The organism is Amedibacillus sp. YH-ame10, assembly GCF_053848885.1.
The window spans coordinates 1-168,189 of sequence record NZ_JBSPFA010000002.1 but is presented as its reverse complement, the minus strand read 5'-3'; the positions used below and the strand labels follow the sequence as shown (position 1 = coordinate 168,189).

General features: G+C 34.8%; 109 protein-coding genes, 1 tRNA gene, 1 rRNA gene and 1 riboswitch. Of the genes, 29 read left to right on the top strand and 82 right to left on the bottom strand.

The features are described 5' to 3' along the window. Nucleotides 1-298: 298 nt before the first annotated feature. The 27 genes from ACWG42_RS01680 to ACWG42_RS01550 all read right to left on the bottom strand — a co-directional run bounded on the left by ACWG42_RS01680 (nt 299) and on the right by ACWG42_RS01550 (nt 28,462). Entirely contained in the window at nt 299-1,732 is a 1,434-nt protein-coding gene (locus ACWG42_RS01680) for an MATE family efflux transporter (RefSeq protein WP_455789761.1), read from the bottom strand. 4 nt (nt 1,733-1,736) lie between these two features. Beyond that, the gene (locus tag ACWG42_RS01675; RefSeq protein ID WP_455789760.1) at nt 1,737-2,165 is read right to left on the bottom strand and encodes a MarR family winged helix-turn-helix transcriptional regulator; all 429 of its coding nucleotides are present in this window, start codon (nt 2,163-2,165) and stop codon (nt 1,737-1,739) included. A gap of 146 nt (nt 2,166-2,311) precedes the next feature. Next, nucleotides 2,312-3,850 (bottom strand): ATP-binding cassette domain-containing protein, encoded by a 1,539-nt coding sequence (locus ACWG42_RS01670; protein WP_455789759.1) that lies wholly within the window; start codon nt 3,848-3,850, stop codon nt 2,312-2,314. A 256-nt stretch (nt 3,851-4,106) separates the two neighbouring features. Beyond that, nucleotides 4,107-4,493: a hypothetical protein gene (locus ACWG42_RS01665; RefSeq protein WP_455789758.1), complete on the bottom strand. Its 387-nt coding sequence runs from the start codon at nt 4,491-4,493 to the stop codon at nt 4,107-4,109. 124 nt (nt 4,494-4,617) lie between these two features. Next, on the bottom strand, nt 4,618-5,241 hold the full coding sequence (locus tag ACWG42_RS01660) for a dihydroxyacetone kinase family protein (RefSeq protein ID WP_455789757.1): 624 nt from the start codon (nt 5,239-5,241) through the stop codon (nt 4,618-4,620). 10 nt (nt 5,242-5,251) lie between these two features. Then, a complete protein-coding gene (locus tag ACWG42_RS01655; protein WP_455789756.1) occupies nt 5,252-6,262 on the bottom strand; it encodes a dihydroxyacetone kinase subunit DhaK in 1,011 nt (336 codons plus the stop codon). Then, the gene (locus tag ACWG42_RS01650) at nt 6,259-6,879 is read right to left on the bottom strand and encodes a histidine phosphatase family protein (RefSeq protein WP_455789755.1); all 621 of its coding nucleotides are present in this window, start codon (nt 6,877-6,879) and stop codon (nt 6,259-6,261) included. Before ACWG42_RS01650 ends, ACWG42_RS01655 begins: the two co-directional genes overlap by 4 nt. 6 nt (nt 6,880-6,885) lie before the next feature. Next, nucleotides 6,886-7,557, bottom strand: coding sequence for a class II aldolase/adducin family protein (locus tag ACWG42_RS01645; protein WP_455789754.1), 672 nt, complete (start codon nt 7,555-7,557; stop codon nt 6,886-6,888). A 1-nt stretch (nt 7,558) separates the two neighbouring features. Beyond that, the gene (locus ACWG42_RS01640) at nt 7,559-9,628 is read right to left on the bottom strand and encodes a BglG family transcription antiterminator (RefSeq protein ID WP_455789753.1); all 2,070 of its coding nucleotides are present in this window, start codon (nt 9,626-9,628) and stop codon (nt 7,559-7,561) included. Nucleotides 9,629-9,644: 16 nt separating this feature from the next. Beyond that, entirely contained in the window at nt 9,645-10,640 is a 996-nt protein-coding gene (locus ACWG42_RS01635) for a dihydroxyacetone kinase subunit DhaK (RefSeq protein WP_455789752.1), read from the bottom strand. Between the two features lie 17 nt (nt 10,641-10,657). Continuing rightward, nucleotides 10,658-11,293 carry a dihydroxyacetone kinase subunit DhaL gene (dhaL, locus tag ACWG42_RS01630; RefSeq protein ID WP_455789751.1) on the bottom strand — a complete coding sequence of 212 codons (636 nt, stop codon included), beginning with the start codon at nt 11,291-11,293 and terminating at the stop codon, nt 10,658-10,660. Between the two features lie 2 nt (nt 11,294-11,295). Beyond that, nucleotides 11,296-12,681 carry a PTS galactitol transporter subunit IIC gene (locus ACWG42_RS01625; RefSeq protein ID WP_455789750.1) on the bottom strand — a complete coding sequence of 462 codons (1,386 nt, stop codon included), beginning with the start codon at nt 12,679-12,681 and terminating at the stop codon, nt 11,296-11,298. A gap of 43 nt (nt 12,682-12,724) precedes the next feature. Continuing rightward, nucleotides 12,725-13,009 carry a PTS sugar transporter subunit IIB gene (locus ACWG42_RS01620; RefSeq protein ID WP_455789749.1) on the bottom strand — a complete coding sequence of 95 codons (285 nt, stop codon included), beginning with the start codon at nt 13,007-13,009 and terminating at the stop codon, nt 12,725-12,727. Further along, on the bottom strand, nt 13,006-13,308 hold the full coding sequence (locus ACWG42_RS01615) for a PTS sugar transporter subunit IIB (protein ID WP_455789748.1): 303 nt from the start codon (nt 13,306-13,308) through the stop codon (nt 13,006-13,008). Before ACWG42_RS01615 ends, ACWG42_RS01620 begins: the two co-directional genes overlap by 4 nt. Beyond that, complete coding sequence (locus tag ACWG42_RS01610; protein ID WP_455789747.1) at nt 13,308-13,772, bottom strand: PTS sugar transporter subunit IIA; 465 nt, start codon at nt 13,770-13,772, stop codon at nt 13,308-13,310. The genes ACWG42_RS01615 and ACWG42_RS01610 overlap by 1 nt, the downstream gene beginning before the upstream one ends. 549 nt (nt 13,773-14,321) lie before the next feature. After that, nucleotides 14,322-14,918, bottom strand: coding sequence for an InlB B-repeat-containing protein (locus tag ACWG42_RS01605; protein WP_455789746.1), 597 nt, complete (start codon nt 14,916-14,918; stop codon nt 14,322-14,324). A 5-nt stretch (nt 14,919-14,923) separates the two neighbouring features. Further along, nucleotides 14,924-15,997: a galactose/methyl galactoside ABC transporter permease MglC gene (locus ACWG42_RS01600; protein WP_455789745.1), complete on the bottom strand. Its 1,074-nt coding sequence runs from the start codon at nt 15,995-15,997 to the stop codon at nt 14,924-14,926. A gap of 14 nt (nt 15,998-16,011) precedes the next feature. Next, nucleotides 16,012-17,508, bottom strand: coding sequence for a sugar ABC transporter ATP-binding protein (locus ACWG42_RS01595; RefSeq protein WP_455789744.1), 1,497 nt, complete (start codon nt 17,506-17,508; stop codon nt 16,012-16,014). A gap of 74 nt (nt 17,509-17,582) precedes the next feature. After that, the gene (locus tag ACWG42_RS01590; protein WP_455789743.1) at nt 17,583-18,671 is read right to left on the bottom strand and encodes a galactose ABC transporter substrate-binding protein; all 1,089 of its coding nucleotides are present in this window, start codon (nt 18,669-18,671) and stop codon (nt 17,583-17,585) included. Between the two features lie 140 nt (nt 18,672-18,811). Further along, on the bottom strand, nt 18,812-19,762 hold the full coding sequence (locus ACWG42_RS01585; protein WP_455789742.1) for a substrate-binding domain-containing protein: 951 nt from the start codon (nt 19,760-19,762) through the stop codon (nt 18,812-18,814). Next, entirely contained in the window at nt 19,755-21,473 is a 1,719-nt protein-coding gene (locus ACWG42_RS01580; RefSeq protein WP_455789741.1) for a sensor histidine kinase, read from the bottom strand. The genes ACWG42_RS01585 and ACWG42_RS01580 overlap by 8 nt, the downstream gene beginning before the upstream one ends. After that, nucleotides 21,460-23,055: a response regulator gene (locus tag ACWG42_RS01575; RefSeq protein WP_455789740.1), complete on the bottom strand. Its 1,596-nt coding sequence runs from the start codon at nt 23,053-23,055 to the stop codon at nt 21,460-21,462. The genes ACWG42_RS01580 and ACWG42_RS01575 overlap by 14 nt, the downstream gene beginning before the upstream one ends. Nucleotides 23,056-23,186: 131 nt before the next feature. Beyond that, nucleotides 23,187-24,467: a galactokinase gene (locus ACWG42_RS01570; RefSeq protein WP_455789739.1), complete on the bottom strand. Its 1,281-nt coding sequence runs from the start codon at nt 24,465-24,467 to the stop codon at nt 23,187-23,189. Nucleotides 24,468-24,471: 4 nt separating this feature from the next. Beyond that, complete coding sequence (locus ACWG42_RS01565) at nt 24,472-25,494, bottom strand: aldose epimerase family protein (protein ID WP_455789738.1); 1,023 nt, start codon at nt 25,492-25,494, stop codon at nt 24,472-24,474. An 8-nt stretch (nt 25,495-25,502) separates the two neighbouring features. Then, nucleotides 25,503-26,522: a LacI family DNA-binding transcriptional regulator gene (locus ACWG42_RS01560; protein ID WP_455789737.1), complete on the bottom strand. Its 1,020-nt coding sequence runs from the start codon at nt 26,520-26,522 to the stop codon at nt 25,503-25,505. Nucleotides 26,523-26,534: 12 nt separating this feature from the next. Then, on the bottom strand, nt 26,535-28,025 hold the full coding sequence (galT, locus tag ACWG42_RS01555; protein ID WP_455789736.1) for a UDP-glucose--hexose-1-phosphate uridylyltransferase: 1,491 nt from the start codon (nt 28,023-28,025) through the stop codon (nt 26,535-26,537). A 203-nt stretch (nt 28,026-28,228) separates the two neighbouring features. After that, entirely contained in the window at nt 28,229-28,462 is a 234-nt protein-coding gene (locus tag ACWG42_RS01550; protein ID WP_455789735.1) for a hypothetical protein, read from the bottom strand. 283 nt (nt 28,463-28,745) lie between these two features. Here ACWG42_RS01550 and ACWG42_RS01545 point away from each other — a divergent pair, with 283 nt between their 5' ends. Further along, on the top strand, nt 28,746-30,251 hold the full coding sequence (locus ACWG42_RS01545) for an FAD-dependent oxidoreductase (protein ID WP_455789734.1): 1,506 nt from the start codon (nt 28,746-28,748) through the stop codon (nt 30,249-30,251). 10 nt (nt 30,252-30,261) lie between these two features. On the opposite strand, the gene ACWG42_RS01540 is transcribed toward ACWG42_RS01545, so the two are convergent. The 5 genes from ACWG42_RS01540 to ACWG42_RS01520 are packed head-to-tail and all read right to left on the bottom strand — an operon-like array spanning nt 30,262 to nt 35,859. Further along, the gene (locus ACWG42_RS01540) at nt 30,262-31,038 is read right to left on the bottom strand and encodes an HD domain-containing protein (protein WP_455789733.1); all 777 of its coding nucleotides are present in this window, start codon (nt 31,036-31,038) and stop codon (nt 30,262-30,264) included. Then, a complete protein-coding gene (locus ACWG42_RS01535; protein WP_455789732.1) occupies nt 31,004-32,356 on the bottom strand; it encodes an MATE family efflux transporter in 1,353 nt (450 codons plus the stop codon). Before ACWG42_RS01535 ends, ACWG42_RS01540 begins: the two co-directional genes overlap by 35 nt. Beyond that, a complete protein-coding gene (locus ACWG42_RS01530) occupies nt 32,353-34,647 on the bottom strand; it encodes a DUF3656 domain-containing U32 family peptidase (RefSeq protein ID WP_455789731.1) in 2,295 nt (764 codons plus the stop codon). The genes ACWG42_RS01535 and ACWG42_RS01530 overlap by 4 nt, the downstream gene beginning before the upstream one ends. 2 nt (nt 34,648-34,649) lie before the next feature. Next, entirely contained in the window at nt 34,650-35,090 is a 441-nt protein-coding gene (locus ACWG42_RS01525) for a threonine/serine exporter family protein (protein WP_455789730.1), read from the bottom strand. 1 nt (nt 35,091) lies between these two features. Further along, on the bottom strand, nt 35,092-35,859 hold the full coding sequence (locus ACWG42_RS01520; RefSeq protein ID WP_455789729.1) for a threonine/serine exporter family protein: 768 nt from the start codon (nt 35,857-35,859) through the stop codon (nt 35,092-35,094). A gap of 157 nt (nt 35,860-36,016) precedes the next feature. Between ACWG42_RS01520 and ACWG42_RS01515 the strand changes: the two genes are divergently transcribed. The 3 genes from ACWG42_RS01515 to ACWG42_RS01505 all read left to right on the top strand — a co-directional run bounded on the left by ACWG42_RS01515 (nt 36,017) and on the right by ACWG42_RS01505 (nt 38,101). Next, nucleotides 36,017-36,901 carry a diacylglycerol/lipid kinase family protein gene (locus tag ACWG42_RS01515; protein WP_455789728.1) on the top strand — a complete coding sequence of 295 codons (885 nt, stop codon included), beginning with the start codon at nt 36,017-36,019 and terminating at the stop codon, nt 36,899-36,901. A 102-nt stretch (nt 36,902-37,003) separates the two neighbouring features. Continuing rightward, complete coding sequence (locus ACWG42_RS01510; protein ID WP_455789727.1) at nt 37,004-37,603, top strand: TetR/AcrR family transcriptional regulator; 600 nt, start codon at nt 37,004-37,006, stop codon at nt 37,601-37,603. 3 nt (nt 37,604-37,606) lie between these two features. After that, nucleotides 37,607-38,101, top strand: a complete 495-nt coding sequence (locus ACWG42_RS01505; protein ID WP_455789726.1) for a flavodoxin domain-containing protein — start codon at nt 37,607-37,609, stop codon at nt 38,099-38,101. A gap of 51 nt (nt 38,102-38,152) precedes the next feature. Here ACWG42_RS01505 and ACWG42_RS01500 read toward each other — a convergent pair whose 3' ends face one another. The 6 genes from ACWG42_RS01500 to ACWG42_RS01475 all read right to left on the bottom strand — a co-directional run bounded on the left by ACWG42_RS01500 (nt 38,153) and on the right by ACWG42_RS01475 (nt 86,944). After that, nucleotides 38,153-40,570 (bottom strand): helix-turn-helix transcriptional regulator, encoded by a 2,418-nt coding sequence (locus tag ACWG42_RS01500; protein ID WP_455789725.1) that lies wholly within the window; start codon nt 40,568-40,570, stop codon nt 38,153-38,155. 486 nt (nt 40,571-41,056) lie between these two features. Further along, the gene (locus ACWG42_RS01495) at nt 41,057-41,380 is read right to left on the bottom strand and encodes a hypothetical protein (protein ID WP_455789724.1); all 324 of its coding nucleotides are present in this window, start codon (nt 41,378-41,380) and stop codon (nt 41,057-41,059) included. Beyond that, complete coding sequence (locus tag ACWG42_RS01490) at nt 41,346-49,559, bottom strand: MBG domain-containing protein (protein WP_455789723.1); 8,214 nt, start codon at nt 49,557-49,559, stop codon at nt 41,346-41,348. Before ACWG42_RS01490 ends, ACWG42_RS01495 begins: the two co-directional genes overlap by 35 nt. Further along, nucleotides 49,543-57,588 carry a hypothetical protein gene (locus ACWG42_RS01485; protein WP_455789722.1) on the bottom strand — a complete coding sequence of 2,682 codons (8,046 nt, stop codon included), beginning with the start codon at nt 57,586-57,588 and terminating at the stop codon, nt 49,543-49,545. The genes ACWG42_RS01490 and ACWG42_RS01485 overlap by 17 nt, the downstream gene beginning before the upstream one ends. 272 nt (nt 57,589-57,860) lie before the next feature. Continuing rightward, a riboswitch (cyclic di-GMP riboswitch) is annotated at nt 57,861-57,941 on the bottom strand. Nucleotides 57,942-58,278: 337 nt separating this feature from the next. After that, the gene (locus ACWG42_RS01480; RefSeq protein ID WP_455789721.1) at nt 58,279-71,031 is read right to left on the bottom strand and encodes a hypothetical protein; all 12,753 of its coding nucleotides are present in this window, start codon (nt 71,029-71,031) and stop codon (nt 58,279-58,281) included. Nucleotides 71,032-71,404: 373 nt separating this feature from the next. Continuing rightward, the gene (locus ACWG42_RS01475) at nt 71,405-86,944 is read right to left on the bottom strand and encodes an InlB B-repeat-containing protein (protein WP_455789720.1); all 15,540 of its coding nucleotides are present in this window, start codon (nt 86,942-86,944) and stop codon (nt 71,405-71,407) included. A gap of 388 nt (nt 86,945-87,332) precedes the next feature. On the opposite strand from ACWG42_RS01475, the gene ACWG42_RS01470 reads away from it, so the two are divergent. Further along, on the top strand, nt 87,333-87,548 hold the full coding sequence (locus ACWG42_RS01470) for a hypothetical protein (RefSeq protein ID WP_455789719.1): 216 nt from the start codon (nt 87,333-87,335) through the stop codon (nt 87,546-87,548). A 113-nt stretch (nt 87,549-87,661) separates the two neighbouring features. Here the strand turns inward: ACWG42_RS01470 and ACWG42_RS01465 are convergent, their stop codons facing one another. The 3 genes from ACWG42_RS01465 to ACWG42_RS01455 all read right to left on the bottom strand — a co-directional run bounded on the left by ACWG42_RS01465 (nt 87,662) and on the right by ACWG42_RS01455 (nt 92,000). After that, nucleotides 87,662-90,736 carry an ABC transporter ATP-binding protein/permease gene (locus ACWG42_RS01465; RefSeq protein WP_455789763.1) on the bottom strand — a complete coding sequence of 1,025 codons (3,075 nt, stop codon included), beginning with the start codon at nt 90,734-90,736 and terminating at the stop codon, nt 87,662-87,664. Nucleotides 90,737-91,155: 419 nt separating this feature from the next. Beyond that, on the bottom strand, nt 91,156-91,302 hold the full coding sequence (locus ACWG42_RS01460; RefSeq protein WP_455789718.1) for a hypothetical protein: 147 nt from the start codon (nt 91,300-91,302) through the stop codon (nt 91,156-91,158). 5 nt (nt 91,303-91,307) lie between these two features. Then, nucleotides 91,308-92,000 (bottom strand): YjjG family noncanonical pyrimidine nucleotidase, encoded by a 693-nt coding sequence (locus ACWG42_RS01455; protein WP_455789717.1) that lies wholly within the window; start codon nt 91,998-92,000, stop codon nt 91,308-91,310. 83 nt (nt 92,001-92,083) lie between these two features. Between ACWG42_RS01455 and crcB the strand changes: the two genes are divergently transcribed. After that, nucleotides 92,084-92,452 carry a fluoride efflux transporter CrcB gene (gene crcB, locus ACWG42_RS01450; RefSeq protein ID WP_455789716.1) on the top strand — a complete coding sequence of 123 codons (369 nt, stop codon included), beginning with the start codon at nt 92,084-92,086 and terminating at the stop codon, nt 92,450-92,452. Between the two features lie 79 nt (nt 92,453-92,531). Beyond that, nucleotides 92,532-92,605, top strand: a tRNA-Trp gene (locus ACWG42_RS01445). A gap of 79 nt (nt 92,606-92,684) precedes the next feature. Here the strand turns inward: ACWG42_RS01445 and ACWG42_RS01440 are convergent. Next, nucleotides 92,685-93,227 carry a putative ABC transporter permease gene (locus ACWG42_RS01440; RefSeq protein ID WP_455789715.1) on the bottom strand — a complete coding sequence of 181 codons (543 nt, stop codon included), beginning with the start codon at nt 93,225-93,227 and terminating at the stop codon, nt 92,685-92,687. Between the two features lie 364 nt (nt 93,228-93,591). Here ACWG42_RS01440 and ACWG42_RS01435 point away from each other — a divergent pair, with 364 nt between their 5' ends. Then, on the top strand, nt 93,592-94,860 hold the full coding sequence (locus ACWG42_RS01435) for a collagen-like protein (RefSeq protein WP_455789714.1): 1,269 nt from the start codon (nt 93,592-93,594) through the stop codon (nt 94,858-94,860). A gap of 242 nt (nt 94,861-95,102) precedes the next feature. On the opposite strand, the gene ACWG42_RS01430 is transcribed toward ACWG42_RS01435, so the two are convergent. From ACWG42_RS01430 to ACWG42_RS01415, 4 genes are all read right to left on the bottom strand, one after another. Continuing rightward, on the bottom strand, nt 95,103-96,074 hold the full coding sequence (locus tag ACWG42_RS01430; RefSeq protein ID WP_455789713.1) for a hypothetical protein: 972 nt from the start codon (nt 96,072-96,074) through the stop codon (nt 95,103-95,105). Between the two features lie 80 nt (nt 96,075-96,154). Beyond that, the gene (locus tag ACWG42_RS01425) at nt 96,155-99,685 is read right to left on the bottom strand and encodes a hypothetical protein (RefSeq protein ID WP_455789712.1); all 3,531 of its coding nucleotides are present in this window, start codon (nt 99,683-99,685) and stop codon (nt 96,155-96,157) included. A gap of 98 nt (nt 99,686-99,783) precedes the next feature. After that, on the bottom strand, nt 99,784-103,302 hold the full coding sequence (locus ACWG42_RS01420) for a DUF7507 domain-containing protein (protein ID WP_455789711.1): 3,519 nt from the start codon (nt 103,300-103,302) through the stop codon (nt 99,784-99,786). Nucleotides 103,303-103,325: 23 nt separating this feature from the next. Beyond that, nucleotides 103,326-103,604: a hypothetical protein gene (locus ACWG42_RS01415; protein WP_455789710.1), complete on the bottom strand. Its 279-nt coding sequence runs from the start codon at nt 103,602-103,604 to the stop codon at nt 103,326-103,328. A gap of 241 nt (nt 103,605-103,845) precedes the next feature. Between ACWG42_RS01415 and ACWG42_RS01410 the strand changes: the two genes are divergently transcribed. The 3 genes from ACWG42_RS01410 to ACWG42_RS01400 are packed head-to-tail and all read left to right on the top strand — an operon-like array spanning nt 103,846 to nt 107,019. Next, entirely contained in the window at nt 103,846-104,559 is a 714-nt protein-coding gene (locus tag ACWG42_RS01410; protein ID WP_455789709.1) for a VTC domain-containing protein, read from the top strand. Continuing rightward, nucleotides 104,549-105,223, top strand: coding sequence for a DUF4956 domain-containing protein (locus tag ACWG42_RS01405; RefSeq protein ID WP_455789708.1), 675 nt, complete (start codon nt 104,549-104,551; stop codon nt 105,221-105,223). Before ACWG42_RS01410 ends, ACWG42_RS01405 begins: the two co-directional genes overlap by 11 nt. Before the next feature lie 8 nt (nt 105,224-105,231). Then, the gene (locus tag ACWG42_RS01400; protein WP_455789707.1) at nt 105,232-107,019 is read left to right on the top strand and encodes a carbohydrate-binding domain-containing protein; all 1,788 of its coding nucleotides are present in this window, start codon (nt 105,232-105,234) and stop codon (nt 107,017-107,019) included. A 25-nt stretch (nt 107,020-107,044) separates the two neighbouring features. Here ACWG42_RS01400 and ACWG42_RS01395 read toward each other — a convergent pair whose 3' ends face one another. Further along, nucleotides 107,045-107,500, bottom strand: coding sequence for a low molecular weight protein-tyrosine-phosphatase (locus ACWG42_RS01395; protein ID WP_455789706.1), 456 nt, complete (start codon nt 107,498-107,500; stop codon nt 107,045-107,047). Between the two features lie 598 nt (nt 107,501-108,098). Beyond that, nucleotides 108,099-108,194 (bottom strand): hypothetical protein, encoded by a 96-nt coding sequence (locus tag ACWG42_RS01390; RefSeq protein ID WP_455789762.1) that lies wholly within the window; start codon nt 108,192-108,194, stop codon nt 108,099-108,101. A gap of 596 nt (nt 108,195-108,790) precedes the next feature. On the opposite strand from ACWG42_RS01390, the gene ACWG42_RS01385 reads away from it, so the two are divergent. The 5 genes from ACWG42_RS01385 to ACWG42_RS01365 all read left to right on the top strand — a co-directional run bounded on the left by ACWG42_RS01385 (nt 108,791) and on the right by ACWG42_RS01365 (nt 112,229). Continuing rightward, nucleotides 108,791-109,327 (top strand): hypothetical protein, encoded by a 537-nt coding sequence (locus tag ACWG42_RS01385; RefSeq protein WP_455789705.1) that lies wholly within the window; start codon nt 108,791-108,793, stop codon nt 109,325-109,327. Nucleotides 109,328-109,438: 111 nt separating this feature from the next. Further along, a complete protein-coding gene (locus ACWG42_RS01380; RefSeq protein ID WP_455789704.1) occupies nt 109,439-109,636 on the top strand; it encodes a hypothetical protein in 198 nt (65 codons plus the stop codon). 19 nt (nt 109,637-109,655) lie between these two features. Then, nucleotides 109,656-110,381, top strand: coding sequence for an ABC transporter ATP-binding protein (locus tag ACWG42_RS01375; RefSeq protein ID WP_455789703.1), 726 nt, complete (start codon nt 109,656-109,658; stop codon nt 110,379-110,381). After that, complete coding sequence (locus ACWG42_RS01370; RefSeq protein ID WP_455789702.1) at nt 110,371-111,954, top strand: hypothetical protein; 1,584 nt, start codon at nt 110,371-110,373, stop codon at nt 111,952-111,954. The genes ACWG42_RS01375 and ACWG42_RS01370 overlap by 11 nt, the downstream gene beginning before the upstream one ends. A 2-nt stretch (nt 111,955-111,956) precedes the next feature. Continuing rightward, nucleotides 111,957-112,229 (top strand): autorepressor SdpR family transcription factor, encoded by a 273-nt coding sequence (locus ACWG42_RS01365; RefSeq protein WP_455789701.1) that lies wholly within the window; start codon nt 111,957-111,959, stop codon nt 112,227-112,229. Nucleotides 112,230-112,932: 703 nt separating this feature from the next. Here ACWG42_RS01365 and ACWG42_RS01360 read toward each other — a convergent pair. Further along, entirely contained in the window at nt 112,933-113,670 is a 738-nt protein-coding gene (locus tag ACWG42_RS01360; protein ID WP_455789700.1) for a hypothetical protein, read from the bottom strand. Continuing rightward, complete coding sequence (locus tag ACWG42_RS01355; protein ID WP_455789699.1) at nt 113,663-114,637, bottom strand: hypothetical protein; 975 nt, start codon at nt 114,635-114,637, stop codon at nt 113,663-113,665. Before ACWG42_RS01355 ends, ACWG42_RS01360 begins: the two co-directional genes overlap by 8 nt. Before the next feature lie 1,130 nt (nt 114,638-115,767). On the opposite strand from ACWG42_RS01355, the gene ACWG42_RS01350 reads away from it, so the two are divergent. From ACWG42_RS01350 to ACWG42_RS01325, 6 genes are all read left to right on the top strand, one after another. Next, complete coding sequence (locus ACWG42_RS01350; protein WP_455789698.1) at nt 115,768-119,001, top strand: SNF2 helicase associated domain-containing protein; 3,234 nt, start codon at nt 115,768-115,770, stop codon at nt 118,999-119,001. A gap of 75 nt (nt 119,002-119,076) precedes the next feature. Then, complete coding sequence (locus tag ACWG42_RS01345; RefSeq protein ID WP_455789697.1) at nt 119,077-120,492, top strand: hypothetical protein; 1,416 nt, start codon at nt 119,077-119,079, stop codon at nt 120,490-120,492. Between the two features lie 62 nt (nt 120,493-120,554). Further along, a complete protein-coding gene (pyrR, locus tag ACWG42_RS01340; protein ID WP_455789696.1) occupies nt 120,555-121,070 on the top strand; it encodes a bifunctional pyr operon transcriptional regulator/uracil phosphoribosyltransferase PyrR in 516 nt (171 codons plus the stop codon). A gap of 11 nt (nt 121,071-121,081) precedes the next feature. Further along, nucleotides 121,082-122,104: a M42 family metallopeptidase gene (locus ACWG42_RS01335; RefSeq protein WP_455789695.1), complete on the top strand. Its 1,023-nt coding sequence runs from the start codon at nt 121,082-121,084 to the stop codon at nt 122,102-122,104. A 75-nt stretch (nt 122,105-122,179) separates the two neighbouring features. Beyond that, nucleotides 122,180-122,824: a TMEM165/GDT1 family protein gene (locus ACWG42_RS01330; RefSeq protein ID WP_455789694.1), complete on the top strand. Its 645-nt coding sequence runs from the start codon at nt 122,180-122,182 to the stop codon at nt 122,822-122,824. A 75-nt stretch (nt 122,825-122,899) separates the two neighbouring features. After that, entirely contained in the window at nt 122,900-124,651 is a 1,752-nt protein-coding gene (locus ACWG42_RS01325) for a M3 family oligoendopeptidase (protein ID WP_455789693.1), read from the top strand. Between the two features lie 6 nt (nt 124,652-124,657). Here the strand turns inward: ACWG42_RS01325 and ACWG42_RS01320 are convergent, their stop codons facing one another. The 18 genes from ACWG42_RS01320 to ACWG42_RS01235 form a co-directional block, all read right to left on the bottom strand. Beyond that, nucleotides 124,658-125,686, bottom strand: a complete 1,029-nt coding sequence (locus tag ACWG42_RS01320; protein WP_455789692.1) for a hypothetical protein — start codon at nt 125,684-125,686, stop codon at nt 124,658-124,660. A gap of 136 nt (nt 125,687-125,822) precedes the next feature. After that, complete coding sequence (dltD, locus tag ACWG42_RS01315) at nt 125,823-126,986, bottom strand: D-alanyl-lipoteichoic acid biosynthesis protein DltD (RefSeq protein WP_455789691.1); 1,164 nt, start codon at nt 126,984-126,986, stop codon at nt 125,823-125,825. Next, nucleotides 126,983-127,222: a D-alanine--poly(phosphoribitol) ligase subunit DltC gene (dltC, locus tag ACWG42_RS01310; RefSeq protein WP_455789690.1), complete on the bottom strand. Its 240-nt coding sequence runs from the start codon at nt 127,220-127,222 to the stop codon at nt 126,983-126,985. Before dltC ends, dltD begins: the two co-directional genes overlap by 4 nt. Before the next feature lie 18 nt (nt 127,223-127,240). Next, nucleotides 127,241-128,425, bottom strand: a complete 1,185-nt coding sequence (gene dltB, locus ACWG42_RS01305; RefSeq protein ID WP_455789688.1) for a D-alanyl-lipoteichoic acid biosynthesis protein DltB — start codon at nt 128,423-128,425, stop codon at nt 127,241-127,243. After that, nucleotides 128,422-129,930 carry a D-alanine--poly(phosphoribitol) ligase subunit DltA gene (gene dltA, locus ACWG42_RS01300; RefSeq protein WP_455789686.1) on the bottom strand — a complete coding sequence of 503 codons (1,509 nt, stop codon included), beginning with the start codon at nt 129,928-129,930 and terminating at the stop codon, nt 128,422-128,424. Before dltA ends, dltB begins: the two co-directional genes overlap by 4 nt. 316 nt (nt 129,931-130,246) lie before the next feature. Then, complete coding sequence (locus ACWG42_RS01295; protein WP_455789685.1) at nt 130,247-131,746, bottom strand: response regulator transcription factor; 1,500 nt, start codon at nt 131,744-131,746, stop codon at nt 130,247-130,249. Then, a complete protein-coding gene (locus tag ACWG42_RS01290; protein ID WP_455789683.1) occupies nt 131,746-133,197 on the bottom strand; it encodes a sensor histidine kinase in 1,452 nt (483 codons plus the stop codon). Before ACWG42_RS01290 ends, ACWG42_RS01295 begins: the two co-directional genes overlap by 1 nt. 91 nt (nt 133,198-133,288) lie before the next feature. After that, nucleotides 133,289-134,989 (bottom strand): phosphoenolpyruvate--protein phosphotransferase, encoded by a 1,701-nt coding sequence (ptsP, locus tag ACWG42_RS01285; RefSeq protein WP_455789681.1) that lies wholly within the window; start codon nt 134,987-134,989, stop codon nt 133,289-133,291. A gap of 116 nt (nt 134,990-135,105) precedes the next feature. Further along, nucleotides 135,106-135,417, bottom strand: coding sequence for an MG284/MPN403 family protein (locus tag ACWG42_RS01280; protein ID WP_455789679.1), 312 nt, complete (start codon nt 135,415-135,417; stop codon nt 135,106-135,108). A gap of 105 nt (nt 135,418-135,522) precedes the next feature. Next, nucleotides 135,523-135,717, bottom strand: a complete 195-nt coding sequence (locus ACWG42_RS01275) for a hypothetical protein (protein WP_455789677.1) — start codon at nt 135,715-135,717, stop codon at nt 135,523-135,525. Between the two features lie 3 nt (nt 135,718-135,720). Continuing rightward, entirely contained in the window at nt 135,721-137,097 is a 1,377-nt protein-coding gene (locus ACWG42_RS01270; RefSeq protein WP_455789675.1) for an oligopeptide/dipeptide ABC transporter ATP-binding protein, read from the bottom strand. Further along, nucleotides 137,097-138,083 carry an ABC transporter ATP-binding protein gene (locus tag ACWG42_RS01265; protein WP_455789673.1) on the bottom strand — a complete coding sequence of 329 codons (987 nt, stop codon included), beginning with the start codon at nt 138,081-138,083 and terminating at the stop codon, nt 137,097-137,099. The genes ACWG42_RS01270 and ACWG42_RS01265 overlap by 1 nt, the downstream gene beginning before the upstream one ends. A gap of 8 nt (nt 138,084-138,091) precedes the next feature. Further along, nucleotides 138,092-139,948, bottom strand: coding sequence for an ABC transporter permease subunit (locus tag ACWG42_RS01260; RefSeq protein ID WP_455789671.1), 1,857 nt, complete (start codon nt 139,946-139,948; stop codon nt 138,092-138,094). Nucleotides 139,949-139,960: 12 nt separating this feature from the next. Next, a complete protein-coding gene (locus ACWG42_RS01255; protein ID WP_455789669.1) occupies nt 139,961-140,917 on the bottom strand; it encodes an ABC transporter permease in 957 nt (318 codons plus the stop codon). 84 nt (nt 140,918-141,001) lie between these two features. Beyond that, a complete protein-coding gene (locus ACWG42_RS01250; RefSeq protein ID WP_455789667.1) occupies nt 141,002-142,801 on the bottom strand; it encodes an ABC transporter substrate-binding protein in 1,800 nt (599 codons plus the stop codon). A gap of 321 nt (nt 142,802-143,122) precedes the next feature. After that, nucleotides 143,123-144,328, bottom strand: coding sequence for a diphosphate--fructose-6-phosphate 1-phosphotransferase (locus ACWG42_RS01245; RefSeq protein ID WP_455789665.1), 1,206 nt, complete (start codon nt 144,326-144,328; stop codon nt 143,123-143,125). Between the two features lie 71 nt (nt 144,329-144,399). After that, nucleotides 144,400-144,756 (bottom strand): hypothetical protein, encoded by a 357-nt coding sequence (locus tag ACWG42_RS01240; protein WP_455789663.1) that lies wholly within the window; start codon nt 144,754-144,756, stop codon nt 144,400-144,402. 44 nt (nt 144,757-144,800) lie between these two features. Continuing rightward, nucleotides 144,801-146,210: a spore germination protein gene (locus tag ACWG42_RS01235; protein WP_455789661.1), complete on the bottom strand. Its 1,410-nt coding sequence runs from the start codon at nt 146,208-146,210 to the stop codon at nt 144,801-144,803. 113 nt (nt 146,211-146,323) lie between these two features. Between ACWG42_RS01235 and ACWG42_RS01230 the strand changes: the two genes are divergently transcribed. The 6 genes from ACWG42_RS01230 (at nt 146,324) to ACWG42_RS01205 (ending at nt 153,611) form a co-directional block, all read left to right on the top strand. After that, nucleotides 146,324-146,971: a response regulator transcription factor gene (locus ACWG42_RS01230; RefSeq protein ID WP_455789660.1), complete on the top strand. Its 648-nt coding sequence runs from the start codon at nt 146,324-146,326 to the stop codon at nt 146,969-146,971. A gap of 1 nt (nt 146,972) precedes the next feature. Beyond that, entirely contained in the window at nt 146,973-148,391 is a 1,419-nt protein-coding gene (locus ACWG42_RS01225) for a sensor histidine kinase (RefSeq protein ID WP_455789659.1), read from the top strand. Beyond that, nucleotides 148,381-149,127, top strand: coding sequence for a hypothetical protein (locus tag ACWG42_RS01220; protein WP_455789657.1), 747 nt, complete (start codon nt 148,381-148,383; stop codon nt 149,125-149,127). Before ACWG42_RS01225 ends, ACWG42_RS01220 begins: the two co-directional genes overlap by 11 nt. A gap of 98 nt (nt 149,128-149,225) precedes the next feature. Then, on the top strand, nt 149,226-150,539 hold the full coding sequence (locus ACWG42_RS01215; protein ID WP_455789656.1) for a hypothetical protein: 1,314 nt from the start codon (nt 149,226-149,228) through the stop codon (nt 150,537-150,539). Nucleotides 150,540-150,546: 7 nt separating this feature from the next. After that, nucleotides 150,547-151,266: an ABC transporter ATP-binding protein gene (locus tag ACWG42_RS01210; protein WP_455789654.1), complete on the top strand. Its 720-nt coding sequence runs from the start codon at nt 150,547-150,549 to the stop codon at nt 151,264-151,266. Next, entirely contained in the window at nt 151,263-153,611 is a 2,349-nt protein-coding gene (locus ACWG42_RS01205) for an ABC transporter permease (RefSeq protein WP_455789653.1), read from the top strand. The genes ACWG42_RS01210 and ACWG42_RS01205 overlap by 4 nt, the downstream gene beginning before the upstream one ends. Nucleotides 153,612-153,675: 64 nt before the next feature. On the opposite strand, the gene ACWG42_RS01200 is transcribed toward ACWG42_RS01205, so the two are convergent. Genes ACWG42_RS01200 through ACWG42_RS01190 form a run of 3 tightly spaced genes read right to left on the bottom strand, consistent with a single transcriptional unit; the run spans nt 153,676 to nt 157,665 of the window. Then, nucleotides 153,676-155,532, bottom strand: coding sequence for an ABC-F family ATP-binding cassette domain-containing protein (locus tag ACWG42_RS01200; protein ID WP_455789651.1), 1,857 nt, complete (start codon nt 155,530-155,532; stop codon nt 153,676-153,678). Nucleotides 155,533-155,555: 23 nt separating this feature from the next. Beyond that, entirely contained in the window at nt 155,556-156,842 is a 1,287-nt protein-coding gene (locus ACWG42_RS01195) for an N-acetylmuramoyl-L-alanine amidase (RefSeq protein WP_455789649.1), read from the bottom strand. Nucleotides 156,843-156,858: 16 nt separating this feature from the next. Next, nucleotides 156,859-157,665 (bottom strand): LicD family protein, encoded by an 807-nt coding sequence (locus ACWG42_RS01190; protein ID WP_455789647.1) that lies wholly within the window; start codon nt 157,663-157,665, stop codon nt 156,859-156,861. Between the two features lie 215 nt (nt 157,666-157,880). On the opposite strand from ACWG42_RS01190, the gene ACWG42_RS01185 reads away from it, so the two are divergent. Further along, nucleotides 157,881-158,192, top strand: a complete 312-nt coding sequence (locus ACWG42_RS01185) for a helix-turn-helix domain-containing protein (protein WP_455789645.1) — start codon at nt 157,881-157,883, stop codon at nt 158,190-158,192. 21 nt (nt 158,193-158,213) lie between these two features. Here ACWG42_RS01185 and ACWG42_RS01180 read toward each other — a convergent pair whose 3' ends face one another. The 11 genes from ACWG42_RS01180 to rrf all read right to left on the bottom strand — a co-directional run. Further along, on the bottom strand, nt 158,214-158,783 hold the full coding sequence (locus ACWG42_RS01180; RefSeq protein ID WP_455789644.1) for an N-acetyltransferase family protein: 570 nt from the start codon (nt 158,781-158,783) through the stop codon (nt 158,214-158,216). 43 nt (nt 158,784-158,826) lie between these two features. Then, a complete protein-coding gene (asnS, locus tag ACWG42_RS01175) occupies nt 158,827-160,209 on the bottom strand; it encodes an asparagine--tRNA ligase (protein WP_455789642.1) in 1,383 nt (460 codons plus the stop codon). Nucleotides 160,210-160,460: 251 nt separating this feature from the next. Next, a complete protein-coding gene (locus ACWG42_RS01170) occupies nt 160,461-161,090 on the bottom strand; it encodes a redox-sensing transcriptional repressor Rex (RefSeq protein WP_455789641.1) in 630 nt (209 codons plus the stop codon). Between the two features lie 133 nt (nt 161,091-161,223). Beyond that, nucleotides 161,224-162,807: a diguanylate cyclase domain-containing protein gene (locus tag ACWG42_RS01165; RefSeq protein ID WP_455789639.1), complete on the bottom strand. Its 1,584-nt coding sequence runs from the start codon at nt 162,805-162,807 to the stop codon at nt 161,224-161,226. Between the two features lie 153 nt (nt 162,808-162,960). Continuing rightward, nucleotides 162,961-163,980, bottom strand: a complete 1,020-nt coding sequence (gene tsaD, locus ACWG42_RS01160) for a tRNA (adenosine(37)-N6)-threonylcarbamoyltransferase complex transferase subunit TsaD (RefSeq protein ID WP_455789638.1) — start codon at nt 163,978-163,980, stop codon at nt 162,961-162,963. Next, the gene (gene rimI / locus ACWG42_RS01155; protein WP_455789636.1) at nt 163,977-164,426 is read right to left on the bottom strand and encodes a ribosomal protein S18-alanine N-acetyltransferase; all 450 of its coding nucleotides are present in this window, start codon (nt 164,424-164,426) and stop codon (nt 163,977-163,979) included. Before rimI ends, tsaD begins: the two co-directional genes overlap by 4 nt. A 1-nt stretch (nt 164,427) precedes the next feature. Beyond that, nucleotides 164,428-165,030, bottom strand: coding sequence for a tRNA (adenosine(37)-N6)-threonylcarbamoyltransferase complex dimerization subunit type 1 TsaB (tsaB, locus tag ACWG42_RS01150; RefSeq protein ID WP_455789634.1), 603 nt, complete (start codon nt 165,028-165,030; stop codon nt 164,428-164,430). Beyond that, nucleotides 165,027-165,482: a tRNA (adenosine(37)-N6)-threonylcarbamoyltransferase complex ATPase subunit type 1 TsaE gene (gene tsaE / locus ACWG42_RS01145; protein WP_455789633.1), complete on the bottom strand. Its 456-nt coding sequence runs from the start codon at nt 165,480-165,482 to the stop codon at nt 165,027-165,029. The genes tsaB and tsaE overlap by 4 nt, the downstream gene beginning before the upstream one ends. 13 nt (nt 165,483-165,495) lie before the next feature. Beyond that, the gene (locus ACWG42_RS01140) at nt 165,496-166,698 is read right to left on the bottom strand and encodes a peptidoglycan bridge formation glycyltransferase FemA/FemB family protein (protein WP_455789631.1); all 1,203 of its coding nucleotides are present in this window, start codon (nt 166,696-166,698) and stop codon (nt 165,496-165,498) included. Between the two features lie 15 nt (nt 166,699-166,713). Further along, entirely contained in the window at nt 166,714-167,982 is a 1,269-nt protein-coding gene (locus ACWG42_RS01135) for an aminoacyltransferase (protein ID WP_455789629.1), read from the bottom strand. A 116-nt stretch (nt 167,983-168,098) separates the two neighbouring features. Further along, a 5S ribosomal RNA gene (rrf, locus tag ACWG42_RS01130) occupies nt 168,099-168,189 on the bottom strand; the annotation flags it as partial.

The following is a 168,189-nucleotide window of genomic DNA, read 5'->3' as shown; positions in this document are numbered from 1 at the left end:
TCCGATGCCTGATTGGCTTGCGGAAGAAGTCTTATCAAAGAAACGTTTTGGATTGAAAAAAGTTTATGTGAATGCTTGTATTAAATGCGATAGCGAAATGCTTCCTAAAGATTTTCTAGAGAATCAAAAGTAAAAACTTGTCGTGTCCTTCTTTGGCTCTTCTTAGAGCCTTTTCGTCATGTTTTTTTCGTTTTCTCTCATTTCCACTTAAATTATGCAAGTTCCTAATAGATAAAAAAACGATAAGTATTGTAGAAAAGGATTTCCTTTTTCTCAATTACTTATCGTTCATACTTATTTATGCTGTCGTTGGTAATTCATCATTGAACACACCTAGTTCTTCACCTGGTTCATTTTTTATTTGTTCGCTCAATTTTTTCATTTCTTTATGAATAAATACGAACACAATAACACCACTCGTAATATCCGCAATTGGTCCAGCGTATAGAATACCCTCTAATCCAAATGCCATCGGCAGAATCAAGATTAATGGTATTAGTAAAATCAACTGTCTCATCATGGATAATATAGAAGCTTTCATAGGTTGTCCTGTTGCTTGAAAATAGCTAGTTGCTGTAATTTGAAAACCTGCACAGAAGATACCAAACATATAAATACGCATTGCTTTAATCGCAAACTCAGTAAATACAGGATCATTACCACCAAACATTTTTAGAATAAGTCCTGGTATTGCAAGACAAACGATCCATCCTACAATCGATGTAATTGTCGCAATCGCGGCAGCTCGTTTATATGTTGCCTTAATACGCTTAGGCTGATTCGCTCCTTTGTTGAACCCTAGAATCGGTTGAGCACCGATACCAATACCAACACAAATAGCAGTGATAATCATACTGATTTTCAATACAATCCCCATTGCACTAAGTGCAACGTCTCCTGTTGTCGACGTCATATCACCATAATATACCAAAGAGTTGTTCATAACCACTTGCATAATAGTTGCGGCAGTTTGCGTAATACAGCTAGAAAATCCAAGTGTAAAGATACTTCCTATCAAAACCCCTTTTATTTTCATATGTGAAAAACGTAAGCGCATCGTACTTTTCTTTGTGAAATAATACAATAATATAACGGCTCCAATGATTTGAGAAGTAATGGTTGCGATTGCGGCACCTGTAACGCCCCAACCAAAGACAAATATGTAAAGTGGGTCTAAAATTGTATTTAAGACTGCACCTGCAATCATCGATATCATCGCAATATTTGGACTTCCATCTGTCCTTGCCATATTGCTAAGACCAATCCCCAAAAGATTAAAGATAGTACCGATTAATATAACACTCGCATAATCCTGAGAATAAGACAAGTTCTTCGCAGTTGCTCCAAATAAGTTTAGGATTGGAGTTAAGAATACAAGTCCTACCACCATGATGATAAGTCCAATACCTACCAACATTACGAATGCATTCCCAAGTGTATTCTCTGCTTCTTCTTCTTTTTTCTCACCCAATTTGATTGCTGCATAAGCACTTGCTCCAGCCCCAACCATAGTACCTATTGCCAATATAATAGTTTGTAATGGGAAGGATACTGTAGTAGCAGCATTTCCTAAGTAACCTACTCCTAATCCTATAAAGATTTGATCCACAATATTATATAATGCATTTACAAGCATGGATACCACAGAAGGTATCGCGAATTTCATTAACAGATGTCCAATTGGTTGATAGCCCAATGGATTTTTTGTTCTTGGTTTCATTGTCTGTTCCATAAATTTACCTTCTTCCTATTGTTTTTGATGCATTTTCACCTAAACGTTTCAAAAGTGAATTTGCCATTTCTTTTTCTTCCTCGCTAAAGCCATCCATCAACGCATTGTGCCAATCATCTAACATAGTACGTATAATAGAAATTATTGGCTCCCCTTTGTCTGTTACATACAGTCGAGTAATACGATGATCTTGTTCATCTATCTTACGAGTGATATAACCTAGCTCTTCTAGTTTTTTTACAGCCCTTGCTGTTGTCCCTTTATCAAAATAGCCTTTTTCAGCTAATCCGTATTGAGAAATACCAGGCTGTTCATGAATGCGCAACAAGAAAAACTGTTGACCACATCCAATTTCATAGGGATGCAATGTTTCATCATAAAAGATCTGACCATACCGATACATCATGGATACATATTTGCTAAGTTCTCTCATCGATGGTACCTCCTGTATAATTAGTTGCATAAACAACTATGTAAGTATACACCACATTAGTTGCGCACGCAACTAATAATTGTAAATATTTTTTTATACTTTAGCCAAAAGAAAAACCATACAAAAAAACATATGGTTTGTTCTATCTATACTTTTATAAATTTCATTTCTCGATTTTCTATAACCCCTCTGCTATCAAACACCTCTTCTATGAACGTTCGATCATGTGATACAGAAATAATACAACCTTGATATTTCTTCAAAACATCGATTATCACTGGTGCACTTAAAGGTGACAAATTACGCGTTGGCTCATCCAGTAATAAAACATTACACTTTTCTTTAATAAACCTAAGTATATAAAGTTTTGCCTTTTGACCCTCGCTTGTATTTTTTATTGGGTGGAGCATTTCCTCTGAGGTAAACTTCATCGCACCTAATAAATCTCTACATCTTGTAATGTCTTCTTTATCTCCAGATATCATTAAAAATTCAATAGGTGTCATAGACATATCCATGAAGTCTGCGTAATTTTGTGGCATATACCCTAAACAAATATCACTTCTTTGTTTTAATCTATTGTGCATCTCCTTCATCAAAAGACTCTTCCCACATCCATTATCTCCAATAAAAACAACTTTATCTTTGCCCTTCACTGAGATATCAATATCCTGAATTAGAACACGCTCTTCTATCATGAGCGTATCCATTTGAAGTTCTAGAATTATCTTTGAAGAAATTGCATTCACATCTTCAAAAAAGATTTGTATTGCTTCTTCTGTTGAATCTACTTTACTATAGCTTTCTTTTTCAAAACGTTTTTCTTGTGACTTTATGTTCGACATTTTACTCTTTAATGATGCCGCAACACCAGGATTTCGTACCGTATCATTTAAGGCATCATGTACAGCATTCATTTGATCGTTAAGCTTTATCTTTCTCTTGGTATATTCTTGTTTCTCTTTACGGGCAATTTGTATATCTTTCGTTAATTTTGAATGACGTTGAGAAACATATTCATTATACGTTCCTCGATATACAGTGTATCTACACTTACTTTGTTTATTTACTTGTTCAAAATGCAGAATTACATTTGCCGCATTATTTAACAAGGTACTATCATGCGATATAAACATAATCGGAAGATTGCTTTCTCTGATAAAATTTTCCATCCACTCCAACGTGTGAATATCTAAATCATTGGTAGGTTCATCTAACAATAGTAGGTCCACATGGGATGCTAGTAACTTCATCATCTGCACCTTTACTTTTTCCCCACCACTTAAAGAATTCATGATTTGTTCGTTTTGTAAAACAGACACATTCAATTTTAAATCTTTACATAATATTTCTAGTTCTTTTAAATCATTATAACGTTCATATGGGATATCTTCTTCAGGTTTATCTTTTAATAAATACTCAAACACTGTACAATTCATCCATTCTTGTGGTAATTGTTGTGGTAAATATCCAATATGCTTAAAATCGCTTTTTATATCTCCGCTCATAACCATATAATCTTCAATCCATGCTTTGTCATAGATTGCCTTAAGAAAAGTGGACTTTCCATTCCCCTCTTCTCCTATAATCCCTACTTTGTCTTGATTTCCTAAGGAATAATTAAAATTCTCGATAAAAATATGATTTTTTAAATCTTTTAATGTTATGTTTTTAAATGTAAGCATGATGTCACCTCCAAAAGAAAAAGAACTATAAAGTTCTCATACACACTTGAAGGTTATGAGCAAATAGATAATGATCAAATAAACAAATATTATGATGTGTTGTTTTCATTATCTATTTCTTCATCTTCTCACACTCCCTACGTTGTTTTCATTATAACAAAAGTAGGACGATAGTTCAATCGTTGTTCTTCAACTCTTCACTCACAATTTGCAATGTAATTTCCTCATGATAAACAACTTTAGAACTTTATATTTATCAATTTAGCTTTCCCAAAGCTTCCTCATAAGATTCTACTTTGTATACTTGAAAATATTTTTGGAATTCTTTACTCCATAAATCTATCTCATCTTCAATCATTGGAACTTTCTGCAAAATGAAAACACATATTTTACAAGAAGATCGAGCCATATCTGGTAATAAAACTTGAAATCCCCACTCTACATCTTCTTTTTCATCTTCGAATCCATTACGAGCATCTATTACAAAATTACTTCCCTCATGAAGCTTAAGTAAATTAGAAGCAAACATTGTTGGCTTTCTATAGTTTTCAAAAGAACAAAATTTCTTCCATGTTAATAAAACTACGTTGTCTTTTACCAAATAAACTACATCACAAAATTCAGAACGAAATGTATTTTCCATAGGACACCTCCATTGTTTGGTTCATAATAACCTTAATTCTATCATAAACTCATGTATATAAACAGATAAAGCCATGTACCTAAGCACATGACTTTGTCTATCACTATATGTAAATTAAATAAATTTATACTTGGCAACGTTTCAGTGCTTCCATTATAAGTACAGCTACTTTTGCGCCAGGATCTTTTAGTGTTCTACTAGCTTCTCCGCGTGTTGCGGCACGTCCATGTATGGCAAGCATTGTTGCTGTATGCTCATAGCCTTCTTCTGCAGCTTGATAAGCAAGATCTGCCATTGTTTGTATGTCATGACCTGCTTTCACGCTGTCTTTTAAACTTTGAATTGCAGGATTCAATCCGTCCAAGAATGTTTTCTCTCCAACGTTAGCTTTTCCCCTATGCATAACTCCTTCTTCAAATGCAGAGAAAAGATTAACAATTCCATCTACATCTATGTCCGTAGTCCCTTTGAGTACTTTTCCTGCCTGCATGAAACCACTTGCCATAAGTGTTCCCATGGTAGAAGGAACGGCTGTGGACATTGCCTTACCAGCTCCATATAGAAGTTTTCCAAGATCATTCTCTTCTGATGTATTTGCATAATTTGCGGCTGCACGAAATCCATCGCTCATTGTTAATCCCAAATCTCCATCTCCAACCACACTATCTAATTGGATAAGATGTTCACGATTCTCTTGCATTACATCCGAAATTTCAGATACTAATTTCTTTATATAAGATGCGTTCATAAACTTCCTCCTAAATCTGTTTGAAGAATGGCGTATTTGCTGGATGGTCAATCAACTCTTTTAATTCATCATCTAGCTTCAATAGGGAAATTGATAAACCAGCCATTTCTAAAGAAGTTGCATATTCTCCTACATAATAGCGATGTACATGAATTCCTTTATCTGCTAAAATCTGATTTATTTTTCGAGCTACGATATATTGTTCATCCAGTGGAGTTGCGCCTAATCCATTCACTAACACAGCTACATCATTGCCTTTTTCAAATGGTAAATCGGATAAGATTTTTTCCATCATTTCTTCTGTAATCTGATCTGCTGGTTCAATCTTTCCACGACGAATTCCCGTTTCCCCATGAATTCCCATACCAATTTCCATTTCATCTTCTTCAATATGGAAGCCTTCATGACCAACTCTTGGCACTACACAAGAAGTTAAAGCAACACCCAACGTTCTTGTATTCCAACTTGCCTTATCTGCAATACGTTTTACATTGTCAAGATCCATCATCTTATCTGCAGCAGCTCCCGCACATTTATAGACAAAGAAGATTCCAGCAACGCCTCGACGAGTTGATTTTTCACTAGGAGAAGATGGTCCCATACTTGCGACATCATCTGCACCAAGTACTGTTTCAACGCGAATATCATCTTCAAAATCTGCCATTTCCGCAGCCATATCAAAGTTGAAAATATCCCCATTATAATTCCCATAAATATATAAAACGCCAGCACCTGAATCAATTTCTTTTGTGATTTCATGCATCTGTTCAGCACTTGGTGATTGGAAAACATCCCCAACACTACATCCATCTAGCATACCTTCCCCAACATAGCCTAGAAACAATGGAAGATGTCCACTACCTCCACCCGTAGCAAGCCCAACTTTTCCATCTTTTTTCACGTTTGAAACCAAGCATTGCTTATCATCATTGATATATGTTATTTGATCACTGTGTGCAATATATATTCCTTCCAACATTTCACTTAAATAATGTTCAGGATCATTTATGATTTTCTTCATTCTTCATTACCTCCTTTATTCACATATTCCATGTTGTTTACTTCTACTACCTGATAGACACCCTGGTTCCAGCTAATCACACTTACACAGCAGTTACCAAAACGAGTTTCATCCCTAATGCATTGTTCATATACATTTTTATCCACTGCACGAATTGCAGCCAACATGGAAATACCATGCGTTACACACATAATATTTCCATCTAAATGCTTGTTTTCTTCTACTAATTGATGTATGGTATGCTGCATCCTTTCACATACCATACCCATGTTTTCTCCTTCTACTTCATCCCAAGGATAAAACAAGCGTTCAAGATAAGTTTCACAATTCTTGAATGTATTAGACTTTGTTTCAAGTAGACCAAAATTCATCTCTTTCAATCCCCTACACATGATGATATCGATATCTTTCTCACCCTTCGCATAACATGCTGTATCATATGCACGCTCACTTGTGGAACTATAAATTTTAAGAAAAGGTATTTCCCTAAGCCCTTTCCCTAAATCCTTGCCTTGTTGAATTCCAAGTTTTGTCAAAGGAGTATCTGACCACCCTTGTAAGGTATGCCATGTATTGGAGAGTGTTTCTCCATGTCTAATAAAATAAAATTTCAACATAGAATCTTATTTATTATTTGGAAATTTAATTTCTTTAGGGTATTCCCATTTTTGTAGTTCTTCTTGTTTAAATGCATTCGGTTCTTTTCCTTGGCATACACTAAGTGCATTGTAATATAACTGTGCCAATTCTTCGATATAAGCAGCTTTTAAGAATGCTTCATAAATATCGTGAGAATCAAATGCTACAGCACCATGACTTTCCATCAAGAAACTCTCTGCTTCTTTACATGCTTCAATTACACTATTCGCAAGATCTGTTGTGCCTGGTCTTCCATAAGGAGCAACAGGAACACGTCCTTTTGTTAATCCCATATTCGCAACTTCATAAACGATGGCAGGAATAGGCTTATTCAATAATGCAAAGGTTGTCGCATACATAGAATGCGTATGAGCAATCGCACGTGCTTCAGGTCTTGTCTTATAGATTGTCAAATGCATCAATGATTCACTTGTAGGTCTTAATCCAGATAAGTTTTCCAATACATTTGCATCCATATCCATAACGATCATATCTCTTGGAGTTAGTAAGTCACGGTCCACACTTGTTGGTGTAATAACTACATATCCTGTTTCAGGATCTTTTGCGGAAAAGTTTCCTGATTTGTGTTTACACAATCCATCTTTCTGCGCTCTCTTGGCAATTTCACATACATCTTTTTTTAAGTTTTCTAACATATTAATTCCTCTCTTTAGAAATAATTTCTAATAGTTGTTGTTTTGTTGTGGCATGTTTCATTATTTCAAAGTCTTCTTCATTTTCTACGATATCGATAAGTGCATACAATGCTTTTAAATGTATTTCACGATTAGGAGTAGCCATAACGACAATGATACTTGCGTCCATATACCCATTGAAGCTTATACTTTGAGGCAATCTTAACAAAGATATACCAAGTGCATGTACGCCTTCTTCTACACCAGCATGAGCTAATATTAGACCATCTGCAATTGTCCATATTGGTTTTTCTTGTTCCAAAGTCTTTATCATATTATCGATGTATGTTTGTGTAATGATTGCATCAATCAACAATGGTTTTGAAGCTAATGTAATTGCTTCTTTCCACTCCATACTAGTTTCACTCATATAAATATGATCTTCTCTTAGAAGTTCTGGAAGACTCGCTACTATCTGATTCGTTAACATCTCTTTCCCAGTGGTATCCTCATCATTTTCACCAAGATAATGTTTTAAGGCAGTCACAAGACCTTTTCGATCTTTTACATCTACATATTTTTCAATGACATGTAACAAACCATTACTATCTACTTCATAAATAGTTTGATTTAGTAATTCGCTGAATACTTTTTTCCTCAAATTTTTCATATCATAATCATCCATGATAGGCTTTACTAAAAACTGAGGAACATTAGCATCCATATGTACCGTCGCAAAAATCACATCATAATCTTCTTTGTATTCATAGAACTGTCTAGATGATAAAGCCCTCAAGAACTCAAGTTCTGGAAAAGCTTCTTTTAATTTTAGGAATAAAAAGTTAGATATTGATATTCCATTGGTACATACAACGATAGCTCTTCTTTTCTTTTCTAATATTTCTAACGTTCCCTCTTTTGTCATCCATCCACCAAACAAAATGGTAATATACGCAAGCTCCTCTTTTGGAAAGGGTTTATTGATCATTGTTTCAAAAGGCGCAATTGCATGTTTGGTAAGTTCAAATAAATAACTATGATGAGGAAGTATCATATTTAAGATATTTCCTTCAATATGATAGTGGTATCGTATGCGATAAATTGCTGGACGACAATGTTGGATTAACGCATCCAATAAAGACTTGCGATCTTCAAAACGAATACAAATTAAATTCTCAAAGATATCCAATGCTTGTTTTGCAGCTTCTTCTAACTCTTTTTCAAACTCTTTGCTGTTTCCATTGGTAGAGTTCACACTCGACATTTGAAATTGAGAAACAATATAAATCTTATCCATCGTATTTTGAATATTGTACTTATCAAATATATTGATGATAATTCCATATTCACTCGTCCCGACAATATGTTGAAAATCTTCTGGAAGGACATCCAAATACTTATGATTTTTAATACGTTTTAAGATAAAGTACAGGACAAATGGTATTTCACGTATTCGCTCATCTGTATACCGTACTTTCAATCTCTTTTCTACTTCTTCTACATCTTTCTTTAATTCTTGTATCAACGCTTCATCTAGTTCTAAAATCGCAGTTAAAATTAGTTCTCCTGTTAACATCGGAAGGATATTACGAATCAAACGAATCATAAGAATACGTTTTTCATACTCTTTTCCAACAAGATAATACCCTTTGGATCGATCATACCAAATCTTTAAATCAAATTCTTTAAGAATCGTATTTTGAACTTTCTTTAAATCATTTAGAATCGTATTCTTACTAACTTTTAACGTGGATGTAAAATGGTTGATACTCAATTCTTCTTTACGTTGTAACAACATCAAAGCAATCAAATGTATTCTCTCTGATTCTACAAATACATAATCTACTTTATTAAACGTATATTTACTTGTTTTGAAGGAATTTATAACGTTCATAGATATGATAAACTTTCCTGTTTTCATACGTCCAATTTCTTCAAAACCATTTTCATTCAAGTAATAATTGATTTTTTCTAATGCATAACTGATTTGTTTTCTTGATAATCCAACTTCTTTTTCCAACTGGGCTCCGGTCATCGCTGGGTTATTTACCAAAGTATTTAATATCATCAATCCACGTTCATCCAACGACATTTTCCTTCCTCCTATCTTAGATTTTTAATGCTGGGGTATCAATTTCCATATCCAATAATTCTTTGAAATCTTCTTCTACTCGCAATACGGTAAGAGCAGCTCCATTCATCTCTAAGGATGTAACATAGTCTCCTACAAATGAGCGATAAATAGAAATGTTGCGTTGTGCAAAATAGGTTGCGACTTCATCGTATAATACATAGAGTTCCATGATGGGTGTACCCCCTAAACCAGAAAGAATAATTGCAATTTCTTCCTTTTCTTTCAATTCAAGATCTTGGTCTATTTTAGCACATAATGTGGTCGCAATTTCTTTCGCGCTCTTAATTTCACCAACTTGAATACCAGGTTCTCCATGATGTCCAATTCCAAATTCCATTGTCCCCTCTTTGATTTCGAAGTTTGGATGACCAACAGCTGGAATAGAACAAGGTTCTAACCCAACACATAAACTACGAGTTTGATCTACTGCACGTTGTGCATAGGCAATTACTTCATCTAATGTTCCACCTAATGCTGCTTTTGCACACCCAATCTTCCACATAAACAAACTACCCGCAATTCCATGTCTTTTTTCTTTTTCATTCATAGGAGCACTTGCGATATCATCATTTGCAGTGACATATTTCACTTGTACCTGATTCATCATAGCCATTTGCACTGCCATTTTCACATTCATGTTATCGCCTGCATAATTTCCAAACAAACAAGCAACACCTTGTCCGCAATCCGCTTCTAAAAACGCTTGATGAAATGCAGTTGCAGGAGGAGATGAAAACACTTCACCAACCGCTACTGCATCTAACATGTTCTTTCCAACATAGCCTAGAAAACATGGTTCATGTCCACTTCCACCACCACTTACAATACCAACTTTACCTTTTACTAAATGATTCTTCACCACGACATGATCGTTGGCATTTGAAATATGAACGATATCTTTATGAGCCTTTTCAAACCCCTTTAACATATCATCTACGATCATATCTGGTTGATTTACAAATCTTTGCATATGATTGCTCCTTTCCTCTATTTATCTAATGCAATTGCACTATCACATAGTGCAGTAATAATTAGACAACAAGAGGTTGCACCTGCATCCTGATGACCAATTGATTTTTCCTTTAAACGTGAAGCTCTACCAAGTTTTGCTTGCATATCAATAGTAGAAAGCATTCCTTTATGAGCTGCTTCTTTACAACAAACAAGTGCCTTTTTCATATCGTGGCATCTTTCAAACTCTTCTGTATATGCCTGCACTGCTGGATCCAATACATCCACAAGCGTTTTATCGCCTGGTTTAGCAGGACTGATCATTTTTATATTGTCATATGCTTGTTGTAACATCGCTTTTATGATTTCTCCATCAATGACTTGCGCACTTGAAATTGCAAATTGCATCCCCATAAAGATAGACCCATAAAGAGGTCCCATAGAACCACCAATCTTTTCCATCAATACTTTTGATAGGGAACCTAAGCTTTCGCTTAGGTTCTTATCGTTTAACACTTCTTCTTTTGCGATACTAGCGCCCTTGTTCATGTTGATTCCATGATCTCCATCTCCAATGGCTCCATCAATATCACTCAAGTATTCTTTATTCTTTTGAATAGTTTCTATGATATTTAAAACAATCTGTTTTCCATCTTCGTTACGAAACGACATGATTACTCACCCGCTGCTTCTTGAATTGCGGCTTTCTCCAAAGCTTCTTCTTCACGATTTTCTTTGTTTAATGCACGGTAATAGAAGAAATAACATACAACCCAAACAAACAATACAATTACAGGAATCCAGTTTCCATTTATGACATCAAACACTTGTGAAATAGCGTATGTAAAGACTGGTCCATCAATGGAAGAATTTGAAATCATTTCTCCTGCTTTTAATGCAACTGCACCAGTTGAGTTTGCTAAATCTGTAATAAATGGTGCGAACGCAGTACCTACCCATAAGAATGCAGGTACACCCAATGTACATAAAATTAACATTCTAGGTAAGTTTCCTTTTGTTACTAGATATGCTGGTACAGCAAGTGCTAAGTTGATAATTCCTGCAAACGGAAGGATCTTATTTCCTGGCAAGAACATAGCACAAATCAAAGTAACTGGCACTGACCAAATAACAGCTAACCAAATTTCATTAGAACCACCAAGGAAAGGCCAGTCTAAACCAACAAGCAATGTTCTTCCCTTGAATCGTTTATTCATAAAATCACTAACTGCTTCACTAATTGGTGATAATGCTTGCATAAAGTATTTTGTAATAACAGGGAATAAAGTCAATGCTGCTGCAGCTTGAATTGCTAACGTTAATGTTTGTGCAACGCTATAGCGAGCAAGAATACCAAAGACGATTCCTAAAATAAATCCTAAAACATGATTCTCTGCAAAAATACCAACTTTATCTTTTAATGATGCTGCATCAAATTGTTTATTAAATGCTGGTACTTTTTTTAGTAAACAATCAATTGGATACATCAAAGCGCCAAATAGCACCATTTTATGTGTACATGTAACACCAGGAATTCCTGATAATTTTTCAATTCTTCTTTGATGAACATCTGCTGTTTTCAATTCAAAGATGATTTGGATTGCTGCTACAACAAAAGCCAATGGTACACTTCCTGTGATAGCAACTACACCCACTGCAGTAAATATTTTCCCCCAAACATTCCATAAGTCAGCATTGAATGTATTTGTTTTCTTAATTACCAACATGATAATGTTAATGACAATCATCAATGGGAACATTAAGAATGCATATGGCCATGACCATGAGATAGTGGACATTGTTGTCCAGCCACCATCAACAATCGGTAATGAAATACCTGTTTGTTTCAACATTGCTTCTGCTGCAGGAGTGATTGCTCCTGTCATGAAATTAATCAACATTGTCATACCAGTGAACGCTACACCCAATGTAATCCCCGCAGATATTGCATCTTTTAATTTCATTCTTACAATTAAACCTGCAATAATAATGATAATAGGAACGAAGATTGCTGCCCCAAGACCAAGTAAATAGTTAACAACTTCTGATAAAATATCCATCTTTTAACCCTTCTTTCTTTTTCATAATGTTTTGTATTATATTTTATTTTGCTTTATAGATAGCATCAATTAATTTTTCTAATTCTACATCTTGTTTCATCCCAGTTAGGAATGCAATTCCATTGATTACAGGAACTGGATATTCCTTTGATACTTTTGTAATCGTAATATATGCACATGCATCATTTAAGTAACGGTCTACAGATTTTAAATCGACCGCCTCTACCTTTGCATCTACGCCTTTTTCATTTAATAAGCGATTTACTTTAGAAGCAACTGTTTGGCTTGTTGCAACACCACTTCCACATGCTACTATAACTTTTTTCATCTCATTACGTCTCCTTTACTATGTTCAATGATATGTAATAGTTTTTGAAATTCTTTTTCTTTATTTTCTCCTGATAGAAATGCAAGTCCATCAATTGTGGGTACTCCATAATCAGATTTGCTATGCATGATATCCACATATGCAATGGCTCCTTGTAATTCTCTTTCAAGAGATCGAAGATTGACAGCTTCCACTTTTACATTTTGGATATGTTCTTTTTCAAGCATGCGATTGATTCGAAATGCTATGGATTGACTTGTCGCAACACCATTTCCACATGCAACAACAACTCGTTTCATTAGAAACCTTCCATATGTTTCACAATATCCAAGAAGTTTTCTTTTGATTTTGTGCTCAATAAATCTTCCATTATTTTTTCATTTTGAAAGTTTTGTAATAACACCTGTAGAATCTCAACATGACCTTCTTCTCGTTTAAACCCGAGCAAAAATGCAATTTTGACTTTCAAGATGTTATCATTGTTTGCCATTTCACACCAGTCGATGGGATTCTTCAAACGAACTGGCGCAATAAACTGCTTCACAATATTGATTGGATCAGAATGCGGAATCGCAACTGGATGAGGCTGTACAGGTAAAGCTGTTGGATATTCAGCCTCTCTTTTTTTAATTGCTGTTAGAAAGTTCTCTGTAACATAACCAAGTTTCTCAGCTTTTGTACTCATGTATTCAAAGAATTCATCTGTATTCTTCACATCTAAATCCAACTCACAAAGTTCATCACAAATTAACGTACCATTCATCTGCAACCCTCCTATTCTTAATTTAAGGAAACTTTCTTGTGCGCACATGACTTCTTCCTTACAGCTTAAGTATATTTTATTGTAGTTGTTTTCTCAATTGTTGTTAGGCACTATGTTTGTGTTGAAGATTGCACATCACATGGATGAGCAATTCTGTTGTGCAAAAAATAAAACAAGATAAAAACCGCCCATTCAAAGAAGTGACGGTTTGTAGAATAAAGTTACATTCTTTTATTCTATACTATTCAAAAATTACTTGTTCTTACTATTTACAGTGTTTTCTTCTTCTATTATACAGCAAGATATACAAACATTTTTTATAGTACATTTATGAAAAATCTTCTATAAATGAAATACCCTTTACATAGTCATATATGCAATACCAAGTGTTGAGTTTTCTAACTTCCCCTTTTACGTGTTCATTTTAACATCTTCTTAAAGAATGTTAGATCGAGAAAAACTTTCTCGATTGTAATGCTTTGCATTCAAGTAATTTAGCCAAGATTCTAAAAAAAGACATCATACATTCTTGTATCATGTCTTTCACGTTTATTCAAAGATTGCTTTTAAAGTATGTTCTCCGTTCATTGTGACAAGTGTGTCTTTGGTAATCATCATACCATCGTATTGCCAACCGATAAATGTTGTTCCATCTTTTTCAGGAGTAGGAAGAGCACCATAAGGCTCATGGAATACAACATCTCTACCAGAAACATCTTCATCATTCACAGCACCACCATTCAAATCAAACATGACATGAATCTTTGATGGTGTCCATTTCGCATACAATGTAATGCTACCTTCCACGGTGTCTTTTTGAAGATCCCAAGATTTTGTTAAATCTTGATCTTGATACCATCCACCAAATTCATAGCCAGTTTTGGTAGGTGTAGTTACTTCCACTACATCCCCATATTTATTATGCACTTCCTTGATTGGTTCTCCACCGTTTACTTCAAAACTAGTCGTGTAGCTACTTGTAGAAGATAAATATATAACTACTACAATAAGTGCAGCTACCAATCCTATAATAATATAGTTCAGTGTTTTTACGGATGCTTTCACACCACGATAAAGTCCTCCACCATTTCCCCAGTTCTTTACTTTTTTTCCTGTTTGTTCTTTTACGCAATCTTTTTCATCCACGTTATCTACTTCCTTACTAAATATTTACGCATATCTACCGCACAAGCGATAAGAATAATCAAACCTTTGATAATATACTGCATATTAGCATCGATACTTAAGAATGTCAAACCAACGAAGATCAATCTTAGTAAGACAACTCCCATAATAACACCACGAATTTTACCAATACCACCAACGAAGGATACTCCACCAATAACACAAGCTGCGATTGCATCAAGTTCATAGTTTAATCCTGTAGCTGCTGTATTGGAACCAATACGTGCAGATTCAATGAATCCTGTTACACCATACATGACACCAGCTAATACGAATACAAGGATAATTGTTTTCGCAACATTTACACCGGATACATTTGCTGCTTCTGGATTAGATCCAACCGCAAACATATTCTTTCCAAATTTTGTTTTATTCCAAATAAACCACATAATTGCAGTAATGATTAGTGCATACCATACAAAGTTAGGAATCCCTGTTCCACCAATGGATATAACAGAACCTGTTATTACGGTCGAGAATCCTATATCAAGTCCTGAAATGGATTGTCCCTGATTGGTACCAATCATCAAATACATCAATAATAAACCATATACGATCAACTGTGTAGCTAATGTTACAATGAATGGATGTAGACTAAACTTCGCTACACAGAACCCATTTACTAGCCCCACCAGGGCACCTATGGCCAATACCAATATCAATACTACTAAAATAGGCATTGTCTCTAAATCCATAAACATCTTATTTGCATAACCTGTTGCCTGTAATAGGGATGCGGCCACACACGCGGTTAAACCAACAATACGTCCTGCGGATAAGTCGGTACCTGTTAGTACGATACATCCAGCAATACCCAATGCAATTGGTAAGTTGGCAGCTGATAAAGAAATAATATTAATTACAGAATTCTTTGATAAGAACATAGGGCTCTTGATCTGAATAAATATGATAGCAATGATCATAAATATATATAAAGAATTATTAATGAGGAATTCTTTGATATATGACACTTTATCTTGCTTTTCTAATGCGATAAAATCATGATATTGCTGTGTTATTCTACTAAATATTTTTGTCATATCTTTGTTCTCCTTTACACATATTTGGTAGCAAGAGCCATAATCTCTTCTTGCGTTGTATCTTTTGCGATTACTTCTCCAGCAACTTGTCCACCAGACATTACCAGTATTCGATCACATACACCTAATAATTCAGGCATTTCTGAGGAAACCATAATGACGGCTTTTCCTTTGCTAGCAAGTTCAATAATCAATTGATAAATTTCATATTTTGCACCAACATCAATTCCTCGAGTCGGCTCGTCTAATAATAGTACATCTGGATTTGTTAACAACCAACGTCCAAGGATTACTTTCTGTTGGTTTCCTCCAGATAGAGCACGTATCTGTGTCTTTTGAGAAGGCGTTTTAATTTTCAAGGAATTGATAGCCCAAGCAGTATCAGCTTTCATTTGTTTATTTTCTAGATACAAATGAGCTTTACGATAACTATTTAAGTTGGAAATCGTCGTATTCTCTAAAATCGTAAGAATACTAAAGATACCAGTTGCTCTTCGCTCTTCCGTTAATAATGCAAATCCATTTTTCACAGATTCCAAAGAGTTCTTATTCTTAATAACTTTCCCATCCAAAGTAATCGTTCCTGATTTTTTACTCATGGTTCCAAATAAGGTTTCTAATACTTCTGTTCTACCAGCACCATCTAATCCTGAAATCCCCAAGATTTCTCCACGGTTTACATGGAAAGATACATCTCTTATGTTATTATACATTCCAGTTAAACCTTCCACATCTAAAATCTTTTCTCCTACTTCATTTAATTTTGGAGGGAAACGATTGGTTAGTTCACGACCAACCATCAGCTTAATGATTTTATCCATGGTTAAATCTTTTGCGGCTTCTGTAGCTACCCATTTGCCATCTCGCATAATAGTAACTTCATCAGATATTTGTAAAATTTCTTCCATCTTATGAGAAATATAAACGATACCACATCCACGATCTCTTAACATATTGATAATTTTAAACAGTCTTTCTACTTCTTGTTCATTCATAGAGGATGTAGGTTCATCAAATACAATAATTTTAGAATGATAGGATACTGCTTTTGCGATTTCTACCATTTGTCGATTGGAAACAGACATGGTACTCATAATACGTTTTGGTTCTACTTCAATACCCAAATCATTAAAGATTTCTTTTGTGTCTTTATACATCTGAGATTCTGATGTCATTATTTTAAATTTCGTAGGGTATCTTCCCAACCAAATGTTATCCATAACATTTCTTTTCAATGCTTGGTTTAATTCTTGATGCACCATGGCTACTCCATGTTCCAAAGCATCTTTTGAATTCTTAAAGTTAATTTCTTGACCTTCTAAAATAATGGTTCCAGCATCTTTAGAATACATCCCAAAGAGGCATTTCATCAATGTGGATTTTCCCGCACCATTTTCCCCCATCAAAGCATGCACAGATCCTCTTTTAACAGTCAACGAAACATCATCTAGCGCTTTTACTCCAGGGAACTCTTTACTAATGTTTTTCATTTCTAATAAAACATCGCTCATACCTTACCTCCTTGCCTATAAATTAGAAATGGGACATTCATTTCTAAAATGTCCCATTTGCTACTTTTAGTTCGTTATTCTCCTAAATATTGTGCGTACGCAATACGGATTTTAGCAACATCTTTGTCAACATTGTAATCTTTAGTTCCATCCATTAAAGCTTTATCGCCATTTGCATTTCCTACTAACAATGCGATAGCTTTTGCCATACCTTCAGCATCTTGTTTGATAGTTCCATGCATTTTACCAGCTTTAATTAAATCTTTTGCAGCATCTGTAGCATCAACGCCAAATACAGGAATGAATTTATCTCCACCAGTGTTGTATCCAGCTGTAGCAAGTGCAGTTACAACACCTTCAGCCATACCATCATTGTTACAGATTGCTAATTCGATCATGTTTTTGTTATCTTCGCTATAAGAAGATAATGCAGTACCCATATATTCAGTTGCAGCTTGTGCAGACCATTTACCTTCTTTGTCTACTAAATATTTGTCAGTGTTTGCAGCATCGTAGAATTCTAAAGCAGGTTTTCCAGCCTCTGCTAATACTTTGTTAGCATCTTCTACAGAATATTGTGTACGATAGATTGCTTCTTTGTTTCCTTTTTCACCCATCATCATGATGTATGAAATTTTACCATCTTTGTTTAAGTCATATTTTTCGTAGTTCTTTAATAAGAATTCACCAATCATTTTACCTTGTAAGTGTCCTGCTTCAGCAGCATCTGTACCTACGAAAGCACATTTTTCATAAGATTTAACAACTTCGTTAGAAACTTCACGGTTGAAGAAGATTACAGGAATATCTGCTTTTTTAGCTTCTGCAACGATTCCATTTGCCGCATCATCAGAACTTGTATTTACGATATTTACGACTAATACTTTAGCTCCTTTAGTGATTGCTGTTGTAACCTGTTCCGTTTGTGTTGTTTGGTTATTGTTTCCATCGTAATCTTGGAAATCAATACCAGCATCCTTTAATTGTTTGTCTAATGCAGTACGAACTGTAGAGATATAAGTGTCAGAGTAATTGTAGTATAATACTGCAACGTTTCCATCACTTCCACCCTTTCCACTATCACTACCACCACATCCTGTGAGCGCTACTCCCATGCACACAGCCATAGCGCCAGTGATTAAAAGCTTAAAAATCTTTTTCATTATGTTTCCTCCTCTATTTCTTTTACCTGTTTACATTCTAATTCTTTTCAAAGATTTCAGGAATATAAAATCTTATGATAAAGAGGTAAAATTCTATGAAAACGTTTACTATAGTAAAAAATCCTCCCATATAGGGAGGATTAATGGAATGGAAACACAATCTTTTGAATCTCTTTATCAAACATATTTTCTTTATTTAAGAGGACTGTCTTTGTATAGGTGATATCCTCTTTCAAGCTTTTTCTATGAATGATACGTTGTGCTTGTTCAACACCTAAATACCCCATTACAAAAGGGTTTTGAACAATTAAGGAATCAACTTCTCCCGTTTCCAACATGCCAACAGAAACAGGATTGTTATCAAAACCCACCACAAATATTTCATCCATTAAAGATTCTTCTTTTACTGCATACCCAACACCTAAGGTCGTCCATTCGTTAAATGTTACCAAGGTGTTGATATCTGGGTGCTCTTTTAAGAGTTGTTTTGTATTTCTTGTGGCAGATTCTGTATTCGATTGCACGTTAATTGTATAAATGGATTGAATTGCGGGATGATCCTTAATTGCACTCTTAAATCCATTTTCTCTTTCTTGTCCATTTGCAGTATTCGCATCAAAATTTACGATTCCTACCACAATTGGTTTTTCATTTTGAGAAATAATAGCTTCTCCTGCCATCTTACCAGCCACAGTATTATCTGTCGTAATACGAGAACTAACTCGATCACAATTCACATCGCTATCAATGATGATGACAGGAATACCCGCATCAATCGCTTCCTCAACTGGATCTACTAGTTTGTTGTAATCAATGCTTGATAGTACAATTGCATCTACATCATTTTTGATTGCTTTGTATATCATATCCACCTGCGTTTTATAATCTTCTTCATTATCTGGTCCCATATAGTTAAGTTCAATATTATATTCTTTACTTGCGGCATTAGCTCCAGATTGTACGGATTTAAAAAACTGTGAGGTGGTAGACTTTACAATGAGTGCAACCTTTAATTTTTGATTTTGAGAGGTACAACCAGTACAACATAAACATAATAAGGAAACTAGTCCAATTACTTTTATTTTACGCATACGTATCCTCCATGATTGCAGGAATGCGAATAATAATACTCGTTCCCACATCCAGTTCACTCTTAACGGTGATTCCATACTCATTTCCAAAATAAATCTTGATTCTATCGTTCACGTTCTTTACTCCAATTCCCTTACTATCTGTCAATTCTTTACGAAGTATATTTTCTACTTGTTCTTCACTCATACCAGCACCATTATCACGAATTACAAACACAATATCATTCTCTTCTTTCTTAACAGAAATATAGATTTCTCCTTCATCTACCATTCTAGAAATACCGTGATATAATGCATTTTCAATAATAGGCTGTAACGTAATTTTATGACAGAAGTATGGAAGTACTTCGGAATCAATATCAAATTCATAAGTAAACTGATCTTTGTATCGATAACTTTGTATCACAAGATAATTTTGTGCATGTTGTATTTCTTTTTCAATTGGTATCAATTCGTATCCTTTTGAAATACTAATACGAAACAACTGTGCCAATGCCCCAACCATACGTACGGCATCTTTACTCTTATCTCGTTCGCACATCCATTGAATGGAATCCAAAGTATTGTATAGGAAATGTGGATTGATCTGTGCTTGTAAAGCTTTAAGTTCCGTCTTCCTTAAGGTGATTTCTTCTTTCTTTACACGATCCATCAATTCCTGAATTTGCACCACCATATGTTCAAAGGATTGTGAGAGTTGTGTAAATTCACTTACCCCTTGTATTGGTGCGTACTTAAAATCAATGGTGTTCTTTTCAAATTCGTGCATCGCAAAGACGAGTTTTCTTACAGGAGCTGTTAACTTCTTTAACAAGATGTATACTAAGATAGAAGCCAATACAACAATGACGCCTAATATTTTCATCATGTTTTGAGTAGCACTTGCCATATTGGCATCTACAAGCTCATTCACATAACTAACACCAACAACCTTCCAATGAAAGTTCGTAATTTCCTTTGTAGAATAAATCACACCATCTTTTACTTTGGCAGAATCCCATGTTGTATTCAACACTTCTTCATCTTCCGATTTAATATCTAGATAGATAAGTTGTTGTAAGGGGTGATAGACAATATTCCCCCTACTATCTACGATAAAACAATAGCCATGTTGTCCAATTCCAACTTCATCAATGGCAGAACCCATGGAGGAGAACTCAATATCCATCGCAACATAAACTTCACTTCCATAACTTCCCGACCATTTTTTCTGTGTAATTGTAACAACCCATGGATATTCATCTTTTACAATGTTTTGTACGTGTGGTGATGAAATGCTAAAATCATTTCCAGCTTGTAAGGAAAGCTTTTCAAACGATAAGTTATTTTCAATCTTATCCTTCAATCCACTCTTTCCACCATATTCTAGAATATTTCCTTGTTCATCATAAATCATAATTGAAACAATGTCATGATTGATATCTGTCATCGTTTGCATATATTCTTTAATAGTTTCTCGATTGTTGGCTTGTGTTACCACACTCACTATATTATTCATATTCGCTTGTACATTAGCTGAATAATTCGATATCGTGCTTGATACTTGTGTAATGGATTGTTCCGCATTGGTTTGCGCAATGGACAACAAGGAATCCTTAAAGACTTGAAAAAATGAGAGTGTTAAAATAATCGCTGCCGTAACTACGGTAGAGATTACAAACATCATTAAATAGAAAGATATGGATATATTCTTAAATTTAAACTTTTTCATTGGCCTGTTGCTCTCTCATCTTATTTGGAGACATACCAAACTGTCGTTTAAAACAATAACTAAAATAATGCTGATCACTATAACCACATTGTTTGGCAATCTCCAATATTTTCGCAGAGGAGTAAACGACCTTTTCTTTCGCAACTTCCATGCGTTTTTTCGTTAACAAAATAACAAAACTCTCGCCTGTTATTTTCTTAATAAGTGCACTTAAATAGCTTGCACTAATGAACAATTTCTCGCTTGCCATTGTTAAACTAAATTCTTCCTTACCATATTCTTGATTGATCAATTCTATTAATTCATCACAGATAACTTGTCCATTTAAACGATTTTGTTTATTGATAGCGTCTTTACATAAAATACAAAAATCGCGAATATCTTTTTCTTTTTCTTCAATGGTATGTTTCGATAATAAAGAAGATAGCGCACTTGCCTTCGCTAAAAAATCATTAACGGAAGAGTCATCACATAGAGCACGAACCAATGTACAAGTCCTTGATATGATGTGCATAATCAATAAATCAATATCAGCATGTACGCTTGTTTTTTTAAATACATCAGAAATATAATCTATGATATCTTCACTTCGATTGGATTTCATTAATTTTTCTAGCTCAATGGATACCATCTCTATATATTCAAATGGTAGTGTATCTTTACGTTCGATATCCTTTATGAAACTTAAATTGCGACTAGAACCAATACCATATTCAATCGCACTGCAAGCTTCACTATAGGATGCATGTACCTTCGTTAAATCATGTACTACACTTCCTACACCGATATAACACTCTTGGTTCATAACGCGTTTCGTCGTTTGTATAATTTCATTGGTAATGATATTGATATACTTATCAATTTCCCATTCCATGCCACCTAATAAAGAAACAATTTTTCCATGCGAATAAAAGGAACCACAGTTTACATGTTTTCTTGCGATAGCATCCAATGCATGTACATGAGAAGGTCCTGTTACTAACTCTTTTTGTGTATTGGATATGCGTGATACCATAACTACATAACATGTTTTTTCATCTGTATAATTGCTGAGATGTAATTCTACAGCTAATTTATCATGTTGTTGTTTTTCTTCTAGGGATTGTTGAGACATAGCATCGCTATCCAATATCAGAGTCATTAAAAATTGTTCCATACGCAATTGAAAAATATCCTGATTTTGTGGATTTATAAAAAGCTTCTGTCGCTCATCCATAGTCTCTCGAATATCTTTTAATTCTCCATTTAACTGCTCACTAGAGATGGGTTTCAATAAGTATTTTATAATATTATACTGTATTGCTTGTTGGGCATATTGAAAATCATCATACCCACTTAAAAATGCAATTTGCATAGAAGGTCTAATCTCTCGTACTCTTCTTGCTAATTCAATACCACTAATAAATGGCATTTTTATATCCGTTAACAATAGATCGGGTTCTAGCTTTTCCACAAGGTCCAATGCCTCTACCCCATTTTCTGCTTCACCAATGACTTCAAATCCAATTTTCTCCCAATCAACGGTTTCAATGATTGCTCGGCGCAGTTCAAATTCATCATCCGCTACGACGACTGTGTACATACCATCACTTCCTCTTCCTTTTTCTTATGGCTACTACCTATGTGCAAATGGTAAAAAGCCGGTAAAAAAGATTAAGAAACTTGTTCATAATACGTTCTTAATCTTTTACTATCTATGGTGTAACTAGCGTATTAAATAACTTTTACCCCACCACAAGGACGAATCTTTAATATATAACAAGACCCCTCTCCAAAGATTGCTTCCATTTGTTCTTTATAAGCACATAATAATTCTTCTGGGACAAATGCTTGAATTGTACCAGCAAATCCACCACCATGCACACGGCTTGCTCCAGCGCCATTTAACACCTGTTCACTAGCCGCAAGTGCTACGGATATATTTTGTTCACTTACAATCTGTAAAGAGTATACATTCTGTAAAAACTTAAATGAACTATTTCCAGAAGCAATGACCAACTTCTTAAACGCTTCAAAATCAAATTCTCTTAATGCTTTTACTTCTTGTACGACACGTTGATCCTCTTCAAAGAAATGGAAGGCTCTAAGCACACAACGATCACTACAAGCTTTTCTTACTTCAGCAACATGTTTACTAAATTCTTCATAAGAAACATCACGTAAAACATCTTTTCCAAAATAGTTAGCGACCTTCTTCATTTCACTTGGAATATCAGCGTAATCACTCGTTAAATCCGCATGACTTCCTTTCGTATCTACGATACATAAACTGTGTTTATATGCATCGAAATCAAAATCAATCTTTTCTACGATAGGATTGGTTGTATCTTTAAAGTCAATTGTTACAAATCCTCCTACACTTGAAGCCGTTTGATCCATCAAACCACAAGGTTTTAAGAAATAATGATTCTCTGCATATTGTCCTATTTTCGCAATCTCTACAGCATCAATTTTTTCTTCATTATATAACCCAGAAAGAATAGTCCCTAACAATACTTCAAATGCCGCAGAAGAAGATAAACCAGCACCTTCTAGAACATTACTTGTAAGGTACGCATCAAAACCACCTACCTGAAATCCTAGTTCCGCAATTCTTGCACATACTCCACGAATCAATCCTTCTGATTTACCAACTTCTTCTTGTTGCATTTGTAAGTTAGAGATATCGATAGGAGAGATATGAAATCCCTGAGATGTGACAGAAACAGTATTTGTATCACTCTTAGATACAATCGCAATGGTATCCAAGTTAACGGAAGCTGCTAATACACGGCCATGTTGATGGTCCGTATGATTACCACCTACTTCACTTCTACCAGGTGCGCTATAAATTTCTACATCACGATCTTCTCCATAAAGAGAAGTAAAATTATCAATCGCTTCTATATATCTTTTTTTCTGTGTTTCTACAAGTGCTGAATCCACATAGAGATATTGTAATCTTTCATTTAATTCACCACGTTCAATCTTTGCTCTTAAATCTTTTACATTCATGTTCTTATTCTCCTTCAATTGTAAATGCAAATGTTGTTGTTGCTACATATTTTTCATTTTTACGTAATATGGTAGAGGGATCTTTTTCAATATGGATGGCATTTGGTGCCGCTTGTGTTTCGATACAAACAGCTTCACGTTTATTGAAATACCAATGCTTCTTTCCTTCTAAAGTTCCATCCAAGAAATTAGATGTATATATTTGACAACCAGGTTGATTGGTGGATACTTCTAAGACTCTTCCACTGTTTGGATCTTTTAAAACCACAGCTGGATCAAATTCTTCGAAGATAAAATAATGATCATATCCTCCACCATAATTTAATTGTTCATCATCGATATCAATATCTCTACCGATTGGTTTGCTTTCATTGAAATCAAATGGTGAATGATGTACCGGACGATGCTTTCCGTTTGCACAACAATCTTCATCACAACATATGATTTCTTTCGCATGTATCATTAACTCATGATCTAAAATACTTCCTTTACCTGCTAGGTTAAAATAGGAATGGTTTGTAATATTAAGGATTGTATCTTGATCACATGTCGCTTCATACGTAGCAATTACTTTACTACCTTCCAATACATAGGTAACATATACATCTAGATTTCCAGGGAATCCTTCTTCACCATCTTTTGATATATAGTGGAAACGAATTCCATCTTCTAATATGATATAATCAAAAATTTTAGCGTTAAATCCTTCAATTCCACCATGAAGAGTGTTCTTTCCATTGTTTCTAGGTAACGTATACGTTTGATCATTTAAGTTAAATTCTCCATTGCGAATTCTTCCAGCACAACGTCCAACGATGGCACCAATGTACTTATCCTGTTTCAAATACGTATCCATATTATCAAAACCTAAAACCACATCATCCATTTGTCCGTTTTTGTCTTTTGTAAAAATAGAAACGATGGTACATCCAAGAGAAGTAACATGTACCTCTAGTTCTTGATTTTTTAACACGATAACGTCGATGTTCTCATTCGAAAATAGATTTCTTTTTATGTTATGTTCCATGTAGTGTCCTAACCTTTCTTTTCGGCCAATGTTTCTCTAGGCACAAAAGTAGCATTCAATACTACTTTTTTACTAATGCTTTGTTCTTCTTTGATCGTTTCAAGAATTAGCTTTGCGGCTTGATTCCCTAATTCATACATATTTTGATCAATGGTAGTCAGTTTTGGTTCTACCAATTTACTCAATATAATGTTATCAAATCCTATAATAGAAAACTCATCAGGTACACTCACACCAACTTCCTTACAAGCATTAAGTACCCCAATAGCCATCAAATCATTACAACAGAATGCTGCGCTACAACCCTCTTGCCGTATCTTTTCCACCATGAGCTTACAAGTCACATCAATCACTTGATTACTATTTCCTTCGCCCACATACACAATATGTTCATTGACCTCACCATCCTGTAAACGAAGAAAATCACGATATGCTTGTTCCTTTACATCGTAGGAATAGCTACTTCCACCTCGTACAAAGTAGATATCTCTATGCCCTTTGTCCCATAAGCTTTGTAGTGCTTTGTTAGCCCCATCACGCTCATCACATAGAACATGAGAGAATCCCTCTCGACTGGATTCCCCATTGATGAAGATGATTGGTGTACTTTGTACCAAATCATCATAAAATCCACTTTCCACATTGGTTGTGTTCACGTCCGCAACAATCATCCCAGCTACATTTCTAGATAATAAATTACGAACACATTCTTGTTCTTTTTCTTCACTATTCTTAGAAAAGCTCAACAACAACGAATATGATTTCTGCATCAAGTGCTGTTCAATTCCATTGATAACCTCAGGGAAGAACATATTTTCAACACTTGGCACAATGACTCCTATGGTTTTGGTTTTACGCTTCTTAACTTCTCTAGCTTGTAAATTAGGAATAAAATTAAGTTCTTTAATTACCTTTTGTACTTTTGCCTTTGTCTTACTATTGACTGGATAGTTATCATTGATTACCCTTGATACCGTCGCAACGGATACATTGGCTTTCTTCGCAACATCAACAATTGTAATTTTCATACATCACCTTTATCAAAGTATTTCTATAAATCGTTCAAAATACTTTAACCCTTGTTCATCTAACTTAAATACCCCACAATCCTCCAATACTCGTTCAAACTTCTTCGAAATTTCTTCTTGTAAGAAATTCGTTATATTACTAACTGTATTCGCTTCTAACTTTTCTTTTAAATAGCTGATCCATTCTTTATGTTTTTGTAAACTATCAAGTTGTTCAGCATTCAATTCTTCATGTAATAAATATTTTTCTACACTTTGTAACTCTGTTTTCAACCGTGCTGGCAATACGGCTAATCCCATAACTTCAATCAGCCCAATATTTTCTTTTTTAATATGATGCACATCGTTATGTGGATGGAATATTCCTAATGGAAATTCCTCGCTCGTACGATTGTTACGTAATACCAAATCAAGTTCATAATGCCCATCTTTCATTCTTGCAATCGGTGTTATGGTATTATGTCGTTCCTCTCCTGTATATGCATGAATGCCTGCTTCCTTATCTTCATAGGAAATCCAAGCATCTAGTATATGACTAGCACATGCAATCATCTCTTCTCTATTCTTTCCTTGTAATCGTATAGTTGATAATGGCCACTTCACATGAGACAATGACACATTAGGATAAGCTTCTAGTGAAAAAGAGGATAAACACTCAGCATCTTCCATTGTAAACTTATAACATCCTCCTTGATAATGATCATGGCTTAATATAGAACCTCCAACAATTGGAAGATCTGCATTGGATCCAATAAAGTAATGTGGAAACAAATCTAAGAAAGCTAACAGATTTTGAAATGTTCGTTCATTGATTTGCATAGGTTTATGTTCTGCATTCAAGATAATGCAATGATCTTGATAATACACATATGGAGAATATTGCATAAACCAATCTTCATGATTCATCCTTAAAGATATCAAACGTATACTTTGTCTTGCGGCATGTGTGAAATCACCCGCAAATCCTTCATTTTCTCTACAGATTGCACATTTAGGATAAGATGAAGACACCGCATGTTTCAATCTTGCAATTTCCTTTGGATCTTTTTCTGGTTTGGAAAGATTAATGGTAATATCCAACTCTCCATACTTACTTCGACCTTTCCATTTTTGATCCTTATCTACTCTAGATTTACGAATATAATTCGTCGCAATACTAAAGTCATAATAATACTTAGTAGCCTCTTGTGGAGAAGATTTATAAGACTCCCAAAACTTATGTTCCACACAAGATGGTCTAGGCATAACACAATTCATAATTCTAGTGTCAAATAAATCCTTTTCAGTCACAGTGTCCTCAATCAAATGATGTTCTACTGCATAAGCAAGCATTGTCTCTAAAATAGAATCCGGCAAATCTAATTGTTCTTGAATATCCATTTCTTCAAACTCAGAAAGATGAAATACATCCAATAATAAGTTTGCACTATATTGCTTATCACGTGGATCCATTAAGTTGTGTTGTATTGCATAATTCAATAAACGATTGATTTCTTTTATCATCCTATATTCCTCCATGTTTTACATACGATACTACATCTACTTTCTAAAATGATAGCGGTTCCTTAACAATTTTATTGTAAACGTTTTCTATACTGGTGTAAAGCCATTTTTAGCATATTTCACAATAATTTTATAGATTTATGATTTTCTATAGAAAACGTTTACTGTTTTCTATATTTAAAAAAAAGAACTTCGCAAGAAGTTCAAGAGTTTAACCAATCGATGATCATTTTTTTTGCTTGAGAAATAGATGATATTTCCTTCTTTTCTCCTAAGATATACTCGCATACATCTTTCCAATCCTCTAACGCATACAGTGTTTCGTCAATATCTAAAATATATTCTCTGTATACACATAGAGCCGTCTTATTTTTAAGGTCTGATATATAATGTGCTTTACAATGCTTTGCTAAGTGATCCAATAATTTCAATTTCATATATACCTCCATGCATAAAATTATACATTTTGATACGTAATAAGAAAAACGGATTGATTGGGATAAAGGAAGAAAAAGGAAGAAAAAAAGACAAATTGCTAAAAAATCAAGATGTCTAAATAGCTATACCTTTTTAAATTTCTATATGAATTATAACATATTTCACAATGATGTATATGTATTTTTACATAATATTCCAATTTTATATGGTACCTATAAAAAACACAAAGGATTATACATAATCTTACGTTAATGGGAAGAATAATGATATGAGGTGATAAATATGGATTCCTTTTGGATACAAAATGGCACAAAAAAAGAATATCCTTCTCTTCAAAAGGATATTGAAGTAAATATTGTTATTATTGGAGCTGGTTTAACTGGGTTAAGCACTGCTTATTATCTTTCAAAAAGAGAAAAGGATATGATACTAGTAGAAGCAGATACCATTTGTTATGGCGCAAGTGGTAGAAATACTGGAAAACTAACTGCACAACATGGTCCCGTTTATAAAGAGTTAATGAAGAACTATGATGTAATGATTGCGAAACAATATTATCATGCGAATATGGAAGCTATTCGTTCTATGGAAAGTATTATTAAGGAACATAATATTTCTTGTGGATTTAAACGGAGTGATACAATGTTGTACACAAGAGATAGCAATATGGTGAGTGAACTTCAAGAGGAATATCAGGCTTATTTAGATATTGGCATCGATTGTAAATATGTTGAAGATGTTGGAGATTCCTATAAGATAGAAGCGGGATTGATTATTCATAATCAAGCAAAATTTGATCCATATCAATATGGAATTGGTTTAAGTAATATCTTAGATGAACGCCATATACCTATTTATGAACATTCTCCTGTAAAAACGATGGTAGAGCGTGGTGATCATTCGTATGAACTTCATATTAATGATTATCATGTACATGCCCATTATGTCATCTTTGCATCACAGTTTCCATTTATTGATCACGCCCATTTCTATTTTACAAAAATGTATTGTGAACAAGAATCCATTGCTTATATGGAAAACATCTATAATCAACCAGAAATTATGATGGTCAATATAGAAAAACCGTTACACACCTACAACATTTATAAAGATAAAATTATTGTTGGTGGTAACTCTTATAAAAGTGGACAGGCACCTGAAATTACACATACAAAATTCATGCGAGATATTCGAACGTTATTTCCAAAGGAAAAAGTAGAATATGTTTGGTCTAGTCAGGATTATATTACATTTGATCATATTCCCTTTATTGGTAAACTAGATAAGAAGGATGACCATGTGTTATTTGCGAGTGGCTTTAACAAATGGGGAAATAGCACAAGTAATATCGCAGGTAAATTATTAAGTGCCTATGTATTAAAACTACATTCTCCTTATCATATGTTGTATTCTCCACAGCGTTTATCTTCTCTATTTACTATTCCTTTCGTAAAGGAAAACCTTAATGTAGCCTATGAATTTATCAAAAGTAAGTTCAAGTATGAAGATGATGAATATCCAATGTTAGAGGAAGGTAAAGTCATGCAGATTGATGGACATTCTTATGGAGTGTATCGAGATGAACACGATGAACTCTTCATCATTGATATTACTTGTCCTCACCTTGGATGTGTCTGTTCTTTTAATTCTGTAGATAAGACTTGGGATTGCCCATGTCATGGTTCTAGATTCTCATTTAAAGGTGATATTATCAAAGGACCTGCGACACATTGTTTGAACAAATATGGAGAGGGTTTAAATGAAATTGATCCCCATATATTAAAATAAAGGGTTGTGCTCACAACCCTTTTGTATTGTCTTCTATATACGTTTCTATCTTTTCTTGAATACTTTGAAATTGCTGTTTTGTTGTTGGGTTTTCAAAGGTATACATTGTTCGTAATGTTTGATAATTTCCATGTTGTTTTACAAGTTGTATACTCTCCACAAAGTGGATATCAAACAACAATGCAAGATGAGAGATATACATATCCAAAGGTGTTTTGCGCTTTTTTGCTAAAACACTTTTTTCTTTCATTACATCTTCATATACTTCTTTACTTATCGTTTCCTTTTTTAGTTGTTGTGGATTACATTGAAACAATAGTTCACAACTCTCCTCACAATCCACTCGAAAGATATCAATTTTATCCGCATCTCTAATGAGATTGACATAGAGGAGTTCCTCTTGTGTTAGGTTGTCTTCAATCACAAATCGATTATGATTTCTTATAGCTGTATAGATAATTTCATCGTATATATCTTCTTCTATAAATGAACGAAGAAATTGTTGTTCTTGTAAGATGCGTATACCTAACAATGCATGATCTTCGCTTTGTGAATCCAAAAATGTTTGATACCTTCGTATTTGTTCAAATCGCCCTATATCATGTAGCCAACCAATCAATTCCGCAAGATCTTGTTGTTTTTTGGTTAATCGCAAAGACCTAGCGATTTGCCTACATAGTTGGGCTACTTTCTCAGTATGGATTACTTTTAATAAAATCTTTTCATCTTCTAAAGAATAGTCTTTCACATACTCATGAAATGCTTGTTTCGCTATCTCTATATTCATCGAAGCTTCCTACCTTTTTAAATAAGTAAATACCTAAGCATAAGGCCAATGCTTCCGCAAACGGAGTGGTCAACCATATACCCGCTAAATCTACCGTTGGAATAAGAATCACAAACCCTAATAGAATGAATAAGAATCCTTTACATAATGCAATCACTGTCGCTACATTTCCTCTTTCTATCGATTGGAAATAATACATCATAATCGTAATCGCAGATAAACATACTAGGCATAAAAAATATAATCGTATGCCTTCTGCCCCCAATGCTATTAAACGCGTATTTCCACTCGCAAAGATAGCCGCAAATTCTTCTGCAAATAAGAAGAAAATACCATAGGTAATCACAGAAAATATTGCGCTACATACTAAGGATAATCGTAGTACTTGTTTTACACGCGAGAAATATCTTGCGCCATAATTTACAGACATAATTGGTTGTGCTGCTTGCGCAAACCCGTTTAATAACCCTCTACAAACATATGCAATATTCGTTATAATTGCAAATGCCGCAAGGAATAATTCATCCGCAAAGTATAAAATTATCATATTAAACACAATAACGATACATGCCGCACTAATTTCCATAACACCACTACCAAATCCGTTTCGAAACATTCTCTTTAATAATTCTATATCAAAGAAATTCTTCGTAAACTGTACGGTATTTTTCTTTTTCATGAAATGAGGAAGTACTCCAACGATAACTAAAGCTGCTCCAATACAAGTCGCAATGGCAGCTCCCATCAAGCCCATATCCCATTCAATAACAAATACATAATCCAATACAATATTGGTGATATTTCCAAATAAGGTTGCTTTCATAGCGGTAGAAGGCGCATGATCAGCACGCATCAACACACTACAAGAGTACATAGGAATAAAAATGATACTAGAGGCAAGGATAGGTACCATATATTCACGTGCATAAGGCAACAGTTCTTTTGAACTTCCAAATGCCATTGCTATTTGATCACTAAACACTACACCTAAAATAGAGGCAAGTGCACCAATCACTAACATACATACGACACTTAATGTAAATGCTTTATTACGTTTATCAAATTGCTTATTTCCTTCCGCAATGGACATCACAGTAGCTGCCCCTACTCCAAAACATACCCCAACTGCCGCAAACAAAGAGTATAGAGGCATCGCAATATTTAAGGCAGCTAATCCTACACTCCCTGTACCTTTCGATATAAAGAACACATCTGCCAAACAATACATAGAACTAGATAACATGGCAATTAAGGTAGGTACTAAGTAATGCATATATAACTTACGAACAGGAGCTTGTAACATCATACCATCTTTCATAAAGAACACTCCTTCTGTAGTAAGTTTAAAATGTCTTCACATTCTTGTTTTGTTTCATTGGTAAAAACGCATAAGAATGAAGAGATTCCCTGGTGTTTTGCATTTTGATAATCTTGCATATAGTTTCTTGGAGTTTCTTGTAATATATGCATGCGACAATCTTCATCGCACATAATTGGATAGGTTTGTTTCTTTAAGTCGGATAGTTGATAGTTTGCTTTACGACAAAGTCCACAATTCTTTTTATCACTATCTTTTTCAACTGCGTTGATACAACAATACTCACTTATCATAAGTTCAACACGTCCATAAATTGGATAGATAAAGTTTCCTTTTTCTTGATAGTTGTCTTCATATTGTTGCACTATTTGTATGCACTCTTCTAAACTTAATTCCAAAGAGAAACATACCCCGAACGCATGACGTTCAAATAAGAAACGTGCATACGCATGATTGGCTACATTTAAAGATGTATCACAAATACAATTATGTTGTTGATACAGTCCTCCACTCTCCTGAATCATACACAAAGATGTCTTAGGATATTCTTTTTTCATGACTCTGGAAGTTCTAGGATAAACTCCTTTTTCATCTCTTAGTTTTTGATACAAAGTATCTCCATCTACAAAAATCATAGGCATGTTTGCTTCTTTACAAGCAAGGTATTGTTCCATCGTGTGCACAACTACAAGAACTTCTGGTAGCTTTTCTTGTTTGTTTAGATTCGTAGGTTGACCCGTTGTACATACTTGACGATTTGGGTTACAAACTTTTCTCTGTTCTTCTAACTGTGACAAAGCATCTCTACGCATTTGATTGATTTCTTTGATTGGAAGGATACAAGTATGATCCATATGAAATTCTATTTGTAGAAAATCAAAGGGTGTATCTTTGCTCTTTCTAAGTTGTGCATCTAAACGTTCTTCATCCAATGGTGTATGATTCGCTTTTACACATGGTATCGTGCTTTCTACAATGACTTGATTTCCAAGTTCGTCCATCACTTCTAATTGAGCAAACTGTTCACAGAATGCCTTAAAGCTTCCATATACAGGTACTCTTCGTTTTCCACCTTCATATGTTTCTTGTAATTGTTTTAATTGCTTTACATCACTTGTTTTTACTACGACACTTCCCTTTTCCACAAAGAATGTCTTATCAATTTCAATAATATCCTTACCATCTCCATGATTTACCAACAACCCATTCTTATAGATACGATTGATACGAAACCCTTCATCATTCTTTGAAGATAATATACGAATTCCATCTCCTTGATACAATGGCTTACTTAACTGTATGCTTACTTTATCTTTACGGAAATCAATTACTTTTCCAATTTCAATCCCCATATGATTTGGTCGATTGAAATTCATTAAATCACTTCCCATTTTATGAAATAAATGACCTGCACTAAATCCACGATGAAAAATCTTTTGCATATCTTCTTCGATCGTCGCATCCACATGAAAAATTGTTCCTTCATAATATGCATCGATGGCTTTACGATAGGTAGAAACCATAAGGGCTACATATTCTGGACGTTTCATTCTTCCCTCAATTTTAAAAGAGGCAATACCCGCTTCTATTAGTGCTGGTACTTGTTTGATGGAGTTCAAATCTTTCGGACTCAACAAATACTTTCCATTCGCTTTTACACTATGCACTCCAGTATCATCGATTCTCTCTAAATCATATTGCATACGACAACTCTGTGCACATTCTCCACGGTTCCCGCTTCTTTGTTGTGTCATGGCACTCATTAAACATTGTCCGGAATACGAAATACATAAAGCCCCTTGTACAAAGACCTCTAAATCCATTCCTAGTTTACTATATTGTTGAATTTCTTCAATGCTAGTTTCTCTTGGTACGACGACTCTAGCTGCGCCTAGTTCTTGTAGTAAGTGTATTCCTTGTGGATTATGTATATGCATCTGCGTAGAGGCATGAAGTTCAAAATCTGGAAAGTGTGCTCGTATCAATTGAAACAATCCTAAATCTTGGATAATCAACGCGTCTACATCCGCATCTTGAAGTTGTTTTACATATGTTAAACAAGCTTCTATTTCCTCTTCTTTAATCATCGTATTTACAGTCACAAAAACACGCACGCCATAAACATGGGCATACGCAACTGCTCGCTTCATCTCTTCTTCATCAAAATTGTTGGCGAATGCACGTGCCCCAAACATCACACCACCTAAATACACCGCATCACAACCATTTTGTACGGCTGCTTGTAAGGCTTCAAAAGAACCTGCTGGTGCTAATAATTCTACACGTTTCATACTTATACTCCCCTTCTAAAATTCCGTGGTTTACAAATCGTTTTCATAACTGTTGAAACCAACAAAATTCCTAATACCAATATACCCGCTATCGCAATTGTATCAATCCCTGTTGTTAAGGCTTGCATAGCATTTCCTTGAATAGCTTGTAACATGGTACGATACATTCCTCCTCCAGGTACTAAAGGAATCAAAGCCGCAACTAAAAATGTAGTTACTGGAGTCTTACAAACACGCGCAAATATTTCAGAATATAAAGACAGGGCAATAGAACCCCAAAACATCGACATCATTTCAGACATTTGCATATCCAAACATACATGATAAACAATACCACCGATGGCTCCACCAATTCCCGCAAGGATTAATTTTTTTCCCTTTATATTGAATAGGATTCCAAATCCTAAAGTTGCTAAAAATGAACCAATTATAATTTGTATCATCTTACATACCTCCACTTATGCCAATGGACATACTTAAAACAAAACCAATTCCAGCCGCAATCGCAACTGCCGCAATCACTGCTTCTACGCCCCTAGACACACCAGAAAGATAATCTCCCGCCACAGTATCACGTATCGCATTGGTAATTGCTAAACCTGGCACCAACAACATAATACTAGATATTATCATAATATCCACAGGTGCTTCTTTAAATAAAGCGTGAAAGATTAACGCAAAGAAAGCCCCAATCCCTGCAGAAACAGCATTGGTAAAAAAGTTATTAAATGCATGATGTTCCATAAACCAACTCATGGATTTGATTGCCATACCAATCACAAAGGAACATACTGCCACAATGATATTTCCTCCAAAAAACAACGCAAATCCAAACGCACTCAATGCGCCAAAAAATAATGTTGGTAAAAAAGAATAACGTTTCTCATCCGCAATCGCATGCAACCTTGTTTGAAGTTCTTCGATTGTAAAGGATGATGTTGCGGCTTGTCTTGATAATTCATTTATTTTGTCAATGCAGTTTAAATCTACTCCATTGTTGCGTACACGAAGAATTTTAGTATGGGTAGTTTTATTCACAGTGATGGATAACATAATACCCGTTGGGGTCACAAAACTTTCTGCATCTTCCACCTCTGGAAAACTAGTACAAAGTCGTACCATGGTTTCTTCTACTCGATATATTTCTGCCCCATTTTGGATCAACAGTTTCCCAGCATAACTGCACATCTCTAATAGTTGATTTGTATTCATATTCTTCGCCTCGCTTACGCTATCAAGTATATCGAAAAATAGCTAAAAAAGAAAACAATTTCTGCATTATTTTCATTATTTTGAAGACAAATCGTACAACCATGGAAATTCTTACCTTTTTCTACTATAATAGGTAGTAGAAAGCTGGGGTGAGCTTATGAATCGTAAGGTTATGATCATCATGAATCCAAAGGCGGGTAAAGGAAATGCAAAATCTTCTTTGTTCACGATTTGTGACAAGTTCAATGCGATGCAAGATCATGTGGAAGTCTTTGTGACGCAGTATGAGCACCACGCTACCAAACTTGCCAAAATGCATGGAGAACAATTTGATATTTTAGTTTGTATGGGTGGAGATGGTACATGGAATGAAGTCATTAGTGGATTATTAAGTATAAAGAAACGACCTGAAGTATGTTATTTACCAAGTGGAACTGTGAATGATTTTGCGTCTACTTTAAAACTTTCAAAGAGTGCAAGTAAAATGATGGAGCACATTGAAGAATACAATCCGTTCCCTTGTGATATGGGCAAATTTAATAAGCAGTACTTTACGTATATCGTTGCCTTTGGTATCTTTACAGAAGTGTCTTATAATACTCCTCAAAACATCAAGAACACCTTTGGCAAAGTTGCCTATTTTCTAGAAGGCTTTAAACAACTTACAAGAATACCAAATTATCATGTTAAGGTTGAGGTAAACAATGAAATCATTGAAGATGATTTCATATTTGGAAGTATTACCAATTCCAAATATATCGCTGGCTTTTCTTATGTAAGTGCTAAGGATACAGAATTGGATGATGGTCTATTTGAAGTCATGCTCATTCGTAGTCCTAACAATCCCATGGATGTTCAAGCCATCATCGCAGCTTTACTAAAACGAGAGGTTAATGAAAAATGGATGTATTTCTGTAAATGTAAAAGTCTACGTATATTATCAAAGCAACCAATTCCTTGGACATTGGATGGTGAAGATGGTGGTGAAACCACCGAATGCACCATCACCAATCTCCATAAAGCAATCACGATTCTCATCTAACCAGAAAAAATACTTTCTGGTTTTTATTTACTTTCTTCTCTTAATAGGATATACTCTACTTATAAATTAAACACTGTTTAATTTATAAGTAGAGGTACACATATGCGCATAAAAGATGAACAACAAATAGAGAAGAAAAAAGAAGAAATTCTATCACACGCCAAAACCATCCTTCTTGAAGAGGGAATCGATCAATTGTCAATTCGTAAGATTGCGGCTCGAATGAAACAAACCCCTGGCATTTTATACCATTACTTCGAAAACAAAGAAATGATTTTAACACGCATTGTTGAAGATGGATATCAACTCATTCTACAAAGCATCCAAAAGAATAGAAATGTTGAGGATTTACAAGAGCGACTCCTAGCAACACTTACTTCTTATATGGAATGTATGTGCGAACAAAAAGAACTATTCTTATTATTGATGAGTAGTAAAGACCCCAACATTAGAATGCGCGTAGATGTACTCAAAGAAGATGCAATCGAACGTCAAAGTATTCGTTTTTTATGTAGTGAACTTGAAACAGGCGTAAAGAGTGGCATCTTTGAAATTGAAGATTGTTATCGCAAAACACAGTGGGTATGGTGTGCCACCTATGGAGTCATCTCTCGCATCATTCAAGAACAAATAACAGACGAGCAAAAGAATCTCCTAATAAAGGAACATGTGACTTCTATTTTGAAATCACTAGAAAGGTAACTTATGAAAACATTAATTATATACGCAAGCAAACATGGCGCAACAAAAGAAATCGCACATCTATTAGCAAATAACTCCTGTGATATTAAGGATATGAATGATAAAGATATCGACTTGTCATCTTACGATAACGTTGTACTTGGTTCTGGCACCTATGCCGGAATTCTTGATAAACATATGAAGGAATTCATAAAAACACAAGAAGAAACTCTACTACAAAAGAAGCTTTACTTATTTATATCAGGACTAAGTGGAGATTCTTCTTCTATGGATAAAGTATGTGCAGAGAATATTCCTGCAAATATACTAAGTCATATCACCTACAAAGATCATTTGGGTGGAAGACTCAATATGCCAGATATGAATCTATTTGAAAAAACACTGATTAAAATGATTAACAAAAAAGGGCATTTCTATACCCCTGAACAAGCAAAGGATAACATTGATTTCATAAACTATGAACACATTACCACCTTTATTTCACACATGGAAAAATGATTTATAAAAGGATTGAATATTTCACTATTCAATCCTTTTACTTACCTATACTCAAATATTGTGTTCTCTATTTACAATATGAACCAACTCTGTTTTTGTATTTATTTTTAATTTTGCATATATGCTTTTCAAATGCGTTTGGACAGTATTAATACTCAACATGGACTCTTCTGCAATTTGTCGTGTTGTCATATTACCTGCATATTTTAACATGATTTCTTTTTCCTTCTTCGTTAATAATGCAAACACAGGAGATTCTTGGTCTGTATTAGTTTCATCACGAAGCATCTTTACGATTTCTTTTTCAAAAGGAGTGGTCGCTTGAAATTTTGTCATAAGTACTTTTAGATGAGGAGCCAATTCTCTAAAAATCGTTATCAAATGATCATCTTGAGCAAGCTTACATGCTTCATGAAGTCTTTTGATTCCCTCTTCTTCTCTACCTAAATGATAATACCCTATCGATATAAATATTCTAGCATATAATAATCCAAAGATATGCATTTGTTCTCCATATGCTCTTTCCAATATATTACAATAGTATTCTACCTTTTCATATCGTTTTGTACAGATTTGATAGAAACATAAAATAATAAACGAAATCATACTTGATTCGTACAATAATTGAGGATAAAGTAGTTTCTCATTCTTGATCCAGTTAGAAACATCACGAACATTCCCTTGTAACAAATGAAGATACGCTTGTGCACAATCTATTTCACTTTGTAAAATTGGATTATCACACTTTTGATATGTAGTTTCAAGTTCCATTACCATTTCCTGAAGTAATATACTATCTTGTTTCAAAATAGCATAACGTGCCTTTAAGAAAATAGAACATATTTCAATACTCACTTGTTGATATCTCAAAGTATCTAAGTACGCAGCTTGAGACAATTCAAGTACATGATCATAATCTCCTGTTTCAAATGCATACTCTGCCCTTACTTGATAATCTCCTCCACCATTTGCTCCATTTGTAAAATGTATCATAGTAGGTAAACGCTCTATAACTTCATCTACCAATTCTTTCATCTTTCCAGACTCACGGTGATATAAATAAAGGATATGATAACTACCAAACGTAGCTACTTTAAAAGGATATGCAAATTTTGATTTTCCACCCTTGAATGCACGAGCAGCACAATCAAAATCATCAAACATTGCATGTGCATCGTTATAATTCGAAAATGCATGAATAAAGTAGTACTCACCTAACAGTTGATCTGCATCACCTGCATATTTCCCGTGTTCTACATCTTCTTTGAACTCCATTAACAGATGCATTCCATGATGGGTTTCAATATTCGTTACGGTATCCAAAATGTGAGCAAGATACATATATGGATATCTATATTTGTATTCCATAGGCATTCGTCTAAATACATCGACCATTAATGATGGAGCTATATCCATATAACTAAGTTCATAATGAAGCGTCAATAATTGCGTAATACCTTCAAAATCATTACATTCCAAATACATTGAAATAGCTTGTATCGGATCATTGTTTTCTGAAAACCATTTCGCTATACGTTGATAAATACTTTGAACATCTAATTGAGATTTATAAAGTTGTATTTTTAAGAAATCTTTTAGTACACCAGAAATTGTATAGCCTTCACTCGGTGATCCATGAACAAATAGTTGATTTCTTTCCATCTGTAAAATCTGTTGGATCGTTTCTTTGGACTCGCATAATGCATATAATTGTTCTAGAGAAAATTCATTTAGAATACTCAAGTACAACAAGTCTTTCTTTACAAGATCATCCAAAGCATTATAATATGCATCTTCAATGAGCAAATTTATATTTTTTGTCTCTGTTAGTATACAATTCCTCTTCAAAGTAAGTAAAATAAGTTCAATGGCCGCAATCCAACCATCACTATATGACAAAATAGAATGAATCTTTTCTCTCGTGATTTCGATTTTTTCTTTTGTGCAAACCTCTTTTATTTCGTTGTATGTCAAACGAAAATCATCTGTTTTTAAGAAACTAACACGTCCTTCATATTCTTCTACAAAATCGTTGTGTAAAGAATCACATATAAGAATCAAACGAAAACAATAAGGATTTGTATTCGCAAACAATGATACTAATTTTTGAAACTTTGGCTTTGTCCCAGTGATTCCATCGATAACGATGTAAAAATTCCCTCGAATTTCTCTACTATACAAGTACAAAACATTCGATAGTTCCTCTTCTGTTTCTGGAATTGGAAAAGAAGGAATAGATTCTTTCAAATGCAATGCGACTTTTAACTTCTCTTGAAATAATTGCCATTGCCAATCTTCATCCGATTCCATCACGATATGAAACCACACACTAACCTTGTCATGCTCGTTCAAATAGCGTGAAATTAGGGTGCGTTTACCGAATCCCTTAGGTGTATACACAATTACCAATGGATTAGTTAATGCATCTTCAAACTTTTTCGTAGTCGCTTTACGCGCTATATACTGCATAATTACACTCCCTTTAGATATCAATTTGATACTTTGAAACTCTCATTGTAACTATATTTTGAGATTATTGATAACATAATTATGTCATATAAAATCACATATGTACATCACATGTTTATGTGATGTAGGAGGTATTTTTTGCCAATTTAGATATACAAGGTCAAATTATTCTTTAGATACGTTATGTATTTTATCTATAACGAAGAGCTTATTTATACCTAAAAAGATTATCCATACATCAACAGTTTCCACATTTTAAAATTCATAAATAATGATTCTTCAAAGCATATAGCATCAACTATCTACAAGTAAATATGAACGAATACACAACGGTTCAATGGTTACCTGATGTCTAAAATTGAAAAAAGATGAAAAAGTTTTTACACTTGATCATCTTTTTTCGATTCATATGACATAGCCGTTTTATATCAACCAATGTCACTTTTTTACAGGCTCACATGATGTAGCGTTTGCCCTTTTGATTTCTTAATTTGTTTCGCTTGTTTCTTGAGTTAATGCTTCCTTTGATACTTCAAAATCAATCTTTGTGTCTTGTTTATGATTTACTAGCAACATTCTTCCCATAAACATAAAGCCTACACCATAAAATAAATAACTAAAAGATTGCGTCATAATGTATTGAAGAATCTTTCCAAACTCTTTGCCTGCAGATATTTGACCTGCTTTTACCAAACTAGCAATGTATTCAATGGCTACAAATGTTACATACAGGAAATATGCCAATGTCAAAATTCCTATCACCATGCATACAATACTAATTACTTTGTTCCAATTCACTTGTTTCTTCATAAAGGTTCTCCAATCTTTTCTTTTTATATTCGTATAGAATCCATGAAAGAATAGCTATCACTACCATTGGAATCCATATCCAAATATAAATATTTTCATTTCCTTTTAGACTCTCTAATTGATTCAGTATCGATTGTCTTTGTTGATTTGTTAGATTTAGCTCCAACATGTCTTCGAGTACTTTTCTTCTTTCTGCCTTATTTTCAGGTAGATTTCTCAATAACTGTTCGATTGCCTCATCTAATTTTTCTTGTCTCTTTATTAAGAGATTTCCAGCATCTTCTTGTTCCGATTTAGAAATTGCATTTTCAATGTTTTCTACTTCATCGAATACATCTGATGTGGATCCATCTTTGTTTGGTGTATCTACTACACCACCAATTTCACCTTCGTTTGGTGGAGTTGGTTTTTGTGGGGAATCTGGATCTCCAACATTTGGTTTATCTGGATTTACCGGTTTATTCGGTTCTTCTGGATCAGGTGTTTCTTCTACCTTACCATTCTCTGGAGAAACTCGGAAAGATTTAATTTTATAATTCCCTACATTATCCGTTGCGATAATCCAATAGTTATCAGTTTCGTTCGCATTAGATTTCGCTTCAAACTCACCTTTGGTAACATAGTGTTGATTATCCATTTTTTCTAAGATATAGTCACTTTCGGTTGGTTTTGTACGAACATCATTTTCACTATATGGATTTTCATTGGTAATAAAGACTTGACTTACACCCGTCTCTATAAAATCTAGATTTTCAGGAGCATCTTTTACATCCAATTCTATTCGGTACGTGTTTTTATCTGTAATTTGATTTTCATATACCATCATCAATGGAGATAAACGGTCAATATTAACGATTTGCGCAGTTTGTTTTGATGTTGTTCCTGTTTCATTCTTCACAACCAAATCAACATAACCATTACTAATAAATCTCTTTTCCTTAGATTTACTAAATGTTTCTCCACCATCGAAAGAATAAGATAATGTCTCTGATTCTTTGTTTGGATGAATTATGATATCCACCCATTGGTTTGTATATTCATTTGGAGTGATTTCATACGTAAATTCAGGAATGGATGTGTCAATTTTAACCTTGTATTTGACAACATCACTTCTCGCTCCATCGGCTGCGGTTACACGGAATTGGTAATTAAACTCACCATTTTGTTGTTGCGTAATCCAATATTCTCCTTGATCGTTAGCTTCGATTGTTTCCCAAGTCTTACCATCTAGAGAATATTCGTAAACACTTTTACCAATCTGTATGGTATCTACCAACACATGCATAGATACTTCTGAGTTGCTCCATGTTCCTTCTTTATATGCATTTCCTAATCCAGTGATACCTTCGACACGTACAACAGGTATTTCACCCATATCATCAACCGTGATGCTTACAGGAGCTGATGAAACTCCTGCATGATTCACAAGGACATACGTATATGTTCCATTTCTTGTGATTTGTATTCCTTCTCCATAATACTCTGTAATATCCATTTTTTCAAAGGCTCCATTATCACAAGTCACATACACTTCTTTGATATTGGATTTTCCAATTTCATCTACCTTTATTCCAACTTGATGCGTTGTTGAGTTTGCACTCGCAATGCTAATCACTGGCTTAATTGTATCTTTAAGGATTGAGATTGTATATGTTCCAGCCACATTGCCAGCTACATCCGTTGCGTTTATTGTGACTGTGCTTGCGCCCTCTTCAAGACGGGATACAGGAATGCTAAACTTTCCTTCACGATTTTGACAAGTATAGTTATATGTATTTGAAGTTGCATCATTTGCTATCGTATATGTTCCATCTTTTACTCCGGATAAATTATCTTTTACTTCTACTTGAACTACTTTTTCATTATCCGTAAGCCACGTTTCCTCGACATAATCTGTTTTGATAACTGGCTTTGTAGCATCGATAGTGATACCATCAGATGTTATATACTGAACATTTCCAGCAATGTCTTTTATTCTGACAAATACAATATACTCTTGGTCGGCGTTAAGGGTACCTAAAACTACTGGTGTACCATTCTTTAAGGTTTGTATCTGTTTTTCATCACAAGCAATCCATTTATTAAGTAACTGTTCTTTTACCTCTGCTAGGTTTTTAGGGAACGTTGTTAATTGTTTGTTTTTACCAGCTGTCATTACATAGTATTCAACTGATTTTAAACCACTGCTATTTAGTGCATCCTCAACATCTTTTAACACAACATCTACAGCATCTGGTAATCCATAATTTATAGTTGTCGTATTGGTTGCGTCAAGCCAAGTTCTACTATTTGTTGCTGTTGTTGTCAGTTTTCCAGTTGGTTTTGTAGTATCTACTTTAACTGTTAATGTCTCACTCTTGTTAACTCCAGTTTCTGGATTAGTGATTCGTACAGTATATGTAGTTTCACCTTCTGGTGCTTGTATAAATGCATAACCATCTGTATTTGCATCAACTGTTTTCCACTGACCATCACCTGTATGATACTCATATACAAGATCACTTACAAGGCGTGGATTGTTATAGAAACGTACATTGATTGCTGGATACCAGTCACCATTCTTTACCGCAAGATGACCATCTTCATCAATGGTATCCACAACAAGTTCTACTGGTACTTCTTGAATGTTTCCAAATGTTAATTCTTTTATATTTGTAATTCCTAAGTTGTTTTCAACTCGAACATACAAAGTTCCATTTTGAACAACACCTAAACCATCACCATATGTACCTGTTATATCACTCCATGATCCATTTTCATCATATGTATCACCTTGTGCTACATATTGATATTCTACTTTCTTTAATCCTGATGTTCCTACAACAGGCTCTAAATCAACGTGCTTTTTCTTTCCAAGATTGATAGTATCCCCAGTAAGAGTTACATCTGGAGTGATTGTATCTTTCTTTATCGCAACGGTTTCACTTGCTTTATTGCCAGCTTTATCATAACCATCTACGATTAAATCATAGATACCTTCTGGTAATTCGCCTATATCATAATTTCCTGTGCGAATATCCACCTCTTTTGTAACAGGAGTTCCTTGGTCTTCATAATTCAAAATCAATTTATCTTGACCAGATAAGCTATCCGTTAATGTAGTTGGTAATATTGCGAAAGGATCAATAATCCATTTTGTATTTGGATTAGGATAATGGAACTCTTGCATTACACTTTTATCAATACTTAGGGTTGGTTTTGTAGCATCTACGATGGCCCCATCACTACTGATATAGCGCACGTTTCCTACATTGTCACTAACCTTTACATAAAGAACGTAGGTAGCGTCTGAAGAAATACTAACTTCCACTTTATTGCTGAGCGCATCCGAAGGTGAGCCTAGTGTCCATCCACCCTTTGTTGTTGCTAAATCCTCTATTGTATCAATTGTATACTTAGTTTTTGCTTCCTCATCTTTTAATAAGATATATTGAACTGAGGAAACTCCACTTAATTCATCACTAGGTGTGATGATATACTTTTGATCCGTATTGTAAAAGTTTTCGAATACAGGATTTGTTAAAAAGTCTTTCCATGTTTTATCAACTAATGAGATTGTTCCAGTAGGCAATTGTTTATCGATTGTAACAATGAATTGCTGGATTGTACTTTCCATGCCTGATTCGCTTGTAATCTTCATTTCGATATTGAATTTCCCATTTTGAGAAAGCAATATGGAAGCTTCATAATCATTCTTTTTCGTTACACTCTGCCAAGAAGACCACTCTACATCTGTTGCTTTTTTAATACGGTATGAATATTTTGTATTTCCAAGGTTTGATGCAGTATTTTTGAAGAATACTTTCACATTATCTTTTGTCCATGTCTCTGATGTATATGGTTGATCATCACTTACTGTAATTGCACGAACGTCAACCATTGGTGTTGTTTTATCGATGGTATCAAAAGAGATAGTAGCGATATTAGATTCCACACCTGCTCCATTGACATACTTCACATAGTACGTACCATTTTCATCCACATTGTACTTATGATTGTTATTGTTATAATCATTTGTAATTTCAGTCCATGTTCCACTTTCATCACAAGGATCACCAAAATTTTGCTTTTGGACATATACCTTATTAACTAAACTAGGACCTACACTAGCAAGGATATCAATATCTTTGCTTGATTGATAAGATGTAATATCACCCTTTAGCTCTAATGTTGGCTGAATGGTATCAATCATGACATGTGTTTTATCACTATAACTATTTCCTGCTTTATCTTTTGCAGTAACAACCAATTGATAATTTCCATCAGGTAAGCCTGTAATCGTCGCATTTCCATCTTGATCTAGCTTGATAATATGAGGGTCACCAACTCTACTATCAATATACTCATAATGGTAATCAACATAACGCTCATCTACTCCTGATAAATCTTCTTTTACCTTTACTTTTACTGTGGCATCATCTCCCGTAACCCAAATGCCATCTTTATCATAATCGATTTCTATAAATGGTGCAGTTTTATCGATGATAAACCCATCTGTATTTACATATGTGACATTACCTGCAATATCCTTTGCACGTAAATACAATATTTTTTTCATTTCGGTATCTAATGTTAACTGATATTCAGCTTCTGCTTTTGATACCCATGAACCTACATGATCTAACTCTTCTTTTGTATATTCTTTATCTGCTAATAAATAATCATTAGATAAAATTCCGCTAGTTACATCATTTGAAACAATTTCTAAGTCGACATCTTCTTTGAAATAAGTTTCGAATTTCACACCCTTTTTATAGTCGGTGTAGATTTTCTTTTGATTCATTTCAACACGGCTACTTGGTGCTACCGTATCTTGTTTATAGTTCACTTGTTTTGCTTGAGAGATAAGTTTCTTATCTCCTGCTTTTTCAGGGATTTTCATAAGATAGTAAGTCATTCCTTCTCCATCTTTAGAAAAGTCTCCATCTTCACTACTGAAATATGGTTGCCAGAATGAAGCTTCATCCGTTGTTCCCTCTGGATCTTTATCAGGGCTTCTAGAAATTAAATACCCTTTCGGTGCCACAACTTCTACAACGTTGTTGTACCATCCAGTATCAGGATTAACAACCGCTCTTTCACCCGTTTCTTTATTGATTATTTCACCACGAATAATCGCAACTTCGTCTGTATCAAAAGACTTTACTTTAAAGTTCACAACATCTGGACTCATTTGTAAAATATAATTATCATTATCATCTTTTCCATAATCAAGTCCTAATTCACCCATAAGGAAACGATATTCCCCTACACCCTCACCTTCTTCGCGTGTGATTGTGCTTCCATCTATCATTGAAATCGTATCGCCTTCAACGACATTGTCCAATTGATAAGTATAACCTGGTTCATTATCTCCTGAATACTTCCATTGATTATTATCAGGAACCACATAAATCACTCTTTGTAAAATCTCAAAGTTTGTAGTTAATTGACTGCTCTGTGTAAAGTTACCTTTACCAGTGATAGTTACTGTTGCTGTTCCAGCTTTGATATTATCCTTATAAGAAAGAGTATAATCATCTCCTTCTTTTAAGATTTTTCCATTCAACATAACCGTTGGTTTTTGTTGTTTTTCTGTTCCATCATATATGATGTTTTCAGGGTTATTTATCATAAGTCCTGGTATATCATCTATATCCGCTGGAAGAATTTCATATTCTAATGTTGTTGAATTGGTATAATTTCCAATCCCTACAACTGTCGCAACTACTTTACCAACTTCTGTCATATTGGAATAGGATACTAAATAATCTTTCCCTTCAACAAGAAGTTTGTCTCCTAATACACCTTCCAATGGCTGCGATATTTGAGGATAACTCGTATATTGTAAATTAGCCAAAGTTGGTGGATTTGTAGAATAGTTCGCATTCTTGAAAATAATTGGACTTATATCTGCAGGAACGATGTTGAAGTAACTTGTAAATGTACCTGTATAGTTGCCTATACCTGTAACAATTACTTTAGCTCGTCCTACTTCTATATTCTCTTCGTATCTAAACGTGTAATCTTTTTCATTTTCTAATAATTGATCACCAAAATTCACTGTAAATGTTGGCTTAATTTCACTTCCTGTATATCTTTGATCTGGAATCTTGGATATCGTAAAGAGATTTGCTCCTTGTGGGACAACCTCTAAGGTGATAGGAGGGGTTGTTATTGCTTTGTAATGATCACCTTCACTAATGGTTGCCTTTACGATAATTTTACCAATGTTATCCGTTGATGTAATACTAATTCCAGGTTTGTTATTTTGAGTTGTTGTAAATTTAACATCTGGAGTAGAAGGATCTGGTTCTACACTCCATGTTACAGTATTATTATCATTTTTGTAATTTACGACTTCAACATCAAAGGTTTCTTTTAATCTTCTCGTATAAAAATCTTGTGATTCGATTAGGTAGGCATTCATATCACCTTTGTCTATCGTATAATCACGAGTTGTTTCATTTTCAACCCATTGACTTTCGTAACTCTCGCCTTTACCTACAAAACGATACTTAACTGTTCCTGGCCCTAATAAATCACCCTGTGTATACACATCATAAGCATTAGGATCTACTTTAATCCCTGTACTTGAAACAATGCTAATTTGTGGATTTACTGCTGCCCCAGTATAAATTCCTTTGGTAGGTGAGAAAGTAATCTTTGTATCTGGATGTGATAAGTCGATAACTGTACGGATGATTGGTTTCACAGTACCAGGATTTTTATCATCCCCACCACCATTACCTGTATCTCCTCCAGGCCAAGTAACATTTTCAGAAATGTCTATTTTGCCTGGTCCTTTACCAGCTTTGCTGTTCTCCCCTTTTCCACCATCCATGGCTCCCCCATTTTGAATCCATAATTCATAACGTCTTCCTAGTCCATGTCCACTTTGTGCTTCTGGCGTTTCGCCACCACCTTGTTTAATGAAGGCCCATGCACAGTCACTTCCATAACCACCCCACATAGAGTATTCATTACATGAAGTCGCAGATGCACCTGCGAATTTATAACCATGTCGCCTTTGTGTTACTTCACTAGCAGCCGTTCTAGTTGTGTGTAAATATGAGCCATTTCTTTGAGCTTCCGCATCATCGACACTTACAACGTCTCCTGAATACGATCCAACACGTAAAATGTAGCTTCCAGCATCGTGGCCTCCGCCAGGCAATGTTGCCTCCATGATACCAACTTCTCCACCTTCTCCATAATGATAAGGGTCTGTTCCTCCTTTACCACCTTTTGGTCGAATTCCAGAATATTTTGGTTGTCCTAGATAATAAGCGAAGAAGCCTGTTCCGCCTCCGCCTCCTGCTCCCCAGCCGCGACCCCCGCCGCCTCCAGCTCCAGGTTCTTTACCAAATGCACTAAGTGTAGTAGTCTTTACACCAGAACCACTTCCACCTCGTCCACCTTGATCTCCAGCAGCACCACCGCCACCGATGTCAACAGCAGGGAAGCCACCGCCTCCGCCGCCGCCGCCACCACCACCGGCAGATATCGAAACATAGATAAATTTATAATCTCCATCAGAGCGTCCGCCATCTCCCCCTTTACCTCCAGCACCGCCTTTTCCAGCTTCCGTTTTTAAGTTAAAGCCTCCTAATATAGCAATATTACCTGAATCTTTTCCTTGTGGTGACTCAAATGTTCCACCTCTACCACCTATCGCTGCAGAGGCTCCATTCCCACCTTTTCCACCGCGTCCTCCTCCTGGACTGCGATTTTCATATCCATCGCCACCATTTTCTCCATTTTCCCCAGTATTGGCATTACCACCCTTTACATATAACGATGTATTTTTATCTCCTCGAAGAATAAGTTCACTAACATAACTGCCTTGTTTTTCAACCTGAAAACCAGCCCCTGATGCATATTGTGTTTCTCCCACCCATCTTGCATCATAACCAATTACATTATTGTTCCCTTGCATAACGATGGTAACCTTACCTTCCACAACGACTGCAGAAGGTTGAGAATTATTTCCTTTGACTGTAACATTATCAAATAAATACACACCATCATTTAATACAATCGGATTACTTTGTACACCTTGATAAACCTTTTTGTAATCCTGAGCTTTTATATCTGAATTCAAAACACTAATTGATAAACCACTAGTAAACACAGAAAGTGCGAGAATGCATTTTATTCCTTTGTAAAGCACATTTTTCTTCTTATAATTCTTGAACATATTGCTCCTCCTCACTTTCTTTTGCCTTTTCTAAATTGTTTTTTAATCTTCTGTAGCGATTATATAAGTAAATCACCCAAATCAATACAAGCAATAATAGAAGCCATGGAATCATATACACAATATTTGCTTTTGATGAAGCTATATTACCACTGTCGATTGATTTTTTTATATCCTTAAGCTTAGAAGCATCCTCCTCAACCTTTGATAACTCATCTGCATATTTTTTGCTACTCTGTGATCCATTATTTGCATTGTTTGGATCTACCTTCGCAATACTATTACTCAAGCCATTGTTTGAACTTGAATTCGATCCATTAGAGTTCTGCCCACTACCTGGTTTTGTTGAAGTTCCATTATTTCCAGGTTTTTGAGAATTTGATGGATTATTCGGATTGCTAGGGTTATTAGGGTTGTTTGGATTGCTAGGATCGTTAGGATTATTAGGGTTGTTAGGATTGTCTGGATTTGTAGGATCTTCCGGTGTTGGTTTATCCGTATTCCCTTCATCATCTCCACTACCAATCATATTTGTTACTTCAATACTATAAATTTTTTCATTTCCTACATTGTCATTCGTAACTAACCAAACACTATTTGTCCCATTATATGGCACACTTATAGCGTCTTTTGTAACCCATTTTCCATTTCTTTCTTCCATTTTAAATGTTTTTTCAGGATTTGGATTAGGTTCACCATCTTTATATGGATATGTAGTCATTGCATATACTTCCGCAATACCACTTCCACTTCTACTTGTTAAATCACAGAAATCTTCAATTTTCGCTTCTAATTCACGAATCTTAGACTGTTCTGTGCCCAACTGTTTAAAGGAAGCTACCGTCGGACCTTGGCTATCAATTTTTTCTACGATCGCCTTTTCGCTAGTGATATTAGACACTGCATCTCTTGCCTTTAATCCTACGATTTTGTTAGCTCTTACCATCATTTTGTTATCGGATTGCCATGTATAGCCATTATCAAATGAATATCCTTGACTATCAACACCACTCTCATTGTCCACTACTTCTACTTCTAACTCTTGTGTTTCTTTTACCCATTTTGTTAAATCTGAGTTGACTTGAATCTTTGGTGCTATAGCATCCACCATAATGGTTACACTTACTTCTTCACTCTCAAGTCCATTATCTAACACTAATTTCATAGTGTATGTATGATTCCCTTCAGAACTCTTAAAGATAGCACTTCCATCTTTTTCTGGTATAATACTTTTATAGTCTTTATCATCTACTTTATAAAGATATTTTTCAACAGTTTGATTTCCATTTTCATTCGTGAATTGAACTTTAATTTCTTCTTTACTCCAATTCCCTTCGAAGTACTCACTTCCATCACCACTACTCATAATATAGTTGATTATTGGAATGTCTTTTGAAATGTTATTTAAGGTGATACTCGTTGTAGCATTTGTACCTGCTCCACTTACAACTCTAAACCAGTACGTACCCTTTTCTTGTGCTAAATAACCGCTTTGATAACTATCTGTGATATCTTCCCATCCACCAGCATCTGGTTTTTTAACCTCTACCTTAGCGATTCCTGATGGACCAGCAGCAGCACTTACTTCTAATAAATTCTTCGTAACGAGTAATCCATTACCAACGTTATCTACGACAGCAATGGTTGGTGCTTGCGTATCTTTTTTAGCTAAATACTGTTGCTTCAATTCATTATCAGCATGATCAAATACAGAAATATCAATTTGGTTTTCTCCATCTGCTAAATCATTTGTTGAGATTGTAAACTCATCATATGTTAATGTAGCAATTTTTTTATTACCATTGTTAATCTGATATTTCACTTCTTTAACTTCAGATAAGTTATCATCCACACTGAAATGAATATCTGTTGTATTATCTTTATACCAATCATTTTGATTAATATCGCTTGTTAATGTTGGATTTATATCATCAAATACAACCCCATCACTACTTACATAACTTACATTTCCGGCATTATCATATGTTTTTCCAAACACAACATATTTATCGTTTGGATCTAATGTTATGGAACCACCCGTTAACCAACGACCCTTACCAAGCTCTTCAATCTTAGATGCTGTTGTTTGTCCTTTTATGGAGCTAGGGATATCTGCTTCTTTTATCGCAAAGATCTCTTTATGTCCTACTCCACTTGAGCCATCCGTTGCTTCTACGATTGCATATTCTTGTTGTTTGAAATAATCATCATAAGTAAATCCGTTTTCAATATATTGATCTCCACTCCATTCAACTTCTTTTATTTTCATGCTTGAAGTAGGGGCTGTTTTATCGATATTAACAGTAATACTTACTACATTTGACTCTGTTCCTGTAGCATTGTAAATAACTTTAAAATCATATTGGTGACTTCCCTCACTATCCACTGGAATGTTCAAATACCCATTCACAACATTAACTGGTTGCCAACCACCGTTATCAACTTGTACTGCATAAGACAATCCCTTAAGATTTGCTTTATAGTTCGAAAATGCAACACGTACGTTTTGATTCGTCCAGTTACCACTGGTATAACTAGTTCCATCTTCCAGTTTTGCATTTACTACTGCCTTTATATCAGATTCGATGGCAGTAAATGCATCTATATTCACTGTGGCTTCAGCATAAGCACCAGCTCCACTCACAGCTCTGAATATATACTCGCCGTTCTCTTGTGCTAAATATTGACCTTCACGTTTTATGATGTCTGTAACATCTTCAAAATCCTGCCCATTCTTAGATAATAAAATCTTATCTAATCCAGAAGCCCCACTATTACTTGCCTCGACCTTAATAGGTACATCAACAATGGATGGAGTTAAAACATCTGCAGTAATGGTTGGTACACTCGTATCTACTTTTACATTCAAGATTTTCTCAGATGCATTCCCACTCTTATCTGTCGCATGAATTCGGATCTCATGATTTCCATCAGTTAATCCTAGTTGCTTAATCTTAAAGCTTTCAGATCCTGAAATCTTAGTTCCATTATCAACTTGGTACTCTACCTGATCCACACCAGGATGCGCATCATAAACATATACATCCATTACTGGATCTTTATCCCATTTTCCTTCTAATTCATAAGTCACTTCTATTTCAGGAGAAGCAGCATCAATTACAATACGGTCGCTTCTTCCATATGTAATATTTCCTGCTATATCACTTACTTTAAAGTATACGATGTAGTCGCTACCAACTTCTACTTCACATTGAGTACCAACGGTCCAATTATCCTTAACCATTTTTTCAATAGCTTTGGCTTCTGTTGGTAATGAATTTTGAGTTGCTTTGCCTTCTACGATATAGTATTCCACTTGTTTAACTCCACTTGCTGGATTTCCTTCATCTATCGCATTAGACTTCACTACTTGACGCTTTCCTCTAAATAAATCAAGGATTGCTCTAGCCAAGTTACGTTGAGCATCTTCAACCGTTATATTCATCTTTGGAACTGTTCTATCAATTCCAACGTTGAATTCTTTTTCATCCTGTAAACCGTTTTTAGCAATCACACGGAACTTAATCTTATGATTTCCTTCTACCAAAGAAAGTCTCACTGTTGCTTCATTGTCTAAGTTTTCATTTACTTCATCCCATGTAATTCCATCATTAACACTGTATTCAAAGACACTATTTCCTAGGTTCTTTTCAACATTTGAAAACATTGCTTGTATATCACTATTTGTAAAATCATTTTCTAGAAGATTGTTTCCAACTAAATCACTAACTTCTATTTTGATATTAGGTTTTTTCGTATCTATTTTTGTAAATTCAATACTAGATACCTTGGAAACAACACCTGCACCATTCGTAATACGGAAAGCATACACTCCGTTTGCTTTTGCTTCATATGGCGTTTCGACTCCAGCTTCAACTGTTTTCCATTCACCATCATTATAAGAAACTTCCAATTTTGAAACGCCACTTGGTCCTACTTTAGGATCAAGTGTAATCATCTGTTTTGACGCAATCGTAGTTGTATTTGCTTGTAATAAAATTCTTGGATTTTGTGTATCCTTCATTACATGGAAAGAAATAGGCGCAGCCTCATTATCAGCCTTATCCCATGCACTTACCATCAATTCATAATTTCCATCTGGTAAGTTCTTTATTTCGAATGCTCCATCTGTTTGAATATCCTTTACAACTTGTAAAGCACCACCATCAATTTGGTATGCTACATAACGATCTTTTAATCCCGCATTTTCATCATAAACAGTTCCTGTTACTTTTACATCACTTGAAATTGTCCATGCATCTGCTTGCTTATATTCCGCTTTTAAAATAGGCGCATCTTTATCAAAAACAATACCATCACTATTCAAATAAGATACATTTCCCGCCTTATCTTCAAGTCTTACATAAATGAATTTACGTTTTGTATTATATTCATCAATGTTTATATGAAATTGATCTTCCTCAATCCAAACATTGTCTTGTTCCTCTTCAAACGGATTATAACTTCCTGCCCCTTTTTCAGGTACATAAATTTGATTAAGCTCATCCTGTCCTAATTTCTCATTACTCATGTAATAGTGTTTTGTATTCACTTGGCTCATATCATCTTTCGCAAAAATCAAACCTGACGCATCACTATTAAGGAAGTAATTGAAATCTGCATTTGCATTAAATGCTGTCCAAGCATCTGAAGTAATCGTTAAAGTACCAGTTGGTAATACTGTATCTTGCTTAAATTTATGAATAATACCATTACTGATAGCTCCATTTGCAGGATCATTAGCATCATCAGGATTATGATAACGTACGAAGTATGACATACCTTCTTTGCTATAATCACCATCATCAAAGTTAATTTTAGAATGCCAATTATTTACAGCTGAATCAAGTACATCGCTCTTACTAATTGTATAGTTAGAAGGCGCAATGAAATCCACTGGTTTCTTTATAAACCAATCATTTTTTCCTTCTATTCCAACGATATTAGCAGGTGTACCGTCATAGAAATAACTCTTCACTTTATATGAAGACTCATTATCTACCAATTTTACTTGATAGTTATCTTTCGTTGCATCAGATAGTTTTAAATCAGAAAGAATATATTTATAAGTTGTATCTCTTGTATCTGCCACTTGATTATCAGCACCATCTCTTGAAAGATTTCCTATAAGATCGATTGGATAGTTTTCAAGAGGAATGTTATTGGTAATATATTGACGATTATCTTCGTCTTTTGTTAAGTCCGCATCTTTATTTTCCGCAGTTGCTGAATTATTTAAAGTACGCGTGAAAATACGATATGTCGGATTCGTCATATCTTGTTCAATACCAAAGATATCTTTGGCACCATAATATTTCCATTGATTTGCATCAGGTAAAATGTACAATGGTCTCTTTAAAACATCATACCCACCATGTTCACTTCCTACCAAAGTTTTTGTACCTTTGAAGTTGTTAACACCCTTTATGGTTGTCGTTGTTGCTCCTGCTTCTTTATGATTAGAAAATGATATCTCATAATCATCTGGATTCGGTACATCCGCATCCGGATCAGTACTTGTTGTCCCATCTTCTGTTAATAAATAATCATAGTACTTTAACTTAGGTCTAGATTCTATTTCCTTCCCATTAAAGTACACATCTTTCGCACGTTCAATTCCTAAATCAATAGCACCAATGTCTGCTTGTACTATTTCATATTTTTGTGTTCTTGAATTCTCTATATTTCCTGTACCTACAATTGTAATTTGCTTTTCACCAACATTGGTAAAATCAATACCAGTAAATGTATTATCTTTCTTTTTTGATGCCCAAGACAATTCATAATCAGTTGCTGGTAATGTATATTCCGTTCCCATATCAGTATCAGTAATTTTCACTACTGGTTTCACCTGCAAAGAATTCCCTGTATAGGCAGGATTTTCTGCAGATGTTTTTATAGCCGAATCATTGATATCCCTTGCCTTGATTGTAAAACTAATTGGATTTTTAGAATTTGTATAATTTCCAATTCCTTTAATTTTAACTGTCCCACCATCTGCTACATTAGTGTTTTCACCATATTCTAGTTCAAAATCAACCCCTTCTTTAAGAGTCGTATGTGCACTGTCCTTATTTGTATTAAATGTAATAGGACCTGATTTATATGCACCAGTTGCATAGGTTGGTTTTATTTGTCCACCAGCATATATATATGGACCAATATTGGGAATCGCTATAGCTGCATCGTCTATATTTTTAGGATTTATTTGAATATCCGTATCAAATGTAGCTGTCATAACTTCAGGGAAATTATATACTCCATTTGCATTCTTTTGATTTTGTCTTATTGTTGCTCTTAATTTCATCTTTCCTACTTTTGTAGGAATAATTTCAGGAGTAGCTAAAGTAGCATTTGCGATTTCTGCCTTATAATCATCATCCACAACAGTGTCCCAGCTGATTACACCTTTATTTGAAGTATGCTTATTTAAAGACACTAAAAAACTCTCTCCATATGTATATGTATCTTGTACATTTGCTTTATTAATTGAAATAGGTTCTTCATTTGGTTTGATAGTAAACTTAATATCGTAGCTTCCTCCGTCTACTAATAAATGGTTGTTATCCGTTATACTACCATTACTTTTGATAGTAATAGTCGCTGTTTTTTCTCCAGCATCAATATTATTCTTATACTCAAGTTTATAATCTTTATTTAACACACTATTTATTTTATTGCCATCTTTATCTTTGAGAATAACATCAGGACTTTTAGCATTTCCATCATAAACAATATTGCTATCATCGACTTCTATAGTGCACTCACTTAACAGAATAATTTTATTTGTTAATCTTGCGTTAGATGCAGCATTCGTAGATGAATTTGCACTACTATTGATCCTTGTTGCACTATTGGTATCATAGTACAAATTTCCTAATTTATCTTGTGAAATAACAGAAGGAGAAATTCCTCCCGTTCCACCTGAACCAGCACCGGCATGGAGATAGTCCGGTATAAGATATTCACCTACTCCACCAACTCCACCAGAGTGTGCATTTCCGTTTGAACCATCTTTACGTGTGTGTTGTTGGTCAGATCCATTTCCTCCAAATCCAGGTGTTTGACCACCGCCGCCGCCACCGCCGCCAGCACTTTCACGGAATGCCCATGAAGACGCATCATATCTCCAGTATATTGAACCACTACCGCCGCCGCCGCCAGATCCACCACCGACGCCTCCGCCGCCAACACCTGCAGAGCCATAAGCGCTACCGCCATTACCACCTGCACCACCACCATTAGCAAGTCTACGATCGTCACTACTATTAACATATGCACCACCTGAAGCTCTTCCTAAGCTTCCTGGATAATGTTCTCCTGCGTTTATGTTAACATTTACTTTTCCAAAAATATATACATTTCCACAATCTGCGTTGCTATCCTGTTGTCCATCTTTTCCATTTGCGCCATTAAACCCAGGAAGATGATCCTCAAATTTAGTACATATTGCTCCACCGACGTCTGATCCTCTTGCTCCACCATTTCCACCATTTCCACCAATACCTGCTCCTGGTGCACTACCACCAGCACCACCATAGCCGCCACTTCCCCCCATTGGATAGCCGTTACTTGCCTGATGATACCCATTTCCTCCATATCGTCCAATTTCTGGAGCAATACCCGGTCCACCTTGTACATAAAATGATCCATTAGCTGCAGATCCTTCACGAACTATTAATGTAGCATTCCTAGGCAATAAAATACCTGCCATTCTAGTTGCAGTCGTCTTTACATCCATTGTAAATCCATTTAAAATAATCGTCACAGTTATTCCATCCGCAATCTTAATCGCATTTCCAGAGCTCACTGAAAAAGTCGCATTTGCTTTCATGACGATTGTCGTATTCTTTGAAATGGTCCAAGTGTTGCTGCTACCAGATGAAACCTCTACCACTTCATCACCTTTTGCGATTATTAATTCTGGAGTAGTAGCACTTTCTACTTGAACAACATTTGTCCCAAACATAGATACAATCAAAGCCATTGATAATACGATGTTTACAATTTTTCTCCCAGTCTTTTTCATTAGTTTCTTCCTCCTTCATACGCATCAAAAAATTCTACAAACAATTGCCTATACAGCAATCTATACTTTATAACTTTCCTCATACCAGCACCTCTTCCTAAAACAAAACTACATATTGCATTTATATCTATCGATCTATAGATAACAGACGAATATCATGGTAAATCTCTACTAGTCAATATCTTGTACTAATAGAAATTTTCTGATTATTATTACCTTAATTGAGTATAAAAAACACACCTTCTCCCAGTGTGTTGTTCTATCTCTAGATGGTACACAACTGGCTAACTTTAACAAATAAAGCCCCTATAGCTTTGCGTCACTACTTCACAGTAGTTTTGCCGAATCTTAATATTATTCTAGTTAACATCATACACGTTAACGTTCACTTTAATTTTACATGCATATGTGAATTAAGAACATCCCATAAACATGTTATTTTTTCTATTTTTTTTTCATATATCTACATTTTTAAAGATGTTTAACACCTACATTTCTTTGTAAATTATTTTAGATTTAGATAATTGTGCTTGTTTATGATTATCGTACACATAAGAAATTTTGTCTGTGAAATCCTAGCATATTACAAAAAAGCTCGTATGATGCATTGCATCTATACGAACTTTTTGTTGGGCTTAAACGAATTAGTTATTATCCAAGATTCATCTTCACTTCTATATCATAACGATTTTAAGCATGTGAATCTTTTTTCTTTTTACGAATAAGAAGAACTACAAAGAATCCACTCGTTAGAACAAGCATTCCCCATTTCGATGTTCTATCATAATCACCAGTATTCGTTCCAAAATCGCTTGCGTCCTTGTTAGTATCTTTATTCGGTTTTTCTACTGGATCAATAGGTTTCTCAATACTTGATGTTTTATGAACCGATATCGAATCCATCAATCTTGCTTCATTTCCGGCATAGTCTATTACTTTATAAACAATATTATAGGATTTGTCTTCTGTAAGTGTTATGGTATTATCCGTTTCACTCCACTTAAGATTTGACTTCAACCAAGAAGTACCTCCATCTAAACTGTAATTCCAGAATTCAATACCACTTGCTGGTTGCCCTTTGTTGTCAAGATCTACACCCCATACTTTTAAATCCACTTCTTTTACATCTTTGTAAACAGATTTTAAATGTCCTCCATCTGCTTGTGTAATATTTAATTGTTGTGGAGCTCGTGTATCCACTTTTACAATTGCTGCATTCTTTAAAACGCTTTCATTTCCAACAGCATCCTTTACTTTGAAAATTACTGTATGGATACCATCATCTTTAATGGAAATTACCTGTGGAACACCTGCTTCTGTTTTACCATCCCAAGAAAGTTCTTCACTCCAATTGGTTCCTCCATCCAAACTATACATCCATGTGGATAATCCAGAAGAAATCACACCATCTTTTGGATCAATAGCAGAAACCTTTAAAATTCTTGGATTCGTATTTTTATATGCACTTGAAATAACTTCTCCATTAGCTTCCGTAATTGCTAGATCAATCGGTGCAGTTATATCTTTCATATGTAATGATTTCTCATCACTTGGTGTTCCTTCATTTCCTGCCTCATCAATGATACGTACGACAAATTCATCGCTATCTATGTTTGAGTTTAACGTATACTTCCAAGAATTGGCACCATCTTGAATTTTGATTTGTTCAGACCAAGTTTTTCCACCATCTACGCTATATTGCCAGTTTGATAATGGTGAGGTTGTATTATCTTCTCCTCTCATGTCTGGAGTTATTTCTACTACAACGACTTCTGAGGCATTTCCTGATGTAGGAATTTCTATTCCTTTTGTCGTGTAGAGATTGATTGAAGGTTTAGCTGGTCCTATGCTGTCACGTTTTATGGAGAGTGTGGCAACATCTACATTTCCTAAGGTATCTTCCGCTCTGACTTCAAATGTAAATATTCCATTTGTTTGAAAAATGTATTCATTTACAAATTTAGTTAGATCACTGCCAAGAGATGAGCCTTCATAAACATGTTTACTACCGTTTTCATCAGTGAAGGTAACTTTCTCAATTTCATTTTTAAGCTTGCCACTAGTTGTTTTTGCGGAAATTTCTAACGAAGTCATTTCTTTTCGATACCAACCATTGACTTTGTCTTCATTTTTGACCTTAATGTCAGCCTCGATTATTCCAAGTTCATCCTCATTTGGAATATCTTTAATAATTGGAGTTGCACTTATATCCGCAACATTTCCAGCGCGATCTACAATACTTAAGATTTTTATTTCTGTTCCACTAGGATATTGTGTTATATCAAATGGAATTTCTACATATCCAATTGGATCTTCATTTTTCCTTTGTACTGTTAAGTTTCCGCTATCTCCAATGGAATAGACGATAGCTTGACCACCACTCAATGCATCCTGTATTTTCACTTTAGCCTTCCAATCATTCTCTTTTACCTTGACAACTTGGATGGTTGCATCTGTAGGGTTAGTTGCATCATATCGAGCAATTGCACTTACCCTAGGCCCACTTTGACTTAAATCTTTCTTACGCACATAAACAATAATTGTACTTTCTCCTTCTTCACTTAATTTGAAAGTTTGTTTAGGTGCTGTTATCCCATCTGTAGGAATTTGCATTGTACCATTTTTCACTTCTACACCTAGTGAATTTTTAACACTATATCCATATTCGTAGTCGTTAGCCATGCCAGTATCCGTACAAACAGGCGCGCTCAAGATAACAGTTTGCTCGGTATTCACCCATGCTCCATTCACGGAAATACCCTTAGCTTGTATATCTATACTAGCGATACCAGGTACATTTTTATTGATATCTACCAATTTAGGAGTAGAAACATTGGTGTTTCCAGCTACTGTTGTAATTTTGAACTGATAATATACCTTTTCTTCTTTTGTAGCAATTACTTCATACACGCCACTTGCATTTCTATCAACTGCTTGCCATGAAGTAAATGGTCCAGTTTGACTACTTGAGGTAGCTACTTCCATTTTTGCGATTCCAGAAATTGCAATTTCATGTAGGCTTACCTGTAGAGTTACATCCTCTGCGCTAGGTTTACCTTCATAAGACAATGTTCCTCCACTTCCATCTGGTAACGTTGCAGTTACATCTAGATTTGGAGCACTCGTCTCAACAAAATATGTTTCATTACGTGTTTGCTCATTCCCAGAGTGATCTCTTACAGTTACACTAATGCTAGATAACCCAGTAGGTGTTTGTACTAAATTTAATGAAGTTGTTCCATCTGAAGCAGTATTTATCTTTACTTCATTTGTACTCACATAATCATTTTTCTCAAACACGACAACACCATCTTGCATTATCTGAATAGATGCAATACCACTCTTTTCATCTTTCACTAAGACACTGTATGCTTTCTCTGTTGTAATCCATTCACTAGATGAAACAGGGTCTATAAATATGGTAGGTTTTTCTACTTCAATTTGCATAGGATTGGAAACAATCACATCACTTTTCCAGCCTGCTTCATCCACAGCAAATACACTCAATGTTCCATCAAAATCAGGACTTAAAGAAATACATCCAATACCATCTTTATCTGCTTGTACAGCTTTTTCAGATGATGCTATACCATTTTCTGTTGTAAAGTATTTGAAGTGATCTACTCCTGAACCTATATCGGTTGCTTGAACTTCTACTGTTATCTCTTCATTGTAGTATTCTTTGCCAGTAATTCTATTCCATAATGATGTAAGTCCTGAATACGTTGTTCTTGAGGCTTGTAGTCCTTGCATTACTGGTTTTTTCGTATCTACTTTCACTTTCGTTCGCGCAGTTAATGAAGAAATATTGCCTGCATTATCTTTCGCTCTACCAACAACTTCAAATTCTCCATCGGACAAGATTACATTCTCTCCTTGTACAAAGGAATCTGTATTTGTCTTTCCTATTTCTTGTAAGTTATAGTATGAAGTTACCTGTGTTCTATTCACATCATCAACATCTTTATAAGACTTTGTATCACCGCTATCTTTAATAGTTTCAACATGAATATCAGGTGCGCTTATATACCAATCATTTTTACCTAAAGTTCCATTTTCCATCTTCATCAATGGCGCTTTAGGAGCAGTTCTATCCACATATGCGATTTCATCAATCACAGCAGATTTCTTTCCAGTTCCTGATATTCCCATAAAGTAATAACGCACACCTTTTGCTGCTGTAGATTCATTGACTAAAACTTCATTTCCAGAAACTTTTATTGGATTTTCAAGTTTTCCATCTGCATCTACCTTTTGACTATAATAGTATTCAACTCCAGAAAGTGGTGAAGCATTTGCACTCAAGGTAAATTTCACTCCACCCTTCCAAATTGTTTCATCAGCAATTTCACTAGCATGTACTTCAATGGCAAGATTAAAATTTTCCTTGTCTAACCACGCTTTATATGTTGCTGGATCACTATATAATCCATTCTTAGAAAGACTTCTAACTTTGATGTTATATTGTCCATTTGTATCTATTTTATAAGTAGCATTATCTAATAAATCAGTTTTCGCATCATCTCTCTTATTTGTTAACGGTAACCATTCACTACCATTTACACTATACTCATAGCGTTCAAATCCAGAAATAGACTCATCTCCACCACTAATATCTAAGAAGAAATCATCAACATACCACTTACTCTGTATTTTTCCATTTCTTTCATGTATTTCAACACTTGGTTTTTGATTATCCACTACATATGAGTATTCAGCTTCAGAAGAAGTCCCAGCATGATTGCTAGCTTTCACATACACGGTTCCCTCAAAGTTTCCTAAATCTAGAGGCCCAGTATATAGCTTCCATGCTTCGCTTACCTTTGTACGGTATTCAATCTTTTCGATTCCAATTTCATCCTCTGCTTTTAAAGTGACTTCAATTGGTTCATTATAGACTTCAAGAGTTTTACCATCTTTTTCAACCGTAAGAGTATTTCCATCACTTGCTTGCATTGGTACCTTGTCTTTTTCTATTGTGATGGTTGGTATACTATTACTAATTTTAATCGTTTTGCTAATGGTCCTAGAAGCATTACCTGCGGCATCTTTGGTATATGCATCTATGACCCAAGTGCCATTTTTAAATTTATCTTGACCAATTTCCACTTCTGTACTGGTAACTTTTATGAAAGTTCCTACTTCCCCTAATTTTCTCATATTGTAATACAGGGTTCTTGGACTTTCATCTGCTTTGGCTACTGTATCATCTTTAATGGTTACACTTGCTTTCGTATACCATTTTGTAAAATCTGTAATAGATTTATCTTCTTGATCTTCAAACGATAATGTAGGATCATCAGGCTTCGTAATATCATATCCTACGATATACGTTGTGGTTTCATCCGATTCTACCCCAGACTTATTCTTCGCTTTGAATTGATATTTATAAATACCTTCACTTTCAACTACAAAATTTTTGAAGTTTACAGATGCTCCATCTTCCTTGTATTCTACATAATCACCATCAGTATCTTTATAAAATAATTGCTTACCATTCGTAGAAATCGCAAAACTTACAGATTCATTGGTCCAATTTACAGTTCCATCTGTAGATACTACTCCTACAGGATTCACTGTTATACTAGGTTTAGAAGCTTCTACATTAATACTAGTAGTGGCTTCATCACTAATGTGACCAGCATTACTAGTGGAACGGAATCGAATGTCATAACTTCCATCTGCCGAAATGTTTAACTTGTTGGTATACGTTTTCCATCCATCACTTGCAATACCATTTTTATAGATAATATACTCTATTTTGTTATTTCCACTCTTTGGAGCAGTACTATCAAATTCTGCACTTACAAGGACTGTCTTATCCGTCCATGCTCCTTGCGTATAGGTAGATCCATCTATTGTAGTTTCTACAATTGGAGCATTTGGTTTTTTCGTATCTACCACAAATTTCTGTTGTGTTATTTTTGTGATATTGTTTGCTCTATCTTCTACCTCATAATTCAAGGTATAAAGTCCGTCCTCAAGGATAATAGGATCTGTATATCCCTTTTTCGTTAGAGCTGCATCCAAACTGTACTCTTCACGTATTAACCCACTCGCAATATCTTGATTAGTAACACCATTCATATATCCCTTAATTAGTGGATCACTCGCACCAAAAGAAATTGTTGGAACTTTTCCATATACGTCAGCATACCCAGAAGGCAATGTCGAAGAATTCATAGAATCTGCAACAACTTTACTTACATTAAATGTAGGATCACTGCTCTGTAATGTTGGTTTATTTTTATCGATTTGAACCATTACTGTCACAGTCTCTGATGATGTTTTTGCATCATCACTACGATTTGCTATTTTTGAACGGAATTTAAACTTCTGAACGGTATCCTTACTCATTGTTAATCCAAGCTTTTTATCCGCTGTTCCCGCAATACTTCCAGCTGTGAAGTACCCATTATTATCAGAAGATGGATTCAAAGTCTTCCACGTTGTTCCATCATCCGTTGTATACTCATAGTTAACAAAATCTCCACCTAATGTTGTAGCTCCATCTTTGTTTAAGAAAGTTAAATCAACAGTAACATTTTGATTTGTCCAAGCTCCATTATAATCGCTCGTTCCGACTTTCGCATCTGCTTTTACACGCGGTAATGTAGAATTGATTTTAAATCCTTCACTTGAAACTGTTCTAACGTTACCTGCATTATCTGTAATTTTACTCGTTACGTATCCTTCATAATTAGGAGTAACTCCAAAGGTCGTTGAAGAGTTATTCAATGTTACATTTTTATCTTGCGTTCCATCTCCATTAGAGATTGTGCCAGTTAAACCTTTGGTGTTGTATAGCACATAGTTTAAACTTCCTACACCACTTGTGACATCTTCAGATGTAATTTTGATGTCAGTTGTCTCCAAGAAAAACTGATTGAATGTAATATTTGATAAGAATTGAGTAAATGGATTTTTATCCACTTCAATACTCACTGGATCAGGAGCAGTTGTATCTACTTTGATTGTATACATCTGTTTTTTAGATGCATTGTGTACTTTCATAGTTGCAACATCTACTGCCTCATCTTCACTCCATACTTCCAACTGATAAATACCATCCGCATTAATTACAGGTTGACTTGTAGATAAATAATTCATACCTGCAAAACTATCCTGATCTGTACTAGCATTATTGATAATACCAGGTGATTTATGAACCCCTACAAATCCTCCCATCGTATTACGAGAAGAAGTACCTATATTACTATTTACAGTACTACTATTTTGAATGCTTCCAGCATTCATACCTACTGCACCACCCAAAGAAGCAAGAGAATCTACATCAGTTATTGATAATGCTCCACTATTTTGGCAAGTATCGATACTTCCTGAATTATTTCCTACAATACCACCAATAGAAACAGAGCCAACAGCTGAACTAGAAAGTGTAATACTTCCACTATTCAAGCAGTTGTATAGTATCCCCGTGCTATCTAATTTACCAGCAATACCCCCAGCATGTCCAATTACATTAACCAAACCTGAACCAACTAATTGAATGCTGCCTATATTTTTTGAATTTAATACCGTACCACCAGTGATTGTCCCAACAATACCTCCTGTAGTATTTGTTGATATTATTGACATGTTAGATTGGCAAGTAGTAATTATAGAAGTACTACCATCCATGCTACCAACAACCCCACCACTAGAGGCAGCAGATGTCGATTGTGTTGATAAAGTTCCAGAACTTACACAATCACTTAGGGTTGCGTTTGCTTTCATTTGTCCAACAATACCACCAGCATCATCATCTATAGAAAGAATACTTCCACTAAAAGTACAATTCTTTATTGTACCGGCATCTAAAAGTCCAGAAATCCCTCCTATATATTGGCGAGAAGTCGAGGAATTAAAATCGGAAGATACTTTGCAATTTGCAATGACACCCTTATTTATATTAGCAATCCCTCCATCAGAATATAATTTAGTGGAAGAACTATTATTAAGACTAGAAAACTGAATACTTCCACTTGCTTCATTAATGTTTACAAGAGCAAGAGCTGTTTCCATACTCTTACAGTTAATGATTTGTCCCTCATTGCTACCAGATACAAGAGAACCTCCTGTGATTGTTAGATTCATAATCTTTGCATTCTTGCCAGTATTCTTAAATGCAGTACCAGTAATCGTACGAGTTCCTCCATCAAAGGAACCAGTAAAGTTTTCAATTGGTGTATCTACTGTTATATTTTGTTGTAAAATATAACGTCCACTCGCAGGATACATATCAGAAGTACCAATCATTTCAAACTGTTCTTTCGTTACAATAATCGCATCGACTGGTTGTGGTGTTCCATCCGAAGATGGAAACTGAGAAATTGGCTTTTGAGAAAGTGTTGTTATCGTATTTACTAACAACTGTTTCTCAGGCGTTGTAGCTATACTTTTAGAATAATTATATCGACCCGCATATTGTGTGGGATACGCAGCACTGCCTATCTTTATTGTGCTATGCCCAATTTGAGAAAATCCTATGTTATTATTTGTAGTCAAATAATAATTCTTAACACTGTTTACTCCAATGGCTCTATCCGTAGTAATGCCCGTTCCATCCGTCATCGCAATCCAAATATCGCCATACGCACGAATACCACCTAACGTGTGCGTATCTTCACGCGCAAACTTAGTTCCTAAGGAGCCTATCTTAAATGGAAAGCTTGTTATATTACCTTCTTTTACAACCTGTAAGCCTGTTCCATTACGACCATAGGAAGTAGCATCTCCCCCCTCACTTGGTTCTAAACGTAAATATGATTGAAGTAGTGTATAAAGACCTGGTTGAGCATGAGAAGTGTCATGCCCCACTAAGAACCCATTTCCAGCTTGTAAATATTGCTCTACCAAATTCAATGCGTTCTTATCATTTGTAATTACATTATAATTCTCTCCTAAATCACCTCCAGATTTTCCACCAGCATCCACAGCACCATAATAAATCAAATCTGGTGCTGTAGTTCCATCTTTACTATATTTCATATAGGCAGTAGGAGAGTTATTAAAGGAATTGGCATTTACTCCCTTAATATGAATGGTAATTTTATTCACACCACTTCCATACGTTAAATCAATTACTTCATTTTCCTTATAAAGCTTTGTAGCGGTTGCTTCATCAGGAACAGGCATACTATTAGCTTCATTAGAAATCTCATACATCCAAGATCTAAAATGATTTCCATCATCTTGATATTTACTTGATGTAGGATAAATATTTAATACGTAAAATTCTTTCTTTTGAATTTTATCACCTGTTTCAATCACAGATGGTTCTTTATATGACTCAGGTGCTTTCGGAGTAGGAACTTGTAAAGTTGACACACTTCCAGCAGACTCCTCTAATGTATCCTTACCATTATTATTATCTTCTTGAATACCCTTTTCAGGTGAAGTTCCTTGTTTTTGAAATCTACTATTTAAGATAGACTGTCCTAATATAGACGGTTGTGCTAACGCACCATTCCCCTGTGTATAGAAACGATAATACGTTGTTTCATTAGAAGATGGTTCAGCACCTTTCGTTGGATTTTCTATCATTATAGTAGGCCATTTTTTGTTATACCATCCATTCAATCCATCCGGAGTTTCTAATCCAGCTTGATTCTTAACACGAACACTTGGAACTTCTGGTTTTTTGGTATCCACTTTTACTAATTTCGTGATTACATCACTTTCCAAACCAGATTCGCTTACCGCTTTAAAGAAGATTGTGTCGTTTATATCCTTTGTATATTTAAAGCTTTGTTCCTTATCCGTCGGAGTATCATTAATTTTAATCCAATCACTTGAAGCTACACCAACTTTATAATACCAAGTTACTTTGGATAGCGTATGAGCTTCTCCAGTTGTTGTATCATCTTCTGCTTGGACATTGTTTTTTAATTTAAAACTAGCATATTCATTCACCCATAAAGCTGTGTTTGCTAAATACTCTACTTGAGCATCTGGTTTTACCGCATCAATTTTATATGGAATATCACTTGATGTCCCTACATTACCAACACCATCTGTTCCAAGTATAGTAAGCTTACTTCCATCTTTTCTATTCTTACTAGCTGCTGTATCTGTAAATGTAAAGCTTATCTTCCCACTATAAACTTTAGAAATATCATCTCCAGTTCCTGGTTCGTACTTCCAATTAATAATACCACGTTCTTTAAACCAATCGGCATCTCTTGTGAAGTCATTACTTCCTATACGGACTGATTGCAAAATTCCTTGCGCGGCATATTTGATTTCAAAACCATCTAGTCCTGAATTTCCATCTTGTAGTTCCACTTTAAAATTTTGATTCTCTTGCCATTTCGTTGTATCTTCTACAGGTGTTACTTTTACAGTTGGATTTTTCGCATCAACCATGATATTACTTGTTCTATATTCTGTTGTAACTCCAGATTCATCTGTAATACGCACAAATATACTACCTTTAAAGTTCGAAATCTCTGGTTTCTTTGTATCATCGTAGGTTAGCCATGTACCATCTTCTGGTGCAGTTGCTCCCTTTACCAAAGACAAGTCTTCACATAACATATACTCAACTTTTTCCAACTTAGCAGGTCCTGGAAAAACATCAATCGTCAGCTCTCCTGCATCTTTCTTTCTAGGTGAAATAGTAGATGGAGCTGTGAAATCTCCTAACTTATCTGAACCATGATAAATATCTTTTAAAGACAAACCACCTAAGTTCACTTTATAAGTATATGTCTTTGTTTTAGTAACATTACCCGCTTCATCTTTGGTGTAAGTTTTAATCGTATATATTCCATCTTGTCCCATTTCTTCAATGAGATTGATTCTCTTCAAACCCTTTGCACCTTTATAACCAATTTCAAAAGACGTTGATAAATCCCTTGTGCCATTGGTTCCATCTTGCTTTTCTCCAATGTTCCCCTTCGTTATATCTCCTTGATAATATACATCTACAAATCCATTTATCTTACTAACATCGCTATTTTCTAAGGAAACATCCACACTAAATTTCTGATCAGTTAGTTCTTTTTTCGTATACCATCCCTTACTGTTTGCTGAAATCGCATCAGGAGTTACTAAGACATCATCAGGTGTAGTTACATCTACTTTAACCACTTTTCTAACTGTATGATGAACACCCGTTCTTGAGGTCACCTTAAAGTCATAAAATAACGCTGTTTCTTTATGTAAATCCACATCCACCGTTGCATCCGCTTTTAATGGTGTTTCCTGTAATTTTATATACTCTTTAGTATTTAATTCTGCTTCCGTTTCTGCATAACGATAAGAGTACTCAATAGTACCTCGTTGTTGTTTTGCACTTTCTTCAGTTAATGATAATTTCGCAATTGCCTCTTGGTCAGACCATACATCAAAGTCATAATCAAGATCTGTATTCCCTTTTGATTTTCCTGTAGGATTTGTCCATTCCACAATCAGATTAGGTACGACATTATCTACTTCTAATTCATCACTCGTATAGGATACGCTATTCCCCGCTTTATCACTTACTGTAATCTTTACTTTATATATTCCCGTATCAAAGCAATTTACATTGATACCACTTATACTAGAAGGTCCTGTTCCATTTGCATTTTCAGATGGAACATACCCATTGTTATAAGTAGTCCCGTTTACTTCAATTGGGACTTGCGTATCATTATCAAGACGAACTGCCTCTACCTTGGCAATCCCCGAAATAAATGCTCCTGTATCCGAGACATCCACTGGTAAGATAATCTTAGAATATGGTGAACCCTTATTATATGTGTCGTTTTGTTCAACACCATCCTTCATTGTTTTCACAATTGGTGCTTTCACATGTAATGTAGGATTTATATTTTCAATCATAGTCTTGTAAGTGACTGTTTGTACTTTATCATTTGCCCTAAAATACAGCGTTCGATCTGTTATACCCTCGTGCACAACATTTAGAATTTTGGGATTCTTTAAGTCATTGTATGTATAATTCTTCCAATCTGTAGTAGTAGGCGTTGATGGAGTGAATGCGGTACCTAAATTCTCAGTAACACCCGCTATTGTATTTGCGTTGATTTCAAAATCCACTTTTTCTTTAGCGAACAAACTGTACTTCCCATTTTCAGAAGGACTTAAAAGAGTCCTTGTTGTATCTTCATCCTTTAATGCTCGAACTTCAAAGCTAGCTTTATATGCTAATGGTATTTCAATTTCAGCTGGCATATTTGCATAATCCGTGTGCGTTTCTCCATTATACTGTTCACTAAACACCTTATACTTATACCCTTTTTCATCCAAGTCTGCAGGCACCGTCAATTTCGCTGTACCTTTTTGATAACCAGAGTCTACACTCGCAATACGTCCATAATATAAAATCTCATCACCAGCATCATTTGTCATGATTACACTGATGGAATTACCTGGACCATTTTTCTCATAGCTAATCAATGCTTCAGTATCACTTGGTCTTTGTACATCCGTTACCTTAATAGATTGCGTATCATCCTTTAAAGTGAACTTCCAATCACTGCTATCTTTAGCATTAATAGGTGCCAAATAAGAACTAACTCCATTCCCTTGTTTCCCACCATTGGCTGCCGATACAAAAAGTACTGATTTAGTATCAATGACAGAGGCAACACGAATATACATAGCATTAGTTCCAGCACTAGGATATACAATTGCATGATCAGCACCACCATATGCATAAACTGCTGGTACAGATATATATTTATTAAGATCTTTACTCATTGAACCAGCTAACCAATACCGTCTTTCATAATATGCTCCACCCAACAATGGGTTAAATTTGGACAAATTCTTTGGTTTAGTTCCATTAGAATAACTGGTTCTACTGAAACCATATTCTTGGTTGTAAATCAAACTTACAGGTGGTGAAAACCATTTTTTATTTGTGAATTTACCATCCCAAACCTCACTTATTGGAGATGTTGGCGTATACCAGTAATCTTCATATTCAATCCTATATGCCTGATTATTTGAATTATTGCTAGTAAGTGTTTGACTTTGTTCTTTGGGTGTTAGCTGTGTTTTAAATCTAGAATCCACTTGCTTTACTAAGTACGAATTATCATAAGGCCTAGTACTATAATCATAATCATCTAAAGTATACTGAACTCTTGAATTCTCCAAAACATAAGAAAAAATCAACATACCAGGATTACTTCCTCCGGTGTATCGTGTATCATTTTTATTAAGAATTTGCCATTTCAATGCACCATTCATATAATCTCCACCAGAGCCCCAGTACAGATTATCTCCACGCCATTCCAATTTATTATCAGGCAGTGGATTCTTAATATAACTTAGTCCCTCTTTTGCGAACATCATTGTCTTTTCAGGTGATGCCGCTTTTATTTTTGATATAGATTGTGTATTGAGTGAAAGAGATGTAAAAGCGATAATCATCGCTAATGTTACCTTTCCTATTTTATCAATTGTTCTTTTCCAGCTGATTTTTTTCATATACTTATTCCCTCCAATGTGTAAATTCAAAACTATTGAAATTTGATGATTCTTTTCTTCCTCTATTGTTTTTATCCCTATGAGTAAAAAGGATAATTGCACGTTATGCATTATCAAGTTACATATTTATCTTGTTTTGTTTTAGTAATGTAGCTATACATATGAAACCCTCCCCAATAATAACCTAAATATATGCTATCCAATAAAAGTAATTGGAATTATAAAGAATGTAATAGTTTAGATATATATTGTAATTATCTCACATTTTTGTCATAAGTTCATCACATGAATATGTGATTTCCAGTGTATTATGCTACTAAATACAAAAAAAGCTCGTATGATGCATTGCATCTATACGAACTTTTTAAGTTTATTATGAAGCTTCTTTTTTACTTCTTTTACGTACATATAGAATGATTCCAGTTGCAATAACAATACCCGCACCTGTAATTAACCAGATACTCATATTGCCTTGTTCCTTATTCATTTTATAGGCAATGGCATAGGTAGAGAATTTTTCAGTTTTAACAGTGACTGTTTTCTTGTCATTGTCTTCATCCTTTAAAACTACACTATCGCCATTATGTACACGAATTGCATAGAATGTAGCATCTAATGATTGTAACTTAGTTTCTACTGGTAAAATCAATTCCACACCATCATCAAGTTGTTTAATACGTACCCAATGATCGTTGTTCTCTTTGACTGTGATACTTACGTCATAGTAGTTACCAATTTCCAATTGTTCTTCTTTGGCTTTCTTCTGAATGATATCTTTATCACTAGCAGTTTTAGATTCTATGTTCTTCACGTTTACACGTATTTCAATATTGCTTCCTGTAGAAATGTTTTGTTTTTGTACTTCTGTAAGCACTGTATTGATAAATGCTTCCATATCTTTTACTTCTACATCGCTGCTAATATTAACTACAACACTTCCTTTACCAATTGAAATTGTTGTCTTTCCGTTTCCTTTATTTACAACACTGTCTTTTGGTAAATGGATAATTCCATCTTCTACTTTAGCCTCTACTTTTTTATCTGGTTCTCTTTCTACTCCAGGTTTTGTAACGATTTCTTCTTCCTCTACTACTTCTTTATTTGGATCTTTGTTTTCTGTAGTAGGTTTTTCCACTGGTTTTACTAGTGGGTTATCTGGTGTAGGAGTGATTGGAGGAACCGGTTTTGGTGTAGGGACAATTGGGTCAGGAGTTGGTGTTGGTGTTGGTGTTGGAGTCGGCGTTGGAGTTGGGTCTGGTTTCGGTGTTGGTTTTGGATTTGGTGTAGGTTCAGGATCAGGGGTTGGTGTAACTACTTTCTTCCAAACGGCTTTCAATGTAATGCTTTCAACATTATCATTTTTCGCAATCGCTTTGTATGAAATCGTAGACGTGATGGTGTTTCCATCTTTATCCACCCATCCCTTAAACTCATAACCTTCCTTCGTAGGCAATGCATTTGGTAATAATCCAGCATCGTTCCATTTCACTTTTGTTTTAGAAGGAAGACTGCTACCACCATCACTATTATAGTGTACGCTATATTCCTTTTCAATCCAACGTGCATAGTACGTTGCTTCACCATCCACTTTACTAGTGCTAGTAACTTGGCTACCTGCGATTTGATGATCAAACCAACCAACAAACGCATATCCTTCTCTTGTTGCTGTTGGTAAGGTACCTAAAGCAACATCAAATACGAGTTCTTTCTCTAACGCATCACTTGATATACCACCATTTGTATCAAAACGGATTGTATATGTGTTTGCTTCCCATTTTGCATATAAGGTTGTATCTTCACTGATTGTATCGTTAAAGTTCCATTCAATCGTTCCATTCTTTTCTTTGAACCAACCTTTAAAGGTATAGCCTTTTCGTGTTGGTTGTGCTGGTCGAGGAATGCTTTCATTCTTTAATCCATAATATGTGTTGATAGAATTTCCACCTTGTGTATCAAAGACTGCTTTCACTTCTGCTTGTTTCCAATTTGCTTCATATACTTTATTTCCAGTGCTTCCTTTTAGAATAACAACATCTTTGATAGGAGTTGTTTGTCCTGTATAAGTCCATCCAAGGAATGCATTGTCTTTCTTATATGGTGCTAGAAGTTCAATATCTTTACTCTCGATGTTATATTCTTCTACATTTTGGTTATGGTTTGTTCCACCATTTAACGTATACGTGATGGTGTAGTTCTTCAATACCCAATTTGCTTTGCATGTAACATTTTTCTTCACAAGTGTTGATGCACTAACTTTTACATCGCCATCGTACCAACCATCAAAGTCATATCCGACTTTCACAGGAGTTGGTAATGTTCCAACTACATCATCATACTTTCTTTGTACATTTGAAACAGATGTACCTCCTTGTGAATCAAAGCTTACTGTATACGTATTTTTAATCCATTTTGCATATAGAGTGGTATCATCTAGAACCTTATCACTTGCGAAATTCCATGCATTTGTAATAGAGTCTTCTTTATACCATCCATCAAATGTAAATCCTTCTTTTGTAGGATCAACTGGACGAGATATCGTTTCTCCTTTTACTGCATTTAGAGAAGCAACGCTACTTCCGCCTTTAGAATCAAAGGTAATGGTCGCATCGGATGCTTTCCAATTTGCACGGTATGTAACATCTCCACTACTTCCTTTTAAGATGTTAACTTCTTTTATAGGAGTACTTTGTCCAACATAAGTCCAGCCGATGAATGCAAATCCATCTTTACTTGGAGCTAACAATGAAATTGTATCACTTTCAATTGTATAGTTTGTTGGATTACTACTAGCATTCGTACCGCCATCTAAATCATAGGTGATTTGATATGCTTTCGCATTCCAATGAGCATAATACGTTGCTGCTTTATTAACAATCGTACTATTTGTGATACGCTCTCCACCATCAAGTGCTGTATACCAACCTGCTAATGTATAGTTCTCTTTTTCTGTAGTTGGTAATGTGCCTAGGGTTTCCCCATAAGCTTTATTTCTCATCGCAACACTGCTACCTCCATTTGTATGGAAACGGATATCAAAGCGTTGTTGTGTCCATTTCGCATAAAGAGTTGTATCACGACTAACTATATCACTTTCAAAGTTCCAAGCGTTGATAGTAGATTGTTCTTTATACCAACCTTCAAACGTGTATCCTACTCTTGTTGGATCTAGTGGTTTGGAAATGCTTGTATCTTTTATTGCATATACAGCGTTTACAATACTTCCTCCTGCACTTTCAAAGTTTACTTTGTAGTCAGCTTTCGTCCAATTTGCTACAAGTTTTATGTTTCCACTTGTTCCTTTGCGAATAACATAATTCACAACCTTCGCTGAAGAATTCTCATCCTTCCATCCATCAAACGCATATCCCGTACGACTTGGCACTTCAATTGTTATATCGTCGCTTTCTATTGTATAGCTGATAGGATTTTTGCTAGGGTTGATTCCTCCATTTGCATCGTATTGAATGGTATATGTTACTGTTTCAAAGTGTGCATAATAAGTCACATCTTCTAGAAGTTTTGTTTGTGCGTTTACTTGTGTACCGCCACTTTCTTTTGTAAACCAACCTAAGAATGTATAGCCTGTTTTACTTACGGTTGGTAAAGAGCCTAACTCACTTCCATATTTGTTTGTGATCGTTTGTGCAGAACTTCCATCATCGAATGATGCAGTGTATGAATTGATGGTCCATTTTGCATACAACGTAGTATCACTCGTTACTGAATTGCTATCAAAATCCCAAACAGTTTCGAGTTTTTCGTCACTGAACCAACCATTAAAGGTATAACCCTTACGAATTGGATCCGCAGGTTTTACAATGGTATCATCTGTAGATACATAGATGTTTTCTACACTACTTCCTCCATTGCTTACAAAACTTACTACATGATCAGCTTCTTTCCAGTTGGCAGTATATGTTTTATCCCCTGTAGATCTTGCAGATATCACCACAGTTTTATTTGGATCGCCATTTCCACCCCATGTCCATCCAGTGAATACCTGTCCCATTTTTTTAGGTGCTAGAAGAGTGATGTTTCCACTTTCTATTGTATATTCTACTGGATTGTCAACAGCATTCACGCCACCATCTAATGCGTATGTAATGCTGTATTTAACTGCCGTCCAACGTGCACGTAATGTCATATCGTTCTTAACAATGGTAGTGGAGCCTACTTTTTGTTCGCCATCATACCAACCATCAAAAGTATATCCTGTTTTTGTTGGTGTTGATAACGCACCTAATGTTTCATTGTAGTTCTTATTTTCAGTGGTTATAGATCCATCATTATCGTAAGTAACGATATAATTATTCACATTCCATTTTGCATACAATGTAAGTGTATCAGTGCTAACTGTATTCGTATCAAAATCCCAAACAATAGTGCATATTTCATCCTGATACCAACCATCAAAGGTATGTCCTACTTTGGTTGGATTTTCAGGTGCAAGGATTGTTAATCCTTGCACTGCTCCCATATCCGCTACATCACTTCCTCCATCTGTATCAAAGGAAACAACACTATTTGCGGCTTCCCATGTAGCTGTTAATGTAAGCTTGCCAACACTTCCTTTTGTAATTGTGTACTCTAATACTTTTGTAGTATCATCTCCTACAAGCCATCCAGTAAATGCATAATTTTCTTTTCTTGGTGCCTTTAAAACGATATCATCGCTCATATCTACACGATAATTCTTCGGATTCACTGGACTATTACTTCCACCTTCAAGAAGATACTCAATATCATAAGATATCACTTTCCAGTTGGCCGTATATGATCGATTGCCGATGTTCCCTTTCGTAATACGCACATCTTTTTCAGGTACTTCAACTCCATCATATGTCCATCCCAAGAACTCACAACCTTTTTTCGTAGGTTGTACAAGCGTTGTATCCACCTCAATGGTATATGTTTGTGGATAATTCACATCAAATTGTCCACCGACTAATTCATAAGAGATAGTATATTCTGTTGGTGTCCAATGTGCATAATAAGTTACATTATTCGCTGGAACTGTTGTACTAGCCTCTACTTTGTCTCCAGCTATTTCTTCTGTAAACCAACCATCAAACGTATATCCTCTTCTTTCCGTACTAGGCAAATCAGGCCAAGTATTTCCAAATTTTCCTTCGATTGGATCCGGTGTACTTCCTCCAAGTGCATTAAAGGTTGCGCTAAATGTACTTGGTTCCCATTTCGCATATAAGCTCATGGTATCTTGAACACTATCTTCATTGAAGTTCCATTCAGATCTGTATTGCGGATCTTTGAACCAACCTAAGAAAGTATTTCCAAGGTAAGTAGGGTCTTCTGGTTTTGTAATCTTTTGATTGAATTCTTTTTTGATTACTTTCGTATTCTCACCATTTAGTAATTCAAATGTAACATCATATTTATTAATGGTCCAGTTTGCAGTATAGGATTTATCTCCTTCACTATGTTTTTCAATCGTAACATCCTTTGTAGGCGTGGTTTGATTGTTCCATGTCCATCCTATAAAGGTATATCCTTTTTTCACTGGTTCTGTTAATGTTATCGTTTCACTTAATTCATCATATTGTGTTGGATTACTGTTAGTAGCTCCTTCTGTATTTACATATGTGATTTTGTATGAACCTCTTTGCCATGGGTGTACTCCAGCACTTATCAATTCAGATCCTTGAACGTAATCTGCAGTTTCTGCTAAACGTGCATGTAAATAATACGTTGTGTTTTTATCTAAATTTTCAAATAAATAAGTTATACTTCCGCTATCAGTGAGTTTCTTCCATTGTCCATCTTCAGCAGCTAGAGATGTGTTTGTAGTAGTTAATGCATATTCATATGCATCACTTACAAATGCTTCTAGATGAGTTTCATCGTAGGTAATGGTTGTTAAAGTTGGAGTAGTAGGAGCAAGTGGATTGATTGGTTTACTAACTTCTTTCACACTCTTCTCTACATAACCACCATATTTTATTGCATCATCTTTTGCGACATACTGTACGGTAAGGTTCGCACCAATATCATCACTAGTTGCCAAATAAGACATCGCGATACGTTTGTTATCCTCGCTAACATCACCTGCAATATTGGTTGCTACTTCTTCTCCATCACTTCGTACTACTTTAAAGAATCCTTGATCATATCCATCTCCTGTAAAAGAAGCTTTTAATGTTTGACCACTTGCAATAACACAAGTTGTATCAATTTTCAAATTCTTGCTTTCAAAAGATTCATTACCAGTTGTTACTTCAAGTGCATCACTTATGGCACTTTCTTTAAATTCACTGGTTCTTTCAAACTTCGCATAAATTTGGTAGGTAGTCTTTGCTTTTAAGTTATCTTTGATCCAACTATCATTTTTATTATCTACCAACCATTTAATATCCTCTGCACTATCTTTTTCTTTATATCCCAAAATTACATTTGGTGTAGTCGCAAGAATTTTTGAATAGTTGTCTGGTAGAACAACTTGTATAGCTGTACCGTTTATTTGTTTTTGAAGTGGAGCATTTGGTTTTTCTTGATCTGCTCTTTGAATGGAATCTAAGGTATCACTTTGTGCAGTACCAGTAAATTCTCCATTATCAGAAGCATTGTATTCTGCATATATTTTGCGTCCTACATCATTCGCTTTTGGTGTATAAGAATCCGTTAATGCAGTCGCTCCATATGGAAGATTATTGTCTGTCAAAATCATTTCATATGAACCAGATTTCACCGCAGTTTCAATATACCAACGCCAGTAACCATTTATATCATCTTTTTCGCCAGGGCTATATTTTACTTTGATAGCCTGACCAACGGTAACATCATTTCCTTCTGTAACGGAGGATGTTCCTTTTAATAACGTTCCTGTTAATGCAGTTGAAGAAACATATTGAATGCTACCTTCAAAACCATCTCTTCCTTCATATACGACTTTTACTTTATAACCTAAGTATTTTAAAGGAATTTGGAAACTTGTATACGCATATGTATCTGTTGTTCCTTCTTTTAGACGTGTTTGTACTTCACTTGTAATGATTTTCCAACTCGCATCACTTGGCTTTTCTGGTGAAGTTTCACTAGAAACATAGTATTTCCATACGCCATCAGTCACAATGTCATTGCAACTTACTCGTATTTCTTTGTTTTGTAATACTTTCCAATGTGTAGCATCATTTCCTTGTATTAACTCAGCATGCACTTTATTTAAATCATCTTTAACGGTACGAACTGGACGTTGAGAAATGATACTACTTACAGTATTGGTATCATCCTCTAGTTTTGCTGAATATACGATATATTCTGTGTTTGATTTTAGAGTGATTTTCTGTTTATTGCTTGCCGCAAACCACTGATTTTCTAATGCTTCATTATCTTGCGCATCCTTTGCAGTAACCACCTCTGGTACACTTTGTTTATTTGCATTTTGTACATACCAGAATACACCTGATGTTGTATCCGTAGTACTAATTTCTAATTTACTTCCTATGATTCCATCTTCATTAAGAGCTTGTACTGCTGGTAAATTTGGTGTAGCATGTCTTTCTTTGCTCAGCGTACCAACTTTCATAGTAACGTAATCTTTAAAATCTGAATCTTCCTTTGCAATGTAACGTACGCTTATGACAGGTTCTCCATACAGCACTGGAACTGTATAAGATGCACTCGTTGCACCTGCTACTGCTACATCATCCAAATACCACTGCCATGTTCCATCAAGATCATCCCCTACTGGAGCATAACTTCCTTTGGCATAGCTTGCTGTATAGGTATACCCTATTTTAGCTGTACCAATCTCCGGTTCAACTGCAATTCCTCCTCTTGTGGCCGTGTAAGACACGTGTCCATTTAATGCTGTTTTAAGAGTACTTTCAGCATCTTTTACTTTCACAAACTCGCTCGGATTATATCCAGTTCTAGCAGCTTCTCTAATATATAAATCATATTCTGTATTTCTTTCTAATCCGCTTATGCTAATGGTTTTTTCTGCACTTGCAATTGCTTCAAACAATTGCACAGGATCTGCAGATCCTGTTTTCACATATCCAAATTGATATTGTGAATTACCTACCGTTGCACGAACATTTAATGTTTGATCTGTTCTACTTACCACAGATACATTCTCTGCTGAAGGTAAACCATCAGTTGTCAAAGTCGCTTTCTCTACCACTGAACTTGTGACATTTATTGATCCTTGATAATTACCAGTTCCAGTAAACATCGCTTTTAATTTTCCTATCGCATCCGCAGGGCTCACTTTATACTCTAATCTTCTTGTAGTTGCGTCAACTATATATGAACTTGGTGAAATGGTAGTTGTTTCTCCATTTATGATACGTTCCAATTTCCACATACCTTTTTGCTCATTTGTATCCTCAACATCAAATACAACAGATTGATTTGTCATCAAAGTACCATTCACAGAGATATTTCCCTCTACTGTTGTTTTGTTAGTAGTTATAGTAAGAGCCTCGCTCCATGCACTTGTTTCATAAGCAGCATCTGCTACTTTTCTTGCATAGAAATTATAAGCAGTATTTCGTTGTAAATTTTCAAACTTGTAGGTCGCTCCACTATCAAGTGTCCCTGACAGAATGGTTAAATCGCTATCCGTTGCCTTACGGTATGCTAATTCATAAGTAGATCCACTAGGCATGTTGATTGTGATACTAGCATCATCTTTACCGGCCTCTGTAGGCTTGTTAGGTATAGCAGGAATTGCTTTTTTGATGATTGGCGTAGTAGCTTCTTGGCTATTTATAAAACTTCCGGTTCCTACATAGGATACTTTGATTTTCTTGCCAACATCATCAGCCTTGAATGTATACGTATGAGAATAGGTAGTAGCTGTGTTTTCAATTTGTGAAAGCACATTGCCATTATCCGGATCTATTCTTTCAATCTTCCATGTACCTTTTTGATCGTTTGTACTTTCAATACTCATCCTTAATTGACTTCCATTATTATAGGTAGAATCCATTTCAACATCACCTACGATTGGAGTTTTTCCTGTAGTAAAAGATGTAGAAGGTCCCCAATCGCTTTGGTTATATCCTACCCCAGTTGCCATTCTTGAGAAAACATAATATTGTTTATTTCTACTCAAACCCTTCAACTCAACACTAGCCCCTTGACTAGTTAAGATATTTTTTTCTCCTGTAGAGCTTTCTGCATATGCATATTCATATCCACTATTTGCTCCACCTCTTCCGGTGATTGTTGCACTCGTATCTGTGATACCAGTTATGGAAGGAGCACTTGTTGGAGCTCCAACTTGCTGCGATAAACTCCAAGGACTCACCATGCTTCCATAACCATCTTTATTAATTTGTAATTGTATTTGATAACCTGCATCACTATTAGATACTACATAACTTGAACTATTTGCTCCTGCTATAGGTTGTCTTGCACCATCTTCTAATCGACGATACCATTGATAAGTAACTCCTGCTGTACTAGGGGAGAATGAAGATGTGTAGGTAGAACCAACCTTCGCTTGACCACTGATAGATACAGATGAGAATGTTGCCATCTTTGATTTTACAGTAAACCTAAAAGTCGCAACGGGTTCTGCTCCCGTATTAGGATCGTTGTATGTAATACTAATTGTAGCCTTTGAACCAACATTTCCAACCGGAGTTATAATACCCGTTGATGTAATTGACAGTACATTGGAATCACTAGAAGAATAAGAATATCCAGACTTTAATAATTCATAAGGTACACTTACTGAACCATATAAATTACCATTAAATAAATCTGTAGATGATGTTTTCCCATCTAATGAAACAAAGGCACCCTTTGTCGCTGCATATAAGGTAGCTGCTTCAATATTACGATCTACTGTCCACTTCAATCTAGGATAGTATCCCTCTTTGTATACCCAAACACCACTTGAACCATTATCAAACGATGATTTTAACCCTGTTCCAATCATATCGCTCGTAGATTTTTTAATATTTATGTCTAAATCATCACCGGCAGGATAAAGTGTTCCATCGAAGAAATTATTGCTATAATTCGCTCCTTCACATTTTGGTGCAATACCCGCTTCTCCATAATTACGACCAGTTGGATGTGTACTAATAATTGTATTCGCAGTATAATTGTTTTTAACATTTGCTCCAGCACCTGTTTCTCTAAATAACCCCCCTGCCGCACATTTATAATGCATTAAAGTAGAGTTCACTGAATAAATATCCTTAGCTATATTATTCGCCCCCATAAAAAATGAACTTATTCCCCCAACAGACATGCCTTCTCCAGTTATGTTGAATAATCCATGTGCAGAGCCGATGCGTTGTAGCGTAACATTCCCTCCAGGACAAACCGAATATGTATCTGTACGAACCGTTCCTAACAACATTCCACTATCTCTAAAAGCATTGATATCTGCATTGACTAATAAAATGTTCTCAATCGTTGCATTCTCACAATGTGAAGCTAAAATAGCAACACTTTCTCCACTAATCTTTGTATCGGAAAAGATTAAATTTTTAATCACAGCTTTATTGCTAGCTGAAGCGCCACTTATAGCAAAGAATATTGGATTCTTTAAGCCAACAATCGTATGATAATCACCATTTAAAGTGCCTTTAAAATACATATTTGCGGCTTCGTTTGGTGTTATTGCGCCATAACTTGATAGATTTATATCATTCGTTAACACATATTTAGCAGTACGTGACGCATAGCTTCCAACGCCGTTCATGAAATTTATAAAATCACTTGCTGTGTTAATTTTAATACCATAATTAAACTGTATACGACTATCCATGGATGAATTGAACCATTGGCTTGTCAGTTTATCTCCATTCTCTTGTGTGTATATGTTTTTATCCGGTGTATTAACAACACCTGCTATATATGTTCCATCTATATTTGAAAGACCTGCAGGTATTCTAACCGTAAATGAATTCTTTGTCACAGATACCAAATCAGAAACATTAGTTTGATATGCTCCTGCTTCTGATTGGAATTGTATCAATCTTGTAAAAAATGTCTCAGATCCATTGACATTATCACTTCCTGTTTTTGTTAAATCTCGATCTGAATTTAATAATTTTACAGTAATTATTTCACCTTCGTATCCTTTACCACTGATTTCTAGTCGCTCCGCAAAGGTCTTTGTTACAGATTTTTCACTTTTCGTTGATTTAATTGTTCCTACATATCCTTCTTTTCCATCTGCGATAAACTCAGCTCTAATGAATTTTCCTTTTAAATTATCAGCAACCGTTAATGTGCTTTTTTCATTATTCGTAGTTGGATAAAAACCTTCTGTTATCTCCGTCCATAAAGTTGCATTATTTACATCGGGATTTGCTGTAGTGTAATCATTTTTTGAAAAGTACCAACGCCATGTTCCTTTCACATTGTTTGCATTTTTCAATGTAGCTGTAAATTCTTTACCAACATGGCTTCTACCACTAAATTCTATAGTTCCTGTTTGTTTATGATCATTGATTGTTACATCACTTACAACAATATCACTTGCTAGTGTATCGTCATTTCCTAAAGAAACAAGGTATAAGGTATATTTACTTTTTGAAACAAAGTTTCTTCCGCTTGCGTCCTTATGAATTTCAAGTGATGCCGAAGATACCTTCGTCCATTTTCCTAATTCATCACCAGTAGGCATACTTGGTGCTGAAAGGTTTGCATTTTGAATTAAATAATACATTTCTTGTGTGCTAGAATAATTCACACCTGTCACTTCTACTATCATATGGCTATCCGTTGCATCTTGTTTTGTTGCTTTTATAGTCGTGAATGATGGTTTTGCACTAAGACCTTTTCCTATAGGGTTTGTTGTAGCTTCTACATACCCACTGAAATTTGAACTGCTTGGCATCGTATATCGAACTTTGATTATTTTTCCTACATCTTCACTTGTTAATGTGTAAGTATTCGCAGTTTCTCCTACAATTAAATCTGTTTCACGATACCATGACCATGTTCCTCCGGTATCATTACCTGTTGGTGCATAAGTTGCTGAATTATAAGTAGCTATTAGAGTTTCTTTGTTACTCATATTTCCACTCAAGCTGATATATCCCGCAATTTCTGTATTCTTTGTTTTTACAGGTTCACTTGTATCACTCCATGTACTCTCTTTACCAAGTGAATCTTGTACACGTTTTGCTTGTACAACATATGCCGTGTTTCGATCCAAGTTAGAAATGATAACTTCTACATCTGCATATACATCTTTTTCGATTTCCTTAAATTCACTATCTGCAGCATTTGCTTTTTTATAACGGAATCTGTATTGTCCTTCTACACCTTTCATAGAAGCAGCAATGCTAGTATCTTCTATTCCTTGTAAATAAATTGCGTCTTTCGATGGTGCTTGATAGGCTTGTAATTCAAAACCAACTACAGCATTGGAAGTCGTTTCTTTCGTACCTTTATAACCTGAATCTGCTTTAAAAGATACTGTATATTTAGTACCTTCTTCTTCATTAGATGGAATGATAAAATATGTACTATTTTTATCATCACTTAAACTAAATGCATTGATGTTTTCTTCTTGGCCATTTTTCTTGATACGTTTCCAACTCCATGTACCTTGATTCGAATTTGCATCTTTCAATACTGCATCAATGCGTTGCCCTGGCATTGGATTATTTCCATTATCATAGACAAAGGATAAAGTGGCATCCAGCTCTGTTTCTAATGTTGTAAACTCTGCTGCATATTCTGTACTTATCCATGGGGATTTCTGTTCTGTTTCTGTTTCCGCATAACGAATGAATAAGAAATATTGTGTATTTCTTTGAAGTTCTGATAATGTATATGTCGTATTTGCTAAGAATATTTTTGTGCTTCCATTTTCTTTATATTCCGTAGGTACTCCATCCTTCGTTCTGCTATATCCGATAATGATGCCAGCAGTACCAAAATTAGGTGTTACAATTTCTACACTTGTATCTTTGATTGCATCAAGACTTTCTTTCAATTTTAAGTTTACACCTGGTGCATCTGCACTTTTCTTGGATACTTTATCACTAGAAATGGTGATTTCACCAGCATAAGCATCCGTTCCTTTATAAGCCACCTCAATGTACTGATTTACATCCTCTTTGACTAGTGTATAAGCATTTACATCTGTAGTTATAACCGTTTTATTTCCATCACTGTCAACACGTCTCCATTCAAAAATACCTTTTTGTTCTGCGTTTTGACTTGTAACTTCTACTTTTAGTTCCTGTCCATAAATTGCATTTCCACTGATTTTGATATCTCCAGTCACATTCGGTTTGCTAGTAGTAACACTTAATGATGTATTACCAAGTTCACTATCTATAAAACCATATTCACCGATGCGTTTTACTTTTATTTCATATTCTGTACTTGCGGTGATTTCAAAGTCACTGTTGGACATAATTACGGTATCTACACCACCTCTTGCTATTGCAGGATATTCGTATGAAGTACTATCACCTTTTTTATTAATAACAAATTTATAAAGACCTTCATTTTCATTCATCTTAATGGTGAACATTGTATCTTCTGCATCACCTACCAAGGTTGGTGCATTTATAGGGGCATCATGCTTGATTGCATTTACAGTATCACTCGCAATACTTCTTGCACTTCCTTTGATATTTGAATTTTCTTTTGCCGTTGCTTTTACATATACGCGATTGTTAATATCGCTTGCTCTTAATATATAGTTGTTTCCTGTCGCAATTACAGTATTGTCATCACCTTCATGAAACCATTCATATGTTACATCATTTTCTTTTCCAGTAATATCGATACTTGCAGATAGCTTATCAGAAATACTATATTCTCCTTCAATAGCAGGTTTTTTATTTGCAACAGATACATTGGAATTTTCTAACGCTCTAGCAAGAACTGTGTTTGTTGTATATATAAACTCCCCACTATATGGTAGAGAATCACTCACAACAAAACGTGCACGCAAATACGTGTAATACAAATTATCTGCTAAAACATACTCTTTCATATCACTAGCGGATGTGAAAGATACTTCTTCAAGTTTACTCCATGTCCCATCCAATGTTTCTGAATTTTCTATAAATAAAGTTCCTTCGATATCCGTTGGGACATCTGCTAAAGAGATTTGTAAAGTAGTTCCTAATTCATAGTTTCCACTAACAACAACGTTACCCTCTGCTTTTTGTTTGTTTGTTTTTATTGCTTTATTTGAAACGTTTACTCCATCATATGTATACACTTTATAATTTGTATTCCATGATAAATTAACAGCTCTTTCCACTCCATCCCAGTATACAATCTTCCATCCTGCCTCGATTGCTGCTTTATGGCTTGCTGGTGTTTCTGGAGCTGGATCACTTGCTTTCATCACTTTATAGTACCTACCATATTCTGTAGGATATGTAATCTGAGTAGTATCTAATGTTGTTGAATTTCCAGCTTTGAGTTCTGTAATCATAGTAGGTGCTCTTAATGAGAAACGATTCATGACTACTTTATCTTCGTTTGTTGCGATAACTTCTCCTTGCGTACCTTGAAGAGTTACCTTTTGCGCAAACAAAGAAGCATTTTCGCTACTCCACTTGATGCCTTCTTGACCGGTAACTTGTGCACGATTAGATAATGCACTTAAGTTTCCATCAGAAATAATTGCAAGTACACTTTGTTTTGCAATATTTTTAGCATATTCACTCATGTTCTCTATGGCTTTGATTTGAGGATACAATCCTTCTTCTATATGATAAGCATCCTTCTTTAAAGTTCCACTTAACATTTGTTCACTTGTATATGCAGTTGCTTTTTCATCAGAGAAATCGTTCACTTGTGCATCATAGAAAGTATCCTTTTGTGTACCTTCACTGAATAAGACACGTTGTTCTCCTAGGAGGGAGGCAACTGTATAGGAATTTTCTACATCAACAGTTTTACCAAACCCATATACTTCTTTACCTTTTATATAACCACTAACATAACTATCCTTAATAGTTGCTGTTCCAGTCAACACAAAACCCGAAGCAACCTTTGCTTCGATATTTGCTAATACGTAACTTCCTTCAATTGTTGTATTTTCACTTTTCAAAATAAGAGAAGCATCTTCCTTAGTATTGTTAAAGGAAACATAGAACCCTGAATTTAGAATCTTAGTGTTCCTACTTTCATTTGCTAAGATTCCTCCAATCATCGTAATATTTTGAAGAGTAGCTCCTTGTAAGGATTGAAATACATTCTTTTTAAATCCTCTTATAGAAAATCCATTACCATTTATAGTTCCTTTAAAATCAACTTGCGATAATAGATCACTAGTTACTTCGATATCCTTCTTCAATATAAAAGACCCTGTTGGATTATTTACGATTTTACTTAAATCGCTTTCTTCTACAAGTTCGATATCTCCAGCACTTGTATAACGTTCAAAAGAAGTTACTTCGATATTTTTTGTACCTAATTTTTTATCATCGATATCAAAAACAGTTACTGTATAAGTTCCATTTTTCTTAGAGACTATATTTCCTTTATAAACGCCTTCTTCCTTCGTTAAAGGAACAGATTGTTCATCCTCTGTAATCGTCGCATAACTACTATTTGGTATACGTGAGATAATTTCTAAAGTGTGTAAACTTGCATCTTCTTTAACAGAGATGTCTTCAAACTCATCAATCTCTTTTGTTCCAGTATAAAGAACATTTCCATTGGCATCCAATGCATTAACAACATAGGTACCATTTGACTGGATATCAAAGGATTGAGCACTGCTCACATCTATTTCATTGATTTGTTCTCCCTCATACAATAAGGTAGCCTTTGCTACACTTGGATCAGAGGTTTGAAAACTGAGCTGCTTTTTATAAGCATCTCCTGTAGAAACAGTAAGCTCCATTTCGTTTTGTGAATATATCGCAGATGTAAATCCGGATTGTGTAAACAACATGGATAATACCAATACAATCGCCATTCCTTTAGTAAATTTTCTTCTCATCGTGAATTCCTCCATAAACTATATCTGACACATTCCTGTGTACAAAATGTTCTCATGTTCCTTTCCCAATACTACAATCTCCCAGTTAGTAATGGTAATATTAAAAAGAAACACTTATTCACGGTAATTATCTCACATACGTTACAAGTTACGCTTCACATGAACATGTGATATTTTGGCACTTTCTACATAAAACGTAAAAAAATCGCAAGATATAGATACCTTTCTTACGATTTATTTCATTCTTTTTGATTTAAAATAAGTTCTAACCGTTAATGTATACTTCCCCAAATTTATCTGTATTCTTCTCTTTTGCTAGTTTCTTCTCTATCATTTTAGATTGTAGTTTGGTTTTGTTTGATGATTTCTTTCCAATAAAGGTATTGACTTGTCATCTTATGATGACGTTGCACTTGGTTCTAGTGCCTATGTCGGTATTCTTGATAAAACCATGAAAGAATTTACAGAAGCACAAGAAGAAGCACTACTACAAAAGAAGCTTTACTTTTTAATATTAGGAATAAAAAGAGAAACTTTTGAAGGATTAGTTGAACACCTAATCAATAGGATAATGTATTACGTACCTCCATGTAAGGAATGGTAATCTCTCACATTCTATATTGGAATGCTTTCCATCATAAAATGAAGTGGTAAACGTCTTAACGAATTTCGTTAAAAGAGTAAGTACTACTATAGAAGACGAATATTATTCACCTTTTATTCCGTTCGCAAAGCAGTTACTGGATCTTCATGAGACGCTTTCTTTGAAGGTATCAACCCTCCAAGCAGAGTCAAAACAACACTCAATAAAATCAAAACGATTGCCCCTACAATAGGTAACGATGCATTCACTAAGGTATTCCCTGCAATTTCATGTATCACCATATTTCCAGGTATCAACAAGAGTAGTGTTACTACAATTCCTAGGATACCTGCCAGCAAACCAATGATAAAAGTTTCTGCATTAAATACCTGAGATATATTCTTTTTACTAGCACCCATTGCTCGTAAAATTCCAATTTCCTTTTTACGTTCCAAGACACTAATATATGTGATGACACCAATCATGATGGAAGAAACAACTAATGAAATTGCCACAAATGCAATAAGTACATAACTTATAACATCGATAATATCTGTAACAGATGACATCAATGTTCCTACATAGTCTGTATATGAAATCACCTTATCTTCATCCACTTTTTTCATGTCTTCATTGTATTTATCCAACACATCAAGAACCTTTTGTTTACTAACAAAATCCTTTGGATAAATGCTAATTCCATTTGGTTTATTAATATTTGAATATCCTAATTTTTTTAAGTTTCCATCAAAGGTAGATGTTTCCTTCATCATCAAAGACATCATCAATTCGGATAACTCTTTTTCGTTCATATTCATTTTAATCGCTTTGGAAAACATCGTTCCATCCACTCTGATTGCATCCTGTATCTGCGTTAACATTACCCCCATCTGCTTCTCCATTTGGCTTGCGAGTTGCATTTTTAAGGTTGTTGCAATTGTAGTAGAGAATTCATTGACCAGCGATTGCATTTGCTTTTCAAGATTTACTTGGAATTGTTCGCTTAAACCGCTTTCCTTTAGAAATGCTATCATCTCTGTTTGGATTAACGTTTGTGCTTCTTCGCTTTGAAAATACAAAGCAAAATACTCGGTTAATTTTGTGGGATCCTGTAAATCATTCTCTGTCAGATATCTTTGAAAATCGGCTTGTATCAATCGAACCATCTTTTCAATTTGTTCCTGTGACATCGTAAGATTGAGATCCTCAAAAATTGCATTTACATCAATTGCAGGAAGTTTATCAAAATCAATGCTTAAATCTGCAAAATCAAAACTATTCACATCCAATTTGATTTTGCTTTGGTCAAATGAAAAAGCGCTTTTTAACATCGTTTCATCAACACTAAATAAGGAGGTCATATCCATAGAACGGTCATCTGACGTATTAAACTCTTTCCCCGTAAAGACATCTATTGATGGCTGCTCCAATTGCTTTGCTACGATTGTACTATCTTGTGATTGCTTCATAACATGTGTAGTTAAATCGGCAGGATAAGCAATCCCAGCCTTCAACATCGTTGCACTTGCTTCACCACTTGGCTGTACAATTCCAACAATTTTTATTTCCTCTCCATTTTGTATCAATGTACTCATATGATTTTTATCATTCGTCTTATCTATATACACTTGATAGCTTTCATCGTATTGGTAATACTCTGTCGCATTGACTAGCTTAAATGTAGTGCCTACTATGTCTTTGTAACTATATGATTGGTTCATTTTAGGTAGCTTAACCGCTTCTTCTTTTGAGAACTGCTGTATCATCTGATCCAATTCTGAATAACTACGCAAACCTAATGTGTACAACATCAAATCATTCATATTCCCATTTTTTGTAAGCACAAGCACACATTCGTTGTAGTTCTTTGGCCACTCCCCTGCTTTTATATCGTATTGACTCTCATATAAACCTGGATTACTAGGCATTTGATAAAACACGTCCGTACTCATCATCATAGACATCATACTATTGGATTCTGAGGAGGATCCAAAACCAAGACTAGAAAAAGATTTATCTGGATGCACTTGTCGAATATCTTTTGTATTGTTTTGATAAATTTGCGGAGCTATTGCATAGGAGTATTCAATTGAATTTATATTTTGCTTCATGTCTGTTTTATTTTGATCCAAATATTCCTTTAAAGAAACCAAATCATTAGAACCTATTTTAGAAAACATGTTTGTAATCATCTGCGAAACATGTACCTCTCCATCTTTTGAAGTAGTATTCGATTTTGGTAAAGTATCGCTCATCATTGAAGTAATGTCAAATCCCGTACTTTGTATTTGTAGTGGATATTGTGATAGCGTATCTTCTTCGATTGTTTTAATATATTGGCTCACTCCATTGGAAAGAGATAAAATCAATGCAATTCCAATGATTCCAATCGATCCAGCAAATGATGTTAATATCGTACGTGCTTTTTTTGTACGAAGATTATTAAAACTTAAAACAAGCGACGTAAGAAAAGACATAGAGGATTTCCCCATATTTTCATGTCTTGGTTGGTCTACATCATCTTCGCTAAGTTGATAAGGATTCGTATCACTACGAATAGTTCCATCCTTTAACTTTACGATTCGGGTTGCATATTCTTCAGCTAAATCTGGATTATGCGTGACCATAACTACAAGGCGATCTTTCGCAACTTCTTCCAACAACTTCATAACTTGTATACTGGTATCACTGTCCAAAGCCCCTGTGGGTTCATCCGCAAGTACAATATCAGGATCATTGACCAATGCGCGCGCAATCGCAACACGTTGCATTTGTCCACCTGACATTTGGTTTGGCTTTTTATGTCCTTGTTCTCCTAACCCTACTTGATCAAGAGCTTCCTTAGCACGCTTTCTACGTTCGCTTTTTGAAATACCAGAGATAGTCAATGCAAGTTCCACATTTGCTAATACACTTTGATGCGGAATCAAATTATAGCTTTGAAACACAAAACCTATTGTATGATTACGATAAGAATCCCAATCATGGTCTTTATATTTTTTAGTACTTATTCCATTGATAATTAAATCTCCTTCATCATAACGATCAAGTCCACCAATGATATTCAAAAGTGTTGTTTTTCCAGATCCACTAGGACCCAAAATTGCAACAAACTCATTATCTCTTAAATTTAAACTAACCCCAGCAAGTGCTGTTTGCACAAGACTTCCAGTTGTATATTCTTTTTTAATTTCTTTGATCTGTAGCATTGTGTTCATTCCCTTCATCCACTTAGGTATTTGCGCAGAATTTATTCTTTTATTATATCAAATATTTTCCAATTTTACACCTTATGTAATTCTTATAAACCTGGTAAGAGCCTTATTTCCATTGCTCATATCTTTTTTGTAAACCTACATAATCTAACTTATCACTTTCATCTTTTCCTGAACTTATATATCCTCTTCTGATTTCTTTTATGAAAAAACTATGCTGGCATTGCCCCTCTAGTATGTAGTTGTGGTTGTGAAATGAAACTAGTGGATTGTTATTTTCCTCTAGGGATATAAGAGAAAAACAATGGAAATGGAAATCCCTAAATAAAATGTACCCTGAAAACAGAGTAAGTATGCTTTTTTTCATACTGTCCATTTTACAGGGTACATTTTAAATTTTCTTTTCCTTTTATTTACCCACTGAAGTTAACTTTCCCAAATTTATCCATATTCTTCTTTCTACCTAATTTCTTCTCTAACATTTTCGATTGTGGTTTGCTTTTTGCTTGACGACTTCTTTCCAATAATGCTTTTGTATCTACTTTCTTTTGTTCACTCATATCCATCATTCCTTTCCTAATATTTTATAGAGTTCCCTTAAATCGGTAATCTCATAAGTACTTTTTAGTGTTGCTTCTTTTACATCTTGCCTTGGATGATACCAGCACGTATCAATACCAGCGTTGATACCTCCTTGGATATCACTTGATAAGGAATCACCAATAATTAACACATTGTGTTTATCAACTTCACCAATACGCCTAAAGCACGAATCAAAATATGCTACATCTGGTTTTTGATATCCTATTTCTTCTGATACAAAGACATCTTTGAAATAAGGTCGTAACCCACTTTCATCCAATCTTTGATACTGTGTAGCACTTACTCCATTGCTAGCGATATACAAGTTAACATCTTGATATAGTGCTTGTACCACTTCCATAGCATATTCCATCATTTCATGGCCATGCGCTAAACGATCTTGGTAATCATCTTCAAATTGGATGCCATCATCCTGTATTCCAAGTTCTTGAAAGAGTTTTCCAAATCTTGAATAAATCACTTCTTCTCGACTTATTTCCCCCTCTTCATAAGCGTTCCATAGTTCTTTATTAATTTGCAAATAGTGATTACGAATACTCTCATTATAAGGATATCCATATGCTTCAAATGTATGTATCAATGCATGAAATTCTGCCGCATCAAAATCTAATAATGTGCCATCTGCATCGAATAATATTGTTGTATATTGTTTCATAATTACCTCTTTCTTTTGTATTATAACGGTTTTCTTATAAAACGTAAAGAAACTATGGTAATATTATAAACGAGGTGATGCAAATGAAAGGCTTGTTATTTGTTGGATTAGGTGGAGCAATTGGTGCTATGATGCGTTATAGCATTAGCATGTTACCACTAAAAAGCGAATTCCCATTCCTTACATTGTTCATCAATATCTTAGGTGCTATTATGATTGGATGCATTGTTGGATTTAGTGAAGAACATACGAGCAATGAAAATCTCTTATTGTTTTTAAAGACTGGAGTCTGTGGTGGCTTTACTACTTTTTCTACCTTTTCTTTAGAAGCTGTACAGCTTTTTGAAAAACATCGCTATTTTGCTGGTGGCAGTTATGCAGTTGTTAGTGTTGTCTTTTGTATCATAGGTGTACTACTTGGAAAGAGCATTTCAAAAGTCTTATTTGCATAGTGCTAGAAATCGTTTATTTTCGTGATTTTTTATTGCCAATCTTTTTTTTCTATGGTACTATAATAAGGCAGTAAAAACTAGGGGTATAGTATAATGGTAATATAACGGTCTCCAAAACCGCTGATGGGAGTTCGATCCTCTCTACCCCTGCCATGAAACACATAAAACGTTGTCAAAAAATTGACAACGTTTTCTTATGCTACAAATGTAGAAGGATACTATACCGGAACCATCAATATCGAGTAAATATTGTGATTATAAAATCTATTAACATAATAGAAATTCCTATTATGCAAATAAACCATGCAGTCTTCTGTTTCATACAAGAGACAATATATTCTTCCAGAGGTTCCACAACATAAATTAGAGCCAACCCACCAAGCGCAAATGTGAATACTGAGCGCAAACAAACAAAACCATCAATGTTCATAAATAGTCCAGTATAATCCCACCAACGATGTTTCCATATTTGCCACATACCCCATCCTGTAATATATTCTACGATTCCTGTTATCAACATTCCCATAATAAATACGATCCAAGGATATTTTTTATATTTATGTAATAATAAAGCCATAAGTACAGCCCCGACACCATAAACAGGTAAATATGGGCCGTACATAAAACCTCGATTCCCTATCCAATTCTCGCTAACATAATAAAATATTTCTTCATAAATCCAACCACTAACACATCCTATAAAGAAAATGAAAATCAGAATAATTAAACGTGCGTGGATGAATTCTTTGGATTTCCCTATAAAATGTTCAATCATTTTTGTTCCTCCCTTAAGCATTATTTGTGTTACATTATAACAGTTTTATTTTTACATTTGTAAAATCTGTATAATTTATCATGATGTGTTATTTAAAAAATTTTACCCTATTTTACAATGTTTGGCCAACCCTTTGCATGGAAAGATGCCTTCATGTTATTTTGGGTATTGATGTCATTAGGCATGAGTATGTTTGTTGCAATGCATTCACGTAAACATAACGTTAAAACGTATTAATCTCAAGACAGCCAAACACGAATTTTGTTTTGGCTGTCTTATTATCGTGACAATTGCCCATCTCTACTTTTTTGTAATGCATATCCTATGGAAGGAATGTATTTACATCCTATGATGAGGTGATGAAATGATAGAAGATGATGTTTTCTTTGCATCTTGTGATCCATGTATTGATGAACCAATCTGCTGTTGTGAAGGTCCAAGAGGACCTAGAGGATTTCGTGGAGCTACGGGTGCAACAGGGGCGACTGGCACAAAAGGTGCCACAGGTGTAACTGGAGCTACTGGAAATACGGGTGCCGCAGGTGCCAATGGAGCGAGTGGTCCTACCGGAAATACTGGACCTGCTGGTCCTACAGGGGCTACGGGTGTAAAAGGAGCAACGGGTGCAACAGGAATCCCTGGAACAACAGGAGCCACAGGCAATACGGGAGCAAATGGCGCAACTGGTCCAACAGGCGCTACTGGAAACACTGGTGCTGATGGGGCTACTGGTCCAACGGGTGCTACTGGAAATACTGGAATTACAGGTAATACGGGAGTAACTGGTCCAACAGGCGCTACTGGAAACACTGGTGCTGATGGCGCAACTGGTCCAACTGGTGCCACTGGAAACACTGGTGCCGATGGTGAACCTGGACCGACAGGGTCTACTGGAAACACTGGAATTACAGGTATCACGGGAGTAACTGGACCAACAGGTGCAACCGGAAATACTGGTGCTGATGGCGCAACTGGTCCAACTGGTGCCACTGGAAACACTGGTGCTGATGGTGAACCTGGACCGACAGGGTCTACTGGAAACACTGGAATTACAGGTATTACTGGTGCGACTGGTCCTACAGGCGCTACAGGAAATACAGGTGCTGATGGCGCAACTGGTCCAACAGGGGCAACTGGAAATACTGGAGCTGATGGTGAGCCTGGACCAACAGGACCTACTGGCCCTGCGGGAATCGAATTCTTTAACGGTTTTTCTTTTGGTGGTTCACAAAGTGTAGAACCTGGAGGAAAAGTAATACTTGCACAAGGATTCTACCAACCTAATTATTATAGTTTTGTTACAAGTACGGGTGATATCAACATCCTTGTAAATGGAACTTATCGCATAAGTTTTGGATTAAACATTTTATTAGAATCGCCTACAAGTGCATTACCAATTGCTTATAGCTTTTATTTAGATCAAAATATCTTTCCAAATTCTGCATTTGGAGAATATCTAACTACAACAACTGCTTCTTCCTCTATTTTATTTACTGGTGAAACAATAGCTACGATTTCAGCGGGACAAGTAGTATCACTACGTAATATTGGAAATGGAGCGAACGTACTAAGTGGCGTTGCAGGAACGCAAAATGTAACCAATGCCTTTATCATGATTATGAAGTTATTATAGAAGTATTTAACCTGTCTACAAGAACAAATGCTTAAAAATTAACAAAAAAAAGGAAAAGCCAAGTACATATTAAATGCTTGGCTTTTTTATTGATTACATTTGTTTAATCTTTATTTTCATGTCTTACTATTTATAGTAGAAAACCCTATAAGAAGTGCCCACTTTCTGCGACTCTCTTATAGGGTAGAATTTCATAAATTAAGCATACATAACTTTCGTCTGGTTATATTACTTTTAGATAATTATCTTTCATCATCGTTTTCACAAAGACAATGTAAGCTTTCAAGTTTGGAATATAATTGACCTTCCAATAAAGTAATCTGTGTGATTGTTTTACGAACAGATTCATTCACCATCAAGAGTTCTTCAATCGAAAGATCACTAGCAACGGCTTTTTGCAGTTTTTCTCCTTCTGCATTTAAGATGTGCGCAATCCCCGCTTCTTCTAAAGCGATGGAATGAATAACTTCGCTCACGCCCTTCTCACAAGTGATATTTGTTGGTCCTGGACAAGGTTCATGAGAGGAGTCTTCACAAGATATGATAACTTCTAAACTAAGGATAATATTCTCATTAGTAGAACAATCCTTTAAAAATACTAAAATTTCATAACATTCCCCATCTTCTCTTACACAATCCTCTTTTAATACCATTGCCTCAAGATGATATGAACAAGATAAGCAGTATGCTTTAGGACATTCATAAGATGGAGAAAAGACTTCAATATACGTGTTACCTTCCATTTGATAAGCTAGGCAATAACCATCTTGAATTGCGACGATATCTATCACCTGCATACCTTCTTCGATACATTTTGTTTTTATAATTGTTTGAGAGTTACGATCCCAAAGAACAATTTTATTTGCATATAGTATCAAAATTATAGAACATGTAGGATGCACACTTATTGCACATATTCCTTCTTCTATTTCCCATGTTTTTAGTTTGCGAAAGTTTAGATCTAAGCAAAACAACATAGAAGGATGTTCATTAGAATATGCATAGTAATAACACTCTGTTCTATCGAAACAGATGCCATCATAATGATGTGCACAATCATATCTTCCTTGTGCGCATAGGTTCTCATCTAATCTTATGATTCCATCATAAGCACAGCTTAAAAGTGCAAAATCGCATCCATCATAGGCAACGCTTTTTATATCATCTATTGAACAAGACATTGTTTTATAACAACCTGGTTTTATCGTTATCAAAAAAATACCCCCATCTTCATTATATTCATATCCTATTTTATGACATTTATCTAAAATGGTGCATAAAACATACATTCATTTTAATTTGCACAGCTACCTAAGATTTGACAATCTAGAACACTCATTTTTTGTTTTAGAATTATTTCTAATAGTTGGATGGAAGATATTACATCCGCAACACTTTTGTTTATGCATAATAATTCTTCTTGTGTGATAGAACCTTGAGATACAGCTGTTTGAATTTTAGCTCCTTCTGCCTGCATAAGTTGGGCTAATGCGGCTTGTTCTAAAGCAACACTTTCTATAATGTCTATGATTTGTTGTGGATATGCATTTCTAAATACCTCTGTAAATACAGTGTTGCTTGTACGTTGTATAGACACTGGTGGTTCATTAGGATCTAGTACATACGTATAGTTCAAGATAGCATAGTTTGCTATTGGATTTGGATTTGGCATAGAAATGACACGTGCTTGAAACTCTATGACTGCGATTTGTCCTGGAAGGAGTGGTTGTGTAAGCGTGATGGTAGGCAAGTTAAATATAATCGTTACATTTGATTGTACGGAATTGTTTACATATTGAATACCATTCGCTAGTACATCTTGGATAACTATATTATTGGCACTAACATTTCCACTATTTTTTACTGCGATTTTATACGTTATAATATCGCCAATATAAGAAATTGTTTTATTAACAGATTTCTCAATTGATACAATTGCTTGACGAACTTGCGTTGTAACCGTATTACTAGGAATATTACTTTGATGATCATTTGGATACAATGGATTCACTGTATACGTGTAGGACACATCTACTTGGTTTGTAATTTTATCTGTTGATGGGAGTTCATCAATTCGTACAGAGAAAGATACATAAGCGAAACTTTGCGCCCCTATTGAACTACTTAACTTGAAATTTGGTGGAGTTCCAGTTGCGCCAGATAAACTTCCTTCAACAAAGCTTACTCCATGGGGTAGAACATCATGAATTACAACGTTGTTAGCAAGGGTATTTCCAGAATTATATAGTGCCAAGGTGTACGTAATAATATCGCCTACATTTGCATATTCCTTATCAACTGTTTTTAATGTAGTCACATGTGCAGTATTGATTTGTGTTGTAACGATATTACTCATATCGTTTCCATTTGCTCCATCTGGATTGTTTGGATTGATTGTGTACGTGTAAGTTGCTGTCGCATCGTTTACCAAAGGATTTGGATTCGGTAATGTGGTACTCGTCAATACTTGAAAAGAAATTGTATGCGTCGTGTTTGGTGCAATACTAGTTGGTAGGGATAACGTTGGTGGTGTTCCAATAGCGCCTATCAATGTTCCATTTATAAATGTTGTTCCTGCAGGTAAAACATCTTGAATAACGATATTATTAGCTGCAGCATTTCCTATATTTTGAAGTGTTAAAGTATATGTGATAACATCACTGACATCTGCAAATGCCTTATCTACTGCTTTTTGAATATTTAATTTTGCTTCTTGTATAAGTGTTTGTACTTCATTGCTCTCTTGGCTTTTCGTAACTGCATTTGGATTGTTTGGATCAACTGTAAAGGTATAGTTCACAGTTGCCTTATCTAAGATTGGATTTGGCGAAGGAATGCTTCCATTCACTTGTACTTGGAAACTTACTGTTGTACTATCTCCAGCTGCTAGTGGACTATTTAATGTCATAGCATTTGGTGTACCAATAGCTCCTATAAGTGATCCTGGTACAAAGGTAATGCCATTTACCAATACATCATTAATCACCACATTATTTGCTGCGACATTTCCCGTATTTTTTAGTAAGAATGTATACGTTAATACATCATTCACTCCCGCATAAGTCTTATCTACTTGTTTATCGATTTGAACGTTTGCTTCATTCACTAATGTTGAGACTTGATTGCTATTATTTGTTTTTGTTGAACCGTTAGGATTTTGTGGATCCACTGTATAAGAATACTGAATGCTTGCTTCATTAAGAATTGGGTTAGGTGATGGAATGCTTCCATCTACCTTCACTTGAAATTGTACCATTGCATCTTTCATGGATGGAATACTTCCAAGAAGTGTTAAGGTTGGTAAGGTGCCTGATGCTCCGACAAGTGTCCCTGGAATAAAGGAAGTACCCAATGGTAGGATATCCGTAATGATGACATTATTAGCAGGTACATTTCCTGAATTATGAAGTAAAAATGAATACGTCAACACATCATCTACAGTAGCATATGCTTTATCTACCATCTTTATAATGGATACGAAGGCTGTATTGACTTGTGTAGTTACTACGTTGCTCATACCTGATGTTCCTTGAGGAACAATAATATTTGCATAATTAGCGACTGGATTTGGAATTGGTGGGAACGTATTTACTTGTACTTGCCAAGTTATCACGACACTTGAGTTTGCTGCTATGCTTGTAATTACAAGTCCTGTTGCGGGATCAATTCCAGTATAAGGAACACTCACTGTAAGATTTCCAATATATACAGTTCCTGATGGAGTTGCATCGTTGAATTGTACATTTGTTATTTCAAAATTATTTGGATTTTCAATTGTAACTTCATAGGTGATGATATCTCCAATATCCGCAAATGCTTTATCTACCTTCTTTGTAAAAATTTCTGGTGCAGCATTTACAATGGTATACGTGATATTATCTCCTAGGATTGGTGTTACATTGATAGGTAACGTACTAACAGGAGGGATAGAACCACTTGGTGTTGCATTAGAAGCAGATATAATTTGTGTATAATCACTTAATGCACTTGCACTACCTAGTGCCATACTTTCATTTATTATATACGTATTCCCTGCTGTTGCAAATATAGATGCACGTTGTGATTGAATGCCATTGGCATTGCCACTCGTTGTAACAGTACTACCAGGATTGCCGTTGATATCTAATATAAATTGATCACTTGCATCGATTCTATTCCCAATATTTTTTTGTAATGTTACTTGTGTTGTAGCAAAACCAATCACAAAACCTTGACGTGAAATAGTCGGATCTTGATTGCTAATCGTTAGTGTTACATTAGTTGCATTTTGACTGCTTAAAATATATGCTTTCATTGCTCCAAATTGTTGATTCCCTACAATATCAAAAGTGGAAGTACCAACTCCTGTTAAGGTAGGAGTACCACCAGTTCCAACGGTTGTAAATAAATTCCATACATCACCATTGGTTTGTCCTTTTATTGATTCAAATAAGTTGGTATCTTCTGCATCTCCAATCAATATTGTATAATTGGGAACGGCTATATTGTTGATATCTTTTACCACCACATTAGAAATCAGAAAAGTTGAAACACTTGAAACTAGAGAAATATTTTGTGAATACATTGCTACATTACCAACGAGTCCGGTATATCCTGCTGTACCAAATTGAGCAAGTGGGTATGTTGGTACTGGTGTTCCAGAGAATGAACGTGGTGTTCCTGATACCAAGCTTAAGGATAGATCAAAAGACACCTGTACCCCATTGTTCAAAACGCCACTAAAACTAGCACTATCTCCTGGATTTAATGTTATGTTTCCAAAATTCATCCACCCAATTCCACCAGCACTAGGCCCTGAAGTTGGATTTGCATATGAAAATGACATTCAATTTTTCCTCCTTTTCATTTTTAAATGATAAAGCAGAGTATTCCTATTATTTAAGGAACACTCTGCTTTCATACAATGACTGTATGATGATTACCTTAACAAGTCCCCTCTATTTGGCAATCAACAACGCTTAATTTTTGTTTTAAAACTGCTTCTAGTAAAGAAATAGATGCTAACATATCTGCAACACTCTTATTAATACATAATAATTCTTGTGCACTTATTTCTCCCATTGCTGCAGCTTTTTGTATTTTAGCGCCTTCTGCATTCGCAATGGCAGCAAGTGCTGCTTGTTGTAAAGCAACAGATTCAATTAAATCATTGATTTGTTGTTGATAATCAAAACGTAAAATCAAAGTATCAAATGTGTTACTTGTTTTGCTTGCACTTACACCGTTGATATTTGCAGGGTCTACAGTATAGGTGTAGTCAACGCTAGCAACATTGACAATTGGATTTGGTAATGGCATTGTATTTACAACTGCTTTAAAGCTAATGGCAACAACGCCGCCTGGAGCAATTGGATTGGTTAATGCAATACCGGTTGTTGGTGTACCACTAAATGGTACATTTACACTAAGTGTTCCATTTACATAGTTTGTACCTGGCACAACAACATCTTTAATTACCACATTGTTTGCAGGAACATTTCCAGTATTTTTAACTGAAATCTGATACGTAATCGTATCACCTAAGAAGGATATAAATTTATTTGCACTTTTCTCGATTTCAAGATTAGCATGATTGATTTGTGTACTAGCAACACTACTTGTCGTAGTTGCACTTGCACCATTTGGTTGTGATGGATCTACCGTATATTTGTATTGTACATCCGCCACATTTTGAATAGGATTTGTTTGTGGAACACTTGTAACTTTTACTTGGAAGCTAACCACAGCACTTTCACCTGCCCCAATTGGTGCATTGAGTGTAAGATTAGGAAGCGTTCCAGTTGCTCCTGTGAGGGAACCAGCTACATATGTTGTGCCTGTTGGTATAACATCTTTTAATGTTACGCTACTTGCAGCAACATTTCCTATATTCTGTAAAGTAATCGTATACAACAAAATATCATTTACATCTGCATACGCTTTATCAACCGTTTTTGTAGCGATTACTTCTGCATGATTGATTTGTGTTGTAACTGAATTACTAGCTTCACTTCCGCTCGCACCATCAGGTTGTGCTGGATTTACGGTATACGTAAAAGAAGTAGTAGCTGTATTTACAAGCGGATTAGGTTGAGGAATAGTAGCATCCACCTTTGCTTGGAAGCTTATCGTTGTACTACCACCTGCAGCAAGTGGTGCAGATAATGCAAGAGTAGGTGGAGTTCCTGTAGCACCTATCAAAGAACCTGGAACAAACGTTGTACCTGCTGGTAAAGCATCGTTGATGATTACATTATTTGCTGCAACGTTTCCTGTATTTTGAAGTTGTAGCGTATACGTGATAACATCTCCTGTATCCGCAAAACTCTTATCTACTAATTTCAATGTCGTAATACTAGCATGATTCACTTGTATTTCAACGACATTGCTTGCACTTGTACCTGTTTGTCCATTTGGATTTTCTGGATCTGTGGTAAATGTAAAGGTAGAAGTTGCTGAGTTTAGTACTGGATTTGGTGTAGGAATAGTTGTGCCAACTTTTACTTGGAAACTTATTGTTGCACTACCTCCTGCAGCAATTGGATTTATTAATGTTAGTGTTGGAGGAGTTCCTGTAGCACCAACAAGAGAACCTGGTACAAATGTTGTTCCACTTGGCACAGCATCATTGACTACAACGTTCGATGCATCCGCATTCCCCGTATTTGTTAAGAGAATGGAATACGTAATGACATCTCCAGTATCTACAAAGCTCTTATCAGATGTCTTTTCCATTGATAAAATAGCTTCATTGATTTGTGTATTCACTGTATTACTAGATGCACTACCACTAACTCCATTAGGCTGTGCTGGATCGACTGTAAAAGTATAGTTAGTACTTGCATTATTAGGAATTGGATTAGGCGTCGGAATAGTATTACCTACCAATACCTGGAAGCTCACCATTACATTTCCACCAGCAGCAATCGGTCCAATTAGTGTTAAGGTTGGAGGAGTTCCAGTGGCACCAACTAATGAACCTGGTACAAATGTTGTTCCAGTGGGAATGATATCTGTAATCACTACATTATTTGCTGGTACATTCCCTGCATTATTTAAAGCAATGGAATACGTAATGATATCCCCAGTTTTAGCAAATTGTTTATCTACCATTTTATTCATTGTTACAAATGCTGTATTTACTTGTGTCATAACTACATTCGTAATACCACTAGTACCATTTGGAACAACTACACTTCCATAGTTAGGAATTGGATTTGTAATTGGAGTTGTCGTATTTACTTGTACTTGCCAAGTAATCGTTACCGACCCATTTGCTGGAATCGTAGTAATTGTGATACCTGTTGGTAAATCAACACCTGTATAGGCACTACTTACTGTAAGATTGCCGATATAGGTTGTTCCAGTAGGTGTTATATCACTAACAACCACATTGTTCACCGCAAAGTTGTTTGGATTTTCAACAACGATGGTATACGTTAAAATATCTCCAATATTCGCAAATTCTTTATCTACCGATTTTGTAAATTTCTCTGGTGCTGCATTCAATATTGTATACGTTACATCATCACCCAATGCAGGAGTAAAAGAAACTGGTAAAGTTCCAGTAGGAGGTACTGAGCCTGCAGGTGTTGCATTTGCTGCTGTAACAAATTGACGATAATCACTTAATACGCTTGCACTACCTGGAGCCATACTTTCATTAATGGTATACGTGTTTAAAGGGATGGCATATACGTTTGCTACTTCATTTTGAATACCATCATTTGCTCCTGTAGTTGTCACCTGATTAAATGGCGTTCCCCCAATATCAAGTACAAATTGATCACTTGGGTCAATTCTTTCACCAACATCTTTTTGTATACGTACACGTGTAACTGCAAATCCCAATGCAATTGCTTGACGGCTATCGACAGGACTAGTCAATGTCATCACTACCTGTGTAGGTGTTTGCGTATAGAGTACATAGGCAGCGGATGCTAAAAAGCTAGTCCCTGTTATAACTGCTGTTTGAGTATTTAGTCCTGTTAATGCTGGAGGATTCCCTCCTAACTGTGCTAACTGTTTCCATGTACCACCATTGGTATTCCACTGCCATTGTTCATTCGTATTGGTCCGTTCTGCATCCGCTAGAATTAATGTATATTGTGGAATTGGATTACCTAAAGAGTCCTTGACAACAATGTTTGAAACAGTAAGCGTTGAAACACCAGGCAATGCTTGTAACACACTGTCAAATGTTGCATTACCCGCAATTCCTGTATATCCTGCAACACCAAATTCTGCTCCTGGAAATGTAGGAACAGGTGTTGCGACAAAGGCTCTTGATTGTCCTGAAATTGCCGTTAGTGTTAAATCAAATGAGATGGTAGTTCCATCGACTAAAGTACCACCAAGACCTGTTACTGTTGTGTTTGGATTTAATGTTAAATTTCCAAAGTCATACCAACCAATAGCACCAGCACTTGGTCCTGAGGTTGGGTTTGCATAAGAAAAAGGCATAAGTTATCACTCCTTTAAGTTTTTTAACTTGTTTGACAAATGGTACTTTTGAATAGCTCTAATTTCGCTTTCAAAGCAATTTCTAAACCAATCACCGTATCAACTGCATTTTTTACAGATGCATTAACGGCTAATAACTGCTGAACACTTACACTAGGTGAAGAAATTACTTTCTGCAACTTCTCACTCTCTGCATTAAGAATATGTGCAATTGCGGATTCCTCGATTGCAATTGATTCAATAATATCCCCTACCGATTCTTCACGTGTAATGGTTCCAGGTTGAATGACAGGCATTCCCATATACGTCCCCTCCTTTTCTTGAATAAAGAATTTATCCATGGCGATGGCATAACAGTTTACATTGTTAGCTCATCTGATTTAGTGTATGTATGAAAATAAAAAACAACTATATCATTTGTCACTATTATGTTCCCTTATTTTATTTTTGAAAGTAAACACTCTTTTCACATAATCTTCATAAAGCAAACAAGTCCACTACACCTTCTTCCTCTATAATACTGCTTGAAAGAAGGTGCTGCATATGCAGAACACATTTGAAAGAACAGAAAAGAAATACGTGCTTACCCAAGCACAATGTAAAGCATTTTATAAAGCCATACTCCCTTATATAGAACCAGATGAGTATGCACAGTATTCCATATATAATATTTATTTTGATACTGAACACTTTGACTTGATCCGTAATTCCTTAGATAAACCTCCCTATAAAGAGAAACTTAGAATGCGTTGTTATGAGATGGCAAATGAAGAAACAAAGATATTTGTAGAGTTGAAAAAGAAATACGATCATACAGTGTTTAAACGTCGTGTTATCTGTTCCCTAGAAGAAGCAAACAATCTTATTTATAAACACAAACCACTCCATAATCAAACACAGATTGTACAAGAAATCTTATACTTCCTAGATTTCTACCAACCAACTCCTAAGTTGTTCCTAAGTTATGATCGTTTGGCCTATCATGGTACACAAGATTCCTCTTTACGTATTACTTTTGATCAAAATATCCAATATCGAACACATGATTTAACTTTGACAACGAATGTACAAAATCATTCCTATTTTCAACAAGAAGAAGTCTTAATGGAAATCAAAGTCGCAACTGCTTTTCCCCTTTGGTTAACAAACATTTTATCAAGTATGGAAATTTATCCAGCTTCTTTCTCGAAGTATGGAAAAATTTATTCTCAAAAATTATTCCCAGAACATAGAAAGGAGTTTACTCATGTTTCTTAGTATATTATCAGATAGTACAAGCACTCTAACACTTCAAACGACTCTATTATGCACCCTTACTTCCCTTGTCTTAGGGATAGCATGTGCAATGATTTATCGAAATGAAGAGCGTTACTCTAGAAATTTTACGGTATCCATGATGATACTTCCTACCCTTGTTCAATTTGTCATAATGTTGGTAAATGAAAATCTTGGTACTAGTGTTGCGGTATTGGGGACATTTTCCCTTGTGCGTTTTCGTAGTGTTCCAGGTTCATCAAAAGAGATATGTTATGTATTCTTAGCAATGGCAATAGGTTTGGCTACGGGTATGGGCTATATAGGATTTGCGGTTTTATTTACTTGTATCATTTTATGTATTCTTTTTATAGTTCGCAAAATACATTTAAAAGATCCATTAGAAACACAAAAGGATTTACGTATTACAATTCCTGAAAATTTGGATTATACAGAAATCTTTAATGATATTTTCGAACACTTTGTGAAACGAGAGAATCTTATTAAAGTGAAAACAACCAATTTGGGTAGTATGTTTGAATTACATTATGAAATTGAGTTGAAAAAAGATGCGAAAGAAAAAGAACTCATAGATGCAATTCGTACACGTAATGGAAACTTAACAGTCATATGTTCCCGTGTAAAAATCACTCATGAAGAACTGTAGGTGAGAACATGAAGAAAACATTCTATATGGTATGTATATGTGCATTCCTTTTACAAGTTTTGAGTGGATGTTCCTCTTTTGAAGAAAACAAAGAAATACAAAATGAAACAAGCAAAAGTACTACTACATCTACAAGTATTATTGCCTATGATGAACATGATTTGGATGAGGATTATAGTGATGAAGAGGCACATAAGATTACATTTAATAAAACAAGTGTAGAAGGTGAAGGTGTTCGTGTGAGTGGTACAACAATCACCATTACAAACGCTGGTACTTATATTTTCAGTGGAACTTTAGAAGATGGAAATATCAATGTGGATAGTTCCACAGATGCTCTCATAAGGATTGTGTTAGACGATGCAAGTATCACTTCATCCTCAACTGCACCTATTTATGTAAAACAAGCAGATAAGGTGTTACTCACATTAGCCAAGGGGACAACAAATACCCTTAGCGATACGAAAGAATACTCTGGAGTTGTGGACAATGAACCAAATGCGACCATTTTTTCTAAAGATGATTTAACGATAAATGGAAGTGGTACCCTAATTGTACAAGCACAGTATAATAATGGAATACAGAGCAAAGATGATTTAAAAATTATACATGGAACTATCCAAGTTACTTCTCAAAACCATGGTCTAGTTGGCAAAGATGTACTTGCCATAAGAGATGGAACCATCACAATTGATGCACAAGGAGATGGTATGAAAACTACCAATGCGACCGATCAAGACAAGGGTATTCTTTGTTTAGAAGAAGGAAGTGTAACTATCCAGGCTCAACAAGATGGTATGCAATCTGAAAACACATTGTATATTTATGGTGGAAATATTGAAATCACTTCTGGAAATGGAAGTAGTAACGGCACTAAAATGCGCAATGAGGCTGGATTTAATCCTTTTGAACAGAACACGAACAACGAAACACAAGATAGCGTGAGTATGAAAGGAATTAAAGCAACCTCTACCATAACAATAACGGGTGGTAATATATCCATCAACAGTGCAGATGATACACTACATGCAAACGATTCCATAATAATTGAGGATGGAACCCTTAATTTAGAAAGTGGTGATGATGGTATTCATGCGGATCAAAACGTAACCATTCAAAAAGGAACGATTACCATTTCTCAGTCTTATGAAGGAATCGAAGGTAGCGACATTTCCATAAATGGTGGTACCATACACGTTGAGGCAAGCGATGATGGTATCAACGCATCCACCTCTACATCCTCTACGCCTTCCCTTTCTATCACAGGTGGTTATATCTATGTGGAGTCAGATGGAGATGGCCTTGATTCCAATGGAAACATCACCATGAGTGATGGAACTCTTATTGTGAACGGTACGCAAAGTGGTGGAGATGGCGCTTTAGATTTTGATGGAACCTTTGCGATAAGTGGTGGTACTTTCATCGCATCTGGAAGTAGCGAAATGTTACAATGTCCAACCGATGTATCAAATGGAAATTTAGCTCTGATTGCCTTCACTGCTTCACAAGCGGATATGGTTCATATTCAGGACAGTGATGGTAACGCAGTAATAACCTATCAACCAACTCGTTCTTATCAAGTGCTTACGATATATACAAACAAACTCAAAAGTGGAAGTACGTATCAAATACGAACAGGTGGAAGTTCTCAAAATGGAAAAGATGGCATATATGATGACTCCCTTTACACTGGTGGAAGTCTATATCAAGAGTTTACAATAGAGACTACTACAACTACCATTGGCAATATAAGCACTCGTGGAAATACGATGGGTGGAGGTCCTGGCTTTCGATAAGTACATACAAAAAAAAATCGCGTGTTCACATGCGATTTTCTTGTATATAATCTTTTAATGCCAAACATCCTTCTACTACATCTTTATACGTTTCTTCAAAATTCCCACTGTACCAAGGATCCGCAATCACACCCTTACGATGTGTATAACTTAACAGGGTGTGAATTTTGTTCTCTGGGTCTCCATTACAAATACGTATCATATTCGAAATGTTTGCTTCATCCATTCCTATTAAAAGATCATACGTATCATAATCCGCTTTCGTCATCACCCTTGCGGCTCTTCTTGTATAGGGAATATGATGTTTATCCAGCATCCTCTTTGTACCTCTATGCGTATCATTTCCAATTTCTTCCCTACTCGTTGCGGCAGAAGCGATCATGTAGTCTTCCTTATTTTCCTTTACCAAATCTTTCATTACAAATTCCGCCATGGTAGAACGACATATGTTTCCATGACAGACGAATAGTATTTTCATCATCTTTGCATATCTCCTTATATCTTGTTAAATTCTTTGTTTATCAGCCTTTAGACATATATGTTTGAAATACTTTTCCCAATGCAAGGCTACCACAGTTGCAAGCAGAAATTAAAAAAGGTTTTTGCGAATTAAATCATCATCTAATATCATTCAACCACGACCCTCACTTTGTAGCTTAATAAGCCAACCTTTAGCATCTGATAGCTTTACTTTGTCAATCCGCATATTATTAAATACTTCTTTTTTGATGAGGTTGATGACAAAGTTATAATTTGCTTCAGTGTTATGTCTTACGCCAGTCTTTTGTGATACGTTTTTCCTTTTCACATAGTGGTATATCATCCTTTACTGCTACTGGAATCGTGTCCGTTTTAACAAATTCCAACTATGAATATATTTCGATCTCCTGCATTATCTATGTACTTATACATATATCGTCCATCTTTACGTTGGCCTCTCCATTGTGTGAAATACGATTTTTATTATCTCGTCTTTTTTCACTCATCTTATCAATCCTCTCTTAACTGAAAGAGCCTTAATATGATATAAAAAGTATAGCATATCAAAAGCTCGTTAACTATATCAAATTGTTTTCGTTTTATCTGTATTCGATTACCACTCCGTATGAATCGACTGGCATTTCTATTCTCTTTTCTCCAATGCACAAATAGCGTGACGCTTCTTCAATCGTCATGGGATAGCGTTTCAATATTGGAATGATTTATGTTTAACTTTGGGAAGAAAAACTGTGAATATATCTATTGGTAACTGTAAATGTGTCGTATGACTTACTCTTCGGTTTCAGCGTCAAAGATGATACTGATATAGTCAAGCTTGATTGTTAAATACTCTCGTTTTGCTATAACTTATTTCTCCTTTCCTTTTTGCACTTTAGAAACATTGCAAAAACCTCTGTAAATGCTAATTTAAGCCAGATTTCAATTACCAGTTGTGTATCACAAAGTGGTGTTACAATATCTCCCCTGCACAGACGCCTAAAAGCGTTTTTCCTGCGGTTAACATGCTAACCGCTTTGGAAGCATCCATCAGGTTAGGTCAGCGAACATATGAATGTTAAGGTGTCTGTAAAATTTATTAACATTCAGATAAAAGCAATACAGAATTCACAGTATGAATTGACGCTTTATAAAGATACTAACTGCAAAATTGTAGAGTAAATGAATGCGTGTACTTCTCAAATAAGATTTGTACGCTTATTTATCTAATATGTTGAAATTATATTTTCAAAATGATAAAATTATCATATTATGAAGTAGGAGGATCCCCATAGTGAACAAAAAATTGATGGAAGTAATGACGAATCCTATAAAATGCAAATTGTTGTTTGAGATAAATTCTTGCAAGCAGACAACTGCAAAACATTTAGCTGAAAAATTCAGTGATATACCACAGGCTACATTATATCGCTATCTAAAGAAAATGACTGCTGATGGTATACTGAAGATCGTAGAGGTAACTCAAGTTAGAGGAGCAGTAGAAAGAACATATAGTGTCGCTATTAATCTATCGAAGGAGGGAGCCAAAATTATAAGCAACAATTCAGGTGAAGCTTATATGCAGGCATTTACCCAATATGTCTTAGGTTTTATAAAATTATTTCAAGAATATTGTAATAGTGATAACATTAATATTCAAGAAGATAAATCTGGATTTTCGCTTGCTCCAATTTATCTAACAGATGAAGAGTTAGAAAAAGTGGTAACAAGCATACATGAAACTATAAAACCTCATAGAGACAATGAACCTGCGGAAAATAGAAAGCTACGCTCTATCGGCGTGATTGTTTCTCCCCCTACAAAAAAATAATGTTTAGTATATCTCCCATTTCTTCTTTGTGTAAATGGGAGATTTTATTTGACTCAACATTATCATTATGATATTATTATCTCGATGATAATAAAAATGGAGGTAATCAATATGATTAAGAAATGTATCATTATCACAATCGTTTCCTTTGTTCTGTTAATGGCTTTAACTTTTATACTGCCTCAGTCAATCTCATTGCACTTTGGTATGACTGGTTCTGGTCCAGAAGTAAACAAATACTTTATTTTGTTGTTTACACCTGTACCAGCTTTAATTTACTGGGCAACGATAAAAAAGTATAAACGATAGATCTAGGAGGATAAAATCAATGAGCAATGTGTTAGAAATTAGAAATTATTCCAAAATATATTCTGATAACAAGAAAGCTGTTGATAATCTAAGCCTTACTGTTAAGGCTGGTGAAATTCATGCTTTTATTGGTCACAACGGTGCTGGCAAAACAACTACTATCCGTGCCATTGTTGGGATTATGGACTTCAACGAGGGAGAAATTTTTATTGACGGTCATTCTGTGAAAAATGACCCTGTAAAATGTAAGTCAATCACGGCTTATATTCCTGACAATCCAGATATATATGATTATGTAACAGGAATACAATATTTGAACTATATGTGCGATATGTTTTCGGTACCTGCAAAAGAACGAACTGTAAAAATTCAAAAATACGCAGATATTTTTAAAATTACAGCAAATCTAGGTGATTTAGTTAGTTCGTATTCTCATGGCATGAAGCAAAAGCTTGCCTTGATAGGGGCTTTTGTGTATAATCCAAAACTTTTAATTTTAGATGAACCGTTTGTAGGTCTTGACCCAGAAGCGTCCTTTCATTTAAAAAAAATCATGCGTGAACTATGCGAAACAGGTACAGCAATCTTTTTCTCAACCCATGTTCTCGAAGTCGCAGAGAAATTATGCGACAAGGTTTCTATTATCAATGGAGGCAAATTGATAGAAAGTGGCACTATGGAAGAAATTAAAGGTAGCCATAGTCTTGAAGATGTGTTTATGGAGGTCATAGAAAATGATAAGTAAGTATACATACCTTTTGAGAATGCAACTATACAACCTGTTTGGCATGAACCGTTTATTTCATTCACATGACGCAAAAGAAAAACAACGTACTGCCATTGTGGGAGGGTTAGGATTGGTTGCCATTTCTATTCTTATTACTTATATAGCAAAGTTTAGCAACAGCATGGCAGAAGCTGGTTTAACTGAGGCACTGCCCACTATTATGGTTGTAATTTGCTCCGTAGCGACCTTAGTACTCACTTTTATAAAAAGTACAGGTGTGCTTATCGGTCTAAAAGATTATGATATGGTTATGTCTTTACCAGTAAACAGCCTTGCAATTGTAATGAGCAGAATAACAATGCTGTACTTAATCAATTTAATAATTGGCTTTATTGCCATGTTACCATCAAGCATCGTGTATATTATTTATGCACAACCAGCGTTCAGCAATTATCTATATTTGATTGGAGCTTTACTTTTTACACCTATCATTCCTATGATGATTTCATTGTCGTTGGGAGTTTTCATTGTTGCCGTTTCATCGCACTCAAAGCATAAAAATATTTTTTCTCTTGTTTTGAGTACCGTAGGCGTATTAGGAATTGTTTATGCGTCTACGAAAACTCAGTCTATGAATGCTTCTCAGATTGCTAATTTAGGAGAAGCTATGACAAATGCTATTAATCAGTTCTATCCACCTGCAACCCTTTTTTCAAATTCACTTTTGTACAATGACTGGATAAGCTTTATTATTTTCACCAGTAGTTCTTTAATATTGGGAATTGTTTTTGTTGCCATTGTTTCCTACTTTTATAAAACACTGAATACTTCTGTATTCTCTCAGCATACCAGTAGAAATTATAAGTTGGTTGAATTGAAAAGGTCTTCTCCGTTTATGGCTTTATATAAGAAAGAGATAAATCGTTTAACTTCATGTACCATTTATGCCTTAAATTCATGCATTGGAATTATACTTCTCTTTGTTGTATCTGTAATGGCAGTGTTTTTTATGCCAGCTTCATTCAAAGCGCAAATAGAAACAATGGGAATTCTGAAAGTTATTCAAAATGTCTTACCAGTTGCGTTGGCTATTTTTGTTAGTATGACTTCGACAACGGCTGCTTCACTTTCATTGGAGGGTAAGAACCGTTGGATTATGTGTTCTGCGCCTACAAAAGCTCAAACAATCTATAATGCAAAAATTGCTGTTAATCTAACGGTTATATTGCCAGTATTACTGATAAGTACCATTTTATTGAGAATTGCGTTTCCCTTATCATTGGAAAATACTTTGCTTATGTTTATTACTCCAACCATATATGCATTTTTTATTTCAGTTCTAGGAATGTTTTTGAATATAAAATTTCCGAAATATGATTGGACAAGTGAATATTATGCTGTAAAGGGCGGTGCAATTTCAGTCTTAGCAACCGTAGGGGCAGGAATGGCTAGTAGTTTAATTCCTTTATATCTTTGCATTTTCTTTTCTAAATACAGTATGCTGATCATGATTGGAATTACAATAGCTATATTAATGGCAACAATCATAATTTATCAAGCAGTTTGCAAAACAGAATTGTACATGATATAAAAATGAATGAGCCATTGCTTGACTACAAGTTTAAAGCACTGTCAGATATGACGAGACGAGAAATTTTGTGCTTTCTAAAAAACGGTAAAAAATGTGCTGGTGATATTGTAAATCAGTTCTCTATAACTGCCCCGTCAATTTCTTATCACCTAAATATTCTAACAAAAAGTAAGCTGATTTCAGCTCATAGAAATAGAGGATTTATCATATACGAGTTAAACACTACAGAATTAAATGAGGTCATGGAATGGTTGGATAACATAATGTTTATGTAAAGGAGATGAAATTCTGCTGTGTCTAAATGGGGGCGAGATACAGCTTATCCAAAAATTGCAAGTTTCTATGACATTACCATTCAAAAATTATTATCTGATGCATAGTTAGTAGCTTATTTAAGTTGTGTAATAACTATAGATGCTAATTAACTAGAAAAATTTCTTTAGCTAGTATGCTACTTTATTAAAAAATTGAATAAGATTGAAGATTTTCGATCAATTGAAAAGCGTTTGTCAGTTATGCTATACGGAAGTGATTATATAGGATAATTTTAATAGTAGAGTTCACGGAAAATGAAGAATCTATTTACCAAGAAACAGTAAAATGGTTATCACATAAACTTTCTGTCCCCCGTTAAACTCATAGAACACAAGAGTAATTTCATAATTAATATATTTACTCTAACTATAAAAGATAAGAATGGAAACCATTTACAATTAACATTTAAGGAATTTGACTTCATTCATTAGGAAGTCAAGAAAGAAGATAAAACCCAACCAAGACTAACCGTACTACATTATTACAGGCCTGGGCATCGGATATGAATTTGCACGATGATAAAATAAAGCAAGACAGTCTACTGATTTAGATTGCCTTGCTTTTATCTATATTTTTATCATCTTTACAAAACTCCTTAAATCTTTGTTTCCCAACTAGATTATCTTTAAACGTTCCACCTATTACAATAGCCTTGCTACACCTTCATAGATAAATTTTTTTCAGTATATTATGTAAATCTGTGCCATCCACAGTATCTGGTACAAATTCACTGGTTAAGATATCATCTATAAAAGTTTGTATGTCAGTCTTTACCATACCCGTTACCTCGAGTTTTTCATCCGGTGGTAAAAGCTTGACTAAATTAGCAATATCTTTGCAATGCTTTTTTATATGTCGAGATTGACCTTCTTCTCCTTGTTTTTTTCGTTCTATAAGTTCACACCAAGCTTTGGCTTTAAACGGTATAAGATATTTTTCATCTAAAACTGAAATACCATCAATTATACGTTTGCCATTTATCATAAACTGATAGTAATCGTCATTTAACAAAATAGCTGACAAGCTTGATATTTCATCTGAAACATGAAGAGGAACCAAATGAATATCTTTTGGTAAAAAAATGTTTGGATTACGCGAAAACAATTCAATCATCTTGGGGAAATCATTATTTTTTGGATTTTTAAACCTATAAAAACATTTCTTTTCCTGACCAACTTCAACATCATATCCAGCATCTCTGATGAATTCCCATAATTTCTGTCCAAATTCACCACTTATATTCTCAATAACAAGTACAATATCTAAATCCTTTGTTGTTCTAAAAAATTTTCCAATTTCATCAAAAATAATAGCACAAGCTGTACCTCCAATAAGTACATAATTGCTATCATATTCCTTAAAGAATTCTCTAAATTTATGCAATCCGTTTATACTAATCATTATATTCCTCCAGTAGCTCCTCTAAAGCAATTTGTATTCTTTCGTCTTCACTATCTCTAAGCTCTGCATATAAAGATATAACATCGATGTAGTGAGTTGTAGATAAAAAACCTGGATTATATTTAAACTGTTCTATGAGTAAATACTCCTTTGAATCAATGTCGTATTTATTAATAAAACAAGTGTTCCCCATCCTCTTTATTTTTTCAGATGTTGTAGCAAGAAAACCTACACTTGGTTCATTCAAAGATGTTCCTAATTTTGCTAATGCAGTTTCATTAGAAGCAAACATATCACTACAATCTAAACTATACTTGCAAAAAAATATCTTTTCTACAGGATTAAAAAGATATTTCTTCCCGTTTTTCCACATCGTTTTCCTATCCATCGTTTTATATATTTTTCTTGTGGTATTGCCTTCTGTATAAAGCAATTTCCGGCTTACCAATTCTGCCAACGCACGATTGAGTGTAATTTTAGAATATGGTATTTCCATAGCTAATCGTGGAGCATTTGTTTCTTTTACATTATTTAATAAAAGATAAATATAAGTTACCTGTGCTGCTATGGAAAACTTTTCTGCATAATCTTTCGCTACAATTTCTCTCTGACTTAAATTTATCATTATATTAGGAATATATACTTGATTGTCTGGCTGAATAAAAGGAATTTGATTTCTGATTAACATATTTCTTTGAGATAAACGTAAACTTTCAAAAATAAAGATCGGCATTGATTCTAAGTAACTATATATTTGTTTAATTTGCTTTTTTAGCTGATTTATATTGATATCTTGTTTTTTTAATGGGTTAACTAAAACATAAGACCTATCGTCATTAGGAATTTTTATAAAATGAAATTCATATATCTCCATCATATACATAGGGATAGAATTGTTATTTTTTTCAGATTCAATTTTTGAGTTAGTTCCAAATATTTCTTTCAAATAGTTCAAAGTGTTTTCCATAACTCCGCCTCCATTACATCATCATTATATCACAGTGTATGATGTAATACAATTATTATGGTGTAATACAGCTTTTTCATCCATTACATACAAATTTTAAAGATAACATATAGAATCATATAATCACAAATTCTCCCTTATTACTATCTCTCTAGTGACCTACTCCCACCACTTATACTATAATATCACCTTGAAGTGGTAGACTTATCCTTGAACTTCATCAAAAATACAAATATTACGCCCCCCAAACACTTGAAAAAAAATGCTACGTTTTACTAAATACAAGTTTGTCTAATTCTTATAAAATCATCATAGTGATTCCGATTGGCGCTCAACGAATACTATACCTTGAAACAATTGATCAAGTTTACATTCCATAATATACTACTACTCTAATATCCTATCTCCACTGAATCAAAATGAAAATTCAATAAGGATTTATATATCCATTCACTAAATTCTATAAATTTATAATGTTTAGTTTTTGAAATCATTGCTATTTTTTCTATTAATATTGTTACACTTCTTTTTGTGCAACTGATTCTAGCAAGTATTTATACTCATCATATAAACCTGAAAATGCTGTACTTCCCAAATAGCTTTAGACAATAAATTTCTCTACTGCTTATACAAAGGTACGTAATCAAGGTTCTTAGATATTAAATTTAAATCCATTTCCAATAGAGCAACAATTCGCTTACGTAGTGTTATATAGTTCTTTTATACTGCTTACCATAAAACGTATGATTATTCATACTATTTCCTTCTAAATCAAATTTATAGAATAGCAAACTCAAGCTCAAATAACAACTTTCCTATGATTCTGCTATATTCCATATGTTCTCATCTATTTTCCTATGGATAAACTATCACAATATTTCCTTTGTTTAACTACCTCACCTACATATTATTTGATACGTTAGCTTGCTATAGTTTTTTACTATTATGTTAACTAAAGCTTCACTTTCTCTACCAAAACCATTATAGTACTATTTCAAAAAAAGAATACGCACACTCACCAATTTAGATTATATAAACACACGAATACCTCTCGTCTGAAAAAAACTTATTATACTGGAAGTATTCTATCACGAATAATGGTATAATATACGTTAAGGTAAGGTGATTTCATGGAATTGACGTCTGCACAAATTAAAGATTTCGCGGGTAGTGAAGAGCTCTATCAAAGGGCAGAAACAATGGTAAAGGAAGGGCGTATCGTATCTCTTGATATCGATGATTTTAGTAATCCACAATTGATACTAATCAATGCGACCATTAAAGATGAGAAACAATATCATGAAGTGAATATGTCGATTGAAAAAGACGATGAGATTGTACGTGCCCATCTATGCAATTGTAAAGAACATCAAACAAAATTAACCTGTGCACATTGTTGTGCAGTCCTATTAAAAGTAAAACAAGATCAAGAGTCCATGCAAAAACAGGATCAACCTGTACAAGCTAGTATTGTACATGATAACTATGCATTGCATGTTATGAACGCTTATGAGGAACAAATCGTTTATTCTTCTTTGGCTATGAATTTAAAACAGTCCATTCATGTAGAACCTGTATTAGAACTACGAAAAAAGAAGATTATGGCGCTTACCTTAAAGGTTGGAAATGAGAAACGCTATATTGTAAAGGATATCCGTGGTTTCTTAGATGATATCGCACAGAACGTAAAAAAGAGCTATGGAAAAGATTTAGAATTTCTCCATAACTTACACAGTTTTGATGAAGAAAGCCAAGAACTGATTCAGTTTATGATTCGCCATAGTTATGATATTTTATACTTTGAACATAATGAAGCTTTGCAAAGTTGTCCCCAAGCGCGCAATCTGTGTTTTACTCCAGATGCATTGGATGAGTTTTTCACAATGTATAATGGAACGGATGTAATGCATCGTATGAAAGAAAAGATGCTTATCAATATGCGTTTTCAAGATGGAAACCCAAAGCTTCAGTTAGAAGTAAAAAGAAAAGAAGATGAATCTTTTGAAATTAGCTTGAATACGACGGATTTCAGGGTACTAGAAGGTAGATCTCACATCTATGTATTGATGGATCATATCTTATATCGTTGTGATAAAAAGTATTCAAAAGATTGTGTGTTATTGTTAAATGCATATGTACAAAAGAAAAGCTCAATGCTTATTTCTCATGATTTTATGCGTAATTTCTATAATAGTGTGCTGATGAACGTAAAACATCATATTCCTATTATTGGTGATGATATCAGTGAGTATGCACCACTACCACTCGAATGTAAAGTCTATATTGATATGCCTAAACATAATGTGATTAGCGCAAAATTGTTATACTGTTATGGAAATGAAGAATACAATGCATTTTCTACGAACACATTAAGTTCTTCTCGTTCCTTTCATGAAGAGATTGCGACACGTCTTGTCTTTACAAAATATATGAAACGTATTGATGGGTTAGAAGGTCTTGCGTATATCGAACATTCTCAGGATGCAATTTATGAGTTTTTAGATAAGGGTATTGAAGAACTTTCTAACACGTGTGAAATTTACGCAACAGATAAATTTAAAAAGCTACAAATCAAAGACAGTGTCAATATTTCTATGGGTGTACGTATTGAAAGTGATTTATTAGAAATCAATTTTGATACCTTTGACTTTCCAGTTGAGGAACTTTCTCAAGTATTGGAAGCATATCGTTTGAATAAACGTTATTATCGTATGAAGAATGGTTCTTTTGTGAACATCGAAGATAGTGCACTACAAGAGTTATCTAGTATCCTAGAAGGAATTCATGTGGGTGATAAAGAAATCAGCAGTGGAAGTGTGAAAGTACCAAAATATCGTTCCCTCTATATCGATAACAATTTAAAAGATACCAATCAAATCAAAGTAGATCGTGATTCTTCTTTTAAAGATATTGTACGCGGTGTTCATAACGTTGCGGATAGTGATTTTCAAGTACCTGAATCACTAAAGGGTATTTTACGTAATTATCAAAAGGTTGGATTTCGTTGGTTAAAGACTATGGCAGCATATGGTTTTGGAGGAATCCTTGCGGATGATATGGGAATTGGTAAAACTATTCAAGTAATCACCTTGTTAGAAGATGAGAAGCTACAACATCCAAAGACTTTATCTCTAGTAGTTTGCCCATCCTCTTTGATTTTGAACTGGGAAAGTGAGATTCATAAATTCTCTAAGATTTTATCTTGTATCCTCATATCAGGAACGAGTGAAGAAAGAAAACAACAGATCAAAGATTGTAAAAACTATGATATTGTCATTACAAGCTATGATTATATAAAACGAGATATGGAATACTATGCAGATATTACCTTCACTTATGAAATCATAGATGAAGCACAATACATTAAAAATCATTTAACAAAGAATGCTTTAGCAGTAAAAGCCATACAATCCAAACATCGCTTTGCGCTGACTGGTACACCAATTGAAAATTCCCTAGCAGAATTATGGTCAATCTTTGATTTCTTAATGCCTGGATATTTATTCAGTTATCATTATTTTAAATCAGAGTTTGAATTTCCGATTGTAAAAGAACAAGATCAAGCTACTTTAAAAGAGTTAAAGAGAATGGTAGAACCATTTATCTTAAGACGTATTAAAAAAGATGTATTAAAAGAATTGCCTGAGAAAGTAGAACACACGATGTTAGTGGAAATGGATGATGAATCTCGTAAACTATATATGGCAAACCTAAGTATGATACGACAAGATTTACAAACCAATTTCAAAGAAAAAGGATTTGAAAATAGTAAGATTATGATTTTGAGTATGCTTACTAGATTGCGTCAGATTTGTTGCGACCCTCGCTTACTATATGAGAATTATCATGGGATAGGAAGTAAAGTAGAAGCCTGTGTAGAGTATATTGAAAGCTGTATCTCTTCAAATAAAAAAGTGCTTTTATTCTCTCAGTTTACATCTCTTTTATCACTTATCCAAAAAGAACTCGAAAAAAGAGAAATTGATTTCTATTTATTAAAGGGAAGCACACCAAAAATCATGCGACAACAATACGTGAATGCGTTTAATACAGATGCGACTCCAGTCTTCTTGATTTCCTTAAAAGCAGGAGGAACTGGATTAAATTTAACCAGTGCTGAAGTTGTTATTCACTTTGATCCATGGTGGAATGTATCCGCTCAAAACCAAGCAACAGATCGTGCTTATCGCATTGGTCAACACAACAATGTACAAGTAATTAAACTAATTGCGAAAGATACCATTGAAGAAAAGATCATGCATCTACAAGAGTTAAAACAAGATTTAAGTGATTCTATCATTCACCAAAATGAAGGTATTATTACGCGTATGAACGCAGATGAAATATTAAATCTATTCGAATAACAAGCCAATACTTCTTAGTATTGGTTTTTACACATAATTTTGCGTAAGATACATACATAAAGAATAGGTGAACTTATGAAAAAAAATCTGCTATTCTATAATTCATTAAATCCAAAACAATATCTACAAGTCCTACTAGAAAACTATCCATATGATATTGATGCCTCTATGGTTTATTCTCTTTGTAATAAACACCCCTATCCTCATCCTGTACTATGTTCTTTTATTTCATATTATAAAGATGTGATCAAGATTCGCATCACTTCAAACCAACAAGAATGTTGTCCTTCCCTTCTTCCACTCTTTTTAAAAATGAGTTTATTATCACAAAAAGATAGTGGATTATTACGTAGCTATCCCTTTAATTTCCAAGCCGTTTTCTTTGTAGGAAAACATACTTTTTCACATCCTTATGCACATCTTCCATTTCAAAAGATCCCTTGTATTGATCGTGTCGTATTACATGATAAGATAAAACTTTGTATGCCACCTTATGAAGAAATTCCCATTCATAAAAGGACAAGTTTTATCTATCGTGATATTAGTATGGATGCCTCTGATTATGTATCAATTAGTATTCAAATCACACATAAACAAGGGATGATATTCTTATCAAAACAATGTGCCTCATTGGCTATTCCTTTGTTTCGTATGTACCATACGACCACACCTTCCATTCATCAAGATTTTTTACTGATTTTTGGATTAAAAGATCAAAGCACTTGTATGGAATACTATGTGGATGAAACCAATGATATGTACATTGGACTAGCAAAGGGAGATGAGCGTATTCATCATTTCCTACATTTAAAACACATGCTTCTTACCTTATATAATGCACTTTGTGTTCACCAACATGATCTACCTATTCATGCCTCTATGATAGAATTCTTTTATCAAAAAAAACAATATGGTTTTTTATTTGCGGGAGAAAGATGTAGTGGAAAGTCTGAAATGTTGGATGCATGTGTACAAGTACTAAAAAAACAAAACATGCAATATCAAGTCTTGTTTGATGATTTTGGAACGCTTCATTATCTTGATAATGAAATTGTTTCAACTGCCATTGAAATAGGTGCCTGTAAAGCATTGAGTGTACCTCCATTTCAAGATATATTTACGAGTTATCATGATGGTATTCTTTTAGAGGAAGATACTACCCAATATCATTTTATACTTCCGCTTGTTTCTTTTGAAGATACCATTCACTTTCATAGAGTTACACACTTTTTCTATTTAGATGATACAAAAAGAGCTGCATTTCAAGAACCTTTAGAATCCATGAATGATGTAAACCGTTCCTTCTTTTACAATGCTTTTGGGTGCACACAGGAAAGTCAACTCATCCATGATTTAATAGAAGAATTCATTACAATGATCTTTGTATCAAATATTCCACTGTATCCTCTATACACACGTGCGACTCCTTTTCAAAAACAAACAATTTATAAGCGCTTAGCAAATGAAATATTCCATAAAATACTTGGATAAACATTGCTTAATTATGGGCTACAAGCTATACTTATAGTAGTAAATTTAGCGGAGGATCAGACATGGAAACGAAAGAAATCATTGATGAACTTGGGATGAAGCGTTCACTTACACGTATCACCCATGAAATCATTGAGCATAATAAAGGTATCAAAGATGTCGTATTGATTGGCATTAAGACACGTGGTGAGATTTTGGCAAATCGTTTGCGGGATAATATCTTACTTGTGGAGAATTATGAAGTGCCTTGTTATGCGCTGGATGTCTCACATTGGCGCGATGACAAAGAAACAACAACACCAATTCCAGAAATGGAATTGCCTGTAAAAGACAAACATGTCATTCTAGTTGATGATGTGTTGTTTAAAGGTAGAACGGTGCGTGCTGCCATGGATGCGATTATGCATTTTGGACGTGCAAAGGAAATTCAATTGGCTGTTTTAGTAGATCGCGGGCATCGTGAACTTCCTATTCGTGCAGACTATATTGGAAAGAATATACCAAGTTCGCTACAAGAAGTAATTCGTGTAAAAGTTAAGGAAATAGATGATATAGATGGTATCTATATCAGTAAATAAAGGTGGAAAAAATGGAAAAAGAATATGTATTGAAGTTTGCGAAAGAGTTATTATCAATTGATTCTCCTACAGGATTTTGTGATAAAGCAATACGCTTTGTGGAGAGTACAGTTACAGAATTAGGATATCCATGTAAAAGAACACAAAAAGGAAATTTGCTTATCTATGTAGATGGTAAGGATACGTCTAAAACAGTGGGTCTATGTGCGCATTGTGATACCTTAGGTTTGATGGTTCGCTCTATCAAAGATGATGGTAAACTTGCCTTAACTAATATTGGTGGACCTATCATTCCTACATTGGATGCGGAGTACTGTCGTATACATACAAGAGATAACAAAACTTATACAGGAACGATCTTATCTACTTCTCCTGCGGCTCACGTATATAAAGATGCCTCCAGTAAGGTTCGTGAGATTGCAGAGATGGAAGTACGCATTGATGAAGTCGTAAAGAACAAGGCAGATGTGGAAGCATTGGGTATACAAAATGGTGATTTTGTAGCGATTGATCCAAAGGTTCAAATTACAGAAAGTGGGTTTATCAAATCACGCTTTTTGGATGATAAAATAAGTGTTGCGATTCTTGTGGGTGTGTTAAAAGAGCTAAAAGATAAGAATATAACACCAGCACATAATGCTATCTTTATGATGAGTACATATGAAGAAGTAGGACATGGAATGTCTTATATTCCAGAAGAAATTAGTGAACTTCTTGCGGTGGATATGGGATGTATCGGTTTAGACTTAGCATGCAGCGAATATGATGTTAGTATTTGTGCAAAAGATTCTAGTGGACCTTACGATTATGAATTTACCAATCGTTTGATTTCTTTGGCAAAACAAGAACAGCTTAGTTATGCAGTGGATATCTATCCAATGTATGGCTCTGATGTAAGTGCGGCAAGAAGTGGTGGAAATGATATCAAGGGAGCTTTGATTGGTCCTGGTGTTCATGCTTCACATGGAATGGAAAGAACACACATTGATGGAGTACTTCATACGATGAAGTTGATTCTTGCCTATATAAAATAATGAAATGAAGCGATTATGCTTCATTTTTTTCATGTTTTTAAGTACTCTATCATATACTGTGCTGAGGTGAGCCTTATGTTTTTACACACATTTTTACTTGTATTTATTGCCGAGATGGCTGATAAAACCCAGTTTATGATTATGGCACTTACCAATCGTTTTCGTATTAAGACTATTCTTATGGGAATGATTAGTGGAATTATTATAATCGCGGGATTATCCGTATTAGCTGGAGATATCATTGGTGATTTTGTTCCTGTGAAGGTTATTAAAATATGTGGTGGGGTTATGTTTTTATTGTTTGGGCTATGGAATTTACGCAAAGGAAAAGATGAAGAAAGTCATCGTAAGGTTGGTATGAAACTTCCCATCATTTCGATTGCGTTATCTTTTATATTGGCAGAATTAGGAGATAAGACACAACTTGCGACAGTTGCATTGGCGGCGGATCATATGCAAGATCATCTGGCAATCTTTGCAGGTTCTGCAATTGGTTTGATACTGGCGAACATTGTTGGAATCTTTGCGGGAAAGTTCATTTTTTCCAAACTTCCTGAGGATCGCGTAAAACTTATTTCATCTTGTATTTTCTTCTTCTTTGGTTCTACTACATTATTTGAGGCAGTTCCTGGTTCCCTATGGTTATATGCTAGTTATAGTATCCTGCTTACCCTACTTGCCTATGCTATTTATACGCATTCTCGCCGCGTAAGAATTTGATGTGTCGTACGAATACAAACTTCTCTTTTGTGATATAATATCCATATCGCTACAAAGAGAAAGAGAGAATATAACATGCATGAATGGTCACTAAATATACTCTATAAAGGGTATGAAGATACTTGCTTTCAATCAGATATGAAAGCATTAGAAAAAAATGTAGATGCGTTCAATGAATTGGCAAAGCATATACATGAAAAAACAAAATTAGAAGCGTGTAAAGAGATTGTAAAGCTACAAGAACAAAATAAACTTGTCCTTAGTAAACTCTATGCGTATGGAAACTTAAAACAAGCTACGGATACAACTGATTCTAAAACAATTGCTTATTTGGAACAGATTACTCGCCTTGTGACACAATCAAGTAAAGCGAATTCTATTTTTGAATCTTTTATTGCGCAGGTGAAGAATTTAGATACGTATATAAAAGAAGATGAATTTCTAAAAGAATACGCATTTTACTTAAAAGAAATCCAAGAGAACGGTAAATATTTACTAAGTGATGATGTAGAAGAAGTAATTACAAAATTGAATATGAGTGGAGGCAGTGGTTGGGAAAGCCTACAAAGCTATTTAACAAGCACCTTGAAAGTAGAGTATCAAGGAGAAACAATCACCTTACCTCAAATACGTAACCTTGCATATGATGCGGATAAACAAGTACGTAAAAGTGCTTATGAAGCGGAACTTAAATCTTACGATAAAATTAAAGACGCCATTGCGTTCTCTTTAAACAACATCAAGTCTCAATTTCAAACAGTTTGTGATCTACGTGGATTTGAAAGTCCTTTGGATATGACCTTATATCAAGCAAGAATGAAAAAAGAAACATTAGATGCGATGTTAGAGGCTATGGAGGAATACATGCCTTTATTTCAAACCTATTTAAAAAGAAAAGCAAAATTGTTAGGATATGAACATGGACTACCTTGGTATGAACTATTTGCACCTCTAGCAACTACAAGTACAACATATTCTATTGATGAAGCAAAAGAATACTTAGTTACACATTTTAAACCATTTGCTCAGGATATGGCAGATATGATACAAACTGCATTCGATGAACAATGGATTGATTTTTATCCAAAGAATGGTAAAGTTGGTGGAGCTTTCTGTTACAATTTACCATTTGTTAAACAAAGTCGTGTACTAACAAATTATGATGGTGGTTTAGGAGATATAGTTACACTTGCCCATGAACTTGGACACGCCTATCATGGAATGATGATACAAGATCATCATTTACTAAATACAACGTATTCTATGCCAGTAGCGGAAACCGCATCAATCTTTAATGAAAACATTATTATGAATGCAATCATTAAGGATGCTAAAGGTGAAGAAAAAATAGCCTTATTGGAAAATCAGCTACAGGAATTAACACAAATCATGTGTGATATTTATTCAAGGTTCTTATTTGAAAAGGAAGTCTTTGAACGTCGTACAAAAGGATTTATGTTTCCTGATGAGTTAGAACAAATTATATTGGACGCTCAGAAAAAAGCTTATGGAGATGGAGTAGATCCTGCTTACTTACATCCATATATGTGGGTTTGTAAATCTCATTATTATTCTAGTGATCTAAGTTTCTACAATTTCCCTTACGCCTTTGGTGGATTATTCGCAAGAGGTTTGGTTTTGAAATATCAGGAAGAAGGTCCTTCTTTTATAGATACGTATCGCAAGATGTTAAAGGCTACCACAGTATCTTCTGTAGAAGATGTAGCACGTATTGCTCATATTGACTTAACGGATAAGGGATTCTGGATAGATTGTTTAAAGACATGTGAAGAAAGCGTACAAGAGTTTTTAGAACTAACGAAATAAAACTGGTCACCCAGTTTTATTTTTTTCTATATAACGTTGCCAATCTTGATTATAAGATTGTATAGCGTATGGATCTTTTGTTGGTTTGATATTACTATATTTCCCAATAAACTCTTCTACTGCTTTCGTACATTTTATAGCTCCTGCATCATTCATATGAAATCCTGCATCTTTTGTATCCTCCATCCAATCCACAGGAGTCACATCTACGTTCATATCCAACATAGGTATTCCTCTTTTTTCCGCATATTCTTTGGCAAGATTACTCTTTTGTGTTGTCCAATCACGCGTTGGGAATTTAGCAAACAACAGTTTAATCTTCTTTTGTTTACAAAGTTCTATAATGGAATCTATATAGGAAACCTTTTTCTCATCGAGTCCTAATGTAACATCATAACGTGACATATAACTTTCATAGCCTGTAAATGGAATTGCGGTTGTTTCATATAGGTAGCCTTTAAAGTGACTAGGAACTTTATTGTTCTTTTTTTCGATATTTTGAGAAGGAATAATTTTACTTATCGTTTGTTGGTATACTTGATTTGTATAGTTTTCATATAAAATATCTTTATCTTCTTCATTTAGACCACCCGTATCATCTTGAATCGCTCGAAGTCTTGCGCTATCTGTATGGAATGTATTGATAGCGTTACAATAACGAGATATTTGTGAAGTTGAACTCGCAAATAATTCATTAATCTCAAAGACGACTACTTCAGGTGTTTGGTATGCTAGTGCATCCTTTAATAAATAATAGGACAACCATGCAGGTTGTGAGGCTGAAGCTAAGGAATAAGAGGTCACTTTTTTATCTTCCCAATAGGTAATTGGAGAAAATCCACGATAGATATTACTATCCCCTAAGGCAAGAAGTTGGATACTACGTTTCTTTTCTTTATAGAAATCATCCATGTTTGTATATATCTTTGTGCTACATCCATTTGCACTCACACGATCAAATCCACTTATTTGAATTGGAGAACCCAAAATCAAGGAACAAACAACGATTAGAAATTGTCTCTTTATTCTTTTCATGTTCACTCCTCTTTTCCTTTAAAATTGACTATAAATAAAATCAGGGATATCTGATAAATCAGCTTGTAAGAAATATACAAAGATAATCACAAAACAAAGATAGAAAAACAGAGTCCATGCAAGATACATACATAGCTTATGATTTTTCAAATTTAAGAATGTCTTCAATTACATACACCCAACCTTTCCATCCATAATGTGTCGCATCCATGAAGAAATAATCGCTATATTCATGGTTACTTAAATCGCTTAAGGTTACTTTATTTACTCTAGCAACGGTTCTAATGTTTTGGTAATACTCTTCACGTTTCTCTTTTGAGAAACCAACATGATCATACCATGCGCCATTCACTGGAATCATAATCAAATTCACGCTAATTTTGTTTTGTTTACAAACATCTAGGAAGAGTTGTAAATCATCATATTCAGGTGAAATAGAGTAGGATTCATTTAATTGTGAATTTTTCTTTTTTTCAACACGTTTTTTATAGCGTGCGTTGTAATTATCATTATCCATGTTAAATGGATTACTTACTCTTTGTTGTCCTTCGATATCTGCCTCTTCTAATAAACGTGTTTCATCAATCCCAGTAAATTTAGGTACTGGCTTTGCCATACGATGATAAACATCTGAGGATTGATAATCCGACATGAAAGCTACATCCGTCTTTAACGATATAAACGATGCGAAGATACCTGTATAGGCACTATCTAGAATGCTCGCTTTATTGCTAGTGTATACTTTTTCATATTTCATCACGCGTTCTTTTACTTTTGGGCTCGGTGTTAATAATTCATTGGTACGTTTTATAATTTTCTTTTTCGTAGACTTTTTGATGTTGCTGTTCTTTAGAAAATCAATGAAGTTATCTTCCGAAAATCTTGATGTAAAGGACATTGCATCTGCCCCATCTTTCGTAAACCATTGAGGAGAAAGAATTAAGTTTACTTTTTTATTCTCCATACTAGGTGCTACTGCACCTAGTCGAATGGCATGGTTTAAGGATTGAAAATACCCTTCTCCAATTAACATAAAGCTTTTATCTTTCGCATTCACCATTTGTTTAGGATGAAATTTAGAATCATATAAACGACTCAATTCACTTGAACCTAACACCAATGCGGTATTTTTATGAAGATTATTTGATAATGCAGAAGTAGATAAATACTTTTTACGACTTAGATAATAGTCTATATCGTTTGTATCACTTGTAATAGCTTCACTTACATACCAACGAAACCCAGTAATGGTAATGGCAAATAATACCAGAGCGGTGATAAATGCCTTTATAATTCTCATTTTTCAGAACTCTTTTCTTCTAAAAGAGCAATTAACTTATTTGGTGTATCCATTTGACTTCTTTCAATTTCTGTTGGAGATAAAGAAATATTAAAACGCATTTCAATTTCTACAATCAAGGTAGTAACACCCAAAGAATCAATCAACCCCGTATCAAATAGGTTGATATCCAAATCTTCCTTTACAATTTCATCTTCACATACTTCTTCTAACATTTCTAAAATTTCATTTTTCATTTTCATTTCCTCCATTTTTTATATGTGCAACAACAGCAAACGAACAAGACGATGAACAATTTCCATAAAATGACCTGAGAAGATTAAGAATCCAAACATGATCAAGTTCAAGGTCACAAACCATGATAGAAGTTTGTACCATTTCTTGTTTTTATTATTCTTATAAAACTTCGATTTCTTTTGGTAAAACTCAAAACCTCCTAGTAGTAATCCATGGTATAACCCGTATAGGATATAGCTAGGTGTGATTCCATGCCAAAATCCCATAATACTCATATTTACCATATACGCAGAGAATGCCAAATTGAGCTTACTAGAGAAACGTTTCTTACGTACGCTATCCAACATGAAGCGTGAGAATACAAAATCACGAAACCAATAGGATAGGGTCATATGCCAGCGATTCCAGAAATCCTTAATATCGATACTTAAGAATGGTTTATTGAAGTTCTCTGGTGTCTTAATACCTAATATATAACTGGCTCCTATCGCCATATTACTGTAACCAGCAAAATCAAAGAACATATAAATTCCATATAAATAGGCATAGGCAATCACTTCCAAAGGAGCATATATGTTAGATACACGATTCATTAGAGTAAATGCAATTCCACCCAATGCAAATTTATATAAAATACCTAACGTAAGCTTAAAGATTCCCTCTCCTGCCATCTGCAAGTACTCACTCTTTGCTGGAATGTTATGCAAATCACTAAGATAACGTCGACTTCGATCAATTGGACCTGAACTTATCGAAGGGAAGAATAAAATAAAACTGCTATATTCAAAGAAACTCATTTCTTCTATTAAACCATCATAGGTTTCAATCACAATCTGTATTACCTTAAAGGATACATAGGAAACTCCTATAAAGGCAAATAGATTTAGTTGAACCAAAGAGGATACTTTACAAAGAATCAATGGCAACATTGCCAAGATGACAAATTGTACATAAAGTGAAGAGTTTTTCCCATACTTCTTTCTTAAGAATAGATAGATGCGAATCACATACCATTCAATGACATAGAACGCAATGAGATAGAGAAATCCACTCATACTGTTTCTACAAATTAAATACAGAAAGAAGATAGAAAACCCAAGGGCATATTGTTTGATGGTTTTTTCTTTCACTCCTAGAATAAAGGCTGGTATCAATCCTGCGAATAAGACAAGAAAGAAGCTTAGCCCTTCAAAGAAATTCACGATAACCCCTCTTGTAATGCTTTACGATCCGCTTTCCCATTGTTGGTCATTGGCATTTCATCAATGAACACATATTTCTTTGGTACCATATAATCTGGTACAAATTGTTTTAGCGATGCGGATATACTTTGTCCTAATTGGAAACGTTGACTTGTATCTCCTTGATACACAATATATCCAATTAGATTTTTAATCTTTCCATCTTTATAATTAGGGATTACTACAGCATTTTCTACACCGTCCACTTTCATTAGATTCTGTTCAATATCACAGATTTCTATACGGTACCCATTAAGTTTCACTTGTAAATCCATACGTCCACAATAGTACAACATACCATCTTCAAGATAGCCTTTATCACCAGTATGATACGCAGGCATTTCTACGCCATCGATAACTCTAGTAAAAAAGGCTTTCTTTGTTTGCTCAGGATTATGGAAGTATCCTTTTCCTACCGTATTTCCAACAATGATGATTTCCCCTTTTTCCATATCTGGAAGGCAATTCCCCTGTTCATCAATGATTTGAAGCCATGTACCTGGTTTTTGAACTCCAATTGGTAAAGGATTGCTATTCTCAATTATTTCCTCGGTAATAACTACATCACTGATAGCCACTGTAGATTCTGTAGGTCCATACGTATTGATTACCTTAGCGTTTGGAAAACGTTGTAATAGTTTTCTAGCCGTTTCATTGGTTAACACCTCTCCACAAAACAAGAAGGTTTCCATATCTGGCATCATATCTTCGCAAAAGGATTTATCAACTAAACACATATCCGCAAAAGAAGGTGTGGATACCCAAACATTGGCCTTTGAGGAAGCTAATGCTTCAAACAATGTATGATAATCTTTTTGTAATTCTTTATCTAACGTAAATAAGGTACCCCCACTCCCTAAGGAAGTGTATAAATCCATTACAGACAAATCAAATGAAAATGGTGCTTGGTTGATAAATACCTTTGCTTTTGATTGTGCATTTGCAAGAGGTATTGACCACTCTAGGAAATGATTCAAGTTTGCATAAGAAATTTGTACTCCCTTAGGAATACCCGTACTACCTGAAGTAAATATAATATAAAATATATCTTCACTTGTGAGTGCGTAAGAAGAATCGATTTCTTCCGTATGTGTATCTATGATTTCATATAATTTTGTTTTGTCTACAATACCATTCTGTGCAACATCAAGCTCTTCACTGCTTAGTACAATCGCTGATTGAACCGTCTCTAAGATAGCTTCTATACGATTCTTTGGAATACCTGCATCAATTGGACAATATGCTCTACCAGACTTTACACAAGCTAGAAAACAAATCAACATAAGTGGATCTTTATGTCCATATACAGGGATTGGTGTTTTATCATCCTTTAACTCACTTTGTAGATAATGAGCCAATCGGTTTGCCTTTTGAAGTAAATCTTGATAACTAAGCGTTTCGCCATTATGTATATAGGCGATCGCATTTGATGAAGCGAATTCCTCCAATGTTTTTAATAATTCCATGTTATTACACTCCTCGTTTGAATGGTCCCATCCATTTAACATGTCCATTATAGCATAGTGCTTTTACACCAAATCTTAATTAATCTTAACAATCATAAATGTAAATACGCTGTTATATATTTTTACATAAAAAAACCACGCTCTGGGAGAAGCGTGATTTTTTTAAAGAAAAAGGATTAATCTAAGACCGGCTGGTAACAGTCTTAAATTATGGTATTGCAGATATATATTATTATTTTGGTCTTTATCTGCACCTATATTATAATCCATATTTATTAAAACATTTTTGTTATTTATAACAACATTTTGTCATATCTTATCTTTTCATTTTATTTCTATATACTTTTGGTGTCATACCGGTATACTTTTTAAATATTTTATTGAAATAGCTTTGCCCTTGGAAACCTACACGACTTGCGATTTCTTTTATTTGGACATCTCCTCTCAACAATTCTTTACTAACATCTACACGTTTCTTTGCCAACATCTCCGTAAATGTCTTATGCATAGTTGTACTTAATAGCTTACTTATATAAAAAGGAGATACTTTTAGATGATCTGCCAAATCACTCAAGGTGATTGGCTTCTTATAATTATGTTCGATAAAATGGAGTGCTTCTTTTACTAGATGATTGGTATTTTTAAATCGTAAATCACTTACATTGTGATATAGTTTTTTTAAGTTCAAGGTTAAATTAATATCCAACTCTTGGTATACATTGGTAGATATACGTAGAGGTAACAACATAAAATCATGCAAATCAATATCCATATATCGTTGTTTGATGCCTACTAGTAATTCTTCATAATATTCATCAATATGATGTAAGATATCTTCTTTATCCAACATTAGTACATCATCACATATCTTTTTGATTATATTCTTTAATGATGCTTCCTCCAAATTTTCAAAGATTGTTAAGGTATCTTCCACATAGTTGTGCATGCGATTTATATGAACCCCTAATGTATTGGCATTATCATAAATTTGTTGTTGGAAGGGCAATTGTTTTCCAACATGATCTCTTGCCATTAAAAAAGAATTATGAAAGTTATCGATGTTATTTACCATGGTTCCAATACCCAACCCAGCTTCATTGGTAAGATTGTTTTCAAGTTGTTCACAGACATTCACTATATCTTCTTTAGAAAAAGACTTATCTCCTAAGACAAAGCAAGTTAGAAAACCATGTATTTTTTCTTGGATGATTTGATATGTCGAAGATGAAAATATGGCGTGCAGTTGTTCAAGAAGAAAATCTTCTTGGGTTCCTCTATATAACACACACATCCCACTTGTAATCTTTGGATTTAAAGCATGTACCTTACGATAAAGTTCTATTTCAGATTCATCTGAAATAATCGCATACAAACATTCATGGATTTTTTGTGGTATCATCTCTTGTATTTTCATCTCAAACGCATCGACTTGGTTTACATCAAAAGAAGTTAACTTTTGTATAACGGTTTCAATTGCCTGTAAAAACTCCGCAATGTTATATGGTTTTAAAATAAAATCTGCGACACCTAAACGAATGGCTTGTTGCGCATATTCAAAATAATTATAAGAAGATACAATTAAGAATTGCGCTTTTGTATTCTTGCCTTTCATATCTCGAATCATATCTAACCCATTAATTCCAGGCATATTGATATCTGCACACACGATATTTGGTTGTTCCTTTTCAAATAACGCAATGGCGTCCTTTCCATTACGTGCTTCAAAAACAAGACTATCTTTTATATTTTCTTTTAGAATATGAACCAATGTCTCACGTTCTATCTTTTCATCCTCTACTACAAGTATCTTTACCATTAGATTTCCTCCCCCTTGATTTTCATCACTATTTCAAAGCCACAATCCTCACTGCTATTTACAATGATTTCGACTTGATCTTTAAAAAATGTTTTTAATCGTTTCGTCACATTATACAATCCGATGTGTTCTCTTTCTTCATCATGTATACGATATTCATTTAAGATCAATTCTTCTAATATATGAGCAGACATACCTATTCCATTATCGCTTACTGATAAAAGAATATCTGTTCCATTCATACTTGCACTTACTATAACTTCCCCATCTGTTATAGTATCTTTTAAACCATGAGTTACTGCATTTTCCACCAATGGTTGTAGAACCATCGTAGGAATGTGTATATTTTGTATATCTGGATCCACATATAAATGGAAAGTGATTCTTTCTCCAAAACGCTTTTCTTGTAGAAACATATAGTTTTCAATCGCTTTTAACTCTTCTTTTAAGGTACTTACTTTATTGATAGTATCTAAACTATACCTAAGTAGTTGACTTGTCCTTTCCATTAGTTCACTAGTTTCATATGCACCTTCACTATACGCCTTCTTATAAATCATATTCAACGTGTTAAATAAGAAATGCGGGTTTATTTGATTTTGTAAAACACGTAATTCTCCTTGTATTAATAACTCATCCTTTTTTAAGTTCTCATTTTGTTGTTCTAGAACACGTTTTTCTAATTCTGCCTTTTCTTCTGCATATTGTATATTCTTTTGAACACTATCTGCCATATCTTCAAGAGCAATACATAATTCATTCATCTCTACATTCGCATTGGATATTTGTGTTAAATCGTATTCTCCTTTTTTTATTTGTTTCATATTATGGACGATCTTTTCAATTGGATCTGTAATCGATTTTAACATTGTTCTAGAAAAGTATATAATCCATATGATCATAAGGGTTATCAAGAGAACTGACATCCAACCTAATATAAGACGATGCTCATGCACTTGATTTTTATAGAACTGCATATCTTTGGTTAGGATCTCATAATAATCGCCACGTGATCTCATGATACTAATAAATTGTTGATGTACTTGATCTTGTGATACTGGTGCATCTGTCGTATAGGTAGCATTCTTAACATATTGATAAAACTCTTGTATGCTCGATTTAAGCTTGGTAAACTGTTTATCCTGATCCACCTTGCCATATGCATTTTTTACATTTTGTAGAGCTTGTAAAGCCTCTTTCTCGCTATTCTCTACTTGTTTGATAAAGGTTTCATCTTCACTAGAGATATACTCTGTATAAAGGGTATGTATTTCTTTTGCATTATGATATACATGATTTAATTCATTATACGTTGTAAATGTGTCATTATACTTATCGATTGTTTCATCATTCAACAAATAATACATCGTACAACCAAGTGCTACCATCAAAAGAAGCATAATATTATATACAAAGATACGCCAACGTATACTTTCTGTTCTTCTTTTCATGATTCACCCTCCCAATAAAAAACCTTTCCTATATTTTACCATAACGTTGTTCAAAAAAAAACAAGATGCTTGCGCATCCTGTTCTCTATTATTAGTCTACTGATTTTTTAACAAGTGCTAATACTTCTTCTGCTGTTGATAAACTTAATGCTTCTGCAGCTAGAGATTCCATCTCTTTTTTGCTTAAGCCATTTACCATCTTACGTGCTGGAAGAATAGAAGTAGCTGACATTGAGAATTCATCAAGACCCATACCTAGTAGTAAAGGTACTGCATATGGTTCTCCAGCCATTTCTCCACACATACCAGCCCATTTGCCTTCTTTATGAGCGCCTTGAATTGTCATATTTACAAGACGAAGGATAGAAGGGTTATATGGTTGGTATAAGTAAGATACGTTTTCACTCATACGATCCGCTGCCATTGTATACTGAATTAAATCATTTGTACCAATAGAGAAGAAATCTGCTTCTTTCGCGAAGTTATCTGCATTTACTGCAGCAGCAGGAATTTCCACCATCATACCAACTTCAATATTATCCGCAACTTGTACACCTTCTTTGATAAGATTTGCTTTTTCTTCGTTGAAGATAGCTTTTGCATCACGGAATTCTTGTACAGTAGCGATCATTGGGAACATGATACAAAGTTTTCCATAAATACTTGCACGAATCAATGCACGCAATTGTGTACGGAAAATATCTGTACGATCTAAACATAAACGAATTGCACGGTATCCTAAGAATGGGTTCATTTCTTCAGGGAATTCAAAGTATGATAATTTCTTATCTCCACCGATATCCAATGTACGAACAACAACTTTACGTCCGCCCATACCTTCTAATACTTCTTTATATGCAACAAATTGTTCATCTTCTGTTGGGAAGTGATCAGCATCCATATACAAGAATTCTGTACGGAACAATCCAACACCTTCTCCACCATTATTTAAGACACCATCCACATCTTTTGCACTACCGATGTTTCCAGCAAGTTCTACTTCATGCCCGTCTGTAGTAATAGATTTAGCATCTTTTAATACACGAAGAGCTGCTTTCTCTTCCGCAAAAGCTGCTGCTTTTGCTTCATATTTCTTAATTGTTTCCTGATCTGGATTTAAGATAACATCCCCTTCTAATGCATCAAGAATCATCATATCTCCATGATTTGCTGCTTCAAGTACACCAGCACAACCAACAACAGCAGGAACTTCTAAGCTTCTTGCCATGATTGCAGAGTGAGATGTTCTACCACCGATTGCTGTCGCAAATCCTTTTGCGAACATATTTAACTGTGCAGTATCAGATGGTGTTAAGTCATGTGCTACTACGATTGAATCTTCATTCATTGTTGATAAATCAGGAATTGTTAATCCTAAAACATTGCATTTTAAACGATATGTAACATCTTTGACATCTGCTGCTCTTTCACGGAAATAATCATTATCCATAGACTCAAACATTGCTACCATTTGTGAAGAAACTACATCTGCTGCATATTCTGCATTCACTTTATCGTTTTCAATCATTGAAACGATCTGTCCAGCGAATTCAGGATCTGATGCCATCATTAAATGTGCATCAAACACAGCCAATTCTTCTTCAGATAAACGTGCAGAAGCTTTTTCCTTTACTACTTCAATATCTGCTTTTGTTTTTTCAAGAGCTTCATTGAATTTTTTAACTTCTACTGCAGGGTCTCCATCTTTTTTAACGATTTCTACATTAGGCTGTACCAGCTTGTATACTTTCGCGATAGCTACTCCAGACGATGCCGCAATACCTTTTAACATAAATGTATCCTCCTCTTAACACTTAAAACCACTTATGATGAGTATCTTTTTTTGGTAGAATTACCTGTATTTTTGAACTTCTTTAATCCTACCTACGTATTTAATGATACCATTTTTCACGTATATAAGCAATGAAAGAATGCCTCTACCGCAATGTTTTTTAGCTGTTCGTGCGTCTTTTCATCATATTTATTCTTCCACCAATCGCTATCGTTTAGACATAGAAAATCATTCCTAATGATTTCTGCATAAATTTCCGGTAATTCACACAAGATTCGTTCCATATCGATACGAAATTCAAGAGCATTATATGAAACATCTTGTTCCATTATTTGTAGATTTTTCATACTGGTTGTTTCTTCATATTTTTGATACAGCCTTCCCAAATACTTCATTAATACATCTTCATCTTTTCTTGTTCTTTTCATTCGACATACCGCCCTTCCATAGGTATATACGAGAAAGTTAGGTAAAATTCCTAAAAAAAAGACAAATTTCCTAAAAAATTTATCTTTTTCTATATTGTTACGTACTTATCGCATGAAAAGTAGCCATAGTACAAAATAAATAGCGCATAGAATTAGTACTACAGGAATCACAATCGTAACGAAGGCCGCTATAAACATTGCGGCATGATCTCCCTTTTCGACTACTAGTTTGTTTCTTTTATCCGCAAACTTTTCGTCATCCCCATATCTTTCCTTAATTTTTCTGCGTGTTTTAAACATTGTTTATTTGCTCCTTAAATGACATGCTACAAAGTGTTCAGGTTCAATTTCCTGCCAAGCAGGAGTTTCCTCTCTACATCTATCTGTTGCATATTTACAACGAGTATGGAATTTACATCCTTTCGGAGGATTCACAGGACTTGGAATATCCCCTTCTAATATTTGCAATTCTTTGTTATTTATATCCGTTGTAGGAATGGCATTCAATAATGCTTCCGTGTATGGATGCAAAGGATTCTTAAAGATATCTTCTGCTTTTGCACTCTCTACCATATTTCCTAAATACATAACTCCGATGCGATCGGAAATGTACTTCACAACACTCAAGTCATGAGAAATAAATAGATACGTTAAATCTTGTTGTTCTTTTAAGTCCTGTAACAAGTTTAATACCTGTGATTGAATCGATACGTCTAAGGCAGATACAGCCTCATCACATACGATAAATTTAGGATTTAAAGCCAATGCACGAGCAATCCCGATACGCTGACGTTGTCCACCAGAGAATTGGTGAGGGTAACGATGGATAAAGTATGGTTCCAATCCACACTGTCCCATAACTTTCAAGATATAATCTTCAAGTTCCTGACTACCCTTCTTAAATTTCCCTTGTCCAACCAAAGGTTCAGAAATAATCTGTCCAACGGTAAGTCTTGGGTTTAATGAAGAATAAGGGTCCTGGAAGATGATCTGTAAGTCTTCACGTAGTAAACGCATTTCTTCTTTTGTTAACTGCGTTAAATCAATACCACCATCCCATAAAGCATCCATTGCTTCAATGTCTGATTGTCCTGCTAAAGAAGCTTTTCGAGATGCAATTTTCTCACGAGTAGCATCTTGTGCTTTTTGTGCAGTTTCGATTTCTGATGCGGAAGCGTTCTTCTTTTTCAAATCCGCAACCTTACACCCTGCTTTATATTCATCCAATAATAAAATCTTAACAGTATTCATATCTGTATCAAACATCAAACCTCCGGCAATACGCGCAAGTTTTTGAAGCAAGTAATCCGCTTTATCACTACTTACATGATTTGGATCATCTTCCTTGATGTTTGCTTTTGCTTTTTCGTAATCATTCTTCAATTTATCAATATTCTTGATATTTTTTTCTACATAGTTTGGCTGATATTCATAAACACTACGTCCGTAATAGATAGTATTTCCACGAGTCTGTTGATACAACTGCAACAACACACGACCCAATGTAGATTTACCACAACCAGATTCACCTACTAATCCATAAGTTTCACCAGCATTGATAGTGATATCGATGCCATCATTTGCTTTAACATATAACGGTGTTTTATTCAGTAAGCCACTACTTTGAACAGGGAAATATTGACGAAGATTATGCAGTTTAATTAAATTTTTCTTCTCCATTATTTATCCCCTCCTCTTTTCACAGGATAGAAGCATCGAATAGCATGATTCGTTCCTACAGTTTGTAATGTAGGTTCTTCCTGAGTACACTTATCCGTTGCATATTTACAACGAGGTGCGAATTTACATCCTGTTGGTAAATCCAAAGGATGTGGAACACTTCCTGGAATTGCATCTAAACGTTTTGTTTTATCTGAATTCAAACGAGGAATAGAAGTCAATAAACCTTCTGTATATGGATGAATATATTCACTCTCCATAAAGATATTATTTACAGGAGCTGTTTCAACAACCTGTCCACAATACATAACGGCAACATCATCAGCCATCTGATTGATAACACCTAAATCATGTGTAATGAACATAATAGATGTTCCTGTGTCACGTTTCAATTCGTTCATTAATCGTAAAATTTGTGCTTGGATAGTAACATCCAATGCTGTTGTAGGCTCATCCGCAATCAGTAACTTTGGTTTACAAGCTAAGGCCATGGCAATCATGACACGCTGACGCATACCACCAGAAAGTTGGAATGGATAGGATTTATTTACCTGCTCTGGATTGGCAATTTTAACTGCCTTCAACATTTCGATACTTTGTTGTTCTGCTTCTTTTTTATTCATCCCTTGATGTAACATCAATACTTCAGAAATCTGACGATTGATTGTAAACACAGGGTTTAATGATGTCATTGGTTCTTGGAAAATCATTGAAATATCATTCCCACGTACATGGGACATTTCTTTTTCGTTCATTTCAGAAATTTTCTTTCCTTGGAATAAAATTTCTCCATCATAAATCTTTTGATTTCCTTCAAAAAGTTTTAAAATACTCATTGCAGTCTGGCTCTTCCCACTTCCGGATTCACCAACTACTCCTAAAGTATGTCCTTCTTCAATACTTAAGGTTACACCATTCACGGCTTTAATCAAACCACGTTTGGTATCAAAATATGTGTGTAAATTATTAATCTCTAGTAATTTCATAATAGCACCTACTTCTCGTTTGCCTTTGGATCAAGGGCATCACGTAAACCATCACCAATTAAGTTGATAGAGAACGCTGCAATCATCAAACATACTGCTGGTAAGATCCATCTCCACCAATACAACTGAATAACTTCTGATTGCTGAGCACCGTTTAACATATTACCCCAAGAAGGCATTGGAGCTTGTACACCGAATCCAAGGAAGGATAAACTGGATTCCGTTAACATATTTACAGCATAACTCAATGTAATGTTTACAATACATAAGTTCAATACATTAGGCAAGATATGACGAATGATAATCGCATATTCTTTGATTCCTAAAGCTCTCGCTGCCAACACGAAATCTTTTTCTCTTTCGATCAAAATCTGACCACGTATAATACGTGCGAGTGAAGGCCAACTTACAAGACCTAGAATCAACATGATTAGGATTAGTTTTTGACTACTATCCATATTAATACCTAAGAATGCACTTAAGGTAATTACTAATGGCATAAATGGAATTGAGTTAAAGATTTCAGATAAACGCATCAATACATTATCTACCCAACCACCTTTAAATCCAGCAATCATACCTACAATCATACCTACTATGGCTTCCACGATACAAGCCAAGAAACCAACAAGTAAGGTAACTCTACCACCAGACATCAAACGAGTTAATAAGTCACGACCGAATTGATCTGTTCCCATGAAATAACCTTTGTTACCCCATGCTTCAACAGTTCCATCGTCACTTACGCCAAACGCTTGATAATATCCAGTATAAAGTGTTTTAATATTTGCATCTTCAGGGACATTCAATTCGTTTAATGTATTGTCACCCCATGCATATACCTTTCCACTCTCACCCAATGCATATAAAGCATTACGATTAGAAGAAACCTGTACAATTTTCTCATCGATCTTAGGAACCTTTAACATTCCTTTATCTGTAGAACCCCATACATGAATTTTTCCTTTATCGTCAAGAGCAACAGCAGTTCTAAAACTCATACGAACATCTACGATATTAACAGAACCATCGGTTAATTCTTCTGGTACTGCACTAATTTCATTTCCTTGTGTTCCAGCAACAGCAACCGTACCATCATCCTTTAAGATGACCATGTTATAGGTACTACCATCTACTTTCGCAACATGTCCTTTTATTCCTTGTGGTAAAATATCTAATTTACTAGCTTTGACATTTCCCCAAATATAAAGATTCTTTTCTTTTGTAATGATAGCAGAATAACCTTCACTTGCATAAAGTTCTTCTACACCCTCAGCTACAGCAAGTCCCTTAATATTTGCAGGAATACTCGCTTGATTGAAGTTATTAAAACCCCAAGCATATAATTCACCATTGGTACTCATTGCTACTGCATGCTTATCACCAACAGCCAATTTAGACATTTTTTTATTTTGTACACTTTCCGGAATATCCAATACATCGTTTGTATCACTACCCCAAGTGTATAATTGACCATCGTTTCCTAAACCTATAGAGAATGAAATCCCATTCCCAATATATTTAATACCAGCATCCTCTAAATCACTATCTACTGATAATAATTTTCTACCAGGTTGAATATTCTTCAATACAGGTTCTGTTCTAGCAGCATCGCCTAAAGGCATAAGCAAGCTACCAACAAAACTAAAAGCTAAAATCAAAATAAATCCAAGCATCCCAATACGAGCTAAACGATCGTTAAGGAAATTCTTCCAAACCACCTTGGAAGGTGATGTAATTGCTTCTTCTTCTAAGATGTTCTTTAGTTCTCTCTTTTGTGACTTTGGTGAAAATAATCTTTTAAACATAGAAGTAAAAGAATTTTTAAATCTGGATAACGTACTTTTATTATTCTTGTCATTCATATTCTATACCTCCTAATCTAATTTTATACGAGGATCAACCATCGCATAAACAATGTCACAAATAAAGTTACTTACTAGGTAGATTACTGCATAGAACATGTTCAAAGCAATAACCAACATAAAGTCTCTTCTATTTAAACCTGTGATTAAAACACTACCTAATCCGTCGTATGCAAACACCTGCTCTGCAATTATGGAACCTGAAAACAGCGTTGAAATCTGAATAACTACAACTGTAACAATTGGAATTAATGCATTACGAAAAGCATGAGAGTATATAATTACCTTCTCACTTAACCCTTTCGATCTTGCAGTTCTAATGTAATCTTCATTTAAAGATTCCAACATTGCGTTACGAACATAACGAATCGTACCTGCAAGGTTCATAATGGTGAGCGTCGCAACAGGTAACATCAGACAATAAATCCAACTTCCGATGTTTGAAGTATCAATTGGCATACCACCAGATGGTGCAACACCTAATGTAAATGCAAATACATAAATTAAACATAATGCGATAAAGAAACTAGGTACACTCATACCTATCAAGGAAAATAACTGCCAAAATTGATCAATAAACTTTCCTTTCTTAATCGCTGAACGAATTCCTGCGAATATGGAAATCGTCAAAGAAAACAGCAATACAAAAAAGTTCATAATTACTGTATTTTTCATTGGTCTTCCAATTACATCTGCAACTGGTTCTTTATAGGTGATAGAAGTACCTAAATCACCTGAAATAGTATTCTTTGCCCAGTTTAAATATTGAATTGGCAATGGTTTGTCGAATCCCATTTTTTTCTTTTGTGCTTCATATACAGTATCATAATATTCGGGTCTAACATTTGGTGACATAGATAACTTAATAGGGTCACCTGGCATCAATTTCATCATTGAAAATAATAAGATTGAAATAACGAAAACTACCGGAATTAATGATAAGATACGCTTTATACAATACTTTAGCATCTTATTTCCTCCTTAAAAACAACACAACAAGGAAGATAGCAAGACTATCTTACTACCTTCCCTAGATGTTGTATAAATATTGAATTACTTCCAGCTTAGAGCACTAATTGTCTGGTATACAGTCTGGAATGAATTTGGTTCAAATCCTTTTAGGTCTTTTGAAGCAAAATTGTAGTAAGTGTTTGCATACAATGGTGCCATTGGAAGAAGCTCGTTATAGTATACTTCATATGCTAACCATTTTTTCTCAAATCCGTCACGATCTGTAGGTTCTGTATGACGAAGATCTTGAATCAACTCATCCATTTTTGGATCAGCAATACGATATGCATTAGCTGTTGAATTTACATAATCACTTGAAAAGGATGCATAATAAGGATCTGGTGCATCAGAGTAGTTGCTACCTAAGTTAAATGTATGATAAATTTTTTCTTCTTCTTTTAATTCAGTATCGAAGTAGTAATTTTTCATCAATCCGTCAAAGTCAGTTCTTGTTAAAGTAAATTTGATACCAACTTTAGGTGCATTTTGTGTTAACAATAATTCTAGGTTGTCAGTTACAGAGTTATTTTCAGTACCCATATGGTTAATCTGAAGAACTTCTTTATTTGCATTGTAACGTAAATAGTCTGCGCTAGCTTTATTTGCATCAAATGGAGTTACACCATCTGCTTCAAAACGGTAGCTTGATGCATCTAATTCAGCATTTGCTTTGTCTAAAGAATATGCGTAGATATATTTTAATGATGATTCTAAATCATCTTTAGTTTTTGCATATACCCACTGTGCAGTAGAATATTCAGAGTTCAATGTCACACCATAACCACCAGTTACAGTTTTAACAAGTTCATCTTTATCCACGATGAAGTTTAAAGCACGACGTACTTCAACTTCTTTTGTTGGACCGAAGTTACATTTGAATGCAAATGTTCCGTATCCATTACGATCATAATTTGCAGACTGAGATTTGTCATCTTTAAGTCCTTTGTCGATTTTGTCGCCTTCGATAACATCATTTAAAACATCAATTTCTTTGTTCAAGAATGTATCCATATCAGTATCCATATTGATTTCTTTTACGATAACTTCCTTGATAGTTGGTTTGTTTCCTCTAGGATCACCAGCAAACTTGTCATTAATTGTAAGTTTTACTTGTCCGTTTTTGTAAGAAACAAATTTATATGGCCCACTAGAAACGGAAGGAGTCTTATTTTCTTTGCCTACCCAAGTTTCTACAGCTTTTGCCATATCACCATGAAACACAAGACCTTCTTCTGTTTGTTCTAATTTAGCATCTTTTCCAGCAATTGTTTTCATACTGTCTGGACGAATAACAACTAATGAATTTTCCCAGAAATATGGAAGAATTGATTTATCTACTGTTACAGAGAATGTTTTATCATCAATTTTATTCAATCCACTAAATGCCTTAGATGAACCATCATGATAAGTTTTGTAACCTGCATAGTATTCACCAGTAGGATCTCCATTATCTGCAAATTCTGGTGAAGCTGCGATCATTACATGGAATAAGTAATCATCTGCAGTTAATTCTGAACCATCACTAAATAATAATTTGTCGTTGATTGTGAAAGTAAATGTCTTACTTCCATCATCATTTGCTTTTGAGTCAAGTTTCTTAATAGCTGTTTCATTTAATTTGAACTCCCCAGTACTGTCCACCGCAAATGTTTCATAACCATAAATCATGTCACGAATGTTCTTATCATATGAGCTATTTCCTAAAGCCTCACTATTTAAGAACGCCTGACTGAATTTATCGCTACCAATAATAAGTGCACGATCTTCATTGGAACTTCCGCCACAAGCGGTCATTGAAACGGTCATTAATCCTGCAACCAACAGGGTTAACATCTTTTTCATAAAATCTCCTCCTATCACTCCTGATATGTAATCCATTATATCTTACTTCACATAGAATTACAATAATTATTCCATGAAAATTACATGAAACGAAAAGATAAATTTACATTTTTGTGTAAATTATGGAATAAATTGTTTTAAAAGAAAAAGATTTCTTTCGCATTTACATTTTTTCATTATTTTTCAAGCTTGTAGCGCTTTTACCTATATAAATGCATATCTAATGTTAACGTAATCCTTCCTTTTAAAGCAAGAAAAAGTAAATAGTAGTTTTTTCCATACAAAAAGAACGACTTTCATCGTTCTTAAGTAGATAAAGAATTATCTCATATTGAATGGTTTGATTGTTGCAGGAATAGCACCATCCATGATCAATGTAGGTTCACCTTGAATAAGTGGTGTAATATAATCGTGGAATTCTTTTGTTAATCCTTGGTAATCAGGTAAAATCCATTCTGTTGGAACATGTTTTACGTGGTTTGCGAAATCTTCAGCAGGTCCTGAAATGAATTTTGCATTGTATTTACCATCTACATATTCTCTTTGAACAGCAACAACGTGTCCTGTGAATCCAGGTTTTGCACTTCTTGCATGTGCAGACATACCTAATTCAAATGCTTCTGTAACATCTACTAATGACTGTGCAAAGTTAGAGCTACGAGCAGCAGTACTTAAATCTTGTACTTTTGCACGAGGAGCGATACCAGCTTCTAAGATCATTCTCTTTAAAGCTTCAGCAGCTCCACCTAATACAGCATGTCCGAAACCATCATTTACGGCTTCTCCAGCTGCTAAGTAAGATCCATCAGCAAAGTGAGCACCCTCACTTGTTACGATGTAGCATTTTCCTTTTTCAGCCATGCATTTTTTAACTTCTGCAAGGAATTTTTCTTTGTCGAAATCAACTTCAGGTAAAACGATTAAGTCAACGCGACCAGTAGCAACTGTTGAACCAGCTAACCAACCAGCGTCTCTACCCATTGTTTCAAGAATGAAAACTTCTTCACGAGTATATACATTGTAATCTAACCATGTAGCATTTACTACTTGGTTCGCAAATTTTGCACCTGATGCAAATCCTGGACAGTGATCAGTTACCATTAAGTCATTGTCAACTGTTTTAGGAATACCAACAAAGCGTTTTGCGATGTTGTTTTTCTTAGCCCATTGGCTCAATGCATCTACTGTATCCATAGAGTCATTTCCACCAATGTAGAATAAGATTTCAATATCATGTTTGTCCATGATTTCAACTAATTTACGGTAATCAGTTTCATCATTTCTTTTTAATTTGTAACGGCAAGAACCTAAGGCAGAAGATGGAGTCTGACGTAATACGCGGTTTTCAAACTCACTCATGTTTGTAAGGTCATATAAACGATCCTGTAAAATTCCTTCAATTCCATTAAGTCCACCATAAACTGTGTCATAAACTGGGTTTAACTGGTTTGCTCTAACAACACCTGCAAGTGAAGCATTGATAACGGTTGTTGGTCCACCAGACTGAGCAACTAAACAATTTGCCATGTAATTTCCTCCTAATTAAAATAATCATTACGTAAGATATTTTAGCACAGTTCTATTTATTTTGAAAGTTCCTATTTGTTTTTCTTTTCATTCATTGCTGTGATAAAACATAAAAAGTCTACAATGACGTCATTTAGTAGCACAATTCCAGCTAAACTTATGTTTTTAAAGGCCAAAATCACAAGCCCTACAAAGAAGATAACTTCCATGATAATAATCTGCCTTCGTTCTTTTTTATACCCTTCTTGTGTATATAATTTCATAAGCTCAAAAAAAGGTAATCTTTTAAGCATAAAGGAATCTAAAGCAAATAACAAAATCCAAAAGAAAAAACGCAGATACTCTGGTTCATAGAGAGAATAAAATAGAGGAAGGCAGAGTATTTCTACCGTACTAGCAATCATAATATCTCGATACGTTTTTTCCATATATATCACCTTGTCTCTATTATACCACCAAGGTGCATCTTTGGTTATGATTTCGTGCTGCTTTTTCCTCTTAATTTTTTACGCGCAAAAATCATTTTAAAATCCTTCCCGTTAAATGGAAACAGAGGATAGAAATAAGAAGTTTTTGTAACCGTCTTATTGGAAATCATAATGCATAACATTGCAATAATTCCTATCCAAAATCCAAAACGTGGAGATATTGCAGTTAGTATTAAAATCATGATTCGCATAAATTTAATTGCATATCCCAATTCAAAACTAGGTTGTGTAAAATCCGCAAGTGCCACAAATGCCATATACAGGATAATTTCGGGAGCGAGCCAGCCTGCATTGATCGCAAACTCTCCCAAAATAAGTGCTCCTATAATACTAAAGGTACTACCTAAGGAATTCGGCGTATTCAAGCTTGCCATCTTTAACGCATCAATACCAAACTCCAACAATAACAATTGTACAATGATTGGTACATTTCCTTGATCTTTTATGAGAGTGAAGCGAAACCAATCAGGACATAAAGTAGGATTAAGATTAAGATAGAACCAAACAGGAGTCACTAATAAAGTAATAAAGAAAACAAGGATTCTTATGATTCTTAAATAGCTTCCGGTAATCGGTGGTAAGTAATAATCCTGTGCCTCTTGTATAAAATCAAAAAAACTTGTTGGTAGTATTAAAACACTTGGTGAATTATCAATCATTAAAATAAGCTTTCCTTCTAATATGTTACTGCTTGCAGTATCAGGACGTTCGGTATAGCGAACCTTTGGAAAAGGATTTAGATATTTATGAGGCACCAATGCTTCCGCTATGCTTTCATGTGCCATCGTTAAAGCTTCTACTTGTATTTCAGATAGCATTCTTCGTACATCCTTTAACATATCTTCATCAATTAATCCATCCATATAACAAAGCACTATATCACTCTTACTTATAGAACCAACGCTTGTATATTCCATGCGCAAATGTGAATCACGTATTCTTCTTCGTATCAAAGCGGTATTAAAAATTAAGGTCTCAACAAACCCATCACGACTTCCTCTTAATACCTTATCATCTTGTGGCTCTTCCATACCTCTTACTGGATATGTTCTTGCATCGATTACGATACCTTCTTCATACCCTTCCACCATCAACACAATAGAACCACTCAATACTGCTGTAATCAAATCTTTCATATCCGCTTTTACATCTACTTCAAGATAAGAAATGAATCGATCACAAAACACCTGTACACTATCCTTTTCTACTGTTTCTTTAATATCTGCCTTTAATAGAAACTCCATCATTTTCTCTAAGATTTCATCTTTCGCAAAACCATCTACAAAAAACAATGTCATATGAATATTTTGAACCAACATTGCTTTGGATACAACATCAAAATTTTGATCTACATATAATTTCTGTTTTAATTCTTGTATGCGTTTTTCATACATCTTGATCACCTATAGTTAAGATGTACACATTCTTATTTTTTATACTTTACAACATCCTTGATACAACTTAGATACACATCTATGATATGATAATATCAAATGAAGGTGAAATTATGAAGTTGTTAATTGTAGAAGATGAACAAAGTATTCGTGAACTCATACGTATGAATGTAACGCGTTTTGGCTATGAGTGTATTTGCGTTGAAGATGGCGCAAAAGCAATTGAAATGATAGATTCTCATGACTTTGATTTGCTATTATTAGATATTATGTTACCTAACGTAAATGGATATGAAATACTGGAATATGTAAATGGTCATACTCCTATTATTTTTATTACGGCGAAAGGTGATATTAAGGATCGTGTAAAAGGTTTGCATATGGGAGCGGATGATTACCTAGTAAAACCATTTTCAATCGATGAATTAATCGCACGTATAGAAAGTGTATTACGTCGTTATAAAAAAAGTGATAACATCTTTTCTATACATGATATTACCATCGATCAAGACGCTAGAACAGTGACGAAAGATAATAAAAAAATAGATTTAACGAAAATGGAATATAATGTATTGCTCTATCTCATACGTAATAAAAACATTGCGCTTTATCGTGAAGTTATCTATCAAAAGCTTTGGCATACAGATGAACTCTATGATACAAGAACTTTAGATTTACATATCCAAAGATTGCGAAAAAAGTTGGATTGGCAAGATTATATTAAAACCATATATCGTATTGGATATATGTTGGAGGTATAAGATGCGTTTAGCTGAAAAAATCATTTGGATTTGTCTTTCCACAATTGCGATTGTTTTCTCTGTAGGTGGAACATATCTAATCACACAAAATCATACCCGCCTTTTAAACGAAAGCATTCAACAAAATATAGATCAGCATTTAACTCTCTCATATTCCTTAGAAACTAAATTAGTACAAGATGGAGCACAACCAAGAACTCAGTATGGTTATAACCGAGACAAGATGAATTCTATGGCTATTTATTATCTTCAACAAATATCCAATACAAAAACAAAAAAAGGGGAAGCTTATGCGCTCTATCAATCTACAGATACTCTATTATCAAGCACCATAAAGAAAAAAGATTTATCAAAGTATATAAAGAGTACAAATGCCTACACTATCGAACATGAGAATTCCACTTATACCATGTACATCAGTAGTTATATTTCTCCAAATTTTTCAGATGATTACATCTTATGCAATAGCTATGATCTCTCTTCCATCTATCAGGAACGAACTATGCAATTTCAAAGTTTCATAATAATGGATATAGGGATGTTAACCATCGCCTTTTTTATCATACGTTTCTTTTCCAATCGTCTTACACAACCTATTAACAAACTAAATGAAATCTCTCAACATATCGCAAAAGGACACTATGAACAGCGGACAAACATCCATCGAAAAGATGAAATCGGTGAGTTAAGTCAAAGTTTTGATGAAATGGCAAATGCTACCTATTCAACGATTCAAGAACTGAAAGCGAACGCTGAAGCTAAAGAAACCTTCATGGGAAGTTTTTCTCATGAAATCAAGACCCCTATGACTGCGATTATTGGATTTGCAGATATGCTAAGAAGTTATGAATGTGATCTTGAAACCATTCAAAAATCTGCACATTTTATTTATCAAGAAGGTACTCGCTTAGAGCAATTATCTACTAGTCTTATGGAATTGCTATCACTAAGCAATTTACACATAGCGTTAGAAAAAACTTCCCTCGCCCCTTTGATAGAACAACTTAAGGAGTACTATAAAGCCCTTCAAGTATCGAATGTCGTATTTCATGTAGAAGATGCGATTGTATTAAGTAATCCTACCCTTTTATATACACTTCTAAAAAACTTAATTGATAATGCATTAAAAGCATCCCAAGGCACAATCGTTCGTATAGAAGGGTGTCTTACTTCCTCGACTTATGAATTTAAAATCATAGATGAAGGTATTGGGATGGATGAAGAACAGTTATTAAAAGCTTGTGAACCATTCTATATGGCAGACCCTTCACGTAAACGCACAAAAGGTGGAGCAGGCCTTGGTCTTTCCATATGCAAACGGATATGTGAGTTACATAACTGTGAACTGCATATACAATCCTCTCCTTCACAAGGAACAAGCATCACATTTCAATTGGAGGTGGATTTTAATGAAGCATAAAATACGTTATCTTTTACTTGGTATGATTCTTTTTTCCTTATGTATTCCTTATCTTTGTTTCCTGCTGATTGATCAACAAACTTTATCTATGAACAAAACATGGACAGGTAAACAGCACGATAAAGAACTCCTAGAAAATCACGAAGTTGCGCAAGCACTATATACATCGTTTTATGGGAATGAATCGTTAAAAACTTCCTATGATTTAACAAATCTTTCACAGTATAACGAAGAACAACTTTCTGTATTAAGACCCATCATTCATTCTTTTGAAACAGAAATTAACACATTCATAAAAGATGGAATTATCAAGAAAGAGTACTTAAAACTTTCAGAGGAAGAACCTTTTACAATTCCCTTTGGAACACTACAAATATCTGAAAACGAAACTGGAACACATCACCTTGATATCATTTACAGTATGGAAAACGGTTATGTAGAAGGAGCGAGATTTACATTAGATAAGAAGTCGAATAAAATCATTGGATTTACTATTACAAATCCAAACGCTACATCGTTTACCACAAAACAAAAATATACCCATCTTCGTAAATTCATTAGCTATCTTGATTTAAACGATATCGAAGACTGGACACAAATCGAAGGAAGTTTTTCTTCTTACCAATTGCGTGCAGAATTGTGTATAAGTGAAGTACACGATGACAAAACAAAATCCTATACAGTATCATTCATGCCAATTGGTAGACATGAAAATTCTCAAATAATTTTCCGTTAAAAGACATAAAGTTCATAATTGTTTGAACTTTATGTTTTTATTTACAACTCTGATACAATGTTCCTTTATCATCTTCTTATATAAGGAGATGAAGAAAGATGAAAAAAATTTTAATCGTAGCTTTAAGTATCTTATTATGTGCCTGTTCGAGTAATAAAACAGATGAGAAAACGGAAGTATCAACGAGTGGTAAAAGTACATCTACACAGAATTTACAATACCTCAATCTGAGTGAAGGTTTTTCGACAGAAGACGGGTTTTACCATATGGTGATGGTCGATAATGAAAAAGGAGAGACAAGATATAATATACGTTACTTTGATTATGCGAGTAAACAAGAAGTTTATTTGTGTGATAAACCTCAATGTTCACATGATAACGACTCTTGTACATCATATTTGCCTTTAGGTGGCCTTACTTCTTTATTTGTTTCAAATAATCATTTGTATCTATTGAAGAATCCTTCCATGGGCAATGTAGTAAAGGCAGATGGAAGCATTGAGAAAGAACAAGGAAATCCCTCTATCTTATATCGAATGGATATCGATGGTAAAAATAAAAAAATTCTATGCAAACTAGAGGAAGGATTTGAATTTGAGTCTACAGTGATTGCGTTAAGTGAGGATACACTTTATGTTGTTGCAAGTAAACATGACTTAATTGCGATGGATGAGAATAGTTCCACTGAAATTAAAACAGATAGTTTTTTATATAAAATTAATCTTGAAAATGGCGAAAAGAGCATAAGTCAAAATATGAAAGATAAATTTATAGTTGGTGCTAAACAAAACACTATATTATTTCAAAACCTACACTATTCGCAAGACCTTGACGAATTATTAAAGAATAAGGATTATGAAACCTATGATCGAGTATCTATGCAAGCAACCACCATGTATCAAACATATGATAGTAAACAAAACAAACTTGGAAAAGAATTTTCCACAAATGAACGCTATCCAACCTTTGATGGTGATTATGTCTTTTATTTAACGCAACAAAACGAATTGTGTAAACAAAATATACAAGATGGTAATGTGGAAGTACTGACACAGCTTAATTCTGGATATACCTATGTTTTGAGTACTGAGATTACGGATGGCTACCTTATCATAGAGGTATGGAATAACAACGCAGAAAATGAATATGTAAAATCGTTTGTATATTCATTAGAAAAGGATGCTGTGAGTGAAGTAACACAGCTTGTAAAAGGTACGAATGAACCTCTCCGTATTTTAGGCGCAACAAAAGACAACTATTTTATGTTGTATAGAAAAGATGGGCACATGGAAACCACATGGGCAGGAACACAACAATTTGATACAGATAAGGCGTATTATGGATTGATTTCGAAAAGCGATTTTTATAATGGATTGGATACATTTGAGGATGTTTCCTCTATTGATCAGTAGGTGAATTATGTTAGAAATTAAACATGTTCATAAGAAATATAAAGATATCACAGCCTTGCAGGACATCTCTCTTACATTAGAGGTTGGAATTTATGCGTTACTAGGACCTAATGGTTCTGGTAAAAGTACATTCATGCGTATCTTATGTAACCAATGCAAAAAAGATCAAGGAGAAGTCTTATATGATGGAAAAGACATCTCGAAGAATACGAGTTCTTATTATCGTGATTTAGGATACGCTCCTCAACAACAAGGATTATATGATGAATTTAGTGGTGAACGTTTTCTCACGTATATGGCTTTATTAAAAGATATTCCCAAGGACCAAATTCAGGCAGAAGTGAAAAGAGTTGCGAAATCCGTAAATATGGAAGAGCATTTGAAAAAGAGATGCAAGACTTACTCAGGAGGTATGAAACAGCGATTACTAGTCGCAAATGCACTTCTAGGAAATCCTAAAATACTATTATTCGATGAGCCAACAGCTGGATTAGACCCTAAGGAACGTGTATCATTACGTAATGTATTTGAACGTTTAGGTAAAGATCATATACTTTTGATTGCGACACATGTAGTTTCCGATGTTGAAAGCATCGCTGATTATATCCTTTTTTTAAAAAAAGGGCGCATGATTGAAGAAGCCTCTCCTGAAGTGTTATATAAAAAATATCAAGAGTATCAGTTAGAGGAAATCTATCTTTCCTTGTTTCAAGAGGAAGTATTATGATATCTCTTTGTAAAATGGAATGGTATAAGTTATGGCATCGTAAATCTTTTCTAACATTACTTGCTTTTTTATTCATATTCAATCTTGCATATCTTGGATATACCCAATTTATAAATAATAAAATAGCTCCATCCTATTACCAAAGAGTAGAACAAAAGCTTTCTTCCCTCCCTAATGATGAACGATATGATTATATTAAAAATTATCGTGAACGATTACAGGCATATGAAGTAATATCCCAGATAAAACAATTACAAGCGGATTCAAGTGAACCCAATACAAAACAACTAGCTTTCTTACGTTCACAATATCCAGGCATAGAGCAACGTTATCCTAATGGTGATAAAAAAGTAGATTTACAATTTTCAAATCAATACGACGTTGAAGTTCAACTTGTGGACAAGTACTATCAAGAAATGAAAACCCTATATGAGTACCCTAGCTTTTTAGATGAAATACAAGAAAGAGCTACATCCCTTCAACAAATATCAATCTTTCAAACAGCAGACTCCTATGTACAAGAAAACATCAAAAAAACGGCTCATGATTTCAAAAAATTGGGAAAAAGTACAATTGTATATACAAGTCAAAAAGGAATCGTAGAGGCACTATCTCCTTTGACAAGTGTTTTATTACTCATTGTTTTGCTAGCGATATCCACATATCTAATTATGGAAGAAAAAGAACGCAATTTGTTTTCTATTATTCAAGCAACTCCCTTAGGAAATTTTAAAACGATTTTCTCAAAGTTATTAGTTATGTCATTCTCCATTCTAATCATAAGTTGTGTCTTCTTCCTAATAAATTTAAGTATGATGCACATGCTTTATGGATTAGGGGATCTATCAAGATCTCTTCAATCACTATCCAGTTATTCAAAATGCGCTTTAAATATCGATGTAAAGACATTTCTATGCCTGTTTCTTGGATTGAAATGGATTACCTTATGGTGCTTAGGAACAATCATAATTACCATTTCTCTACTTTTTAAGAATCGTAATACTTCTATAGCAATCATTCTCTTTCTTTTGATAGTTGGATACCTTTGCACAAAATTCATAAATCCAAATGGAGAATTACGTGCACTATACTACTGTAATTTTTTCACCCTTCTTCAAAGTGAAACATTGTTAAAACAATACGTAAACTTCAACATCTTTAACAATCCTATGTCCTTGGGATCGTTATCTACTATTGCGATTACTTTTTGTTCTATTGTAATGGGGTCTTGTTGTTGTGTTGTTTATATCAAAAAGTTAGCACTATGGGAATTTGTAATCCCCTCTTTCACGAAGAAACATCGTTTCGCCTTAACCCTTTGGAAACAGGAAGCGTATAAATTTTTATGGCTTCAAAAGGTAGTCTTTATATTTTTACTATTTTTAGGGTTTCAAGGCTTTCAAGCTTCTCAATCGAAACTCTATTTAGATAGAGATGAAAAGTTCTATATACAATATTTAAACAATCTAGAAGGACCATACACAAAAGAAAAAGAAGATTTTTTAGAGAAGGAACACCAACGATTTGAAAGTCTTCATCAACAATTAGAAATTATACAGAAGAAATATGAAAAAGGATTGCTTGATAAAATCAAAATGGAACGAATGCGGAGTTCTATCGAATCTCAATTATCTAGTGAGCCTACTTTTCAAGAAGTTTTAGAATACGCTGAATATGTAAAAGCAGACCCTTCTAGAGAGTTCGTAATGGAGTTCACTCATGTACAACTACTACAAAGTCGTACATACTTGTTAAACCCTGCCATACTACTCCTCATTGTTTTAACCTTTGTGCTATCGAATCTTTTTACCTTTGACTACCAACATGATGTACAATCACTTCTCGCTTGTACATCGAATGGAAAAAAGCGATTATTTAAAATAAAGATAAAAGAAATCTTTCTTACTGTTTGTGTGTTCTATGTAATAGCCTACTTTCCATCCATTCTGGAAGTAATGAAAGCCTATGGAATTTCCTCTTGGACAGCCTCCATTACTTCGATTCCTAGTTTTGTAAATGCACCAGCTTCTATTGCAATATGGCATATGTATGTATTAACACATGCTTTACGTATACTAGCATTCTTTTGTTATGGCTGTATACTGAGTTATTTTGCAGTAAAAGGAAAACAACAATTACTAGCAATCTTTTTAGGACTTTTACTCTTTTTCATTCCATTGCTTTTAAACTATTTCGATCTACCAATTGTAAATATGATTTCTTTGTTTCCTATGATACTCCCTTTATCTCTTACATCGCTTGTTCCTATGCTTGTATGTTCTTTGGGCTATGGTATGCTTTGTATAGGTAGCTTATTTGTTATATATAAACATCATTTAACATAGAAAAAACAGGATTCTTTGTCCTGTTTTCTTATGTTATTCCTATTATGATACTAGATTGCTACTATTAGGAAGATTGTTCAAGTTCTTCGCTGTATTCTTCCCATTGTTTCATCATATGTTCAATCTCATTATGAACATCATCAATTGCCGCATCTAATTCGTTCATTTTGTGATAATCGTGATAATACTCTGGGTCAAAACGTTTCTCTCTTAAAATTTCTAGCTCTTCTTCTTTGTCCGCAATCTTCTTTTCAAGTTTGGTTATCTCTTTTTTATAATTGATGCCTCTGGTTGGCTTTTTCTTTTCTTCCTTGATTGTGATTGTGTCCACAACAGGTATTGGTTCTTTGTTCATGTATTCACTATACGTTAATGGGAAAAACTGTGCTTTTCCATCATCAATCACAAGGATAGCAGTAGCTAGCTTACTTATAAAGTATCGATCATGAGATACAAACAACATACTTCCTTCATATTCTCTCAAAGATTCTTCCAAAGCTTCTTTTCCAATTAAATCTAAATGGTTGGTAGGCTCATCCATCATCAAGAAATTAGGATGAGAAAGCATTAGTTTTACAAAGCTCAAGCGTACTTTTTCTCCACCCGATAAACAATCAACGGTTTTAAATACATCATCTCCATTGAATAGAAAACAGCCTAAGGCGGTACGTACTTCTGTACGTGTTAAATCTGGATAATCGTTCCAAACTTCTTCTAATACCGTATTATTTGAATCAAACTGTGCTAGTTCTTGGTCAAAGTATCCAACTTCTATTTGATGTCCTAAAAGATAGCTTCCAGCCAATGCGGGGATTTGTTCCATCAGGGTTTTCATCAAGGTTGATTTCCCCATCCCATTTGGTCCGATGATCGCAATGCGTTGAGATTGGAGAACCTCTAAATCCACTTTACATAAAGGATGATCATAACCAATTTCTAAATCCTTAACTTCTAATACTCGTTTACCACCTCGAACCTTTGGTTCAAAACGAGCGTGAAATGTTCTTTGATCATTCTTAGGATCATCGATTCTATCCATACGATCCAAGTATTTAATCTTTGATTGCGCAAAGGATGCTTTGTTCTTTTTATATCGGAATTTTTCAATTAATGTTTCCAATCGTTCAATCTCTTTTTGTTGGCGAACATATGCGCTTTTTTGAAGTTCGATATCACTCTTTTTTGTATTTACATAATTTGTATAATTTCCAGGATATCGTCTCATAACTCCATATTCAATTTCATACACAACATCTACAACATCATCCAAAAACATACGGTCATGTGATACCATTACAACTGCTTTAGGATAACGTTTTACATAGTTTTCTAACCATTCAATGGTATCGATATCCAAATGGTTTGTAGGTTCATCCAAGAGTAATATATCTGGTTTACTTAACAACAGTTTTACAAAAGCAAGACGTGTTTTTTGTCCTCCACTAAAGGTGGAAATCTTCCTTTGTAAATCTTCTTCTATGAATCCAAATCGCGTAAACACACTCATCAATTCACTATGATAGGTATACCCACCAAGTTCTTCAAAGCGTTGTTGAAGCTTTGCATAAGCATCCAATGTTTCTTCACTATGATCCATGGCCATTTTATCTGTTAATGCCATTAATTGTTTTTCCATTGCCTTGATATGATCAAAAGCATGTTCCAGTTCATCCAGTACAAGTGCATCTTCATCACTAAATGTTGTTTGAGCTAAATACCCAATGCTTGTATCATTGGATGCATGAATTTCACCACGATCCAAAGACTCTACTCCAGATATAGACTTTAATAAGGTTGTCTTTCCACATCCATTACGACCAACAACTGCAATTTTTTCTGTATTTTTTATTTCGAATTGTATATCTTCAAATATGGTGTTTCCACCATAATACTTACTCCCTTTATGGATCTGATATAGCATAATCATCACCTTTTCTTTAATTTTTATTTTATGATCCCGATTGCTTGTGCAAAACTAATCGCAACTTGTTTTGCATAAGCTTCTTTATTTGCTTTCCAAAATTGTGCATCTTCACTATTGGATACATACCCAAAGTCAAACTCTAACGCGTACATTCCATTAGCATCTTTAAAACTAGCGTTTTGTTCTTTCGCTAAATCTGAATAGAGTGCCGCAAAAGTCGCTTTTCCGCCAGTTTCTCTTAGATACAAATTATTGTCAAAATATTCTTTATCAATTGCACTTGCGCCAACTCCACCATCATCTTCACTCAGATAATTACTTGCGGTTACATTCAACTCTTTTTGTAGGGTATACATCATATTTTTGGCTAATACATCACTTACATAAGAGCTATGCCAAATCTCTGCACCTCTTAAACCTGTAGATTCACTTTTATTCATACGTAACATAACATAATACTTCGCATCTTTTTTTATAGCTTGTGCAAATCTTCCGTTTTCACCATACGCTTTATCAGCTTCACTATCTGCATCTTTACGTGATATTTCTACGCGTAACCCATAACTTTCCAGCTGTTTCTTCATCACAACCGCAGCATCATACATCTCTTGATACTCGCTCAATCCATTCCCAGTACTTCCTTTATCAGGAACATATTGAAAATCAGTACTCATTCCATAAGGGTCCAAGTACACATCTATTTTCTCTTTGGATGGTTTTTTCTTTTCCACGTTTAAAAATAAATAATTATCATTTAATGTAATATCATAATCCTTCAACAATGCCTTATCCGCAACCATCGTTACTTTCTTAACTGCATTGTCTCTTTTTACCGTATAGAAAGGATCAGAGGTAAATGTATCCTTATAAGTTACTCTTTTCTCTACTAAATTATCAATGATGATAAGTTCATAAAAGCCAGGGTCTAAATCATTTAACGCAATCTTTTGATCTACTTCTTTATTCACCGTTAGAGTGATGGTCTTATCTGTACATAAGTTATGTAGTTGCATAGTTTTTCCAGTCGCTTGATCATCGCTTTCAGGACCATATGCACTCGTATACAAGCCTAAAGATTCCCCATAATAGGTATAATCATTAACGACAAATGTTTCTGCACTCTTTTTGTTTAATTGTTCCACTGTTTCTTTTTCACCTAAATTACATACAGTGAATTTCTTTTCTTCTTCTGCAGGAGGTAAGAAAACATTCACTAAGGTATATACTATGAGCACAAGTAAAAGCAATAAGGGAAGTGCTACTTTCCAACGAATTTTATACATTTTCCTCTTTGGTACAAATGCCATAGTGTTATCCTCCTATCTAAAATCGTGCATCTTTTAAGTGTTTTGGTACCTGATCTTTTTCAGGTGGAAAGCTCATATGCGATGGAGATACTTCTACATCAAGCATATCTTTGGGACGTTTTGGTACTGGTAAGTCAATCCCTTCAAACTCCATATACTGTATAGGAAATACACTTTCCTTTGTGTATACAACAGGCTTAAAGAAGGAATTGAATGTCCATGTTAAATCATATCCAATCAATGGACTATTCTTATTTATCTCGCCATATTTTTTCGCATTTCTGATGAATCTATTCTTTAATATTTTAGGATTACAACCCAAGTTTTCAAACAGGGTAATAAGTACCATAAGAATACCATTACGTACTCGCCATAGGAAATCTTTTACTTTGTTTTCACTTACATAATCCACGACAAAGATGTCAATAAATAAGCCATCGCACTCTTTGCATTTATTCTTCAATAAAGTATTTACTTCTTCACAATATGTGCCTTTTTTTCGTACTTTCATAGGTACTACAACGTTATAATTTTTATGCGTTGCGTAACTTTGGGAAACATAGCCATCTCCTAGCTCATGTGCAACCTTTAAGAAACGTTCATAATCTTCACGCATCATGCCAATATCCGCATCATCATCCCATGGGATAAAGCCTTTATGACGCACAGCACCAAGGGCACTTCCACCCGTTAACCAATAGGGAATGTTATGTTTTTGACACAATGTATCTATATCTTTTAACATGGACAATAAGACGAGTTGTACATCACGTACACAAACCTTACTTCCGTCCTCATTTGTCTTGATAATATATTCTTTCATAAAAATCACCATTATCATTATAGAAGAAAAAAAGCTTTAAAACAATGGTTTTCTTGTTTTATAAGAATTCCTTAATAAATTATTTAGATATCCCATGGGTTTTCATCTTTTTTATCGCACATTCGTACTATAATATGCTTTTTCGTAACTCACGCTATGAAATAACGTATTAAAATTAACTATGTAATACATAATACGTCTAAGGAGGGTCAAACATGGACTGTTTAGCTAGATTACGACAACTCATGAACCAGCACCATATGACTGAATACAAACTATCTCAGGCATCTGGAATTCCATTGAGTACGATCAATTCACTCTTCCATAAAGGAAATTCTCCTACTATACCCACGCTGGAGGGTCTATGCAGAGGATTGGATATTTCATTAAGTGATTTCTTTTACGAACCAGGCAACAATGATGATATGGAAAAAGAAACACAATTCTTGATTGGTAATTGGAAAATGCTAACAAGAGAACAAAAAACAATTATACTAGATGTCATCAAAATGTTATTAGAAGCTTAAAGACTGTTCGCAGTCTTTTTCTTATACTTGAGAGAGGAGTTGTTGTATCGTTTCCTGATTACATTGTGCTATTGTTAGGATATCTCTTGGTTGAGGCGAATTAGAAAGCACATATTCCATCCAAGCAGTACTTAACCATCGATCAAACTTATATCCACATTCTTTAAATACTCCAATTGTTTGAAAGCCAAGTTTTTCATGTAAGGAAATGCTTGCGTCATTAGGAATTGTAATACAAGAATAAGCGATATGATAGTTTTGTAGTTTAAGTAATGCTAGAAGTACCTTCATTAAGGATGATCCAATTTGTTGACGTACAACATTAGGATGCACATAAACACTTAACTCTACATCCCATTGATACGCTTCTCTTTCACGAAAACTACTTGCATATGCATAAGCGACAACCTCACCATCCAGTTCACATACCAAAAATGGATATTTGTTTTGTATGATTGTAAGTTTTTCTTCCCATTCTTTTTCATTCATTGCTTCATAGGCAAAAGTAGCAACACTGTTGTTTACATAATACTCATAGATTGTACAAATCGTTGGTATATCGCGTGAAGTCGCGAATCGTATTTTTTTCATAGTCTCTCCTAGTAGAAAGCCATGAGGTCATCATGGCTTTTTCTTAAAATATTAGGTTTCTTGGTGTACGTGGGAATGGTTCTACATCACGAATGTTTTGCATACCCGTCATATACATTAACAAACGATCAAATCCTAGTCCAAATCCTGCATGTTTACATCCACCATAACGACGAAGATCCATATACCACTGCAATCCTTCTTTCGCCATTCCAAGTTCATCCATACGTTTCTCTAATACATCATAACGTTCTTCACGCTGTGATCCCCCTACTAACTCACCAACTCCTGGCACAAGTAGATCACAAGCAGCTACAGTCTTGTTATCATCGTTTACACGCATATAGAACGCTTTGATATCTTTTGGATAATCCGTTAAGAAGACAGGACCATTTACAATCTGTTCACAGATATAACGTTCATGTTCACTGTTCAAATCCATTCCCCACTCTACTTTATTTTCAAATTTCACATCTGCTTTTGATAACAGTTCAATTGCTTCTGTATAAGGCATACGTTTGAATTCACTGTTGCGTACACTCTTGATACGATCGATGCATCCTTTATCAATCATGGTATTGAAGAAGTTCATTTCCTCTGGTGCATTTTCTAACACATAGTCAATGCAATATTTCACCATATCTTCGATTAAGTTCATATCGTCATCTAAATCTGCAAATGCAATTTCTGGTTCAATCATCCAAAACTCTGACGCATGACGTGAAGTATTTGAGTTTTCAGCACGGAACGCTGGACCAAACGTATACACATCACGGAAAGCCATCGCAAACGCTTCTACATGCAATTGACCAGTAACGGTAAGGAACGCTTCTTTCCCAAAGAAATCATCTTCATAGTTTTGGTTATCAATGGTAGTTGCTCGAAACATCTCGCCAGCACCTTCTCCATCATTTCCAGTAATGATTGGAGTTTGCACATATACAAATCCTTGATCTTGGAAGAATTCATGGATTGCCATAGATAACACAGAACGTAAACGGAAGATTGCATAAAAACTATTTGCACGAGGACGTAAATGTGGTATCTCACGCATGTACTCAAAACTATGACGCTTTTTCTGTAATGGATAATCACGATCACAATCACCTTCTAAAGTAGCTTCCGTAAGGATAATTTCAAAAGGTTGTTTCCCTTCTGGTGTCAATTTTATTTTACCAGTGATACTGATTGCTGCCCCTGTAGGATACTTTTCTACATCTTCAAAGTTTTTAAGTTCTTGCATATACACCAATTGGGCATTGCGGAAATACGTACCATCATTTAATTCAATAAACCCTAATTTTCCACTGCAACGATTGGTACGAATCCACCCTTGCAACTGCACATATTCTAATGAGTCTAGTTCTACATGAGAGCCACTCATCACAATTTCATAGAGCTCTCTAATTGTCATAAATTCAAACATTTTTCTTTCCTCCTATGTTCTGTAACAACAAAAAAACGTTCCTAACATTCAGGAACGTATCTTTACGCGGTGCCATCCTGATTCCTATCAAATACATGATAGACATCTTGATTTGGATATAACGTAATCCTTACGAAGCCGTCTACTATGATTTCTCCGGCTTAACTCCACAGCTGTTCGCTTGATAGATTTATATGTACCATCTTTCACCCTCATGGCTCGCTTCTACACTTGACCTATCACGGTCTGTTTCATCGTTCTGTATTCAAGCTGTTTGTTTCAAATACCAACTCTTGTATAGATGATACCACATCTACACTCTTTAATACAACCCCTTTTGGAATTTGTATATGTTCATGCGTAAAATCAACCAAACCTGTAATTCCACAGGCAATCAATCGATCTACTGTTTGTTGAATATTTTCAGATATTGCCAGAATTGCTATTCGGCATCCTTCTGGTACTAACTCATCTAAATCTTTAATATCGTATACTGGAATACCGAAACGTACTCCTTGACGATCTGGGTTCACATCAAATGCGCAAGCTATTTCACCTACAACATAATCCCATTTATTATACTTCATTAAGGCACGCCCCATATTACCGGCTCCTACAAGTATGATTTTTTCATCAAAGTCCATACCTAACTGCTGGTTAAAGATTTCAATCAATCGATTTACATCATAACCATAGCCCTGTTTCCCAAGATTTCCTAAAAAAGAAAAATCTCTACGAATGGTGGTCGGTTCAATATTGACGACACTAGCAAGTTCCTTTGACATGATTCTTTCTACTCCAGAACTCTTTAATTTACGTAATGCTTTTAAGTATACAGGGTAGCGCTGCAAGGTTGCACGCGGTACATTTTTCTCTGACATTATAATCACCCACAAGCTAGTATACCACATTTTTTTACATTTGTGAATATTTTATCTTTCTTAACTAGCGTAATATTTTTCATATCTTTTTATGCAAAGAATTCAATCCTATTATATATACATTTTCAATAAATTATACTTCTTCTACATATCGAGTCCAAGTATTTCTTCCTCTTTCTTTTGAGCGATACATAGCCTTATCTGCCAATCTTAAAACTTCATGCGTATCAGCTATAGTCTGTCTATCACAATTTGCATAGCCAATGGATAACGTAATTTGTTGACTACACTTTGATTGCTTATGTTCCATATTTTGTGCAGCTAAATCACTTCGTACCGCATGAATGAACTTCTCGATTTCTTCGTTGCTTTGATCCTTACAGAAACATGCAAATTCATCTCCACCATAACGACAAGGGATAATACCATCATGACTGTAACGATTCAAAGTATCTCCGACCATACGTAATGTAAGATCGCCATGAATGTGTCCATACGAGTCGTTATATTCTTTAAAGTAATCAATATCCATCATAATAATTCCTAAAGAATGAATCGTGTCATCTTTTTCTTCCATAAGTTGATTGAAATAACGACGATTATAAATATTGGTTAAATCATCAATATGAACTTCATCTACCAAGCGCCTATTTTCTTTCAACGTAGTTTCATGTTTTAAAATTATCTCTTGAAGATGTATTCTAGCCTTCATTCCATTCACACGAACATCATCTTCCATAACTGAAATCTTGCGCATTGTATGATAATAAGATTGATAACTTTCTTGAAGTTCTACATCATCTGAAAATGACTCCGCATAAAAAACACGTAAGTCTACAAGACGGCTGATGAAAGATATCTCATTCATCGTACCATATTCATCCAATATATCTAAATAGCGTTTCGCATATTCTTTTTCTTTAAGTTTTACAAGGGCACTCGTAATATGTAGCAAAAACATAATAATAATATAACGATCATCTACTCCATAATAATCTCGTTCTATAATTTCTTCAGCAATTTCTTTCGTTTTCTCTTTATTCCCTTGAAATGCTGCCTCTAAAAGACGTCCTGTACGACAACAAAACGTATGAAAACTAGTATCCCCCATACGGGCTATTTCACTATCTTCACAAATTGTTAAATACGCATCCATTTCATTTAACTGGTCCATATAACCGCTTACTTCTGCTAGATTATACAGAACGATTGTCAATAAACGAGCATCTTTAAACTGACCTTCTAACATCGCTTGATATGCATTTTCATAATATTTTACAGCTTCATCATATTGTTTATGTCCTTGAAACATATCCGCAATATTATTCCAAGCATTACATCTTTGGTATGCATCTTTTAATTCCTCTGCCAACGCAATTGATTCCAAATAGAATTGAAGAGCATTTTGTTCATCGTTGATCAAATGATAATAAAAACCTAGTAAATGACAGACCTTCATATAAAGCGCAGGATATAGCGTTTTTGAACAAAGTTGTTTCGCATCGTATAAATACTGTCCACTTAACATCGCATCGTTTTGAGCAAGATAGTAGTCGCCTAAATACGTATAAGCAAATGCTGTAGCATATCCATAGGAGTGTTGTTTGCTTAGATCTAACAACTCTAGACAACAAGCCTTCTCTTTTTCTAGATCCGTAAAACGAACGTTTAACACGGTATTGATGAGTTCGTTCATATGCTGAAGTAAATTGCTCATGACTTGTGACACCTCCTATCTCCAATTTATATTTCATTTGTGTTTTTCGTGCTTATATTATACCACACGATTATGTGATAAATCTTTATTAAATATGTATTTTTCATATCTTCAAATCCAAAAGACGAAAAAACCCCCATATATCATGAGAGTTTATGCATACTGTTTTAAATCAAGACTTGGATCTGCAGTGCAATCAAAGTCACCACGAACACCATGTTGATAAGCAATATAACCAGCAACTGCAATCATCGCTGCATTATCTGTACAACAAGAAAGTGGAGGAATTACAAACTTGATATCTGGATATTCCTTGGCCAAATCTTGTTCTACTTTTTCACGTAAACGGGAATTAGCCGCAACTCCCCCTGCTAACACCATTTGTGTTGGATGATACCTATCAAGAGCTTTGCGAGCTCTTAACAACAATGCATCCAGTGCAGTTTCTTGATAAGATGCTGCTAAGTCAGCGGGTTCAAAGGTTTCACCTTTGCGCTTGCAACGATCGATAAATTGTAGAACACTACTCTTTAATCCACTAAATGAGAAATCTAATTCGTTTTCAGTCTTTGGTTTTGCAAGAGCATAGATTGGCTTACCTTCTTTCGCAAGTTTATCCACATAAACTCCACCAGGGTAAGGAAGTCCTAATACACGTCCAACTTTATCTCCAGCCTCACCAATCGCATCATCCTGTGTTGTACCCAAGATTTCAAAGTCCCATTCATTTTTCATATAAACAAGTTCTGTGTGTCCACCAGATACAACAAGTGCCATTAATGGAAATGTCAAATCCGTAATCAGACGATTTGCGTAAATATGTCCCGCTATATGATGAACTGGAACAAGCGGCTTATGAAACGCCCATGCCAGTGTCTTTGCAGCCTGTACACCAATATGAAGACATCCAACCAAACCAGGTCCTTGCGTTACCGCAATCGCTTCTATATCGTCCATAGTAACATTTGCTTTTTGTAATGCCTCTTCGATCACCATAGATATATTTTCTACATGTATTCTACTCGCAACCTCAGGAATGACTCCACCAAATTCTTTATGTACATCAATTTGAGTCGCTACAATGTTGGAGACAATTTCTTTTCCATTTGAAACAATCGCAACTGCTGTTTCATCACAGCTAGATTCAATTGCCATAATCAATGTTTGTTTCATTCAAGTCCACCTCCTAACGCTTTACACATCACAATGGCATCTTCACCATTATCACTATAATAACCTTTCCTAATATTCATTTCAAAGAAATCAAAAGACTCATATAAATTACGTGCTTTTTGATTACTTACACGTACCTCTAACATGATGGTCTCACATCCTGCCTTACTTGCAAGAGTTATCATCTGTTCCATCATTTCTTTCGCATATCCCTTTTTTTGATACGTTGGATGTACCGCTAAATTTGCCAATTGACATGTCTCAAAGGTAATCCAAAAGTCGATAAAACCAACGATAGTTCCTTCATCTTCACAAACAAAGAAAGAACCAAATTCATTTTCTTCGATTTCATATAAAAACATTTCTTCATTCCAACGACTCGTAAAACAAACTTCTTCGATATCCATTACAGCGCGAATATCCTCAATCGTCATTTTGCGAATCATACTAGGAAACCTTGTATGCATCTTGTTCTTTCAAATAGCGAGGAACAAGCGTATGTATATTTTCTATTTTTCTAGCATAGGGTCTTAATTCCATAAAATTCTTTAAGAAGTCAGGAGTACAAGGTGTTTCTTCGATAAGTTCACTATCTCCATAGATATGGTAAATAGATGAATTGTATTTTTCTTTGATTTCATCCAATGTTAGAATGGTTTCTTCTTCGCTAAATTGACCATGTTGTAAAACACCTACATAGGCTCTATTACTTCTAGCATCCAACATAACTAGTGCGTGTTCATCTAGCCCTGCATATAATTGTAAAGTAGAAATTGCATAAAGTGGTATTGATTTACGCGTACATAAAACTTTTGCGACACACATTGCAATCCTTACTCCTGTGTAACTTCCAGGTCCACCGCTAATCACTACTTCATCGATGGTATCACTATCTACACCAGCTTCCTCACAAATGCGAATAAGCTCAGGAAAAATCGTTTCAGATTGCGTTTTCCATGCGAGATTACACGTCCCCACAAGTAATTTTCCATCTTTATAAATTCCAACAATCAAGTGCTTATGTGCACTATCTAAACATAATGTGATCATGATAACGCCTCCACAATTGCTTCATATTTATCACCAATCGCAAAGAATTCAAAGCTTCGTGCTTCTTCATTTTCTCCTTCTTTACGTAAAATCGATATTTCAAGACGCTCTTTGGGTAATTGTTCTTCTATGTAATCCGGCCATTCAACGATGCATAAGCCATCTCCTTCATAGTATTCATCAAACCCTAAATCTTGAGAAATACCTTCTAAACGATACGCATCCATATGGTATAAAGGTAGTTCCCCGCGATATATTTTGAGTATGGTAAACGTAGGAGAGTTGATAGTCTTTTGAATACCAATCGACTTTCCTAAAGCCTTTGTGAAGGTTGTCTTACCTGCCCCCAAATCACCCTTCATTGTAAAAAGCATTCCAGGTTTTACCATGGCTCCTAGCTTTTCTGCTAATGCATTGCTTTCTTGTAGAGTATGTATTTCTATTGTTTTCATTACGAACACCTTCTTATCGTATTTTTTTTCTTAACTTCATTGCCATTCTTGCCAAACGATAAAAGACAGAGACTGGTACATCAAATTCTCCAATGAATTCATTTATATATGGGTTAAAGTTAGATTTGAACTTCGTTAAACCATCTGCTAAATCACCCTCGACACCACCCATATTGGCATATTGTAAACCATGTTCAAAGGCATACTTCATATTCTCTGTATATAAATAGTATTGAGGCATGAATTTTTTAAAGCGATCGTTCATTCCTGCATATAACATTTCCATGGTATTTCCATAAACAACAGATAAGATACCGGCGATGATCGAATCCTGCGGATAATCCTTTTCAAACTCACGGAATTCCTTAATATCTTTTTCTAATGCATTTTTGATATCATTTAAACGTCGTTGTTTCTTTGGAGAACCTTCTTTTAAAGCTTCTAATTCCAATGCGTTCGCTTCTTGTTCTTTGAGTAACCGCTCGAGTGTTTCAGGAATGTTGACACTCGCCAAGAATAAATACGCATCATCACCATAAATATCCATCAATTGCATAAAATATTCATGATTACGTAGATTAACATTTTTTCGCTCTTCTGTCAAAGAAACTACATCACTAAATTCTTTCATACGTGATGCATCTGCTTTTATAACCTTCACATCGCGCTTTAAAGCATCCTTGATTAAACGTTTCGTATGACGAGGTAGTTGTTCATCGAAGTCCTCTGTTTTGTACACATTCGCTTGAAAACGCGGTTGTATACTTTCTTCAATATATGTTGAAAACCCCTGATGAATCGCACCAGAGAGTTTCATATTAGAAAGGATGGTATTCGTTATTGGGTAACGATTGGTATTTTGTTCATCAATTTTATAGTCATTAACATGAATTCCTGGATCCATTTTTATAAATAAACAACGATATTTCTTTGCCCATTTTTTCAACTCTTTAAAGAAGAATGCCATCACATCTTTATTCTCATAATCCATAATAGGGCCTCTTGGTATATACATCATTGTAAATCCCAAAGGTAAACGTTTGATTAAGATAGAGGCAGACACGATCAACGCACCTTTTTCTACTACACCAACAATTTCATGATCCCAATTTTCTTTTACTTTTGCCCACTGTGAAGACTGTAATAGATTACACAATGGATGGTTTGATACAAATGCATCATGTTCTTTTGGTTCAACTTTTGTCTTAAATTGCATATGTACATCTCCTAACTATCTTCGAAGAACTTTATGTTTGATTTTTCTTAACATTTGATATTGTTTATAAGCGGAAGGATTCCCTATATAGATAAAATCTCCTACAAGTTCAATAACATCCGCGTGAAAACCTTTTTTGAATAAGTAGACACCATAGTCTTGCGCATCTTCACTAAAGTTTCCGCTAATTCCATAGAAATTATACTTAGGTACGTGATGATGCAGTGCATCTTTAATCGCATACCATTGAATCGCATAGGAACCTTTGAATTTATGAAATTCACTATAACTTCCACCAAACAAATATAAAACTTCATTTGGATATTTCACAAACATGGATGCGGCTAAAGGAATTTCATTTCCATGTGCACTTTGTAACTGCAAGGCTTCTATCTTTCGTTTTTCAATAACAGAAAGATTGTCCTGCGCCTGTTGTAAACGATTGGCTGTTTTTTTAGCCTCTGGATTCTTTTCTACAGCATCTTTTAATTTGTTAATATTTGCTTCTTCTGCTGTATATTCATCCTCTATTCGAGCGATATATTCATTCATATCCAAATACGCAAACAATGCACTCATATGCTCTTGGAAACAATCATAAAAACTTTCATAATATGCCAAATCAGGTTTGTTAAAATTCTTACGGTTTCCAGTTGCTTCCACTACTTTTTCAAGTATGGATAATTCATTTCGCTTCAACTCACGTACTTTGATACCTGTTTTCTCTGTAAAATTTATATTTCGACGAGTCATTGACTGCATTTGTTTTAAGAGAGCTTCTTCACTTGTATCTTCTAGTGATAAAACTGACATCCAACGTGGTTCAAACTCATCATCATGATGGGTACGAAACCCTTGGTGTTGAAATCCAAAAGATTCTAATACTTTTATAAGGTGATCTTCTTTGAAAGTACCTTCTATTGTATTCCCATCGATATCATGTTGTTGATAAGAAATATATGGATCAAGTTTCATATATAAGCATTTATGTTCTTTTAAGAATGCGATTAACTCCTTCATAAAATAGTTCACTAAATCATCGTTATGATAATCTATTAAGAAACCGCGCAAAGCCATAAATAGCTTATTGCCTCGATAAACATCCATAGACTGTAAGGTACAAGCACAAAGGATTTCTTCATTCTCTTTTACACCTAGATAATGAATTTCCCATCCTTTTTTTGCGCGCATATTTGCCATTTCAATAGATTGCCAGAAATTATGGGCTTTACTACTTATGAAGTACGTTTGATATTCTTCTTGTGTCAATTCTACAAACTTCATTCATATCTTCCTTCCTCTTAAATTTTATCATTTTATCACTCATGCGTTATTTATTATACCATGGAATTGGTATAGATAAAATAGAAAAGAAAAAGACATCCATAAGGATGTCGATCACCTGGCAGCGTGCTATCTTCACTGAGGCAGGCCCAGCTATTGTCGCCGCTGAAGTGCTTAACTTCTGTGTTCGGGATGAGAACAGGTGTG

Coding starts and splice junctions, on each gene's coding strand:
- ACWG42_RS01680 (WP_455789761.1), bottom strand. CDS start 1,732: ATGGAACAGACAATGAAACCAAGAACAAAAAATCCATTGGGCTATCAA.
- ACWG42_RS01675 (WP_455789760.1), bottom strand. CDS start 2,165: ATGAGAGAACTTAGCAAATATGTATCCATGATGTATCGGTATGGTCAG.
- ACWG42_RS01670 (WP_455789759.1), bottom strand. CDS start 3,850: ATGCTTACATTTAAAAACATAACATTAAAAGATTTAAAAAATCATATT.
- ACWG42_RS01665 (WP_455789758.1), bottom strand. CDS start 4,493: ATGGAAAATACATTTCGTTCTGAATTTTGTGATGTAGTTTATTTGGTA.
- ACWG42_RS01660 (WP_455789757.1), bottom strand. CDS start 5,241: ATGAACGCATCTTATATAAAGAAATTAGTATCTGAAATTTCGGATGTA.
- ACWG42_RS01655 (WP_455789756.1), bottom strand. CDS start 6,262: ATGAAGAAAATCATAAATGATCCTGAACATTATTTAAGTGAAATGTTG.
- ACWG42_RS01650 (WP_455789755.1), bottom strand. CDS start 6,879: ATGTTGAAATTTTATTTTATTAGACATGGAGAAACACTCTCCAATACA.
- ACWG42_RS01645 (WP_455789754.1), bottom strand. CDS start 7,557: ATGTTAGAAAACTTAAAAAAAGATGTATGTGAAATTGCCAAGAGAGCG.
- ACWG42_RS01640 (WP_455789753.1), bottom strand. CDS start 9,628: ATGTCGTTGGATGAACGTGGATTGATGATATTAAATACTTTGGTAAAT.
- ACWG42_RS01635 (WP_455789752.1), bottom strand. CDS start 10,640: ATGCAAAGATTTGTAAATCAACCAGATATGATCGTAGATGATATGTTA.
- dhaL (WP_455789751.1), bottom strand. CDS start 11,293: ATGTCGTTTCGTAACGAAGATGGAAAACAGATTGTTTTAAATATCATA.
- ACWG42_RS01625 (WP_455789750.1), bottom strand. CDS start 12,681: ATGGATATTTTATCAGAAGTTGTTAACTATTTACTTGGTCTTGGGGCA.
- ACWG42_RS01620 (WP_455789749.1), bottom strand. CDS start 13,009: ATGAAAAAAGTTATAGTAGCATGTGGAAGTGGTGTTGCAACAAGCCAA.
- ACWG42_RS01615 (WP_455789748.1), bottom strand. CDS start 13,308: ATGAAACGAGTTGTTGTTGCATGTGGAAATGGTGTTGCGACAAGTCAA.
- ACWG42_RS01610 (WP_455789747.1), bottom strand. CDS start 13,772: ATGAATGGTACGTTAATTTGTGATGAACTTTGTGAGTTGGATTTAGAT.
- ACWG42_RS01600 (WP_455789745.1), bottom strand. CDS start 15,997: ATGACAAAAATATTTAGTAGAATAACACAGCAATATCATGATTTTATC.
- ACWG42_RS01595 (WP_455789744.1), bottom strand. CDS start 17,508: ATGAGCGATGTTTTATTAGAAATGAAAAACATTAGTAAAGAGTTCCCT.
- ACWG42_RS01590 (WP_455789743.1), bottom strand. CDS start 18,671: ATGAAAAAGATTTTTAAGCTTTTAATCACTGGCGCTATGGCTGTGTGC.
- ACWG42_RS01585 (WP_455789742.1), bottom strand. CDS start 19,762: ATGCGTAAAATAAAAGTAATTGGACTAGTTTCCTTATTATGTTTATGT.
- ACWG42_RS01580 (WP_455789741.1), bottom strand. CDS start 21,473: ATGAAAAAGTTTAAATTTAAGAATATATCCATATCTTTCTATTTAATG.
- ACWG42_RS01575 (WP_455789740.1), bottom strand. CDS start 23,055: ATGTACACAGTCGTCGTAGCGGATGATGAATTTGAACTGCGCCGAGCA.
- ACWG42_RS01570 (WP_455789739.1), bottom strand. CDS start 24,467: ATGAATGTAAAAGATTTAAGAGCAAAGATTGAACGTGGTGAATTAAAT.
- ACWG42_RS01565 (WP_455789738.1), bottom strand. CDS start 25,494: ATGGAACATAACATAAAAAGAAATCTATTTTCGAATGAGAACATCGAC.
- ACWG42_RS01560 (WP_455789737.1), bottom strand. CDS start 26,522: ATGAAAATTACAATTGTTGATGTTGCGAAGAAAGCCAATGTATCCGTT.
- galT (WP_455789736.1), bottom strand. CDS start 28,025: ATGATAAAAGAAATCAATCGTTTATTGAATTATGCAATACAACACAAC.
- ACWG42_RS01550 (WP_455789735.1), bottom strand. CDS start 28,462: ATGAAATTGAAATTATTGGATCACTTAGCAAAGCATTGTAAAGCACAT.
- ACWG42_RS01545 (WP_455789734.1), top strand. CDS start 28,746: ATGGATTCCTTTTGGATACAAAATGGCACAAAAAAAGAATATCCTTCT.
- ACWG42_RS01540 (WP_455789733.1), bottom strand. CDS start 31,038: ATGAATATAGAGATAGCGAAACAAGCATTTCATGAGTATGTGAAAGAC.
- ACWG42_RS01535 (WP_455789732.1), bottom strand. CDS start 32,356: ATGAAAGATGGTATGATGTTACAAGCTCCTGTTCGTAAGTTATATATG.
- ACWG42_RS01530 (WP_455789731.1), bottom strand. CDS start 34,647: ATGAAACGTGTAGAATTATTAGCACCAGCAGGTTCTTTTGAAGCCTTA.
- ACWG42_RS01525 (WP_455789730.1), bottom strand. CDS start 35,090: ATGATACAAATTATAATTGGTTCATTTTTAGCAACTTTAGGATTTGGA.
- ACWG42_RS01520 (WP_455789729.1), bottom strand. CDS start 35,859: ATGAATACAAATCAACTATTAGAGATGTGCAGTTATGCTGGGAAACTG.
- ACWG42_RS01515 (WP_455789728.1), top strand. CDS start 36,017: ATGAATCGTAAGGTTATGATCATCATGAATCCAAAGGCGGGTAAAGGA.
- ACWG42_RS01510 (WP_455789727.1), top strand. CDS start 37,004: ATGCGCATAAAAGATGAACAACAAATAGAGAAGAAAAAAGAAGAAATT.
- ACWG42_RS01505 (WP_455789726.1), top strand. CDS start 37,607: ATGAAAACATTAATTATATACGCAAGCAAACATGGCGCAACAAAAGAA.
- ACWG42_RS01500 (WP_455789725.1), bottom strand. CDS start 40,570: ATGCAGTATATAGCGCGTAAAGCGACTACGAAAAAGTTTGAAGATGCA.
- ACWG42_RS01495 (WP_455789724.1), bottom strand. CDS start 41,380: ATGAAGAAACAAGTGAATTGGAACAAAGTAATTAGTATTGTATGCATG.
- ACWG42_RS01490 (WP_455789723.1), bottom strand. CDS start 49,559: ATGTTCAAGAATTATAAGAAGAAAAATGTGCTTTACAAAGGAATAAAA.
- ACWG42_RS01485 (WP_455789722.1), bottom strand. CDS start 57,588: ATGAAAAAGACTGGGAGAAAAATTGTAAACATCGTATTATCAATGGCT.
- ACWG42_RS01480 (WP_455789721.1), bottom strand. CDS start 71,031: ATGAAAAAAATCAGCTGGAAAAGAACAATTGATAAAATAGGAAAGGTA.
- ACWG42_RS01475 (WP_455789720.1), bottom strand. CDS start 86,944: ATGAGAAGAAAATTTACTAAAGGAATGGCGATTGTATTGGTATTATCC.
- ACWG42_RS01465 (WP_455789763.1), bottom strand. CDS start 90,736: ATGCTACAGATCAAAGAAATTAAAAAAGAATATACAACTGGAAGTCTT.
- ACWG42_RS01460 (WP_455789718.1), bottom strand. CDS start 91,302: ATGAGTGAACAAAAGAAAGTAGATACAAAAGCATTATTGGAAAGAAGT.
- ACWG42_RS01455 (WP_455789717.1), bottom strand. CDS start 92,000: ATGAAACAATATACAACAATATTATTCGATGCAGATGGCACATTATTA.
- crcB (WP_455789716.1), top strand. CDS start 92,084: ATGAAAGGCTTGTTATTTGTTGGATTAGGTGGAGCAATTGGTGCTATG.
- ACWG42_RS01440 (WP_455789715.1), bottom strand. CDS start 93,227: ATGATTGAACATTTTATAGGGAAATCCAAAGAATTCATCCACGCACGT.
- ACWG42_RS01435 (WP_455789714.1), top strand. CDS start 93,592: ATGATAGAAGATGATGTTTTCTTTGCATCTTGTGATCCATGTATTGAT.
- ACWG42_RS01425 (WP_455789712.1), bottom strand. CDS start 99,685: ATGTCATTTTCATATGCAAATCCAACTTCAGGGCCTAGTGCTGGTGGA.
- ACWG42_RS01420 (WP_455789711.1), bottom strand. CDS start 103,302: ATGCCTTTTTCTTATGCAAACCCAACCTCAGGACCAAGTGCTGGTGCT.
- ACWG42_RS01415 (WP_455789710.1), bottom strand. CDS start 103,604: ATGGGAATGCCTGTCATTCAACCTGGAACCATTACACGTGAAGAATCG.
- ACWG42_RS01410 (WP_455789709.1), top strand. CDS start 103,846: ATGCAGAACACATTTGAAAGAACAGAAAAGAAATACGTGCTTACCCAA.
- ACWG42_RS01405 (WP_455789708.1), top strand. CDS start 104,549: ATGTTTCTTAGTATATTATCAGATAGTACAAGCACTCTAACACTTCAA.
- ACWG42_RS01400 (WP_455789707.1), top strand. CDS start 105,232: ATGAAGAAAACATTCTATATGGTATGTATATGTGCATTCCTTTTACAA.
- ACWG42_RS01395 (WP_455789706.1), bottom strand. CDS start 107,500: ATGATGAAAATACTATTCGTCTGTCATGGAAACATATGTCGTTCTACC.
- ACWG42_RS01390 (WP_455789762.1), bottom strand. CDS start 108,194: ATGACGATTGAAGAAGCGTCACGCTATTTGTGCATTGGAGAAAAGAGA.
- ACWG42_RS01380 (WP_455789704.1), top strand. CDS start 109,439: ATGATTAAGAAATGTATCATTATCACAATCGTTTCCTTTGTTCTGTTA.
- ACWG42_RS01375 (WP_455789703.1), top strand. CDS start 109,656: ATGAGCAATGTGTTAGAAATTAGAAATTATTCCAAAATATATTCTGAT.
- ACWG42_RS01370 (WP_455789702.1), top strand. CDS start 110,371: ATGATAAGTAAGTATACATACCTTTTGAGAATGCAACTATACAACCTG.
- ACWG42_RS01365 (WP_455789701.1), top strand. CDS start 111,957: ATGAATGAGCCATTGCTTGACTACAAGTTTAAAGCACTGTCAGATATG.
- ACWG42_RS01360 (WP_455789700.1), bottom strand. CDS start 113,670: ATGATTAGTATAAACGGATTGCATAAATTTAGAGAATTCTTTAAGGAA.
- ACWG42_RS01355 (WP_455789699.1), bottom strand. CDS start 114,637: ATGGAAAACACTTTGAACTATTTGAAAGAAATATTTGGAACTAACTCA.
- ACWG42_RS01350 (WP_455789698.1), top strand. CDS start 115,768: ATGGAATTGACGTCTGCACAAATTAAAGATTTCGCGGGTAGTGAAGAG.
- ACWG42_RS01345 (WP_455789697.1), top strand. CDS start 119,077: ATGAAAAAAAATCTGCTATTCTATAATTCATTAAATCCAAAACAATAT.
- pyrR (WP_455789696.1), top strand. CDS start 120,555: ATGGAAACGAAAGAAATCATTGATGAACTTGGGATGAAGCGTTCACTT.
- ACWG42_RS01335 (WP_455789695.1), top strand. CDS start 121,082: ATGGAAAAAGAATATGTATTGAAGTTTGCGAAAGAGTTATTATCAATT.
- ACWG42_RS01330 (WP_455789694.1), top strand. CDS start 122,180: ATGTTTTTACACACATTTTTACTTGTATTTATTGCCGAGATGGCTGAT.
- ACWG42_RS01325 (WP_455789693.1), top strand. CDS start 122,900: ATGCATGAATGGTCACTAAATATACTCTATAAAGGGTATGAAGATACT.
- ACWG42_RS01320 (WP_455789692.1), bottom strand. CDS start 125,686: ATGAAAAGAATAAAGAGACAATTTCTAATCGTTGTTTGTTCCTTGATT.
- dltD (WP_455789691.1), bottom strand. CDS start 126,986: ATGAGAATTATAAAGGCATTTATCACCGCTCTGGTATTATTTGCCATT.
- dltC (WP_455789690.1), bottom strand. CDS start 127,222: ATGAAAAATGAAATTTTAGAAATGTTAGAAGAAGTATGTGAAGATGAA.
- dltA (WP_455789686.1), bottom strand. CDS start 129,930: ATGGAATTATTAAAAACATTGGAGGAATTCGCTTCATCAAATGCGATC.
- ACWG42_RS01295 (WP_455789685.1), bottom strand. CDS start 131,746: ATGGTAAAGATACTTGTAGTAGAGGATGAAAAGATAGAACGTGAGACA.
- ACWG42_RS01290 (WP_455789683.1), bottom strand. CDS start 133,197: ATGAAAAGAAGAACAGAAAGTATACGTTGGCGTATCTTTGTATATAAT.
- ptsP (WP_455789681.1), bottom strand. CDS start 134,989: ATGTTAAAAGGTATTGCGGCATCGTCTGGAGTAGCTATCGCGAAAGTA.
- ACWG42_RS01280 (WP_455789679.1), bottom strand. CDS start 135,417: ATGAAAAGAACAAGAAAAGATGAAGATGTATTAATGAAGTATTTGGGA.
- ACWG42_RS01275 (WP_455789677.1), bottom strand. CDS start 135,717: ATGTTTAAAACACGCAGAAAAATTAAGGAAAGATATGGGGATGACGAA.
- ACWG42_RS01270 (WP_455789675.1), bottom strand. CDS start 137,097: ATGGAGAAGAAAAATTTAATTAAACTGCATAATCTTCGTCAATATTTC.
- ACWG42_RS01265 (WP_455789673.1), bottom strand. CDS start 138,083: ATGAAATTACTAGAGATTAATAATTTACACACATATTTTGATACCAAA.
- ACWG42_RS01260 (WP_455789671.1), bottom strand. CDS start 139,948: ATGAATGACAAGAATAATAAAAGTACGTTATCCAGATTTAAAAATTCT.
- ACWG42_RS01255 (WP_455789669.1), bottom strand. CDS start 140,917: ATGCTAAAGTATTGTATAAAGCGTATCTTATCATTAATTCCGGTAGTT.
- ACWG42_RS01250 (WP_455789667.1), bottom strand. CDS start 142,801: ATGAAAAAGATGTTAACCCTGTTGGTTGCAGGATTAATGACCGTTTCA.
- ACWG42_RS01245 (WP_455789665.1), bottom strand. CDS start 144,328: ATGGCAAATTGTTTAGTTGCTCAGTCTGGTGGACCAACAACCGTTATC.
- ACWG42_RS01240 (WP_455789663.1), bottom strand. CDS start 144,756: ATGGAAAAAACGTATCGAGATATTATGATTGCTAGTACGGTAGAAATA.
- ACWG42_RS01235 (WP_455789661.1), bottom strand. CDS start 146,210: ATGTATGAAAAACGCATACAAGAATTAAAACAGAAATTATATGTAGAT.
- ACWG42_RS01230 (WP_455789660.1), top strand. CDS start 146,324: ATGAAGTTGTTAATTGTAGAAGATGAACAAAGTATTCGTGAACTCATA.
- ACWG42_RS01225 (WP_455789659.1), top strand. CDS start 146,973: ATGCGTTTAGCTGAAAAAATCATTTGGATTTGTCTTTCCACAATTGCG.
- ACWG42_RS01220 (WP_455789657.1), top strand. CDS start 148,381: ATGAAGCATAAAATACGTTATCTTTTACTTGGTATGATTCTTTTTTCC.
- ACWG42_RS01215 (WP_455789656.1), top strand. CDS start 149,226: ATGAAAAAAATTTTAATCGTAGCTTTAAGTATCTTATTATGTGCCTGT.
- ACWG42_RS01210 (WP_455789654.1), top strand. CDS start 150,547: ATGTTAGAAATTAAACATGTTCATAAGAAATATAAAGATATCACAGCC.
- ACWG42_RS01205 (WP_455789653.1), top strand. CDS start 151,263: ATGATATCTCTTTGTAAAATGGAATGGTATAAGTTATGGCATCGTAAA.
- ACWG42_RS01200 (WP_455789651.1), bottom strand. CDS start 155,532: ATGCTATATCAGATCCATAAAGGGAGTAAGTATTATGGTGGAAACACC.
- ACWG42_RS01195 (WP_455789649.1), bottom strand. CDS start 156,842: ATGGCATTTGTACCAAAGAGGAAAATGTATAAAATTCGTTGGAAAGTA.
- ACWG42_RS01190 (WP_455789647.1), bottom strand. CDS start 157,665: ATGAAAGAATATATTATCAAGACAAATGAGGACGGAAGTAAGGTTTGT.
- ACWG42_RS01185 (WP_455789645.1), top strand. CDS start 157,881: ATGGACTGTTTAGCTAGATTACGACAACTCATGAACCAGCACCATATG.
- ACWG42_RS01180 (WP_455789644.1), bottom strand. CDS start 158,783: ATGAAAAAAATACGATTCGCGACTTCACGCGATATACCAACGATTTGT.
- asnS (WP_455789642.1), bottom strand. CDS start 160,209: ATGTTTGAATTTATGACAATTAGAGAGCTCTATGAAATTGTGATGAGT.
- ACWG42_RS01170 (WP_455789641.1), bottom strand. CDS start 161,090: ATGTCAGAGAAAAATGTACCGCGTGCAACCTTGCAGCGCTACCCTGTA.
- ACWG42_RS01165 (WP_455789639.1), bottom strand. CDS start 162,807: ATGAGCAATTTACTTCAGCATATGAACGAACTCATCAATACCGTGTTA.
- tsaD (WP_455789638.1), bottom strand. CDS start 163,980: ATGAAACAAACATTGATTATGGCAATTGAATCTAGCTGTGATGAAACA.
- rimI (WP_455789636.1), bottom strand. CDS start 164,426: ATGATTCGCAAAATGACGATTGAGGATATTCGCGCTGTAATGGATATC.
- tsaB (WP_455789634.1), bottom strand. CDS start 165,030: ATGATCACATTATGTTTAGATAGTGCACATAAGCACTTGATTGTTGGA.
- tsaE (WP_455789633.1), bottom strand. CDS start 165,482: ATGAAAACAATAGAAATACATACTCTACAAGAAAGCAATGCATTAGCA.
- ACWG42_RS01140 (WP_455789631.1), bottom strand. CDS start 166,698: ATGCAATTTAAGACAAAAGTTGAACCAAAAGAACATGATGCATTTGTA.
- ACWG42_RS01135 (WP_455789629.1), bottom strand. CDS start 167,982: ATGAAGTTTGTAGAATTGACACAAGAAGAATATCAAACGTACTTCATA.